Origin of the sequence: Streptomyces dioscori (assembly GCF_003024195.1) — a bacterium.
Taxonomy (GTDB): Bacteria; Actinomycetota; Actinomycetes; order Streptomycetales; family Streptomycetaceae; genus Streptomyces; species Streptomyces dioscori.
Genome location: NZ_KZ679039.1, coordinates 1 through 224,680, shown reverse-complemented (window position 1 = coordinate 224,680; position 224,680 = coordinate 1). Strand labels below are relative to the sequence as shown.

At 70.2% G+C, this 224,680-nt stretch carries 213 protein-coding genes, 1 tRNA gene, 1 rRNA gene, 1 pseudogene and 1 riboswitch (1 of these 217 cut by a window edge); of the genes and pseudogenes, 94 read left to right on the top strand and 122 right to left on the bottom strand.

What is annotated here, in order from left to right; all coding sequences use genetic code 11:
• A protein-coding gene (locus C6Y14_RS05655) for an ATP-binding protein (protein WP_107015384.1) crosses the window boundary here: on the top strand, positions 1-355 show its 3' portion. It extends 59 nt beyond the left edge of the window; the window shows 355 of its 414 coding nt (coding positions 60-414); its start codon lies off the left edge, out of view; the stop codon is at positions 353-355.
• Positions 336-632 (top strand): hypothetical protein, encoded by a 297-nt coding sequence (locus tag C6Y14_RS43950; protein WP_159074178.1) that lies wholly within the window; start codon positions 336-338, stop codon positions 630-632. The genes C6Y14_RS05655 and C6Y14_RS43950 overlap by 20 nt, the downstream gene beginning before the upstream one ends.
• 22 nt (positions 633-654) lie before the next feature.
• Here C6Y14_RS43950 and C6Y14_RS05650 read toward each other — a convergent pair whose 3' ends face one another.
• The 4 genes from C6Y14_RS05650 to C6Y14_RS05635 form a co-directional block, all read right to left on the bottom strand.
• Positions 655-1,392: a dienelactone hydrolase family protein gene (locus C6Y14_RS05650; RefSeq protein WP_107015818.1), complete on the bottom strand. Its 738-nt coding sequence runs from the start codon at positions 1,390-1,392 to the stop codon at positions 655-657.
• Between the two features lie 248 nt (positions 1,393-1,640).
• Entirely contained in the window at positions 1,641-3,215 is a 1,575-nt protein-coding gene (locus tag C6Y14_RS05645) for a cellulase family glycosylhydrolase (protein ID WP_107015383.1), read from the bottom strand.
• Positions 3,216-3,382: 167 nt separating this feature from the next.
• Complete coding sequence (locus tag C6Y14_RS05640) at positions 3,383-4,261, bottom strand: ABC transporter permease (protein WP_225890921.1); 879 nt, start codon at positions 4,259-4,261, stop codon at positions 3,383-3,385.
• Complete coding sequence (locus tag C6Y14_RS05635; protein WP_107015382.1) at positions 4,258-5,310, bottom strand: ATP-binding cassette domain-containing protein; 1,053 nt, start codon at positions 5,308-5,310, stop codon at positions 4,258-4,260. The genes C6Y14_RS05640 and C6Y14_RS05635 overlap by 4 nt, the downstream gene beginning before the upstream one ends.
• Positions 5,311-5,425: 115 nt before the next feature.
• Here C6Y14_RS05635 and C6Y14_RS05630 point away from each other — a divergent pair, with 115 nt between their 5' ends.
• The 3 genes from C6Y14_RS05630 to C6Y14_RS05620 all read left to right on the top strand — a co-directional run bounded on the left by C6Y14_RS05630 (position 5,426) and on the right by C6Y14_RS05620 (position 8,422).
• Entirely contained in the window at positions 5,426-6,193 is a 768-nt protein-coding gene (locus C6Y14_RS05630) for a TetR/AcrR family transcriptional regulator (RefSeq protein WP_107015381.1), read from the top strand.
• Between the two features lie 397 nt (positions 6,194-6,590).
• Positions 6,591-7,607 carry an ATP-binding cassette domain-containing protein gene (locus tag C6Y14_RS05625; protein WP_225890920.1) on the top strand — a complete coding sequence of 339 codons (1,017 nt, stop codon included), beginning with the start codon at positions 6,591-6,593 and terminating at the stop codon, positions 7,605-7,607.
• Positions 7,604-8,422, top strand: coding sequence for an ABC transporter permease (locus C6Y14_RS05620; protein ID WP_107015380.1), 819 nt, complete (start codon positions 7,604-7,606; stop codon positions 8,420-8,422). The genes C6Y14_RS05625 and C6Y14_RS05620 overlap by 4 nt, the downstream gene beginning before the upstream one ends.
• On the opposite strand, the gene C6Y14_RS05615 is transcribed toward C6Y14_RS05620, so the two are convergent.
• Together C6Y14_RS05615 and C6Y14_RS05610 are read right to left on the bottom strand one after the other, a co-directional pair.
• Entirely contained in the window at positions 8,403-11,639 is a 3,237-nt protein-coding gene (locus tag C6Y14_RS05615; protein ID WP_107015379.1) for an ATP-binding protein, read from the bottom strand. The genes C6Y14_RS05620 and C6Y14_RS05615 overlap by 20 nt on opposite strands.
• An 81-nt stretch (positions 11,640-11,720) precedes the next feature.
• A complete protein-coding gene (locus tag C6Y14_RS05610) occupies positions 11,721-12,716 on the bottom strand; it encodes a YncE family protein (protein WP_107015378.1) in 996 nt (331 codons plus the stop codon).
• A 99-nt stretch (positions 12,717-12,815) separates the two neighbouring features.
• Here C6Y14_RS05610 and C6Y14_RS05605 point away from each other — a divergent pair, with 99 nt between their 5' ends.
• Positions 12,816-13,508, top strand: a complete 693-nt coding sequence (locus C6Y14_RS05605) for a GDSL-type esterase/lipase family protein (protein ID WP_107015377.1) — start codon at positions 12,816-12,818, stop codon at positions 13,506-13,508.
• A gap of 87 nt (positions 13,509-13,595) precedes the next feature.
• The gene (locus C6Y14_RS05600; protein WP_107015376.1) at positions 13,596-14,183 is read left to right on the top strand and encodes a Uma2 family endonuclease; all 588 of its coding nucleotides are present in this window, start codon (positions 13,596-13,598) and stop codon (positions 14,181-14,183) included.
• 80 nt (positions 14,184-14,263) lie between these two features.
• Here the strand turns inward: C6Y14_RS05600 and C6Y14_RS05595 are convergent, their stop codons facing one another.
• The 5 genes from C6Y14_RS05595 to C6Y14_RS05575 all read right to left on the bottom strand — a co-directional run bounded on the left by C6Y14_RS05595 (position 14,264) and on the right by C6Y14_RS05575 (position 19,173).
• Positions 14,264-16,942 (bottom strand): DUF6185 family protein, encoded by a 2,679-nt coding sequence (locus C6Y14_RS05595; protein WP_225890956.1) that lies wholly within the window; start codon positions 16,940-16,942, stop codon positions 14,264-14,266.
• A gap of 89 nt (positions 16,943-17,031) precedes the next feature.
• Positions 17,032-17,286: a type II toxin-antitoxin system RelE family toxin gene (locus C6Y14_RS05590; RefSeq protein WP_107015374.1), complete on the bottom strand. Its 255-nt coding sequence runs from the start codon at positions 17,284-17,286 to the stop codon at positions 17,032-17,034.
• Positions 17,283-17,624, bottom strand: coding sequence for a hypothetical protein (locus C6Y14_RS05585; RefSeq protein WP_107015373.1), 342 nt, complete (start codon positions 17,622-17,624; stop codon positions 17,283-17,285). The genes C6Y14_RS05590 and C6Y14_RS05585 overlap by 4 nt, the downstream gene beginning before the upstream one ends.
• 55 nt (positions 17,625-17,679) lie before the next feature.
• A complete protein-coding gene (locus C6Y14_RS05580; protein WP_107015372.1) occupies positions 17,680-18,645 on the bottom strand; it encodes a hypothetical protein in 966 nt (321 codons plus the stop codon).
• A 108-nt stretch (positions 18,646-18,753) separates the two neighbouring features.
• The gene (locus tag C6Y14_RS05575; RefSeq protein WP_199854641.1) at positions 18,754-19,173 is read right to left on the bottom strand and encodes a hypothetical protein; all 420 of its coding nucleotides are present in this window, start codon (positions 19,171-19,173) and stop codon (positions 18,754-18,756) included.
• A gap of 83 nt (positions 19,174-19,256) precedes the next feature.
• Between C6Y14_RS05575 and C6Y14_RS05570 the strand changes: the two genes are divergently transcribed.
• Both C6Y14_RS05570 and C6Y14_RS05565 read left to right on the top strand, forming a co-directional pair.
• Entirely contained in the window at positions 19,257-20,069 is an 813-nt protein-coding gene (locus C6Y14_RS05570; RefSeq protein ID WP_225890919.1) for a helix-turn-helix domain-containing protein, read from the top strand.
• Complete coding sequence (locus tag C6Y14_RS05565) at positions 20,066-20,284, top strand: DUF397 domain-containing protein (RefSeq protein WP_107015370.1); 219 nt, start codon at positions 20,066-20,068, stop codon at positions 20,282-20,284. The genes C6Y14_RS05570 and C6Y14_RS05565 overlap by 4 nt, the downstream gene beginning before the upstream one ends.
• On the opposite strand, the gene C6Y14_RS05560 is transcribed toward C6Y14_RS05565, so the two are convergent.
• Positions 20,266-21,114, bottom strand: a complete 849-nt coding sequence (locus tag C6Y14_RS05560) for a phosphotransferase (RefSeq protein WP_107015369.1) — start codon at positions 21,112-21,114, stop codon at positions 20,266-20,268. The two genes, C6Y14_RS05565 and C6Y14_RS05560, sit on opposite strands and share 19 nt — an antisense overlap.
• A 116-nt stretch (positions 21,115-21,230) precedes the next feature.
• On the bottom strand, positions 21,231-22,763 hold the full coding sequence (locus C6Y14_RS05555; protein WP_107015368.1) for a hypothetical protein: 1,533 nt from the start codon (positions 22,761-22,763) through the stop codon (positions 21,231-21,233).
• A gap of 146 nt (positions 22,764-22,909) precedes the next feature.
• Here C6Y14_RS05555 and C6Y14_RS05550 point away from each other — a divergent pair, with 146 nt between their 5' ends.
• Entirely contained in the window at positions 22,910-23,383 is a 474-nt protein-coding gene (locus C6Y14_RS05550) for a DUF6924 domain-containing protein (RefSeq protein WP_107015367.1), read from the top strand.
• 87 nt (positions 23,384-23,470) lie between these two features.
• Positions 23,471-24,463 carry an aldo/keto reductase gene (locus C6Y14_RS05545; protein WP_107015366.1) on the top strand — a complete coding sequence of 331 codons (993 nt, stop codon included), beginning with the start codon at positions 23,471-23,473 and terminating at the stop codon, positions 24,461-24,463.
• Between the two features lie 248 nt (positions 24,464-24,711).
• Here the strand turns inward: C6Y14_RS05545 and thpR are convergent, their stop codons facing one another.
• On the bottom strand, positions 24,712-25,326 hold the full coding sequence (gene thpR / locus C6Y14_RS05540; RefSeq protein WP_107015365.1) for an RNA 2',3'-cyclic phosphodiesterase: 615 nt from the start codon (positions 25,324-25,326) through the stop codon (positions 24,712-24,714).
• A gap of 81 nt (positions 25,327-25,407) precedes the next feature.
• On the opposite strand from thpR, the gene C6Y14_RS05535 reads away from it, so the two are divergent.
• Both C6Y14_RS05535 and C6Y14_RS05530 read left to right on the top strand, forming a co-directional pair.
• On the top strand, positions 25,408-25,917 hold the full coding sequence (locus C6Y14_RS05535) for a MarR family winged helix-turn-helix transcriptional regulator (protein ID WP_107015364.1): 510 nt from the start codon (positions 25,408-25,410) through the stop codon (positions 25,915-25,917).
• 141 nt (positions 25,918-26,058) lie between these two features.
• Positions 26,059-26,757 (top strand): nitroreductase, encoded by a 699-nt coding sequence (locus tag C6Y14_RS05530; protein WP_107015363.1) that lies wholly within the window; start codon positions 26,059-26,061, stop codon positions 26,755-26,757.
• Positions 26,758-26,939: 182 nt separating this feature from the next.
• On the opposite strand, the gene C6Y14_RS05525 is transcribed toward C6Y14_RS05530, so the two are convergent.
• Both C6Y14_RS05525 and C6Y14_RS05520 read right to left on the bottom strand, forming a co-directional pair.
• Positions 26,940-28,289: an MFS transporter gene (locus C6Y14_RS05525; RefSeq protein ID WP_404828719.1), complete on the bottom strand. Its 1,350-nt coding sequence runs from the start codon at positions 28,287-28,289 to the stop codon at positions 26,940-26,942.
• Between the two features lie 181 nt (positions 28,290-28,470).
• Complete coding sequence (locus C6Y14_RS05520; RefSeq protein ID WP_107015362.1) at positions 28,471-28,908, bottom strand: MarR family winged helix-turn-helix transcriptional regulator; 438 nt, start codon at positions 28,906-28,908, stop codon at positions 28,471-28,473.
• Between the two features lie 164 nt (positions 28,909-29,072).
• Between C6Y14_RS05520 and C6Y14_RS05515 the strand changes: the two genes are divergently transcribed.
• On the top strand, positions 29,073-29,255 hold the full coding sequence (locus tag C6Y14_RS05515; protein ID WP_107015813.1) for a ribbon-helix-helix protein, CopG family: 183 nt from the start codon (positions 29,073-29,075) through the stop codon (positions 29,253-29,255).
• A 31-nt stretch (positions 29,256-29,286) separates the two neighbouring features.
• On the opposite strand, the gene C6Y14_RS05510 is transcribed toward C6Y14_RS05515, so the two are convergent.
• Positions 29,287-30,738 (bottom strand): NCS2 family permease, encoded by a 1,452-nt coding sequence (locus C6Y14_RS05510; RefSeq protein ID WP_107015361.1) that lies wholly within the window; start codon positions 30,736-30,738, stop codon positions 29,287-29,289.
• Between the two features lie 154 nt (positions 30,739-30,892).
• Here C6Y14_RS05510 and C6Y14_RS05505 point away from each other — a divergent pair, with 154 nt between their 5' ends.
• On the top strand, positions 30,893-31,141 hold the full coding sequence (locus C6Y14_RS05505; protein ID WP_107015360.1) for a DUF2530 domain-containing protein: 249 nt from the start codon (positions 30,893-30,895) through the stop codon (positions 31,139-31,141).
• A gap of 260 nt (positions 31,142-31,401) precedes the next feature.
• Complete coding sequence (locus C6Y14_RS05500; RefSeq protein ID WP_107015359.1) at positions 31,402-33,825, top strand: HAD-IC family P-type ATPase; 2,424 nt, start codon at positions 31,402-31,404, stop codon at positions 33,823-33,825.
• 181 nt (positions 33,826-34,006) lie between these two features.
• Here C6Y14_RS05500 and C6Y14_RS05495 read toward each other — a convergent pair whose 3' ends face one another.
• The 3 genes from C6Y14_RS05495 to C6Y14_RS05485 all read right to left on the bottom strand — a co-directional run bounded on the left by C6Y14_RS05495 (position 34,007) and on the right by C6Y14_RS05485 (position 39,636).
• Positions 34,007-34,936 (bottom strand): hypothetical protein, encoded by a 930-nt coding sequence (locus C6Y14_RS05495; RefSeq protein WP_107015358.1) that lies wholly within the window; start codon positions 34,934-34,936, stop codon positions 34,007-34,009.
• Positions 34,937-35,099: 163 nt separating this feature from the next.
• Entirely contained in the window at positions 35,100-38,324 is a 3,225-nt protein-coding gene (locus C6Y14_RS05490) for a sacsin N-terminal ATP-binding-like domain-containing protein (protein ID WP_107015357.1), read from the bottom strand.
• A 388-nt stretch (positions 38,325-38,712) separates the two neighbouring features.
• Positions 38,713-39,636 (bottom strand): DUF3027 domain-containing protein, encoded by a 924-nt coding sequence (locus tag C6Y14_RS05485; protein ID WP_107015356.1) that lies wholly within the window; start codon positions 39,634-39,636, stop codon positions 38,713-38,715.
• 412 nt (positions 39,637-40,048) lie between these two features.
• Between C6Y14_RS05485 and C6Y14_RS05480 the strand changes: the two genes are divergently transcribed.
• The 4 genes from C6Y14_RS05480 to C6Y14_RS05465 all read left to right on the top strand — a co-directional run bounded on the left by C6Y14_RS05480 (position 40,049) and on the right by C6Y14_RS05465 (position 43,748).
• A complete protein-coding gene (locus tag C6Y14_RS05480; RefSeq protein ID WP_107015355.1) occupies positions 40,049-41,470 on the top strand; it encodes an MFS transporter in 1,422 nt (473 codons plus the stop codon).
• A 180-nt stretch (positions 41,471-41,650) separates the two neighbouring features.
• The gene (locus tag C6Y14_RS05475; RefSeq protein ID WP_107015354.1) at positions 41,651-42,139 is read left to right on the top strand and encodes a hypothetical protein; all 489 of its coding nucleotides are present in this window, start codon (positions 41,651-41,653) and stop codon (positions 42,137-42,139) included.
• Between the two features lie 39 nt (positions 42,140-42,178).
• Entirely contained in the window at positions 42,179-42,859 is a 681-nt protein-coding gene (locus tag C6Y14_RS05470; RefSeq protein WP_107015353.1) for a futalosine hydrolase, read from the top strand.
• Entirely contained in the window at positions 42,843-43,748 is a 906-nt protein-coding gene (locus tag C6Y14_RS05465) for a 1,4-dihydroxy-6-naphthoate synthase (RefSeq protein WP_107015352.1), read from the top strand. Before C6Y14_RS05470 ends, C6Y14_RS05465 begins: the two co-directional genes overlap by 17 nt.
• A gap of 147 nt (positions 43,749-43,895) precedes the next feature.
• Here C6Y14_RS05465 and C6Y14_RS45675 read toward each other — a convergent pair whose 3' ends face one another.
• Together C6Y14_RS45675 and C6Y14_RS05455 are read right to left on the bottom strand one after the other, a co-directional pair.
• Complete coding sequence (locus C6Y14_RS45675; protein WP_107015351.1) at positions 43,896-44,279, bottom strand: cold-shock protein; 384 nt, start codon at positions 44,277-44,279, stop codon at positions 43,896-43,898.
• 164 nt (positions 44,280-44,443) lie between these two features.
• Positions 44,444-44,998 (bottom strand): recombinase family protein, encoded by a 555-nt coding sequence (locus tag C6Y14_RS05455; RefSeq protein ID WP_107015350.1) that lies wholly within the window; start codon positions 44,996-44,998, stop codon positions 44,444-44,446.
• A gap of 1,175 nt (positions 44,999-46,173) precedes the next feature.
• On the opposite strand from C6Y14_RS05455, the gene C6Y14_RS43940 reads away from it, so the two are divergent.
• Positions 46,174-46,572, top strand: a complete 399-nt coding sequence (locus C6Y14_RS43940) for a hypothetical protein (RefSeq protein WP_159074176.1) — start codon at positions 46,174-46,176, stop codon at positions 46,570-46,572.
• 479 nt (positions 46,573-47,051) lie between these two features.
• Positions 47,052-48,170 (top strand): helix-turn-helix domain-containing protein, encoded by a 1,119-nt coding sequence (locus tag C6Y14_RS43935; RefSeq protein ID WP_159074175.1) that lies wholly within the window; start codon positions 47,052-47,054, stop codon positions 48,168-48,170.
• Between the two features lie 628 nt (positions 48,171-48,798).
• Here the strand turns inward: C6Y14_RS43935 and C6Y14_RS43930 are convergent.
• The 3 genes from C6Y14_RS43930 to C6Y14_RS05440 all read right to left on the bottom strand — a co-directional run bounded on the left by C6Y14_RS43930 (position 48,799) and on the right by C6Y14_RS05440 (position 52,237).
• The gene (locus C6Y14_RS43930; protein ID WP_159074174.1) at positions 48,799-49,332 is read right to left on the bottom strand and encodes a hypothetical protein; all 534 of its coding nucleotides are present in this window, start codon (positions 49,330-49,332) and stop codon (positions 48,799-48,801) included.
• A gap of 121 nt (positions 49,333-49,453) precedes the next feature.
• Positions 49,454-49,786, bottom strand: coding sequence for a hypothetical protein (locus C6Y14_RS05450; RefSeq protein WP_225890918.1), 333 nt, complete (start codon positions 49,784-49,786; stop codon positions 49,454-49,456).
• Between the two features lie 840 nt (positions 49,787-50,626).
• Positions 50,627-52,237 (bottom strand): recombinase family protein, encoded by a 1,611-nt coding sequence (locus tag C6Y14_RS05440; protein WP_107015349.1) that lies wholly within the window; start codon positions 52,235-52,237, stop codon positions 50,627-50,629.
• Positions 52,238-52,492: 255 nt separating this feature from the next.
• Between C6Y14_RS05440 and C6Y14_RS05435 the strand changes: the two genes are divergently transcribed.
• Complete coding sequence (locus tag C6Y14_RS05435; RefSeq protein WP_107015348.1) at positions 52,493-52,741, top strand: hypothetical protein; 249 nt, start codon at positions 52,493-52,495, stop codon at positions 52,739-52,741.
• Positions 52,742-52,745: 4 nt separating this feature from the next.
• Here C6Y14_RS05435 and C6Y14_RS05430 read toward each other — a convergent pair whose 3' ends face one another.
• Positions 52,746-53,366 carry an HAD family hydrolase gene (locus C6Y14_RS05430; protein WP_107015347.1) on the bottom strand — a complete coding sequence of 207 codons (621 nt, stop codon included), beginning with the start codon at positions 53,364-53,366 and terminating at the stop codon, positions 52,746-52,748.
• 166 nt (positions 53,367-53,532) lie between these two features.
• The gene (locus C6Y14_RS05425) at positions 53,533-54,618 is read right to left on the bottom strand and encodes a hypothetical protein (RefSeq protein WP_107015346.1); all 1,086 of its coding nucleotides are present in this window, start codon (positions 54,616-54,618) and stop codon (positions 53,533-53,535) included.
• A 152-nt stretch (positions 54,619-54,770) separates the two neighbouring features.
• On the opposite strand from C6Y14_RS05425, the gene C6Y14_RS05420 reads away from it, so the two are divergent.
• Both C6Y14_RS05420 and C6Y14_RS05410 read left to right on the top strand, forming a co-directional pair.
• Positions 54,771-57,395, top strand: coding sequence for a helicase-associated domain-containing protein (locus tag C6Y14_RS05420; RefSeq protein WP_107015345.1), 2,625 nt, complete (start codon positions 54,771-54,773; stop codon positions 57,393-57,395).
• A 519-nt stretch (positions 57,396-57,914) separates the two neighbouring features.
• On the top strand, positions 57,915-58,262 hold the full coding sequence (locus C6Y14_RS05410) for a hypothetical protein (protein ID WP_225890917.1): 348 nt from the start codon (positions 57,915-57,917) through the stop codon (positions 58,260-58,262).
• On the opposite strand, the gene istB is transcribed toward C6Y14_RS05410, so the two are convergent.
• On the bottom strand, positions 58,240-59,652 hold the full coding sequence (gene istB / locus C6Y14_RS05405; protein ID WP_404828718.1) for an IS21-like element helper ATPase IstB: 1,413 nt from the start codon (positions 59,650-59,652) through the stop codon (positions 58,240-58,242). The two genes, C6Y14_RS05410 and istB, sit on opposite strands and share 23 nt — an antisense overlap.
• Positions 59,653-59,885: 233 nt before the next feature.
• Here istB and C6Y14_RS05400 point away from each other — a divergent pair, with 233 nt between their 5' ends.
• The gene (locus C6Y14_RS05400; protein WP_107015809.1) at positions 59,886-61,529 is read left to right on the top strand and encodes a DNA repair helicase XPB; all 1,644 of its coding nucleotides are present in this window, start codon (positions 59,886-59,888) and stop codon (positions 61,527-61,529) included.
• Between the two features lie 58 nt (positions 61,530-61,587).
• Here C6Y14_RS05400 and C6Y14_RS05395 read toward each other — a convergent pair whose 3' ends face one another.
• A complete protein-coding gene (locus C6Y14_RS05395; protein WP_107015343.1) occupies positions 61,588-61,776 on the bottom strand; it encodes a hypothetical protein in 189 nt (62 codons plus the stop codon).
• A 332-nt stretch (positions 61,777-62,108) separates the two neighbouring features.
• Here C6Y14_RS05395 and C6Y14_RS05390 point away from each other — a divergent pair, with 332 nt between their 5' ends.
• A complete protein-coding gene (locus C6Y14_RS05390; protein WP_107015808.1) occupies positions 62,109-64,169 on the top strand; it encodes a HelD family protein in 2,061 nt (686 codons plus the stop codon).
• A 184-nt stretch (positions 64,170-64,353) separates the two neighbouring features.
• Here C6Y14_RS05390 and C6Y14_RS05385 read toward each other — a convergent pair whose 3' ends face one another.
• Complete coding sequence (locus tag C6Y14_RS05385) at positions 64,354-65,046, bottom strand: copper homeostasis protein CutC (RefSeq protein ID WP_107015342.1); 693 nt, start codon at positions 65,044-65,046, stop codon at positions 64,354-64,356.
• 181 nt (positions 65,047-65,227) lie between these two features.
• Here C6Y14_RS05385 and C6Y14_RS05380 point away from each other — a divergent pair, with 181 nt between their 5' ends.
• The 4 genes from C6Y14_RS05380 (at position 65,228) to C6Y14_RS05365 (ending at position 69,127) form a co-directional block, all read left to right on the top strand.
• Positions 65,228-65,854 carry a DUF5753 domain-containing protein gene (locus tag C6Y14_RS05380; protein WP_107015341.1) on the top strand — a complete coding sequence of 209 codons (627 nt, stop codon included), beginning with the start codon at positions 65,228-65,230 and terminating at the stop codon, positions 65,852-65,854.
• A 66-nt stretch (positions 65,855-65,920) separates the two neighbouring features.
• Positions 65,921-66,598, top strand: coding sequence for an HD domain-containing protein (locus C6Y14_RS05375; protein ID WP_107015340.1), 678 nt, complete (start codon positions 65,921-65,923; stop codon positions 66,596-66,598).
• Between the two features lie 156 nt (positions 66,599-66,754).
• On the top strand, positions 66,755-68,029 hold the full coding sequence (locus C6Y14_RS05370; protein WP_107015339.1) for a Cmx/CmrA family chloramphenicol efflux MFS transporter: 1,275 nt from the start codon (positions 66,755-66,757) through the stop codon (positions 68,027-68,029).
• Between the two features lie 18 nt (positions 68,030-68,047).
• Entirely contained in the window at positions 68,048-69,127 is a 1,080-nt protein-coding gene (locus tag C6Y14_RS05365) for a GNAT family N-acetyltransferase (protein ID WP_107015338.1), read from the top strand.
• Here C6Y14_RS05365 and C6Y14_RS05360 read toward each other — a convergent pair.
• Entirely contained in the window at positions 69,116-69,391 is a 276-nt protein-coding gene (locus tag C6Y14_RS05360; RefSeq protein ID WP_107015337.1) for a DUF4031 domain-containing protein, read from the bottom strand. The two genes, C6Y14_RS05365 and C6Y14_RS05360, sit on opposite strands and share 12 nt — an antisense overlap.
• Complete coding sequence (locus C6Y14_RS05355; protein ID WP_107015336.1) at positions 69,388-69,777, bottom strand: hypothetical protein; 390 nt, start codon at positions 69,775-69,777, stop codon at positions 69,388-69,390. The genes C6Y14_RS05360 and C6Y14_RS05355 overlap by 4 nt, the downstream gene beginning before the upstream one ends.
• A 215-nt stretch (positions 69,778-69,992) precedes the next feature.
• On the opposite strand from C6Y14_RS05355, the gene C6Y14_RS05350 reads away from it, so the two are divergent.
• The 3 genes from C6Y14_RS05350 (at position 69,993) to C6Y14_RS05340 (ending at position 72,793) form a co-directional block, all read left to right on the top strand.
• Complete coding sequence (locus tag C6Y14_RS05350) at positions 69,993-70,910, top strand: MurR/RpiR family transcriptional regulator (RefSeq protein ID WP_107015335.1); 918 nt, start codon at positions 69,993-69,995, stop codon at positions 70,908-70,910.
• Positions 70,911-71,084: 174 nt separating this feature from the next.
• A complete protein-coding gene (gene murQ / locus C6Y14_RS05345) occupies positions 71,085-72,050 on the top strand; it encodes an N-acetylmuramic acid 6-phosphate etherase (RefSeq protein WP_107015807.1) in 966 nt (321 codons plus the stop codon).
• A 143-nt stretch (positions 72,051-72,193) separates the two neighbouring features.
• Entirely contained in the window at positions 72,194-72,793 is a 600-nt protein-coding gene (locus C6Y14_RS05340) for a hypothetical protein (RefSeq protein WP_107015334.1), read from the top strand.
• On the opposite strand, the gene C6Y14_RS05335 is transcribed toward C6Y14_RS05340, so the two are convergent.
• Together C6Y14_RS05335 and C6Y14_RS05330 are read right to left on the bottom strand one after the other, a co-directional pair.
• The gene (locus C6Y14_RS05335) at positions 72,790-74,358 is read right to left on the bottom strand and encodes a subtype B tannase (protein ID WP_107015333.1); all 1,569 of its coding nucleotides are present in this window, start codon (positions 74,356-74,358) and stop codon (positions 72,790-72,792) included. The genes C6Y14_RS05340 and C6Y14_RS05335 overlap by 4 nt on opposite strands.
• 222 nt (positions 74,359-74,580) lie before the next feature.
• Positions 74,581-75,147 carry a TetR/AcrR family transcriptional regulator gene (locus C6Y14_RS05330; RefSeq protein ID WP_107015332.1) on the bottom strand — a complete coding sequence of 189 codons (567 nt, stop codon included), beginning with the start codon at positions 75,145-75,147 and terminating at the stop codon, positions 74,581-74,583.
• Positions 75,148-75,257: 110 nt separating this feature from the next.
• Here C6Y14_RS05330 and C6Y14_RS05325 point away from each other — a divergent pair, with 110 nt between their 5' ends.
• The gene (locus C6Y14_RS05325; protein ID WP_107015331.1) at positions 75,258-76,205 is read left to right on the top strand and encodes an NmrA family NAD(P)-binding protein; all 948 of its coding nucleotides are present in this window, start codon (positions 75,258-75,260) and stop codon (positions 76,203-76,205) included.
• A gap of 266 nt (positions 76,206-76,471) precedes the next feature.
• Here the strand turns inward: C6Y14_RS05325 and C6Y14_RS05320 are convergent, their stop codons facing one another.
• From C6Y14_RS05320 to thrC, 5 genes are all read right to left on the bottom strand, one after another.
• Positions 76,472-77,596 (bottom strand): NADH:flavin oxidoreductase, encoded by a 1,125-nt coding sequence (locus C6Y14_RS05320; protein ID WP_225890915.1) that lies wholly within the window; start codon positions 77,594-77,596, stop codon positions 76,472-76,474.
• A gap of 256 nt (positions 77,597-77,852) precedes the next feature.
• Positions 77,853-79,481: a chaperonin GroEL gene (gene groL, locus C6Y14_RS05315; protein WP_107015329.1), complete on the bottom strand. Its 1,629-nt coding sequence runs from the start codon at positions 79,479-79,481 to the stop codon at positions 77,853-77,855.
• A gap of 380 nt (positions 79,482-79,861) precedes the next feature.
• Positions 79,862-80,068, bottom strand: a complete 207-nt coding sequence (locus C6Y14_RS05310) for a cold-shock protein (RefSeq protein ID WP_007493268.1) — start codon at positions 80,066-80,068, stop codon at positions 79,862-79,864.
• Between the two features lie 475 nt (positions 80,069-80,543).
• Positions 80,544-80,819, bottom strand: coding sequence for a MoaD/ThiS family protein (locus C6Y14_RS05305; RefSeq protein WP_107015328.1), 276 nt, complete (start codon positions 80,817-80,819; stop codon positions 80,544-80,546).
• 131 nt (positions 80,820-80,950) lie between these two features.
• Positions 80,951-82,273 (bottom strand): threonine synthase, encoded by a 1,323-nt coding sequence (thrC, locus tag C6Y14_RS05300; protein WP_107015327.1) that lies wholly within the window; start codon positions 82,271-82,273, stop codon positions 80,951-80,953.
• A gap of 15 nt (positions 82,274-82,288) precedes the next feature.
• Positions 82,289-82,446: riboswitch (SAM riboswitch) on the bottom strand.
• Between the two features lie 175 nt (positions 82,447-82,621).
• Between thrC and C6Y14_RS05295 the strand changes: the two genes are divergently transcribed.
• Complete coding sequence (locus C6Y14_RS05295) at positions 82,622-83,569, top strand: glucosyl-3-phosphoglycerate synthase (protein ID WP_107015806.1); 948 nt, start codon at positions 82,622-82,624, stop codon at positions 83,567-83,569.
• 320 nt (positions 83,570-83,889) lie between these two features.
• Positions 83,890-85,314, top strand: a complete 1,425-nt coding sequence (locus C6Y14_RS05290) for an alpha,alpha-trehalose-phosphate synthase (UDP-forming) (protein ID WP_107015326.1) — start codon at positions 83,890-83,892, stop codon at positions 85,312-85,314.
• Between the two features lie 151 nt (positions 85,315-85,465).
• Here the strand turns inward: C6Y14_RS05290 and otsB are convergent, their stop codons facing one another.
• The 3 genes from otsB to C6Y14_RS05275 form a co-directional block, all read right to left on the bottom strand.
• Entirely contained in the window at positions 85,466-86,326 is an 861-nt protein-coding gene (gene otsB, locus C6Y14_RS05285; RefSeq protein WP_107015325.1) for a trehalose-phosphatase, read from the bottom strand.
• Positions 86,327-86,355: 29 nt separating this feature from the next.
• The gene (locus C6Y14_RS05280) at positions 86,356-86,595 is read right to left on the bottom strand and encodes a DUF3263 domain-containing protein (protein WP_107015324.1); all 240 of its coding nucleotides are present in this window, start codon (positions 86,593-86,595) and stop codon (positions 86,356-86,358) included.
• Positions 86,596-86,742: 147 nt separating this feature from the next.
• The gene (locus C6Y14_RS05275; RefSeq protein WP_450152387.1) at positions 86,743-88,008 is read right to left on the bottom strand and encodes an ABC transporter substrate-binding protein; all 1,266 of its coding nucleotides are present in this window, start codon (positions 88,006-88,008) and stop codon (positions 86,743-86,745) included.
• Between the two features lie 182 nt (positions 88,009-88,190).
• Here C6Y14_RS05275 and C6Y14_RS05270 point away from each other — a divergent pair, with 182 nt between their 5' ends.
• The 3 genes from C6Y14_RS05270 to C6Y14_RS05260 all read left to right on the top strand — a co-directional run bounded on the left by C6Y14_RS05270 (position 88,191) and on the right by C6Y14_RS05260 (position 91,446).
• Entirely contained in the window at positions 88,191-89,132 is a 942-nt protein-coding gene (locus C6Y14_RS05270) for an ROK family protein (protein WP_107015323.1), read from the top strand.
• A 119-nt stretch (positions 89,133-89,251) separates the two neighbouring features.
• The gene (gene nagA / locus C6Y14_RS05265; protein WP_225890955.1) at positions 89,252-90,382 is read left to right on the top strand and encodes an N-acetylglucosamine-6-phosphate deacetylase; all 1,131 of its coding nucleotides are present in this window, start codon (positions 89,252-89,254) and stop codon (positions 90,380-90,382) included.
• A 134-nt stretch (positions 90,383-90,516) separates the two neighbouring features.
• The gene (locus tag C6Y14_RS05260) at positions 90,517-91,446 is read left to right on the top strand and encodes a 1-phosphofructokinase family hexose kinase (RefSeq protein WP_107015322.1); all 930 of its coding nucleotides are present in this window, start codon (positions 90,517-90,519) and stop codon (positions 91,444-91,446) included.
• 171 nt (positions 91,447-91,617) lie between these two features.
• Here C6Y14_RS05260 and C6Y14_RS05255 read toward each other — a convergent pair whose 3' ends face one another.
• On the bottom strand, positions 91,618-92,610 hold the full coding sequence (locus tag C6Y14_RS05255) for a carbohydrate-binding protein (protein ID WP_107015321.1): 993 nt from the start codon (positions 92,608-92,610) through the stop codon (positions 91,618-91,620).
• Between the two features lie 118 nt (positions 92,611-92,728).
• Positions 92,729-94,429 (bottom strand): diguanylate cyclase CdgB, encoded by a 1,701-nt coding sequence (gene cdgB, locus C6Y14_RS05250; protein WP_107015320.1) that lies wholly within the window; start codon positions 94,427-94,429, stop codon positions 92,729-92,731.
• A 326-nt stretch (positions 94,430-94,755) separates the two neighbouring features.
• Here cdgB and C6Y14_RS05245 point away from each other — a divergent pair, with 326 nt between their 5' ends.
• Positions 94,756-95,319 (top strand): flavin reductase family protein, encoded by a 564-nt coding sequence (locus C6Y14_RS05245; protein ID WP_199854640.1) that lies wholly within the window; start codon positions 94,756-94,758, stop codon positions 95,317-95,319.
• 225 nt (positions 95,320-95,544) lie between these two features.
• Here the strand turns inward: C6Y14_RS05245 and arfB are convergent, their stop codons facing one another.
• Positions 95,545-95,973: an alternative ribosome rescue aminoacyl-tRNA hydrolase ArfB gene (arfB, locus tag C6Y14_RS05240; RefSeq protein ID WP_107015319.1), complete on the bottom strand. Its 429-nt coding sequence runs from the start codon at positions 95,971-95,973 to the stop codon at positions 95,545-95,547.
• A 248-nt stretch (positions 95,974-96,221) separates the two neighbouring features.
• Here arfB and C6Y14_RS05235 point away from each other — a divergent pair, with 248 nt between their 5' ends.
• Positions 96,222-96,797: a TerD family protein gene (locus C6Y14_RS05235; RefSeq protein WP_107015318.1), complete on the top strand. Its 576-nt coding sequence runs from the start codon at positions 96,222-96,224 to the stop codon at positions 96,795-96,797.
• Positions 96,798-97,097: 300 nt separating this feature from the next.
• A complete protein-coding gene (locus C6Y14_RS05230; protein ID WP_107015317.1) occupies positions 97,098-97,613 on the top strand; it encodes a GNAT family N-acetyltransferase in 516 nt (171 codons plus the stop codon).
• Positions 97,614-97,715: 102 nt separating this feature from the next.
• Here the strand turns inward: C6Y14_RS05230 and C6Y14_RS05220 are convergent, their stop codons facing one another.
• Positions 97,716-99,119, bottom strand: a complete 1,404-nt coding sequence (locus C6Y14_RS05220; RefSeq protein ID WP_225890914.1) for a M1 family metallopeptidase — start codon at positions 99,117-99,119, stop codon at positions 97,716-97,718.
• Positions 99,120-99,156: 37 nt separating this feature from the next.
• Between C6Y14_RS05220 and C6Y14_RS05215 the strand changes: the two genes are divergently transcribed.
• Positions 99,157-99,657: a hypothetical protein gene (locus C6Y14_RS05215; RefSeq protein ID WP_107015315.1), complete on the top strand. Its 501-nt coding sequence runs from the start codon at positions 99,157-99,159 to the stop codon at positions 99,655-99,657.
• 371 nt (positions 99,658-100,028) lie between these two features.
• Here C6Y14_RS05215 and C6Y14_RS05210 read toward each other — a convergent pair whose 3' ends face one another.
• A complete protein-coding gene (locus C6Y14_RS05210; RefSeq protein ID WP_107015314.1) occupies positions 100,029-100,730 on the bottom strand; it encodes a pentapeptide repeat-containing protein in 702 nt (233 codons plus the stop codon).
• Between the two features lie 134 nt (positions 100,731-100,864).
• Here C6Y14_RS05210 and C6Y14_RS05205 point away from each other — a divergent pair, with 134 nt between their 5' ends.
• A complete protein-coding gene (locus C6Y14_RS05205) occupies positions 100,865-102,067 on the top strand; it encodes an NAD(P)-binding protein (RefSeq protein ID WP_107015313.1) in 1,203 nt (400 codons plus the stop codon).
• 107 nt (positions 102,068-102,174) lie between these two features.
• Positions 102,175-103,158: a zinc-binding dehydrogenase gene (locus tag C6Y14_RS05200; protein WP_107015802.1), complete on the top strand. Its 984-nt coding sequence runs from the start codon at positions 102,175-102,177 to the stop codon at positions 103,156-103,158.
• Between the two features lie 72 nt (positions 103,159-103,230).
• On the opposite strand, the gene C6Y14_RS05195 is transcribed toward C6Y14_RS05200, so the two are convergent.
• Complete coding sequence (locus C6Y14_RS05195; protein ID WP_225890913.1) at positions 103,231-104,055, bottom strand: aminoglycoside phosphotransferase family protein; 825 nt, start codon at positions 104,053-104,055, stop codon at positions 103,231-103,233.
• Between the two features lie 73 nt (positions 104,056-104,128).
• Here C6Y14_RS05195 and C6Y14_RS05190 point away from each other — a divergent pair, with 73 nt between their 5' ends.
• Together C6Y14_RS05190 and C6Y14_RS05185 are read left to right on the top strand one after the other, a co-directional pair.
• Positions 104,129-105,685: an NAD(P)/FAD-dependent oxidoreductase gene (locus C6Y14_RS05190; RefSeq protein ID WP_159074173.1), complete on the top strand. Its 1,557-nt coding sequence runs from the start codon at positions 104,129-104,131 to the stop codon at positions 105,683-105,685.
• A 16-nt stretch (positions 105,686-105,701) separates the two neighbouring features.
• Positions 105,702-106,430 carry an alpha/beta hydrolase gene (locus C6Y14_RS05185; protein ID WP_159074172.1) on the top strand — a complete coding sequence of 243 codons (729 nt, stop codon included), beginning with the start codon at positions 105,702-105,704 and terminating at the stop codon, positions 106,428-106,430.
• Positions 106,431-106,453: 23 nt separating this feature from the next.
• Here the strand turns inward: C6Y14_RS05185 and C6Y14_RS05180 are convergent.
• Positions 106,454-106,528, bottom strand: a tRNA-Thr gene (locus C6Y14_RS05180).
• 252 nt (positions 106,529-106,780) lie between these two features.
• Here C6Y14_RS05180 and C6Y14_RS05175 point away from each other — a divergent pair.
• The 3 genes from C6Y14_RS05175 (at position 106,781) to C6Y14_RS05165 (ending at position 109,489) form a co-directional block, all read left to right on the top strand.
• Complete coding sequence (locus C6Y14_RS05175) at positions 106,781-107,917, top strand: ABC transporter ATP-binding protein (protein WP_107015310.1); 1,137 nt, start codon at positions 106,781-106,783, stop codon at positions 107,915-107,917.
• 228 nt (positions 107,918-108,145) lie between these two features.
• Complete coding sequence (locus tag C6Y14_RS05170; protein ID WP_107015309.1) at positions 108,146-108,628, top strand: hypothetical protein; 483 nt, start codon at positions 108,146-108,148, stop codon at positions 108,626-108,628.
• Between the two features lie 129 nt (positions 108,629-108,757).
• Complete coding sequence (locus C6Y14_RS05165) at positions 108,758-109,489, top strand: nucleotidyltransferase family protein (RefSeq protein WP_107015308.1); 732 nt, start codon at positions 108,758-108,760, stop codon at positions 109,487-109,489.
• Positions 109,490-109,767: 278 nt separating this feature from the next.
• Here C6Y14_RS05165 and C6Y14_RS05160 read toward each other — a convergent pair whose 3' ends face one another.
• The 6 genes from C6Y14_RS05160 to C6Y14_RS05130 form a co-directional block, all read right to left on the bottom strand.
• Entirely contained in the window at positions 109,768-111,438 is a 1,671-nt protein-coding gene (locus C6Y14_RS05160) for a DoxX family protein (protein WP_159074171.1), read from the bottom strand.
• A gap of 183 nt (positions 111,439-111,621) precedes the next feature.
• Positions 111,622-112,566: a 23S rRNA (guanosine(2251)-2'-O)-methyltransferase RlmB gene (gene rlmB / locus C6Y14_RS05155; RefSeq protein WP_107015306.1), complete on the bottom strand. Its 945-nt coding sequence runs from the start codon at positions 112,564-112,566 to the stop codon at positions 111,622-111,624.
• A 121-nt stretch (positions 112,567-112,687) separates the two neighbouring features.
• On the bottom strand, positions 112,688-114,088 hold the full coding sequence (gene cysS, locus C6Y14_RS05150) for a cysteine--tRNA ligase (RefSeq protein WP_107015305.1): 1,401 nt from the start codon (positions 114,086-114,088) through the stop codon (positions 112,688-112,690).
• A 261-nt stretch (positions 114,089-114,349) separates the two neighbouring features.
• On the bottom strand, positions 114,350-114,880 hold the full coding sequence (gene ispF / locus C6Y14_RS05145; protein ID WP_107015304.1) for a 2-C-methyl-D-erythritol 2,4-cyclodiphosphate synthase: 531 nt from the start codon (positions 114,878-114,880) through the stop codon (positions 114,350-114,352).
• Positions 114,870-115,622 (bottom strand): 2-C-methyl-D-erythritol 4-phosphate cytidylyltransferase, encoded by a 753-nt coding sequence (gene ispD / locus C6Y14_RS05140; RefSeq protein WP_107015303.1) that lies wholly within the window; start codon positions 115,620-115,622, stop codon positions 114,870-114,872. The genes ispF and ispD overlap by 11 nt, the downstream gene beginning before the upstream one ends.
• A 382-nt stretch (positions 115,623-116,004) precedes the next feature.
• The gene (locus C6Y14_RS05130) at positions 116,005-116,487 is read right to left on the bottom strand and encodes a CarD family transcriptional regulator (protein ID WP_003953493.1); all 483 of its coding nucleotides are present in this window, start codon (positions 116,485-116,487) and stop codon (positions 116,005-116,007) included.
• Between the two features lie 723 nt (positions 116,488-117,210).
• On the opposite strand from C6Y14_RS05130, the gene C6Y14_RS05120 reads away from it, so the two are divergent.
• Positions 117,211-117,915, top strand: coding sequence for a copper chaperone PCu(A)C (locus C6Y14_RS05120; RefSeq protein ID WP_107015302.1), 705 nt, complete (start codon positions 117,211-117,213; stop codon positions 117,913-117,915).
• A 165-nt stretch (positions 117,916-118,080) separates the two neighbouring features.
• Here the strand turns inward: C6Y14_RS05120 and C6Y14_RS05115 are convergent, their stop codons facing one another.
• Positions 118,081-118,761, bottom strand: coding sequence for a response regulator transcription factor (locus C6Y14_RS05115; protein WP_107015301.1), 681 nt, complete (start codon positions 118,759-118,761; stop codon positions 118,081-118,083).
• Entirely contained in the window at positions 118,758-120,035 is a 1,278-nt protein-coding gene (locus C6Y14_RS05110; protein WP_107015300.1) for a sensor histidine kinase, read from the bottom strand. The genes C6Y14_RS05115 and C6Y14_RS05110 overlap by 4 nt, the downstream gene beginning before the upstream one ends.
• Positions 120,036-120,323: 288 nt before the next feature.
• Here C6Y14_RS05110 and phoU point away from each other — a divergent pair, with 288 nt between their 5' ends.
• Positions 120,324-121,001 carry a phosphate signaling complex protein PhoU gene (gene phoU, locus C6Y14_RS05105; protein ID WP_107015299.1) on the top strand — a complete coding sequence of 226 codons (678 nt, stop codon included), beginning with the start codon at positions 120,324-120,326 and terminating at the stop codon, positions 120,999-121,001.
• A 141-nt stretch (positions 121,002-121,142) separates the two neighbouring features.
• Positions 121,143-121,295, top strand: a complete 153-nt coding sequence (locus tag C6Y14_RS44460) for a hypothetical protein (RefSeq protein WP_188113919.1) — start codon at positions 121,143-121,145, stop codon at positions 121,293-121,295.
• Positions 121,296-121,410: 115 nt separating this feature from the next.
• Here the strand turns inward: C6Y14_RS44460 and C6Y14_RS05100 are convergent, their stop codons facing one another.
• Entirely contained in the window at positions 121,411-123,435 is a 2,025-nt protein-coding gene (locus tag C6Y14_RS05100) for a cell wall-binding repeat-containing protein (protein ID WP_107015298.1), read from the bottom strand.
• A gap of 167 nt (positions 123,436-123,602) precedes the next feature.
• On the opposite strand from C6Y14_RS05100, the gene C6Y14_RS05095 reads away from it, so the two are divergent.
• Both C6Y14_RS05095 and C6Y14_RS05090 read left to right on the top strand, forming a co-directional pair.
• Positions 123,603-124,199, top strand: coding sequence for an HAD domain-containing protein (locus tag C6Y14_RS05095; protein WP_107015297.1), 597 nt, complete (start codon positions 123,603-123,605; stop codon positions 124,197-124,199).
• 36 nt (positions 124,200-124,235) lie between these two features.
• Entirely contained in the window at positions 124,236-124,793 is a 558-nt protein-coding gene (locus tag C6Y14_RS05090) for an ATP-binding protein (RefSeq protein WP_107015296.1), read from the top strand.
• 265 nt (positions 124,794-125,058) lie between these two features.
• Here C6Y14_RS05090 and C6Y14_RS05085 read toward each other — a convergent pair whose 3' ends face one another.
• Together C6Y14_RS05085 and C6Y14_RS05080 are read right to left on the bottom strand one after the other, a co-directional pair.
• A complete protein-coding gene (locus tag C6Y14_RS05085) occupies positions 125,059-125,511 on the bottom strand; it encodes a hypothetical protein (protein WP_107015295.1) in 453 nt (150 codons plus the stop codon).
• Between the two features lie 1,041 nt (positions 125,512-126,552).
• Positions 126,553-127,314, bottom strand: a complete 762-nt coding sequence (locus C6Y14_RS05080) for a phosphoglyceromutase (RefSeq protein ID WP_107015294.1) — start codon at positions 127,312-127,314, stop codon at positions 126,553-126,555.
• Between the two features lie 356 nt (positions 127,315-127,670).
• On the opposite strand from C6Y14_RS05080, the gene C6Y14_RS05075 reads away from it, so the two are divergent.
• Positions 127,671-129,065: an MDR family MFS transporter gene (locus C6Y14_RS05075; protein ID WP_107015293.1), complete on the top strand. Its 1,395-nt coding sequence runs from the start codon at positions 127,671-127,673 to the stop codon at positions 129,063-129,065.
• Between the two features lie 32 nt (positions 129,066-129,097).
• On the opposite strand, the gene C6Y14_RS05070 is transcribed toward C6Y14_RS05075, so the two are convergent.
• Positions 129,098-129,583, bottom strand: coding sequence for a DUF2000 domain-containing protein (locus C6Y14_RS05070; protein WP_107015292.1), 486 nt, complete (start codon positions 129,581-129,583; stop codon positions 129,098-129,100).
• A 76-nt stretch (positions 129,584-129,659) separates the two neighbouring features.
• On the opposite strand from C6Y14_RS05070, the gene C6Y14_RS05065 reads away from it, so the two are divergent.
• Entirely contained in the window at positions 129,660-130,457 is a 798-nt protein-coding gene (locus C6Y14_RS05065) for a helix-turn-helix transcriptional regulator (protein ID WP_107015291.1), read from the top strand.
• A gap of 3 nt (positions 130,458-130,460) precedes the next feature.
• On the opposite strand, the gene C6Y14_RS05060 is transcribed toward C6Y14_RS05065, so the two are convergent.
• From C6Y14_RS05060 to mshA, 3 genes are all read right to left on the bottom strand, one after another.
• Positions 130,461-132,206, bottom strand: a complete 1,746-nt coding sequence (locus tag C6Y14_RS05060; protein ID WP_107015290.1) for a glycosyl hydrolase family 28-related protein — start codon at positions 132,204-132,206, stop codon at positions 130,461-130,463.
• Between the two features lie 133 nt (positions 132,207-132,339).
• Positions 132,340-132,849, bottom strand: a complete 510-nt coding sequence (locus C6Y14_RS05055) for a type III secretion system chaperone family protein (RefSeq protein WP_107015289.1) — start codon at positions 132,847-132,849, stop codon at positions 132,340-132,342.
• Positions 132,842-134,179 carry a D-inositol-3-phosphate glycosyltransferase gene (gene mshA, locus C6Y14_RS05050; protein WP_107015288.1) on the bottom strand — a complete coding sequence of 446 codons (1,338 nt, stop codon included), beginning with the start codon at positions 134,177-134,179 and terminating at the stop codon, positions 132,842-132,844. Before mshA ends, C6Y14_RS05055 begins: the two co-directional genes overlap by 8 nt.
• A gap of 360 nt (positions 134,180-134,539) precedes the next feature.
• Here mshA and C6Y14_RS05045 point away from each other — a divergent pair, with 360 nt between their 5' ends.
• The 3 genes from C6Y14_RS05045 (at position 134,540) to C6Y14_RS05035 (ending at position 138,590) form a co-directional block, all read left to right on the top strand.
• Entirely contained in the window at positions 134,540-135,349 is an 810-nt protein-coding gene (locus C6Y14_RS05045; protein ID WP_107015287.1) for a class I SAM-dependent methyltransferase, read from the top strand.
• A 289-nt stretch (positions 135,350-135,638) separates the two neighbouring features.
• A complete protein-coding gene (locus C6Y14_RS05040) occupies positions 135,639-136,736 on the top strand; it encodes a C40 family peptidase (RefSeq protein ID WP_107015286.1) in 1,098 nt (365 codons plus the stop codon).
• Between the two features lie 372 nt (positions 136,737-137,108).
• On the top strand, positions 137,109-138,590 hold the full coding sequence (locus C6Y14_RS05035) for a PP2C family protein-serine/threonine phosphatase (RefSeq protein WP_404828729.1): 1,482 nt from the start codon (positions 137,109-137,111) through the stop codon (positions 138,588-138,590).
• 220 nt (positions 138,591-138,810) lie between these two features.
• Here C6Y14_RS05035 and C6Y14_RS05030 read toward each other — a convergent pair whose 3' ends face one another.
• The 3 genes from C6Y14_RS05030 to C6Y14_RS05020 form a co-directional block, all read right to left on the bottom strand.
• On the bottom strand, positions 138,811-139,155 hold the full coding sequence (locus C6Y14_RS05030) for a DUF2516 family protein (protein ID WP_107015800.1): 345 nt from the start codon (positions 139,153-139,155) through the stop codon (positions 138,811-138,813).
• Between the two features lie 189 nt (positions 139,156-139,344).
• Positions 139,345-139,941: a hypothetical protein gene (locus tag C6Y14_RS05025; RefSeq protein WP_107015284.1), complete on the bottom strand. Its 597-nt coding sequence runs from the start codon at positions 139,939-139,941 to the stop codon at positions 139,345-139,347.
• A 148-nt stretch (positions 139,942-140,089) separates the two neighbouring features.
• Entirely contained in the window at positions 140,090-140,695 is a 606-nt protein-coding gene (locus tag C6Y14_RS05020; protein ID WP_107015283.1) for a helix-turn-helix domain-containing protein, read from the bottom strand.
• A 149-nt stretch (positions 140,696-140,844) separates the two neighbouring features.
• Between C6Y14_RS05020 and C6Y14_RS05015 the strand changes: the two genes are divergently transcribed.
• Entirely contained in the window at positions 140,845-141,747 is a 903-nt protein-coding gene (locus C6Y14_RS05015) for a GNAT family N-acetyltransferase (protein WP_107015282.1), read from the top strand.
• Between the two features lie 136 nt (positions 141,748-141,883).
• Here the strand turns inward: C6Y14_RS05015 and sigJ are convergent, their stop codons facing one another.
• From sigJ to C6Y14_RS05000, 3 genes are all read right to left on the bottom strand, one after another.
• Positions 141,884-142,756 carry an RNA polymerase sigma factor SigJ gene (gene sigJ, locus C6Y14_RS05010; RefSeq protein ID WP_107015281.1) on the bottom strand — a complete coding sequence of 291 codons (873 nt, stop codon included), beginning with the start codon at positions 142,754-142,756 and terminating at the stop codon, positions 141,884-141,886.
• The gene (locus C6Y14_RS05005) at positions 142,753-143,418 is read right to left on the bottom strand and encodes a carboxymuconolactone decarboxylase family protein (RefSeq protein ID WP_225890912.1); all 666 of its coding nucleotides are present in this window, start codon (positions 143,416-143,418) and stop codon (positions 142,753-142,755) included. The genes sigJ and C6Y14_RS05005 overlap by 4 nt, the downstream gene beginning before the upstream one ends.
• Positions 143,419-143,552: 134 nt before the next feature.
• Entirely contained in the window at positions 143,553-143,948 is a 396-nt protein-coding gene (locus C6Y14_RS05000) for a hypothetical protein (RefSeq protein ID WP_107015280.1), read from the bottom strand.
• 484 nt (positions 143,949-144,432) lie between these two features.
• Here C6Y14_RS05000 and C6Y14_RS04995 point away from each other — a divergent pair, with 484 nt between their 5' ends.
• Entirely contained in the window at positions 144,433-145,305 is an 873-nt protein-coding gene (locus C6Y14_RS04995) for a nitroreductase/quinone reductase family protein (protein WP_107015279.1), read from the top strand.
• Positions 145,306-145,341: 36 nt separating this feature from the next.
• On the opposite strand, the gene C6Y14_RS04990 is transcribed toward C6Y14_RS04995, so the two are convergent.
• From C6Y14_RS04990 to C6Y14_RS04960, 7 genes are all read right to left on the bottom strand, one after another.
• Positions 145,342-147,468, bottom strand: a complete 2,127-nt coding sequence (locus tag C6Y14_RS04990; RefSeq protein ID WP_107015278.1) for a HelD family protein — start codon at positions 147,466-147,468, stop codon at positions 145,342-145,344.
• A 41-nt stretch (positions 147,469-147,509) separates the two neighbouring features.
• Entirely contained in the window at positions 147,510-148,121 is a 612-nt protein-coding gene (locus C6Y14_RS04985; RefSeq protein ID WP_107015277.1) for a TetR/AcrR family transcriptional regulator, read from the bottom strand.
• A 90-nt stretch (positions 148,122-148,211) separates the two neighbouring features.
• A complete protein-coding gene (locus C6Y14_RS04980; RefSeq protein ID WP_107015276.1) occupies positions 148,212-149,021 on the bottom strand; it encodes an HAD family hydrolase in 810 nt (269 codons plus the stop codon).
• 30 nt (positions 149,022-149,051) lie between these two features.
• Positions 149,052-150,158 carry a phosphotransferase family protein gene (locus C6Y14_RS04975; protein ID WP_107015275.1) on the bottom strand — a complete coding sequence of 369 codons (1,107 nt, stop codon included), beginning with the start codon at positions 150,156-150,158 and terminating at the stop codon, positions 149,052-149,054.
• Between the two features lie 90 nt (positions 150,159-150,248).
• Complete coding sequence (locus C6Y14_RS04970) at positions 150,249-151,181, bottom strand: GntR family transcriptional regulator (RefSeq protein ID WP_225890911.1); 933 nt, start codon at positions 151,179-151,181, stop codon at positions 150,249-150,251.
• 162 nt (positions 151,182-151,343) lie between these two features.
• On the bottom strand, positions 151,344-152,090 hold the full coding sequence (locus C6Y14_RS04965; protein ID WP_107015273.1) for an HAD family hydrolase: 747 nt from the start codon (positions 152,088-152,090) through the stop codon (positions 151,344-151,346).
• 69 nt (positions 152,091-152,159) lie between these two features.
• On the bottom strand, positions 152,160-153,038 hold the full coding sequence (locus C6Y14_RS04960) for a GntR family transcriptional regulator (RefSeq protein ID WP_107015272.1): 879 nt from the start codon (positions 153,036-153,038) through the stop codon (positions 152,160-152,162).
• A 265-nt stretch (positions 153,039-153,303) separates the two neighbouring features.
• Here C6Y14_RS04960 and C6Y14_RS04955 point away from each other — a divergent pair, with 265 nt between their 5' ends.
• Positions 153,304-153,492, top strand: coding sequence for a hypothetical protein (locus tag C6Y14_RS04955; protein WP_107015271.1), 189 nt, complete (start codon positions 153,304-153,306; stop codon positions 153,490-153,492).
• A 57-nt stretch (positions 153,493-153,549) separates the two neighbouring features.
• On the opposite strand, the gene C6Y14_RS04950 is transcribed toward C6Y14_RS04955, so the two are convergent.
• Positions 153,550-154,401 (bottom strand): winged helix-turn-helix domain-containing protein, encoded by an 852-nt coding sequence (locus C6Y14_RS04950; RefSeq protein WP_404828716.1) that lies wholly within the window; start codon positions 154,399-154,401, stop codon positions 153,550-153,552.
• A gap of 266 nt (positions 154,402-154,667) precedes the next feature.
• On the opposite strand from C6Y14_RS04950, the gene C6Y14_RS04945 reads away from it, so the two are divergent.
• Positions 154,668-154,853 carry a hypothetical protein gene (locus tag C6Y14_RS04945; protein ID WP_107015269.1) on the top strand — a complete coding sequence of 62 codons (186 nt, stop codon included), beginning with the start codon at positions 154,668-154,670 and terminating at the stop codon, positions 154,851-154,853.
• A gap of 469 nt (positions 154,854-155,322) precedes the next feature.
• Here C6Y14_RS04945 and C6Y14_RS04935 read toward each other — a convergent pair whose 3' ends face one another.
• On the bottom strand, positions 155,323-155,985 hold the full coding sequence (locus tag C6Y14_RS04935; protein WP_107015267.1) for an RsiG family protein: 663 nt from the start codon (positions 155,983-155,985) through the stop codon (positions 155,323-155,325).
• Positions 155,986-156,156: 171 nt separating this feature from the next.
• Between C6Y14_RS04935 and dtd the strand changes: the two genes are divergently transcribed.
• Complete coding sequence (dtd, locus tag C6Y14_RS04930) at positions 156,157-156,582, top strand: D-aminoacyl-tRNA deacylase (protein WP_107015266.1); 426 nt, start codon at positions 156,157-156,159, stop codon at positions 156,580-156,582.
• 27 nt (positions 156,583-156,609) lie between these two features.
• On the opposite strand, the gene ygfZ is transcribed toward dtd, so the two are convergent.
• The 6 genes from ygfZ to C6Y14_RS04895 all read right to left on the bottom strand — a co-directional run bounded on the left by ygfZ (position 156,610) and on the right by C6Y14_RS04895 (position 161,667).
• Positions 156,610-157,596 carry a CAF17-like 4Fe-4S cluster assembly/insertion protein YgfZ gene (gene ygfZ, locus C6Y14_RS04925; RefSeq protein WP_107015265.1) on the bottom strand — a complete coding sequence of 329 codons (987 nt, stop codon included), beginning with the start codon at positions 157,594-157,596 and terminating at the stop codon, positions 156,610-156,612.
• 34 nt (positions 157,597-157,630) lie between these two features.
• Positions 157,631-158,158, bottom strand: a complete 528-nt coding sequence (locus C6Y14_RS04920) for a Fur family transcriptional regulator (RefSeq protein WP_225890910.1) — start codon at positions 158,156-158,158, stop codon at positions 157,631-157,633.
• A gap of 15 nt (positions 158,159-158,173) precedes the next feature.
• Entirely contained in the window at positions 158,174-158,749 is a 576-nt protein-coding gene (locus C6Y14_RS04915; RefSeq protein ID WP_107015264.1) for an FABP family protein, read from the bottom strand.
• 220 nt (positions 158,750-158,969) lie between these two features.
• The gene (locus C6Y14_RS04905) at positions 158,970-159,851 is read right to left on the bottom strand and encodes a hypothetical protein (protein ID WP_107015262.1); all 882 of its coding nucleotides are present in this window, start codon (positions 159,849-159,851) and stop codon (positions 158,970-158,972) included.
• The gene (locus tag C6Y14_RS04900) at positions 159,848-160,948 is read right to left on the bottom strand and encodes a hypothetical protein (RefSeq protein WP_225890909.1); all 1,101 of its coding nucleotides are present in this window, start codon (positions 160,946-160,948) and stop codon (positions 159,848-159,850) included. Before C6Y14_RS04900 ends, C6Y14_RS04905 begins: the two co-directional genes overlap by 4 nt.
• Positions 160,945-161,667: a hypothetical protein gene (locus tag C6Y14_RS04895; RefSeq protein WP_107015261.1), complete on the bottom strand. Its 723-nt coding sequence runs from the start codon at positions 161,665-161,667 to the stop codon at positions 160,945-160,947. Before C6Y14_RS04895 ends, C6Y14_RS04900 begins: the two co-directional genes overlap by 4 nt.
• Positions 161,668-161,873: 206 nt before the next feature.
• On the opposite strand from C6Y14_RS04895, the gene C6Y14_RS04885 reads away from it, so the two are divergent.
• Positions 161,874-162,236: a DsrE family protein gene (locus C6Y14_RS04885; RefSeq protein WP_107015259.1), complete on the top strand. Its 363-nt coding sequence runs from the start codon at positions 161,874-161,876 to the stop codon at positions 162,234-162,236.
• Between the two features lie 21 nt (positions 162,237-162,257).
• Here the strand turns inward: C6Y14_RS04885 and C6Y14_RS04880 are convergent, their stop codons facing one another.
• From C6Y14_RS04880 to C6Y14_RS04850, 8 genes are all read right to left on the bottom strand, one after another.
• The gene (locus tag C6Y14_RS04880; RefSeq protein WP_107015258.1) at positions 162,258-162,518 is read right to left on the bottom strand and encodes a DUF3099 domain-containing protein; all 261 of its coding nucleotides are present in this window, start codon (positions 162,516-162,518) and stop codon (positions 162,258-162,260) included.
• Positions 162,519-162,704: 186 nt separating this feature from the next.
• The gene (locus tag C6Y14_RS04875; RefSeq protein ID WP_055513194.1) at positions 162,705-162,992 is read right to left on the bottom strand and encodes a DUF1416 domain-containing protein; all 288 of its coding nucleotides are present in this window, start codon (positions 162,990-162,992) and stop codon (positions 162,705-162,707) included.
• Between the two features lie 44 nt (positions 162,993-163,036).
• Positions 163,037-163,882, bottom strand: a complete 846-nt coding sequence (locus C6Y14_RS04870) for a sulfurtransferase (protein ID WP_107015257.1) — start codon at positions 163,880-163,882, stop codon at positions 163,037-163,039.
• Between the two features lie 171 nt (positions 163,883-164,053).
• The gene (locus tag C6Y14_RS45810) at positions 164,054-164,134 is read right to left on the bottom strand and encodes an Ms5788A family Cys-rich leader peptide (RefSeq protein ID WP_356537092.1); all 81 of its coding nucleotides are present in this window, start codon (positions 164,132-164,134) and stop codon (positions 164,054-164,056) included.
• A 305-nt stretch (positions 164,135-164,439) separates the two neighbouring features.
• Positions 164,440-165,198 (bottom strand): LmeA family phospholipid-binding protein, encoded by a 759-nt coding sequence (locus C6Y14_RS04865; protein WP_107015256.1) that lies wholly within the window; start codon positions 165,196-165,198, stop codon positions 164,440-164,442.
• 346 nt (positions 165,199-165,544) lie between these two features.
• Positions 165,545-166,825, bottom strand: a complete 1,281-nt coding sequence (locus tag C6Y14_RS04860; RefSeq protein ID WP_107015255.1) for a hypothetical protein — start codon at positions 166,823-166,825, stop codon at positions 165,545-165,547.
• A 7-nt stretch (positions 166,826-166,832) separates the two neighbouring features.
• Entirely contained in the window at positions 166,833-167,087 is a 255-nt protein-coding gene (locus tag C6Y14_RS04855) for a MoaD/ThiS family protein (protein WP_107015254.1), read from the bottom strand.
• 57 nt (positions 167,088-167,144) lie between these two features.
• Positions 167,145-168,083, bottom strand: a complete 939-nt coding sequence (locus C6Y14_RS04850) for an alpha/beta hydrolase family protein (RefSeq protein ID WP_107015253.1) — start codon at positions 168,081-168,083, stop codon at positions 167,145-167,147.
• 198 nt (positions 168,084-168,281) lie between these two features.
• On the opposite strand from C6Y14_RS04850, the gene C6Y14_RS04845 reads away from it, so the two are divergent.
• The gene (locus tag C6Y14_RS04845) at positions 168,282-169,112 is read left to right on the top strand and encodes a winged helix-turn-helix transcriptional regulator (RefSeq protein ID WP_107015252.1); all 831 of its coding nucleotides are present in this window, start codon (positions 168,282-168,284) and stop codon (positions 169,110-169,112) included.
• 23 nt (positions 169,113-169,135) lie between these two features.
• The gene (locus tag C6Y14_RS04840) at positions 169,136-170,158 is read left to right on the top strand and encodes a LacI family DNA-binding transcriptional regulator (RefSeq protein WP_107015251.1); all 1,023 of its coding nucleotides are present in this window, start codon (positions 169,136-169,138) and stop codon (positions 170,156-170,158) included.
• A gap of 196 nt (positions 170,159-170,354) precedes the next feature.
• On the opposite strand, the gene C6Y14_RS04835 is transcribed toward C6Y14_RS04840, so the two are convergent.
• Entirely contained in the window at positions 170,355-172,115 is a 1,761-nt protein-coding gene (locus tag C6Y14_RS04835) for a trypsin-like serine protease (protein WP_107015250.1), read from the bottom strand.
• Between the two features lie 272 nt (positions 172,116-172,387).
• On the opposite strand from C6Y14_RS04835, the gene C6Y14_RS04830 reads away from it, so the two are divergent.
• The 4 genes from C6Y14_RS04830 to C6Y14_RS04815 all read left to right on the top strand — a co-directional run bounded on the left by C6Y14_RS04830 (position 172,388) and on the right by C6Y14_RS04815 (position 176,215).
• Positions 172,388-173,521: a S1C family serine protease gene (locus C6Y14_RS04830; protein WP_107015249.1), complete on the top strand. Its 1,134-nt coding sequence runs from the start codon at positions 172,388-172,390 to the stop codon at positions 173,519-173,521.
• Between the two features lie 124 nt (positions 173,522-173,645).
• A complete protein-coding gene (locus C6Y14_RS04825) occupies positions 173,646-173,909 on the top strand; it encodes a hypothetical protein (protein ID WP_225890908.1) in 264 nt (87 codons plus the stop codon).
• Positions 173,910-174,020: 111 nt separating this feature from the next.
• Complete coding sequence (locus tag C6Y14_RS04820; protein ID WP_107015248.1) at positions 174,021-174,752, top strand: response regulator transcription factor; 732 nt, start codon at positions 174,021-174,023, stop codon at positions 174,750-174,752.
• On the top strand, positions 174,749-176,215 hold the full coding sequence (locus tag C6Y14_RS04815) for a sensor histidine kinase (RefSeq protein ID WP_107015247.1): 1,467 nt from the start codon (positions 174,749-174,751) through the stop codon (positions 176,213-176,215). The genes C6Y14_RS04820 and C6Y14_RS04815 overlap by 4 nt, the downstream gene beginning before the upstream one ends.
• A 50-nt stretch (positions 176,216-176,265) precedes the next feature.
• Here the strand turns inward: C6Y14_RS04815 and C6Y14_RS04810 are convergent, their stop codons facing one another.
• The 6 genes from C6Y14_RS04810 to C6Y14_RS04790 form a co-directional block, all read right to left on the bottom strand.
• Positions 176,266-177,390, bottom strand: a complete 1,125-nt coding sequence (locus tag C6Y14_RS04810; protein WP_107015246.1) for a CU044_5270 family protein — start codon at positions 177,388-177,390, stop codon at positions 176,266-176,268.
• A complete protein-coding gene (locus C6Y14_RS04805; RefSeq protein WP_107015245.1) occupies positions 177,387-178,019 on the bottom strand; it encodes an RNA polymerase sigma factor in 633 nt (210 codons plus the stop codon). Before C6Y14_RS04805 ends, C6Y14_RS04810 begins: the two co-directional genes overlap by 4 nt.
• 84 nt (positions 178,020-178,103) lie before the next feature.
• The gene (locus tag C6Y14_RS04800) at positions 178,104-178,427 is read right to left on the bottom strand and encodes a hypothetical protein (protein ID WP_107015244.1); all 324 of its coding nucleotides are present in this window, start codon (positions 178,425-178,427) and stop codon (positions 178,104-178,106) included.
• Positions 178,424-178,771 (bottom strand): DUF6247 family protein, encoded by a 348-nt coding sequence (locus C6Y14_RS04795; RefSeq protein WP_107015243.1) that lies wholly within the window; start codon positions 178,769-178,771, stop codon positions 178,424-178,426. The genes C6Y14_RS04800 and C6Y14_RS04795 overlap by 4 nt, the downstream gene beginning before the upstream one ends.
• Before the next feature lie 168 nt (positions 178,772-178,939).
• Positions 178,940-179,131, bottom strand: a complete 192-nt coding sequence (locus tag C6Y14_RS43925) for a hypothetical protein (protein ID WP_159074168.1) — start codon at positions 179,129-179,131, stop codon at positions 178,940-178,942.
• A 33-nt stretch (positions 179,132-179,164) separates the two neighbouring features.
• The gene (locus C6Y14_RS04790) at positions 179,165-182,074 is read right to left on the bottom strand and encodes an NACHT domain-containing protein (protein ID WP_107015242.1); all 2,910 of its coding nucleotides are present in this window, start codon (positions 182,072-182,074) and stop codon (positions 179,165-179,167) included.
• Positions 182,075-182,432: 358 nt separating this feature from the next.
• Here C6Y14_RS04790 and C6Y14_RS04785 point away from each other — a divergent pair.
• Positions 182,433-183,410 (top strand): annotated as a pseudogene (locus tag C6Y14_RS04785) (pectinesterase family protein); the annotation flags it as partial.
• Positions 183,411-183,468: 58 nt separating this feature from the next.
• On the opposite strand, the gene C6Y14_RS04780 reads toward C6Y14_RS04785, so the two are convergent.
• The 3 genes from C6Y14_RS04780 to C6Y14_RS04775 form a co-directional block, all read right to left on the bottom strand.
• Complete coding sequence (locus C6Y14_RS04780; protein WP_107015240.1) at positions 183,469-185,235, bottom strand: ABC transporter ATP-binding protein; 1,767 nt, start codon at positions 185,233-185,235, stop codon at positions 183,469-183,471.
• Positions 185,236-185,360: 125 nt separating this feature from the next.
• Positions 185,361-185,495: a hypothetical protein gene (locus C6Y14_RS45485; RefSeq protein ID WP_263973018.1), complete on the bottom strand. Its 135-nt coding sequence runs from the start codon at positions 185,493-185,495 to the stop codon at positions 185,361-185,363.
• 277 nt (positions 185,496-185,772) lie between these two features.
• Positions 185,773-187,599, bottom strand: coding sequence for a bifunctional metallophosphatase/5'-nucleotidase (locus C6Y14_RS04775; protein WP_107015239.1), 1,827 nt, complete (start codon positions 187,597-187,599; stop codon positions 185,773-185,775).
• Between the two features lie 293 nt (positions 187,600-187,892).
• On the opposite strand from C6Y14_RS04775, the gene mshD reads away from it, so the two are divergent.
• Positions 187,893-188,858, top strand: coding sequence for a mycothiol synthase (mshD, locus tag C6Y14_RS04770; RefSeq protein ID WP_107015238.1), 966 nt, complete (start codon positions 187,893-187,895; stop codon positions 188,856-188,858).
• Positions 188,859-188,956: 98 nt separating this feature from the next.
• Here the strand turns inward: mshD and C6Y14_RS04765 are convergent, their stop codons facing one another.
• The 6 genes from C6Y14_RS04765 to C6Y14_RS04745 all read right to left on the bottom strand — a co-directional run bounded on the left by C6Y14_RS04765 (position 188,957) and on the right by C6Y14_RS04745 (position 193,724).
• Positions 188,957-189,604 (bottom strand): ABC transporter, encoded by a 648-nt coding sequence (locus tag C6Y14_RS04765; RefSeq protein WP_225890906.1) that lies wholly within the window; start codon positions 189,602-189,604, stop codon positions 188,957-188,959.
• 5 nt (positions 189,605-189,609) lie between these two features.
• Positions 189,610-191,136, bottom strand: coding sequence for an ABC transporter permease (locus C6Y14_RS04760; RefSeq protein ID WP_107015236.1), 1,527 nt, complete (start codon positions 191,134-191,136; stop codon positions 189,610-189,612).
• Positions 191,133-192,023 (bottom strand): ABC transporter ATP-binding protein, encoded by an 891-nt coding sequence (locus C6Y14_RS04755; protein ID WP_107015235.1) that lies wholly within the window; start codon positions 192,021-192,023, stop codon positions 191,133-191,135. Before C6Y14_RS04755 ends, C6Y14_RS04760 begins: the two co-directional genes overlap by 4 nt.
• 86 nt (positions 192,024-192,109) lie before the next feature.
• Positions 192,110-192,274 (bottom strand): hypothetical protein, encoded by a 165-nt coding sequence (locus tag C6Y14_RS43920; protein WP_159074167.1) that lies wholly within the window; start codon positions 192,272-192,274, stop codon positions 192,110-192,112.
• Positions 192,274-193,143: a cupin domain-containing protein gene (locus C6Y14_RS04750; protein WP_107015797.1), complete on the bottom strand. Its 870-nt coding sequence runs from the start codon at positions 193,141-193,143 to the stop codon at positions 192,274-192,276. Before C6Y14_RS04750 ends, C6Y14_RS43920 begins: the two co-directional genes overlap by 1 nt.
• Positions 193,144-193,181: 38 nt before the next feature.
• Positions 193,182-193,724: an RNA polymerase sigma factor gene (locus C6Y14_RS04745; RefSeq protein WP_107015234.1), complete on the bottom strand. Its 543-nt coding sequence runs from the start codon at positions 193,722-193,724 to the stop codon at positions 193,182-193,184.
• 196 nt (positions 193,725-193,920) lie between these two features.
• On the opposite strand from C6Y14_RS04745, the gene C6Y14_RS04740 reads away from it, so the two are divergent.
• The 7 genes from C6Y14_RS04740 to C6Y14_RS04710 all read left to right on the top strand — a co-directional run bounded on the left by C6Y14_RS04740 (position 193,921) and on the right by C6Y14_RS04710 (position 201,590).
• A complete protein-coding gene (locus C6Y14_RS04740) occupies positions 193,921-194,310 on the top strand; it encodes a GntR family transcriptional regulator (protein WP_107015233.1) in 390 nt (129 codons plus the stop codon).
• On the top strand, positions 194,307-195,419 hold the full coding sequence (locus C6Y14_RS04735; RefSeq protein WP_107015232.1) for an ABC transporter ATP-binding protein: 1,113 nt from the start codon (positions 194,307-194,309) through the stop codon (positions 195,417-195,419). The genes C6Y14_RS04740 and C6Y14_RS04735 overlap by 4 nt, the downstream gene beginning before the upstream one ends.
• Positions 195,416-196,435, top strand: a complete 1,020-nt coding sequence (locus tag C6Y14_RS04730; RefSeq protein WP_107015231.1) for a hypothetical protein — start codon at positions 195,416-195,418, stop codon at positions 196,433-196,435. The genes C6Y14_RS04735 and C6Y14_RS04730 overlap by 4 nt, the downstream gene beginning before the upstream one ends.
• Entirely contained in the window at positions 196,432-197,271 is an 840-nt protein-coding gene (locus C6Y14_RS04725; RefSeq protein ID WP_225890905.1) for a hypothetical protein, read from the top strand. Before C6Y14_RS04730 ends, C6Y14_RS04725 begins: the two co-directional genes overlap by 4 nt.
• A 385-nt stretch (positions 197,272-197,656) precedes the next feature.
• On the top strand, positions 197,657-200,035 hold the full coding sequence (locus C6Y14_RS04720; protein WP_107015230.1) for an RNA degradosome polyphosphate kinase: 2,379 nt from the start codon (positions 197,657-197,659) through the stop codon (positions 200,033-200,035).
• Positions 200,016-201,107 (top strand): CHAD domain-containing protein, encoded by a 1,092-nt coding sequence (locus tag C6Y14_RS04715; protein ID WP_107015229.1) that lies wholly within the window; start codon positions 200,016-200,018, stop codon positions 201,105-201,107. The genes C6Y14_RS04720 and C6Y14_RS04715 overlap by 20 nt, the downstream gene beginning before the upstream one ends.
• Positions 201,108-201,122: 15 nt before the next feature.
• On the top strand, positions 201,123-201,590 hold the full coding sequence (locus tag C6Y14_RS04710; RefSeq protein ID WP_199854637.1) for an NUDIX hydrolase: 468 nt from the start codon (positions 201,123-201,125) through the stop codon (positions 201,588-201,590).
• A gap of 192 nt (positions 201,591-201,782) precedes the next feature.
• Here C6Y14_RS04710 and C6Y14_RS04705 read toward each other — a convergent pair whose 3' ends face one another.
• Positions 201,783-201,947, bottom strand: coding sequence for a hypothetical protein (locus C6Y14_RS04705; protein WP_199854675.1), 165 nt, complete (start codon positions 201,945-201,947; stop codon positions 201,783-201,785).
• Between the two features lie 131 nt (positions 201,948-202,078).
• Here C6Y14_RS04705 and C6Y14_RS04700 point away from each other — a divergent pair, with 131 nt between their 5' ends.
• Both C6Y14_RS04700 and C6Y14_RS04695 read left to right on the top strand, forming a co-directional pair.
• The gene (locus tag C6Y14_RS04700; protein ID WP_107015227.1) at positions 202,079-202,918 is read left to right on the top strand and encodes a hypothetical protein; all 840 of its coding nucleotides are present in this window, start codon (positions 202,079-202,081) and stop codon (positions 202,916-202,918) included.
• Between the two features lie 100 nt (positions 202,919-203,018).
• Positions 203,019-203,213 carry a hypothetical protein gene (locus C6Y14_RS04695; protein WP_107015226.1) on the top strand — a complete coding sequence of 65 codons (195 nt, stop codon included), beginning with the start codon at positions 203,019-203,021 and terminating at the stop codon, positions 203,211-203,213.
• A 150-nt stretch (positions 203,214-203,363) separates the two neighbouring features.
• Here the strand turns inward: C6Y14_RS04695 and C6Y14_RS04690 are convergent, their stop codons facing one another.
• Positions 203,364-203,741 (bottom strand): metal-sensitive transcriptional regulator, encoded by a 378-nt coding sequence (locus tag C6Y14_RS04690; RefSeq protein ID WP_107015225.1) that lies wholly within the window; start codon positions 203,739-203,741, stop codon positions 203,364-203,366.
• A gap of 203 nt (positions 203,742-203,944) precedes the next feature.
• Here C6Y14_RS04690 and C6Y14_RS04685 point away from each other — a divergent pair, with 203 nt between their 5' ends.
• Complete coding sequence (locus C6Y14_RS04685) at positions 203,945-204,565, top strand: DUF47 domain-containing protein (protein ID WP_107015224.1); 621 nt, start codon at positions 203,945-203,947, stop codon at positions 204,563-204,565.
• A gap of 7 nt (positions 204,566-204,572) precedes the next feature.
• Entirely contained in the window at positions 204,573-205,571 is a 999-nt protein-coding gene (locus tag C6Y14_RS04680; RefSeq protein ID WP_107015223.1) for an inorganic phosphate transporter, read from the top strand.
• A 299-nt stretch (positions 205,572-205,870) separates the two neighbouring features.
• On the opposite strand, the gene pstB is transcribed toward C6Y14_RS04680, so the two are convergent.
• From pstB to pstS, 4 genes are all read right to left on the bottom strand, one after another.
• Positions 205,871-206,647 carry a phosphate ABC transporter ATP-binding protein PstB gene (pstB, locus tag C6Y14_RS04675; RefSeq protein WP_107015222.1) on the bottom strand — a complete coding sequence of 259 codons (777 nt, stop codon included), beginning with the start codon at positions 206,645-206,647 and terminating at the stop codon, positions 205,871-205,873.
• A gap of 50 nt (positions 206,648-206,697) precedes the next feature.
• The gene (gene pstA / locus C6Y14_RS04670) at positions 206,698-207,759 is read right to left on the bottom strand and encodes a phosphate ABC transporter permease PstA (protein ID WP_107015221.1); all 1,062 of its coding nucleotides are present in this window, start codon (positions 207,757-207,759) and stop codon (positions 206,698-206,700) included.
• Entirely contained in the window at positions 207,756-208,763 is a 1,008-nt protein-coding gene (pstC, locus tag C6Y14_RS04665; RefSeq protein WP_107015220.1) for a phosphate ABC transporter permease subunit PstC, read from the bottom strand. The genes pstA and pstC overlap by 4 nt, the downstream gene beginning before the upstream one ends.
• Positions 208,764-208,871: 108 nt before the next feature.
• The gene (gene pstS, locus C6Y14_RS04660; RefSeq protein ID WP_107015219.1) at positions 208,872-209,999 is read right to left on the bottom strand and encodes a phosphate ABC transporter substrate-binding protein PstS; all 1,128 of its coding nucleotides are present in this window, start codon (positions 209,997-209,999) and stop codon (positions 208,872-208,874) included.
• 398 nt (positions 210,000-210,397) lie between these two features.
• Between pstS and C6Y14_RS04655 the strand changes: the two genes are divergently transcribed.
• Positions 210,398-211,975: an FAD-binding oxidoreductase gene (locus C6Y14_RS04655; protein WP_107015218.1), complete on the top strand. Its 1,578-nt coding sequence runs from the start codon at positions 210,398-210,400 to the stop codon at positions 211,973-211,975.
• A 163-nt stretch (positions 211,976-212,138) separates the two neighbouring features.
• Here the strand turns inward: C6Y14_RS04655 and C6Y14_RS04650 are convergent, their stop codons facing one another.
• On the bottom strand, positions 212,139-212,840 hold the full coding sequence (locus C6Y14_RS04650; RefSeq protein ID WP_107015217.1) for a phosphatase PAP2 family protein: 702 nt from the start codon (positions 212,838-212,840) through the stop codon (positions 212,139-212,141).
• Positions 212,841-213,022: 182 nt separating this feature from the next.
• The gene (locus tag C6Y14_RS04645; RefSeq protein WP_107015794.1) at positions 213,023-214,024 is read right to left on the bottom strand and encodes a C40 family peptidase; all 1,002 of its coding nucleotides are present in this window, start codon (positions 214,022-214,024) and stop codon (positions 213,023-213,025) included.
• Between the two features lie 169 nt (positions 214,025-214,193).
• On the opposite strand from C6Y14_RS04645, the gene C6Y14_RS04640 reads away from it, so the two are divergent.
• Positions 214,194-214,475, top strand: a complete 282-nt coding sequence (locus C6Y14_RS04640) for a DUF397 domain-containing protein (RefSeq protein WP_107015216.1) — start codon at positions 214,194-214,196, stop codon at positions 214,473-214,475.
• 54 nt (positions 214,476-214,529) lie between these two features.
• Here C6Y14_RS04640 and C6Y14_RS04635 read toward each other — a convergent pair whose 3' ends face one another.
• The 3 genes from C6Y14_RS04635 to C6Y14_RS04625 form a co-directional block, all read right to left on the bottom strand.
• Complete coding sequence (locus C6Y14_RS04635; protein ID WP_107015215.1) at positions 214,530-214,910, bottom strand: DoxX family protein; 381 nt, start codon at positions 214,908-214,910, stop codon at positions 214,530-214,532.
• Between the two features lie 78 nt (positions 214,911-214,988).
• Complete coding sequence (locus C6Y14_RS04630; RefSeq protein ID WP_107015214.1) at positions 214,989-215,627, bottom strand: SRPBCC family protein; 639 nt, start codon at positions 215,625-215,627, stop codon at positions 214,989-214,991.
• 11 nt (positions 215,628-215,638) lie between these two features.
• The gene (locus tag C6Y14_RS04625; protein ID WP_107015213.1) at positions 215,639-215,986 is read right to left on the bottom strand and encodes an ArsR/SmtB family transcription factor; all 348 of its coding nucleotides are present in this window, start codon (positions 215,984-215,986) and stop codon (positions 215,639-215,641) included.
• Positions 215,987-216,508: 522 nt separating this feature from the next.
• On the opposite strand from C6Y14_RS04625, the gene C6Y14_RS04620 reads away from it, so the two are divergent.
• The 6 genes from C6Y14_RS04620 to C6Y14_RS04595 all read left to right on the top strand — a co-directional run bounded on the left by C6Y14_RS04620 (position 216,509) and on the right by C6Y14_RS04595 (position 223,739).
• Entirely contained in the window at positions 216,509-216,817 is a 309-nt protein-coding gene (locus C6Y14_RS04620; RefSeq protein WP_107015212.1) for a hypothetical protein, read from the top strand.
• Between the two features lie 193 nt (positions 216,818-217,010).
• Positions 217,011-217,853 (top strand): hypothetical protein, encoded by an 843-nt coding sequence (locus tag C6Y14_RS04615; protein WP_107015211.1) that lies wholly within the window; start codon positions 217,011-217,013, stop codon positions 217,851-217,853.
• Positions 217,843-219,177 (top strand): hypothetical protein, encoded by a 1,335-nt coding sequence (locus C6Y14_RS04610; protein ID WP_107015210.1) that lies wholly within the window; start codon positions 217,843-217,845, stop codon positions 219,175-219,177. Before C6Y14_RS04615 ends, C6Y14_RS04610 begins: the two co-directional genes overlap by 11 nt.
• Positions 219,174-220,733 carry an SCO6880 family protein gene (locus tag C6Y14_RS04605; protein WP_107015209.1) on the top strand — a complete coding sequence of 520 codons (1,560 nt, stop codon included), beginning with the start codon at positions 219,174-219,176 and terminating at the stop codon, positions 220,731-220,733. The genes C6Y14_RS04610 and C6Y14_RS04605 overlap by 4 nt, the downstream gene beginning before the upstream one ends.
• 6 nt (positions 220,734-220,739) lie before the next feature.
• Complete coding sequence (locus C6Y14_RS04600) at positions 220,740-222,164, top strand: ATP-binding protein (RefSeq protein WP_107015208.1); 1,425 nt, start codon at positions 220,740-220,742, stop codon at positions 222,162-222,164.
• Positions 222,165-222,212: 48 nt separating this feature from the next.
• A complete protein-coding gene (locus tag C6Y14_RS04595) occupies positions 222,213-223,739 on the top strand; it encodes a type IV secretory system conjugative DNA transfer family protein (RefSeq protein ID WP_107015207.1) in 1,527 nt (508 codons plus the stop codon).
• A gap of 10 nt (positions 223,740-223,749) precedes the next feature.
• On the opposite strand, the gene C6Y14_RS04590 is transcribed toward C6Y14_RS04595, so the two are convergent.
• Both C6Y14_RS04590 and rrf read right to left on the bottom strand, forming a co-directional pair.
• Positions 223,750-224,304 carry a GNAT family N-acetyltransferase gene (locus tag C6Y14_RS04590; RefSeq protein ID WP_107015206.1) on the bottom strand — a complete coding sequence of 185 codons (555 nt, stop codon included), beginning with the start codon at positions 224,302-224,304 and terminating at the stop codon, positions 223,750-223,752.
• A 92-nt stretch (positions 224,305-224,396) separates the two neighbouring features.
• A 5S ribosomal RNA gene (gene rrf, locus C6Y14_RS04585) occupies positions 224,397-224,513 on the bottom strand.
• Positions 224,514-224,680: the final 167 nt, after the last annotated feature.

Genomic DNA, 224,680 nt, shown 5'->3' with positions numbered 1-224,680 from the left:
CCAGCGCGTCCGCAGGATCCTCGCGGGCTGGGGCATCACCGGCGAACTCGCCGACGCAGTCACCCTGTCGGTGAACGAACTCGCCACCAACGCCGTGACGCACTGCCGGGTGTCCTGCGCAACGCTCACGCTCGACGGCCCGGAGTTGGTCCTGGAGGTCTCCGACCCGGACCGGGACGGACTCCCCCGCCCGCGCGACTCGGCCCCGGACGAGGAGAGCGGCCGCGGCCTCACGCTGGTGGCGGCGTCGGCCGACTCCTGGGGGTACCGGCAGGGCCCGTACACGAAGTGCGTGTGGGCCCGGTTCACGCTCGCGGAGAAGCCGGCGGGGACCCGTGTTCCGGTTCCTTCTTGACGCCGTCGCCCGCCTGCGCGGCCGACCGCGTCCCCGCCGTCCCGAGGTCGGCGACTGGGACCTCGCGCGCCAGGTGAGGGCGCCGGACCCCTATGTGTGGCGACTCCCCAGCCCTCACGACGCCCGCTGGCGCCGCTGGTCCAGACGCCATCACCTGACCGGCTGCTACCCGCCGCTGATGGCCGAAGAAGACTGCTGGAAGCGCCCGGCCCGCCTCCGGACTCCGCCCTCGCAGACCGAGGACGACATGGTTCGGCTGTACGTGCTCATGCGCTGAAGCCCGGCCGTGTCCGCCCGGGTCACGCACCCGGGTCCTCTGTCACGGGCAGGCACTCGGCGAGCAGGTCGAGGACGTCGCGCCAGGCTCGCCGCGCGTGCCCCGAGTGGTGGCCGACGCCGGGGACCGTGGGGTGGTCGACCGGCGGGTGGTGGAAGGCGTGCAGGGCGCCGCCGTAGACCGTGAGACGCCAGTCGACGCCTGCGGCCTGCATCTCAGTGGCGAACGCCTCGCGTTGCGCGGGCGGCATGATCGGGTCTTCCGACCCGACCCCGGCCCACACCGGGCAGCGAATGCGCGCTGCCTCGCCCGGTCGGCCCGTGGTGGTCGCGTTGACTGTCCCGATCGCGCGCAGGTCGACGCCGGCCCGCCCGAGTTCCAGCCCGATGGCGCCCCCGGTGCCGTAGCCGACGGCGGCGATCCGGTCGGGGTCGGTCCGCGGTTCGGCGCGCAACACGTCGAGCGCCGCATGGCCGATGCCCCTCATCCGGTCAGGATCGGCGAGCAGGGGCAGGCAACGGGCCAGCATCTCCTCGGGATCGCCCAGATAGCGCCCGCCGTGGAGGTCGAAGGCCAGCGCCACGTATCCCAGTTCGGCGAACGCGTCGGCCCGGCGGCGCTCGACGTCGCTGGGCCCCATGCCCTCCGGTCCGAGCAGCACCGCGGGACGGCGGTCGGCACCGGCCGGGAGCGCGAGGTGCCCGATCATCGTCAGACCGTCGGCCGGGTACTCGACCGTACGCGTAGTAATCGCGGTCATCGTCGTCATGAGGCTGGACGGTAGTGACCGTCGGGCCCGGTCCGGCCACTGTTCTGCCCCTGGCAGAGCGGCGCGGGTATCCCCCGGGGCCGCCGGCTGGTGCCCGAACCGTCCTCGCTACGCCCGGGTACCTCAGGGTCCGGGTGACAGAGGTGCGCGGCGCGCAGATCGGCGAACGCCGCGCCACGCACCTCTGCCACCCGGCTGCCACCCGGCCCCTGAGCCACTGGCGTCGAATTCCGCGGAACTCAGGTGGCCGTGCAACTCACCGAAGGCACTCCCCCACCCCCTGGCGCTCCCCCGAACCCGAACGTAGCCGAACCGCCCACCGCCACAGCCCCGTTGTGGTCGGCGTTCACGGCCGTCACAGTCGCGGCGCTCTGCGTGTACGTCGCGTTCCACATGCTCGTGATCTTCTGGGTGCCGGGCCAGGTCCAGGTCGTCTTCCAGGACTTGAGCGCGGTCGTGCCGGAGTTGGTCACCTTCACCTCGGCGTTGAAGCCGCCTCCCCAGTCGCTGCTGACGGTGTACGCGGCGGTGCAGGCGGCCGTGCCGCCGCCGGGGTCACCGGGGTCGCCGGGGTCGCTTCCGCCGCCCTCCGACGGGAAGCCCGGCGACTTGACGCTCGCCAGGTAGCCGTCCTTCACCGTGTCCACGGTCGTCCAGTCGTCCTTCAGGATGCCGCCCGTGTCACCGGAGTTGGGGTTCCACGACCAGAAGGTCCAGGAGATGCTGTCCGCGCCGTACGTGCCGGTCGGGCGGAGGTAGTTCACCAGCGCCGCGAGCCACTTCTGGTCGACGGTCGACTGGAGTGTCGTACCGAACTCGCCCACCCACACCGGCGCGATGTTCTGCTTGAAGATGTAGCCCCAGTACTTGTCCCAGACGCCCGGCATGTTGGCGGGGAACGTCGGATCGCTGAACCAGCTCTGCTGGGCCACGCTGGTGGCGTAGTCGTGGGCCGAGTAGACGACGCGGTTGGGGACGTCCAGCTGTACGGGGTACTGCGCGACCCCCATCAGGTTGCCGCCCCACCAGCCCGACACGCCGTCGACCGTCTGCACGCCCTCCACGAAGATCAGCAGTTCGGAGTTGGCGGACAGGACCGCGTTCCCGGCGCGCTGGGCGGCGAGCCGCCAGTCCCTCGTCGTGTCGCCGCAGCCCCAGCAGGCCGGATCGTGCGGCTCGTTGTGCAGGTCGATGCCGATCACCGTCGGGTTGCCCTTGTAACGGGTCGCCAGGGACTTGAGGTTGGTGATCCACGTCGTCTCGGGGACCGCTGACGTGTACCAGAGCGCGGACTGACCCGCCGCGTCCGGCCGGTGCCGGTCCAGGATGACCTTGAGGCCGTCCTGACCCGCGTACGCCACGAGCTTGTCCATGATCTGGAGGGGTGAGAGCCCCTGGAGGTCGGCGTTCTTGCCGCCGGAGAAGTCGATGCTGTTGGCCACGGCACCGCTCTTGAGGATGTCGTCGCTGTACGGCAGCCGGATGGCGTTGTAGCCGAGCGACTTCATCTGGTCGATCATGCTCTTGTAGTCGCGGGCCCAGAGTCCGTGGACGACGTTGTTGGACGTCTCGAACCCGAACCAGTTGATGCCGGCGATCCGTACCGGCTGTCCTGCGGCGTCCAGGATCTGCCGGCCGCTGGTGTGCCAGTAACCGGCTCCGGGGGCGGCGGCCTTCGAGGCGGCTGCGGATTCCACGACGGCCGCGGACCGCACGACGGCTGCCGTCTCCGCGTGCGCGGCCTGGACACCGGACAGCGGTAGCAGGAGCGCCACGACGGCAGCACCCAGCGCTCTTCGCAAGCTGCGAAACATGTCGCTGCTTCCTCTCGGGGGGAGGGGGAGGCGCGGGCCCGGGACATGGTGGGAGCGCTCCCACCGCACCGCGCACCCCCATGGAAGGCATTGCGCGTGGACACGTCAAGGAGTCGTGCGGCATTCGGGACACTCGGGTTCCCGAACACCGCACGGCGCGTACGGCTTCACTTGCTGAGCTTCTGGAACCTCCGTACCGCCAACGGAACGAAGACCAGCGTCAGGATCACCGGCCACACGCCCGCCATCAGCAGGGCGTGCTCCTCGATCCAGGTGTCACCGCCGCCGACCGGAGTGCCGAACAGTTCGCGGGTGGCCGCGGCCGTCGACGAGATCGGGTTCCACGCGGCCACGTGGCCCAGCCAGTCGGGCATCAGCTGCGGTGCGACGAAGATGCTGGAGATCATCGTCAGCGGGAACGCGACCGCGAACAGGCCGCCCGCCGCCTCCGGGTTGGGCACGAGCAGGCCCAGCCACACCCCGAGCCAGATGAGCGCGAACCGCAGCCACAGCAGCAGCCCGAACGCCCCCAGGAAGGCGAAGCCGCCGTCCGGCCGCCAGCCCATGGCCAGCGCGGTGAGCATCAGGATCGTCAGCTCCGCGCAGGCGACGATCAGGTCGGTGACCCCGCGCCCGGCGACGACGGCGGACGGCGACATCGGCATGGAGCGGAACCGGTCGATGACACCCTTCGTGGAGTCGTACACGACGAGGGTCGCCGTGTTGATGAACCCGAAGGCCATCGTCATCACGAACATGCCCGGCATCAGGAAGTCCCGGTAGTCGCCGCCGCCCGGGACCTGCATCGCGCTGCCGAAGACGTATCCGTACAGCAGCACCGACAGGATCGGGAAGCCCAACTGCCAGACGATGTTGATGGGTTGGCGCTGGTAGTGGGTGAGGCCGCGCCGGACGACGTTCCAGCAGTCGGCCAGCACCCAGTAGGTACGGCCGCGGTCGCGGAGCACCTGCACCCCGGCAGCCCCGGCCGCCTCGGCCGGCCTGGCCACCTCGGTCACCTCGGCCGCCTCGTTCAAGCCGCTCATGCCGCGACCCCCTTCGTGTCGGCGTCGGCGTCGGTGTCGGTGTCTGTATCTGTGTCGGTGTCGGTGTCGGCTGCCGTGCGGTGGCCGGTCAGGCGCATGAAGACGTCGTCCAGGCTGGGCCTGCGCAGCCCGATGTCCTCCACGCGCACCCCCTCGTCCTGGAGCGTCCGCGCCACCTCGGTGAGCGCGGCGACCCGGTCGGTGACGGGCGCGTGCACCCTCAACTCGGTCTCGTGGGACTCCGGTTCGCCGTCCGAGACACGGGCGACGACCTTCACCGCCCGCGCGATGTCGGCCCGCTCGGTGACGACGACCTCGATCCGGTCACCGCCCACCCTGTTCTTCAGCCCGTCCGGGGTGTCGTCCGCGATGGCCCGCCCCTGGTCGATGACGGTGATGTGCGAGGCGAGTTTGTCGGCCTCCTCCAGATACTGCGTGGTCAGCAGCACGGTGGTGCCGCCGGAGACCAACGCCCGTACGGATTCCCACACTTCCCCGCGCCCGCGGGGGTCGAGCCCGGTCGTGGGCTCGTCCAGGAACAGCACGGCCGGGGTGAGGATCATCGACGCGGCGAGGTCCAGGCGCCGCCGCATACCGCCGCTGTACTGCCCGACTCCCTTGCCGGCCGCGTCGGCGAGGTCGAACTGCTCCAGCAGTTCCGTCGCCCGCCGCCGCGCCCGGCGCCCGCCGAGGTGGAACAGCCGCCCGAACATCTCCAGGTTCTGCCGGCCGGTGAGCACCTCGTCCAGTGCCGCGTACTGGCCGGTGAGCCCGATCCGCGCCCGTACCTCCCGGGGCTGCGAGGCCACGTCGAGACCGGCCACCCGCGCGCTTCCCCCGTCCAGCCGGACCAGCGTGGAGAGGATGCGGACGGCGGTGGTCTTGCCCGCGCCGTTCGGCCCGAGCAGGCCGTGCACCGTGCCCTTCCGTACGGCCAGGTCGAAGCCGTCCAGGGCGCGTTTCTCCCCGTACCTCTTGTCGAGCCCCTCGGCCCGTACCGCGTAATCGCTCGCACTCGCACTCGCACTCGCACTCGTGCTGGCACTCATACCCACAGCACTCCTCCACCCGTGATGTCCGCCGGAGCTCGCCGAACTGAGTACACCGTACCCTTTTCAGAGTACGCCGTACTCAGTTTTATTGCGGGGGCCTATCCTGAGGCACATGACAAGCGGCTCGGGCGGAATGGACACCAGCGGCAGCGGAGACATCGTCCGCACGCTCCACCTGCTGTGGGACACGGGCCCGCGCCCCAGCCGCGGCCCCAAGCCCGGCCTCAGCCTCGACCGGATCGTGGAGGCGGCCGTCCGGGTCGCGGACGCGGAGGGTCTTGAGGCGGTGTCGATGCGCCGGCTCTCCACGGAGCTGGGCACCGGCACGATGTCGCTGTACCGGTACGTCCCCGGCAAGGGCGAGCTGCTCGACCTGATGCTGGACCGCGTCCAGCGCACGGACGACGCCCCGTCCGTCTACGGCGACGACTGGCGCTCGGCCCTGGAGACCCTGGGCCGCGAGAATCTCGCCCTCTACCGGCGCCACCCCTGGCTGCTCAAGGCCAACCAGTCCCGCCCGGTGCTCGGCCCCAGCGCCGTCGGGGGCATGGAGAAAGTGATCTCCCGCATCAAGCCCATGGGCCTCAGCGACCCGGAACTGGTCTCGGCGGTCATCATGATCGACTCGTACGTCACCGGGGCCGCGCGCACCCAGCTGTACGCCCAGGAGGCCGAACGCGCGACCGGTCTGACGGACGCGGAGTTCTGGGCCGCCCAGTACCCGGTCCTGGAGAAGGCCATGGCCACCGGCCGCTACCCCGTGATGGCCGCGCTCTCGGAGGACTCCTTCGGCACGGACTTCGACCACTTCGAATTCGGCCTCCAACGAATCCTGGACGGCTTGGCGGCACTGGTCGCCAGCCGCCGCGACACCGACTGAGCGACGCCGGGAGTCCTCCGAGGAGCACGAGGCACGGCGCAATCCTGTGCCTTTCAGGGGCGCCTCCGGCCGACCCGCGCAGACGGTGCAGACGGTGCAGACGGTGCAGGCGGTGCAGACGGTAGAGCGTCGGGTGCGGGCCGGTGGGGGCCGTTCGCGCAGTTCCCCGCGCCCCTAAAACAACGGGGTCGACGTTTCGACGTCATCGCTCCCCGCGCACCACGCCCCCTTCAAAGCAGAGGGCCGGCGTCTCTTGGGGGCGCGGGGAACTGCGCGGCCAACCCCCACCGGCCCGCAGCCGAACGCAAACCCCGGCCCGCCCCGCCCGCCCCGCGGTTCCGCCCCTTGAAACCACCCTGAAACCCCGTTGAATGCCCCTTCCCGCAACCTCTGCGGCATGACGCCAACAACACCCCACCCCCGCTCCCGCTCCCACTCCCATTCCCACCCCCTCGACATCGCCCCCGCCATCGCCGCCAAAGGACTCCGCAAGTCCTACGGGGACAAGCCCGTCCTCGACGGCATCGACCTCACCGTGCCGACCGGCACGGTCTTCTCCCTGCTCGGCCCGAACGGCGCGGGCAAGACCACCGCCGTCAAGATCCTCTCCACTCTCATCACCGCCGACTCCGGCGAAGTGCGGGTCGGCGGTCACGACCTGGCCACGAACCCGCAGGCGGTCCGCGCAGTGATCGGCGTCACCGGCCAGTTCTCGGCCGTGGACGGCCTGATCACCGGCGAGGAGAACATGCTCCTCATGGCCGACCTGCACCACCTGCCGAAGAAGGAGGGCCGCAGGACCGCCGTCGAGCTCCTGGAGCGCTTCGACCTCACCGAGGCCGCCAGGAAGCCCGCGTCCACCTACTCCGGCGGTATGAAACGCCGCCTCGACATCGCCATGACCCTGGTCGGCAGCCCGCGGATCATCTTCCTCGACGAACCCACCACCGGCCTCGACCCCCGCTCCCGCCACAACATGTGGCAGATCATCCGCGAACTCGTCACGGACGGCGTCACCGTCTTCCTCACCACCCAGTACCTCGAAGAAGCCGACCAGCTCGCCGACCGCATCGCCGTCCTCAACAACGGCCGCATCGCAGCCGAAGGCAGCGCCGAGGAACTCAAGCGCCTCATCCCCGGCGGACACGTCCGGCTCCGCTTCACCGACCCGCACGCCTACCGCTCCGCCGCCGCCGCGCTGCGGGAGGCCGCCCGCGACGACGAGGCACTCGCCCTGCAGATCCCCAGCGACGGTAGTCAGCGTGAACTGCGCTCCATCCTCGACTGGCTGGACTCCGCCGGCGTGGAAGCCGACGAACTCACCGTGCACACCCCTGACCTCGACGACGTCTTCTTCGCCCTCACCGGCGACACCACCCTCACCACCGACCAGACCAAGGAGACCGTCCGATGAGCATCCTCGCCCCCTCCCCCTCCCCCTCCCCCTCACTCTCCCTCGCCGTCCGCGACTCGAAGACCATGCTGGGGCGCAACCTGCGGCACGTACGCCGCTACCCCTCCATGACCCTCAATCTCCTGCTCACGCCGATCATGTTGCTGCTCCTCTTCGTCTACGTCTTCGGAGGCGCGATGAGCGCGGGCATCGGCGCGGGCGCCGACCGTTCCGACTACATCGCGTATGTCGTCCCCGGTCTCCTGCTGATGACCGTCGGCAGCACCGTGATCGGCGCCGCGATCTCCGTGTCCATGGACATGAACGAGGGCCTCATCGCCCGCTTCCGCACGATGGCGGTCTATCGCGGCTCCGTGCTCATCGGGCATGTCGCGGGCAGCGTGCTGCAGGTGCTGGCGAGCCTGGTGCTCGTCAGTGCCGTCGCCGTGGCCATCGGCTTCCGTTCCACGGACGCCACGGCCCTGGAGTGGCTGGCGGCGGTCGGACTGATCACGCTGTTCGCCCTGGCGCTGACCTGGATCGCGGTCGGGATGGGCATGGCCAGCCCGAACCCGGAGGCCGCCAGCAACATGGCGACACCGCTGATCCTCCTGCCCCTCGTCTCCAGCGCGTTCATCCCGGCCGACACCATGCCGGGCTGGTTCCGGCCGATCGCCGAGTACCAGCCCTTCACCCCGGCCATCGAGACCCTGCGCGGGCTGCTGCTCGGCACCGAGATCGGACACAACGGGTGGATCGCGGTCGCCTGGTGCGTCGGTCTGACCGTGCTCGGCTACCGCTGGTCGACGGCGCGGTTCAATCGCGACCCCAAGTAGCCGCCATGACCGCGCGGGCCGCATCCCGCAACGCGTCGCGCCCCAGGGTGGCGTACTCCGACACGGCGTCGGCGTACGCCGCCCCGTCGGCTTTCCCGGCCGCCCGCCGGGCACGCTCCGCGGACATCGTCGGCTGGTAGTCGCGCAGCACCCGCAGCCGTTCGGCCAACGCCACCATCCGTACGGCCGAGACGTCACCGGAGACCTCACCGGAGGTGTCCCCCGACCCGTCACCCGGCCCGTCACCTGAGACGCCACCTGAGACGTCACCGGAGACGCCACCGGAGACGCCACCGGAGGCGATCCCCGCCACGCCGAGGGCGTGCAGCACCGTCCCGAACACGGGGAGGTCCATGGGCGAGCCGGCCGGCGCGGAGAGCATGGTCCGCAGGCCCTGCCGGAGCCGGGCGACGGGTTGCGCGACGAGTTCGAGGCGGCCGGCGTACGCGTGCGCCGTCACCGCCGCCGACTGCATCTGCAGCACCCACCGGTCCAGGAAGGGATCACCGCTGTGCATCGGGCCGGCTCCCGTCACCCCGTCCACGGCGTCGCGCCACAGGCCGAGCCCGACCTCCGTCAGTCCGCGGGTGAGCGCGATCTCGGCGCGGGCACCGTAGTCGGCGTTGTAGGCGTCGTCGTTCCGGGTGAGGCCGACGGCCTCCGCCTGCCGCAGCCAGTGTTCGGCCTCGTCGGGGTCGCCGCGCTGCAGACAGGCGAGGACCAGACCGCCGCGTACGCCGATGGAGTCGTGGTCGTCGCCGAGCCGCGGCAGCGCCTCCAGCGCGGCCTTGAGATGCCCGTACGCGGCGTCCCCCTGCTCCGTCTGCAGGTACAGCTCGCTCAGCCGGGCGTGGCCCAGGACCTGGAGGAACGGGTTGTCGACCGGCGCGAGCGCTTCGATGATCCGGCGGGCCGAGGCGATCGCGCGGGTGACGTCGTGCTCGTACTCCCAGACGTAGGTGGCGGCGCACTCGGCGACACCGGCGAGCAGCGGTTGCTCGCTCGCGCACAGCTCCCGCAGGACGTCGTAGTCGGGCGGCCGCATCGCCGGGACCGCGCTCAGGACCACCGCGATGGCGCGGACCAGGGTGTCCGGCGGGGCCTCGGGGAGCCGCCGGAGGGTGACGAGCTGGCGTACGGCGACAGGGCCGTACCCCATGAACAGGCTCACCGTGCACAACACCGCCGCCGCGCGGGCGACTTCAACGTACTCGGGCTCGGGGTGGTAGTGCGACAGGGCCGGGCCGGTGTCGGCGGCGAGGGCGGCGAGGCGCGGATAGTTGGAGCCGGTGGACCACAGGGCGGTCAGGACGGCGGTGAGGGCGGCGACGGTGGGGTGGTCGCCACGGGCGAGGGCGTACCGCAGGGCCGCCACGAGGTTGTCCTGCTCGGTCCTGATCCGCTGCCAGGCGGTGCGTGGTCGCGGACCGAAGATCCAGTCGTGGTACGTGACTCCGAAGTCCCTTGCCCAGGCGAGGAATTGGGCGACCGCCTGCTCCTCCTCGTCCGCCTCGGCGCGCCGGGCCGCGCTGAACTCCCGTACGGTCTCCAGCATCGCGAACCGCACACCGGCCGGGGTGTCGGTGACGGTGAGCAGCGACTGACCGGCCAGTTGCTCCAGCAGGAACAGCGCGTCCGCGCCGAGGACCCGCTCCACGGCTTCGCCGGAGAACCCGCCGGGGAAGACGGACAGCGTGCGCAGCGCGGCCCTCGCCTCCTCGTCGAGGAGGTTCCAGCTCCAGTCGACGACGGCGTGCAGGGTGCGGTGGCGTTCGGGCACGTTCCGGGTCCCGCCGCGCAGGAGTGCGAAGCGGTCGCCGAGGCGGCGGGTGATCTCCTCGACCGAGAGGACACGTACCCGTGCCGCGGCCAGTTCCACGGCGAGGGGCAGCCCGTCGAGGTGGCGGCACAGTTCGGCCACGGCGTCCGTCGGCAGGTGCACTCCGGGCCGGGCGGCCCGCGCCCGCTGCGTGAACAGTTCGGCCGAGGTGTCGGGCCCGAGCTCCGGCAGCGCGTACACCGCCTCCGACGTGAGGCCCAGCGGCGCCCGGCTGGTGACGAGCACCCGCAGGTCCTTCGAGGACGACACCAGGGCCTGTACGAGGTCGGCGGCGCCCCGGACGACCTGCTCGCAGTTGTCGAGGACCAGCAGGGCGGGCCCGGAGCCGAGCACTCCGAGGACGCCGGACACCGGGTCGGCCGCGGCGCGGGCGGCCAGGGCGGCGTGCCGCCCCTCTCCGGCGCCGAGCGCGGAGGCGACCTCGGCGGTCACGTCCTCGTCCGCGGTGACACCGGCGAGCGGCACGAAGTACACCACGCGCTGCTCGGCCCGGCGGCTGACGGCGTGCGCGAGCCGGGTCTTGCCGAGTCCGCCGGGTCCGACGACGCTGACGGCACGGGAGGTCTCCAGCAGCCGCCCCACCGCGGCGATGTCCTCGTCCCGCCCCAGCAGCGGGTTCGGCTCGTGCGGCACACCGTGCCGGACCACGGGGGCCTCGCCGTGCAGCAACTCCCGGTGTACGGACTTGAGTCCGGCGCCTGGCTCCGTACCCAGCTGGTCGCGCAGGTCGCGGCGGTACGCCTCGTACCGGGTCAGCGCGGCGGACGGGCCCGCCGTCGCCGCCTCGCAGCGCAGCAGTTCGGCGAGCACCTCCTCGTCGCGCGGATGCCCGGCGGCGGCCCCGGCCAGCGGCCCGGCCGCCTCCGCGTGCCGCCCGAGGCGGGCGAGCGCGAGGGCCCGCGCGCGGACGAGCGTGCCGTGGACGGGGGCGCGTTCGGCGCGCAGCGCGGCCACGGGGTCGCCGGGGTCGCCGTCCTGGTCCGGGGTGCCCGGCCACAGCGCGAGCCCGGCGTCGGCGGCGGCCAGTGACGCCGCGTGGTCGCCCGCCCTGGCCCGGTCGGCGCTCGCGGCGGCGTGCAGCAGCAGGGCGGAGCTGTCGACCTGGTCCTCGGCGAGGCCGAGCCGGTAGCCGGCCGGCGAGCTGACGACGACGTCGGCGCCCAGCAGGGCCCGCGCCCTGGACACGAGGACCTGCAGCGCCTTCCCGGGCCGTTCCGGCAGCTCGTCCGGCTGCCACAGCCCGGCCACCAGCCGCTCGGTGCTGCAGCCCGTGCGCAGGTCGCCCGCGAGGAGCGCGAGGAGGGCGCGCAGCCGGGGCGCGGTGACCTCCTGCCCGCGGCAGGAGACACGCGGCAGCAGGGTCAGGTCGATGGTCACGCGTGCACCCTAGCCAAGCCGGGACGCCGGACAGGCCTCAGTCGACGCCGGCCAGGCCTCAGTCGCGGCGCCGGACAAGCCTCAGTCGCGGCGCCGGAAGAGCCGCTTCAGTCCGTAGACGACGGCGAAGGCGACGGCTACGGCGATGGCGCCCATCTTGAAGTTGCCGTTCTCCCCGTCGTCGCCGCCGTCCGCGGAACTGCCGCCGCCGGACGAGGACTTGTCGCCCCCGCCCCCCGGCACGCTCCCCGCCTCGACGGAACTCCCGCCGCCCTCACTCCCGTACAGCAGGGTGGATCCGTCGGGGGTGTACGTCACGGACTCGCCCTGTCGCTGCAACGGCACCTTCAACTGCGCCTGGCGCTTGGGCTTTCCGTTGTTCCACTTGTACGCGATACCGCCGAAGTAGCCGCGTACGGCGAGCTGCTTGCCGTCGGGCGAGAAGGCGCCGTCGGTGGCCCAGAGGCCGATGTCTGCGGTGCGTTTGAAGGTGTTGGTGCCGGAGGCGGACAGTTCAGCGGGTCCCTCGTACAGGCCGCCGCCGTCCTCGTTCTTCGAGACGATGTAGACCCGCCCGGTCTTCGGGTGCACCATCAGCGCCTCGGCGTCCCGGGCCCCGTCCGCGTATTTCACGTCGTACTGCGTGGCGCGGATCGTCTGGTCCTTCAGTTCCTTCGGCTCGGGCAGCTCGTAGATCCACACGTGGTCCCAGGTGCCGCCGAGGTTGTCGCCGATGTCGCCGACGTACAGATGGCCGTTCGGCCCCATGGAGATGGCCTCGACGTCCCGGGGCCGTCCGACGCCCGTCATGGTGACGGTCGCGACGGTCTTGCCGCTCCGGCTGTCGACGGCGTAGAGGAAGGCGCCGTCGTCGCTGTCGTTGTGGGTCCAGTAGACGCCGGGGTGGGCGCGGGAGGCGACGAGCCCGCTGGACTCGGTGATCCGGGGGTCCTCGATGGTGAACCCGTCCGAACCGTCGTCACCGGCGTCACCGGCTGCGACGGCAGCGGGTGCGGCGGGCAGGGCGAGCACCCCGGCGAGCAGGGCCCCGGCAAGGAGAACGAACGAGCGACGCATGCCCCCAGCCTGCCACCCCGTCGCGGGTTCGGCGGGCGCGTGTCCAGCTTCACATCCCGTCGGACCCCGCCTCCGCCGGTGATCGTCCATCATGAGCGGATGCTCAGGTTCATGCCAGTCGGTGATTCCATGACGATCGGAAGCGCCGGCGAACACACGTGGCGCTACCGCATGTGGCAGCACCTGCGCGCGACGCACGGGGCCCCCTTCCAGATGGTCGGCCCCCGAGAAACGCTCTACAACAAGGCGACGGGCGCGGCCGACTCGTACGAGTACGCGGACCCGGACTTCCCGCGTGCCCACCTCGCCGGGTGGGGCGAGGGCTGGTACCACCTGAGCCCGCTGATAGCCGACGCGGTACGGGCGTCGCGGGCGGACGTCCTCCTGGTCTCCCTCGGCCTGATAGACCTCGGCTTCTACACGAACGCGCCCCAGACATCGGAGAACGTCCGCGCGTTCGTCACCGAGGCCCGGTCGGCGAACCCCCGCGTCTCCATGGCCCTCCTCCCCGTGATCCCGAACGTCAGGGCGGAGTCGGACGCGCCCTTCGCCCGGGAGGTCGCCGCCTTCAACGACCTCCTGGCCAAGACGACGGCGAACCTGGACGAGCCGGGCTCCCCGCTCCTCCTGGCCTCACTCCCCCACGGATACGACATCCACACGGACACGTACGACGGCACGCACCCCAACGCGGCGGGCGAACACAAACTGGCGGCGGCGTTCGCGGACGCGATGCACCAGTCATGGGGAGTGGGCAGCCCCTACACCTCCCACCTGGCCGAAAGGGTCTGACCGAATCCGTCGGTCTCCTGGTCACCGTGCGTATCGTTGTACCGCGCGGTTGTACTCGTCCGAGGGCAGCCGGGGAGGAGCGCCACGATGACCATCCTGGAAGACAGGATCGAGATGGCTGACAAGAACATCGAGCACCTGGACCAGTGGTTCGCGCGGCTTGAGCGGATGCCCGTCCCCGAGGGAATCAAGGTTGAGATCGTCGGGGGTGACGTCTTCATGACGCCGCAGCGAAGCGTTCATTGGCACATCATCCGGAGAATCACCAGGGCTCTGGAGGACAGGTTCGGCATGGATGTCGAGGCACTGTCCGACGTGCGGATCGACTTCCCCGGTCATGGGAACGGCTTCTGCCCCGATGTGGTGAAACTGCGCGAAGGGGCGGAGGAGGACTCGACAGGCCATTGGCTCTATCAAGATGTCGAGTTCGTCGCCGAGGTCATCTCCCGAGGCACCGCCCCCAACGACTACGGCCCCAAGAAGACCGCGTACGCCGTCGCCGACGTACCCGTCTACCTCATCGTCGATCCGTACCAGGGCAAGTGCCACCTCTACACCCAGCCCAAGGACGGGGAGTACCACACGGAACTCTCCGTCACCTTCGGCGCGGACCTCGACATGACGAACACGATCGTCGACCTCACGCTGAAGACGGACGAGTTCCCCCGGGACTGAGCTACGGCATCATGCGCCGCGCCTTCGGCGGCGGACCGTAGTGGACCCGGCGGGATCCGGCTGGCGGGATCCGACCTCGCTCACTTGCCCTCCGGGGGCTCCGGTGTCACTGCAGGTTCCGCGAAGAACTGCCAGATGCTGATCATGGCGATGATCTGGGCGACCAGATAGGCGACCTGCAGCGAGTAGTAGCGCATCTGGTAGACCGACAGCAGCAGCCCGAGACGGCTCTGCCAGTAGCGTCGTTCGCCCTGGAACGTGTCGAGGTCGAACGCGATTCCGGTGACCGTGAGGACAAACAGCATCGCCGAGACGTGCAGAGCGAGGTTGCTGACGCTTTCACCGGTGAACCAGGAGAGCAGGGCATCGAGCCCGGCAGGCAGCGCGAACGCGAGCGTGACCGGGATCGCTTTCACCGCTCCGCGCCGCCCCGGGAGCACCCGCCACAACGCCCCCAGCACGAACCCGGCCCCAGCCCAAGTGACCATCCAGTACACGAAGACGAGCACCATGCCCGGGAATCCGAACTGATCGGAAAGGGTGGACTCCCACGCTTCCCCCCGGACCGTCCACACCCAGGTGGTGAGGGCGGCGGCCGGCAGCCCGGGTATCAGTGCCAGGCGGGCAGCCCTGCTGCCGTTGGCCCACCAGGTGTCACGCGGCCCCAGCGCCAGAGCCGCGTCCACCACGGACACCTTCGGCGGCAGCCGGTCGGGGGCGGTCAGCACGCCGCCCGCGGGCCACTGATGCAGATCGCTCAGGTTCCTTTCCTCCGTCTCTCGTACGGGAGGCTGGTCGCCGAAGAGCCCTTGGTCGAGACGGCGCAGAGCGGCATGGGTCTCGCGATACGTGCGGGCCCTGGCCAGCAGTTCAGCGCGAACGCCGGGCCCCAGGACCACGGCGAGCGGGCGGTCGGACTTGACGAGGGGCTGCGCCAGGACTGAGCGGCGGGCGAAGAGGGTGACCGCCCAGTAGAGAGCGAGCATGTGCAGGGGTATCCACACGCTTGTGGGAAGGGTGACGCCCAGGGGCAAGCCACCGCCCAGCCCCACCCCGACAGGGAAGAAGGTGAGGAACAGCAGACGCTCGGCCCGGTCGCCCTGCCTGTCCACCGGCGACAGGGCGGAGGAGATGTGCCAGGCACGCAGTGCGGCCAGTACGGCCACTGCGGTCAGCAAGTACGTGTAGCCGACGATCCAGTCCTGCCCGTTGGAAACGGACCACATCGCGTCCCAGAGCAGATTGATCCGGTGGTCGTTGCCGTAGGCGGCGTCCACCGGGTCGCTCAACCAGGAGGCGCGCTGCCAGCTGCGCTCGTGCGCCAGCGCGGCGCACACAGCGATGACCACGGTCGCCCCCAGAACAGCCGGCAAGGCGATACGCAGCCGCAGGACCCGGTCCGTGCCGGGGTTCTGGCGGCTCTCCGGAAGCAGTTGTCCGTCGGTGGCGAGCCGCCAGGCAGCGGCGGCGAAGGCGAGCAGGGTCACCGCCATGACACAGCACGCGGAAGCCGTCTGCGCGGCGAGCGCCTTGTCCGAGGCGGTATGGACGTAGTCCATCGGGGCAACGCGCAACGGACGCAGATCGAAGCGTTCGGGCCATTTCATCTCCGCGAGCGGCAGAAGGGCCAGCAGCCCCGCCGCCGACCAGATGCGGTGCGGCGGTCTGGCGAAGGCCAGCAGCAGCAGGACGATCACCAGGGCGAAGCCGTGCCCATGGAGGATCCACTCGTCGAGCCACCGGTTGTCGCTCCTGCGCTGCACGTATGGGTTGATCAGGTCGTCCGCGAATGTCATCACGTCAACGGCTACGACGCACCAGGCCCACGCGATCAGATTGCGCCGAGTACCCCGCTGTCGGCTGGTCGGTACGGCGGAACGCGCTCCATAGCTCCGGGCCGCGGCCAACAACAGGACGGCGACCACGATCGTCCAGAGCCACGTGCCGACCGTGCTCATCCCCAAGGCGATCAGCCGACCGTTCTGCGCGGCCCAGGAACGCTGCCAGGAGGGCCGGAGCCACACGGTCACAGACGGCACCGTCGACTCTTTCGCCTTCTCCGTCACCTCCCCTGCCGTCTTCTCCGTCGCCCTCTTCTGCTGTCGCATGGCTTCGAACCGCCACACGAGAGCTGTGGCTCCCTGTCCCGCGTAGGACTTCGGTTTCACCAACTCGGCTCCCGGCTTCCCCGGGTCAACCGTGATCCGCTCCCACCGCGCACCGGCGAGAGCGGGCGGCGCCTGAAGTCGTACGAACCACCGCTCGGCGCCGGTTCGTACGCTCCACACGCCGACCTCGATTTCGGACCGGTATTCGTCGACCCATGAGTGCGCCTTGTCGACGACCTTGACGCGCCCGCCCTTCGACACCACCACGGGGTTGCCGACCCGCCACTCCGCCCAGTGCCGCTGCTGCTTCTTCTGCTCACTCCTGGTGAGGCAGGCCATGGCCTTGATGTACCGACGGCTGTCCTCGCTGAGCAGCAGATCCTGCGCCAGGGGCCAACTCGGCGGCACATCGACCGTCAGCCTGGTGACGACCTTGGTGTACGTCCGGTCATCGTGCTGAAACTCCACCGAGGTGCTGACCCGCGCCTTGGCTAGCCGGGCACTCTCACAGGCATCGCCCCGCGCCGGCTCGGCCGCCCGAGCTGCCTCCGGCGCAATGAGCCCACACAGCAGGCCCACGAGCACCGACACTGCCCACCTGAAAGCACGGGTCCTCACCAGACGCCCCCCGACTGAATCCGTGGCGCACATCATGGCCCATGCCACTGACATCTGCCGAAGCCGCTTGACAACCAACGCCCGTGCCCAACAGCGCTGTTGTGAGTCGCCGAGCGAGCCGGTCAGACCTGCGTGCGCCCCACCATCAGCACCTTGATCGCCACTCGTGTGCCATCGATCTCGTACGTGACCCGGTACGCGCCCACCCGCAGCCGTCTCAGGTCAGTGCCGCCCAGCTTGCTGCTCTCGGGTGGCTCGGGCTGGAGGGCGAGAGCGTTGATCGCCTGGACCAGGGGTTTGATCGCTTCTCCGTCGCGCGACTTGAGGCGTCGTAGGCCGGCCGCCGCAGCCGGCTCCCAGATGATCGTGAGCCTCACGAGGCCTTGCCTCTCAGCATGTCCTCGACCTCGGCCTGTGTAAGGGTGCCGCCGTGGGTCGACTTCGCTCGCAGCGCCGTCGCGAGGTCGGCGAAGTCGATCGCGAGAGCCTGGGCGTCGACGTCCGGGGCGGCGTCGACGAGCGCCTGCGTCCACCAGTGGTCGAGGAACGCCTCGAAGGCGGAACCTTCGGAGAGGGTCGCCAGTTCGGCGTCGAGGTCCGGCAGCCGATCGGGGCGGACGGCAGCGCGGATCCCCTCAAGGTTGCGCGGAACCACCTGTCCTCCGAAGCCCACGGCCTCACGCGCCTCCTGAAGGATGTCGCTCCATGCCGCCATGTCCCTGCTCCTCTTCGAGGCCGCCTTCTCCGCTGCGGCAGCAGCGTATGACGCGCTACCCACCGGAGACGCATTCCTGTACACGCGTCCGCCACCGTTCGGAAAGCGACAGCGAACGTGACTGGAGTGTCGCCTCGTACGCGGTGGCCGTTCGGCAGCGGAGGCAGTGGGTTTCGTCGGATCGGGGGCGGAAGACGTGTTCGGCGCCTGGGCCCGGGCAGGTTACGAGGTCCCGGCGGGGCGGGGTGGCGGGCCGCTCCGGCTGCGGGGCGGGAGCGACGGCCCCGACCGCTCTCGCCGCCGGGAGTTTTTGCACCAGCCGGTGGCGCAGGAAGCCGACCGCCGAGCGGATGCCGTCCGCCGGTAGGCCCGTCGTCAGGGCGCGGCGCAGGTCGGCCGCCGAGACGCCTCTGCGCAGCCACTCCGCTGCCGAGGCGGCCAGCAGCCGGGCCTCGCGGACGCCCAGGAGCAGGTCCCTGTTCACGTACCGCAGGGACAGCAACACGCCTTCCGCCTCGGCGAGATCGGGCGGCGTCTGACCTCCGGTGTGGTCTTCGGGTGGGGGGTGGGGAAGGTTCTTCTCTTCTTGTTCTTCTTCTTTTGGGGGAGAGTCACCGACCGTCCGTTCCCCCGGTCCGCCGACCGTCGGTGGGCGCTCACTCGGTGGCACCGGTGGCGCGACGGCCACCGCCTCCCCCGCGCGCGCCCCGGTCGCCTCTTCACGCGTGAGGGTGACGTTGGCGAGGAGTTGTTCCGTGACCCAGCGGCCCCGCGCGCCCTGCTCACGCCACTCGTGCAAGTAGCCGCACTCGGCGAGGAGTTGCTTGGCCCTCTGGTACGCCCGGCCCTTCATGCCCAGCCTGCCCGCGTGTTCGCTGAGCGGCCTGGGGTCCGCGCCCTCGGGCAGTCCCTGCACGTACAGCAGCAGGATCTTCGCGTCGCTGTTGAGCCGCGAGTGCCGTACGACGTCGTGCGAAGCCTTCGTGTAGCGCCGGATCGGCGCGATAGCATGACGGAGCATTTCTGGTGGACCTTGGTCTTCCACTGGCAGTGAAGGTCCTCGGGTGGTGTTGGTAGCACCTCCGAGGACCGCTCCGCATGCGGGTGCACACGGAGTGTGATGTCGCGATCACGGTACATGACTGATCACACGGCTCACGACCTCCGCCAGCAACCCCGCCTCCACGAACGGCACTTCGGGCGTCGGCTCCGACCGCCAGTCCAACGGCCAGGTCAGCCCGCCCAACGCGGGCACCCCCACGTACGCCCAGCCCCGCGCGTCCCGGCCCAACGCCCGCACGCCGCTTGGCCAGCGGTGGGCGGTGGCGCTTTGCGGGGGCAACAGGAAGTACATGTACCGGCATCCTGTTGACCCACGGACGATCGGCCCCGCCTGGAAGTCCGTGAACTGGATGAGTTCGTACGCCACTTGTTCTGCGAGTACGCCCGCGATGCGTACGGCGTCGAAGTGGATACCGGCATGACGAAGGCCGTGGCCGGAGGCCGGGATCCAGGGGTGCACCCTGCCCGGTGCGGTTTCCGAGTTCATGGAGCAAATGCTTACGGCCGCTCACATACTGTGACCAGGGTTACGTGGAGTCCGTGCACGTCTGTGCACTTGGGGAGGTCGTTGTGCACACCAGTGAACAGAGCTCCAGCAACCTGGAGATGTTCGGCTCGTTGCTGCGGTTCTTCCGCGAACGGGCCGGGATGACGCAGGAGGGGTTGGGTGGGCAGGTCGGCTATTCCAAGTCCCAAGTGGCAATGGTGGAGCGAGGCGAACGGCCTCCCAAGGGACGACTCGTCGCGATCGCGGATGAGGCACTAGGTGCACAAGGTGCACTTCTCACGGCGGGCAAGCAGTTGCAGACCAGTCGCTTCCCCACATGGTTCGAGGACTACGCCGAGTTGGAAGCGAAGGCCGCCGCCATCAGCATGTACGCGAACCATGTGGTTCCCGGGATGCTCCAGGCGGAGGGATACGCACGCGCGATCTTCAACTGCCACTGCCCGCCGTTGGAGGACGACGAGGTCGAGGCCCGAGTGTCGGCCCGCCTCGAACGTCAGAAAGTCCTGCAGCGCAAGCCCGCACCGCTCGTCGACTTCGTACTGGAGGAGCACACACTGACGCGACCTCTGGGCGGCCCCGCGACCCTCAAAGAACAGCTGAGCCACATGCTTGAACTCGGGCAACAGCGCAACGTCGGGATCCAGGTGATGCCCCACAACCGCGAGGTCCACGCCGGGCTGAACGGTCCGATGATCCTGGTGGAGACCGCCGAGCGCGACCGACTCGCATACGTCGAGGGCCCGGGCGGTGGCTACTTTGTGGACCAACAGCCCAACCTGGGGGACCTTTTCGCGCAGTATGGCATTCTGCGAGCTCAGGCACTCAGCCCCGAGGAGTCGACGAAGTTGATCGAACGAGTGGCAGACGCACTATGAACACGGACCTCAAGTGGTTCAAGAGCAGCTACAGCGGCAGCCAGGGCGGCGAATGCCTGGAGATAGCCATACCCCAGACCACCTCCCTCCCCACGATCCACATCCGCGACTCCAAAACCCCCAACGCCCCCACCCTCACCATCGCCCCGGCGACATGGTCCGCCTTCCTCCCGTACGCGGCCACGTACGGAAGCGATCAGCCCAGCCCGCACTGATCGAGCGCGGTACGAACCCGTTCGAGCCCTTCCGCTCTCCAGTGGTCCCGGTCGGGCACCCCGTCGTCCCGGCGCCAGCGCCACGCCGAGAACAGCGCCCAGTTGAGGGCGCGGCACCGGTGCACGAGGTCGGGGTCGGCGCCCGCATAAAGCCGTCCCACTTCCTCAGGCGCATGAGCGAGGTCGAACTCGACCGGCCCCCGGCAACACGTGCCGAGGTCGACGAACAACGGCCCCCTCCTCGTGTTCAGGAGATTTCCCGGATGGGGTTCGCCGTGCAGCAACTGCTCGCCGGCGCTGCCGACGCCGATCGCGGCGCTCAGTCCGCTCAGGGTGGTGCTGAGGAGTTCGCGGTCGGTGTCGGACAGTTCAGGGGACCGGCTCCGGTCGTCCACCTCCCTCGACGCCACGGCGACCCGGTCGGTGAAGTGCGGTGCGGCGGCGGCCAGATCGATCCGGCGCAGAGCGGCATGGTGCCGTGCGAACGCGTCCGCGTAGTCGGCCGGGGCGATCTCCGGGCCCACCGGTTCGTAGTAGGCCCAGAGCGAGATGGCGAAGTCGTCACGCAGGTGGACACGCGGTTCGACCCGAGGATCGAGTTCGGCCACCGGCGCGTCGACGTCGACGAGACGCCGTGCGACCTCCACCTCGAACTCGGAATCGGCCAGATGCCCCAGAGGCGCGACCCGGGCCAGCACATCGCAGCCGGTCAGGCGCAGGGCCACACGGTCCGAGTCGTGGACGACGATCACCTCGTCGACCCGTAAACCCAGCTCGGAAGCGGTCGCTCGCCCTGCCGCGATGGCCCGACGGAGTTCTACCGGCTCCACACCACTCTCCTCATCTGCCTGGAGACCGCCATACCCCAGACCGCCCCCGCACAGCCCTCACCCTTCGCATGCAACCCCGTACAAAGGTGTTGTGGACCGTCCGGACCGGCGGGTCGTCAGTCCCGATGCCACGCCAGATCCGACATCGCGGCAAGCGGCAGAGCCGGATTCGACGCCGCCGCTTCCGCCACCTGCCAGTCCGTGTCCGTGAGCAGTTCCGTGATGACCGGTGGCGGGAGAGCCGGGTGAGCGGCTGCTATCGGTCGGGCCTGCCGGTCCGCCAGGCAGGCGAGCAGCGCGGAGGCGGGCGCCGCGGAATGCCGGGCGATCTCGCGGAACGCCTTCTGCACCGGTGGTTCGTGCCGGGTCAGTTCGTCCAGCAGGGCCGGGGTCGCGTCCGGATTGGTCGCCACCTTGGCCAGGACCCGTACACCGTGGCGTACGACCATGGCGCGCAACTGCGCCTCGGTGAGGCCGGGGTGGGGAGCCACGGCCTTGACCACCTTCGCGTCCGGGTCGTCGGCCAGCTGGTCGCGTATAGCGGGCGGCAGATCCCGCCGGTGGGCCACGAGCATGCGGGCGACCGGGTCCGGTGACGCAGCCAGCCACCGCAGCTCGGCCAGTGAGGCGGCGGCGATGCGGGGCAGCAGGGTGTTGCCCGCCTTGGCGGTTCCGGCCAGCTGAGTGAGTACGTCGAGGGGTACGCGCGGATGGTGCGCGAGCGCGCGGCGCACCGCCGGGTCGCGGTCGTCGGCCATCACCCGGATCAGAGCCTCGTCGAGCGCGGGATTCTCCGCGATGTCCGCGCGGATACCGGGAGCCGGGTCCGCGGCCAGCCGCACGTACGCCTGCCGGGGCAGGTCCTGGCGGGTGGCGAGCGCCCAGCGCAGCAGCATCGACGGGTGGTCCGCGAAAGCGGCGACCGACTCGACCGGGGTGGCGGGGTTGCGGAGCGCCGCCTCCCACGTGCGGTGGGCGGTGGACTCGTGGGAGCCGTCGCAGGAAGCCCCCGCCAACAGCTCGCAGTCGGGGCGAGAGCACTGCGGATCGTGGACGAAGGGGATCTCCTCGCGGTCGCAGACCAGGCAGTGGCGCGCGGCCGGTTGTCCTGCTCCCGTGAGCAGGGCCGCAAGCGTGGCGGGCGGGGTCGCCTCGTTGGCCGCCACCGTCCGGCGCACCTCGGCGTGCGGATGCGCCGCGAGTCTCGTGGTGACGTCCGGGGTCGTCGTCCACAGGGCCAGCTCGGCGACCACCCGTATGTCCGGGTCCGCCGCGAGGACGTCCACCACATCGGGCGGGAGGCCGGGGCAGGCCGCCAGTTTCTCCCGGCGCTCATGATCCGGGTCCGCGGCGAGAAGACGCGCCCACTCCGGATGGCTGACGCCGGCGCCCTGGTCGAGCAGAACGAGGGCGGCGTCCGGCCGAACCGCCGGATCCACGTCGGCCGCGGTCAACCGGCCCTCGTACGCGAGCCGCACCGCGCCCTCCTCGACCCGCTCGGCCAGCGCGAGCGCCTGCGCACGGCTGAGGTCCGCGCGACAGGCGAGGTCGTCGGCGAGGTCGTCGTCCGCGACGGAGATCAGCCGGTCGACCAGCTCGGACGGCAGGGCCGGATTGGCGGCGAGCCCGCTCAGTAGGTGATGAAGCACAGAGGCATCCTGCCCGGCCCCGGCCCCGGCTGTCGGACCCCGTGGTCGGACCCCGTGGTCGGATCCCGTTGTCAGACCCTCCCCCTACGCTTCGGATCACCGTCAACGCGGCTCCTGACGCCGCCCGTTGGAAAGAGTGCCGATCCGTGCGAGTTCTGCCGAAGACCGACGCCGACTACCCGCCCATGCTGCTCGTGCGTACCGACTACCGCGACGACGACGCCTGGCAGCGGGTGCTGGACGCCCTGGACAAGCCGTGGGTCTTCGACGAGGACGACGAGGACAACGGCCGTTCCAAGGAGGAGATCGTCCGCGTGGACGACCCGGCGTGGGCGGACGCGACCCCCGCCGACGTCCTCGCCGCTCTCACCGCACCCGAGGACAGGGACAGCGACGGGGGCGGGGACGAGGACGGGGAGGATGCCGCCGAGAGCGGATGGCCGGTGGTCTTCCTCGCCGACCGCGCCAGCATGGAGGGCCCCGAGCCGACCCTCCTCGCGGTGAGCCCCGACCCGGAGGAACGCACCGCGCCGTACCGCATACCGGCCCTGGAAACCCCGCACGAGATGCACTGCAACCTGGCCATCGCGAACATGGACTTCGACGAGTTCGGCGACTAGCCCCCCTGGCCCCCGCCCCGACGTTCGCCGCGGAGCTGCGGAGCGGGGTGTTGCCTAGAGCGCACTCGACCACGTTGGCTGTGAACCATGAAGTACACGCAGCTGGGACGCACAGGACTCAAGGTCAGCCGGCTCGTTCTCGGGACCATGAACTTCGGTCCGCAGACGGACGAGGCCGACAGTCACGCGATCATGGACGCGGCGCTGGACGCGGGCATCAACTACTTCGACACCGCCAACGTGTACGGCTGGGGCGCGAACAAGGGCCGTACCGAGGAAATCGTCGGCTCCTGGTTCGCCCAGGGCGACGGCCGCCGCGACCGGACCGTGCTCGCCACCAAGGTGTACGGCAACATGGCCGCCGAGGGCGACGCCTGGCCCAACCACGACAAGCTCTCCGCGCTCAACATCCGGCGCGCGGTGGACGCCAGCCTCAAGCGGCTCGGCACCGACTACATCGACGTCTACCAGTTCCACCACATCGACCGCGACACCCCGTTCGAGGAGATCTGGCAGGCGATCGACGTCCTGGTCCAGCAGGGCAAGATCCTGTACGCCGGGTCCTCCAACTTCCCCGGCTACAAGATCGCCCAGGCCAACGAGATCGCCGCCCGCCGCGGCGGCACCATCGGCCTCGTCAGCGAGCAGTGCCTCTACAACCTCGCCGAGCGCCGCGCCGAGATGGAGGTCATCCCGGCCGCGCAGGAGTACGGGCTCGGCGTCATCCCGTGGTCGCCCCTGCAGGGCGGTCTGCTGGGCGGAGTCCTCAAGAAGGAGGTCCAGGGCGGGCGCCGGGCGAGCGGCCGGGCCGCCGACACCCTCGCCGACCCCGCGGGCCGCGCGCGGGTCCAGTCGTACGAGGATCTGCTCGACAAGCACGGCATCGAGCCCGGCGAAGCGGCGCTGGCCTGGCTGCTGACGCGCCCCGGCGTCACGGGCCCGATCGTCGGCCCGCGCACCGCCGAACAACTGGAGTCCGCACTCCGAGCCGTCGAGCTCGAACTGGGCGACGAGGTCCTCACCGCCCTGGACGAGATCTTCCCGGGCCCGGGCCCGTCCCCGGAGGCCTTCGCCTGGTAGCCCCACCTGGGCAGCCGACACCTTGATGGGCCGCCCCGACAGGGGCGCCCTGAAGGGGCGCGGCGAACTGCGCGGCCAGCCACGACGCACCCGCAGCCGCGCGCTACGAAACGCACCACGGCGAGGCGGCGGTCGTCACCTACCTACGGCCGCCGCCAAAGCCACCACGACGAACATCAGCACAAGCACCCCGGCCATGATCCGGTTCCGCGTCTTCGGGTCCACGCACCGAGCGTAACCGCCCGCCCTCAGGCCACTCCGCCTCGGGGTCCGCCAGGGGGCCCGCCCGGCGGCCCGCCGAGGGGCCACCGCGCTAGCACCTCGTACCGCGGCTGCTCCCCCGCCACCCCCGACACCGGCAGCCGACTCCGCACCAGACACAGTTCCCCCACCGTCCAGACCCGCCCCTCGAACCCGTCCAGCGCGGACACGTACGGGGCGAGGTCCGCCGACTCACGGTTGCTGCGCGCCAGCGTGAGGTGCGGCCGGTAGGCCCGGTGCTCCTCATGCGTCACCCCCGCCCTGCGGCCCGCCGCCACCGCCCGGTCGGCGAGCAGCCGCAGGGTCCGTACGTCCCCCGCGGCGCCCGCCCACAGCGCCCGGTCCCCGAAACGGCCCCCGCCCCGCAGGGACAGCGGAAACGGATCCGTCCGCCGCGCCGACCGCTCCAGCCGGACCGACAGTTCCGGTACGAGCACCTCGTCGACCTCTCCGTAGAACGCGAGCGTGAAGTGCCAGCTGGGCCGGGTCGTCCACCGCAGCCCGTGCTCGGCCGCTCCCGGCGACCGCCGCAGCCCGTCGACCGCCACGCCGAGTTCGGCGGTCACGTCCTCCGGCGGCAGCACAGCGGCGAAGAGTCTCATACGGCCACCCTGCCAGAGGAGACCCACAGCTCCTCTCGATCGAGACCGTATCGATCGGATCGACCGCTGTACCGTGACCGCATGGCCAGCGACCTTCCCCCCGACACCACCGCGCGCGTGACCGACCGCCCCGGTGACGCCTCGCCCTTCGCTCTCGGCCTGCTGCTGCGGCGGGCCCACTGGCGCGCGGCGGCGGTGATGGAGGAGGCGCTCCGGCCGCTCGGCATCGAGTTGCGGCACTTCGCCGTGCTGATCGTGCTGGTCGACCGCGGACCCACGGTCCAGCGGGACCTGGTGGCGGCCACGGGCTCGGACAAGGCGGGGATCATGCGCGTCGTGGACGACCTGGAGCGCAAGGGACTCGCCGTCCGCCGAACCGTCCCGGGAGACCGGCGGGTCCGGGCGGTGGAGATCACGCCCCAGGGTGTCGAACTCTTCGACGCGGCCCACGTCTCGGCGGAGCCGCTGTCCGCGCGCCTGGTGACGGACCTCGGCCCCGGGGAGTCCGAGCGGCTGATGGATCTGCTGACCCGGTTCGCCCACCCCGAGGAGAAGGCGAACGAGAAGGCGTCGGCGCACGACGGCGCGTAAACACGCCACATCAGGGCCGGAACCGGACACAGAAGCGCGCACACTCCACAACAGTCGGATCCGAGAACGTATCGAATGATACTGTCGTGAGTGAAACGGAGTTGACGCTGAGCACCTGACACAGTCGAGAGGCGGACGACCATGGATGTCTACGAGGCGGTGACGAGCCGGCGGGCCGTACGCGGGTTCACCGACCGGCATGTGCCCCGAGAGGTACTGGAGCGCGTACTGTCCGCGGCGGCCTGGGCCCCGTCCGCGTCGAACCTTCAGCCGTGGCACGCCTACGTCCTCACGGGCGGGCCGCTGGCCGAGCTGAAGAAGCGTGCCGGTGAGCGCCTGGCCCTGGGCGACCCCTTCGACGAGCCGGAGTACGAGCAGTACCCGCCCGCGCTGAAGTCCCCGTACCGGGAACGCCGGTCCGCCTTCGGCGAGCAGCGTTACGGCGCGCTCGGCATCCCGCGCGAGGACGTGGAGGCACGCCAGCGGGCCGCCTCCGCGAACTGGGACTGCTTCGGCGCGCCCGCCGCCCTGTTCTGCTACATCGACCGCGACCTGGGCCCGGCCCAGTGGTCCGACGTCGGCATGTACCTGCAGACCGCCATGCTGCTGCTCCGCGCGGAAGGCCTGCACAGCTGTACGCAGATGGCGTGGGCGAAGTTCCACCGAAGCGTGGCGGAGACCCTGTCGCCCCCGGACGACCTCCTCCTCTTCTGCGGAATGTCGATCGGCTACGAGGACACCACGGTCCACACCCCCCGCACGGGCCGCGCACCACTCACAGAGACAGTCACTTTCATCAACGACCAGGGGGCGGAGCCAGGGGCGCAGCCCCGCCCTTGAGGGGCGCGGGGAACAGCGCGCTCAACCCCCACCGGCCCGAGGGCGACACTCCGACCGGCGGCCCCGAGGACAGGGGCGCAGCCCCGTCCCCAAGGGGCGCGGGGAACTGCGCGGCCGGCCCCCACCGGCCCGCACCACACCCGCGGACCTGAGCCCACCCGACCGAATCCAACAAGGGAGGGCTACGCCGCCGTAGCCAGCTCCCGCTCCCGCGGAACGAAACGCACCCGCGGATGACCGTGGCGCCAGCCCACCGACAGACGCAGGCCGCCCACCCGCGCCAGGACCAGACCGACGGTCGTCGCCGCGAGCAGCGAGACGACTCCGCCCATGGCGAAGCCCACCCGGGGCCCGTACGCGTCCGTGATCCAGCCGACCACGGGCGCCCCCAGCGGCGTACCGCCCATGAAGACCATCATGAACAGCGCCATGACACGGCCGCGCATGGCCGGATCGGTGCCCATCTGGACGGCGGTGTTGGCCGTGACGTTCACGGTCAGACCGGCCATCCCGATGGGGACCATGAGGGCGGCGAAGAGCCAGTACGACGGGGCCAGCGAAGCCACCACCTCCAGCACTCCGAAGGCGACGGCCGCGGCGATCAGCACACGCAGCCGCGCCGTGCCGCGCCGGGCGGCGAGCAGCGCGCCCGCGACCGAACCGACGGCCATCAACGTGTTGAAGAGGCTGTACGCGCCCGCGCCACCGTGGAAGACGTCGTCGGCGTAGGCCGACAGCCAGACGGGGAAGTTGAAGCCGAACGTGCCGATGAAGCCGACGAGGACGATCGGCCAGATCAGTTCGGGGCGGCCGGCGACGTAGCGAAGGCCCTCACGGAGCTGGCCCTTGCCGCGCGGGGCGCGCTCGACCTGGTTCAGCTCGCTGGAGCGCATCAGGAGCAGGCCCGCGATGGGCGCGACGAAGGACAGGCCGTTGAGCAGGAACGCCCAGCCCGTGCCCACGCCGGTGATCAGCAGGCCCGCGACGGCGGGGCCGATCAGGCGGGCGGACTGGAAGTTGGCGGAATTGAGGCTGACCGCGTTCTGCAGCTGGCCGGGGCCGACCATCTCGGCGACGAAGGACTGCCGGGCCGGGTTGTCGATCACCGTGGCGAGGCCGACGGCGAAGGCGGCGACGTAGACGTGCCAGACCTGGACGTGTCCGGTGAGGGTCAGGAAGGCGAGGGCGATACCGGTGAGGCCCATCGCGGCCTGGGTGGCGAGCAGCGTGGGGCGCTTCGGCAGGCGGTCGACGAGGACGCCGCCGTAGAGGCCGAAGAGCAGCATCGGCAGGAACTGCAGAGCCGTGGTGAAACCGACGGCGGCGGACGAGCCGGTGAGGCTGAGGACCAGCCAGTCCTGGGCGATGCGCTGCATCCAGGTGCCGGTGTTCGAGACGACCTGGCCGGTGAAGAACAGCCGGTAGTTCCTGATCTTCAGCGAGCTGAACATCGAGGAGCGGGTCTTGGGGGCGTGCGGGGTGTCGTGGGCGGCAGGTGCGGGGGCGGAGTCTGCTCCGGGTCCCGTACTCAACGGCGTTCGCCTCCTTGCGTGGTGGTGCGGGTGGTTCTTGTGGTGCTGGTGGTTCTTGACGTGCTGGTGGTTCTTGAGGTGCTGGTGGTGCTGGTGGTGCGTGTGGCCTCACAGGTGTCTGCCGGGGCCCGCAGCCGCGGCGCCTGTGCCGACAGCTGCCGGTACGGGCGCTTGCTGCCGCCTACAGATGCGCGAGCTTCTCCAGGACGGGAGCGGCCTCGCGGAGCTTGGCCCACTCGTCCTCGTCGAGGCCGTCGACGAGGGAGGCCAGCCACGCGTTCCGCTTCGTGCGGCTCTCCGCGAGCATGGCTTCCGCGCGCTCGGTCTGCGTGACGACCTTCTGGCGGCGGTCGTCCGGGTGCGCTTCGAGGCGGACCAGGCCCTTCGCCTCCAGCAGCGCCACGATGCGGGTCATCGAGGGCGGCTGCACGTGCTCCTTGCGGGCGAGTTCGCCCGGCGTGGCCGTGCCGCAGCGGGCGAGGGTGCCCAGGACCGACATCTCGGTCGGGCTCAGCGACTCGTCGACCCGCTGGTGCTTGAGTCGGCGCGACAGACGCATCACGGCGGAGCGCAGGGAGTTCACGGCGGCAACATCGTCGCCATGGGTGAGGTCAGGCATGTTCTTTAGAATAACTCATTACTCTAGCTAAAGACCACCGCGCCACCCCACGAATGACCGTGAGCCCGGCCACTCACGCCCACATCAACCCCTACTTCACCCGAACGAGTGAGACGGGCGCGGAAAGTGACACACGACACGCCTCGGCCGCGACCCTCGTACCCATGGGGACCACAGTGCTCAGCCTGCGGATAGACGAGGAGCTGCTCGACCGGCTCCGGCAGCACGCGGCGAAAAGAGGAATGAGCGTCCAGGACTATGTCGTCCGGACGCTCATTCGCGATGACTTCGACGAGCGGTTCCGGACCGCGGTCGAGGAGACGGAAAAGTTCTACGGGGTTCCGTGAGCCCCGGGCCCGGCGGCCCGGTCAGGTCAGGTCAGGTCAGGCCCAGCGCCGGCATCAGGTAGTAGAAGGCGAAGACCGCCGACACCACGTACATGGCGACCGGCACGTCCCGTCCGCGCCCGGCCGCCAGCCGCAGCACGACGAACGTGATGAAACCCATGCCGATGCCGTTCGTGATCGAGTACGTGAACGGCATCATCAGCATCGTCACGAACGCCGGGATCGCGATCGTGTGGTCGGCCCAGTCGATCTGCCGGATGGAGCCGGACAGGATCAGGAAGCCGACCGCGAGCAGCGCCGGGGTGGCGGCCTGCGACGGGACCATCGTGGCGATCGGGGTGAGGAAGAGGGCGACGGCGAACAGCGCGCCGGTGACCACGTTCGCGAAGCCGGTGCGCGCGCCCTCGCCGACACCCGCCGTGGACTCCACGAAGCAGGTGGTCGCGGAGGAGGAGGTCGCGCCGCCCGCGGCGACCGCGATGCCGTCGACGAAGAGCACCTTGCTGATGCCCGGCATGTTGCCGTCCTTGTCGGTCAGCTTCGCCTCGTCGCCGATGCCCATGATCGTGCCCATCGCGTCGAAGAAGCACGACAGCAGGACCGTGAAGACGAACAGCACGCCGGTGAGCACGCCGACCTTGCCGAAACCGCCGAAGAGGCTGACCTCGCCGACGAGCCCGAAGTCGGGGGTCGCGACCGGGTTGCCCGGCCACTTCGGCGTGGTCAGGCCCCACGAGGGCACCTTGGCCACGGCGTTGATCACCACGGCGACGACCGTCATCGTGACGATCGAGATGAGGATCGCGCCCGGCACCTTGCGCACGATCAGCGCGAGCGTGAGGAGCGTGCCGAGGACGAAGACCAGGACGGGCCAGCCGTTCAGATGGCCGGTGCCGCCGAGCTGCAGCGGCACGGTCGTCTGGGCGACGTCCGGGATACGGGAGACGAAGCCCGAGTCGACCAGGCCGATCAGCATGATGAACAGGCCGATGCCGATCGCGATGCCCTTGCGCAGGCCGAGCGGTACGGCGTTCATGACGCGCTCGCGCAAGCCCGTGGCGACGAGCAGCATCACCACGAGACCCGCGAGCACCACCATGCCCATCGCGTCCGGCCAGGACATCCGGGGCGCCAGCTGGAGCGCGACGACGGTGTTCACACCGAGGCCGGCCGCGAGGGCGATCGGTACGTTGCCGATGACACCCATCAGGAGCGTGGTGAACGCGGCGGTCAGCGCGGTCGCGGTGACCAGCTGGCCGTTGTCGAGCTGGTGCCCGTACATGTCCTTCGCGCTGCCCAGGATGATCGGGTTCAGCACGATGATGTAGGCCATCGCGAAGAAGGTGGCGAGACCGCCGCGGATCTCGCGCGGCAGGGTGCTGCCGCGCTCGGAGATCTTGAAGTAGCGGTCGAGGGCGCTGCGGGCGGACGCGGGGTCCGGCTCGTCGGGCGCGGAAGCCTTGGCGGGGGCCGAGGTGGGCATCGAGGACCTTTTTGGAGTTTCGTACGAGCAAAAGTGGCCATGGTCAGGCAGATTCAGTATGAACATATGACGGCTTTGGCGCTATCTCCGCGCGTAGATCGGTGAGGCGGCTGCCCTCGTCCGTCCTCCCTCCCCCTCCTCGTAAGCTGTCCCCATGGCGAAGTGGACACCGACACACGAGGCACCGGAACCGCTGGAGGGGCCTGTGGTGGCCACCGTCACGGGCGGTGCGATCCTCTGGTTCGTCCTCTTCCTGGTCCAGCTGCCGTTCTACGGCTGGCTCGACGACCACGGGCACCTGTGGTGGATGTGGACGTGCCTGGCGGGGGCGGGGCTGGGCTTGATCGGCATCTGGTACGTCCGGGGCCGAGAGGCCGCCATCAAACGGGCCTCCGCCCCGTAGGGGGTGCCGTTTCCGGTCGTACATCGGGTGCGGCCCGGTGGGGGTGCCCCGCGCAGTTCCCCGCGCCCCTAAAAGCGGGGCTGCGCCCCGGCCCCCAAGGGGCGCGGGGAACTGCGCAGTCTTTGGGCGGTGTGAGGCGGGCGCCCCCCCCGTCGGCGGCGCGCCCGCCTACTACCACGGCAGCACCCCGCCTCCTCCCCTGGTCGGATCTCCCCGCACTCACCGGGTGAACCCGCATATCCCCCCGTACCGTCGAAGACATGACGCACATCGACGCGGGCGCCGAACTCGACCCCGTGCACCCCGTCCCGCTGCCCGCCGGCGCGAACGCGAACGCGAAGGGACTGACCGCCGCCGAGGTCGCCGACCGCGTCGCCCGGGGCGAGGTCAACGACGTCCCCGTACGCAGCAGCCGCTCCACCGCCGACATCGTCCGCGCCAACGTCTTCACCCGGTTCAACGCCATCATCGGCGTGCTCTGGCTGATCATGCTGGTCGTCGCCCCGTTCCAGGACAGCCTGTTCGGCTATGTGATCCTCGCGAACACCGGCATCGGCATCATCCAGGAACTGCGCGCGAAGAAGACCCTGGACTCCCTCGCGGTCATCGGCGAGTCCCGCCCCACCGTCCGCAGGGACGGCACCGCCACCCCCATCGGCACCTCCGAGATCGTGCTGGGCGATCTCATCGAGATCGGGCCCGGCGACAAGATCGTCGTGGACGGCGAGTGCGCGGAGGCCGACGGCCTGGAGATCGACGAGTCCCTGCTCACCGGCGAGGCCGACCCGGTCGTCAAACAACCCGGCGACCAGGTGATGTCGGGCAGCTTCGTGGTCGCGGGCGGCGGCGCGTTCACCGCGACGAAGGTCGGCCGCGAGGCGTACGCGGCGCAACTCGCCGAGGAGGCGAGCCGTTTCACCCTCGTCCACTCCGAACTGCGTACCGGTATCTCCACGATCCTCAAGTACGTGACCTGGATGCTGATCCCGGCCGCCGTCGGCCTCGCCATCACGCAACTCGTCAGCAAGGACAACGACTTCAAGGACTCCATCGCGCGCGCCGTCGGCGGCATCGTGCCCATGGTTCCCGAAGGCCTGGTCCTGCTCACCTCGGTCGCCTTCGCCATAGGCGTCGTCCGGCTCGGCCGCAAACAGTGCCTCGTGCAGGAACTCCCGGCCATCGAGGGCCTCGCCCGCGTCGACACGGTCTGCCTCGACAAGACGGGCACGCTCACCGAGGGCGGCATGGACGTCACCGAGCTGCGCCCCCTGGGCGACCTGGAGGGCGACGAGGCGTACGTACGCGAGGTGCTGGGTGCCTTCGGCGCGTCCGACCCCCGCCCGAACGCCTCCCTCCAGGCGATCATCGACGCCTACCCGGACAGCGGGGACCGGCGCCGCGCGGGCGCGCTGCCCTTCTCCTCCGCGCGCAAGTACAGCGGAGCCTCGTTCGTGGAGGGTGACGGTGACGGCCAGTCGAGTACGTGGCTGCTGGGCGCCCCGGACGTGCTCCTCGCCGACGCCGACCCCGTACTCGCCGAGACGGAACAGCTCAACGAGCAGGGGCTACGGGTCCTGCTGCTCGCCCGTGCCGTCCGGGAACTCGACGACCCGCGGGTCCAGGAGGGCGCACGGCCCGCCGCGCTCGTCGTCCTGGAGCAGCGGCTGCGGCCCGACGCGGCGGACACCCTGCGGTACTTCGACGAGCAGGACGTACGCGCCAAGGTGATCTCCGGCGACAACGCCGTGTCCGTCGGCGCGGTCGCCGCCAAGCTCGGTCTGCCCGGCGCCGCCGCCACGGTCGACGCGCGCCGGCTGCCCACCGAGCGGGAGGAGATGGCCGAGGCGCTGGACCGTGGCTCGGTGTTCGGGCGGGTCACGCCGCAGCAGAAGCGGGACATGGTGGGCGCGCTCCAGTCGCGCGGGCACACCGTGGCGATGACCGGCGACGGCGTGAACGACGTGCTCGCCCTCAAGGACGCCGACATCGGTGTCGCCATGGGCTCGGGGTCCGAGGCCACGAAGGCGGTCGCCCAGATCGTGCTGCTCAACAACAGCTTCGCGACGCTGCCTTCGGTGGTCGCGGAGGGGCGCCGGGTGATCGGGAACATCACGCGGGTCGCCACGCTGTTCCTCGTCAAGACGGTGTACTCGGTACTGCTGGCGGTACTGGTGGTGTGCTGCCAGGTGGAGTACCCGTTCCTGCCGCGACACCTGACGCTGCTGTCGACGCTGACGATCGGGGTGCCGGCTTTTTTCCTCGCACTCGCGCCCAACAAGGAGCGGGCCAGGCCGCACTTCGTCCGCCGGGTGATGCGGTACTCGATCCCGGGCGGGGTGGTGGCGGGGCTGGCGACCTTCACGACGTATCTGCTCGCCCGGCACCACTACACCGGTGAGGGGGCGCTGGACGCGGAGACCAGCGCGGCGACGCTGACGCTGTTCCTGGTGTCGATGTGGGTACTGGCGATCGTGGCGCGGCCGTACACGTGGTGGCGGGTGGGTCTCGTGGCCGCGATGGGGCTCGGGTTCCTGCTGGTGCTGGTGGTGCCGTGGCTGCAGTCGTTCTTCGCGCTGAAGCTGGTGGGGGCCACCATGCCGTGGACCGCGGTGGGGGTGGCGGTGGTGGGCGCTGCCACGCTGGAACTGGTGTGGAAGTGGGTGGACCGCCGCTTTCCCGTCTAGCCGCGGGGACCGAGAAAAGGGTGCGGGTCGGTGGGGGCTGGCCGCGCCGTTCCCCGCGCCCCTAAAAGATTGCGCCGTTCCCCGCGCCCCTAGGTACCTAGGGGCGCGGGGAACTGCGCGGCCGGCCACGACGTGGCCGCAGATGACGTACGACCCCGTGTCGCGGAAGTGGAGCGGAAGGTTACTTCACGTCCACGAAGTCGCCCGCGGCCTTGACCGCCGGAGTGGTCGACGTACCCGCGAAGTTGTACCGGAAGTACCCGTCGGACGCGGCCTTGACCGTGGTCTTCAGCGCACCCTTGGTCCCGGACTTGACGGTCTTGACGTCCACGTACGTGGACGTGCCCTTCTTCTTGAACTGGAGCTTCACCGACTGCACGGTGTACCCCGCGTACTTGTTCGTCTCCCAGTTCGCCCGCGTCAGCGCACCCGTGACCGTGATGGTCTTGCCCTTCTTCACGGGCTCCGGCGACGCGTTCACGGTCAGCCTGGAGTACCGCTGCAGCTTCGTGCTGCCGACCTTGGCCTGCTCGGCGTAGCCGACCTTGGTGAGGTCGAAGTCGGCGGAGGACGGGTCCTCGCCGTTGAAGGCGACCGCGTAGGCGTTCGCCGACCACGCACCGGCGTCGGTGTTCCACAGCTCGCCCTCACCCGGGCGCGCGTCGATGGTGCCCGTGCAGGAGGCGGTGGTGGTGGTGACCACCCTGCAGGTCGGCCACGTGTCGCCGAACAGGATGTTGTCCGGCTCCGCGTAGGAACCCTTGTAGATCTCGACGTCGACGAGGAAGTCGGCGGCGGTGACGTCGACGTCGGCGCCGTGCGTCAGCGTGAACGTCGTCGGGACGGTGACCTGCTTGGTGGTGCCGGCCACGATGGCCTTGCCACTGTTGATCTTCACATTGGAGATGCTCACGTCGAGCGCGTACGGCGCGTCGGCCGCCGCCGCGGCGGCACGGGAGCCGGACTTGGCGGCAGCGGCGTGGGCGGCGTCGAGCACCTTCGCGGTGTCCTCGCGCGAGATCGCCGAACCGTCCGCCTGCGCGGCGGGCACGGCGAAGGCGGAAAGAGCCAGGGCGCCGGTGACGGCGGCCACGGTGGCACGTATACGCATGCAATCCCCTGATGGAGAAAGGGGCCCCGACGGTAGGTCACCACGTCGGGGCCCGAGTGATCGAGAGTCTGTTGACTCAGGTGATCAGATTCAGGGCGGAGGCGAATGGTTGTACGGCTGGTGAATGTTTTGCGAACTCGTGATCACTTCGCCGCCCCGGCCCTCAGTCGAACCAGCGGTCGCGCTCCAGTTCCTCGGTCCTGGACGGGTCCTCAAGGAGGGCGGCGACCTCGAAACGGCGGGGCCACTGCCCGGCCGCCCACGCGAGCGCGGCGGCCACACCCTCCAGCGTGGACGCGTGCAGCACGCCGTCACGGGTGCGGCGCCAGTCGAGTTCGATGCCGTCGACGACCAGTTCCTCGTGCTCGACATAGGTCGCGGGGGTCGACGGGCCCAGCAGAACCCGTACGGACTCCGGTACGTCGTGTTCCGCGCCCTCGCTGGTCACCTCGCCGGTGACGGACTCGCTGAGGCGCCGGACCTGGAACAGCTCGGCGAGGTCGGCGGCGCGCGCGGGGCGTACCGGGAGCAGGGGCGTGCCCGCGGTGAAGGGCAGCAGATCGGGCGAGTCGACGACCACGGCGTCGGCCGCGTCCACGACCCGCACCTCGCCGTCGACCACGGCCCGCACCTCGTCCGGCAGGGTCACCTGGTCGGGGTCGAGGTCCGCCAGCGCGCCGTACAGGGCGTGCAGTTGGGCCGCGGAGACCTCGCGGTCGGGGTCGGCGAGCCGGTCGAGCAGTTCGGCGCCGCCGCCCGGTTCGGCAAGCAGCGCGGCCACGGACGTACGGACGCCGAGGGCACGCAGCACCTGCTCGTCGTCGAAACCGGCCGCGTCGGCGGCGTCGTACAGGCCGTGCAGGAGCGGGTCGCCGCCCTCGGCGCGCAGGCCGGCCGGGCGGCGGCCGTCGAGGACGGGGTGCCCGCGCAGCCACCAGGCGGTGTACGAGCGGATGATCTCGTGCGTCCCGTCCGGCAGCAGGACGCGGACCGGCTGGGTGAGGGCGTCCCGCAGCGGCGGGCGGGAGAGCAGGGCGAGGGCCTCGGGCCAGCGGTCGTCGTCCACGAGGTCGAGGTCGCGCACGGCGACGATCTCGGTGGCGACGGGCGGCACGGGGGAGTCGGGCAGCCCGTCCAGGGCGTCCTCGCACCACACGTCCACGGCGTCGAGCAGCCCGGCGTCGTCGGGTTCGGCGAAGTCGCCGTCCTTCGGCTCCAGTTCGTCGGGGTCGAGGACGACGTCCGTGGCCCGTACGAGCGTGAAGTTGGCCATGACCCCACAGGCGGCGAGGGGCTGTTCGCCCCAGCGTTCGGCGAGTTCGGGGTCGACGGAGGCGAGTTCGTCCTCGCGCATCACCTGGGCGAAGGGACTGCCGGGCAGGACGAGTTCGCCGGCCGGGACGAGTTCGCCCTCGTCGTCGGGGAGCGCGAGGGCGCCGAGCCAGGGTTCGTCGCCGGGTTCGAGGTCGGCGTCCCGGACGAGCGCGAGGACGGTGTCGGCCAGTTCCTCGGCGTCCGGGGTGGTGTCGTCGTCCCAGGCGCCCCGGTCGTCGTCTAGGGAGCCGGCGACGGCGGCGCGGACCTGCGGGGTGGTCAGGACGGCCCGCGCGGTGGCGGGCAGGGCGCCCAGCTTCTCCAGAAGCGGATGCACGGCGTCCGGATGGGCGACCTTGAGACCGAGCCGGGCGAGGGCGTCGGGCGCGGCCTGGGCGCCTTCGGCGGTGGGCAGCAGGATCTGGCGGGGGCCGATCGTCGTCCGGCCGTCGGCCAGCGGCACGGGCAGCCCGGAGAGGCGGTCCGGGTCGACCCCGGCGAGGCTGTCGTACAGGCGCCGCCACCACTCGGGGGCCTTCTCCAGGCCCGCGAGCCGGTCGACCGCCTCGGCCAGCGGGACCCGCGCGACCCCCAGGGTGCGCAGTTCCGCCCGCCGTTCGAGCCCGGCGGGCAGCAGGCTGGGCAGCACCTCCGCGAGGACCCGTACGGTGTCGGCGCCCGCCCCCTCCACCACCTCGGCGTCGCGGGGCCGCAGGGCTTCGGGCAGACCGGAGTCGTCGGCGACGTCGGCGTCGGCGTCGGCGTCGGCGTCGGCGTCGGCGTCGGCGTCGGCGTCGGCGTCGAGTTCGTCGCCACCGGTCCCGGCTGCCGGTTCGACCGCGGGCGGCAGGAACGCCGTACGCGGCAGGCGGTCCAGGATCGCCTGCCGCAGGGACCCGTCCAGTTCGCCCTTGCCGAGCGGGCCGGGCACCAGGTCGATGATCCCCGCGGTCACGGGCCGCCAGGCGGCGAGCAGTGCGACGTACGCCTCCGCCGCGCGCTGCACCAGGAAGTCGGTCAGCGGGCCGGGAGCCGCGTGGCGGCGGGTGGTGTCGAGCGGCAGCGAGGCGATGAGCAGCGCGGGTACGCCGAGAGGTTCGTCACTGGGGGTGGGCGCGTGCACGACAGGGCCGGTGCGAGGGCGGCCCGGGGTGCCGTCGGCGTCGACCGGGACGGCCCAGGTGACCGACCAGTGGGGGCGCAGGCGTTCCTCGACGGGCCGGTCGGCGAGCAGGGCGGGCTCCAGGGACCCGTGCGCGGAGACGGTGCGCCAGCGGGTCGTACCGTCGCGGGAGTCCTCGACGACCACGTCACCGCCGCCCTCGCTCCCGCCCTCGACGCGGCGCCGGATCGTCCGGACGCGGCCGTCCCCGGTCTCGACGACCACTTCCTCAAGGCCGGGCAGGGCCAACAGCAGGGCGTCGTCGATCCCGTCGAGCAGCCGCTCCGCGAGATCCTCCGCCGCCGGGTCCCGCAACGGCAGGACCACGACACTGTCGTACGGGTCCGGCGCGGAACCCTCGGCCGCGAACGGCAGCCGCAGCAGGGGTACGTGGCCGTCGCGGCGGCGCAGTTCGTCGCCGAGGCCGGGGCTGTGGCGGGCGATGTCGGTGGCGAGGTCGCGGGCCTCGACGAGGGACCAGCGGACGCCGCCGTGGCGGCCCAGCAGGGCGGGTTCGTCGGTCACGGCGAGGACGGCCGCGAAGCCGACGCCGAAACGGCCGACCGCGCTGTCGCTGTCGTCGCGCTTGGCGGAGGCACGCAGGGTGGAGAGGGATTCGACGCCGGTGGCGTCCAGGGGGGCGCCCGTGTTGGCGGCGGCGAGTACTCCGTCGCGCAGGGTCAGGCGCAGGCGGCCGGGGACGCCTGCGCGGGAGGCGGCGTCGGAGGCGTTCTGGGCGAGCTCCACGACGAGGCGGTCGCGGTAGCCGCCGAGGACGAGGTCCTCCTCGGAGTTGGCGTCCTCGCGGAACCGTGCCGGGCTGGTCGCCCAGGCGTCCAGCACCCCGCGTCGCAGCCGGGCCGTCCCGAACGGATCCGCGCCCTCGGCAGCCGGCCGCACGAAGTTGCTCACGCTTGACACTCCCTCATCGTCGTACGCCCGCGCGCATCGGCCGGCCGCGGCAAGAAGGTACCGCGCGGGTCCCTTGGCAGGGGGCCAGGGCTGGAAGGGGTGGCTCCGCCGCGTGGGTGGGTGCGGGTGGGTGGGGGCCGGCCGCGCCGTTCCCCGCGCCCCTTAAAAGCCAAAGCCAAAAGATTGCGCCGTTCCCCGCGCCCCTGGGGGCCCGAGGGGGCGAAGGCGCAGCCGAGCCCCTAAGGGGCGCGGGGAACTGCGCGGCCGGCCACACACAACCCGCACATCACAGCCGGGCGCAGCCACCCCAAGGGGCGCGGGGAACTGCGCAATCTTTTGGCTTGAAGGGGGGGAGGGGGCGCGCGATCAGGCAAGCGCGAGCCGCAGGCTAGCTGTGGCCGTACTCCGATGCCGACCCGTCCGGCCCCACCGGCACCGACCCCGAGTCGGGCGAAGGCCGAAGCGGGAACGGATCCACCCGGGTCTCATCGATCACCGGCGGCGCAGGCCGCGCAGGCGCAGGCATGACCGCCGCCTCCGAATGCCCACCACATCCGTACGAGAGCGACACGACTCGCCCGTCCGCCGGCGAGAACTCATTCGCGCACAGACCGAACGCCTGCCCGAGCGACCCGCCCACAGGATTCAGGAACCCACAGCTGACGCACGTCGCGGGAGCGGCCTGAGCCATCGCGGTCTTCGCCCCGTACGACTCCTCCCAACGGTCGGCCGCGACATGCAGCCCGTACCGGGACAGCACGCGAGCCCGCCGCATCCCCAGTTCCTCGGCCACGGACGCGATCGAGCCGCGCGAGGGCACGAGCGGCAGCGCGGCCGGCGCCTGCGGCGTGATCTCGGCGTCCTCCGCCTCGGCGAGCTGGGCCATCTCCTCGGAGATCGGCGCGTTCGGAGCGGGCTCGTCCTCGCCGGAGTAGCCGGGTTCCAGACGCAGGTCCTCCGCGTCCGTGGGCAGCAGGTCCCCGGGACCCATGTCCCCCGGCCGGAGCCGCTCGCTCCACGGCACCCACTCGGGTGCCAGCAGGGCGTCGGTGCCGGGCAGCAGCACGGTCTCGTCGAGGGTGACGACCTTCGCCCGGGAGGCCCGGGCCACCGTCACGGCCCAGCGCCACCCGCGGTAGCCCATCTCCTTGCACTCGAAGAAGTGCGTGACGACGCGGTCCCCTTCGCTGACCAGTCCCGCGTGCTCCCCCACCACGCCGGGAGCGGCGGCCTCCTCGGCGGCGGCCCGGGCGAGGTCCACGGCCTCGGCACACAGACGGTCGGGGGTTCGGCTTCGCGTTGTCGCGCTCACAGGTATCGCTTCTCTCCTACGCCGTCTCACGAGTGCGCCATCCCTCGACGGGGGTGCGGACGGAGCGGACCGGAGGGCCGCGTCGACGTCCGCGCCCGATCGCACTCGGGCGCACCTACGTCATCCATTCTGCGGGATGACCGAGAGGCGCGCGGCCGAGAACAACCGCCGCGGGCGCGCTACGCACGCTACCGTCTCGTGGGCGCTGGGCCTACACCGGCGTTGCCTTCATGCTGTCGCGCCGTCTCCCCGACCGGGTGCACGGGACGCTCCAACCGGGTGCGCGGGGCGCTCGCGGCCGGTGCGCAGAGCGCTCTTCGCGCATGTCCGGCACCCCGTCCACCGCGCCCACTCAGCCGCTATACGGGCGGTAACTGCGCTACTTCCGCCAAACTCGGGGCACTATTGCGGAGTGGCAGCCGCAAGGACGCCCCAAGGCGCCACCGGAATCGGTGAGGCCGGGGCAGGACGCAAGAGCGGATCGGGCCCGGTGCGCGGGGCCGTCCGTTCCGTCGGGCATGCCCTGCACCTGCCGTTCAGCGGTACGGCGAGAGGCATCAGAAAAGCGACTCACGCGCACGGCGCGGGCGAGTCGGGCCTCGGCAAACTGATCGAACTGCACGGGGTGAACGGCGCCGGCGACATGCTGATCACGGTCGCGCTCGCCTCGACGGTGTTCTTCTCGGTCCCGACGGACGAGGCCCGCGGCCGTGTCGCGCTCTACCTGGCGATCACGATGGCCCCGTTCACGCTGCTGGCCCCGGTCATCGGCCCCCTCCTGGACCGCCTCCCGCACGGCCGGCGCGCCGCGATGGCGGGCGCGTTCATGGCGCGCGCGTTCATGGCCCTGCTGCTGTCGGGCGCGGTCGTCACGGGCAGCATCGAGCTGTACCCGGCGGCCCTCGGCGTCCTGGTGGCCTCGAAGGCGTACGGCGTGGTCAGAAGCGCCGTGGTGCCCCGGCTCCTGCCACCCGCGTTCTCCCTGGTCAAGGCGAACTCACGGGTCACGCTCGGCGGCCTGCTGGCGACGGGCGTGGCGGCCCCGATCGGCGCGGGCCTCCAGGCCCTCGGCCCCCGCTATCCGCTCTACGGCGCCTTCCTGATCTTCGTGGCGGGTACGTTCCTGTCGTTCTCCCTGCCGCACAAGGTCGACTCGGCCAAGGGCGAGGACAAGGCCCTGCTCGCCGCGGACGAGCAGCATCTGCACGGCCCGCACCTCAAACAGCCCAAGCGTCCGGGCCTGCGCACGGTCGGTACGGCGGTCACGCACGCGCTCGCCGCGAACGCCGCGCTGCGCGGCCTCTCCGGGTTCCTGATCTTCTTCCTGGCGTTCCTGCTGCGCGAACACCCCCTCGCGGGCGCCAGCGCGGCGGTCTCACTGACCGTCGTGGGCGTGTCGGCGGGCGTGGGCAACGCGCTCGGTACGACGGTCGGGGCGGCCCTGAGATCCCGGGCGCCGGAGCTGATCATCGTCACCGTGGTCGCGGTGGTGCTCGGGGTGGCGATCACGGCGGCGGTGTTCTTCGGGGTGCTCCTGGTGGCGGTGCTCGCCGCGTTCGCCGGGTTCGCCCAGGCGCTGTCCAAGCTGTCCCTGGACGCACTGATCCAGCGGGACGTACCGGAACTGGTGCGGACGTCGGCGTTCGCACGCTCGGAGACACTCCTCCAGATGGCCTGGGTGGTCGGCGGGGCGATCGGTATCGCGCTGCCGCTCATCGGCACGCTCGGGATGGCGGTGGCGTCCGGGATCATCGCGCTCGGCTGGCTCACCACGGTCCGCGGGCTGCTGAGCGCGGCCCGGCACGGCGGCCGCCAGCACGCACACCTGGCCTGAGCCGTCCGGTCCTCACCGGCCGCCCTCCGATCCGCCCCCGGTCGCCCTCCGATCCGTACCCGGCCGCCGTCCGATCCGTACCCGGCCGTCCCCTGCTCACCGGAGTGATCCGGGCCCGCGGCACGCCGCGTAGCCCACCCACGTAGCCGGGCCGCGCGACCCGCCCGATAACCTTCGCCCATGAGCTCCCAGCGTCCCCTTGCGCGCCGTCGCCGCGCCGTCGCCGCCGCAAGTGCCGTTTCCGCCGGACTTCTCGTGCTGTCCGCCTGCGACAAGCCGACGCCGATGGCCACCGTCACGGTCGGCAAGAATTCGGTCAGCGTCGAGGCCGAGTGCTACGAGGACGGCAAGACCATCGGCAAGGAGGAAGCGACCAAGTGCGCCCTCAAGAAGTCCTCCGACACGATCAGCGTCTCGCAGGGTGAGACGCTGCGCATCGGTGTCGACCCGGAGATCGCCGACGAGGGCTGGGCCCTGTGGCTCAACGGCCAGCAGGTCACTTCCCCCTTCAAGAAGACGTACTACGCCTTCGAGGGCGTCGACCTCTTCGCCGAGCAGTCGGGCCAGGCCGCCCCGAAGACGATCTACATCAGCGTCGTCCAGCAGAACAAGGCCGGTACGCAGGTCCAGGGTGTCTGGAACTTCAAGCTTGAGAACGCGGACGCCTGAGCCGCCGCTGAGCCGCCCGGTTCCCATGGAGCGCCGCTCATGCGTGTCCTCGTAACCACCGCCGTCCCCGCCGAACGGGACGCGGTGGCGGCGGCGTTCACTGCGTCGGCACCGGCGTCGTCGGTACTCCGTCCTCTCGCCGGTGGCGTGGGACCGGCCGCCGCCGCAGCGTCGACCGCCGCCGCGCTCACCGCGGCCGCGCTGGGCGGTGAGCCGTACGACCTGGTCGTCTCCGCCGGTATCGGGGGCGGGTTCCAGCCCGACGCGCCCGTCGGCTCGCTCGTCCTCGCCGACGAGATCACGGTCGCGGACCTCGGCGCCGAAACCGCCGACGGGTTCGTCCCGGTCACCGAACTGGGGTTCGGAACCGTCACGCACCGGCCACCGAATTCACTCGTACGAGAGATCGCGGCCGTCACCGGAGCACGTCAGGGGTCCGTCCTGACCGTCAGCACGGTGACCGGCAGCGCCGCGCGCGCGGTGGAACTGCGCCGGCGCCACCCGCGCGCGCTCGCCGAGGCCATGGAGGGCTTCGGGGTGGCGGAGGCCGCCGCGGCGCACGGCGTCCCCGTCCTGGAGATCCGTGCCGTGTCCAATCCCGTGGGCCCCCGGGACCGCGCCGCCTGGCGGATCGGCGAGGCCCTCGCGGCACTCACCGGGGCCTTCGGGAAGCTTGCGCCCGTACTGGAGAGTTGGAACCCACATGACCTCACCCACTGAGCCCTCGCAGACGCCTCAGCCCACGCAGCCCTCGCAGTCCTCCGAGACGCAGCCGCTGAAGATCGCGTACTCGCCCTGTCCGAACGACACCTTCGTCTTCGACGCCTGGGCGCACGGCCGGATCCCGGGGGCGCCCGCGCTGGACGTGACCTTCGCCGACATCGACATCACCAACGGCATGGCCGAGCGCGGCGAGTTCGACGTCCTGAAGGTGTCGTACGCCGTCCTGCCGTACGTCCTGGACGAATGGGCCCTGCTGCCCTGCGGGGGCGCTCTGGGGCGGGGCTGCGGGCCGCTGGTCCTCACCCGGGAGGCGGGCGTGGACCTCACCGGCCGCACGGTCGCCGTGCCGAGCGAGCGGTCGACCGCGTACATGCTGTTCCGCCTGTGGGCCGCGGACACGGTTCCCGGCGGGGTCGGCGAGATCGTCGTCATGCCGTTCCACGAGATCATGCCCGCGGTACGGGACGGGAAGGTGGACGCCGGACTGGTCATCCACGAGGCCCGTTTCACGTACCAGAACTACGGTCTGCACAAGCTCGCGGACATGGGTGAGCACTGGGAGCGGACGACGGGGCTGCCGATCCCGCTGGGCGCGATCATCGCCCGGCGGGCGCTGGGCGAGGCCACTCTGGGGCTGCTCGCCGAGTCCGCACGGGCGTCCGTGCGGGCCGCCTGGGACGATCCCGAGGCCTCGCGGGCGTATGTGATGGAGCATGCGCAGGAGATGGACGCGGCGGTGGCCGATCAGCACATCGGGCTGTACGTCAACGAGTTCACGGCGGACCTCGGCGAGGACGGGTACGCGGCGGTCCGGGGCCTTCTCACGCGGGCGGCGGCGGAAGGTCTTGTGCCCGCGCTCGCCCCGGGGGCGCTGGACTTTCCCTAGCGGGATGGGGCGTAGGGGGCGCGGAGTGCGGGTGCGGGTGCGGGTGCGGGTCCGGTGGGGGCTGGTCGCGCAGTTCCCCGCGCCCCTCATGCGGGCTGCGCCCATGAGGGCGCAGCCCGGGCCGGTACCCGTTGGATACCAGGTCGGCTATACGTCCAACTGGTCCGCCACCGCGCGCAACAGGCCCGCGATCTTTGCGCCTGAGGCCTTGTCGGGGTAGCGGCCTCGTTCCAGCATCGGGGTGATGTTTTCCAGGAGGGTCGTCAAATCCTGGACGATGGAGGCCAGTTCGTCGGGCTTGCGGCGCTGGGCGGCCGCGACCGAGGGCGTGGGGTCCAGGAGCGTCACCGAGAGCGCCTGGTCACCGCGCTGTCCGGCGACCACACCGAACTCCACCCGCTGCCCCGGCTTGAGAACATCGACTCCGGCGGGCAGGACCGAGGAATGAACGAAGACGTCGCCGCCGTCGTCGCGGGAGAGAAAGCCGAAGCCCTTCTCGCTGTTGAACCACTTGACCTTGCCAGTCGGCAAAGCACACGCTCCCTCGATCGGTCCCGGACGGGGCCGGACGCTTGTCAGAATGCCGCTGAACAGCCTACCGAGGCTCTCCCCACCGACACACGGGCTTAATCACGCCTGAAAACAAGACTGAGCCCCCACCTAGTGAAGGCAGGGGCGCAGAGGGACCGTTGGGGCTACCCGATGTGCCGGTAGAGCGTCGCGCGGGAGACTTCAAGCGCCTTGGCAATGGCAGTGATGCTCTCCCCCTTGGCTTTACGAGCCTTGGCGACAGTCAGCACGTCCTCAGTGATGACGGACGGGCGCCCACCCACACGCCCCTGCGCCTTGGCTGCCGCCAGTCCGGCGTGCGTGCGCTCAATGATCATGTCTCGCTCCAACTCAGCAAAGGCAGCCATCATCGTGAAGAAGAACTTCCCCTCCCCCTTCGGCGAGTAGGTACCGGAGAGAGTTCCCGTAAGAATGCGGAGCGCGATTCCATGGGCGTGCAAGACCTCAGCAGTCGTCAGCACGTCCTTAGTTGAGCGGCCCAACCGGTCAAGCTTCCACACACAGAGGGTGTCGCCTTCCCTCATGTAGTCGAGAGCAGCGAGCAGACCAGGGCGCTCCGCGTTCTTCCCGGACGCCTTGTCCTCGTAGACCTTGGAGCAACCGGCCGCGCTCAGAGCGTCCTCCTGAAGCTGAGCATGCTGAGCCTTGGCGCTGACCCGCTTGTATCCGATGACCGCCATGATCCGTTCCCCTCCCTGATGTTCCCTGCCGACACAGAAAGTGTCTCATAACCCGTCTCAAAACATCAAGGCATCGAGAGAGGTTATGAGACGGGTTTTGAACGCCGATACGGGGTCCGGGAGGCGTCTCGCCGGACAGTCCCGCAATCGACCGTTTCTGAGACGCGGTCGCCAGGCGCAAGCTTGCTACAAAGCTTGAGACAATAGATGTGAGGAGCGAGGGAACCGGACAGACGAGAGAGACCAGAGGAGACAGACACGGAACTAGGGCCAGGCGCACCCATCGACATGGACGCGGTAGACCGATTGGGAGCCGAGACGGCAGCGCGCAGCGAGGAAGGGGTGCAGAACATCAGGGGCGCACTGCGCCAACTGGCAGGAGGGATGGAGGGGCGCAGCGCGGCGTTCGCCCAGGGAGCCCTGTCGGGGAAGATCCTTCCCGCTTATGTCAATGGCTCGGGGCGCAGATCAATCCCCCAAGCCGGATAAGCGAGTTTTACGCAGCGCAACCAACTGAGCCCTAGCAATTACCGATAGTGATTGCTAGGGCTTTTTGCCATCCCGGGCCACTCCTGGCCTCACCAACATTGAATGCGTATCTGCCATAATTAGATCTAGAAGGGTGCGGCAGACGGAGAGAAATAACCGACTGACCCCCTGGAGAGATTAATGAATACGAGCACGTTGCCTATCTGGCACGCATCCGTATCACTACCGGCCAAGCTCACGTACATGGCCTATCGCGCCGGACTACCACTGAAAGACGATTCGCTCAGTGATGCGCTGTTCAAGCTGAGACAGGCTCCGAACGTATCCCTGGACGAGTGCGTACGGGAGCTAGAGGAATCTGGCTGGCTATGACCAGAGGCACACTAACGACTTGCAGAAAGGAAGAGGATGGAAGAGCAGACAGTAGAGACCCCGGTCTACCTACTCAATGACACCTTGATTGGACCCCGCGCACAGTTCCTTTGGATCTATATCAAGGCGTACGGCGGAGATCCCAGACGGCTCACACAAGAGCACCTGGCCAAAGCCATCGGGGCAGGAAAGAACCGAACAGACCTCAGAGAAGCAGTAAGTCAACTAGAGCGTCACGGGTGGCTGCGAGTGAACCGCACCGTTAAGCCACATTGCTACAAATTGATCAGGAAAGACACAGAGGAGTCAACACTATGGTGAACACCAACGCATTCAGCAGCGGAACACAGGAAGGGAATTGGTGGGCGAACTATGTAGCCACCGCGCCGGAGCGTGAGGCCAAGAAATCAGAAGAAGAGGCAGCAAGAGTTTCTGCGCAGCGCGCAATGATTGATCGGTACCAAAGAGAACAGGCACTGAAATACGCAGCTCCTGCAATTACCTCAGTCATCCAGACCTACACAGTTAAGGGAGAGATGGCCGACACTGACACCGTCGCTAGCGATGTCTCACAGATGTTGCCTGACGCTGCTCCAGGGCTATTCCGGCAGGTACTTGATGATCTCAAATCCCAGGGCAAGGTATACGAGGTGCAGAACGCTCCCGGTTTCATGGGAATGCGTTCCAGCCACCTCTATCTAGTGGACAGGTGATGAAAGACCCAAGTGAACTGAGCTTTCCGGCGCAAGCCGTGTACTCCGAACTCGACAGAACCGGCGAACTGATGAGGCGAGATGAGTTCTTGGAAGAATTCGGAGACGGCTACGAGGCAATCATCAAAGAACTCCAAACAGCCGGTTTCTATTCTGCGCCGGTTCAGAGTTCTCGCGAGAACTCATCAGGAGTTCTCTTCAAGAATAGGAACACCCGGTACGGCTTAGAGTTCCATTAAAGGCAAGAACTGTCCAACGCAACGACAAAGCCCCGCTAGTTCGCAATGAACTAGCGGGGCCTCGGAGGAGCGACGCGCGAAAGAACCAAGAAGCGTACCGAATCATGAACCAGAATCAGCAATCGAACCCAAACCCATGCGAGAGATTGCCAATGTTGAAACAGTCGAACGGCGAACCGTCCAGAAAAAGGGCCGAGTCGATGGACTCAGCTTTCCAGAACTATATAAAGGATACCAGGAATGACAGACACAGTCGGAAGGGAACTCATCGAGTTCACGGACACACGACCAGGCTACGAGAACCGCGACGGAAGCTTTGTGATCGTCCCTAAGAAGATGGCGCAGGACTCAAACCTGTCGGACGCCGAATATCGCGTACTCAGCTACCTTCACGACAAGGCAGGTAACCCGAACCCGGAGCTTTACAACGCGAAGAACCGCGATTGGTGCCGTATCGCCTTCCCCTCTATCGAAACAATCGGTAACGAGACCAACCGCAGCAAGAGACAGGCGCAGGAGACCGTTACCAGCCTAGATCTAAAGGGCTACGTCAAAATTGTTCACCGCAAGACCAGCAAGGGAATCAACAACGTCTATGCAGTCCAGTTCCCTTCCTGGTACCAAGCCCTCAACAAGGTCAACACCTTCACTCAGCTAGTAGTAATAGGTAAGAAGGCAGCCAAGAGAGGTAGTGCGGAAAACCTCCCTACCCCTAACGCGGAAAACCGCACAACCTCAAGTGAGGAAAACCGCACTGTAAATAGCTCCATTGAAATAGCTCCACATGAAACAGGTACAAGTACGGAGCTGCGCTCCGAAGAGCTACCAGAGGAGAACCAGGGAAAACCCTTGGCAGAGACTATGACTCCTCCCCTTGGTGGACTAGCTAACGAAGCTCTTGAGGAAGTTGGCTCCTCTACCTTGGCTGACGAAAGTCACGGCTTCGCCGCTCCTATCTCTTCCGCTGGTGACGTAGTCGACGCTCACGCGTCTCCTCCCTCTGGTGCAACTAAGAAGCGTGGTTACTCCTTCACTCCCAAGAAGAGAATTGATCGAGTACCCGCACCTCGCAATGCCTCTGTACGCGCCTCTGGCGCAGAGCCTGAGGCATCGGAGCCTGAGACTCCCCAGAAGCCTTCAGAGGACGTCTGGAAGCCTCTCAGGCGGGCCGGGGAGTCCGATGAGGACTACAACGCACGTCTACTCAAGGCGATGCTTGTCAGAGACCAGGCACGCAAGGATAGAGAGAAGATCGAGCAAGCACAGAAGGTAATTCGCAAGACGCACGACCACACGCTTACTACCTCTGCGGGCATTGCCCGACTGGCCAATTACGAGAGAATCAGAGGTAATGGATAGAGGAAGTGATTAGCGCCAATGAGAAAGTCCAGGGATGCGAATTCCCTGGACTTCTCTATTGCTATTCCATTGAATATGGAATACCTCGGCCGGCTCGTGATACGGAATTCCCTTTCTTTCATAATCGAAAAGGCTACTACATATGCTTTCCAAAGGAATTCTATACGCGACTCCTGCTTTTCTGGGTAGTTCCGTAGGTGTCTGGACTAGAAGTAGTTACTCATGTCTACCCCCTAAAACAGAAGTGCCGATACCTCCGAGTTTCGGAGATACCGGCTTTTCCCAGAGTAGTTACTACTCTGGATAATTCATCGTCATGACACGCCCTGTCTTGACGGCCATCTTTCCTGCCTTGTACAGCGTCAGAATCAAGCACTTGGTTCCTGACTGGTTCGTCCCTGGCTCGATGGACAGAATCTCTACTGTCTTCCCATTCCAGAGCCTCAGATGGTCACCCGCCTTCAACTTCCTCGCTGGCTTACTTATTGGTCTACTGATGTTGTCTACCTCCCTTCCTTTGGGGTAGTTACATCATCTCATCCAGCACTGACAAACGAGAATGACCCATTCCGCTTCTGGAAACAGAAGAGCGCCCGGCTCCGACAGGGAACCGAGCGCCCTCTTACACCTAAATGAGAAGAGAACGCGGCCTCCCCAACACTTCCTGCCTTTCATCCTCAGTCATCCGGCTTAGCCGGTACTCCCGTTCCAGGGTTCCCAATTTCGCATCTAGCAGCATCTGATCAAATTCATCCGGGACGACATAAGTGCCGTCCAAAAGACGAGCAACCATCTGCACATTCCCCAAAGGTGCAATCGATCCGGCACGAATCACTACCTTCCACACAAGTGCGTCAGATGCGGGAAGTTCATTCTTATCAGCACCCTCAATTTCCATCTCGATATCATTATCGGTGGATAGGTGGTTCTTTTCCTGTGTTGCCCTCAGCGACTCAATGAGGACAGGAGTCGGGCGGCTGCTTACAAAACGAACCTTACAGACCACCACCAACTCACCATCCAAGTGCTCGACGCACGGCTCCAGAACCATTCGAGGACGGGCGCATGCACGTCTATATGTAGCCCAAGATGCGATCATATTCATTACAGCGGCAAAAGCTGCGACCACAGCTACAACTAGAGCCCATTCAGCAGTAGACATAGACTCAGAATGCCCGTAGCCAGTACCGAAGTATGCGGATTTGAGGAACCTCTGCGGTTGGGCATGAGGAAGCCCCCGGACCGCTTGTGCGAAGCGTCTGAGGGCTCTCTGAGTGATTGACCTACTCCCCCGGCTCCTCGTGGTCGGGGATTCTCTGTGCGCGGCTCTCAGCGACGTTCAGAACCTCTGTCAGGCTCTCGATGAGCCGTCCGGCAATCCACCTCAGCTCATCCGCCGTGAGCTTGGCTTCCGGAGTCACCATCGGCCGCGCCAACTCCACGATGACCGCAGCGTTGTTGATCTGCTGGCTCTCGACCCTGTCCGCCAGGAGGGAAAGCGGAGAGTACGGGCTGTCCGCGATCAGATGCGCTGGCTTCCCCTCCGGCCCCTTCCAGGGCAAGAGCCGTACGTGACTCCGTCCGTCCGTGTTCAGTGCGCTTGCTCGGTCGTTCACTGTCCTCAGCTCCTCACAACCGGTGTGAGCTGAGCTTATGCGGTTACGCGTAAGCGCGGTAGCAGAGATCTGCGATACCGCAGAGGCTGACGGTATGGCTGATCTTGACCGCTCCCGGAACCTCTGGCCGCAGATTGCCGACGACCTGCGCCGCCGGTTGCGCGCTGGCGAGTGGTCACCTGGTGAGCGCGCTTCCCCGGAACGGTCGCACTGGCAGCGGAGTACGGCACGGCCCAAGCCACTACACAGAAGGCGGTCGTAGCGCTCCGCGCCGAGGGGTGGCTACGCCTGGAAGTCGGACAGGGCAACTACGTCACGGACGCTCCCCCACTAAGCCTCTGAGGCTCCACGCCCCCACGAACGGCCCTGAGTGCCCCTCAGGCGGTCCCGGAGCGCTCTGCCGCCCAAGCCCCCGGTCCATGACCCCAATAGAGCCTCAGGGGACCGTACGGCGATTCCAGGGGTACGAGGATCGTCAGCGCTCCACCGGAAGAGCACCAAGCCCCTCAAGATCACCCCCCTTCCCCCAGACCCCCTATCCCCTTTAGGGAGAGAATTACCTACTCCCTATAACAACCCTTACAGGCCCTACTTAGGGCGCAATAACGGGCGCGCACGCGTGATACAGAGCAACCAGAGATCTGTCAAGGTTAGAGAAAACCCCTGGTCAAGCACTGAAAGGCTACTGCCTATCCCCTTGGCAGTCCTGAGCACGAGGAAGACCGAACCACCCCTAAATGAATTCGACCTATTAAAGGTAGGGGTGGTCCGAATTCGCAAACAACTCAGAAAAAGAATAAGGCCCCGCTATTCAGCGGAGCCCTTTCTCTTTGCAGTGAATTACCTGGCGTACTCCAATGCCTTCCACAATTGCTTATCTGTATTGTGACTGACGACCAGCCTCGTCATCTTCTTCTTTCCGGGGCGGGAAAGCGCCAACTCATTTGCCATGGTCTGAATATCTCCCAGATCCATAACCATTCCCTTATCTTTCTCGTCAGTCCCCTTATCCCAAGCCCAGACTTTTACGCCATAGGTACGGAGGAATTCCCTACGGTCTTCCTGGTCTTTCGACTCCCAGACTTCCCCGTACTTCTTACCTGTGGCTTTCAGAGCCGGGTTAGCCCTGTCCGCTTCCTGCTTAGCCAGTAGAGCCACCTTTGCCGACAGACCCTTGTGCATTCGCATGTACGACTCTTCCTGCCCCTCCCCGTCGTACTCTCCTGCGATGTACATTGCTTCCAGGTTATCCAGTCGTGCTTTTGCTTCCTGGAGTTCCCTTGCCTGACTAGGTCCCGTACCGGCACGCTCGTACATTTCCCACGTGCCTACGCTCTCCCGAATCTGCTGGTCAACCCATGCATCGAGCACGTCAGCACGGACGTAGAGACCTGTTGAACAGTCGCCTCCCTTGAACTTGTTGGAGCAGCGGTAGTACCTGTGACCAGGAACTTTCGTGTTGTCCTTCCTGGTGTGACCTGAGCCGAGCAGCGAGGTAACCGGCGCGTCGCATTCACCGCACCGAGCAATACCAGCAAGCAAACTCTTTGCACCTGTACGGATTTCCGCCCCTACAGGTTTGGGTGCCGGTTTGATCCTGTCGACAAGGTCTGCCCATTCATCCATGGACGCGAGAGGCTTTTCCGGGAGAATGACCGGCTCTCCCTGATCATCCAAGACAGCCTCACCCTTATAGGCGTAGATACCGGGAACCCATGAGGAGCGGATGAACTTATTGATGATGGTGGACTGCCACTGTGTCCCCTTGGCTTCCTCCCCCTTCAACGTCCTGAGGTGGTCTCCCCACGTGAGTACGCCACGACCGTTGAAGTCTCGGGCAATCCTGTGTGTGGACTGACCCTCACGGACACGAGAGAAGATCTCTTCCACGTGAGGGTGGAAGTCCTGGTCAATCTCCAGAACCTTCCTCTTGCCTCCTTCCACGGCTTTGATGCGGTAGCCGGTAGGCGGAGCGCCTGTAAGCCATGAACGGTTCTCCAGACGGCTCTGTACGCCGTTCAGGATGCGTGCCTGGATCGTGTCCCACTCAGCCTCAGCAAAGACGGCAGTCATACGAGCCATCATCTTGCCCTGAGGGGTGGAAAGATCGAACCCCTCCTCCACGCAAACGATGTACTTGCCGTTTTGCTGCGCCCATTCCAAGAGTTCGTTGAAGTGCATCGAGCGACGGGTGAGCCTGTCCATCTTGGCTGCAATGATCACGTCGAACTCATCCGCGCGGGACGTGAGCCACCTACCGAGTCGCGGACGCTTGAACGGAGAGATGGAGCCTGAGACGTCGGTGTCCTCTGCCTCGCCCACCAGGATGCCGGACAGGTGTGGAGCGGCCACGTAGTGGCGGATGACGCCACGCTGCCACTCGATGGACGTAGAGCCGTCCGAGTCGGCAGAGAGGCGCAGGCAGGCGAGGTAGCGCAGACCGGGTGTCATGAGGGGAGGCTAGCGGAGTCTGTGTGCCTAGGTAACTGGCTTGACCTTGCCGGTAGGCACGTCTGTCCTCGTCCTCGTACTCGTCGGAAACTGCGTCGGAAAGACTTCAAGACTTCGGCTGAAACTGCTCGGGAAACAGGTCCGTACAGCACTACAGCGGGTCGTCGGACCCGCCTGTACCAAGGCTAATGGTCCGGCGGCTGCTGACAAGACGTCGCCGGATTGTTCCTCAGGGCAGGGAACTACCCTGGTCGAGTGCGTGACAAAACCCAACCGAATTCCGCCGCGGCCGGAGAACGACTCATCCGTGCCGGTGCCATCGTGTTCTTCGTCGGAGCTGTGGCCACTCTGGTCACCGTGGCCCCGCTGCTGCTCGACACGACGCCCTTTCCTACGTACATGTTCGGTCTGAGCATGTTGATGGGCGTCGGATTCCTCATCGCGGGAGCGGGGGTGTTCCGGTCGATCGCCGACGGCCGCCGGCAGGCACGCGGAGGTTTGTGAGCCCCTACTGGTGGGCTGCCAGCCAATTCGGGAACTCCAGCAGGTCCTTGAGGACCACGTCGGCGCCGGCCGCGCGCAGTTCCTCCGCGTCGCACGGGCCGGTGGCCACCGCGACGGACAGCGCTCCGGCGGTACGGGCGCCGCGTACGTCGCCGGTGTGGTCGCCGACGTAGACGCCCGCGTCGTACTCGCGCAGGGCCTCCGCCTTGCGCTCGGCCCACAGGTCGCCGATGACCGCGTCGGCGTCGATGCCGAGATGGCTGAGATGCAGCTTGGCGTTCGGCTCGTACTTGGCGGTGACGACGATCGCCCGGCCGCCGGCGGCCCGTACCGCCGCGATCGCCTCACGGGCGCCGGCCATCGCGGGCGTCGGGGCGATGGCGTGGGTGGGGTACATCTCCCGGTAGACGTCCGCCATGGCCGCGACCTCCTCGGCCGGAAACCAGTTGACCAACTCGTCCGCGAGCGGCGGCCCGAGCCGGGTGACGGCGAGGTCGGCGTCGATGAAGGTCCCCGTCCGCACGGAAAGCGCCTGGTAACAGGCCCGGATCCCGGGCCGGGAGTCGATGAGGGTCATGTCGAGGTCAAACCCGACAGTCAACACACGAGAAGTCATATAAGCCATTGTGCCCACTGCTTTCAGGGGCGCGGGGAACTGCGCGCCCAGCCACAGCACACCCGCACCCGACAACCACCCCAGCCACCCCTTTCCTGGGGGCGCGGGGAACTGCGCGCCCAGCCCCCACCGGCCCGCACCCGACAAACGCCCCGCCCGGGACGGGAGCGCCCCGTCACTTCCGGCGCTGCGACCGCCACACCAGGTACAGCGCCGAAGCGACAGCCGCGCCACGCAGAACCCACGGCCAGGTCTCGCCGATCGCGTCGCTCATCTCGTCCTGCGCGATCGGCGCACCCCACCGCCCCTCCGAACGGCCCCAGATCCAGACGATGCCCCCCGAGGCGACGAGGCCGGGCACGACGAGGACGGCCCACTTCGCCTCGGTGGGACTCAGGCGGCGCGAGAGGTAGGCGATGAGCCAGCCGAGGCCCAGCATGACGAGGTTGCCGATGACCGCGCCGGCGACCAGGAGGGCGGCGGCGACCAGGAGGAGCGGGTTGGACCAGCCGCCGCCACCGCCGAGGGGGCGCAGGCGGGGTACGAAGCGACGGCGTACGCGCCCGGCGGGTGCGGGTACCTCGACGACCTCCGCCGCCGCCCCGGACGTCGGCTCGGACTTCGGTTCGGATTCGACCGTCTTACCGGATTTGTCGAGCTTGTCGGGTTCGTCGACCGGCGGCGGCCTGAACATTTCCGGGATCTCGACGCCGCCCGTGAACCCCGGCACGCTGTCCGTCGCCCCGAGCGGGCCGCTCTCCACCCGCCACCAGTCGGGCTGGGGCCCCGTGCCCAGTTCCTCCGTGCTGGCGAGGTGCGGCGGGGTGGGCGGGGAGCCGACCATCCCGGTCGACTCCGACGCGGCGACCTCGGGGCCGGCGGCACGCGGCCGGGGCACCGTGCGGCGCAGGCGCCTGGGCCGGGCCGCCGGTTCCTGTGCGCGCTGGGCGGGGACGGCGGACCGCTTCGGCGGGGCGGAGTCCGTACCGGCGGCCTTGTCCGTACCGGCACCCGTGTCCGCGCCGCTGTCGGTACGGGAGTTGGCGGCCGCGACCACCGACTCGGGGGTGCCGATGCGATCCAGGATGCGGCGGACGGCGGCCGGGCTGTCGAGGGTCGCTTTCGTGCGGCGCCGGTCGATCTCGCCCCGCAGCTCGGACACGAGCCGCATCCGCGTCCCCGACGGCAGCTGCCTCTGCTGGGCCAGGTCGCCCACCCGGCTCAGATAGTCGAATACGAGCTGGTCGCTCTCGATCCCCACGAAGTCCCCTCCGGGGCGCCCACGTTGCGTTTTCCCGTGCGACCGACGGTACCGCGCCCGCCGCCGGTGGCGGGCCCCGGCACGGCCGCGGCACGACCGCGGCTGACGCCAACGGGAACGGCGGCGGGGGCCCACCCGCTACCGTGGATCGGATGAGCGTCCAGGAGCAGTCGTCAGAGGAGCCCGGCGGGGCGTCCACAGAGGAGCCCGCCCCCGCCGGGGCACACCCTCGTTCCCTCGCGGAGGACCTGCGGGCCCGCGACGACTCCTCCCTGTCCGCGCTGCTGCGGGCCCGCCCGGACCTCATCACGCCCGTACCGACCGACCTGACCCAGCTGGCCACCCGGGCCGGTACGCGGGCCTCCGTGATCCGGGCCCTGGAGCGCCTGGACCGGTTCGCCCTGCAGACCGCGGAGGCGCTGGCCGTGGCCCCGGAACCGGCGCCGTACGGCACACTCCAGGACCTGCTGGCGGGTGACGCGCACGACCCGGTGGTCGTCGAGGCGCTCCCGCGAGCCGTGGCCGTCCTGCGTGAGCAGGCCCTGGTGTGGGGCTCGGACGACCGGCTCCGGCTGGTGCGCACGGCCCGCGAACTGCTCGCGCCCTCGCCGCAGCACCCCTCCCCGACCGGGCTCGGCCCGACGGTCGCGGAGGCGACCACGGGCATGTCCCCGGGCCGGATCCAGGAACTCCTGACGGCGGCCGGGCTGCCCACGACGCACGACGCGGTGTCCGCGGTGGGGTCGCTGACCGGGCTCTTCACCGACCGCGCCCGGATGTCCGACCTGCTCGACTCGGCCCCGCCGGACTCCCTGGAAGTCCTTTCGCGGCTGGTCTGGGGGCCGCCGTACGGCCAGGTGACCGCCGATCCGGCGACCCGGCTGCGCTGGCTCCTCGACCGCGGACTGCTGCTGCCGACGGCGCCCGGCACGGTCGTACTGCCCCGCGAGGTGGCCCTCCATCTGCGCGAGGGGCGGGCGCACCAGCGGACGGAACCGCTTCCTCCGCCGGTCGAGCCCACCTCCGTACACCGCCCACAGGTTGTGGACAGCACGGCGGCCGGGCAGGCGTACACGGCGCTCGCCACCGTCGAGGAACTGCTGAAGGACTGGGACGAGGGCGGCCCGTCGGCGCTGCGCGCGGGCGGTCTGAGCGTGCGCGACCTGAAGCGGACGGCCGTGGCCCTCGACGTACCCGAGCCGGTCGCCGCCTTCTGGGTCGAACTCGCCTACGCGGCGGGCCTGCTCGCCCCGGACGGCGAGGCCGACGAGCGGTACGCGGCGACGCCCGCCTACGACGAGTGGCTGGAGCTCCCGGCGGCCGAACGCTGGACCCGGCTGGCCACGGCATGGCTGTCGGCGACCCGTACGGCGGGCGTGGTCGGCGGACGCGACACCAAGGAGCGCACGCTGGCGGCGCTGGGCCCCGGCCTCGACCGCTCGGCGGCGCCCGAGGTCCGGCACCGGGTCCTCTCGCTCCTCGCCGCGCTGCCCGAGGGCGGCTCCGCATCCCCCGACGCCCTCGTGGCCCGCCTGCACTGGGAGCGTGCCCTGCGCGGCGCCGCCTCCTCGGACGATCTGCGGTCGCGGATCGCCCGGTGGACGCTGACCGAGGCCGAGTCCCTGGGGATCACCGGCAGGGGCGCGCTGTCCGCGCACGGACGGGCGCTCTTGGGGGCGCCGCCCGGCGCACCCGCCCCCGCGCCCGCCACCGGGCCCGGCGACAAGCTGCCCGTCCATCACCGGCATCTCCACCATCCGGTGCCCGCGCCGGACCCCCGCACCCCCGCCGAGGTGGCCGCCGCCGCAGCCCTGGCCGGCCGGCTGCTGGCACCGCTCCTGCCCGAACCCCTCGATCACGTCCTCCTCCAGGCGGACCTGACAGCGGTGGCCCCGGGTCCGCTGCGCCGCCCGCTGGCCGATGTGCTGGACGTCCTCGCGGACGTCGAGTCGAAGGGCGGGGCGACGGTCTACCGCTTCACGCCCGGTTCGGTCCGCCGCGCCCTGGACGCGGGCCGCTCGGCCTCCGACCTGCAGGCGTTCCTCACCGCCCACTCCCGTACGCCGGTGCCGCAGCCGCTCGCCTACCTGATCGACGACGTGGCCCGCCGGCACGGCCATCTGCGGATCGGCGCGGCGTCGGCGTACGTGCGCTGCGACGACGACGCGGTCCTGAACGAGATCGTCGCCGACAAGCGTGCGCAGGGGCTGCGGCTGCGCCGTCTCGCGCCCACGGTGCTGGCCGCCCAGGCCGACCCGGCCACCCTCCTCGAAGGGCTGCGCGCCATGGGCTTCGCGCCGGCCGCCGAGTCCGCCGAGGGCGATGTGCTGATCACCCGCGCGCTCGCGCACCGCACTCCCCCGCGCACGGCGCCCGAGCCGGTCCCCGACGGCCCGCCGTCCCCCGACACCACCCTGCTGGGTGCCGCGATCCGGGCCATCCGGGCGGGCGACCTGGCCTCCACGACCCCGCGCAAGCCGTCCGCCTCCGGTTCCGCCGGCTCCTCCTCCGGATCCACCGGCGCCGAACGGAACGGCACGCTCCCGCGCACCACCTCCGCCGAGACCCTCGCCACCATGCAGGCCGCCGTCCTCACCGGCGGCACCCTGTGGATCGGTTACGTGAACGCCGAGGGCGCCGCCAGCCAGCGCGTCATCGCCCCCGTCCGGGTGGAGGGCGGTTTCGTCACGGCGTACGACCACACCGCGGACGAGGTACGGACGTATCCCCTGCACCGGGTGACGGGCGTGGCGGAGCTGGCGGACGAACAGGCCTGAGTCCGCCCGCCCACCGGACTCCCTCTCACTCGTTCGGGTGTAGGCGGTGGTTCATGCGCGCCACGCCGGACACTTCCCACCCATGAGGGACCTTGTGGGTTCTCCGGCATTCCCGCGCCGGCCGCTGGGCAGCCACTGGGCGTCCTGCTCACGCAACGAACCCACGCACCGAACTCATGTGAAGAAGAGGGAACCCCATGCGTACTGCCCGTCGTGTCGCCACCGTCCTGATCGGTACCGCCGCACTGCTCGGCGCACTCGCCTCACAGGCCGCGGCGATCGGCATCGATCTCGGCGGGGGCGTGACGTTCTGAGCCGCCCCCGCGCGGCGCGTCACACCCCGTAAGCCCCTTCTCGCCCCGTACGCACAGCAGGCCTCGCGGGCTTTGTACGTCCAGCGGGCCCCGTACGTCCGGCGGGCCGGACCCGGTCGTCCCGGGTCCGGCCCGTCCCCTCCGTGGGCCCGCGTCCGTGGGCCCCGCCCCGGCTCAGCAGCACCCGAAAGGTTCCGTAGCTCCCATGCGTCCCCTGCGTCTCCTGCTCCAACCCGCCTGTCCCACGGCCTCCGTGCCGTCGCTGAGTCCCGAGGGCGCCGAGCGCCGCACCCACCACGCGCGCACCGCCGCCGCGGTCGCCCTCATCGCCTCGGCCGTGCTCATCGGCGTGCTCGCCCCGCAGGCCGCCGCGGCCCGGACGGCGGCGGGGGCGGGGGCACCCCAGTCCGCCCCGGCCGCCCCGGCCGTCCCGTCCACGCGGTCCGCCCTGCCGTTGCCGCTGCCGGTGACGGCCGTCGAACCGCTCGTGACCGAGGGGGTCGGCATCGAGGGGCCGCTGATCAACAACATCACTCTGCCCACGCTGAGGTGACCTGCCGCATGCGGTAGCTGTCGCCTTCGAGCCGCACGATCTCCGCGTGGTGCGCCAGCCGGTCGACCATCGCGGGGGCGGCACCACCGAAGACCTCCTCCCAGCGGCCGAGCGGACGGTCGGTGGTCACGATGAGGGAGGACCGCTCGTAGCGGTGCGCGACGAGCTGGAAGAAGAGGTGGGCGGTGTCCGGGTCGAGCGGGGTGTAGCCGACCTCGTCGACGATGAGCAGCGGGCAGGCGTCGAGGTCCGCCAGTTCCTCGGTGAGGCGGCCGGCCGACCGCGCGTCCGCAAGCCGCGCGGCCCACTGCGCCGCGGTCGCGAAGGCCACCTGGTGCCCCGACTGGCACGCCCGTACGCCGAGACCGACGGCGAGATGGGTCTTGCCGGTGCCGGGGGGCCCGATGAACACCACGTTGCGGCGGGCCGCGACGAAGTCCAGGCCGCCCAGCCGGTGCACGGCCTTGCGGTCGAGCACCCGGGGGTACTCCTCGTCGAACTCCTCCAACAGCTTCCGGGCGGGAAAACGGGCCTCACGGATCCGGGCCTCGGCACCGGGCTCGGCGGGATCCTGCACGTCACACGTCTCGTGCGTCTCGTGCGCGTCGTACGAGACATACGAGTCGTACGTCTCGTACGTCTCGTACGGGGAGGAGACCGTCTGCGCCGGGATCGGGACGGTGACCCGCGCGACGGGCGCGGTCCTGGCCGCGACCGCGAACTCCGCCGGGACGGAGGACCCGTTCGTCCCGCCGGCCGCCCTCCCGGCGCCCTCGTGCGCGGCCCCCTCGTGGGAGGCGTACACAGGGGTGAGCCCGTGCCCTCGGTGCAGGCGCTCCCCCTGTGCGGCCATCGGTCCCGACATGTACGCCAGGATCGCCGCCGAGGCGATGAACGCCATGTGGATGACCGTCCCCCACAGCAGTGAGTGGTGGGAGGTGTGGTGCACGTCCACGAACATCTGGAGCAGGTGCACGGACGAGATGCCCACGATGGCGGTGGCGAGCTTCACCTTCAGCACGTTGGAATTGACGTGCGAGAGCCATTCCGGCTGGTCCCGGTGGCCCTGCAGTCCGATGCGCGAGACGAAGGTCTCGTAACCGCCGACGATCACCATGATCAGCAGATTGGCGATCATGACGACGTCGACCAGTTTCAGCACGGCGAGCATCACATACGTCTCGTCCGCCTGCCCGGTCACGCTCCGGAGGATTAAAGTCCACAGCTCCCTGAAGAACTTGTAGACGTACACCCCCTGCGCGGCCACCAGCCCGAAGTACAGCGGGGCCTGGAGCCAGCGGGTGGCGAAGAGCGAGTAACCGAGTATCGCGGTCGGCTGTGAGGGGGTGGGCAGCGGCTCGGGCGGCGGGACATGGCCGTGGTGGGGCAACAGTGGGCTCTCCCTGTGCGGCAGACCGGACGGTGAGCTGGGCAGTGACCTGCGGGATCGCCATTCTTCGGGGCAACGACCGTAAATCTGAATTCACACCACTCATTGGAATGAATAGACATTCAGTAGGACAGGACCGCGGACACCGGGCGTTCGCGGCGGCGGGCCCCGGCCATCAGGCACACTGGACGTTTGGCCGTGCACATCGCACGGCTGTGCAGAAGGGGACGCGCGTGAATGGTCCACTCATCGTCCAGTCCGACAAGACCCTCCTCCTGGAGGTCGACCACGAGCTGGCGGACGAGTGCCGCCGGGTCATCGCCCCCTTCGCCGAGCTGGAGCGCGCGCCGGAGCACATCCACACCTACCGGGTGACCCCGCTCGGGCTGTGGAACGCGCGCGCGGCCGGACACGACGCCGAGCAGGTCGTGGACGCGCTCGTGCAGTACAGCCGCTATCCGGTGCCGCACGCGCTGCTCGTCGACATCGCGGAGACGATGGGCCGCTACGGCCGGCTCACGCTGAGCAAGCACCCGGCCCACGGGCTCGTCCTGACCACCACCGACCGGCCCGTGCTTGAGGAGATCCTGCGCTCGAAGCGGATCACCCCGCTCGTGGGCAACCGGCTCGACCCGGACACCGTGGCCGTGCACCCCTCCGAGCGCGGGCAGATCAAGCAGACACTCCTGAAGCTGGGCTGGCCCGCCGAGGACCTCGCCGGTTACGTGGACGGGGAGGCGCACCCCATCGGGCTCGCCGAGGACGGCTGGTCCCTGCGGCCGTACCAGAAGCAGGCGGTGGAGAACTTCTGGCACGGCGGGTCGGGCGTGGTCGTGCTGCCCTGCGGCGCCGGCAAGACGCTGGTCGGCGCGGGCGCGATGGCCGAGGCGAAGGCCACCACCCTCATCCTCGTCACGAACACCGTCTCGGCCCGGCAGTGGAAGCACGAGCTGGTCAAGCGCACGAGCCTGACCGAGGAGGAGATCGGCGAGTACAGCGGTACGCGCAAGGAGATCCGCCCGGTCACCATCGCGACGTACCAGGTGCTGACGACCAAGCGGAAGGGTGTCTACCAGCACCTGGAGCTGTTCGACTCCCGCGACTGGGGGCTGATCATCTATGACGAGGTGCATCTGCTGCCCGCGCCGGTCTTCAAGTTCACCGCCGACCTCCAGGCGCGCCGCCGGCTCGGTCTGACGGCCACGCTGGTGCGCGAGGACGGCCGCGAGTCGGACGTGTTCTCCCTCATCGGGCCGAAGCGTTTCGACGCGCCCTGGAAGGAGATCGAGGCGCAGGGCTACATCGCGCCGGCCGACTGTGTCGAGGTCCGGGTGAATCTCACGGACTCCGAGCGGCTGGCGTACGCGACCGCCGAGGCGGAGGAGAAGTACCGCTTCTGTGCGACGACGGCGACGAAGCGCAAGGTCACGGAGGCGCTGGTCCGGCGGTTCGCCGGGATGCAGACGCTCGTCATCGGGCAGTACATCGACCAGCTCGACGAACTGGGCGAGCATCTGGACGCGCCGGTCATCAAGGGCGAGACGTCGAACGCGCAGCGCGAGAAGCTCTTCGACGCGTTCCGTCAGGGCGAGATCAGTGTGCTGGTCGTCTCGAAGGTCGCCAACTTCTCCATCGACCTGCCGGAGGCGACGGTCGCCATCCAGGTGTCGGGCACCTTCGGCTCCCGTCAGGAGGAGGCCCAGCGCCTCGGCCGGGTGCTGCGCCCGAAGGCGGACGGCCACCAGGCCCACTTCTACTCGGTCGTGGCCCGCGACACCATCGACCAGGACTTCGCGGCCCACCGCCAGCGCTTCCTGGCCGAGCAGGGCTACGCGTACCGGATCGTGGACGCGGACGAGCTGCTGGCCGACAACTAGCACTCGGCCGGTCGGCGCTCGGGAGGGGGCGCGCGGAAGGGGTCGCGCGGGAGGGGCGCTACCTGCGGCGTACGCCCGCCTCCTCGCCGTACTCGCCGAGGAGGACCACTCCCAGCGCGGCGCCGGCGAAGACCTTGACGGCGCGCAGGGCGTCGGCGACACGGTGGCGGTGACTGCCCCGCAGGGCGGTCGCGCCGGTCGGCGGACGGGGGCGGGCGGGGGCCTGGGTGAAGGTCGCTGTACTCATGCATCCATGGTGGAACGTCCGCGCCCCCCTTCCATCGGCCTGCGGACCGAGCCTTCGCCGCCCCGTGTACGACTTCGGGGCGATCTCCACCCCGGACGCAGGGGTCGGTGTCCCCTAGGGGACGCGGGACCCGGGCGCCCAGGTGCGAAAACGGTTGGCCCCCGTCGCCCCCGTTCGCCTAAGATCTCCGCTCTTGCCCGCCTCCCGTCGTGGAGCGCCGCCGTCCGGACGGAAACCGGCCGGTTCACCGCCACAGTCAGCGGGGCCCGCCCGGCCCCGCGGTTCCCGCAGGCCCGGAGGCAACACCCGTGTCCACCCCGCCCGACTCCGCCATGCCGTCCGACGATCCCCTCTCCCGTGAACGCGCCCATCTCGCGGACTCCCGTGCCGCACTGCGGTCGATGCGCGAGGACGTGCAGTCCCTCGACATCCGGGACGTCACCGCGAACTGGGTCAACGCGGAGGTCCTGACCCGCCAGATCGACGAACGCATCAAGGCCCTCGCCGACCTGTCCCACACCCCGCTCTTCTTCGGCCGCCTCGACTACCTGCACGCCCCGGGCGCCGAGCAGGCGGAGGGCGCCGAGGGTGAACGTTTCTACATCGGCCGCCGGCACGTGCACGACGCCGGCGGCGACCCGATGGTGATCGACTGGCGCGCCCCGGTGTCCCAGCCGTTCTACCGGGCCTCCAAGAAGACCCCGCTGGACATCGCGCTGCGCCGCCGCTTCGGCTACACCGGCGGCGACCTCACCGCGTACGAGGACGAGCACCTCTCCGACCCCGCCGAGACCGCCGGCACCAGCAAGCTGCTCCAGCAGGAGATCGAGCGCCCGCGCGTGGGCCCCATGCGCGACATCGTGGCGACGATCCAGCCCGAACAGGACGAGATCGTACGGTCCGGCCTGGGCGGCACGGTCTGCGTGCAGGGCGGTCCCGGCACCGGCAAGACGGCCGTCGGCCTGCACCGGGTCGCGTACCTCCTGTACGCCCACCGCGACCGCCTCGCCCGCACCGGCACCCTCGTCATCGGACCGAACGCGTCCTTCCTCCACTACATCGAGCAGGTGCTGCCCGCGCTGGGCGAGCTGGAGGTCAAGCAGGCCACGGTCGCCGACCTGGTCGCGCACGTCGAGGTACGGGGCGCGGACGAGGCGGCGACCGCCGTCCTGAAGGGCGACGCGCGGATGGCCGAGGTGCTGCGCCGGGCGGTCCGCGCGCATGTGACCCTGCCCACCGAGCAGGTCGTGGTGGTCCGCGGCTCCCGGCGCTGGCGCGTACCGGAGTACGAACTGACCGCCATCGTGCAGGAGTTGCTGGACCGGGACATCCGGTACGGCGCCGCCCGCGACGCCCTGCCGCAGCGCATCGCGCACGCCGTGCTGGTGCAGATGGAACGGGCGGGCGAGGCACCGGACGACCGGGTGCAGGACGCCGTCGCCCGCAACCCCGCGGTGAAGGCGGCGGTGAAGGCGATCTGGCCGCCGGTGGACCCGGCGAAGCTGGTCTTCCGGCTCCTCTCGGACGCCGACTTCCTGGCGCTGCACGCGGAGGGTGTCCTCAGCGAGGACGAGCAGGAGACGATCCGTTGGGCGAAGCCCGTCCGGTCGGTGAAGTCCGTCAAGTGGGCCGCCGCGGACGCCGTGCTGATCGACGAGGCCACCGACCTCGTACAGCGCACGCACTCCCTCGGGCATGTGGTGCTCGACGAGGCGCAGGACCTGTCGCCGATGCAGTACCGGGCGGTGGGGCGGCGCTGCACGACCGGTTCGGCGACCGTGCTCGGTGATCTGGCGCAGGGTACGACGCCGTGGGCGACGCGGAGCTGGGAGGAGGCGCTGGCCCATCTCGGCAAGTCGGAGGCGGTGGTGGAGGAGCTGACGGCCGGTTTCCGCGTTCCGACGGACGTGATCACGTACGCGTCCCGGCTGCTTCCGCACATCGCGCCGGGCCTGGCGCCGGTGGCGTCGGTCCGGGAGAACCCGGGCTTCTTCGAGGTCCGCGCGATCCGCGAGACGGCTGCGGACACCACGGCGGCCGCCGCCGAAGTGATCGCGGCCTGCGAGGAGTTGTTGGCGAGGGAGGGGTCGGTGGGGCTGATCGCCGCCGACGGGCGGGTGCCGGGACTGGCCGAGGCGCTGGCGAAGGCGGGGGTCTCCCATCTCGCTCCCGGCGAGGAGACGACCGCCTCCGCCCGTCTGACACTGGTGCCGGCGTCGCTCGCGAAGGGGTTGGAGTACGACTACGTGGTACTGGACGAGCCGCGGGCGGTGGTGGACGGCGAGCCGGACGAACGGACGGGGCTGCGGCGTCTGTACGTCACGCTGACGCGGGCGGTGTCGGGCCTGATCGTGACCCACGCGGACGCCTTGCCGGCGCAGTTGGAAGGGTAGGGGGGCGCAGGGGGCCGTAGGGGACGTAGGAGGGGTCGCGTTCCGGGTGCGGGCCGGTGGGGGCTGGTCGCGCAGTTCCCCGCGCCCCTAGGGGATGGGGCTGCGCCCCGATCCACCCACCCCCTCAGGGGCGCGGGGAACTGCGCGACCGGCCACGACGGACCCGCACCCGTTCAGTCCTCGTTCAGCCCTCGTCCAGCGCGGAGCGCCACACCCCCACCGCGGATGCGGAGACAGGCGCGCCCCAGCCCTGAGGCCGCGCCGCACCCCCGATGTGGAACGCGTCCACACCCCCCGCCCGCAGCCGAGCGACATGGTCGAGCCGCAACCCCCCGCCCACGAGGAGTTGCGGCTCGTACCCCGCCTCCCCCCGCCGCCCCGCCTCCGCGAGCAGCGTCGGCAGCCCCTCGTCCACGCCGCCCGCAGCCCCCGCCGTGAGGTACGTGTCAAGGCCGGGCAGGTCGGAGAGCCGCTTGCGCAGGGCGTCCCGGTCGGCGGCCCGGTCGATCGCCCGGTGGAACGTCCACGCGCAGCCGTCCAGTTCGGCGAGCACCGACTCCAGCGCGGCCAGGTCGGGCTCCCCGTTCGTGTCCAGGAACCCGAGCACGAACTCGTCCGCCCCGGCGGCCCGCAGCTCCCGCGCCGCCCGTACCAGCGCCCGTACGTCCCCGGCGGCGAAACCGTCCGTCAGTCGCAGCATGACGCGCAGCGAGATGCCGACGGCGGCCCGGATCCCGGCGAAGGTCTCGACCGGCGGGGTGAGCCCGTCGGCGGCCATGTCGGTGACGAGCTCCAGCCGGTCCGCGCCTCCGGCCTCGGCGGCGACCGCGTCCTCGACGTCGAGGGCGATCACCTCCAGGACTGCACGCTTGCTCATAGGACCTCTTCCCTCGGGCGGCGACAGATGACGGGCTACAGGTCTAGTCCAATACTCAGCCTACGCGCCCCGCGTCGGAGATCAACGGATATCACCATTCGCGCACACGTCGTCACTGTCCGCAACTACCCTCGATACGGCGACGTCCGACAACGCCAGCCGCGCGAAAGGGAGTTGTGCCATGCCCAAGACCGAGCGACTCGAACCGTCCCCGCCGCAGTACGCGCAACCGGCGTCGGCAGACGTCGTCACCTTCGAGAGCCTGGCGCGGTCGGTCAGGGACTGGGCACCGGACCTGGTCCCCGGCCTGCTCCGGACCGCCGCCTACAGCCAGGCGGTGCTCCAGGCGTACGAACCGGCCGGGACGGACGAGGCCGCCGACGGGCGGACGGCCTCCCGGCGGGCGCGCGCCCGCATCCTCGACAATCCGGCGGGGCCCCGCTACCAGGTGATTCTGGACGAGGTCGTCGTCCGGCGTCCGGTGGGCGGCCCGCACACCATGGCCGAACAGCTCCGCCGCATCGCCGCACTGGTCCGAAGCCATCGGATCGTCGCCCAGGTACTGCCCCTCTCGGAAGGCGCGCATGCCGGGCTCGAAGGCCTCTTCAAACTGATGACGTTCGACGACGCCCCGCCCGTCGCCTACGTCCAGGCCGCCGGGACCGGCCGCCTGCTGGACGATCCGGCCGTGATCACCCACTGCACGCTCACCCACGAACTGCTCGCGACAGCCGCCTTGTCCCCGCTCGCGTCCCTCGCTCTCATCGAGCGGGCGGCCGACGCGTACGAGGACGCGCACCCCAACTGACCGAGGATCGAGAGTGACGGCGATGGCGACGACGGCGACGGTGACGGCGGGCGGACAATGGGACCCATGGCCGATCCCGACGCGCTGCGCACCCGCTGGTCCCGCACACTCCACCGGAGCCGTGGGACGCAGACCCCCGCCCCCATCACCGGCCCAACCGCCACCCCCGCCCCCTCGCCGGAGGCCTACGCCGACAACCTCCTCACCCGCTGGTCGGAACCCCAGCGGCGCTACCACACCCTCGACCACCTCACGGCGGTGCTGGACCACGTCGACGTGCTGGAGAAGGCCGCGGCCGACCCGGATCTCGTCCGGCTGGCCGCGTGGTTCCACGACGCGGTCTACCTCCCCGACCGCTCCGAGAACGAGGAACGTTCCGCCCGGCTCGCCGAGCGCGCGCTCCCTGAGGCCGGCCTCTCCGCCGCCGCCACGGCCGAGGTCGCCCGCCTCGTCCGGCTGACGGTCACCCACGCGCCGGCCGGCGACGACCCGAACGGACAGGTCCTGTGCGACGCCGACCTGGCGATCCTCGCCTCTCCGCCGGACGCGTACGCCGCCTACACGGCAGCGGTCCGCGAGGAGTACGCCTTCGTACCCCCGGACGCCTTCCGCGAGGGCCGCGCGGCGATCCTGCGCCAGCTCCTCGAACTGCCGCGCCTCTTCCACACCCCTTACGGGACAAGGGAATGGGAGGGCCCGGCCCGTCACAACCTGACGAGCGAGCTGACCCTGTTGACGGCCTGAACCCCACCCGATGGAATGGGCCGTCCACCGTCGAGGTTGGCACTTGATATGCCCGTCCCCACGAGCTCCAGCTCACCCACGCCCGCCCGCACGCCACAGTCCGAGACCACGTCCGCGTCCGAGTCCGCGTCGAAGACCACGTCCAAGCCCGCGCCCATGCCCCTGGCCGTCTACATCCTCGGGCTCTCCGTCTTCGCGCTGGGCACCAGCGAGTTCATGCTCTCCGGGCTGCTGCCCGCCGTCGCGGACGACATGCACGTGTCCATTCCGCGCGCGGGCCTGCTGATATCGGCCTTCGCGGTCGGCATGGTCGTCGGAGCGCCCCTGCTGGCCGTGGCCACGCTCAGGCTGCCCCGCCGCACCACCCTCATCGCGCTCATCAGCGTCTTCGGCCTCGGCCAGATCGCGGGCGCCCTCGCCCCGAACTACACCGTGCTCTTCGTGTCCCGGGTCGTGAGCGCGCTGGCCTGCGCCGGCTTCTGGGCGGTCGGCGCGGCCGTCGCCGTCGCCATGGTCCCGGTGAACGCCCGCGCCCGCGCGCTCGCCGTGATGATCGGCGGCCTGTCGATCGCGAACGTCCTCGGCGTCCCGGCGGGCGCCTTCCTCGGTGAGAGCCTCGGCTGGCGCTCGGCGTTCTGGGCGGTCGGCGCGGCCAGCGCGGTCGCGCTCGTCGGAGTGGCCACCCTCATCCCCCGTATCCCGCTCCCCGACGAGAAGCCCCGGCTCAGGAACGAACTGCGGATCTACCGCGACCGGCAGGTCTGGCTCACGATCTCGCTGATCGCGTTCTCCGCGGGCGGGGTGTTCTGCGCGTTCAGCTATCTCGCCCCGCTGCTCACGGACGTGGCCGGGCTCGACGAGGGCTGGGTGCCGGCCGTGCTCGCGCTGTTCGGGATCGGCGCGCTCATCGGGACGACGATCGGCGGCCGGATCGCGGACGCGCACCTCTTCGGGGTGCTGCTGTCCGGCATCGCGGCCTCGACGGTCCTGCTCGTGACACTCGCCCTCCTCGCGCAGTACGCCGTCGCGGCGGCCGTCCTCGCCTTCCTCCTCGGCGTCTCCGCCTTCTACACCGCCCCGGCACTCAACGCCCGGCTGTTCAACGTGGCGACCGCCGCCCCCACCCTGGCCGCCGCGACCACCACGGCCGCCTTCAACCTCGGCAACACCGGCGGCCCCTGGATCGGCGGCGCCGCCATCGACGCGGGCCTCGGCTTCGCCTCCCCCGCCTGGGCGGGAGCGGCCCTGACCGTCACGGCGGGCGCACTGACCGCGATCTCGCTGCGCCTGTACCGGCGTGCGACGCCTTCACGGGTGGTCACCGGGGCCGCATCCCGGATCGAGGTCGCGGCGGAGGTCGGGACGGTGGCCGTCGCCGATGTCGGGACCGGGGTCGGGGCGGCCAAAATTACCGACCGCTCCGCGAACTGATCACCTATCCTCACCGGCATGCGAGCCATGGGTGGGGACCAGGTGGAAGAGGCCGTCTCGGGTGCGGTGGCGGCCCTGCGGGGCGCGGCCGACCAGGACTGGGACGTCAGGGCGGGCCGCCTCGAATGGAGCTGCCGCACCACGGCGGAGCACATCGCGTCGGACCTCGTCTCGTACGCGGGCCAGCTGGCGGGCCGCCCCACCGACCGCTACGTGCCCTTCCGCATCGCCTTCGACGAGTGCGAGAGCCCCGAGGACGTCCTCCAGGTCATCGAGGCGACCGGCGCCCTCCTCGCGGCAGCCGTGCGCACCACTCCACGGGAGGCGCGGGCCTTCCACCCGTACCCCTTCCGCAGCGCGAACCGTGAGGGCTTCGCCGCGATGGGTGTCGCCGAGGTGCTGCTGCACACGCACGACGTGGCGGAGGGCCTCGGGATCGCGTACGAGCCGCCGGCCGCGCTCTGCGCCGACGTGCTGACGCGGATCTTCCCGCACGTACGCCCCGAACCCGGCCCCGACCACTGGCAGACCCTCCTGTGGGCCACGGGCCGCGGGGAACTGCCCGGCCGCGCGCCCCTCACCTCCTGGCGGTGGAGCAACAACCTGGTCATACCGGCCGAGCGCCTCACCCTCCAGGGCGTCACCCCCGCGGCCGCCGCCGACCTCACCGCGGGCGGCACCGGCGGCTTCGAGTGGATCGAGGGCGGCCCCTTCCAGGGCACGCGGGACGCCGCGAGCATGGTCGTCAAGGCGTACGAGGCCGGGGTGCACCGGCCCGAGTGGGGCATGTTCGTCCTCGTACGGCGCGAGGACGGCCGCGCGGTCGGCGGCATGGGTTTCCACGGCGCCCCGGACGACGAGGGCCGCGCCGAGGTCGGCTACGACCTGGCCGTAGCGGCCCGCGGCAACGGTTACGCCACCGAGGCCCTGCGCGCCATGTCCGCCCTGGCGCTGGCCCGTGACGACGTCTCTTACCTGCTCGCCACCGTGGACCGCACCAACTCCCCCTCCCAGGGCGTGATCTCACGCGCGGGCTTCACCCGGGTGGGCACGCTGGACGACGACGGCGAGCAGTACGCGTACGAGCTACGCGGCTGAGCCCGGCCGACCCTTGGGCCTGCGCAGCCCGGACGCGTGCAGGATGCGTACGACCTCGCGGCTGCGGACCTGCACCGCGCCCTCCCGTACGGCGTCCTCGTACCGGTGCGAGGGGATGTCGTAGTGATCGCGCTCGAAGGCACGGGCGGGCGCGCCGAGCCGCCGCGCGAACGCGTGCAGCTCGTCGAACGACACATCGCTGACGAGGTGGGACCACATGCGCCCGTGCCCCGGCCAGTCGGGCGGATCGATGTAGACGGTCACGAAGAACCCGCTCCGCCGCCCAGGGCCGGGCCCAGCGCGCCCACCGGGGCGACGCTCACACCGGCCTTGTGACACACCCAGTGCGGGTCGGGCCCCAGCTCCGGCTCCACCTCCAGGGCATGCGGATCACCGTCACCGCAGACGGGGCAGAGCGGCCAGCGCCCGTACGTCTCCAGCAGCGCGTCCTGTACGTCCTGGGCGACCAGCCCGGCCACGTACTCCACACCCTCGGGCCACTGCTCCACCCACCAGCGCCGCTGCACGACGGACTCCTCGACCATCGACACGACATCGGCCTCGGCGACCTCCCCCGCCACAAGATCAGCGATAACAAGAGCCCGAGCCGCATGAAGAGCCTGTTCGAGCGGAGCGACGGATGATTCCATACGACCATTGTGCGCCAGCGGGTTTCCCTCTTCAGGGGCGCGGGGAACTGCGCAATCTTTGAGCCGCACGAACAACGGCGCAGCACCCGCCCACCAGGGGCGCGGGGCTGTGTCGTATGTGCGGCTCCGCCGCGTGGGCGCGACAAGCCCCCACCGGACCCGCACCCACAGACCCACCCCTTGACCCTCCCCCCACCCGAAAATATCTTTCATACGTGACCCAAGAAGTGAAGGAAATTTTCGCGGGCGACCCCCCGCCACCCCCCGCAGCCCTCGCCGCAAAGGTCCGCACCCTGGCCCCCTCGATGACCCGCTCCATGCAGCGAGTAGCAGAGGCCGTGGCCCAAGACCCCGCAGGCTGCGCGGCCCTCACGGTCACTGGCCTCGCAGAACTGACCGGCACCAGCGAGGCCACGGTCGTCCGCACGGCCCGCCTCCTCGGCTACCCCGGCTACCGCGACCTGCGCCTCGCCCTCGCCGGCCTCGCCGCCCAGCAGCAGTCGGGCCGCGCCCCCGCCGTGACCGCCGACATCGCGGTCGACGACCCGATCGCGGACGTCGTCGCCAAGCTCGCGTACGACGAGCAGCAGACGCTCGCCGACACCGCGGCCGCACTGGACACGGTGCAGCTGGGCGCGGCGGTCGGGGCGCTCGCACTGGCCCGCCGTATCGACGTCTACGGCGTCGGCGCGTCCGGGCTCGTCGCCCAGGACCTCACCCAGAAGCTCCTGCGCATCGGGCTGATAGCCCACGCCCACAACGACCCGCATCTCGCCGTGACCAACGCCGTGCAGCTGCGGGCGAAGGACGTGGCGATCGCGATCACGCACTCCGGTGCGACCGGTGACGTCATCGAGCCGCTGCGGGTCGCGTTCGAGCACGGGGCCACGACGATCGCGATCACGGGCCGGCCGGACGGGCCCGTGACCCAGTACGCGGATCACATCCTGACCACGTCCACGGCCCGGGAGAGCGAGCTGCGGCCGGCGGCGATGTCGTCCCGGACGAGCCAACTGCTGGTGGTGGACTGCCTGTTCATCGGGGTCGCCCAACGGACGTACGAGACGGCGGCGCCGGCGCTGTCCGCGTCGTACGAGGCGTTGGCCCATCGGCACCGGAGTACGCCGCGGTAGGGACGGCGGGGTTCGTCCGCGGGCCCGGCGGGGGCTGGTCGCGCCCACGCGGCGGAGCCGCACCTACGACACAGCCCCCGCGCCCCTGAAAGTCGAAAAGACTGCGCCGTTCCCCGCGCCCCTGAAAGCACCCCCTCAATGGACCCGCACCCGCACCAGAAAGAGTCGCCGTACATGACCTCAAGCGCCGACGCCACCGACGCCCCCTCGTCCGCCGAGTACCGCAGTGTGCGGGCCGAGTTGGAGAGCCTGACCACGGAGGCGTTCCGCCCCGAGCACTCCGACATCGACCGACTGCCGACGCTGGACATCGCGAAGATCATGAACGGCGAGGACGCCACCGTGCCGACCGCCGTCGCCGCGCAGCTGCCGAACATCGCGGCCGCGATCGACGCGATCGCGGAGCGGATGGGGCGCGGCGGCCGGCTCGTCTACGCCGGCGCCGGCACCGCCGGACGGCTCGGCGTGCTGGACGCGTCGGAGTGCCCGCCGACGTTCAACACGGACCCGACCGAGGTGGTCGGACTGATCGCGGGCGGTCCGGCGGCGATGACGACGTCGGCCGAGGGGGCGGAGGACTCCGCGGAACTGGCCGTCGCGGACCTGTCCGCGCTGGGCCTCACCGCGGACGACACGGTCGTCGGCGTCTCCGCCTCGGGCCGTACCCCGTACGCGATCGGGGCGGTCGAGCACGCCCGCGCGCTCGGCGCCCTCACGGTCGGCCTGTCCTGCAACGCGGACAGCGCGCTGGCGGCGGCGGCGGACCACGGCATCGAGGTCGTGGTGGGCCCCGAGCTGCTCACCGGCTCCACCCGGCTGAAGGCGGGCACGGCGCAGAAGCTCGTCCTGAACATGCTCTCGACGATCACGATGATCCGCCTGGGCAAGACGTACGGGAACCTGATGGTCGACGTACGCGCCTCGAACGAGAAGCTCCGGGCGCGTTCACGCCGTATCGTCGCGCTCGCCACGGGTGCGTCCGACGAGGAGATCGAGGCGGCGCTGGCGGCGACGGACGGCGAGGTCAAGAACGCGATCCTCACGATCCTGGGCACCGTGGACGCCCCCACGGCCGCCCACCTCCTCAAGTCAGCAAACGGCCACCTACGCGAAGCCCTGGCGACAACCCACCGCCCCTGACCCCCACGGACAGGGGCGCGGGGAACTGCGCGACCAGCCCCCACCGGACCCGCACCCGACGAACCCACCCCCAGCTTCCACGCCCCACACTGTCAGTGCCACGTGCGACGCTGGTGAAGCCAACCGGAAGGGACCCCAAGACCGTGAACCACGCGCAACTGACCGCCCTGGGCAGAGCCCTCCGCGTACTGGGCGAGCACGGAGACACCCTCTCCACCGAGATGCCCGACGCCAAGCTCCACGAGGTGAAGGCGGACCTGAAGCGCGCCCTGGACCTCCTGGACGAGACAGTCACCACCGCGGCCCCCACCACCCGCTGCGCGGAACACCCCACGGGCCCGGTGGACAAGGACGCCCCCGACCTGTGCCTGCTCTGCGAGACCCGCCGCCGCCTCGCCCGCCGCTCGAAGGTGAACGACTCGTTCCAGGACTCCTTCCCGCAGGGCCGCCCGACGGCCCCGGACGCCGGCCCGGAACGGACCACGTCCCGTTACGGCGTCCGGGGCGACCGGCCCCAGCCCCAGCAGCGCTGGCTCCCGGAGATGTGGACCGGCCAGGCCTGGCAGCTCTGCGGCACGCCACGCCGCGACAAGCAGGAGGCCGAGCTGTATCTCGCCGCGCAGCGCCGCACCCCCCGCCCGAGCATGGCGTACCGCCTGGTCCACGAGTTCACGGACTACGAGGTCCTGCGCATCTGGGGCACCCCGGTGAAGGTGGACATCGAACCGATGGGCAACCTCTAGCCCTGGGACCGGCCCTGGTGCCGGTAGCCCGTGACCTCCCCGATCCACTCGACGAAGGCGCCCGGATCCTGGTCGGCCCCATGCCCGGCGTCCCAGTAGTACGCGGTGTCGACGTCGTCACCCAGGCTCGTGAGACGGGCCGAAAGGTTGCCGGCGACCGACAGCGACGTGTCGGTGTCCTTGGTGCCGAGGCGTATCCACCAGTGCTTCGCCCGGTCGCGGTTGAGGTTCTCGACGAGGTGGTGCATCGGGTTCATCAGGTCGAGCTTCGCGGGGATGTCGGCGTCCAGGCGCGCGCTGCCGCCGCTCTCGTGCCGCAGGCTGTAGAGCGTGAAGTGCCGGGCCTTGGTGGTCCCCGTGCCGAACAGGTTGTTCTCGGGGGTGCCCAGGGTGAAGCCGTCGAACGACGGCGCGTTCTTCTTCCGGGCCCCCACGTGTGTGAGGAAACCGTCCCAGGAGAAGGCGGCCCGCCCACCTGAGCCGCTGCCGGATCCACCACCGGACGCACCACCGGACGCACCGCCGGACGTGCCTCCGGTCCAGGTGATGAAGGGGTTCGCGGCGAGATACGCGACCCGGTCCGCGTCCGGCAGCGCCGCGAGGTACCGCGTGGCGGACGGCTCCAGATGCGTCCTCAGCAGGTACGCGTCCAGGTTGCGCGCGGTGAGGGCGCCGAAGCCCTTCGCCCGCAGCCCGAGCGAGGCCAGATGCCCGGCGTACGCGGCCTTCAGCTCCCCGGAGACGGTCGGATCGACCTGCGCGCCGCCGCTCAGCGGATTGGCGCCCCAGCACCACTCGTACGCCATGTCGGCGTGTTCGAGGTCGATGATCGGGCACCAGGCACCGGCGGCGAAGATCGCGTCGCTCGTGTCGGCCGCGCCGATCGCCTTCAGGTACGGGTCGTAGAGCGGACTGTCACCGGACGCGCCGAGCAGCGCGGACAGCGCCCCGCCCGCGCTGACCCCGGACGAGACGATCCGCCGTACGTCGCCGGGGACGCGGCCCCTGTTGAACTTCAGGTACCGCACGGCGGCCTTGAGGTCGACGATCGCGGCCGGCGCCGTGCCGTAGTGGACCCCGGAGGCGTCGACGAGCGTACGGCCGCGGGCGCCGGGCTCCACGACGACGTACCCGGCGGCGAGCGCGAGCGCCTGGCGGCTGGTTGCGCCACCCATCCCGGTCGCGACGATGCCGGTGTTGTTCGCCACGGACGACGGCATGTACCCGCCGATGGCGTTGGCGAGGAGGATCGGCGCGCCCGTGGCGTCCACGGCCGTGCCGTCGATCCGCACCGGCACGCTGACGTTCAGGGACTGGTAGGTCGCGTCCACCGGCGCGGCCACATAGGAGGCGACCTTGTGGAACCGGTACACGACCTCGTGGGCGACGCCGCCGGTGTCCTCGATGGTGAGGGTCGACTCGGCGTAGGCGTCCGGATCGAAGACGAGATCCGCCGAAGCCTCCGCCCCGGCCCCGCCTCCGGGCCGCCGGTCCTGCGGGGAGGCGGCCCGCGCCCCGGAACCGAACCCCACCGCCGTCCCCACCGTCGCCGCGGTTGCCCCCATGACCACTGCTCTGCGCTTCACGTCCGTCTCCTGTCCTCAAGCACGGCTCGAAGCACCCAGTGCACCAGCCGTTCCTGAGGACTTCCCCTGCCTCTCCGACGACACCAAAGGGAATCGGCCACCACCCCGAACACCCACGTCCTGCCTGCTCCACCGCCATACCGAACGATTCGCCCACAAAATTGTCAACAATTTTGACGCAAATCCGCAGGCCCTGGCGCCCTACCTCAGCGGACTCAGCCCCACCACAGCCAGCCGGAACAACCGATCCGCCTCCACCGCCGGATCCCGGTGGTGTTCCGTGGCCAGCACGATGCCGACCGCGAGCGTGATCAGGTCGGCGACCGTGACGCCCGCCGCCACCGCACCGTCCCGCACGGCGCGCCGGAGCAGCGGAGCCCCCGCCTCCTCCAGCGAACGCGAGCACGAGTTCTCGTGCACCGGGTCGGCCGGGGACCCGTCGTACGTCAGCGCGGCGGCCAGCCCACGCGCGGAGACGCAGTAGGCGACGACGTCGCCCATCCACTCCAGCAGGGCATCCCTGCTGTCGCCCCGGCCCGTCAGCTCCTCGGCGCGCACGCACAGCGCCTCGATCCGCGTCCGCGACACCGCCTCCAGCAGCGCGCGGCGTGTCGGGAAGTGCCGCCGCACCGTGGCGGACCCGACCCCGGCGGTGCGCGCGATCTGCTCCAGGGACGCGTCCGCCCCGCGCGCGGCGACCTCCTCCTCGGCCACCGCGAGGATGCGCGCGTAGTTGCGCCTCGCGTCGGCGCGCTGATGGTCGGGCATCGGATCTCACCTCGTGCTTTGTCAAACGGCGGGCCCCGCCATATCTTAGACGAAGAGGAAACGGCGGGGCCCGCCGTTTTGATGCGCCAGCGCCTCGAAGGAGCACCCGCATGCCCAAGAACACCGGCTCAGACGCAGACTCGGACTCCGCACCCGTCCTGGTCACGGGCGCCACCGGCAGACAGGGCGGCGCCACCGCCCGCGCCCTGCTCACCGCGGGGATCCCCGTACGAGCCCTGGTACGCGACCCGGCCACGACCCGCGCCAAGGCCGTCGAGGCGCTCGGCGCGCAGCTGGTCACCGGCGATCTCCACGACCGCGATTCCGTGACGCGCGCCGCGGAAGGCGTCCGCGCGGTCTTCTCCGTACAGATGCCCGGCATCACACAGGACGGCTTCGACTTCGACGGAGAGGTACGGCAGGGCGTCAACCTCATCGAGGGCGCCAGGGCGGCCGGGGTGCCGCAGTTCGTGCACACCTCCGTCAGCGGTGCGGGTCAGCACACCGAGGACCCCGGCTGGGCCGAAGGCCGGTGGGCGTCGACGGCGGCCACGCTGGAGGCCAAGCGGGCGATCCAGGACCGGCTCCGCGAGGCGGGCTTCCCCCGCTGGACGCTGCTCAAGCCGGGCTTCTTCATGGAGAACTTCCTCCCCTCGATGCGGTTCCTGTTCCCGCACGGTGTCGAGGGCGGCATCGTGAGCGTGCTCAAGCCCGCGACCCGTCTGTCCCTCGCCGCGGTGGCCGACATCGGCACGGCGGCGGCCGCGGCCGTCGCCGCACCGGAACGGTTCGACCGCGTCGAGCTGGAACTCGCCAGCGACTACCTGTCGATGGCGCGGATCGCCGAGATCCTCTCCGCGGCGCTGGGCACGCGGTTGTCCGCGCCGGACATGACGGAGGAGGAGGCGCTGGCCGCGGGTATGCCGCCGATGGGCGCGTCGCACGAACGCCTGAACGTGGTGGGCCAGCCGGCCCGCCCCCGGTACGCCCGCGACCTCGACATCGAGCTGACCCCCTTCGAACGGTGGACAACCCAACACCTCCCCCAGACCCCCTGACCTGCCGGATACTCCGCCCCCGCCGCCCCTACCCATCCCCGTCCACACAAGGGGGCTCCGCCCCCTCGCCCCCTTTTGCGCAGTTCCCCGCGCCCCTAGACATCTAGGGGCGCGGGGAACTGCGCAATCTTGTGGGCCAGCCCCCACCGACCCGCACCCGACCCCACACCCGCACCCCCAACCCCCTAGGGGCGCGGGGAACTGCGCAATCCCGTGGCCCCACCCCCACCGGCCCGCACCCGACCGCGCACCCCCACCCGCAGACTTCAGCTGAGCGAGCGCAGCGCAGACGCGTCGAACGCGGCCAGTTCCCCGAACCGCCCACCCAGTACCTTCACGGCCCACTCCGGGTCCTGGAGCAGCGCGCGGCCGACCGCGATCATGTCGAACTCCTCGTTCTCCAGCCGGTCGAGCAGATCGTCGATGCCCTTGACCGGCGCACCCTCACCACGGAACCCCTTGAGGAAGTCACCGTCGAGGCCGACCGAGCCGACGGTGATGACGGGCTTGCCGGTGAGCTTCTTCGTCCAGCCGGCCAGGTTCAGGTCGGAGCCGTCGAACTCCGGCAGCCAGTAGCGGCGCGTCGACGCGTGGAAGGCGTCCACCCCGGCGGCGGCCAGGGGCGCGAGCAGGGACTCAAGCTCCGCCGGGGTCTCCGCCAGACGCGCCTTGTAGACGTCCTGCTTCCACTGCGAGTAGCGGAAGAGGACGGGGAAGGCGGGCGACACGACCGCCCGCACCGCGGCCACGATCTCCGCGGCGAACTTCGTACGGGCGACGAGGTCACCGCCATACCCGTCCGTGCGGCGGTTGGTGCCCGCCCACAGGAACTGGTCGAGCAGATAGCCGTGCGCGCCGTGCAGTTCGACCCCGTCGAAGCCGATGCGCTCGGCGGCGGCAGCGGCGTCGGCGAAGGCCCGGATGACGTCGTCGAGGTCGGCCTGGGTCATCTCCTTGCCCTGGCCTGCGGTGCCGTCCATGCGCAGGCCGGACGGTCCGACCGCGGGCGCGTCCGCGTACGGCGGCTCCCCGGCGGAGCGCACCATCCCGATGTGCCAGAGCTGCGGCACGATCGTCCCGCCCGCCGCGTGCACGTCCGCGGCGACCTTCGCCCACCCCGCGAGCTGCTCCTCGCCGTGGAAGCGCGGGACCCGGTCGCTGTTCCCGGCCGACTCGTGGTCCACGTACGTGCCCTCGGTGACGATCAGACCGACCCCGGCGGCGGCACGGCGCGCGTAGTACGACGCCACATCCTCCCCCGGTACTCCGCCCGGCGAGAACTGCCGGGTCATCGGCGCCATCGCGATCCGGTTCGGAACGGTCAGGCCGTTGAGGGCGACGGGCCGGGAAAGGACCTCGGCGGCGCGGGAGGCGGAGGGGGCGACACTCACGTGGGGGCTCCTCGTGGGGGGGGGGAGGGGAAGGGATCGCACATCCCATTGGGTATGTGCATGCGCATGGATAACTCCCCGGACAACCATCCCGGCCCCCGAGGCATTCCTGCGCCCCTCCCCCCACCTCTGTGACCCCGGACACGCCCAAGGGCGGCACCCCTGGAATGGGGTGCCGCCCTCGGTTCGTACAGCTGTGGTGAAGCGGTGCCGCGGCAGTGCCGCCGCGGCGGTGGGCCGCCGATCCGTTTCCGGATCAGAAGTCCATGTCACCGCCCGGCATGCCGCCACCGGCGCCGGCGCCGGCCGAAGCCTTCTCCGGCTTGTCGGCGATGACGGCCTCGGTGGTGAGGAACAGCGCGGCGATGGAGGCGGCGTTCTGCAGGGCAGAGCGCGTGACCTTCGCCGGGTCGATGATGCCCTCGGCGATCATGTCCACGTACTCACCGGTCGCGGCGTTGAGGCCGTGACCGACGGGCAGGTTGCGGACCTTCTCGACGATGACGCCACCCTCAAGACCACCGTTGACGGCGATCTGCTTGAGCGGGGCCTCCAGGGCGAGCTTCACGGCGTTGGCGCCGGTCGCCTCGTCACCCGTGAGCTCAAGCTTCTCGAACACCGAGGAAGCCTGGAGCAGAGCCACGCCACCACCGGCGACGATGCCCTCCTCGACGGCCGCCTTCGCGTTGCGAACGGCGTCCTCGATGCGGTGCTTGCGCTCCTTGAGCTCGACCTCGGTGGCGGCACCGGCCTTGATGACGGCCACGCCGCCGGCCAGCTTCGCCAGACGCTCCTGGAGCTTCTCGCGGTCGTAGTCCGAGTCCGAGTTCTCGATCTCGGCACGGATCTGGTTGACCCGGCCCTGGACCTGGTCGGCGGAGCCGGAGCCGTCCACGATCGTGGTCTCGTCCTTGGTGATGACGACCTTGCGGGCACGGCCCAGCAGGTCCAGACCCGCGTTCTCCAGCTTCAGGCCGACCTCCTCGGAGATGACCTCGCCGCCCGTGAGGATGGCGATGTCGCCGAGCATGGCCTTGCGGCGGTCACCGAAGCCCGGAGCCTTGACGGCGACGGACTTGAAGGTGCCACGGATCTTGTTGACGACCAGCGTCGACAGCGCCTCGCCCTCGACGTCCTCGGCGATGATCAGCAGCGGCTTGCCGCCCTGCATGACCTTCTCAAGGAGCGGGAGCAGGTCCTTGACGTTGGCGATCTTCGAGTTGGCGATCAGGATGTACGGGTCGTCGAGGACGGCCTCCATACGCTCCATGTCGGTGGCGAAGTACGCCGAGATGTAGCCCTTGTCGAAGCGCATACCCTCGGTGAGCTCAAGCTCAAGACCGAAGGTCTGGGACTCCTCGACGGTGATGACGCCTTCCTTGCCGACCTTGTCCATCGCCTCGGCGATGAGCTCGCCGATCTGGGTGTCGGCGGCGGAGATGGAGGCCGTGGAAGCGATCTGCTCCTTGGTCTCGACATCCTTGGCCTGCTCAAGGAGGGCACCGGAGACGGCCTCGACGGCCTTCTCGATACCGCGCTTGAGAGCCATCGGGTTGGCGCCGGCGGCTACGTTGCGCAGACCCTCGCGGACCAGCGCCTGGGCGAGCACGGTCGCCGTGGTCGTTCCGTCGCCGGCGACGTCGTCCGTCTTCTTGGCGACTTCCTTGACCAGCTCTGCGCCGATCTTCTCGTACGGGTCCTCAAGCTCGATCTCCTTGGCGATGGAAACACCATCGTTGGTGATCGTGGGGGCGCCCCACTTCTTCTCTAGGACGACGTTACGGCCCTTGGGGCCAAGGGTGACCTTGACGGCGTCGGCGAGCTGGTTCATCCCGCGCTCGAGACCGCGCCGTGCCTCCTCGTCGAACGCGATGATCTTGGCCATGTGAAGTGGTCCTCCCGGACTGGGGTGGAATCTCCAGGACCGCGCCCGCGCCCGCGACGGACGGCCTGCAGACCTCGTGGTTCCTTGCCCCACCCGGCCTGCGGGCCTCACTGACCCGGTCCTCGTTGTCACTCTCACCTTCAGAGTGCTAACGCCAATGATTAGCACTCGACCCATGCGAGTGCAAGCGCCTCTCGATGATCCGCAGGTGGGAGGGGGTGCGAGGCGGGGGCGCCCGGTGACCTCGGGGCGCCCCCGCCTGCCGCGACCGGTGTCCGGGCAGACCGGAGGGCCCGCACCCGGGCATGCCGAAGGGCCCGTACCCGGGAGGTACGGGCCCTTCGGAAGAAGAACGTCGCTGCAGTAAGTCGGCGCGTGCTTCAGCCGGTCGCCAGCCGGACCATGTCCGCCTGCGGCCCCTTCTGGCCTTGCGAGATCTCAAAATCGACCCGCTGACCCTCTTCCAGGGTGCGGTAGCCGTCCATCTGAATCGCGCTGTAGTGGACGAATACATCCGCACCACCGTCGACCGCGATGAAGCCGTACCCCTTCTCCGCGTTGAACCATTTGACGGTGCCCTGAGCCATGCCTAACTCCCCTATTACTGGCCCTTGCACAGACCCGCACTTCGCGGATCCGGGTCAGACCTCACCCCCCAACGGTTGGGGGTGTGCGCCGGAACGCGTCGACCGCGGCTGAATGTATCCGTCCAACTGCCGTCTGCAACAGGTCAATCCGACGAGAATTCCGGGCACGGCTGATCGGAAATATGTGAAGGATTTACGAAGATTCAGGGCAAGTCGGGCCCGGTAAATGCCATAAACGGCTCAAAATGACCAGTTACTTTGGCTGCTTCTTGTCGGGCCCCGGGCGCGAACTCATATGCGCCGACCTTGCGAAACGAAGCAGCTTCCCCAACTGTACCGCGCTCAACCATACAGAATTGCCCCCTCCGCTTCGGGCGCGGAGAGGGCAATTCGATGAACTCTGCGTGTTCGGCATTACCAAGGGTAATCATCAGCACCGCCGGGCGGGCGGCGGACGGGGCACCGGGCGGGGCGCTCAGCCTCCGGCGACCGCCGGGATGATCGAGACCCCGACGCCGTCCGGCGTGGCCGTCTCAAGCCCCTGCTCGAAGCGGACGTCGTCGTCGTTCACGTACACGTTGACGAACCGCCGCAGCTTGCCCTGGTCGTCCAGGACACGGGCCGCGATACCGGTGTGGTTCTTCTCCAGATCGGCGATGACCTCGGCGAGGGTCGAACCTTCGGCGGCCACCTCGGCCTGACCACCCGTGTAGGTACGCAGAATGGTGGGGATGCGGACGTTGACGCTCATGGAACAGGACCTCCGGTCGGGCGTGGCTGGGGTACGGCGCCCCCATCTTTTCGAGGCGCGGGGCGGTGACATGTGCGGCTCCGCCGCGGGGCGCGGCCGGCCCCCACCGGCCCGCAGTGTACAAACGACGATCAAGAACCGAGGCCGGCCTCATGGAAGGAGTCGAGGTTCGGACGGATGGTCGCGGTCAGCCCCGTGTCGGAGGCGACGGCGTCCAGCGTCTTCAGACCGTCCCCCGTATTGAGGACGACAGTCGTCAGAGTCGGATCGAGCAGACCGGCCTCGATCAGCTTCTTCGCCACCCCCACCGTCACCCCGCCGGCGGTCTCCGCGAAGATCCCCTCGGTCCGCGCCAGCAGCTTGATCGCGTCGACGACCTGGTCGTCGTTCACGTCCTCCACGGCCCCGCCCGTGCGGCGGGCGATGTCGAGCACGTACGGGCCGTCGGCCGGGTTCCCGATGGCGAGGGACTTCGCGATCGTGTTCGGCTTCTGCGGGCGTACGACGTCGTGCCCGGCCTTGTAGGCGACGGACACCGGTGAACAGCCCTCGGCCTGGGCACCGAAGATCTTGTACGGCCTGTCCTCGACGAGGCCGAGCTGGATCAGCTCCTTCAGGCCCTTGTCGATCTTCGTCAGCTGCGAGCCGGAGGCGATCGGCACGACCAGCTGGTCCGGCAGCCGCCAGCCGAGCTGCTCACAGATCTCGTACGCCAGGGTCTTGGAGCCCTCCGCGTAGTACGGCCGCAGGTTGACGTTGACGAAGCCCCAGCCCTCGCCGGCCGGGTCCCCGATCAGCTCGGAGCAGAAGCGGTTCACGTCGTCGTAGTTGCCCTCGATGCCGACGAGCTCGCCGCCGTAGACCGCGGCCATGACGACCTTGCCCTGCTCCAGGTCGTGCGGGATGAACACGCAGGAACGGAAGCCGGCCCGCGCGGCGGCGGCGCCCACCGCGCCCGCGAGGTTGCCGGTGGAGGAGCAGGAGAGCGTGGTGAAGCCGAAGGCGCGCGCGGCCTCCAGCGCCTGGGCGACGACGCGGTCCTTGAAGGAGTGCGTCGGGTTGCCGGAGTCGTCCTTGACGAAGAGCTTGCCGGCGTCGACGCCCAGCTCACGCGCCAGGTTGTCGGCCTGGACGAGCTTGGTCCAGCCGGGGTTGATGTTCGGCTTGTCCGCCACGTCCGCGGGGACGGGCAGCAGCGGCGCGTACCGCCAGATGTTCGCGGGACCGGCTTCGATCTGCTTGCGGAGTTCCTCGGTGTCGTAACCGGAGAAGTCGTACGCGATCTCCAGCGGGCCGAAACACTCCTCGCAGGCGAAGACCGGACCGAGCGGTACGCGGTGGCCGCACTCGCGGCAGGAGAGCGCGGCGGCCGGACCGAGATCGACGGCGTTCGCGGAGTCCGCGGCAGAGGCGGGGGTGGAGTTCGTGGTGCTTGCAACTGTCTGCGCAGCCATGGAGGCGAGGCCCTTTCCTCATCTTCCTCACGACGCACTTCGCCATGAGACGGATTTGGCACCTTCCCGAGCCGGGAGCCTCGCTGCACTGATCAACAATGATCAGGACGAGACCGGCTGGAGGGTTGCCGGGGCTTCAACGGGCCGTATCCCTCTGCCCCTCTGGATGAGCGGTATGTAGTTGTCCACGCAACGACCCCCGACATGCGATGGTCATCAGCGTTGTTCAAGACTGTAACCGACGGCATGGATGGTGGAGAGAGCCGTCCGAACCGCGAGATGACCGTCACACCGGTTTCCGTCGCGGCGGGACGCACGCATCCCGATGAACGCAAGGGAGAGCCGCACGTGCTGGAAGACGTCGAGCGCTGGCTGAGCACGCGCTCCTGGTCCGTCGAGGACCGCCCGCTCAAGAAGCTGATCGCCGCGAAGCGGTCCACGGGCTCCACGGTCAGTGTCGTACTGCCCGCGCTCAACGAGGAGGAGACCGTCGGCGAGATCGTCGCCGTGATCCGCCGTGAGCTGATGACCGCGCGGGTGCCGCTCGTCGACGAGATCGTGGTCATCGACTCGGGTTCGACGGACCGCACCTCCGAGGTCGCCGCCGCCGCGGGCGCCCGTGTCGTGCACCGGGACGAGATCCTGCCCCGGATCCCGGCCGTGCCCGGCAAGGGCGAGGTGCTGTGGCGCTCGCTGCTCGTCACCCGCGGGGACATCGTGGCCTTCGTCGACGCGGACCTGAAGGAGTTCTCGGCGGACTTCGTCTCCGGGATCGTCGGCCCGCTGCTCACCGACCCGGGCGTGGACCTCGTCAAGGCGATGTACGACCGTCCGCTGGGCTCCGCGTCGGGTCAGGGGGGCCGGGTGACGGAACTCATGGCCCGGCCGCTGCTCAACATGCACTGGCCGCAGCTGGCCGGCTTCGTGCAGCCGCTGGGCGGGGAGTACGCGGCCCGCCGCTCGCTCCTCGAACGGCTCCCGTTCCCCGTGGGCTACGGGGTGGAGCTCGGCATGCTGGTCGACTCCCTGCACCTGGTCGGCCTGGACGCCCTCGCGCAGGTCGACGTGGGTGTGCGCAAGCACCGGCACCAGGACGGGCAGGCGCTCGGGCGGATGTCCGCGGCGATCTACCGCACGGCTCAGCTGCGGCTCGCGCGCGGGCACATGATCCGGCCGGCGTTGACGCAGTTCGTGCGGGGGGAACGCGGCTTCGAGCCACGGACGTACTCGGTGGACCTGGAGGAACGCCCTCCGATGACCGACATCCGGGAGTACGTGTCGCGACGCGCGGCCTAGCGGTACCGCTCCGCGGGGTGCGCCGTCGTCGGGTGCGGCCCGGTGGGGGCCGTTCGCGCAGTCCTCCGCGCCCCTTGAGAGGGGCAGCACCGTCGTCGGGCCGCGGGCCCGGTGGGGGTGAGCCGCGCAGTTCCCCGCGCCCCCAGGGGCGCGCCCTCCGGGGCGCTCCTCAGGGGCGCGGGGAACGGCGCAATCTTTTGGCTTTTAGGGGCGCGGGGAACGGCGCGGCCCGCCCCCACCGGCGGCCACGTGACCCACGACCTCCCGTCCACGGCGAGTGGAACGTTTGAGCGGTTAAGGGTGCGGCTAGATTTCGAGTCATGGCTCCCACCCACGGCACACACCCCGTCCTCGTCGCGTCCAACCGCGGCCCGGTCTCGTACACGAAGGACGAGTCCGGCGAGCTCACGGCCAAGCGCGGCGGAGGCGGACTCGTGTCGGGCCTCTCCGCCATCGGCCCCGACGCGGGCGCCCTGTGGGTCTGCTCGGCCCTCGGTGACGGCGACCGCGAGGCCGTCCGGCGCGGCGTGGGCGAGGACGGCGTCCGGATGCTCGACATCGACGCCGACACCCACGCCGCCGCGTACAACGGCATCGCGAACTCCGCGCTGTGGTTCGTCCACCACATGCTCTACCAGACCCCCCTGGAACCCGTCTTCGACGCGGATTTCCGGCGCCAGTGGGCGGCCTACGAGACGTACAACCAGGCCTTCGCCGAGGCACTGGCCGAGGAGGCGGCGGACGGCGCCGCGGTCCTCGTACAGGACTACCACCTGACACTGGTCCCGCGGATGCTCCGCGAACTCCGTCCCGACCTGCGGATCGGGCACTTCTCGCACACCCCGTGGGCCCCGCCGGACTACTTCCGGCTCCTCCCGGACGACATCGCGGCGAAGGTCCTCGACGGGATCCTCGGCGCCGACCGGGCCGCGTTCCTGACCCGGCGGTGGGCGGACGCGTTCACGGAGTGCTGTCGGGCCGTACTGGGCGACGACTTCGACCAGGACACGCAGATCGGCGTGCACGGCCTCGGCGCCGACGCGGACTTCCTGCGCGAGCGCTCGCACCGCGCGGACGTCGACGAACGGATGGCCGCGCTGCGCGAGCAGATCGGCAGCGCGCCCGACGGCAGCCCCCGGAAGACCGTCGTGCGGGTGGACCGCACCGAGCTGTCGAAGAACATCGTGCGCGGCCTGCTGGCGTACCGGCAGCTGCTGGACGACCGGCCCGAGTGGCGCGAGCGGGTGGTGCACGTGGCGTTCGCGTACCCGTCGCGGCAGGACCTCGCGGTGTACCGCGACTACACGGCCGAGGTGCAGCGGGTCGCCGACGAGATCAACTCCGTGTACAGGACGGACGGCTGGACGCCGGTCGTGCTGCACGTGAAGGACGACTTCGCGCGCTCGCTCGCGGCGTACCGGCTGGCCGACGTGGCCCTCGTGAACCCCATCCGTGACGGGATGAACCTCGTCGCGAAGGAGGTTCCCGTCGTGTCCGACGACGGGTGCGTGCTGGTGCTGTCGCGGGAGGCGGGGGCGTATGAGGAGTTGGGCGAGGACGCGGTTGTCGTGAACCCGTACGACGTGTCGGCCACGGCGGAGGCGTTGCACGAGGCGTTGACGGTGCCTCTCGCTGAGCGGGCCGAGCGGACGAAGCGGTTGGCTGTTGCGGCGACCGCGCTGCCTCCGGCGCAGTGGTTCCTGGACCAGTTGCACGCGCTGCGCTCCGCGGGGGCGGGTGGCTGACGCCGGGTCGTGGTCATCTGCGGGCGGGTGGGGGCTGGTCGCGCAGTTCCCCGCGCCCCTTGAAGGCAAAAGATTGCGCCGTTCCCCGCGCCCCCTAAAGGCAAAAGATTGCGCTGTTCCCCGCGCCCCTCAGGGGGCCCTGGCGGGCTTCCTAGTGGGGTGGCGCCAAGTGGGTGGCCAGGGTCGTGAGCAGTCGTGCGACGCCCTCCGGGCCGTCCACCACCAGGTCTGCGCGGTCGGCCAGTTCCGTCACCTCTGTGCTGCCGCTGCAGACCAGGAGGCCCGGGATGCCGTCGGAGCGGAGTTTTTCGACGGCGGCGAAGGCCGGCAGGTCGCCGAGGTCGTCGCCGACGTACATGACCGACTCGGCACCGACATCGCGCACGTACGCGCCGAGGGCGACGCCCTTGTCCATGCCCGCCGGACGCAGCTCCAGGACCATGCGCCCCGGTTCGACGATCAGGCCGTGCTGGTGGGCCAGCCGGGCCAGCGGTTCGCGCAGTGCCTCGAAGGCGGCCTGCGGGTCCTGTGCGCGGCGGGTGTGGACCGCGACGGCCCTGCCCTTCTCCTCGATCCAGCTGCCCTGCCAGGCCCCGATGCCGTCGAGGAATCCGGGCAGTTCGGCGCGGGCCGCGGCGACGCCGGGGTGCGGCGCGGGGGCCCGGACCGTACCGGTGACCGCGTCCCAGCGCTCCGCCCCGTAGTGGCCGAGCACGACGAGGTGGTCGAGGCCCGGGACCCCGGCGAAGCCGCCGTACCGCACGGCGACCGACGCCGGCCTGCCGGTGACCACGGCCACCGACGCCACCTTCGGGGCCAGCGCCGCCAGGGCCGGTACGGCGTCCGGGTGGGCGCGGGCCTGTTCGGGGTCGGGGACGATCGGCGCGAGCGTGCCGTCGAAGTCGAAGGCGAGGACGGCCTTGCGGGGCCGCGCGAGGATCGCGGCGAGGCCGTCTCGGCCCGCCGTGGTCACGGGGCTCGGCAGCGACGATGGGTCGGGGTGGCTGGCCATGCTGCGACCCTATCCGCCGAGGTGGGGTCTTACGCCTCCCGCTCGCTCCTGCGTACCTCACGAACGCGCCGCAGGCGGTTGACCGTCACCGGGTCGTAGGCGAGGGCCCGCTCCGCGTCCAGCAGGGCGTTCAGCAACTGGTAGTAGCGAACCGGCGCGATCCCCAGCTCCTCCCGGACGGCCCGCTCCTTGGCCCCGGGCGACTCCCACCCCCGCCCCTCCAACGCAAGCACGTCCCGCTCCTGCGCAGTCAGCTCCTGATCACCCATACGCCCAACGCTAACCCCAGACAAAGGGGCGCGGGGAACGGCGCAATCTTTTGCCTTTAAGGGGGCGCAGCCCCCAAGGGGCGCGGGGAACGGCGCGACCAGCCCCCACCGACCCGCACCCGACGAAGCCACCCACACCCGACGGAGTCACCCCGCGTTCTGAGCGGCAGAAGCAGCCCTCTGCAACTGCCCCAGCACAGTCCCCGGATCCCCCTCCGCGCCGACCGCCTCACCGATCCGCTGCTTGATGTCCGCGCTGACCGCCGCCCAGGACGTCTGTCCCACGGGATACAGCTCGGCATTGGGCAGCTCGCCGAGGAAGTCGACGAGGTCCGCGTCGTCCTTGTCGAGGGCCATCGCCTCGGACGCGGACGTCGTGACGGGCAGCAGGTCGTACTCGTGGGAGAACTCAAGGACGTTCTCGTCGCTGTACACGTAGTCGAGGAAGTCCCCGATCTGCTCCTTGTGCCCGTTCTTCTTGAACGCCATCATCCAGTCGGCGACACCCATCGTGGCCTTGGAACGCCCCTTCGCGCCGGGCATCGGCACCATGCCGAACTTCACGCCCTTCGCCGCGGCGGCCTTCATCAGCGTCGGGTGGCCGTTCAGCATGCCGACCTCGCCGCGTGTGAACGCCGCGAAGGCGTCCGCGCGGTTGAGCTTCGCGGGCGCGACCGGCCCGGTGAGGCCCTTGTCGACGAGCTCCTCCTTGAGCCAGGTGAAGGTGTCGATGTTCTGCGGGGAGTCGAGGCTGTAGGAGCCGACCGTGTCGGTGTACCCGTCGCCGCCGCTGAGCAGCCACATCAGCGTCTCGGCCTGCGCCTCCTCCGGCCCCAGCGGCAGGGCGTACGGGTACTTCACGCCCTTGGCCTTGAGGGCCGCCGCGTCGGAGGCGAGGTCGTTCCAGCTCTCCGGCGGGGTGAGGCCGGCGTCGGCGAAGAGGGTCTTGTTGTAGAAGAGCAGCCGGGTGGAGGAGGCGAACGGCATGCCGTACTGCGTCCGGTTTATCTCTCCGGCCGCGGACAGCTGCGACACGAAGTCGGCTTGGGTGTCTATGGAGAGCACGTCGCCGGCGCGGTAGAGCTCCCCCGCGTCGGCGTAGTCGGCGTACGCGCCGACCTGGGCCAGGTCGGGCGGGTCGCCCGCGTCGACCATCGCCTTGACCTTGGCGTCGACGTCGTTCCAGGAGTACACGCTGACCTCGACGTCCACGCCGGGGTGCTTCGCCTCGTAGGCCTGGGTCAGCTTGTCCCAGTACTTCTGTGAGCTGTTCGCCTTGGAGTCGCCGTAGTCGGCCGCCACGAGTTTCAGCGTGACGTCCCCGGACTCGGCGGAACTTCCGCAGCCTCCGAGGGCCGCGGTCACACCCAGTGCGGACGCCACCGCGATCAGACTTGTCACTCGCCGCTGCACTACTGCCGTCCTCAACCCTGTTCGTCCGATGAGCACACCCGGGCGTCCGCGTGCCCAAGTGCCCGCGTATCACACCGATTCGCTCATGCGATCCCAAACTTTCGAATCGCAATTTTCGCTCTAAGGTCTACACCACGTAAGTGGACTAGACCTCTCACGGGGTAAGGGGCGACACTGTACGTGTGAGACACGTCATCGCCCTGGATGTGGGCGGCACCGGAATGAAGGCCGCCCTCGTGGGGGCGGACGGCGAGCTGCTGCACCAGGCCCGCCGCTCGACGGGCCGGGAGCGCGGCCCGGACTCCGTCGTCGAGTCGATCCTCGCCTTCGCCGCCGACCTGCGCGCGCACGGCGAGGAGCACCTCGGCGAGCCCGCGGCGGCCGCGGGCGTCGCCGTCCCCGGCATCGTGGACGCCGACCGCGGCATCGCCGCCTACGCGGCCAACCTCGGCTGGCGCGACGTACCACTGCGCAAGCTCCTCAGCGAACGGCTGCACGGGGCACCGGTCGCCCTCGGCCACGACGTACGCACCGGTGGCCTCGCCGAGGGCCGGATCGGGGCCGGCCAGGGCGCGGACCGCTTCCTGTTCGTACCGCTGGGCACGGGCATCGCCGGCGCGATCGGCATCGACGGCCGGGTGGAAGCGGGCGCGCACGGTTTCGCGGGCGAGATCGGCCATGTCGTCGTACGCCCCGGTGGCGCCCCCTGTCCGTGCGGACAGCACGGCTGCCTGGAGCGGTACGCGTCGGCCGCCGCCGTCAGCGAGGCGTGGGCCGAGGCCTCCGGCGACCGGGAGGCGGACGCGGCGGACTGCGCGAAGGCCGTCGACTCCGGCGATCCCCGCGCGCGGGCGGTCTGGCAGGACGCGGTGGACGCGCTCGCCGACGGACTCGTCACCGCGCTCACCCTGCTGGACCCGCGCGTCCTGATCATCGGTGGCGGTCTCGCCGAGGCGGGGGAAACCTTGTTCACACCACTGCGGGCCGCGGTCGAGCGGCGCGTCACCTTCCAGAAACTGCCGTCCATCGTCCCCGCGGCACTGGGGGACACGGCCGGCTGCCTCGGCGCGGGCCTCCTCGCCTGGGACCTGCTGGCCACCACTCCGGAGGTATCCGCCCGATGACCACTGAGCGCATGTCTCCGACCGCCCCGCACGAGGGCGCCCCGTCAGGGGCGCGGGGCGTGACACCACGCGGCTCCGCCGCGGGGGCGCGCCCGACCCCCACCGGCCCGCACCCGACGATCCTCACCGGAGCGACCGTAGTTCTCCCCACCGGCACCGTGCCCAACGGCCGCGTGATCATCGACGGCACGCACATCGCCGGGAGCGCTCCCGAGGACACCCCCCGCCGAGACCTCTCAGGTCACTACGTGGTCCCCGGCTTCGTGGACATGCACAACCACGGCGGCGGCGGAGCCTCCTTCACCTCGGGCACGGTCGAGGAGATCCTCCAGGGCATCCGCACCCACCGCGCGCACGGCACGACGACCCTCGTCGCCTCCACGGTCACCGGCGACATGGACGGCCTGGCCCAGCGCGCGGGGCTGCTCTCCGAACTGGCCGAGCAGGGCGACATCGCGGGCGTCCACTTCGAGGGCCCGTTCATCTCCCCGTGCCGCAAGGGAGCGCACTCCGAGAAGCTGCTGCGCGACCCCGACCCGTCGGAGGTCCGCAAGCTGATCGACGCGGCGCGCGGCCAGGCCCGCATGGTCACCCTCGCCACCGAACTCCCGGGCGGCATCGACTCCGTACGCCTCCTCGTCGAGCACGGCGTCATCGCGGCGATCGGGCACACGGACGCCACGTACGAGCAGACGGTGGAGGCCATCGACGCGGGCGCGACCGTGGCGACGCACCTGTTCAACGCGATGCCCGTGCTCGGCCACCGCACGCCGGGCCCGATCGCGGCGCTGCTGGAGGACGAGCGGATCACCGTCGAGCTGATCAACGACGGCGTCCACCTGCACCCGGCCTCCCTGCAGTTGGCGTTCCATCACGCGGGCGGCGGACGGGTGGCGTTCATCACGGACGCGATGGACGCGGCGGGCTTCGGCGACGGCCGCTACATGCTCGGCCCGCTGGAGGTCGAGGTCGCGGACGGTGTGGCGCGGCTGGTGGAGGGCGGTTCGATCGCGGGCTCCACGCTGACCCTGGACCGGGCCTTCAAGCGCGCGGTGACCGTGGACCGGCTGCCCGTAGAGGACGTCGTCGCGGCCATCTCCGCCAATCCGGCACGGCAGTTGGGCCTGTACGACCGGGTGGGTTCGCTGGAGCCGGGCAAGGACGCCGACCTGGTGGTCCTGAACTCCGCTTTCGAACTCAAGGGTGTGATGCGCCGGGGCGAATGGCTGGTCGAACCTCAGACCGCCTGAGCCGGGGGCTGGGCCGACAGCCGTCGCCTTTGGCATGATCGGACCGTTGGACTGTCGGGCTGTCGGACAAGCACACCCGTGGCACCCGCACGCGCACCAGGCGAGCGCGTCCAGAACGAGGGAGGTCGGCCCGGTTGCTCCTCACGGTCACGCTGAACACCGCTCTCGACATCACGTACCGCGTACGGGAGTTGCGGCCCCACGCGTCCCACCGGGTCGACGAGATGACCGAACGGCCCGGCGGTAAGGGCCTGAACGTGGCCCGGGTGCTCGCGGCCCTCGGGCATGAGGTGACCGTGACGGGCTTCGTGGGCGGCGTCACCGGGCGGGCCCTGCGGGCCGGGCTCGCGCGGACGCCGGATGTCGTCGACGCGCTGGTGCCGGTGAGCGGCTCGACCCGCCGCACGATCGCGGTGGCCGACACGACGACCGGTGACACGACTCAACTCAACGAACCGGGCCCGGAGATCACCCCCGCCGAGTGGGCCGACTTCCAGGAGGCGTACGAGGTCCTGCTGCGCTCCTGTTCGGCGGTGGCCCTGTGCGGCAGCCTGCCACCCGGGGTGCCGGTCGGGGCGTACGCACAACTCGTGCGCACGGCCCGCGCGTTGGCGGTTCCGGTGCTGCTCGACACGAGCGGGGAGCCGTTGCGGCGGGGGATCGCGGCCCGCCCCGACATCGTCAAGCCGAACGCGGACGAACTGGCCGAGCTGACCGGCTCGCACGACCCTTCGCAGGCCACGCGGGACGCGCGCCGACGCGGGGCGCACGCGGTGGTGGCGTCCCTCGGCGCGGAGGGGCTGCTGGCCCGCACGCCCGACGGCGACTGGCGCGCGGCCCCGCCCCGGCCGGTCCGCGGCAATCCGACGGGCGCCGGGGACTCGGCGGTCGCGGGCCTGCTGTCGGGCCTGGTGGAGAAACTCCCCTGGCCGGACCGCCTGGCCCGAGCGGTAGCCCTGTCCGCGGCGACGGTACTGGCCCCGGTGGCCGGGGAGTTCGACCGCGCGGCTTACGAGGAGTTGCTGGCACGCATATCCGTGACGAGCCAGCCAACCGCGGCGTAGCGCTCCGCGCGGGTCGTTCATCGGGTGCGGCCCGGTGGGGGCTGCGCCCCCTGCAAGACAAAAGATTGCGCAGTTCCCCGCGCCCCTGATGGGGGCGCGGGGAACTGCGCGAACGGCCCCCACCGGACCCGCACCCGACCACCACGGCAAGTGGAAAGCCAGAATCAACGCTCAGTTCTTGACCTGCCCGGCCTTCAGCCGAAGCTGGTCGAGGAGCACGTCACAGTCGTCCCCCTCCTGACAGGAGATGGAGATCGTGTTCGTGCCCTTGGTGAGAGTGGGCCAGGAGTACGTCTCCGTCCACCCCTTCTCCCACTCGTTCTCCTTGGCCTGAGCGAAGTTGCCCAGGTTCAGCTTGGTGCCGAACTCCTTGCCGTTCACGGTGAGCGTCATCTTCGCGTCCTTGCCGGGAACGCTGTACTTCGTGAAGACCGTGTACGTACCGGCCTTCGGGATGCCGTTGACGGTCCAGGTGACCTCGGCGCCGACCTGGTTGAGGCCGGTCACGTAGATGCCGCCCGCCGCGCTCGCGCCCTTGATGTCCGAGGCGGTCGTCACACCGGCGCCGAGCTTCAGGGCCTTCGCGTCGATGTCGGGCAGCTCGGCCGGCTCGTCGGCCTCCTTGCTGGACGTCTCGCTCGGCTCGGCGCTCTGGCCTGCCGACGTGGTCGGGCCCGCGGTGTCGTCGCCGCTCTTGTCGTCGTCCGAGTCACCGCCCGTCATCGCGATGGCGATGCCGATCACCACGGCCGCGACCACGGCGACGGCGCCGATGAGCAGACCCTTGGTGTTGGGCCCGCGGCCCCGGCCGCCACCGCCCCGGCCGCCGTGCGTCTGCTGGTGCGTGGTGGGCGCGCCGCCGGAGAAGTTCTCGGAGGTGGCGTAGTTCGCGTTCGGCTGCCCGTACTGCCCTTGCTGCCCCTGCTGCCCGTACGTGCCCTGCTGCTGCGGGACCTGCCCGTACTGCGCGGTGGGGGCGGCCTGCGCGGCGGACTGGCCGTACTGGCGCTCACCGACCGGACGCACCCGGTTGACGGAGCCTGGGTAGCCGTAACCACCACCGCCGCTCGGCGGCTGGGCTCCGGCGGCCTTCCCGTCCTCGTAGAGATAGCCGAACGGGTCGTCGTCCTCGGGCGTGCTCGCGCCGTTGTTGCCGGGCGTCATCCCTTGGTCTCCTAGCGGGTGCGGTACAGATGCGGTACGGGGGATCGAAAGGCGAGCCTACCCGGTTCCGATGCCCCAAACGGGTGACTCAGCTCGCATGACAGCGCTGACCTGCGGATCAGCCCGCACGCCTGTGCGCTTTGGGACGAGAACGTTTCTCTACGTACATCCGCTCGTCAGCGGACTGCAAGACCTCGTCCGCCGTCATGCCGCAGTGTGCCCACCCGATACCGAAGCTGGCGCCGACCCGCATGGCCCGTCCGTCGACCCTGATCGGCTGGATTATCTCGTTGCGCAGCCGCACCGCGAGGTCCTCCGCGTCGGCCCGGCCGAGCCCGTCGGCGAGCACCACGAACTCGTCGCCGCCGAGCCGGGCGACCGTGTCGCCGTCACGCACGGCGCCGCCCAGCCGGCGGGCCACCTCGATCAGGACGTAGTCACCGGCGTTGTGCCCGAAGCGGTCGTTGATCGACTTGAAGCCGTCGAGGTCGCAGAAGAGCACCGCGAGCCCCTTCGTGCCGTCGTCGCGCTCCCCCTCGGGTGTGACGGTGTGCACATGGTGGTCGTACGCGTCCAGGGCGTCCGGGACCGGCCGGTAGTCGAAGCCGTGCCCGTTGACGTCGTAGGCGTTCACGTCGTACCCGTTGGCGCTCGCGTTGCGCGCGGCCACCACTTCCCCGTACGCCGCGTCGATCGTGTCGACCACGCCGGGTTCCATGGCCGTGGGGCGGGCGCACAGCCGGGCGGCGAGCCGGGAGCGCAGCTCCGCGGAGTTCGGCAGGCCGGTGAGCGAGTCGTGCGAGGCGCGGTGGGCGAGCTGCAGCTCGCGGCGCTTGCGCTCTTCGATGTCCTCGACGTGGGTGAGCAGGAACCGCGGCCCGTCGGCGGCGTCGGCGACCACGCTGTTGCGCAGCGACACCCACACGTACGTACCGTCGCGGCGACAGAGCCGCAGCTCGGCGCGCCCGCCCTCGGCGGAGGTCCTGAGCAGGGTGCCGATGTCCTCGGGGTGGACGAGGTCGGAGAACGCGTAGCGGCGCATCGAGGAGGCGGGGCGGCCAAGGAGCCGGCACAGCGCGTCGTTCGTGCGCAGGATCCGGCCGTGCTGGTCGCCGCCCATCTCGGCGACGGCCATGCCGGAGGGCGCGTACTCGAAGGCCTGCCGGAAGCTTTCCTCACTGGCCCGCAGCGCCTGCTGCTCGCGCTCAAGGCGGACCAGCGCGCGCTGCATGTTGCCTCGTAGACGGGCGTTGCTGATGGCGATGGCGGCCTGGAACGCGTACATCTGCAGGGCCTCTCGGCCCCATGCGCCCGGATGCCGTCCGTTGCGCGGACGGTCCACGGACAGGACGCCTATCAGCTCACCGCAGGAGCCGCTCGGGACGCTCGGCGTGTACATGGGGGCGAAGAGCCGGTCGGCGGGGTGCCACTCGTCCTCGAAGCGGGGTTCGGGGCCGTCGGTGTACCACTGCGGGACGTCGTCCTCGTCGAGGACCCAGCCCTCGGTGTGCGGTATGAACCGCAGGTCGCCCCAGGCCTCTCCCATGTTCAGCCGGCGCTCCCAGGACTCGCGGGAGCCGGTGCGGCCGGTGATGAGCGCCTCGGCTGCGGAGTTCCCGGCGAGGGCGGCGACCACCAGGTCGCCGTCGGGCTGGACGAGGTTGACGGCGGCCAGTTCGTAGCCGAGGCCGTTGACGACTCCGTCGGCCACGGTCTGCAGCGTGTCGGCCAGGCTGCGGGCCGTGTTCATGTCCGCCATGACCGTGTGCAGCTGCCGCAGGGTCGCAAGGCGGACGTACGGCTCCGACTCGGTCTCCATTCGCCCTCCCCTCGAAGACCTCGACAGCAACTCCAGGGCTCTCTCCCCGCCTACTCCCTGCCAGCTTCCCCGCCACTGAATCACAGCGCGCTGCCCACTCGGTACACAGGGTCAACAAATTATGGCACCTGTGACTCAAGTCACAGGTGAAGATGAACAATTGAGTAGAGTTTCTGTGTTTTCGCGGTGCGTTTACTGAACGCAAATTTGTGGAACATGTGCGCGCGCCTGGTAAGAGATACGGGTCACACTCCCACTTCAGTCCTAGGACCCGGTTCCGACGTTGGTCGGATGTGTCCGTCGTCGGCGGAGAATAGCGTCTTCGTGTGCTGAACACTCCCTCTGCCGCTCCGCCCGCCCCGCCCGTGCATGCTGTGGGGGTGAGCAACGACGAGTTCCGCGCGGCCATGTCCCGGCTGGCCGCCGGCGTGGTCCTGGTGACCGCGCACGAGCCGCAGGCCGACCCGGACGGCCCCAGCGGCGAGGACGTCGGCATGACGGCGACCTCCTTCATGTCCGTGTCCCTGGACCCGCCCCTGGTCCTCATCGGCCTGCGCGAGGGCTCCCGCATGGACGACCTGCTCGACGAACAGCCCCTGTGGGCGGTCTCCCTGCTCGCCGAGGGCCAGAGCTCCGTCGCGAGCCGCTTCGCCATGAAGAACCGCATCTCGGACCGCCTGCTCTTCGCGGACGTGCCGTACGTCCGGGGGAAGGAGTCAGGCGCGCCCCTGCTGGACGGCGCCCTGGCGACCCTGGAGTGCCGCACCGAGCAGCGGGTCACCGCGGGCGACCACACCCTGGTGATCGGCCGCGTCCTGACGTCCTCACTGCTGACCACCGAAGGCGGCCCGCTCACGTATTTCCGCGGCCGTTACCGTCACTTGGACTAGGCCTTTCCCAGGCTCACCGAAGGACATTCGACCGCACACGACCGCGTACAACCGTGTACAAATGTGAAGCGGGACCCGCGCCCGCCCCACTTTCCTCCGGGCTTTTCTTCCGCCGTCGGAAAACCCCTGCCGGGCGTCACCGGCAGGGCGAACAGAGCACTGCGTACAAAGAAGCACCGGAAGACCCCCGGAAGAAGCACCAGGCCCGCCCGGCACCCCTTTCCCTCATCCCCAGTCGCGCCCGGAACGCCCGCGCTTCGTGTCGCCCCGCTGTTTCTTCTCGCGAAGCCGGCGCTCATTGATTCCCCGCGGAATACGGGTGGCGCGGCGGGCCCTGGGCGGCGGGGCACTGGCCTCGGCGAGCAGGGAGGCGAGCCGCACGGCCGCCGTCTCCCGGTTGCGCCACTGGGACCGGTGCTCGGAGGCGCGCACGGCGACGACCCCGTCGACCAGCCGGTCGGCGAGCCTGGCGAGTGCCCGCTCCTTCCACACCGGCGGCAGCGACTGGGTCTTCGCGAGGTCGAAGCGCAGTTCGACCTGCGAGTCGGTCGTGTTGACGTGCTGGCCGCCCGGCCCGGAGGAGCGCGAGAAACGCCACATCAGCTCGGCCTCGGGCAGCGAGACGGAGCCACGGATGACGTAGGGACCGGACATGGACCCATGGTCCCTTGTCTGTCCGGTCCACGTCACCAGCTTTTCGGCACCGGAACGGTCACCGACCCGCCCCTCGGCCCCTCGGAGGGGACCCTCCGACCCCGCAGGTAAAGAAAGTAAAGAGGAGCGGAACCCTGGGGACCCCCATCGGCGTTCTTAGGGTTGGCGGTAGCTTCGTCCCGTACGAAGCCCGACGCGCAGCACCGCACGATCCGTACGCACGAATAACGAGGGAAGGACTCCCAACAATGGCTGTAAGCCTGTCCAAGGGTGGCAACGTCTCGCTCACCAAGGAGGCTCCGGGCCTGACCGCCGTCACCGTGGGCCTCGGCTGGGACGTCCGCTCCACCACGGGAACCGACTTCGACCTGGACGCCTCGGCCATCGCGGTCAACCCCGAGGGCAAGGTCTACTCGGACGCCCACTTCATCTTCTTCAACAACAAGCAGACCCCGGACCAGACGATCGTCCACACGGGCGACAACCGCACGGGTGAAGGCGCCGGCGACGACGAGGCGATCAACGTCAACCTCGCGGGCCTCCCCGCCGACATCGACAAGATCGTCTTCCCGGTCTCCATCTACGACGCCGAGACGCGCTCGCAGAACTTCGGCCAGGTCCGCAACGCGTACATCCGCATCGTGAACCAGGCCGGCGGCACCGAGATCGCCCGCTACGACCTCTCGGAGGACGCGGCCACCGAGACGGCCATGGTCTTCGGCGAGCTGTACCGCAACGGCGCCGAGTGGAAGTTCCGCGCGGTCGGCCAGGGCTACGCGTCCGGCCTGACGGGCATCGCGAAGGACTTCGGCGTCAACGTCTGATCCAGCGCGCGCACGACGTTTCGAGGGGGTCGGTCCGGCTGCAGCCGGACCGACCCCCTCGGTCACACAGCCCCCTCTATGCACGCCCCACAAACCGACGCCCCAAAGGGGCGCGGGGAACTGCGCGGCTCACCCCCACCAGCCCGCACCCGAACGCCACTCCCCAAGGACGCGGGACCACGCACACCGACACGCCCCTAAGGGGCGCGGGGAACTGCGCGGCTCACCCCCACCGCCCCGCACCCGAACGCCAACCCAAGATCACCCCCGCCCCCCAGCGGAGCGCCTACCCTTCCGGGCGTGATCCTCGAACCGCTCCCCCTCACCCCGGACCACGACCTACCGGGCCCCCTCCTGACCGAACTCACCGCGCTCTACGCCTCGAACCACGCGTTCTACGCCCTCAGCGGCGACTTCCCCGACCCGCACGACATCCGCCCGGAGCAGGTCGCGAAGGCGTTGGCGGACGAGCTGGCGAACCCGGACGTGGAGGTCCTGCAGGCCCGCAGCGCCGGACAACTCGTCGCGGTCGCGATCACGCTCGCCCACCACCCGGACCCGGGCGACCCCGACCCGTGGATCGGCCTGCTGCTGGTCGACGCGGCCCACCAGGGCAAGGGCCACGGACGGCAGCTGGCGGCACGCATCGAGGACCGCTTCCGCGAGGCGGGCCGGGACGCCGTGCGTCTGGCGGCCCTGGACAACAACCCCGGCGCCTTCGCCTTCTGGACAACGATCGGCTACAAGACGATCGGCCACCGCAAGGACCGCCAACTGGGCCGCCCCTGCGCGGTACTACGCAAAATCCTTAACTAGCCCCTCTGCCCCTTTGCCCCTTTGCCCCTTTGCCCCTCTGTCCTTCTGCCCCTCTGCCCCTCTGTCCCTCTGTCCCTCTGTCCCTCTGCCGGGGCACGCGCCTCAGGGACGCGCGGGCCGCCCTTTCCCGTACAGCCAGTCGTCCCAGATCCCCGAGAAGTCCTCGTCCGGCGCAGTCTTCTCCACATAGGCGGTGAAGTCGTCGGTGTCCGCGTTGCCGTGCCGCCGCTCGGCGGCCCACCCCCGCAGGATGCCGAAGAACACCTCGTCGCCGACCGCCTGCCGCACCTTGTGCAACACCATGGCCCCGCGCTCGTACACAGGACTGTCGGAGATCCGCGCGGCGCTCGGCGGCCGGGCGGGCGGAAAGTCCCAGACGGCATCACTCTCCGCCTCCTTCTCGAAGTAGTCCCCGTCGTACAGCGCGTCGAAGACGTCCTGTGCGGAGTCCCCGCCGTGGTCCTCGTTCCACAGCCACTCGGCATACGTGGCGAAGCCCTCGTTCAGCCACATGTCACGCCAGGACTTCGGGGTGACGGAGTTCCCGTACCACTGATGGACCAGCTCGTGCACGAGAAGTTCCACGCCGGGCGCACCGGGGAAGACGGGCCGGTTCTGGGTCTCCAGGGCGTACCCGGCGTCGTCCTCCCGCTCCACGATCGCGCCCGTCGATGAGAACGGATACGGCCCGAAGTAGTCCTCGGCCCATTCCATGACCTCGGGAATGCGATCGAGCACCTCGGCACTGTCCGCCGCCTGATCAGGATCCACAGCCACATAGACAGGCAGCCGCCCCGCCCTCGACCGACGAATCTCGAACTCTCCCACGGCCACGGTCACCACATAGGAAGCCACGGGCTCCGAAACCCGCCACCCGAAGACAGCCCGCCCACCCTTGACCGTCCTCTTCCGCAACTCCCCGACGGAAACGGCCTCCAGCCCCTCGGGCACGTCCACCACGATGTCGTACGAGGCCTTGTCGCTCGGATGATGGTTCCCGGGGAACCACGCCATGGACCCGGTGGGCTCCCCCAGCCCCAGAGCCCCGTCCTCGGTAGGCAGCCACCCCTCCTCCGACCCATCGGGATCGGTGACGACCTCCGGCACGCCCTCGTAGCGCACGACCGCCACGAAGGAATCCCCGCCGTCCAGATCCCTACGCGGCCGAACGGTCAGCTCATGATCACCACTGCGATTGAACCGAGCCGGCTCCCCGTCCACCTCGACGGAGCGCACGTCCATCCCCTTCAGATCAAGGTTGAACGCGCTGAGATCCTGCTCCGCCCGAGCCCGGATCTCGGCTTCCCCCACCAGCCGCCGGGACTTCGGCTCGTAGTCGAGCGTGAGCCCGTAATGCGTGACGTCGTACCCTCCGTTCCCCGCCTTGGGAAAGTACGGATCCCGCACCCCGGAGCCCCCCGCGACACCCTCCACACCCCCATCACAACCGACCAGCAGGCAGGCCAGCAAAACAACAACAAGACCAAAGCGAGCAGACCGGGGCATGGGGGCGATCCTAGAACGGCGTGACACCATCACCCACGTGCTCGACATCGGCTACGCCCTCTCCTCCCGCTTCCCGGACCCCCCGCAGACCGACTACCGCCGCGCGGACGTCCACGCCCTGCGCCACGACCTGTTCTGCGGAGACGTCTACCTCGCCGACACGAAGGCGGACAGGGAGCTGTCCACAGGCTGGGGATGGGTGCCGGTGCTCGACTTCGCCTGGGCCCTGTGCGACATCGTCGAACAACTCGACCAGGACCCCATGGGCAGCAGGGCATCCCGCCCCCAGCGCGCCGAACTGGACTTCACCGAGTCCACCGACCGCATGCTCTTCGAGCGCCGCTTCGGCTGGGTGGACATCGAGTCGGACTGGATGCCGGTGGAGGAGCCCCCGCTCACCTTCTCCCACACCGAACTGCGCCGCGAGGCACGGGACTTCCTCCACGACGTCCTGGCCGACCTCACAGACCTCCACGAGGGGCTCCGGGACAACCCGGCCATCTGGAACCTGGAAGCCCGCTTCCCCAGACTCCCCTGAGCCGGACGCCCTGGGGGCTGCGCCCCCAGACCCCCCACCGGCCTGAACGGCCTCGTCCTCAAACGCCGGACGGGCTGAAGAACGACGACCGCCACCCCAGCCAACAGGCGAACGCGCAAAACCCAAACGGACCGCAAGACAGACAGCCGCCGAACGCCGTACGGGCTGAAAGACGACGGCCGGCACCCGGCGACGACACCCGGGAGCGGGCCGTGCCGGTACGTCGAAAGTCCGCCGCGTACGGCTCCCGCAAAAAAGTCAGACCCTCCAACGAAGGGCCGTATGCACGGGGGCGGCGGACTCGACGTACCGGCACGGCCCGCTCCCACCCCCCACCGTCCCAACCCCCGTCAAACCCCCCGCAGGGACCCTCACACCTCAACCCCCACCACCCGAACCCCCACCTCCGCAGCAAACACCCCCGCCAGATCCAACAACTGCGCCGGACTGATCACAGCCCCCGCCAGCCGATCGACCCCCCGCGCGAACCCCACCTCGGCCGCCCGCCGCAGATCCACGTCCGTCAACGACACCCCGCTGAAGTCCGCCCCCTTCAGCACACAGTCCACGAACTCCACCCGCTCCAGCCGAGCACCCCCGAAGTCCGGCTCGACCAGCACACACCCCTCGAACACCACGTCCCGGATCCGCGCCTCCCGCAGATTCAGGTAGTCGATCTTCCCCCCACGGAAGACCACCCGCTCCAGCACGGCCCCATGCATCTGCACCCCGCCCAGCCGGGCATCGACCACCTCCACATCCCGGAAGGTCGCCGACCCGAAGTCCGTCCCCACCCCCCGCAACCCGGTGAGCACGGAATCCAGCACCCGCGCATGATGCAGCCGCGTCTCATCGACCGCGCACCCCGTCAGCGCGCAGTCCATGAACCGCGCACCCCCGCCGTCCTGCCCCACGAAATCCAGCTCGCCGAACAGCAGCCCGTCATAGTCCCCGTCGGGCTCCAGCTCCCCACCCCCGTACGACTCCAACGACGGCAGCCGCACCTCCGGCCGCCGCGCACCCTTGACCCCCGCGCCCGCCTTCGAACCGGCCTTCGCCGCTCTGCTCACCATCCCCCCATCCTGCACCCCACCACTGACACCCTCCCTGACCAGCCAAAAAGCCCCGCATGTCACATTCCGAGCCCTCTACGAGTCGTAAGGACACCGCAGCACACCCCACCACCCACCGAAAAGGTGAGAACCCCATGCACCCCAAACCGCACCTCACCTCCCACCTCAGCATCATCGGCGGCGGCTTCGCCGGCCTCACCGCCGCCATCACCGCCGCGGAAGCAGGCGCCAGGGTCACCGTGTACGAGGCCCACCACACCCTCGGCGGCCGGGCCCGCACCGCCGAGGGCCCGTACAAGACCAACGAGGGCCCCCACGCCCTCTACAGGCGCGGCCCCCACTGGACCTGGCTCGAACAGCGCGGCCTCCTCGGCGAACTGGCCCCGCTCCCACCCCTGGAAGCGACCCGCCTCCGCCTCCACCACAGGGGCGCCCTGCGCCGCACCCCGCCCCTCGCCATGCTCAGACTCCTGCGCCGCACACCCCAACAGGCTCCCATCGACCAGGACTTCACCACCTGGGCGACAGGCATCGCGGGCGAGGAGGGAGCGACCGCCGCGGCCCACTACTCCGCGGTCGCCCTCTTCCACCACGCCCCCGGCACGCTCTCCGCGGCCTTCGTCCAGGAACGCCTGCGCCGCGCGACGAAGTTGCCTCCGGAGGCGCACTACCCCCGCGGCGGCTGGGCGAGCGTGATCGACAGGATGGCGGCCCGCGCCTGGAACCTCGGCGTACGGGTGGAGACCCTCGCCCGCGTCGACACCCTCGACGCCCTCCCCGCCGGCCACGGCCCGGTCATCGTCGCCACCTCCCTCGACGCGGCCCGCACCCTGCTCCGGGACAACTCCCTGACCTGGCCGAGCGGCCGCACGGCCCTGCTCGACCTGGCCGTCCGCACCCATCGCGGCGACGCGTTCGCCGTCTCCGACCTGGACGCCCCCGGCTGGATCGAGCGCTTCACGGCCCAGGACCGCACCCTTGCCCCACCCGGCGAACAGCTCCTCCAGGGCCAGTTCCCGATCGGCCCGCACGCGTCACGCGCGGACGGCATCGCCCGCGCCGAGCGGCTCCTCGACCTCGCCCTCCCGACCTGGCGCGACCGGGTCACGTACCGCCGCGAAGCGCTCGCGAACGGCCGCACGGGCGCCGTCGACCTGCCCGGCACGAGTTGGCGCGACCGCCCGCACGTGGACCGCGGCGACGACGTCTACCTCGCGGGCGACCAGGTGGCCGCTCCGGGCGTGCTCTCCGAGGTGTCGTTCAACAGCGCGCTGGAGGCGGTGTCCCTGGCCTTCAAGATCCCCACCAGGGCAGGCCTTGACCTCAAGCATGCTTGAGCTTGAAAGCTGGGGTTTCGGGCAACCGCACACAACACCCCAGGGAGAACCCCATGCCCACCACGAAGCCGGTCCCGAAGCCCGTCCCGAAGCCGGTCCCCAACCCCATGCACGCCATCCGCCTCCACACCTTCGGCCCGCCCGAGAACCTCACCTACGAGCGGACAGAAACCCCCCGCCCCGCCCCCGGCCAGGTCCGTATCGAGGTCGCCGCCGCCGGCGTACACCTGCTGGACACCGCGCTCCGGGCAGGCGTCAAGGGCCCGTACCCGGAACTGCCCGACCTCCCCACGATCCCCGGCCGCGAGGTCGCCGGCACGGTCGAGGCCCTCGGCGAAGGCGTCGCCGCCCTGTGGCTCGGCAAGCGCGTGGTGGCCCACCTGGGCCTCAACCCGGGCGGCTACGCGGAACTGGCCGTCACCGACGTCGACCGCCTCCACGAGATCCCCGGGAACCTCGACTTCGCCCAGGCCGTCGCGATGATCGGCACGGGCCGTACGACAATGGGGATCCTCCAGTTCACCGACCTGAGACCCGACGACGTGGTCCTCGTCCCGGCCGCGGCGGGCGGCATCGGCACCCTCCTCGTGCAGTACGCACGGCACGCGGGCGCCACCGTGATCGGCCTGGCGGGCGGCCCCGACAAGGTGGCACGCGTCGAGAAGAACGGCGCCGACCTGGCCGTCGACTACAAGAACCCCGCCTGGCCGGACCAGGTGAAGCGATTCCTGGGCGCCCGCCAGGCCACGGTCGTCTTCGACGGGGTGGGCGGCGACACGGCGCACAAGGCGGTAGCACTCCTCGCGCACCCCGCCGGCCGGCACATCGTCTTCGGCTGGTCGGGCGCCGGCCTGCACGACGGCACCCCGTACCTCGTCGAAGGCGTCTCCCGGTCGGTCCTCGGCCCCGCCATGCTGCAGAAGGCAGGCGGCCCGAACCCCCTGCGCACCCTGGAGCTGCGCGCCCTCACCGAGGCGGCCGAGGGCAGGCTGGTCCCGGACCTCCACCGCTTCCCGCTCGCGGAGGCGGCCACCGCACACCGCGCGCTGGAGACCAGGGCCACGCACGGCAAGGTGGTCCTGGAGCCCTGATGGTGGTCCCGAAGCGCTGCCCCCTGCGGCCGCCCACCGAGCCCCACACCACTCAACGCCTCGCACCACCCCTCAACGCCCCAACAACATCCGCGCGATGCCGACCTGGTCCTCGTCCAGCTCCTCCCCCTCCTCGACCTGCCACAGCGAGTTCTGCAGCACCCGCCCCAGCGTCCAGGCCCGCGCCCGCCCCCGGTCCACCCCCAGCACCTCTGTCATCAGGTCGAAGCGGCGCTCCAACGCCCCCTCCTCGCACCGGTTCCAGAGCGCGGGCAGCAGCTCGAAGCAGGGGTCCCCGGCGAGCGGCTTCGGGTCGATGACGAGCCAGGGTTCACGGTCGGCCGCGAGGACGTTCTCGAAGTGCAGATCCCAGTGCAGCAGCCGGTCCCCCGGCTCGTCCGCGACCTCGCGCACGGCCGCCGCGCAGTCCGCGAGGAGCCGCCGGTCGTCCTCCGCCGCCAGGGAGCGCGTCACCGCGGGCAACCGCTCGAACATGTCCGCGGTGACGGAGTCCAGCCGCCGCAGCCCCGCAGGCGCCGGCACGGCCGTGATCCGCGCCAGCAGTTCGGCCAGGACCGACGTCGCCTTCATCACATCGGGCACCTCGGCCAGCGGCCGGTCCTCGTCGAGCCGTTCCAGCAACAGCGTGCCGCTCTCGGCGTCCTCGTCCAGCAGCCGTACGACCCCGTCACCGCCCCAGGTCCGCAGCGCCAGCCCTTCACCGGCCGTCTCCTCGTCCAGGTCCTGCAGTTTCAGCACGGCCCGTGTCCCGTCGGCGCGCACCACGGGCAGCACCACCGAGACCTGCCCGCTCATCGGCGCGCCCTCCTGCCGCAGCCCCCACCGCTCCAGGAACCGCCCGCCGCGCTCCAGCAGCCGCCCATATCCCACCTTCACCACCCCCACCCTTGCCAGAACCACGAAATCCGAAGGAGACACCCACCACCCGGAGAAGCTAACGTCACCGCGCATGAGCAGCACGGAGAACGCGGACAGCGTGTCCGACCCGGACAGCGCGTCCAGTACGGACAGCGCAGCCGGCACGGACCGCACGCCCCCCGCGCCCCCCAAACCCCGGACGCCACCCCTGCCGCAGCCGCCGCAGCCGCCCCAGGCACCGCAGGCACCGGGCGCGCCCCGCACCACCGTGAACGGCGGCATCTCGTTCTGGTACGCCGAGGAGGGCCTGCCCGCCCCCCGCGAGCCCCTTCAGGGTGACGCGAACGCCGACGTGGTGATCGTCGGCGGCGGCTACACCGGGCTGTGGACCGCGTACTACCTGAAGAAGGCCGCGCCCTTCCTGCGCATCACCGTCCTGGAGCAGAAGTTCTGCGGCTACGGCGCCTCCGGCCGCAACGGCGGCTGGCTCTACAACGGCATCGCGGGCCGCGACCGCTACGCGCGCCTGCACGGCCACGAGGCCGCCGTACGCCTCCAGGAGGCCATGAACGCCACGGTCGCCGAGGTCGTCACGGTCGCCGGCGCTGAGGGCATCGAGGCGGACATCCACCGGGGCGGCGTACTCGAAGTCGCGTACACACCCGCCCAGCTGGCCCGTCTGAAGGCCTTCCACGCGACGGAACTCTCGTACGGCGAGAAGGACCGCGAGCTGTACGGCGCGCGCGAGACGGCCGACCGCATCCGGGTCGCGGACGCCGTCGGTTCCACCTGGACCCCGCACGGGGCCCGTCTGCACCCGGTCAAGCTGCTCAAGGGCCTCGCCGCGGCCGTCGAGGCGCTCGGCGTGACGGTCCACGAGTCGACCCCCGTCACGGAGATCAGGCCCAAGCACGCCGTCACCCCGTACGGAACCGTCCGCGCGCCCTACGTCCTGCGCTGCACGGAGGGCTTCACGGCCTCTCTCAAAGGCCACAGACGCACCTGGCTCCCCATGAACTCCTCGATGATCGCCACCGAGCCCCTGACCGCCGCCCAGTGGGAGTCGGTCGGCTGGGAGGGCCGCGAGACCCTGGGCGACATGGCCCACGCGTACATGTACGCCCAGCGCACCGCCGACGGCCGCATCGCACTCGGTGGCCGCGGAGTCCCGTACCGCTACGGCTCCCGCACGGACAACGACGGCCGCACCCAGGCCTCGACGGTCGAGTCCCTGCACGCACTCCTCCTGCGCCTCTTTCCCCAGCTCTCGGGCATCGCCGTGGCCCACGCCTGGTCGGGCGTGCTCGGCGTACCGCGCGACTGGTGCGCGTCGGTCACCCTCGACCGCGCCACCGGCCTCGGCTGGGCGGGCGGTTACGTGGGCTCCGGGGTCGCCACGGCGAACCTCGCCGCCCGCACCCTGCGGGACCTGGTCCAGCGGGACTCGGGCCAGTCGGGCGAGACCGACCTCACCACACTTCCCTGGGTCGAACACAAGGTCCGCAAATGGGAACCCGAACCTTTCCGCTGGCTCGGGGTACACGGCATGTACGCGACGTATCGAGCCGCCGACCGCCGCGAAGTCACCACCCATGCCGCACAGTCGTCCCGGATCGCGCGTATCGCCGACCGGGTCGCGGGCCGCTGAGAGACAGGGGAACCCCATGAGCACCGCAGTCATGGACACCGTCCGCTACTCGTCCGACGGTCAGCTCCTCGACATCCATCGCGCAGCCGCCCCGGACGCCCCGACGGTCCTGCTCTGGCACGGCCGCGGCCCCGCCGAGCGGGACGTCCTCGGCGCCCTCGCCGCGGAGGTCGCCCGCCTCGGGGCCACCGTCATAGTCCCCGACTGGCACCCGGACGCCGAGGACGGCGGCCGCCCTCAGCTCGCCGCGTCCCTGCGCTTCACCTGGGACTTCGTACGCGATCCGGCCGAGGTCGTCCTCGTCGGCTGGTCCCTGGGCGGGCGCGCGGCCATGGCGACAGCCCTGCGCCCCGACCCGCCGGAGGGCTGGCGCCCGGCCGCCGTGGTCGGCATCTCGGCCCGCTACAACCAGCCCGAGCCGCTGCTCGGCCTGCCCTCTCCCATGGACGTCTGCGACTCGGCCCCGCCGCTGCCCATCCACCTGGTGCACGGCACGGAGGACACGGTGTGCGACTTCGCCAACGCGGGCGAGTTCCAGCGCGTCCTGGCCGCCTCCGGCCGCAAGGCCCCGCTCACGGAACTCACCACGGACCACCCGGGCGCGGTCATGGCCGAGTACTCCCCGGAATGGGGCCGCTGCCGCCCCGCCCACTCCGGCTCCGCCCACCGGGAGGGCCTGCGCACGGCCCGGGTCATCGCCCAGGCGGCGGGCCTGCCCACACAAAAGGCCCGAGCCACCAAGTGACCCGGACCTCCCGGCACAACAAGAGCCCCCTGTCGGATTCGAACCGACGACCTACGCATTACAAGTGCGTTGCTCTGGCCGGACTGAGCTAAGGAGGCCTGCACGCGGACGTGCCTGTGCGTGCTCGCAGGCACGCCCGAAGCAGTGTACCCACGTCATCGAGGGGGTCCGTCGAAAATTTCCTCGAACTTCATTACCCACCGAGTACTGACAGAACGTGTGAACGCGGGGTAGCGTCCTGAACCAGTCCGCTCGTGTGGACTACACCACTACGGATCGTTCCGTAGTGGAACACCACCTTTACAACGGATCGTCCGGCACGTTCCTGCCGGTGAAGGGGGCCCCTCACCATGGCCACTGTCTCGTTCAACAAGGCGACCCGCATCTACCCGGGTGGCGACAAGCCCGCCGTCGACCAGCTTGAGCTCGACGTCGCGGACGGCGAGTTCCTCGTCCTCGTCGGTCCCTCCGGCTGCGGAAAGTCCACCTCCCTGCGCATGCTCGCGGGTCTTGAGGACGTCAACGGCGGATCCATCCACATCGGCGACCGCGACGTCACGCACCTGCCGCCCAAGGACCGGGACATCGCCATGGTGTTCCAGAACTACGCGCTGTACCCGCACATGACGGTCGCGGACAACATGGGCTTCGCGCTCAAGATCGCCGGCGTCAACAAGGCCGAGATCCGCCAGAAGGTCGAGGACGCGGCGAAGATCCTCGACCTCACCGAGTACCTGGCCCGCAAGCCGAAGGCGCTCTCCGGCGGTCAGCGCCAGCGTGTCGCCATGGGCCGCGCCATCGTGCGTGAGCCCCAGGTGTTCCTCATGGACGAGCCGCTGTCGAACCTCGACGCCAAGCTCCGTGTCTCGACCCGTACGCAGATCGCGTCGCTGCAGCGCCGCCTCGGCATCACCACGGTGTACGTGACCCACGACCAGGTCGAGGCCATGACGATGGGCGACCGCGTGGCGGTCCTCAAGGACGGTCTGCTTCAGCAGGTCGACTCGCCGCGCAACATGTACGACCGCCCGGCGAACCTCTTCGTCGCCGGCTTCATCGGCTCCCCGGCGATGAACCTCGTCGAGGTCCCGATCACCGACGGCGGCGTGAAGTTCGGCAACAGCGTGGTGCCCGTCAACCGCGAGGCCCTCAAGACCGCCTCCGACAAGGGTGACCGCACGGTCACCGTCGGCGTCCGTCCCGAGCACTTCGACATCGTCGAGCAGGGCGGCGGTGCCGCGTCGAGCCTGTCGAAGGAGACCGCGGACGCCCCGGCCGGCCTCGCCGTCACCGTGAACGTCGTCGAGGAGCTCGGCGCCGACGGTTACGTCTACGGCAGCGCCAAGGTCGGCGACGACCTCAAGGACCTGGTCGTCCGCGTCAGCGGCCGCGCGGTCCCGGAGAAGGGCTCCACGCTGCACGTCGTGCCGCGCGCGGGCGAGACCCACGTGTTCTCGACCTCCACCGGTGAGCGCCTCACCGACTGATCGCGCAACCGCCCCACCGGCCGGGCGGATCCCGGATAATTCACCCAAGTTGACGAAGAAGGCCCCGCAGACCACTGCGGGGCCTTCTTCGTTGTCGACAAATACCCCGGCAGACCGGTCATTTCGACAGCTGTTCGTCAACATCAAACTCGAAAACGGTCGCTCCCCCGTCCCCCGAACTGATTACTAAATGTCGCCAAATCATCACCCCGCGCTACCCTCACTCGCGTGAAGCACTCCACTAACCACTCGACGCGACACGGCCACGGCCCCTCCGGCCGACCGACCCGACACGGCCGCGGTCCGGCCCGCCGGATCGGCCGTACCCTCGCCCTCGTTCTGCCCGTCGTCCTGGTGCTCTCCGGCACGCTCGCGGTCACCCGGGTCAACTGGTCGGGGAACGAATCCTCGACGTCGGCTCTCGCAGCCTCCGCCGAGAACGTCTCCCGGCGCGCCCCGTCCCGCGCTCCACAGGACGTGCTGCGCGACAAACTCCTGCTGGAACTCCAGGAGAAGAACCCGGGGGTCGCCCTCACCCACCTCCAGGAGGCGGTGAACGGCCGCCCGTCCCTCGGCAGGCACTGCGCCTCCATCGCCCGCGCCCTCGGCCGCGCGGCGGTCCGCGCGTACGGCCCGGTCCGCGCCCAGTCGTTCGCCCGCCCGGTGTGCGACACGTCCTTCGCCACGGGCGTAGCAGCCCAGCACGCCTGAGCCCGGGCTCCGCAAGGGGCGCGGGGAACTGCGCGACCAGCCCGCCACGCACCCGCAGATCCCCACCTCCCCCGCGCCCCGCACAAACCCCACCGGCTGATCCCGCGGAGCGCGACGTAAAGTTCGGGCATGACCGATCCGAACGCAGCGTCGCGCCCCGTTCAAGCCGTCGTCCTGGCCGGCGGCCAGGGCTCAAGGCTGCGTCCCTACACCGACGACCGCCCCAAGCCGATGGTCGAGATCCCCGGCACCGGGACCCCGATCATCGGCCATCAGCTGACCTGGCTCGCCGAGGAGGGCGTCACCGACGTCGTCGTCTCCTGCGGCCATCTCGCCGAAGTCCTCCAGGACTGGCTGGAGTCGACGGATCTGCCCGTCTCCGTGACCACCGTGGTCGAGTCGGAGCCCCTGGGCCGTGGCGGCGGCCTCAAGTACGCCGCGAAGCACCTGCCCCACCCCGACCGCCCCTGGTACGCGACGAACGGTGACATCTGGACCCGTTTCTCGCTGCGGGAGATGGCGGACTTCCACACCGAGCGCGACGCCGTGGCGACCCTCGCGCTGGCCCGTCCCCGCCTTCCGTGGGGCGCCGTACAGACCGACGACTTCGGCCACATCACGGACTTCATCGAGGCCCCGCCGACCGCGCACGGCATCAACGCGGGTGTGTACGTGTTCTCCCCCGAGTTCGCCGACCTGCTGCCCTCGCTCGGTGACCACGAGCGCTCCACGTTCCCGCGGCTGGCCCGGGAGCGCCGCCTCGCCGGCTATCCGATTCCGCAGGGCGCGTACTGGCGCGCGATCGACACGGCGAAGGACCTGACGGAGGCGGCCAAGGAACTGGCTGCGCTGGGGCGTTGAGCGCGTTCTGAGACACCCCGGGGGCTGTGACCTGTCTGCGGGCCGGTGGGGGCTGGTCGCGCAGTTCCCCGCGCCCCTCGGACGCGGGGCTGCGCCCCCGCTTCCGCCCCTTCAGGCTCGGAAATGGGGCCGCGCCCCGGCTTCCGCCCCTTCAGGGGCGCGGGGAACTGCGCGGCCCACCCCCACCGGCCCGCAGCCACAAGCGAAACGATCAGCCGGTAACCCGATGGGGCCCCGCACCAGGAAGGTGCGGGGCCCCATCGGCGTCGTACGGGCTCCTAGCCGAGCAAACCGCCCACGAGCCCGGACTTGTCACCGGACCCTCCGGAGCCGCCCGTACCGCCACCGGTACCGCCTCCGGAGCCCGTGCCGCCGCCCGTGCCCGTACCGCCGCCCGTGCTGCCGCCGCCGCCCGAGGAGGACGGTCCCGCGGTGGTGGCGGGCGCCTGCGGGGGCGCCGACTGCTGCGGCGGGGCCTGGTTCGAGCCCTGCGTCTGGCTGGGCTGGCCCGCGGTGGCCCCGGCCGTCTCACGGGCCGTCGCGCCGGGCGAGGTCGCCGCACCCGACGGGCTGGCAGAGGTCGCGCCCCGGGTGGGCGAGTCGGCCGACGCCGAGGGGCTCTGCTTGTCGCGGCGCGCGCCGGGCTCCTGCGGGAGGGCGGAGCCGGGCAGTTCGTTGCGCGGGGCCTCGCCCGGTCCGGGGACGACCACGCGGTCGGAGTCGCGGACGGCGCCGCCGAGCATCGATCCGATGAGGAGCGTGAGTCCGACGACGATGGCCGCGACGAGCGCCCCGCGCCGCAGTACGCGCCGGCGCAGTTCCCAGATCTCGGTACGCGGCCCGAGGGTGCGCCAGGCCTCGCCCGCGAGGCGGCCGTCGATGGAGTAGACCGGGGCGCCCGCGATGATCAGCGGCGACCAGGCGGCCAGGAAGATGATGTCGGGCGCGTCGTAGACGGGAACGGACTTCCAGCTCACGGTGAGCAGGAGCGCCGCCGACAGCGAAGCGCCGACGGCCGCCGCGACCCGCTGCCACAGGCCGAGGACGGTGAGGACGCCGACGATCACCTGGAAGAAGGCGATGAGGAGTCCGGCGCCGACGGGGTGCTGCAGCGCGAACTCGCGCAGGGGCTCGGCGAGTTCCCAGGGGTGCAGCGAGTTGAGCCACTTGACCATGGAGCCGCGCTTGCCGCCGTCGAAGTAGACGGGGTCGCAGAGCTTGCCCATGCCGGCGTAGATGGAGATGAAGCCGAGGAAGACGCGCATCGGGAGCAGGACGACGCCGAGGTTCATCCGGCGGCCGGGGTAGTAGCCGTGCCGGACGGGGGCGGCTCCGTGCCGCTTGAGCGCCCCGTCGTCCTCGTCCCGGTAGTCGTCGTCCTCGTAGGAGTCGTCCTCGAAGTCGCCCTCCGCGTACGGGGGTTCGTCGAGCTCCTCGTAGGCGCTGCCCGCGCTGCGCAGTTGCTGCGGCAGGAGGCGGGTCTCGGGGCCGCGGACGGTCGGGGTCTCGACGGTGGCGTCGACGTCGAACCCGGCGGGTCCTTCGCCGTCGACGCGCGGGATGACCTGCGTCGCGCCGCCTTCGCCGCCCGCCGGTTCCTCGGCTCCGTGCCGGAGGCTCGTGCTCCGCACGGCCTGCAGCAGCCGGGTGGCGCCCGTGTCGTCGGGGGCGGACTTCCCGCTCCAGACGACGGGCGCGCGGCGGCGGGTGCCTGCGGCGGTTCCGACGACGGGGGTGCGCGCGGTGTCGCCGCCCGAGCTCAAGTTCCGCGCGGCGCGCGGGGCCTGGGCCCGCGGCGCGGTGTTCAGCTGCACGCGGAAGCTCGCATGATTGACGATGACCTGCGCCGGATCGCTCGGCACCTTCACCATGCTCAGCGCGGGAGCGTCGTCGAATCCCAACGAGCGGTCCCCCGTGGGTGTGCGGGGTGTTCTGGTGTCCACACTCATCTAACCGAGTGACGTGTGTTTAGGACACTGCTTTGACTCGCCCGATCTGTCCGGACCCCGTCAAGATCAACCTGGGCCCCGTAAGGGGCGCGGGGCTGTGACATCTGCGGCTCCGCCGCGGAGCGCGACCAGCCCCCACGCACCTGCGGACGACCGACTGCCCGGAGGCAGCCAAGTCTCCGACTAACCCCGCTTCCGCGAGGCCTCGTACAGCACAACTCCCGCAGCCACACCCGCGTTCAGCGACTCCGTCCCACCCGGCATGGGAATCCGGACACGGAAGTCACAGGTCTCCCCGACGAGCCGGGACAACCCCTTCCCCTCGCTGCCGACGACGATGACGACGGGACCGCCGAGGGCCTCCAGGTCACCGACCTCGGCCTCACCGTCGGCGGCGAGCCCGACCACGACGAGCCCGGCCTTCTTGTACGCCTCCAGGGCGCGCGTCAGATTGGACGCGCGGGCGACGGGCGTACGAGCGGCCGCACCGGCGGACGTCTTCCAGGCGCCGGCGGTCATACCCGCCGCACGGCGCTCGGGCACGACCACACCGTGGCCGCCGAACGCGGAGACGGACCGGACGACGGCACCGAGGTTGCGCGGGTCCGTCACCCCGTCGAGGGCGACGATCAGCGGGTCCACGCCCTGGTCGTACGCGGCGGCGGCGAGGTCCTCCGGGTGCGCGTACTCGTACGGGGGGACCTGGAGGACGAGTCCCTGGTGGTTGAGCCCGTTGGTCATGCGGTCGAGCTCGGGGCGCGGGGCCTCCATGAGGTGGATGCCACCGCGGTCCGCGGCGAGCTGCAGCGCCTCGCGCACCCGCTCGTCGTTGTCGATGAACTGCTGGACGTACAGCATCGTCGCGGGTACGCCCTCGCGCAGCGCCTCGACGACGGAGTTGCGGCCGACGACCATCTCGGACGTGCCCTTGCCGCCCCGGCCGCCGCGCGGCGAGGGCTTGCGCACGAGCTGCTTGGCCTTGGCGCCGGCGATGCGGTTCTTCTTGTGGCCCTTGCGCGCCTCGGCGGGCGGGGTGGGGCCCTTGCCTTCGAGGCCCCTGCGTCGCTGGCCGCCACTGCCGACCTGCGCGCCCTTCTTGCCGGACATGCGGCGGTTGTTAGCGGCCATGACCTACCTGTCTGTGTGAAGACGTACGGACGGAGTGAAGACGTACGGACGGACGTACGGGTGTACGTCCATGCAAGTGTGCCGCCCGGACACCCGGACGGCACAATCGATCAAGAAATGGTCAGCGCGGGCCGAGGGTCCAGCGCGGTCCCTGGGGGCCGTCCTCGATGACCAGCCCGGACTGGTTGAGCTGGTCGCGGATGGCGTCGGCGGTGGCCCAGTCCTTGCGGACGCGGGCGGACTCGCGCTGCTGCAGCACCAGTCGTACGAGCGTGTCGACGACTCCGTGGAGGTCCTCGCCGCGGTCGCTCTCGCCCGCCCAGTGCGGGTCGAGCGGGTCGAGGCCGAGGACCGCGAGCATGGCCCTGACCTCGGCGAGCCGGGCGACGGCCGCTTCCTTGTCGTCGGCGGCCAGCGCGGAGTTCCCCTGGCGGACCGTGGTGTGCACGACGGCGAGGGCCTGCGGGACCCCCAGGTCGTCGTCCATCGCCTCGGCGAACGCCGGCGGCACCTCGGCCGCGGGCTCGACCGCTCCCCCGGCCTTCTCCACCACGCGCTGCACGAAGCCCTCGATCCGGGCGAACGCCGACTCGGCCTCGCGCAGTGCCTCTTCGCTGTACTCGATGGTGGAGCGGTAGTGCGGAGTGCCCAGGTAGTAACGGAGCACGATGGGCCGCCACGCCTTGACCATCTCACTCACGAGCACGCTGTTGCCGAGCGACTTCGACATCTTCTCGCCGCTCATGGTCACCCATGAGTTGTGCACCCAGTAGTGCGCGAACTCGTCGCCGAAGCCGACGGCCTGGGCGATCTCGTTCTCGTGGTGCGGGAAGATCAGGTCGATGCCGCCGCCGTGGATGTCGAAGGCGGCGCCCAGGTACTTGTGCGCCATCGCGCTGCACTCCAGGTGCCAGCCGGGCCTGCCGCGGCCCCAGGGCGTCTCCCAGGACGGCTCGCCGGGCTTGACGGCCTTCCACATGGCGAAGTCCCGCAGGTCCCGTTTGCCGGTCTCGCCGTCCTCGGAGGGCTGGCGCAGCTCGTCCAGGTCCTGGTTGGAGAGGGAGAGGTAGCCGGGCAGGGACCGTACGTCGAAGTACACGTTCCCGTCGGCCTCGTACGCGTGACCGCGCTCGATCAGCCCGCGCATCATCTCGACCATCTCGGTGATGTGACCGGTGGCGCGCGGCTCGTACGTGGGCGGGAGGCAGCCGAGTGCCGTGTAGCCGTCGTTGAAGGCGCGCTCGTTCTCGTAGCCGATCGCCCACCAGGGCCTGTCCTGCTCCGCGGACTTCTTGATGATCTTGTCGTCGATGTCCGTCACGTTGCGGACGAACGTGACGTCGTAGCCGCGGTACTCGAACCAGCGGCGCATGATGTCGAAGTTGAGGCCCGAGCGGATGTGGCCGATGTGCGGGGCCGCCTGCACCGTGGCGCCACACAGGTAGATCGAGACACAACCCGGTGTGATCGGGGTGAAGTCGCGAATCTGCCGGGCGCTGGTGTCGTACAGGCGAATAGTCACCCCACCAGGGTAGTGGGCGGTGACCCGTGCCCCGCGACCCTTATCCCGCATGGGACACGTATTCGTGACATCTGTGCCGCGTCGATGACGTCATGGACGTTTTCCTCGGGGCGCTGCGCCCGAACCCCCGGTCCTCAAACGCCGGACGGGCTGAAAGACATCTTTCAGCCCGTCCGGCGTTTGAGGACAAAGGGGGCGAGGGGGCGCAGCCCCCATGCAGTGACGGGACGGGTAGGGGCGGCGGGGGCGAGGAAAAGCGCGTCAACCCACCCGTGCCACCAACGCCGTAGCCACCGCCATGAGCCCCTCGTCGCGCCCGGCGAACCCGAGCCCGTCGGTCGTGGCGCCGGACACCGACACCGGCGCCCCCACCGCCGCGGAGAGAACCGCCTGCGCCTCGTCCCGGCGCTTACCGATCTTCGGGCGGGGGCCGACGACCTGCACTGCGACGTTGCCGATCGTGAACCCCGCCGCCCGAACGATCCGCGCCGCTTCCGTCAGCAGCGTCACCCCGGACGCCCCGGACCACTCGGGCCGCCCCGTACCGAAGTGCTGCCCCAGATCCCCGAGCCCCGCCGCGGAGAACAGCGCGTTGCACGCGGCGTGCGCGACGACGTCCGCGTCGGAGTGGCCCGCGAGACCGGGCCCCTCGCCCTCCCACAGCAGGCCGGCGCACCACAGCTCACGGCCCTCTTCGAAGGCGTGGATGTCGGTACCGATCCCGACCTGCGGCAGCAGAGGTGCGGCGGGCACCGGCGAAACCGGCGGCACCGGAGACGTCTCAGAAGCCATCGTTCAGCCTCCGCCGCGTCAGAACCGCCTCGGCGAGGATCAGATCCAGCGGGCGCGTCACCTTGAACGCCTCCTCGTGGCCGGGCACGACCACGACCCGCAGTCCGAGCTGCTCGACCATGCTCGCGTCGTCGGTGACGTCGTCCGTGACCGTCGCGTGGGCCCGTACGAGGGTGTCGCGGTCGAAGCCCTGCGGGGTCTGGACGGCACGCAGTCGCGCCCGGTCCGGGGTGGCGACCACGGGCTCGGGCTCCCCGGCCGTCCCCGCGGGCTCGACCTGCTTGACGGTGTCCGTGAGCGGCAGCGCGGGGACGACGGCCGGCGCCCCGTCGCGTACCGCCTCGATGACGCCGTCGACCGTGTCGACGGGGACGAGCGGACGGGCCGCGTCGTGGACGAGCACGATGTCGATGCCCGGGGGCAGCGCTTCGAGCCCGAGCCGTACGGAGTCCTGGCGGCTGTCGCCCCCGGGTACGACGTGGAACTCGGTCCGCTCGGGCAGTGCGTGCGAGTCGAGCAGCGTCTTGACCTCCGCGGCCCCGTCGGGCGGCGCCACGACGACGACCAGGGAGACGGCACGCGACGCGGCCATGGCCCGGACCGCGTGGATCAGCATGGGGGTCCCGTTCAGCGCGCGAAGCGCTTTGGGAGCGCCCGGGCCGAGGCGCACGCCTCGGCCTGCGGCCGGAATCACGGCCGCGGTACGGGCCCCGGGAGGCGTGGGGCGCGAATCGTCAGACATCGGTTCCTGTCAGGTTTGTATGCTCGGCCGACGTGGGTATGGCCTGGGCGTACCCCGGCCGACGGGCTGGGGGAGTGCCGGGCGCGACGCTCTGACCGGACCCTTCCGTGAAGATGGTCGAGCCAGCTGTCCGGGCCCGGCACTCCGAGTATCGGATCCCTGAATTTCGAGGGCCGTCCGAGTGCACGGTGTGCACAGTGTGTGTGCACGGTTTCCCGGTACGGACATGCGGTATGGACATGCCCCGGGTGGAATCAGGCCCGGGTACGAACATGCCGCAGCGCCCGGCGACAGTGAATACGTCATCGGGCACCGCGGCATTTCATTGCGCCGAACCGCTCGTTTCGCCTCTGGTCAGAAAGCGATCAGAGCGCGACGGGCGTCAGGACGCGAGGACCTCGTCGAGCAGGGCCTCGGCCTTGTCCTCGTTCGTGTTCTCCGCGAGGGCGAGCTCGCTCACCAGGATCTGGCGGGCCTTGGCGAGCATGCGCTTCTCGCCGGCGGAGAGTCCACGCTCACGCTCACGACGCCACAGGTCACGGACTACCTCCGCCACCTTGATGACATCGCCGGAGGCGAGCTTCTCAAGATTTGCCTTGTAACGACGGGACCAGTTGGTGGGCTCCTCGGCGTACGGCGCGCGCAGTACCTCGAAGACCCGGTCCAGCCCGTCCTGACCGACCACATCACGTACGCCGACGAACTCCGCATTGTCCGCTGGCACACGCACTGTCAGGTCGCCCTGGGCGACCTTCAGCACCAAGTAGGTCTTGTCCACGCCTTTGATCTGGCGAGTTTCGATAGCCTCGATCAGCGCGGCCCCGTGATGGGGATAGACCACGGTGTCGCCAACCTTGAACGTCATGTGACAGGTACCCCTTCCGTGGCTATCCAGGGTAACACGGAAACCGCGTGTTCTGAATGGCGTTTTCGCAGGTCAGGGCATATCTCGGGGCTTGACAATCCCAACATGAACGTGCTGCGGAGGGGTCGCGGGCGACGGTATTCGCAGGTCGGAGCGGCTCTCCCGGCGAGGAGAAACGCGCACGTTACAACACCCCCGATCCCCGCCCACGTGCCTGATCGTCCAGATTTGTCGGGTTCCGGGGGCCCATCTTCCGCTACTCCGTTCGGCCTGCGGAGTCACGTACGAGACGAATCCGGAATTGATCACGCGGGCCGGAGATCGGCATCGGATCGGTCCGAGATCGAGTCGGAGATCGGCAGAAGATCGACCGAAGATCAATTTCCCGGGCCGCCACGCATTCCTTACGGGAAATCCGCAAGGCCGCCCCGGAGGCTTGTCGGTGGCTTAGCAAGGGTTCTTATGTGAAAGACGGACGAAAGACGGACGAGTGCGTGGCAGATGAGTCCATGCAGCACGCAAGTACACCGGGTGACGTGAGAGCCGGACGGGAGAGTCGCGGCATGGAGAAGCGGCGAACGGTCGCGGTCGGGGAGCCGTAGGGGCGGGTCGGGTGCGGCGGCGCGGGAACGGCTCGGTAACCTGAGGCCGCTGACCGACCCTTAGGGCGGCTTTACAGACGAGCTGCCCTGATCCGCCCACGTTCTAGGAGTTGCCGCCGCCGTGAGCAGCAGCCTTCGACGCGGCAGCCTCGCCGCCGCCGCCATCGCGTTCTCGATCGCCTCGCTCGCCGCGTGCGGTGCCGGCAACAAGGCCCAGACGCTGGAGATCAAGCCGGACAACGCGGCCGTCACCGTCGGCCAGATCAAGATCCAGAACGCCGTCGTCATCACCCAGGCCGAGCTGGAGTCGACGGGCCCTGCCGCGGTCTCCGCCACCCTGTTCAACAGCGGCGACACCGCCCAGACCCTGGAGTCCGTCAAGGTCGAGGGCATCGGGCAGGCCGCGGAGCTCAAGCCCGCCAAGGGCTCGGGCAAGCTGACCGTCCCGGCCGGCGGCTCGCTGATCCTCGGCGGCAAGGGCAACGCCTCCGCCGTACTGGAGAGCAGCCGCGAGGCGTTCGCGGACGGTGACGCGCAGCCGGTCACCTTCACCTTCAGCAAGACCGGCGACGTGAAGCTGGAAGCGTTCGTCGTACCCGGCCACGGCTACTACGCCGAATGGGGCCCGAGCGAGGCCGCGGCGGCGCCGAGCACCGAGCCCTCCGCGGCGGAGTCGGAGTCCGGTACGGCCACCGGGTCGCCGTCGCCCTCCGGATCCGCGGCCGGTGAGACCGAGGAGACCGAGGAGACGGGCGAGGCGGGCACGCAGGCCACCGACGCGGCCTCGGCCAGCGCGGATGCCTCGGAGTCCGCAGCGGGCCACTGAGCGGCTCACAGCCACCGTTCTCCGGTACGGGCAGGTCCCGTACGTACGCATGATGTACGCGTATCGCGTACCGCAAGACGCATGACGAAGGGCGGGACCCCTCATCCGGGGGTCCCGCCCTTCGCCGTACTTACTGTCGTGTGCGGACGTACCGTCCGGTGCGGTCTACGGCTCGAACTTGTAGCCGAGGCCGCGGACCGTCACCAGGTAGCGCGGCGCGCCGGGGTCCGGCTCGATCTTCGCCCGCAGGCGCTTCACGTGGACGTCCAGCGTCTTGGTGTCCCCTACGTAGTCGGCGCCCCACACCCGGTCGATGAGCTGCATACGCGTCAGGACGCGGCCCGCGTTGCGCAGCAGCATCTCCAGGAGGTCGAACTCCTTGAGCGGGAGGTCGACCTTGGAGCCGGAGACGGTGACCACGTGGCGGTCGACGTCCATCCGCACCGGGCCCGCCTCCAGGGCGGCCACGCTGACCTCCTCCGGCTCGCCGCGGCGGCGCAGGACGGCCCGGATGCGGGCGACCAGCTCCCGCGACGAGAAGGGCTTGGTCACATAGTCGTCGGCTCCTATTTCGAGCCCCACGACCTTGTCGATCTCACTGTCCTTGGCGGTGACCATGATCACCGGAACGTTCGAACGGCTGCGCAGCTGACGGCACACCTCGGTGCCCGGCAGGCCGGGCAGCATCAGGTCGAGCAGGACGAGGTCGGCGCCGTTGCGCTCGAACTCGTCGAGACCGTCGGGCCCGGTGGCCGCGATGGCGACCTCGAAGCCCTCTTTGCGAAGCATGTAGGACAGAGCGTCGCTGAAGGACTCCTCGTCCTCGACGACGAGCACTCGGGTCACGGGTGGACCTCCGGGGCAGAAAAGGGTTCGTACGGGGATGAGACGGTGGTCGTCCCGTCGGTCTGTCCGGTCTCGTCGTCTTCGTCGAGGCCGGGCATCTGGGCGCCGCTCGCGCGGTCGCGGGCGGCGCCCGCCTCCGGCAGCCGCAGGGTGAAGGTGGAGCCCTGACCCTCGGAGCTCCACACCGTGACCTCCCCGCTGTGCGAGGCTGCCACGTGCTTGACGATCGCGAGCCCGAGCCCCGTACCGCCGGTTGCGCGGGAACGGGCCGGGTCGACGCGGTAGAAGCGCTCGAAGACGCGCTCCTTGTCCTTCTCGGAGATGCCGATGCCCTGGTCGGTCACGGCGATCTCGATGAGGTCTCCGCCGGGCGCGGTCACCCTGCGCGCGGCTATGCCGACCCGGGTGCGGGCGGGCGAGTAGTTGACGGCGTTCTCCACGAGGTTGCCGAGGGCCGCGGCCAGCTGGCCGCGGTTGCCCCACAGACGCAGGTCGGCGGTGCCGCCGGCGGCCATGGTGATCTGCTTGGTGCCGGCCTGGTGGCGGCAGCGGTCGATCGCCTCGGCGACCAGCTCGTCGACGCGGACCGGCTCGGCGTCCTCCAGCGGGTCGTCGTTCTGGACCCGGGAGAGGTCGATGAGTTCCTGGACGAGGTTGGTGAGGCGGGTCGCCTCTATCTGCATGCGTCCGGCGAAGCGCTCCACGGCCTCCGGTTCCTCCGAGGCGCCCATGACGGCCTCGGAGAGGAGGGAGAGCGCGCCGACCGGGGTCTTGAGCTCGTGGCTGACATTGGCCACGAAGTCACGTCGTACGGCTTCGATGCGGCGGGCCTCGGTGAGGTCCTCGACCAGGAGCAGGACGAGCCGGGAGCCGAGCGGCGCTACCCGGGCGGACACGGCGAGTGCCTCGCCCCGGCCGGTGCCGCGCCGGGGCAGGTCCAGTTCGACCTGGCGTATCTCGCCGTCCCTGCGGGTGTCGCGGGCCATCAGGATCATCGGCTCGACGGCCAGTTTCCCGCCACGCACGAGACCGAGGGCGTACGCGGCCGAGCTGGCCTTGACCACGGCGTCGGACTCGTCGAGCACGACGGCGGAGGAGCGGAGCACGGACAGAACCGTGTCGACGCCCGGTGGCAGGACCGGGTCGGTGTGCAGAGAGGTGCGGGTGGGGCGTTTCTGTTCCCGCTCACTCCAGCGGAACGCCAGCACGGCGATGGCACCGGTGAGTACACCGGCGATCGCTGCCGCTGCGGCGACAGCCGCGTTCACGTCCATGGCTCCAGGTTAGGCACGCCGTACGCCCCGGTCACAGCGGTCCGAGGGTGGACTCGAACACTCGTCGCCCAGAGTTCACCCTGGAGACCCTGCTGGTTCACTTCTTACGACCGGGCCGCGCACCCTTCCCACCTGCGGGAAGAGGTGACGTCGCCCAGAATTCACCTGGGTGCCGGTGATGGTTCATTTGAGGGGACGTAAACCGACGCGTTCAGGCCGGAGCGTGGGAACGTGGGGTTCACGAGCCCCAGTGAACCTCCGAAGCAGACGTAGGAAAGGGACATCCAGATGCGGGACGCGTACCACGAGGAACTTGACTCGATCGGCGAGGGCCTGGTCGAGATGGCCCGCCTCGTCGGCTCGGCCATCGGTCGCGCCACCACGGCGATCCTCGACTCCGATCTGAAGCTGGCGGAGAGCGTGATCGCGGCCGACCAGAAGGTCGACGATCTCCAGCACGACCTTGAGGCACGGGCGATAACCCTGCTGGCCCGGCAGCAGCCCGTGGCCACGGACCTGCGGATCGTCGTCACCTCGCTCCGTATGTCGGCCGACCTGGAGCGCTCCGGCGACCTCGCCCAGCACGTGGCGAAGCTGGCGCGGCTGCGCTTCCCGGACCGTGCCATTCCGCAGGACCTGCACGCCACGATCCTGGAGATGGGCCAGCTCGCGCAGCGGCTGATGGCGAAGGCGGCCGAGGTCATCATCACCAAGGACGTCGACCTCGCCCTCCAGCTGGAGCAGGACGACGACGCGATGGACCTCCTCCACCGCACGCTCTTCCAGCACCTCCTGGACGACCGCTGGAAGCACGGCATCGAGACCGCCGTGGACGTGACGCTGCTGGGCCGCTACTACGAGCGTTTCGCGGACCACGCGGTGTCGGTGGCGAACCGTGTGGTGTACCTGGTGACGGGCGAGCACGCCGACGAGCTGCAGACTGCTCCGCAGGTCGAGGGCGCGTAGGCCTGCGGCAACCGGGTGGGATCTGGTTGCGAGGGGGCGCATCGGGTGCGGGCAGGGGCGCGAAAGCCTCTGTGCGCCGTTGATGCGCCCGGCCTCGGGGGAATGCAATGGGAGTAGGCACAAGCCTTCGAGGAGGGACCCATGGCCGATTCCCCCACCACGCCCGACCCGACCCAGGAGCGCGAGACGCAGCAGCCCGTCGAGATCAAGAGCCTGCCGCTCTTCGGCGCCTGCGGCTGCGGCTCGGGCTGCGGATGCGGGTGCCAGTCCGGCAATCCCTGTCAGTGCGGCTGACGCGCCTGCGGTGTGCCAGGTGAACGCGCGGCGTGCCAGGTGAACGCGGAAGGGCCCCGCTTCAGGTGCGGGGCCCTTCCGTTCGTTCATCGGTTCATGCGCCGACGGGCGGCGGCTACCGGTTGGTGGTGCGCACCGCGTCCAGGTTCGGCTGCGGGGCCGCGATACCGGTCGCCCGCTGCGCGGTGTCGCTCACGGCGCCGGGGGCTGCCGAGCGCGCGGTCGCCTGCGCCGGGGTGAGGCCGTTGTAGTACGGCCGGTACTGCACCAGCGAGCTGCCCGCGCTGATGGCGGAGCCCGCCGCGGTCAGCTCGGCCGCGGAGACCGAGCCGGTGCCACCGAAGGCGATGACGGAGTTGACGCCGGCCGCCTGCTGACGCAGGTAGGTGGCGCTCGTCTCCGACAGGGTCGTCTCGTCGGTCCACAGGACCGGGCCGTAGTGCAGCATGCCGGTGCTCGCGGAGACGCCACCGCGCCAGCTGTCCGTCCAGGCGAGGCCGACCTGGTACGGGGAGCTCCACCAGAACCGCGCCAGCTCGGCCGACGTACCGTCGTGGCCGCTGCCGCTGATCGGGTAGTACGAGTAGGTGCCGGGCCAGTTGGAGAAGGCCGTGTGCGTGAGCGCGTACTTCGCCGAGGTGCCGACCGGGACGACCAGGGTCTGGTCGGGGTCGATCGAGTTGAGGTACGACTTCACCGACGACGAGAGCGTGTTGCCCTCGTTGAGGACGACCGTGCCCTTGCCGCCCGCGCCGAGGGCCCCGGCCGCGGCGGAGGCCGCGATCGCCGAGTGGTAGTCGGTGCCGGTGGCGATGAACACGTACTCCGGAGAGCTGGTGACGGCCTTCGCGACTGCCACGGAGGTGGAGTAGCGCGAGGTGCCGGACAGCCGCTTCGGGGTGAAGCCGAGCGAGCTGACCTTGGTGGCGACCGCGCTGGACAGGATGTCCGTGCCGCCGACGAGGTAGACCGTGGCGCCGGGCTTCAGCGCGCGCTTCAGCTCGTTCTGGACGCCGGCCGACACCGAGGTCTTCGACGTCATCAGCAGGGGGCCCAGCTTCTGGCCGGCGAGGGTCTGCCCGGTCAGGGCGTAGGACGGGCTGTCCTTGCTGATGAGGACGGCGGTCTTCGCGTCGATCAGGCCGGGCTCGCTCTGGCCGGTCGTGTTCCAGGTCCAGCGGGACGCGGCGACGTTCGTGGCGTACGAGTCGGCACCCCAGACCCGGCCCACGCTCTGGCTGCGCAGCGGCTGCCAGGCGGGGTCGAGGGCCGAGGACGTACCCGGCGGCAGCGCCACCTTGGTGACGTCACCGGTGGCGACGTCGACGATGCGCGGGATGGCCACGTCCTCGTCGGTGCCGTTGGTGACGACGATCCGGTTGCCGGTGGGCGACCAGGCCGGAGCGTACGCGGCGTCGGTGAAGCTGAGCTGGCGCTCTCCGGTGCCGTCGGTGTTGACGACGAAGAGCCTGCTCTGGCCGTCCGCCTCGCGTACGAAGGCGACCTGGGTGCCGTCGGGCGAGATCGCGGGGTTCGTGCCGGAGTCGGCCAGCTTCGTGAAGCCGCCGGTGGCGTTCTCCCAGAGCCAGATGGCCGAGCCGGTCGGCGATCCGCAGGTGTCGCCGGTGCGGACGAAGGCGACCAGGCCGTTGACGGACCCGCTGGGCTGGCGGTCGCAGCCGTCCTCCGCGGTGGAGAACAGCGGCTGGGCGTAGCGGGAGCCGTCCGAGGACGCGTACCGGAGGCGACCGCCGCCGGAGTACACGACCGTCTCCCCCGAACCCAGGAACGTCGGGTGGCCGACGCTGGTCATCGAGCCCTGCTCCTGGATCTTGACCAGGGTGGATCCGGTGTAGCGGCGGGTCTCGACCCGGTTGTTCTTCACGTACGCGACCCGGCTGCCGTCGGGCGACCAGGCCGGCTGGCGGGCGTCGGCGAGGAAGTCCGTGTAGGTGCTGCTGCCGGGTTCCTGCGTCTGGATGACGTTACGGGCGCCGTTGACGAACGTCAGCTTGCCGTCGGCGGCCTGCCAGGTGACGGGTTCCGCCGCGACCGCGCCGGGCGTGACGGTCGCCATGCCCGCGGCCACGGCGACGACGGTGCCCAGTGCCGCGAGCACGCGGCGTCTGTGAATCTTCATGTGCCCCCACAAGAATGATGACAACTGCGATGCCGCAACGACGGCAAGGCATGGACAAAAGAACTGAAAAGGGCTGCCGTTCGCCTCCCCGACGTGGAACGGACACCTCACGTTCTCCACGACAGCTGGGTCACTGTAGCGGCACACATGATCAGAAAGGAACACCTTTGAACGACCGTTGCGAGGAGGGGCGTCCCGTCCTCTTCCTCGACGTCGACGGACCACTCATTCCGTTCGGCCGGTCGACCGACGGCGGTTCCCCTGCTCCCCCTCCCTCGGGGAATCCCCCGGGGAACCCGCTGCTCGGACGGCTCGACCCCACCGTCGGGCCGCGCCTCCTGGCGCTGGGATGCGAGCTGGTGTGGGCGACGACCTGGCTGGACGACGCGAACGAGGTGGTCGCCCCACGGATCGGGCTGCCGGTGCTGCCCGTGGTGAGGTGGCCGGACGCGTCCGCCGACGCGTCCTCGCCCACGGCCGCCGACGAGGGTCCGCGCGGTCTGCACGGTCTGCACGGTCTGCACTGGAAGACCAGGCACATCGTCGACTGGGCCGGCCGCCGCCCGTTCATCTGGGTCGACGACGAGATCGGCGCCATGGACCGCCTATGGGTCGACGCGCAACGGCGGGAGCCGTCGTTGCTTCACCGTGTCGACCCGGGCGAGGGCCTGGGCGACGCGGACTTCGCGGCGCTCACGGACTGGATCCGTACTGCCGTACCGCTATACCGCCGTACCGCCGTACCGCCGTACCGCCGTACCTAAGGCGTAACCGGCCTACTGGGCACTAGCGTTGAGGCCATGATCGTATGGCTCAACGGCACGCATGGCGCGGGCAAGACGACGACCAGCGTGCTTGTGCAGCAACTGATCCCGGATTCGCGGGTGTTCGACGCGGAGAAGGTCGGCGAGACGCTCATGGACATCACCCCTGGGCTGCCAGGGCCCGGGGCGGACAACTTCCAGCACTGGCCGCCATGGCGGCCGCTCGTCGTCGAGACCGCGCGCCGGGTACTGGACTACGCGGGCGGCGTTCTGGTGATGCCCATGACCGTGCTGGTGGAGCAGTACTGGCGCGAGATCAGCGCGGGCCTGGCCCAACACGCCATCCCCGTACGGCATTTCGTGCTCCACGCCGACCAGGACACCCTGCGCGGACGCATCGCGGGCGACACCGTTCTCGGCCCCGACTCCCCGTTCCGCCTCCAGTACCTTGAGCCCTACGCCGAGGCGGCCCGCACGTGGCTGCACGCCGAGGCCGAGGTCATCGACACGACGCACCTCACACCTGCGGAGGCCGCCGCGCGGATCGCAAAAGCCGTCAGCTGTCCCGTCGGCTCTCCCGTCAACTGTCCGTAGGGAGACAAGACGTGCCCGTCGGGCTGTGTGCGGGCGAGGCGAACAGGTGCGCGATCAGCCACGGGGCGATCCGCACGGCGTGCCTGTGACTGATCGGCCAGTTGCGCGACCCTCCGTACGGCTGGCTCAAGTGCGCGGTCCTCGCCGGAATCATGGTCATCGAAGGCTGGGCGGCCCACCGGTACAAGACCCGCAGCCGCCGCTGACCCCGGCGCCTCCCCCGCGGGCTCCCCTGCAGTCCCCCCCCAACCGTCTCTGCAGACGGCTACCAGTCCCGCCAGTCGTCAGTGATCTCGGCACGCCCGATGCCTCGCCCCGCTGCCAGGGCCGGGACGTCGATGCCGTGCTCGGTCAGGGTCTGATCGATGTACAGGCACAACTCCTCCCGCTCCTGGGTCTCGTAACCGGCGCCGCCGTGACCGTCGTTGATGCCGTTCAACACCAGGACGACACGCTCGATCGCCCCAAAGACCCGCTCACCGTCCCTGCCGTTGTCCTTACTCTCCTCGTCCCCACTCTCCTTGTCCCTGCCCCTGTCCTCGATCAGCCCCCGCACATCGGACTCGAACGCGCCCAGCGCCTCATCCGTCGCGGACAGCAGGGATTCGGGGAAGAGCTGGGACATGAAGGCGTCGCTCGGGTCACGCGCCCCGGAAGCAAGTTCCCTTGCCTCGCCGTCGACACGCGCGCGCCAGGATGTGGATGGTCTGATGGCCATGCCCAGGACAGTAGCTCCCGGCACTGACACACCCCGCTCCGCAAGGCTGTCGAGCCGTACGAAGCCGTGAGTAGCCGTGAGTAGCCGTACTGCGACCGACGGACTCATCACGGGGATCAGGACCTTCTCACCTCGTGAGCCATTCGAAGACGTCACCGAAAAGCCATACACGGGGCTGTTGGGCCGAAGGCGAGGTCATGATCGAAAAGACGATGACGATGAGGAGGCAGCTCAGACACGAAAAACACGAGCAACAGCCGCCGTCCGCCTCAGACTCATCAGGATCGGAAGCGTTCGGGTCGCGATCTTTCGGATCGGAAGAGTTCGGGTCGGGTATGCGATCCTCCCGAACCGATTCCGGACCGGACGGCTTCTCGAAACCGCCGTCACCATCCTGCGGCCCGTCCCCGCTCATGGCCACCCCGGGTTTTCGCCGTGCACTGCGCCGCAACACATGCGCTGATCAGCCATGGTGCGCCCCTCGACCGTTCCACGGTAGCCGTCAGAGGGTTGAGAGAGGAGCGGTGCAACCGGTCATGAGTGCCCTGGCGGAGCGGGCCACCGCCCACCGTCCGGGCCCCTGGGGCAGGCGCTCGGCGAGCAGCGAGCCCCTCATGACTTCACAGTGCAGACTCACTCAAAGCCAGGCCCGAGGGAATCCCGCATGGTGGCGCGGAGATGCCGTAAGGCGGTGTCGTACGGGGTGTGGAGCGCCTGCCACTCGACAGAGTCGTCAGCTACCTCAGCGGCAGTCGTGGCGATCGCAACTCGTTGCGCTCTCAGAGGGTCGTAGGCCTCGCGTACGGCATCGTAGACGAACGGTGGTGCCACGAGACTGACACTTCGATGCCCGCCCCGAAGTTGCCGCCAGTGACGCTGCTGACCGTCCTCGACCTCCGCATCCGCCGCTGGCGTCGTCGCACCTGACTTCCCCGGGGACGACCCATGGACGACGCAGAGACGGTCCAAGGACGGTCCAGACACAACAGAAAGCCCCCTACCAGCGGAGAACCCGCAGCTAGGGGGCCTGTCCGTACGTGCTTACTTCTTCTTGCCCTGGTTCTTCACAGCCTCGATCGCCGCCGCGGCCGCCGCCGGGTCCAGGTATGTGCCGCCCGGGTTCAGCGGCTTGAAGGATGCGTCCAGTTCGTATGCGAGCGGGATGCCCGTCGGGATGTTCAGGCCCGCGATGTCCGCGTCCGAGACGCCGTCGAGGTGCTTGACGAGGGCGCGGAGGGAGTTGCCGTGGGCGGCCACCAGGACCGTGCGGCCGGCCAGGAGGTCCGGGACGATGCCGTCGTACCAGTACGGCAGCATGCGGACGACGACGTCCTTCAGGCACTCCGTGCGCGGGCGCAGCTCCGGCGGGATCGTCGCGTAGCGCGGGTCGTCCGACTGCGAGAACTCCGTGCCGTCCTCAAGCGGGGGCGGCGGCGTGTCGTACGAGCGGCGCCACAGCATGAACTGCTCCTCGCCGAACTCCGCGAGGGTCTGCGCCTTGTCCTTGCCCTGCAGCGCGCCGTAGTGCCGCTCGTTCAGGCGCCAGCTGCGGTGGACCGGGATCCAGTGACGGTCCGCCGATTCGAGGGAGAGCTGCGCCGTGCGGATCGCGCGCTTCTGGAGCGAGGTGTGGACGACGTCGGGCAGCAGGCCGGCGTCCTTGAGCAGCTCACCGCCGCGTACTGCCTCCTTCTCGCCCTTCTCGTTGAGGTTGACGTCCACCCAGCCGGTGAACAGGTTCTTCGCGTTCCATTCGCTCTCGCCGTGGCGGAGGAGGATCAGCTTGTACGGTGCGTCGGCCATGGCCCCGAGCGTAATCGACGCCCCCGATCGGCCGCTCGCCCGCCCGGAACCCGGACACCTGGATACCCGGAACCCGGACGCCCGGACACCCGGACGCCCGGACACCCGGAGCTCCTGGACCCCTGTCCCCCTGGCCTCCGAAGCTCCTGGATCACGAAGCTCCTGGAGTTCTGATTTCGTGGGTACCCGTCGGCCTCCTCCCCCGCCACTTGACGACTTCTGTTAATTGAGTGGCCGCCGTCCGGCCCGGCCTCGTAATTTGTGCTTGCCGCGTGCGCCACTTACATCGCCTAATTTGCGCCGCGCCGCTCACACCACGTACAAGAGCTGTGTTCAGCAGAACCTGGGGGTCCTCCATGCCGTTCACGTCCCTGAGCGTGAGACGTGTCGCGCGCGAGACCCTCTCCGGGCTCCCCCGTGAGTTCTGGTGGCTGTGGACCAGCACGCTCGTCAACCGGCTCGGCGCCTTCGTCGCCACCTTCATGGCCCTGTACCTCACGCTGGACCGCGGCTACTCCGCCTCGTACGCCGGACTCGTCGCCTCGCTCCACGGGCTCGGCGGAGTGATCTCGTCCCTCGGTGCGGGCGTGATGACGGACCGGCTCGGGCGGCGGCCCACGCTCCTCATCGCCCAGGCGTCCACCGCCCTCTCCGTCGCGCTGCTCGGCTTCATGCACCACCCGGTGGCCATCGCCGCCGTCGCCTTCCTCGTCGGCATGGCCAGCAACGCCTCCCGCCCCGCCGTGCAGGCGATGATGGGCGACATCGTCAGGCCCGAGGACCGGGTGCGGGCCTTCTCGCTCAACTACTGGGCGATCAACCTGGGCTTCGCCGTCTCGTCCACGGCGGCCGGGTTCATCGCTGAGGTCAGTTATCTCGCCGGTTTCCTCATCGAGGCCGGGATGACGATGGTCTGCGCGATCGTCGTCTTCGTGAAGCTGCCCGAGTCGCGGCCCGAGCCGGCCCCCAAGAGGGCCGGCGAGCCCGAGGTGGGTCTGGGGACGGTTCTGCGCGACGGGCGTTTCATGAGCGTCGTCGGGCTGTCGTTCCTCGTCGCGCTCGTCTTCCAGCAGGGGTTCGTGGGTCTGCCGGTGGCGATGGGCCAGGCCGGGTTCACGCCCGCCGACTACGGCCTGGTGATCGCGGTCAACGGCGTCCTCATCGTCGTGCTCCAGCTCCCCGTCACCCGTTTCATCCAGCACCGGGACCCGAAACGGCTTCTCGTCGTGTCGTCCCTCCTCGCCGGGTACGGGTTCGGGCTCACCGCCTTCGCGGGCTCCGTCGCCGCCTTCGCGCTCACCATCTGCGTCTGGACCCTCGCCGAGATCGTGAACGCGCCCACCCAGACCGGCCTCGTCGTCCGCCTCTCCCCCACCCACGGCCGCGGCCGGTACCAGGGCATGTACACGATGTCCTGGTCCGTCGCCGCGCTCGTCGCCCCCCTGATGGCCGGAGTCGTCATCGACCGGTACGGGGCCGCGTGGCTGTGGGGCTTGTGCGCGGCCGTCGGCACGGTGGCCGGACTGGGATACGGGCTGCTCATGCGCAAGCTCCCGGACGAGGAGCCCGTAGCCGCTGAATCACCCCGGCCCGAGGCCCGGTCCGAGACCCGGCCCGAGACCCGATCCGAGGCCCGATCCGAGAACCGGTCCGAGGCCCGACCCGAGCCCCTGCCGCTCCCCCGGTCGCCGGTCCAGTCGCCGGCCCAGCCCCGGCCCGCTGCCGAAAAGCCTGAGGTCAGCACCGGCTAGCGCCCCGTGGCAACGCGCGGCACCGCCGCACCTCAGTGGTGCATCCGGGCCCCCTTCACCACCTTGTCCACCGCGTTGCGCGGCCCGTACACCGCGAGGCCGACCACGTCGAGGTCCGCGGTCGGTACGGCCCGTACCGCCGCCCGGTTGTCGCGGTCGTTGCCCGTGCCGAACAGGTCCGCGGTGAACAGCGCGCGGGGCAGGGCGCGGGACAGGGCCTTGCCGTGGGCCGCCTTCAGCGTCTCCTTCGTACCCTCGAAGACCAGGACCGGCTGGCGGAACATCGGCAGGTAGCCGACGCCGTCCGCGTCCTCGTACGGCTCGCCGACCACCTCGGGGACCGCCGGGCCCAGGCCGCTGACCAGGAACGCGGTCACGTTCAGCCGCTGCCACGGCTCCAGGTCCTCGCGCAGCAGGACGGCGATCTTGGTGTCGAAACGGACGGGGGCCGGGGCGGGGCCCAGGCTGTATTCAGGGGTATCACTGATGCCACTGGTCTCGCTGGTCTCACTGCTCATACTGCTCTCACTGCTCTCACTGCTCATGCTTCGAGACTGCCGAGCCGCGTACGCACCTGTCTTGTACGTTGTTTGCATGGTGGTCCGGCGTGAGGTCTCCGCCTGGCGCCCCAGCGTGCCGGGTGTCGTGGAGGTCTTCCACGCCCACTTCACGGAGTACGCGTATCCGATGCACGTGCACGACGCGTGGACCCTGCTGCTCGTCGACGCGGGCGCGGTGCGCTACGACCTCGACCGGCACGAGCACGGCACCCCGGACGGCACGGTCTCGCTGCTTCCGCCGCACGTGCCGCACAACGGGTCGCCGATCACCGAGGACGGCTTCCGCAAGCGGGTCCTGTACCTGGATCTCAGCCGCCTCGACGAGACGTACATCGGACCGGCCGTGGACACCCCCGACTTCCTCGATCCGGTGCTGCGGCGGCGGGTCGGGCAGCTGCACACGGCCCTCGCCCACCCCGGCGACGAGCTGGAGGCGGAGAGCAGGCTGACCCTGATCGGCGAGCGGCTGCGCGGCCATCTGCGGCCCGCGCTCGTCAAGGACGGCCGGGACGCCGACCACCCGCTCGCCCACCGGCTGCGCGAACTGCTCGACGAACGCCTCCTCCAGGGCGTCACCCTCCAGGAGGCCGCCGGGCTCGTGCACGCGCACCCCGCCCATCTGGTGCGGGCGTTCAGCGGCGCGTACGGGATACCGCCGCACCAGTACCTGATGTCACGCCGGGTGGAGCAGGCCCGCCGCCTGCTGCTGGCGGGCCGCGCACCCGGCGAGGTGGCCGCGGAGACCGGCTTCTACGACCAGTCGCACCTGAACCGCCACTTCAAGCGGCTGGTCGGAGTGGCACCCGGCCGCTACCGCGACAGCTCGCGCTGAGAGTCACGGGCTGAAGATCTCGCCCTGGAGGTCGCGCTGGGCGTCGTACAGGTTCCGCGGGCGTACCGCGTCCGTCGTCCCGTACAGCTCCAGGCGGGAGTGCAGCGGCCCCGTGAAGTCGGGTACGTCGATCTGGTCGAACTCCGTCACCTCGTTGATGCCGACGGTCGCGCTGTACGGGGCCAGGCCGTCGATTTTCATCAGGCCGGCGCGGCCGTTGGTGACGCGGATGTTCCAGTGGGTGAAGCGGGCTCCGAAGAGGGGCCCCGCGCTGGCGTCCCCGCCGTGGCGGCCGTTGTTGACGACCGTGATGTCGGTACGGACGTTCGCGAAGGGCATGCCGCGATGCGAGTCGAAGGTGCCCATGCGCATGTCCCCGCGCGACCAGACGTTGTACGAGGAAAGACCCTCCACGTTGATGCCGTGGAGCTGGGTGTTCGCGGGGGCGGGGGTCGTGCGCTCCTCGATGGTGAAGCGGTCGACGAGGTTGTCGTGCGAGCCCTCGCGGCAGAAGTACGGGTGGTGCGTGCCGCGCCCCGTGACTCTGGTGTTCCGCAGGGTGCAGGCGGAGGCGGCGACCAGCCCGAAGCCATTGTCCATGTGCCGTACGACGATGTCGTCGGCCCAGCAGTCGTACGCGCACTGGAAGGTGACGCCGTTGAACCCCTTGTCCAGCAGATGCGGGGCCTGCGGGGTCTCGACGGCCTCCAGGGTGAGGCCCTCCACCCCGGATCCGGTCAGCGCCTTCACATGGGTGGTCAGACGCGGGTCCCACTCCGGGCGCACGTCGAGCGGGAGGGGCCGCTCCAGGGTGACCTTTCCGCCCCGCACGCGCGTGATGCGTACGGGCCACTCGTACGGGACGTAACTGGTCAATTTTGTCTTGTCGTTCCAGACGTATGCCTCCGGGCCCGCGCCGTCGCCCGCCATGTGTTCCAGGAGGGTGTGGGCGGGGTCGTCCGCGAGGCGTAGGAGGACCAGGTCTCCGGGGGCGAGTCCGGCCGGGTCCGCGACGGTCACCGTCCAGGAGCCCCGGCGGGCCGGTTGGACCGTGGTCAGCGTCCGCCACTCGTCCCGCTTGTTGCCCGTCCAGCCCTCGAAGGGCCACTCCTTGGCCCGGATGGCGTCCGTCAGGGCGGTGAAGCGGTCCGTGGGGCAGAGCCAGATGAGGCCGCCCGCCCAGGACCAGGACGACTTGTCGCCGCCGTACCGCGACCCGTAGACACCGATCAGCTCGGTGAGGTTCCGGGTCGCGCGGAGTGTCGTACGGGTGCTGCCGGCGCCGCGCAGGACGACGTTCGAGTGGCCGATGTGGATCAGGCCGTCGAGGCGGTAGGTGCCGGGCGGGATGAGTACCGTGCCACCGCCGGCCCTTCCGGCAGCGGCGATGGCACGGTTGATCGCGGGGGCGGAGTCGGCCGAGCCGTCCGCCGTGGCGCCGTACGCGCGGACGTCGGCCACGACGGCGGCGCCGGGGCGGCGGGGGAAGCGCACCGCCCCGGCGCGCCGGCCGGCTCTGCCGATGTACGGGATCTGCGGGTGCGTGTAGGGGGTGCGGGTCAGCTCGCGCCAGAGGGCCGGCACCTGTGCGCGGCTCGGCCGGGGGGCCGCGGCCCCGGCTGCTGTCGCTGCGGCGGTGGCTGTCGCCGGTGCGCCCACCACGGCCACCGCCGCCACGGCTGTCGCGCTGCCGAGCAGGGCCCGTCTGGTGAGGGCCCGCTGGGTGTCCGCCGCGCCACGGTCGCTCATGCCCGAACCGCCTTCCAAGGAGGGGATTCCATGGATGTGAACAACGTTCAGATGTGCGTTGGCGGTGAGCATGACATGGCAGCCGCACGGCGGGAAAGAGTCGTGCAGCGATTGATTGGTACGGACTACCGGCTCAGTCGGTCGGACGCTGAGTCAGGTGGCTGAACGCGTCCAGATTGCGCGTGGACTCGCCGCGCGACACCCGCCAGGCGTACTCCTTGCGGATCGCGGACGCGAAACCGAGCTCCAGGAGGGTGTTGAAACTGCCGTCGGCGGCCTCCAGGACCGAGCCGAGCAGCCGGTCGACCTCGTCGGCGGTGACCGCGGCCAGCGGCAGCTTGCCCGCCACGTAGATGTCACCGAGCGGGTCGACGGCGTACCCCACTCCGTAGAGCTTGAGGTTGCGCTCCAGGAGCCAGCGGTGCACCCCGCCCTCGTTCTCGTCCGGGTGCCGGATGACGAAGGCGTTCAGCGACAGGGAGTGCCTGCCGACGATCAGAGAGACGGTCGTCGACAACTTCCGGGTGCCGGGGAGCTTCACCACGAAGTGGCCGGACTCCGGGCTCTCCCACTCCAGTTCGGCGTCCTTGAGGAACTCCTCGACGGTCCCCGCCGCCCGCTCCGCAGCCATCGTGTCAGCCATGGTGGGAGCGTACGTGACGGCGGTGTTCGTTCATCGCCGCCGTGTAGACGTCGGCCGTGGCCGCCGCCGCCGTGTCCCAGCCGAAGGACTGCGCGTGCCAGGCGGCTGCCGCGCCCATCCGGTCCGGGAGCGCCCGGTTGTCAGCGAAATCGCGCAGTACGCGCGCGTAGTCGACGGGATTGTGGCCGGAGACCAGAAAACCTGTCTCCTTGTGGCGGACCGCGACCGGCAGCCCGCCCACCGCGGCGGCGAGCACCGGCGTTCCGGCCGCCTGCGCCTCTATGGCGACGAGCCCGAACGACTCGCTGTAGGAGGGCATCACCAGCACGGACGCGGCCCGGAACCAGTCCGCGAGCTGCTCCTGATCGACCGGCGGCCGGAAGCACACCACGTCGGCGATGCCCAGCCGGGCGGCGAGTTTCTGCAGGCCCTCGGGCTTGGCGAGACCGCTGCCGCTCGGGCCGCCCACCACGGGGACGACGATGTTCGAGCGCAGCTCGGGCCGCTCGTCCAGGAGGACGGCGACCGCGCGCAGCAGTACGTCGGGTGCCTTCAGGGGCTGGATGCGGCCCGCGAAGAGGGGTATGAGGGCGTCCTGCGGGAGGCCGAGCCGCGCGCGGGCGGCGGCGCGTCCGTCGGCCGGGCGGAAACGGTCGAGGTTCACGCCCGGGTGGACGACCGCGACCTTGTCCTGCTCGGCCTCGTAGTGCCGCACGAGCTCGTCGGCCTCTTCCGCGGTGTTGGCGATGAGCCGGTCGGCGGCGCGGACGATCTGGGTCTCGCCGATGACACGGGCGGCGGGCTCGGGGGTGTCGTCGTCGGCCAAGGCGGCGTTCTTGACCTTCGCCATGGTGTGCATCGCGTGCACGAGGGGGGCGCCCCAGCGCTCGGCGGCCAGCCAGCCGACCTGTCCGGAGAGCCAGTAGTGCGAGTGGACGAGGTCGTAGTACCCGGGGCGGTGGCCGGCCCAGGCCTGCATCACGCCGTGCGTGAAGGCGCACAGCTGGGCGGGCAGGTCCTCCTTGGCGAGGCCTTCGTAGGGACCCGCGTCGACGTGCCGGACCAGGACGCCGGGCGCCAGCTCCACCTTGGGCGGCAGGGCCCCGGTGGTCGCGCGCGTGAAGATCTCGACCTCGATGTTGATCGCGGCGAGGCGCTGGGCCAGCTCCACGATGTAGACGTTCATGCCGCCCGCGTCGCCCGTGCCCGGCTGGTGCAGCGGTGAGGTGTGCACGGAGAGCATCGCCACGCGGCGTGGCCTGCGGTGCAGGCGAAGCCTCGACGAGGCCGCCGGCGAGCGGCGCCCGAGCCTGCTCACGTACTGGCTCACGTGGCCTTCCTCCTTCTACGGACGTGCTGCGGGCATGCCTGCGGCGGGGCGTGGAACGCCCTTCAAGTCCTGAACGCCGGAAGACTCTGCTCCATTTCCTCTTTGCCGAATCATTGCCGTGGGTCGCTCAACCGTTCGAGGGACTGTTGCGTACAACGGGGCCACTCCAGCCCGTCCGAAGTGCCGCACACTCCAGCCCGCCGGGCGGCTCGCGCTCTTCGGCCCGTCCGGCGTTCTTAGCCCGTCCGGCGTTTGCGGACGAGGCCGTTCAGGCCGACCGCGGGGGTCCGGGGGCGGCAGCCCCCGCAAGGCCCACACCGACCCGAAGTTCCCCCGAGCGCGCCGCTTACCCTTGACCCCATGAACGCCCGCGCAGCGAAACCCGTGGGGACGGTGACGCGCGGGACCACCAACCCGAACCGCCTGCGCCGCATGGACCGCTGGATCGCGGCGACCCACGGCGCCGAACTGCGCCGCGCCGACGACCCCGTGGCGGTGGACCTCGGCTACGGCGCGGCCCCCTGGACCGCGGTCGAGCTGCTCCAGCGCCTGCGTACCGCCGCTCCACGCGCGCGCGTGGTGGGCGTCGAGATCGACCCGGCCCGGGTCGCCGCCGCGAAGCCGTACGAACGCGACGGCCTCCGGTTCCGGCACGGCGGCTTCGAGATCCCGCTGCCCGAGCGGCCGTCACTGATCCGCGCGGCGAACGTCCTGCGGCAGTACGAGGAGGCCGAGCTCGCCGCCGTGTGGGCCCGCCTGTGCGCGCGTCTCGCCCCGGCGGGCGCCGGCACGCGCGGCGGGCTCCTCGTCGAGGGCACGTGCGACGAGATCGGCCGCCGGCACGTATGGATCGCGCTCGGCCCCGAGGGTCCGCGGACCGTCACGTTCGCCACCCGACTCGGCTCCCTGGACCGCCCGTCCGACCTGGCCGAACGCCTCCCCAAGGCCCTCATCCACCGCAACGTTCCGGGTGAGCCGGTGCACGCCTTCCTGCACGACTTCGACCGCGCGTGGGCGTCGGCGGCGCCGTACGCCTCGTACGGCGCCCGGCAGCGCTGGATCCGGGCGGTCCGCGATCTCGCGGCGAACTGGCCGGTCGTGGACGGGGTGGCCCGGTGGCGGCAGGGCGAAGTGACCGTGCGGTGGGACGCGTTGGCGCCGCGCGCGTGAACGAGGGACGCCCTCCGACACCCCGCCGTCTTCCCTCTGACAGCCCTCTCGCAGCTCTCTGGCAGCCCTCCGAGAGCCCTCCGGCACGGCGGGAACGATCTCGGTGAGTCATTCGTCACATTGGCGGGGAACGCGAAGGAGATCACCACCGAGTGGGCAGTGAGGGGGAGGGAAGGGGCGGAAGGGAAGCGGGAGTTCTTGCCCGCCTCTGTCGTATTCCGCGCCGACATGGCACGATCCCCGGGGCGTTCCTAAGTTACTGACGGTAAATCAGTTTGGGGGTCGGTTCATGGGGACCGGTGTGCGGAGCGTGACCACGACAGCCATGGCCCTGGCCTGCGCGGCAGTCATACTGGCCGCGCCGGGGGTGGCCTACGCGGCCCCGACGCCGACGCCGAGCCCGGCACCGACCCGGACGCCCGTCCCGACCCCGAGTCCAACACCCGTGAGTACCGCGGACCTTGAAGCGGTCCGCGTGAAGCTGGAGGGGCTGTACCACGACGCGGCGGTCGCCACGGACGCGTACAACCTCGCCGAGGAGCGGACCGAGAAGCAGTCCACGCAGATCGTCGCGCTCGCCCGCGAGATCGTCGAGGGCAAGACCCGGCTGGTCGAGCTGAAGAAGCGCGTGGGCGCCGCCGCCCGCGCCCAGTACCGCGTCGGGGGACTCCCGGACCAGGCCCAGCTGATGCTCAGCGACGATCCGCAGGCATTCCTGGACGGCGCGGGCCGGATCCGCCAGGGCGCACAGGCGACCAAGGGCCTGCTCGCCGAGATGCGGCGCACCCAGGAGGACCTGGAGCAGTACGCGCGCGACGCGTCGGCCCAGTGGACGAAGCTGGAGGCCAACCGCGAGGCGAAGGCCGAGGCCAAGAAGAGGGTCAAGAAGCAGATCGCCGCCGCCGAGAAGCTTGAGTCCCAGCTGGAGAAGGACGAGAAGGAGCGCCTGGCCAAGCTGGAGCAGCAGGCCGCACACGAGGCGCAGACGACCTGGCTGGACTCCGGCATCCTCGACGAGATCGAGGGCACGGCCTCCGCCCAGGGCAAGAAGGCCGTGAAGTACGCGACGGCACAGGTCGGCAAGCCGTACGAGTGGGGCGCCGAGGGACCGAAGACGTTCGACTGCTCCGGACTCACCTCACAGGCGTGGGCCGCCGCCGGACAGGCCATCCCGCGTACCTCGCAGGAGCAGTGGAAGCAGCTCGACCGCGTCGCCGTAGAGGCCATGCGCCCCGGTGACCTCATCATCTACAACTCCGACGCCAGCCATGTCGCGATGTACATCGGCGACGGCGCGATGGTCCACGCACCGCGCCCCGGCCGTACGGTGACGATCGCGGGAGCGGGCTCCATGCCGATACTCGGAGTGGTCCGGCCCGGTCAGTGAGGCCCGCACGGGGGCCCGGGGGCGCGGCTCCCGCCCGCGCCGCCGCCACCGTCAGCGCAGTCACCGTCAGCGCAGCCCCAGTGACCTGCCCCACGTGATACGCGGCACGTTCGGGGCCGGCGCTAAACCGGTGGGGCGTGATGTACGTCATCCCGTACAAGCGCACATCCTGCCCAATTGCGGTACAGGATGCGGCATATGACGGCGGCCGTTTTCCATGCGCGCGGGCTGCCGCCATTCCTATGTGACGGCGCCTGACGCTATGGTCCCCGTCGGTGGATCGAGATCCCTCGACCCACCGTGCCCTCGGGGGGAGGGAAGGAACCCAAGACGATGCCCGTACCCGTACCGCGGCAGAGAGCGATCCCCGCCGTGGAAGGTGGACAGGCTCACGCCGTGTCTCCATCCGGCGGACCGGCACAGGCCGCGCCCGCACCCGGCGCCCTGTCCGGCCAGGAGCCGTCCTCGACGAGGCACGGCACCTCCGGCGACGCCTCTCACGGCGACCACGGCGCCACCGCCGACAACGGTGGCGCGCAGCACGGCGGCATGCAGCACGGCGGCGCTCAACACGGCGGCGCCGCCAACGGCACCGCTCCGCTCACACTGCTCGTGATCGAGGACGATCCGGCCGGCGCGCTGACCGTGCCCGAACTGCGGGACGCGACCGGCAGGCAGATCCGCGTCCGTACCGCCCGCAACCTCACCGAGGCCGAGCGGCTGCTCACCGACGACGTCCAGTGCGTCCTGCTCGACCTCGCGCTGCGGACGCCCGGACCCGCGGCCACGTCCGAGGGGACGGCGGCGGAGGCGGAGCCGGACGACGAGCTGGCCACGCTCAGGCATGTGCTGCGGCTCGCGCCCCGGCACGCCGTCCTCGCGCTGACCCCGGCCGAGGACACCGAGCGCGGCGCGGAAGCCGTACGCGCCGGCGCCCAGGACTATCTCTTCCGCGACGAGCTGGACAGCCGCCTGCTGAGCCGCGCGGTCCGCTACGCGGTGGAGCGCAAACGGTCCGACCGGGCCGAGCGACGGCTGACCGAGTCCAAGCTGCGCGCGCAGGAGAACGCGCGCCTTGAGCGCGGTCTGCTGCCCACCCCGCTCCTGGAGGGCTCCTCGCTGCGGTTCGCCGCGCGCTACCGGCCCGGCCGCTCCCGCGCGCTGCTCGGCGGCGACTTCTACGACACGGTCCGCACCCCCGACGGCACCGTCCACGCCATGATCGGCGACGTCTGCGGGCACGGCCCCGACGAGGCCGCGCTCGGGGTGGAGCTGCGGATCGCCTGGCGGGCGCTGACCCTGGCGGGCCTGTGCGGCGACCGGCTGCTGTCGACGCTCCAGCAGGTCCTGGAGCACGAGCGCGACAGCGACGAGATCTTCGCGACGCTCTGCACGGTGGACATCGCGCCGGACGGCCGCCGCGCGGGCCTGTGCCTGGCGGGCCATCCCGCCCCGCTGATCTCGCGACCGGCCCGCTCCCGTGCCCTGGTGGGCGCCGACGGGATCGACGGGATCGAGGGTGCCCAGGCGCCTCCCGTCGCGGAGCTGCTGCCGTTCGAGAACGGCGGGCCCGCGCTCGGTCTGCTGCCGAACGCGCGGTGGCCGCGCCAGCAGGTGGAGCTGGGCGGCGAGTGGAGTCTGATGCTCTACACGGACGGCCTGATCGAGGGCCGTACCGGTGAGGGCCGGGAGCGGCTCGGCCAGGACGGGATGGTGGACATGGTCCGCCGCCAGCTGGCCGAGGGACTGCGGGGCGAGGAGCTGCTGCGGGCCGCGGTGAACGAGGTGCGGGACCTCAACGGTGGGGAGCTGACGGACGACGTGGCGGTGCTGCTGCTGGACCGCGTGGCGTAGCCCGCGGTTGCGCTGCCGCTACTCGTGAGCCCTCGCGGCCGGCGGATTCATGGAGCGTGCGGTGCCGTGGGGGCTGGTCGCGCAGTTCCCCGCGCCCCTAAAGACAAAAAGCCGGGGCGCAGCCCCGCTTTTCAGGGGCGCGGGGAACTGCGCGGGCGACCCCCACCGGACCCGCACGGGCCCCGGACGCTCAACACGCCGCTCTCGCCCCGGTCAGGGCTCAGCGGCCGCCGTTGTAAGGGCCGTACGGGCCGTCGCTGCTGCTGCCGCCACCCCGGCGGCCACCCCGGCCGCCGCCCGAGACCTGCTGGAGAGCGGGCCTGACGTCCACGAAGAAGACGATCGTGGCGACGAGGAACGCGATCTGCAGGAAGAGCATCGGCACCAGCAGGTTCACGGCCACCGCGAGACCGAGCAGGATCAGCCAGAACATCTTGGTCTGCTTGTTCGCGGCGCGGTAGGCGTCGTCGCGGGCCAGCCCGGCCATGACCAGCGCCACCACCGCGAGTACCAGCATGGCGGTGTAGATCAGCCACATGAGGCCGCCGAATGCCGTCAGGAGCACGTTGCCCACCACCCGTGTCGAGTCCGTCGTCGAGTCCGTCGTCCCTACGCGGTCACCGTACCCGCAGAACGGGCCGGGAACTCCGATAGTGCCCGGAGTGCCCGACCCGTTCTCTTCGCGTACGCGCTCTTCGCGTGCGTGCCCTCCGCGTGCGTGCTCTTCGCGTGCGCGGCCTGCGTTGTACGCGTACTACTTCGCGGGCGGCGTCGACTTCTTGGCCGTGGTGGTGGTTTTGCGGGCGGCCGGGGCCTTCTTCACCGGAGCCTTCTTGGCCGGGGCGGGCCCGGTCTTGGCCTCGGCGGGCGTGGCGATCGTGGCCTCGGCCGGCTCGGGGTTCGGCTCGACGGCGATCGCCAGTTCCTCGATCTCCTCGGCAGCCTCGCCGCGCCAGGTCTTCACGGTCTGCTCGCCGTGCTCGGCGACCTTCTCGTAGGTCTCGCGCGCCTTCACGGCGTACTCGGCGGCGACACCGACACCGCGCAGGGCGAAGTCCTGAGCCGTCTCACCGATCTTCTTCAGGTCGGTGTCCAGCGTGCTGATGAAGCCGTTCACCCGGGTCTGGAGGGTTTCCTGCGCCTCCTTGGCGCGGGCGGTGGCCTTCTCCTGAACGGCGTTCGGGTCGATGCCCCGTACGGCGTCGATACGGGCCGGCGCCTCGGCGCGCAGCTGCTCGACGAGCCCCGGCACCTTCTTGGCCTGCTGGATGGCCAGGTCGGCCGTACCGGCGGCGAAGTAGAGGGGGGTCGGGTCGCTGAGGGTCTTGCGGAGGTCGTCGGTGATGGCCATGGTGATGGTCCTCCCGGAATCACTGTCGCGTGGAGCGTGAGGGTGTGGTCTGTCTGCCTGTCGTTACTCCGTGGCCGACCGGTCGGCCAGCCGGCCCGCACGGGACCGTGCCGGGACCTGCCGTGCCCGGTCGTGATGCCGGGCCGGGTCAGCTCGCGGAGGACTGCTGATCGTGCTGGTCGTGCGGGTGACGCTGGTCGTGCGGGTCCTTCTGTGCGGCGTCGCTGCCGTCGGCGTCGCTGCCGTCGGCCTCGCGGGCCGTGTCGACGACGGTGTCCCCGCCGTCCGTTACGCGCGTGACGGCCGACACGTCCGACATGTTCTCCATGTCATGCGCCAGGTCCGACGCGTCCGGCACGCCTTCCGCGTCCAGGACGTCCAGGACGTCCTCGGCCGCCTTGATCTCGAACCCGTTCTCCTTGCGGAAGGACTCGTAGATCTGGAGCAGCACCTGCTTCTGCCGCTCGGTGAGCGTCGGGTCGGCGAGGATGACCGCACGCGTCTCCACCTCGTCCCGGTCGCGCTCGGCGTCGAGGATCCCGGCACGGACGTACAACGTCTCGGCGGAGATCCGCAGGGCCTTGGCGACCTGCTGCAACACCTCCGCGCTCGGCTTGCGCAGCCCGCGCTCGATCTGGCTCAGATACGGATTGGACACCCCGGCCGCCTCGGCGAGCTGCCGCAGACTCAGCTGCGCGTTGCGCCGCTGGTCCCGCAGATACTCACCAAGATTGCCGACGTTGAGCGATGCCATGCCCCTACCCTGCACCACACGCGCTAACTATTGCAAGCACATGCTTGCAAAAGTGCGCTACGCCACTGCAACCCCTCACCCCGCACCCGCACCCACGCCCGCTCCTCGACGCCCGTACCCACCCCTCGACGCCCAAGGACTGCCCCTGTATGCGACCGGACGACTGGTACCTCAGCGAAGACGAGAACTGGTACCTCACCGAAGATGTCGACGACTTCCTCGCCCGAGCCGGTGGCTTCCTGCGCTCGCGGCCCGGCCTGCACGTCATGCCGCTGACATGGACCGCGCGACTGCGGGCACGCGGAGCGGCGGCCTTCGGCGTCGAGCCGCCGCTCTTCGGACTGCTGGAGCAGGCGGGCGAGGTCCGCGCCGCCTTCTACCGGCTCCCGTCCCGCGCGCTGGTCCCCACCCCGCTCACCCCCGAGCAGGCCGACGGCCTCGCCGCCCACCTGGCCGCGCTCGGGCACTCCCTCCCCGCCGTCAGCGCGGACGACGGCACCGCCGCCCTCTTCGCCAAGGCCTGGCAGCGGCACACGGGCGCGACACCGACACTCCGTGACACCCGGCTGGGGCTGTACCGCCTCGGCACGCTCACCCCGCCCGATCCGCACCCGGCGGGCCGGAGCCGGCTGCTGGGCGAGCAGGACCTCGACCAGGCCATCCACTGGTGCGGCGAGTTCGCCAGGGCCACCGGCGAGGACGTCTCCATCGACGCCGGATCCTGGGCCGGCACCCGCTACGCCGACAAGACCTACACGCTCTGGGAGACCCCGGACGGCACACCCGTCTCCGTCGCGGGCATGAACCCCGTGATCGGCGGCCAGGTGCAGGTGGACGTCGTCCACACCCCGGCCCACCTGCGCGGTCACGGGTACGCGGGCGCCGTCACGGCCGCGGTGAGCCGGGCCGCGCTCGCCGCGGGCGCGAAGGAGGTCGTCCTGTTCACGGACTTGGCGAACCCCACCAGCAACGCCCTCTACCAGCGCCTCGGCTACCGCCTGCTCACCCACTGGGCGGGCTACGACTTCACACACGCGCGAAAGACCGAGTGACCGCGGGTGTTCCGGCGGGGCGCGGCGGATTCCCACCGCCCAGCCCCGCCGTGCCCGCCCAGCCCAGCCCCGCCGGCACACTCAGGCCGCCCCCTGCCGACCCTGTCCGTTACCTTGCCTTGCCTTGCCTTGCGCCCTACCTGGCGAGTTCCGCCGGCTCGTCCAGCCGTGTCAGCTTGTGCGGGTTCCGGACCACGTAGATCCGGGTGACCCGCCCGTCCTCCACGACGAGGCTCACCGCGGCCGACTCACCGCCGAACTCGATGCGTACCGCGGGTGCGCCGTTGAGCCACACGGCCGTCGTCCCGGCCACCGCCGCCACCTGACTCACGCGCGCGAGCAGCACCGACACCGGTTCGACCCCGTGGACCGGAGCCGGCGCGGCGGGCACCAGGCCACCCCCGTCAGCGACCAGCACCACGTCCGGCGCCATGACCTCCATCAGCTCCCGCAACCGCCCGGTGCGCAGCGCGAGCAGGAACCGTTCCACGACGGCCTGCTGCTCGGACGGGCTCACCCGGACCCGCGGGCGCCGGGCGGCCACATGCTCACGGGCCCGCCGTGCGACCTGCCGCACCGTGGCCGCCGACTTCCCGATGGCCTCGCCGATCTCGCCGTACGGCATCTCGAAGACCTCGCGGAGCACGAACACCGCCCGTTCCGTGGGCCCGAGCGTCTCCAGGACGGTCAGCATCGCGATCGACACGCTCTCCGCGAGTTCGACGTCCTCGGCGACATCGGGGCTGGTCAGCAGCGGTTCCGGCAGCCACTCACCCACGTACTCCTCCCGGCTGCGCGACACCGTCCGCAGCCGGTTGAGTCCCTGCCGTGTGACGACCCGGACGAGGTACGCCCTCGGGTCATGTATCCGCGACCGGTCGACGTCAGCCCACCGCAGCCAGGACTCCTGCAGTACGTCCTCGGCGTCGGCCGCCGACCCGAGCATCTCGTAGGCCACCGTGAACAGCAGGGCGCGATGGACGACGAACGGATCGGCGTCGCCGGTCATGCCCTCGACACCGCGCCGGACCCGGTGGCCGTCGACGCCACGCCGGACTCGGCGGGAAGCACGTCCGGCCGTGTGTCCGTCCTCGCAACCGGCCGTGTGTCCGTCCTCGCAACCGGCCGCGCGGACAGCGGGATGCCGCACGCGTCGGAGAAGCCCTGCGAGCTGATCCCGTGCGCCGCGTTGTTCCTGGTCGCCAGGTTGGCGAAGGCGACGGACGCGGTCAGCTCGACCATGGCCGCCTCGCCGAGCCGGTCGAGCAGACTCGCGTACTGCTCGTCGGTGACGGTCGGCGGGGTGTGCGTCATGGCCTCGGCGTACTCCAGCACGTCACGCTCCAGCGGCGTGAACACCTCCGACTCCCGCCAGCGCGGCACCTGGCTCGCCTTGGTGAGGTCCAGGTCCTTGTTCAGCGCCTGGAAGTAGTTGATGTCGAGGCACCAGCCGCAGCCGACCAGCGACGCGACCGCCATGTGCGCGTACGTCTTGAGACCCTCGTCGGCCCTGTCCCATTCGTTGACCTTGCCGCCCATCTCCGAGGAGTCCCGGGCGACCGCGGGGTGGTGCGCGGTCACCGCGAAGGGCTCGGGGACCGCGCCGAACTGCTTGATCAGCTCTTCCTCGACCTCGGCGGGGAGTTCCGCCTTCGTGATGCGAAGTGCCATGGTGTCTTGTCCTCCTCGGACGTCTGCCGTTCCAATCCGGCGTGAAGCCGGTTCGGCGTGAAGCGTGAAGCGTGAACGGCATGAAGACACCGGCGGGCCCGGGAACGTGACATCGTCCCGGACCGGGCCGTCGGCTACCAGATGATGATCCCGCCCCCGATGTCCGCCGCCCGCCGGGCCGCGGCCACGATGTTGTCCAGGCCGCGGCTCACCTCGGCCCTGTGATCGGCGATGCGGTCGGCCCTGTGGTCGGCGATGTGGTCGGCAATGTGGTCGGCGATCTGCGCCAACCGCGTACGGACAAGAGCGCATTCGGCGAGGAAGGCGGGCACCTCGTCCGGTGCCACGGTGAGGTCCTCGGTGGCCAGCCGCGGAAGGAACCGCGCGCCCAGCGAGCGGACCGGCTCCGACCCCCACACCTCGGTGCGCCAGTCCTCCCGGCCCGCCGCGTCGGAGCATCCGGGCGGAACGTCCAGCACCTCGATGCCGCCCTCCGCGCGAGGCACGTACACATCGACCGACAGACTCATGACAAGGAGTCGACCACGGAGGGGTGCCGGCGGTCCACCGTGCACCGGTCACGGCTCGACAAAAGAGCCTGCGCGACAACAGATTCATTTGGCGCCATTGCCTGGACGCGCGAATTCCCATAACATTTCCGTCGTGACTGCCGGGTCGGCCATTGGCCAGAAAACAGTAGGGTTCCCGGCCTCCGAGTGAGGCCCGGGCGGGCCAGAGGGCCGCCCCCACCACGTACGCGCACTTGGTGCTGCACCACGTTGCCGCCGAGTGTGCTTTCGCGCGCGTAGTCCCACGTCTCACCGCGCGCCATCACCCTCCCTCACCGCATCCGCGGCGCGTTCCGCTGCGCCCATTCACCGCGGGTTCGCGGGTTCCACCGTGCGCGGTGTCGCAATTCGCCCCGCGGCGATTCCCCATGCCTTTTTCCGGAGTGAACCAACGGAATGAGCCACCCGAATGATCCACCGGAATGAATCCAGTAGAGAGAAAAGAATGCCCAACGACTTCAACCAGCAGATCATCGAGGAATTCCGCGCCAACGCCGGGGAGGTCGGCGGTCCCTTCGAGGGCGCCCGGCTGATCCTCCTGACCACCACGGGAGCCCGTTCCGGTCAGCGGCACACCACCCCGGTCGCCTATTACGCCGACGGAGACGGAGACGTGCTGGTCATCGCCTCGGCCGCCGGCGCTCCGAAGCATCCGGACTGGTTCCACAACCTGGTCGCGCATCCGCAGGTCACCGTCGAGAGCGGGGTGTTCACGTACGAGGCCACGGCCGAGGTCCTGGCGGGCGCCGCGCGTGACGAGGCGTTCGCCCGGGCGGTCGAGGCCGACTCCGGCTGGGCCGACTACCAGGCCAGGACCAGCCGGGTGATCCCGGTGGTCGTCCTCCACGAGGTCCCGAGCGACGGCCCGCCGAACGTCGGCGCCTCCTCGATGGGCCAGTACGTGCAGCTGATCCACGACGCCTTCCGGCGCGAACTCGCCCTGATCCGCAAGGAGATCGGCAACGCGGGTCCCACGCTCGGCGCCCAGCTCCGTATCAACTGTCTGACGTTCTGCCAGGGCCTGCACAACCACCACACCGGCGAGGACATCGCCATGTTCCCGTTCCTGGCCGACAGCCACCCGGAGCTAGCCCCGGTCCTCGACCGCCTGCGCGAGGAACACGAGCGGATCGCCGAACTGACGGCGGAGCTGAAACGGGTCATCGGCGCGGACCCGGCGGGTCCGGGCGACCCCCGGCACGTACGCGAGGAGGTCGAGCGCCTCACCGCGGCGCTGGAGGCGCATCTGACGTACGAGGAGGAACAGTTGATCCCCGTACTGGACGCGCCCACAGGGTCGGCGGGGCCGGACCACTAGACCACCGCGTGCCGCCCCTCACTCGCATCACTCGCATCACTCGAACGGCAGTGGCCGCGCGTGCACGACGTCCAGCCTGGACACGGCCCGCGTCAGGACGACGTACAACCGGCGCAGCCCCCGCCCCCCACCGGCCCCTTCCCCTGTTCCTGCTCCCACCCCTGTTCCTGTCCCGTGGTCCTCCGCGATCGCGGCCGGTTCCACGGCGACCACGTGGTCGTATTCGAGCCCCTTCGCGACACCGGCCCCCAACACCGTGACTCTGGCGTTCAGTTGGTCCACCTCGGCGGCCTCGATCCCGGCGGCAGCGAGCGACTCCCGCACCCGTACGACGTCCGGGTCGGCGGTGATGACCCCGACGGACCCCTCGTGGGTGAGCGCGCGGCGGACGCACTCCGCCGTCTCCCGCAGCACGTCCGAGGGGTTCGTCGGGCGGATCCGCAGCTCGCCGTCCTTGCGCAGGGAGCGCCCCGGTGGCACCCCCACGTCCAGTTCGGCCAGCACGCGGTTCGCCAGTTCGACCACCGCCTCGGGCACCCGGAAACCGGTGGTCAAGGGCACGACCGACGTCTCGGGCTTCCCCAGGTGCGCGAGCAGTTCGGCCCACTCCCGCGCGGCCCACGGTGTGGTCCCCTGGGCGAGGTCACCGAGGACCGTGACCGATCCGAAGGCGGCCCTCCGGCCGATCGCCCGGCACTCCATGGGCGACAGGTCCTGGGCCTCGTCGACGACCAAGTGGCTGTAGCCGTCGGGGTGTTCGATCAGGCCCGCGACCTCGTCGAGCAGGACCAGATCGGCCGCGGACCAGCGGGCGGACTTCCACGACCTCGGCGGTCGGGCCCACAGGACCGTCTTCTGCTCGTCCGCGTCCAGCACCCCGTCCGCCGCGGCGGCCAGCGCGTGCGGATCGCCGAGCAGTTCCGCGACGACCTCCTCCGCCCTCACCTTGGGCCACACCGAATCCACGTACGCGCCGATGGGCCGCGCCCGGGAGATCTTCCGCAGCCAGGCGTTGGGCTGGGGCCCGGCCCGCCGTTCGGCCTGCGCCTGTACGTTCCGCACGACCCGGGTCCGTACGCGCTCGCGTCCGACGGCGTACGGCGGCTCCTCGGCCCGTACCTCCGCCACGATCCGCGCGAGCGTGCCGGCGGACACCCGCCAGCGGTACGTACCGTCGGGCACGGCGAGGTCGCCAAGACCCTCGGCACCCGCCGGATCCACCCGGGAGTACAGGGCACGCCGCAACACCTCGGCCATGCGGGCGTCGTGCTTGACGACGGCGGTGCTCTCGTCGTCCTCGCCCGCGACCGGATGCCGGCCGATCTCGTCCCCGATCGTCGACTGCCGCACACCGGTCTCGCCGAGCGCGGGCAGTACCTCCGCGATGTAGGAGAGGAAGGTGGGGTTCGGCCCGAGGATCAGCAGTCCACCGCGCCGGATGCGCTGTGGATGGGTGTAGAGGAGGTACGCGGCCCGGTGCAGCCCCACAGCCGTCTTGCCGGTGCCGGGCGCGCCCTGCACACAGACGGACACGGCGAGACCGGCCCGTACGAGGTCGTCCTGGTCCGGCTGGATGGTCGCCGCGATGTCCCGCATGGGGCCGACGCGGGGGCGCTCGATCTCGCTCGTGAGGATGCGGCTGCCGCTCTCCTGGCCGGGTGCTTCCGGGCGGGCATCGTCGAGGTGCTCGTCCTCAAGTCCCGTGAGGTCGGCCGAATCCCCCAGGCTGCCCGGCGCCCAGCCGAACCGCCGCCGTACGTCCACACCTTGTGGAGAGCGAGCACTCGCCTGGTAGAAGGCGCGGGAGACGGGGGCCCGCCAGTCGACGACGAGGGGCGGGGCCGCGGGGTGCTCGCTGATCCGGCGGCGCCCGATGTGGTAGCTCTGCCCGGCGTGGTCGCCGGCCGCCGGGTCCGTCCGGTGGTCCAACCGGCCGAAGAAGAGCGGCCCTTGGGGCAGTTCGCGCATCTCCTTCGCCCGGCTCCGGAGCGCGTACCCGAGCACTTCGGCATCGGCGCCGGACGCGGACACGTCCTCTCCGGTGACGACGTGTTCCTGGGCGCCGTCGACCATGGCGGCGAGGGCGGCACGGCAGAGGTCGTGGTAGCCACGCTCTTGGCGGAGGGCGGCGGCGAGGGTGCGATCGGGGTCGGCTGACGTCATTCGGTCAAGGGTAACCGAATAACGTAACCGAGTTACGTTCTTTACTCCATCTCGTAGGCCGGGAGTCCCGCAGCCAGCCTCGCGAAGGCGGACTCCGCTGCGACGACGGCATCCCGCCGCACCTTCGCGATGTCCTCGCCCCTGGCGATCCGCCGCCAGTTGTCCATCGCGAGGATCCGCTGGACGGCGACTATCTGCCCGGCGGCGAGCCGCGCCTCCAGGTCGCCGCCGAGGGCTGCGGCCAGCGCGGCCTCGGAACGCTCCAGATACTCGTACAGCCGGGCCACGAGCGACGGGGTTCCATACAGCAGCCGGTGGAAGGCGAGCACCTGGGGATCGCCGTTCACCCCGGTCACGGGGTCGCTCCGCTCGATCCCGGCCAGGAAGTGCAGCCGCAGGGCGTCCGTCGCGGACTGCCCGGGCCGCCGTTCCCCGACCACCCGCGCGGCCTCGGACCGATGATCGGCGAACCGATGCAGGACGAGGTCCTCCTTGGAGGAGAAGTACCGGAAGAGGGTCGGCTTGGAGATCTCGGCCGCGGCGGCGACCTCCGCGACGGAGACCCGCTCGAACCCCTTCTCCAGGAAGAGGGAGATGGCGATGTCGGAGACGTCCTGGTACATCCGCAGCTTCTTGCGCTCACGCAGCCCCATGGCGCCCTGGGGGCCCACCGTGTCTCTCACCCCGGACGCACCGCTCGCATCAGCCGCGCCCCACGCACCCGTCTCGCCCATGCCCCGAGCCTACGCAGTTTCCGGACTCGCGCCCTCCCCTTGAACGGAACCAGTCCTGAGGCCGAGGACCGCACCGACCCCACGGCCGGCCGCTTCCCGCTGGAGCAGCGGGGCGTACGAGCCGAGTACGGCCTCCGCCCCGGCCGCGCGCAACCGCCCCCGCTTCTCGGGGTTCCGGCCGTACCCGATGAAGCCCACACCGGCGCGTCCGGCAGCCTCGACATCCGTACTGGTGTCGCCGATCATGACCGCGTCCTCGGGACGGAGCTTCAGGCCTTGCAGGGCGCGGAACACGACGTCGGGGTCGGGCTTCATACGGCCGGGGTCGGCGGTCCGGCCTTCGATGACGGCGAAGTGGTGGAGCAGACCCTCCTGGCCGAGGTACGCCTCGGCGGCCAGGGGCGAGTTGTTGGTGACCACGGCCAGTCGTGTGCGCCGCCACGACAGGAGGTCGAGCAGGGTGTCGGCGTCCGGCGTGGGCCAGGCCGTCCGCGCGGCCTCCACCTCACCTGCCTCCACCAGCGCTTCGAGGGTGGACAACAGGCCGGGCAGCGACCGGTTCCGCCCCGCCCGGTGCACCGCCCTCAGCACGACGTGCGGGTCCTTGGTGTCGCGTTCCTGCGGCGTCAGCACGTCTCCGGCGCCGAACTCTTCCGTCTTACGCCGGAGTCGGTCGGCGACCGGCCTGGACCGGCCCTCGGGGAACAGCCGGCAGATCGGGCCGTCAAAATCGAAGAGCACACACCGCGCGTCCGCGAGCAGTCTCCGGGCGGCCCTGGCACCAGTGTCCTCGACGAGGCCCTCGATGTCGGCAGCCATACCGTTCCCCTCGCTTCACCGTCGTGCTGATCAATGCGTAGTGCCGTCCTCGGCGTGCCACTTCAGGAGCGCCTCGCTCACCTCCTGTATGTCCGGCACCTTCTCCGTGAGGCCGAGTGGTTCGCGGGCCCTGCGGAGGGCGCGGGCCACTCGCTCGGCCGCCTCGGTGAGGTCCGCCTCGCCGGGGTGGCCGGGCAGGGCCAGTGCCGCACGCATCACATCGGGGAACACCGACTGCGCGTACTCGAAGCCGAGATAGACGGGCAGGTCCGCGTCCATGCCGTCGGTCATGTCCTCATGGCCGGCGCGCCGCATGGCGTCCGTCCACATGAGGGTCATCAGGTCCTGTTCCGTCTTGTCGTAGTTCATCCGCACGAGGTGGGTGGCGAGGTCGTGCAACGGGTCGCCGTACAGGGCGAGTTCCCAGTCGATGACTGACAGGTGCTCGGCCTCGGGGCCGGACACGACGACCACATTGGCCCGGTGGACGTCCGTGTGGAGCAAGGAGAACGGGCGCTCGGTCAGCCTCGGCACCGCGTTCATGAAGCGGTCCACCGCGTCGGACGGAATGCCCACCGCGTCGAAGAGCCGACCAAAACGCGGCCGATTGGACTGATGTACGTCCTGCTCGGCGAACCGGGCCAGCCAGGCGAGGAAGCCCCGGCTGTCCCCTTCGCGGGGCCAGTCCTCCGGCAGCGGGGGCAGCTCACCCGCGGGCACCCCGGCGAGGCCGGCGAAGAACTCCGCGAGCTCCAGCAACCGGGCGCTGCCGAGCTGTCCCGTGGGGTTCTCGTCGGCCAGCGCCCGCCCGTCGAGATAGCCGTGCAGCGACCAGGTGTCGAAGTCGGCCAGACAGCGGGGAACGTCACCCACATGCGCCGCGACCGCCCGCAGCACCTCCGACTCGCGCCGCCAGATACGCGGTACGACCTCCACGGTCGGCAGGGGCGTACGGAACTTGGCGAGGACCTTCCCGGACTCCGCGCCCAGCAGGAATGCCAGCGGCTGTCGCAGGTGGGCGATGCGGTTGGTGTTGTGGTGGCCGGAAACCACCAGCCCGTCGCGACCACCGCGGCGCGCCTCCGCGAACAGGCGAACCAGTGACTGGCGCGCTCCACGGGGCTGAGGGGAGAACATGCGCGCAAAGAATAGTGACTGGAGTGACTGCTTTCACCTCGTGTCGCCATTTGGACAGCCTCCGATCACTGTCGGTGAATGGCGTGATACCTACTTTTCCGTGGATACCTCATCTGTCACCTGTTCGGGATGCGGAATGTCCGGCAGGTGGTCCCAGTTCGATTCGAACCATTCCCTCATGCTGGTGCAGAAGACGGAGTCGTGCGTTCCCGCGTCCGCCTCCAGGCGGTGATACGACAGGGTCGCGCCGAGGCCCAGCACATCGAGCGAATCGACGGCCTCGTCCTCGTCGGGGCGGCCCTCGCGAGGCACCCTGATCATGCGCGGCAGCACCGGATACGGCCCGAACAGCATGTGCTCGTCATTGATCACATACAGCTTGAACTGGGGTGTCAGCGGAATGTGCCGGATCTCGACCTCGGTCTCCACCCCCAGGTCCGTGAACCCGGCCTTCAGCTCGTCCAGCTGGATGCCGTTCTCGCGGACCATGGTGCGCCAGCGCTCCCAGATCCGGGGGTCCTCAGCCGCTCGGGCACGAGGGTAGGCGAGCCGTTGCGCCGTCCAGGGCAGGAGCATGCGGATCCGTAGCCTCTCCGGTGCGCTCGCACCTTCGAAGGCGATCAGTTCGTGCTGATTCCTCAGGTGCCGCAGCAAGGTCTCCGCGGTGAGCGTGGCGACGTCCAGGGACACGTCGGGCTGCCGGAAAGCCTGTTCGATCAGCGGCTTGAGCGAGGCGGACCCCGGTCTCTGGGACTGCGGGGGATGGGGCCGGGAGTTCGGCACCCTGATCACCCGGGTGCCGCTGCCCCGCCGGGTCTCGATCAGCCCGTCCTCGGTCAGCCGGGCCAGCGCCCGCTGGACGGTGTCCCGGCTGACCCCGAACTCGTCGGCCAGTTGCCGCTGCGGGGGCACGCGGGCCTGCAGCGGATAGGTCCCGTTCTCCAACTGCTCCCGGAGCACTCTCTCCACGCGTGCCTGCGTGGACTCTCCGCCTCCGCCGTCCGCCGCTCGTGAAGTATCCACACGCCGAACCTACCGCCCGGCTGCGGACAGCACACCACTTCTCCTTAATTACGCCTTCCCATTGGGCTGGTGATTAGCGATCAGCCAGTCCGGGGACAACCAATTCATATCTACCAGTCCAATTGGTTGGCAGGGGGCGGGCCGATGAACCCGCGAAAGGTTTCACGCCGCACCACCCCGCACAGCCCGCAGCACCGTCTCCAGCGAGCGCACCATGCCCCATCGGGGCACGCCCGCGTTCAGGAGCAGTTGGGCCTTCTCGTCGTTGCGCGCGTAGCCGAGGAAGTGCACGCCCGCGCTGAGGGCCGCGGCGTGGTCCGACGGGGTGTCGCCGATCATCAGGGTGGTGCCCGGCGCGGCTCCGAGCGCGCTCAGCGCACGGTTCAGGGTGTACGGGTGCGGCTTGAGGAGGCTCAGGTCCCGGGTGCGGCCGTAGATGTTGGGCGCGAAGTACCCCACCAGGTGACGGCTCTCCAGATAGGCCCGTACGGCGCGGTCCGAGTTGTTGGTGACGATGGCGAGCCGCGCCCCCACGGAACGCCAGGTGCGGATGAGCGGATCGGCGTACGCCGTCGGCATCGCGCGGGGCACCGCCTTCAGCTCCTGCTGGCTGAGCCACTCCTCCAGTTCGACGACCAGATCGCTGCCGCGGTGGCGCCCGGCGACCTCGCTGAGTACCCAGTGCGGGTCACGGCTGCTGCGTTCCCCCTCGGTCAGCACCCCGGCCAGCCCGCGCGCGGCCAGCCATTCCGCCTGGTCGGTGGCGATGGACTTCGCGGAGTGGCCCGCGAACAGCCGGCAGATCGGCCCGTCGAAGTCGAAGAGGACACACCCGGCGCGGCCCACCAGCTCATGGAACTTCTCGGCCTCGCCCGCCACCAGCTCGAACTGTTCGGTTTCGAATGTCACTCAGAGAGTGTCGGCTTCACGACGATCGTTTCCCAGAGGGCGTTCGCCGCTTTCTGGCCCTCGGGGCGATCACGTCAGGGTGAGATCCGTGGTGATGGTGTCCCACAGCCCGTCGAACCACTTCTGGGACTCCTCCACGAACGCGGCGTCGCGCTGTCCCGACCGCGTCAGGAAGGAGAAGAGGAGGGACTCGGAGCCGAGGGCGTCGTACATCTCCAGGGTCTGGCTCTCGTACGGCTCCTCCCGCCGGGTCAGGACGTAGTAACCGATCAACGCCTCCTGCCCGTTGAGCAAGTAGAGCTTTACCGGCGGGGTGAACGGCAGCGCGCGGAACGTGACCCGTACGTCGATGCCGTGCGAGGAGCGCAGGGAGCGGAGATTGTGCCGCAGGACATGGCCCTGGGCGTTGCGCATGTCCAGCCAGCGCTGGTGGACCGGGTCGTCGTCGGCGTCGCTGTCGACGGAGACGGGGAAGGCGAGGGTGATCTCCCGGGACGGCACCAGGATGCGGACGTCGATCGACTCGGGGCGCAGGGTGCCCTCGTGGATCCGGCGGACCGGATCGCCGATGGCGAGCATCAGGGTCTCCGCGGTGTGACAGACGACGTCTATCCGCACATGCTGTGCGGCGAACGCCTCCACCAGCCGCGGCGCGAGAGCGACCATCGTCGGCTGGGGTTCGTCCCGGGTGTGGGTGACCTCGGCGATCCGGGGCGGGCTGCCCTTGCTGACGTTGCTGAGGAGGCCGTCGTCCTGGAGCGCGCGCAGGGCCTGGCGGACCGTGCCGCGCTCCACGCCGAACTCCTCGGCCAGTTCGGCCTGGGTGGGCAGGCGGTCGCCGGCGCGCAGGTCGCCCGCGCGGATGCGGTCCCGCAGGATGTCGGCGATCTCCTGCGGCGAGAGCCTTCTGCTGCCGTTCACTGCCACGTTCTCCTGGGTCACGACCAAACGCTACAACTTTGGCCCATCTACGGGGAGTTGTTTGAAACTTGTTTGTGAGTAGGTACCAACTGGGGATAAGTTAAGCATAGTTGGTTGCCAACTTGGTGAAGATGGCGGAAGTTCTCCTTCCTCTCGCAAGCAGTTGGCAGCTGGGAAGGCTCCGCACCTCCATGGCACCGGAGCACGACTCGCGCACCACCCCTCTCCATCGCACCACAGCACCATCGCACTCCTCCCGCCCGCCCCCGCAAGACCCGAAGGAGGATCCACCATGCCCGCCATCGCCCTTTTCTCCGCCCTCCTCGTCGTCGGATTCGAGCAGTTCGTGGAATGGCAGTACGGCCCCAGCGGCGCCGTCGGACTGCTGCTGCTCACCGTGGGCCTGAAAATGAAGAGCCCGACCTGCAGCTCGATCGGGGCCGTCGTCCTGGCGCTGATGTTCGCGGGACCTGCCCTATGACCTGCGGCGACAGCCCGCCCGCACGACGAATGACAGGCACCGCACCTGTGGGAGATCTCAGCCCGTGAGCACCAGCTCCGAGCTGATGGTCTCCCACAGTGCGTTGAACCACAGATGCGACTGCTCCACGAACGTCGTGGCCCGCAGCCCCTCCCCCTGCTCGAAGGCGAACAGCATCGACTGGGTCCCCTCGGCGTCGTACGTCTCCAGGTACTCACTGTCGATCTCCGCCCCCCGCCGCGACAGCGTGTAGTACGCGAAGAGCGCCTCCGCCTCGTTGAGCAGGTACAACTTCACCGGCGGGGTGAACGGCAGGGCCCTGAACGTGATGTGTACGTCGATGCCGTGCGTCGCCCGCAACGCCAGCAGGTTGTGCTTCAGGACCTGCCCCTGGGCGTTGCGCTGGGCCAGCCAGCGCCGCTGCACCCGCTCCCCGTCCTCCGTCGCGTCCACCGCCGCCGGAAAGGCGAGATCGATGTCGCGGGACGGCAGGAGTACGCGAACGTCGATCCTGGCCGGTTTTAATCGGCCCTCGTGGATGAGGCGCAGCGGTTCGCCCATCGCGAGCGTCAGGGAGACGGCCGTCAGGCACAGGGCGTCGATCTCCACATGGGGCGCCGAGAAGGCGGCCGTGATCCGTGAGGCCAGCGCCACCATCGTGGTCTGCGGCGGAGCCGCCGGCCCGGTCAAAGCCTTCTCCACACTCTCGGCGACGGTCGCCGGACTGCCCTTCGACACGTTGGACAGCAGGTTCTCCGACTGCAGGATGCGCAGCGCCTGCCGTACGGTCCCGCGCTCGACTCCGAACTCGTCGGCCAGCCTGGCCTGGGTGGGCATACGTTCTCCCGCCCGCAGCTCACCCGACACGATCCGGCTGCGCAGCTCGTCGGCCACCTCGCGGTGTGACATCGGTGGCCGTTGTGCCCTTTTCCGTCCGTTGACGGCGACGTGTTCCGGGTCCACGGCCAAACACTACAACTTCGCGCCATCTTTGGGCAGTTATCGAGAAGGTGGTTATGAGACGCATCCAAGTGGAGATAACTTCATTGAAGTTGGTCACCAACTTGAGCAACATGGTCAGGCTTCCGGGGGGTTGGCCACCAGAGTCGCATCAGGCGATCGGGTGGATTCGGTCCCAGCGGGGGTCCGCCTCCCCGTCCCGAAGGAGGGACCGCATGCCGCTCATCGCCATCGTCGTCGCCGCCCTCGCCATCGGCCTGGAGCAACTGCTCCAGGTGAAGTACGGAGTCATGGGCGTCATCGCCTTCGTCGCTCTCGCCATCGGCATCAAGGCCAAGAACTCAATGATCGGCGGCATCGGGGCCGTGATCCTCGTGATGCTGCTCGCCCAGTCCGGCTGACCGGGCCTCACCGCCCGTCAGTCCGGCCGACCGGGTTCCCTTCCGGAGGGGAGCCGGGAGCCCGGTCGGCCCGCACCACCGCGGACAGCCCGACCGCCCGCGAAAGCACGGCAGCACAACGGCACAACGACTGAATCGCTACGGATGAACAGCACGAACGGAACAGGGAGCCGGACGAACAGCCGGACGAACAGCCGGACGAGCGGAACGGAGGCCGGAGCAGGCAAGGCAATCAGAAGATGTCCGGGCACCACGGTCGCCCGGACGTACGCAGCAGGGCGTCGGCAACCAGGCCGGCGCCCGCTCGTTCTTCCCGGACCCGCCCCAGCGCCACGAGCGGCGGGGGCCGGTCGCAGGGGCCGGGTGCGGGGGCCGAGTGCGGGGGCCGAGTGCGGCCGGCCCCGTCTCGCGCACCTCGCGCACGCCTCACGCGCATCCAAGCCCGCTCGCCCACCCGCTCGCTCGCCCGCTACATGAGCAGGTCGTCGACCTGGGCCTCGCCCTCGCGGTATCGGCGGGCGATCTCCGCGCTGCAGTCGTCGGCCGTGCGCTGCAGCTGCTGCCGCCGCCGCGAGACCTGCTGCTCGTACCGCACGAGCCGCCCCATCGCGGCGTCCAGCTCCGGATCCGTACGCGCCTCCAGGTCGGACAGCTCGACCTCGGAGAGCATCTCGGCGGCCAGCAGCCGGTACTCCTCGCTGTACGGCGTCCCCACGGTCACGTGCCGCGCCGACGAGCGGTGTCTGGCCGGTCCGTCCGTCAGGATCTCCGACAGGCGCGCGACGACCGACGCCTCCCCGACGGCCGGAGCCCGGTGGCCGTCGTCCCGGACCTCACCGGAAGATTCCGTACGCCGTCCCACCTCGGCCCGCAGGATGTCGATCCGCCCCTGCAGCAGCCGCCGTACGTAACTCAGATCGGCCTCGTCCCGCTGCGCGTCCCTGCGCAGGCCGCGCAGTTCGGGCAGGAGCAGGACGCCCAGTTCGGGTGCGGGGGGCGCGGGTTCCGGCATCGGACTGTCCGTTCGCTGAGTGGGCGGTCGCACCGCCTGGACCGATGTCGGTGTCCCCGGCGGCTCCCCCCTGATCAGCGAAACGAACCCGGGTGACTGCCCCGTACTCGATGTGCTCATGTGCCTCAACCGTCCCCTCGACCGGCGCGTGTGAGCATCGTGCCACCCCAAGTGGCCGCTATGTGACCGAGTGCCCCCGATCGGCCCCAGATGGACTGTTAAGGATCAATAAGAAACACCCCGTACGGACCCCGGCCTGACCTCGGCCTGACGCACGGCATGATGGACCCCATGCGTGCGGTGGTGCAGAGGGTGGACGGCGCGAGCGTCGTCGTGGACGGTGAGACGGTCGGGGAGATCGACGGCGAGGGACTGTGCGTCCTCGTCGGGGTGACCCACGAGGACACGAAGGAGAAGGCGGCCCAACTGGCCCGCAAACTCTGGTCCGTACGGATGCTGGCCGACGAGAAGTCGTGCTCCGACATCGACGCGCCGCTGCTCGTCATCAGCCAGTTCACCCTCTACGGGGACGCCCGCAAGGGCCGTCGCCCCACCTGGAACGCGGCGGCCCCCGGCGATGTGGCCGAGCCCCTCGTGGACGAGGTCGTGACCCAACTCCGTGCGCTGGGCGCGACGGTGGCCACGGGCAGGTTCGGCGCGAAGATGCGCGTCTCGCTGACGAACGACGGCCCGTTCACGGTACTGATCGACATGTGAGGCCCCATCGGCCCGTGGCCCCGGGGCCTACGGCTCGACCACGACCTCCTGGGCGGCGGCCGTCGAGTCCGCGGTCAGGGGCGCGTCGAGGGGTACGTTCCGCTTGACCAGGGCCAGGGCGATCGGGCCCAGCTCGTGATGGCGTACGGACGTCGTGATGAAACCGATCTTGCGGCCCTCCGCGCCCTCGGCCGCGAGACGCAGCTCCGTGCCGTGCGGCGGCAGATGGACCTCGCTGCCGTCCAGGTGCAGGAAGACGAGCCTGCGCGGCGGCTTGCCCAGGTTCTGGACGCGGGCGACGGTCTCCTGGCCGCGGTAGCAGCCCTTCTGCAGATGCACCGCGCTGCCGATCCAGCCCAGCTCGTGCGGGATGGTGCGGTGGTCGGTCTCGAAACCGAGGCGCGGCCGGTGCTGCTCGACGCGCAGGGCCTCGTAGGCGAGCAGCCCGACGGCGGGCCCGTGCTTGACCCCGTCCGCACCCGCTCCCCCGGCGAACGACTCCAGATCCGCGCGCGGCAGGAACAGATCCCGCCCGTACGAGGTCTCGCGTACGACGGCACCCTCGGGGACCTCGGCGATGGAACCGGCGGGCAGATGCACGACCGCGAGATCGCCGGTGCGGTCGGCGACCTCGACCCGGTAGAAGAACTTCATCGACTCCAGGTACGCGATCAGCGCGTCCTGCGTGCCGGGCTCGACGTGCGCCCAGGTCGTCGTGCCGTCGTCGACGAGATACAGCGCGTGCTCGACGTGGCCGTTCGCGGAGAGGATCAGCGCCTCGGTGGCCTGGCCTGCCGGGAGGTCGCTGACGTGCTGGGTGAGCAGCAGATGCAGCCAGCTCAGCCGGTCCGAACCGGTGACGGCGACCACCCCGCGGTGCGAGAGGTCCACGAAACCGGTGCCGTCGGCGAGGGCACGCTGCTCGCGGAACAGGTCGCCGTAATGGGCGGCTACGCCTTCGTCCACTCCCTCGGCGGGAACGGCACCGGGCAGGGACAGCAGAGGGCTCTTCATATCCACACAGCCTACGACCGCGTGGTGGCCGTTTTTATTTCCCGGCCGTGCCGGTGCCTGTGCCGGTGCTCACGCCCGTGCCCGTGCCCGTGCCGGGCTTGGCCGCGCACTCCTCGCAGCGGCCGAAGATCGCGAAGTGCTTCATGTCGGTGACGAAGCCGAAGGTCTCGCGCAGCTTGGCCGTGAAGTCGGCGGCGACCTCGATGTCCGCCTCGATGACGTTCGTGCAGTCGCGGCAGACCAGATGGATGTGGTGGTGCCGGTCCGCGAGGTGGTACGTGGGCGCACCGTGCCCCAGATGCGCGTGCGAGACCAGCTTGAGCTCCTCCAGGAGCTCAAGGGTCCGGTACACCGTGGAGATGTTGACGCCCGACGCCGTCTTCCGCACTTCCACGAGGATGTCGTCGGGAGTCGCGTGCTCCAGGGTGTCCACCGCTTCGAGCACGAGCTGCCGCTGGGGCGTGAGCCGATAGCCACGCTGCCGCAGATCGCTCTTCCAGTCGGCGCCCGTACCCGTCGTGTCCGCGCCCGTGCCTTCGGTGCTGCTTCCAGTGCTCACCACACCGGAAGTCTAGGACTACTTGAAGAAAGCGATGCCGTCGTCCGGCATGTCATCGGGGAGGGCCTTCGCCCAGCGCTCGACGTCGTCGGGGCTGACGACCTTCTTGAGCTGCGCCGACATGTACGGGCGCAGCGGGACCTCGGGGGTCTGCTTCTCGCCGACCCACATGAGGTCGCTCTTCACATAGCCGTACAGACGCTTGCCGCCGTTGTACGGGCCCGAGGCGGCCGTGCGCGCCACCGCGTCCGTGACCAGGTCGATCTGGGGCTTCTTGGCGGCCAGGTCGCCGTACCAGATCTCCACCACACCGTCGTCGCGGACCATCACGACCTCGACCTTGCGGTCCTTGTCGATACGCCAGAAGCCCGACTCGGACTCCAGCGGGCGCACCTTGTTGCCCTCGGAGTCGAGGACCCAGGTGTGCGAGTGGTATTCGAGGAAGTCCCGGCCGTCGTGGGTGAAGCTGACCTCCTGGCCGAAGTTGCACTTCTCGGCGCCGGGGAAGTCGTGAACGCCCGCGCCGGTCCACTCACCGAGCAGGAAGACGAGGGGGACGAGGTCCTTGTGCAGGTCGGACGGGATCTCGATCATGAGGTCGGCAGTTCCTTGATGGGGGTCAGCGCTGGCCCTGGTACAGCTTCTTCACGGCGAGCCCGGTGAAGGCGAGAACGCCGACACAGACCAGGATCAGCAGAGCTTCGAAGAAGTACTCAAGCACGGGGTGCTCCTCGGGTGACGCGGTGGTGGGCAGTACAGAGCCGGTCCCCACTCTAGACGGGCGGGGACCGGCTCTCTCTCCGAGGGCCGCCGGTCAGCCCAGAAGCTGGCTCTGCAGGACCACGGTCTGCTGGAACGGGACCTTCTTCGCGGTGCCCTTGCGGGACTGCACGATCACGGCAACGGTGTCGTCCGCTCCCAGGTATGCCTGCCGTACGTGCTCGGCGCCGTAGGGCTTCGCCTCGTCGCCGATGACGCGTTCGACGCCCTCGACCTCGGAGACCACCGGGAACCCGTCGTCGTCAGCGGACATCTCCGGGCTCCCGCTCAGCTCGTACCGCAGGGTGTCGTACGAGGTGAGCTTGCCGACGAACAGTTCGTCCACGACGGCGGCCGTGGAGAACTGGAGCAGATAGACCCGGGTGCGCGTGCCGTCGGGCGTGGTCCAGCCGCGTGCGGCGATGTGCCGCAGGCCGTTGTCGGTGAGCAGCTGTCCGAAGGGCTCCCGGTCGTCCTTGACGTACTCCGCCAGGAAGGTCTTCGTCGGGAGCCAGCCGTCCTCGCCGCGCAGCGCCGGGTCGGCCTTCGCGCCCTTCGGAGCGGGGAGTACGAGCGCACGCAGGTCGGCGTAGTGGGCACCGGCCCTGTTGGACCGGTCGGAGGAGCCCGGGCGGCCGGCGGGCAGGGGCGGCCGGCTGATCTCCGGGTAGTCCCAGCGCCCGTCCGACGCGGTCGCCAGGCCGGGTACGTCGGTGCGGTCCAGCCGCGTGACGCCGTACGCGGCTGCCGTACCGACCGCGGCGAAGACCACGACGGCGGCGGTCCAGCGCAGGGCGGCGCGCAGCACACGACGGTCCTTCTTCGCCGTCGCCGTCGCCTGTGCCTGTGCCTGTGCCTGCGTCTGCGTCTCGGGCACGGTGGGCGGTGCCTCGGGCAGGGGCGGCGCGGCAACCTGGTGTGCGATCAGCTCGGTCATACCGCTTCCCCCGGTTCGGCGATGCGGTCGAGCTGCTCGCGCAGGAACACCGCGACTCCCTTGGTGTCGAGTGGCTTGACCGCGTACGCGGTGGCGCTGACCATCACGTCACCCTTGTAGGCGGAGCAGACCATCAGGTCGAGCTTGGTGTCGGCGTCCTTGGGCGGCAGGAAGCACTGGGCGTTCTTGTGGCCCTCGATCTTCGGGCCCTTGCGGAAGATCTCCAGGGCGTTGAGGAACTCGCTCTGGAAGGTGGCGAGGTCGCGCACGGTCTTCTTGTCCATCTGGGACAGCACGATGTCGACCGTGAAGACCTTGCCGTTGTAGTCGAGGCTGTCGGGCGGGCTGACGTAACTGCGCATCGCCATGCCCTGGATGTGCTGCTTGTCGATCTCCTTCTCCAGGCGCAGCCGCTGGGAGCGGGGGAGGTCGCGGATCGACTCCTTGCGCAGTTCGGTGGCCTGCCGGCCGCTGAACACGGAGTCGGAGCCGAACTCCTCGATGTCGGGGCCCCGGGTGAAGCCGTCGGTGTCCGGGTCGGTCTCGTAGGGCACGAGCAGGCCGGCGAGGCCGGTCTTCCTGCCGTCCGCCGCCACCTGCGCCTTCTCGTCGTCCGCCGACTTCTTCGGAAACCGCCACACGGGGGCGCCCGCGTCACGGTCGGCACCGTCGACGGTCACGACGGTGAACCCGACCCCACCGACAACGACGGCGAGCAACGCACCGGCCGCAACTCCGGCGACGACCCGCCCACGCCGCACGCGCCGCCGGGGCGACACGGGCGGCTCCTCGGACGCGACATCGGACGCGGGCGCGGGCGCGGCCTCGGGCATGGGCCCAGGCACGGGCACGGGGGCGAGCGCAGGTGCGGCCCCGTGCGTGACTTCGGCCTCAGGCTGCTCGGGCGCAGGTGCGACCGCGGGCGCGGGCTCAGGTGCGGCCTCAGTGCCGGCTTCGGCCTCGGCCTCGGGCGCGGGCTTCGGCTCAGCCTCGGGCGTGGGCGCGGGCTCGGGCGTGGGCGCGGGCTCGGGCGTGTGCTCGGCCTCGGCCTCCGGCGCCGGCGCCTTGGCTGCGGGGCCGGCGGGGGTCTCGTTCACAGGCGCTCCATCTGCCGCTCGGCCAGGTCCATGATCGTCTTCTTGGGGACCGGCTTCGTGTCGTAGATCCAGATCTCCATGGCGATGTCGCCGCGCCACGCGTGTGCCTGGGCCGAGTACAGCGGCTGGTAGCCCGCCTTCCGCTCGGGCTCGTCATGGACGTACGCCATGCCGTCCCCCGTACCGGGAATCGACCAGCTGTGGTTGGCGCCCGCTTCCTCGGCCCAGTAGTGCTGGCCCTCGGCGTTGCCTGCCGCGGCGGTCGTCTCCTCCTGGCGGTACTGCACCAGCCGGACCTCGACGTCGCGCGTACCGCTCTCGCTCCAACTGGTGACGGCCACCCGCCGGAACTCGTCACCGATGAGGTTGCGGAAGGCGTTGCCGGGCTTCGTGTACCGGTCCGCGTACTCGGCGAGCGACATCCACCCGCCCTCGTCGTCGGTCGCGTAGACGCCGTCCCCGGCCCCCTTCGGCCGCTCGACCAGCAGCTTGCGCAGGTCGCCCTCGACCTTCACCTGGCGGTCCTGCGCGGCCGACAGCGGCTCGGGGCCCTTGCCCTTCGCCTGTGCGAGGGCCGGCTGCGAGAGCGACGGCAGCCGGGTGGGCTCGCGGTCGGCCTGGACCAGGTAGCCGACACAGGTACCGGCGATCACTCCGAGTACGGCGGCCGTGGCGATCAGGAGCGTCGTACGACCGCGCCGGCGCACACGCGCGGTCACAGGAACCGCCGCAGGAGCCGCCACAGGCGCAGGCTCCGTCACTTCGGGTGCAGCAGGCGCTTCGGGTGCTTCAGGTGCTTCGGGTCTTTCAGGTACTTCCAAGACGTCGTCCCCCACAGAACGCGAAACGCGGATTCCGTATCCGCGCGCACAGGAGACCCATGGCCAATGCTTTGGGTTGCAGGAGAGTTGATTACGATTCGGCCATGGCGAAGAAGCTCGTGATCAAGGTGACGGCAGGGGCCGACGCCCCCGAACGCTGCTCGCAGGCCTTCACGGTGGCGGCGGTCGCCGTGGCCAGCGGGGTGGACGTCTCGCTCTGGCTCACCGGGGAGTCCGCGTGGTTCGCGCTGCCAGGCCGCGCCGCCGAGTTCGAGCTCCCCCACGCGGCCCCGCTGCCCGACCTGCTCGACTCGATCGTGGCAGGCGGCCGTCTCACCCTCTGCACACAGTGCGCGGCCCGCCGGGACATCTCCGAGAAGGACGTCATCGACGGCGTACGGATCGCGGGCGCGCAGGTCTTCGTGCAGGAGGCCCTGGCCGACGACACCCAGGCGCTCGTCTACTGAGAGCCCTGCCCTCGCCGAGGGCTACCGCCGGCGCTTCTTGCCGTCCAGCTCGTCCCACCATTCGTCGGACTTGTGGTCGCCCGAGGGGTCGTCCCACCAGCGGTCGTCGGGGCCCCGGCGGTTGGCCGTCATCGCGGCGAGCGGCGGGATCACCATCGCCACGACGCACATGCCGACGGCCACGGGGACCGACCAGAGCCGTACGACTCCCCAGGCCAGGACGAACAGTCCGATGCACGTCCCCATCATGGCGAAGTAGACGTGCCGCCTTCGCGCGTACATATGTCCAGCGTAGACCCGCTTCGGGCAGGCGGGACAAGCCGAAGGGCCACACCCCGTACCGGAAAGCGTCCAACCCCCGGGGGTGCGGCCCTTCGGCCGTTCATACGGTGCGAACCGCCGGACGGTTCAAGTCCGGACGGTTCACGTGGTCCGGACGGTTCACGTGGTCCAGACGGTTCACGTGGTTCAGACGGCGATGGCCACTTCGGCCAGGCCGCCCGTCTGGGCGACGACCGTACGGTCGGCCGTGCCGCCCGGAACGAGGGCGCGAACGGTCCAGGTGCCCTCGGCCGCGTAGAACCGGAACTGTCCGGTCGCCGAGGTCGGGACCTCGGCGGTGAACTCGCCCGTCGAGTCCAGCAGGCGGACGTAGCCCACCACCGGCTCGCCGTCCTTGGTCACGTGACCCTGGATGGTGGTCTCACCGGGCTTGATCGTCGAGGCGTCGGGGCCGCCGGCCTTCGCTCCACACATGATTCGTTTCCGTCCTTGAGGCCTTGGGGCTTGGGGCTTGGGGGTTACTTGTTGGCGCCGAGCTCGATCGGGACGCCGACCAGGGAGCCGTACTCGGTCCACGAGCCGTCGTAGTTCTTGACGTTCTCGACGCCGAGCAGCTCGTGCAGCACGAACCAGGTGAGCGCGGAACGCTCACCGATGCGGCACAGGGCGATGGTGTCCTTCGACAGGTCGACCTGCTCGTCCTCGTAGAGGGCCTTGAGCTCGTCGTCCGACTTGAAGGTGCCGTCGTCGTTGGCGTTCTTCGACCACGGGATGTTGCGCGAGGACGGCACGTGGCCGGGGCGCTGCGACTGCTCCTGCGGCAGGTGCGCGGGGGCGAGCAGCTTGCCGGAGAACTCGTCGGGCGAACGGACGTCGACGATGTTCTGCTGACCGATCGCGGCGACGACGTCGTCACGGAAGGCACGGATCGCCTTGTTCTGCGGCTTGGCCTTGTAGTCGGTCGTGGCGCGCTCGGGGACCTGCGAGCCGTCGACCAGGTCGCGGGAGTCGAGCTCCCACTTCTTGCGGCCGCCGTCGAGGAGCTTCACGTTCTCGTGGCCGTACAGCTTGAAGTACCAGTAGGCGTAGGACGCGAACCAGTTGTTGTTGCCGCCGTAGAGGACGACCAGGGTGTCGTTCGCGATGCCCTTGCCGGACAGGAGCTTCTCGAAGCCCTCCTGGTCGATGAAGTCACGGCGGACCGGGTCCTGGAGGTCCTTGGTCCAGTCGATCCGGATGGCGTTCCTGATGTGGTTCTTCTCGTACGCGGACGTGTCCTCGTCGACCTCGACGACGGCCACGTTCGGGTCGTCCAGGTGCTCCTGGACCCAGTCGGCGTCTACCAGGACGTCACTGCGGCTCATGCTCGTTCTCCTCCGGGGCAGTTACGGCGGGGCTGTGCGTCAGTGAGGGGTGCGCCTGCGGTACGCGCTCGGGGTCGGGATCGGACCGCTCGGGCGGGTGTACGCGGCGCGGGGGCGGCCCCGACAGGAAAGGTCGAAGGGCCCGGCTCGCGGAAGGACGAATGCTTCCGCTCAGAAGGTGCGACAGAGCATGGCGGCGACGCGGCACAGGTCTACTGCCCGCCGCTTCGTGAGGTCCGCCTGTTGCGTCATGCCGTCGATCGTAGGGACGGAAAGCCGGACATGTCACCGGCGTGTCGCATGCTGAGACGCGATCGTCCGCGATGTGGGATGCGAGGGGCGCGCGGCGTGATGCCGCACGCCCTCTGGGCCTGCACGGCCCACGGGGCCCGTGTCCCGCCGCCCGCCGATCTGCTGTACGGACGGGTCCGTCTCGCCTTTCGGACGGCAGAGGGCGCTCTCTGCGAGGGGGTGCGGCGCGCCTCCGGGGCGGTGCGACTCGGGTGTGATCCGACTCCGGGTGCGGGACGGCTCGGGTGCGGTGGCCGTCCTGGGTCCTACCCGACGAGGCTGACGTCCGAACCCTTGACGTCGATGTCGACGCCCTTGGGGGCCGCCTCGACCTTGTCGAGCTTGATGCCGCCCGGCAGACCGTCGATCTTCTGCTGGAAGTCGGTGATCAGCCGGACCTTGTCCTCGGCGAGCTGCACGCCCAGGTTGGGCAGCGAGTCCGCGTTCACCACGACGTTGTCGCCCTTGACGCTGACCGAGCTGAGCACGGAGACCGGGCGGGGCAGCTTCGTGCCGAGCACGGTGGCCTCCACCTCGACCTTGATCTTGCCGTTGCCGCCGTCCGAGAGACCGACCACCTGGGCGGTGACACCGGTCGCGACGTCCACGGGCTCGGCCTTGGCCGCCTTGAGGAGTTCGGCGTACGAGATCGTGGCCGTGCCGGTTGCGGTGGCCGCCTTCGCGGAGCTGTAGTCCCCGGAGAACGCGACGCCGCGCATCTGGGCGGTGAGGTTGTCGATACGGATCTTGGCGGGGACGTCGGCGTCCGTGCCGTTCGTCGCGCCGCTCGTGTCGGCCTCGTAGTCCTTGATGCCGACCTGCACCTCGTCCAGTTCGCCGCCGACGACCTGGGTGAGGAAGGGGAAGCCCTTGATCGAGACGTCCGGGGTGCTGGACAGGCCCTCGTTGGTCTTCAGGCGGTCCGCCGCCTCGTCCTCGGCGAAGCCGACGGCTACGCGGTCGGCGATGACGAAGAGGCCGCCCAGGACGATGGTCACGATCAGAAGTATTCGCAGTGCTCGCATTGTCTCCGTGTTCCCCCACCTCGGCGGTCTTCTGTGCGCGAGGGTAACCCCGGGGGTGGCCCGCCGGCCGGGGGACGGGCTTGTTGTCGATCACCTGTGACAGGAGGGTGGGCTTGATCAGGCGTTTCCCCTCGCCCCCGCCGCCCCTTGATCGCGCTCCGCGCTCGTCCTCAAACGCCGGACGGGCTGAAGAATGCACGGCCCGTCGACGGCCTGGAAGTCGGGGCGCAGCCCCACTTCGAGGGGCGCGGGGAACTGCGCGACCAGCCCCCACCGGACCCGCACACGAACCCCCAGCCCGTCCGGCGTCTGAGGACCGGGGGTTCGGGGGCGCGGCGCCCCCGAGTCAGATCAGGGCGCGGCCCAGTAGATACACCGCCGGGGCCGCCGCGGCCAGCGGGAGCGCCACGCCCGCCGTGAAGTGCACGAACTTCGACGGGTAGTCGTAGCTGGCGACCCGATGCCCGACCAGGGCGCAGACACCCGCCCCCGCCCCGAGAACCGCCCCGCCCGCTCCAAGATCCGTCAGCCCGCCCAGGGCGATCCCCGCCCCCGCAGCCGCGAGCAACGCCACCACCACGGACGCCGCCGTCGGCAACGGCAGCGCCCGCGCCAGCACCGCCGCCGCGACCGCCACCCCGCCCACGACCACCGCGTCCGGCTCCGCCGCCAGATACCCCGTGGCGATGATGGCCAGCGCCGCCGAGACGACCGTGGCCATCAGGCCGAGCATCCGTTCGTCGGCTCCGGCGTGGCTGCGCAGCTGGAGGACCAGGGTCAGCAGGACCCAGACGCCGAGCGTGCCGAGGATCGCGGCGGGCGCGTTCTCCCGCCCGGCCGCGAGCAGGGCCACGTCCGCCGCGAGCGCACCCGCGAAGGCGAGCGCGATGCCCTGCCGCGCGGGCCACATCCCGTTGAGCCGGAACCAGCCCGCCGCGGTCACCGCCTGAAGGATGACCAGCGGTACGACCAGCGCGTACTGCCCGACCGCCGCCGCGCCGGCGAGCAGCAGTCCGAGGACCCCCGTCAGCACGGCCGGCTGTCCGCCGGGCTCGATGATCGGCGAACGTCCCTCGGCGCGGGCGCGCTGGGCGTCGGTGACCCGGGTGTTGCCGGTGACGGTCGCCGGACCGTAGCCGGTTCCGCCGTCGGCGGGCGCGGGCGCGGGAGCGGGAGCCGGAGCCGGAGCGGGTGCGGGGTTTCCGCCGGCCGGACCCTGCTGACTCGGCATGGGCTGCCCGACGACCCCGTACTGAGGCCCGTACTGATTCCCGTACGGCTGCTGCGGCGCCCCGTACGAGGCCTCCGCCGGACCCTGCTGCGGCAGATACGCCGTGTCCGCGGCCGGAGCGGCCGGAGCCGCCGGCCGGAGCGGGGGCTGGACCTGGGTCTCCCAGGTCTGGCCCTCCCACTGCTGGGTGTACTGCTGCTGCACGGCGGCCTCGTCGTACTGCTGCTGACCGGGCCACCCGGCCTGCGGCGCCTGCTGTGCCTGATGCGGCGCCTGTTGCGGCGCCTGATGCTGGTAGGGGTCGTATCCCTCGTAGGGGACCTGGCCCTGACCTTGTCCTTGGCCTTGTCCTTGGTACGGGCCCTCGTATGGACCCTCGTACGGCTGATCGCTCATCGTCCCGTCACCCTCCTGCGAACGGCGGGAGCACCTCGACCGTGCCGCCCTCGGCCAGCCGTACCGTCTCATGTCCGCGGGTACCCACGGGATCGCCGTCGATGAGGAACGAGCATCGCAGCAGGACGCGGGCGAATTCGCCGGAGTGTCGCTCGCGTGCCACGTCCAGCGCCTGCGCGAGGGTCTCCGCCTCGTACGGCTCCTCGGCGACGCCTGCCGCGGCCTTGGCGGCGGCCCAGTAACGCACTGTGCCCTTGGCCATCTGGTTCCTCGATCTTCGGTCAGCGGTGAAGGAAAACGGGTGACTGACCCCGTCAGGCTAGCCCGCGTGCGCCGCGGCCCATTCCCCGATGCGGGACAGGAGTTCGTCGTCCGCCGCGTTCTCGGCGTGGCCCATGCCGTGCTCCAGCCACAGGTCCGCGTGGTCGCCGGACGCGGCGGCCAGCATCCGCGGATGGTCCACGGGGAAGTAGCCGTCCCGGTCGCCGTGGACGATCAGGAGAGGGGTGGGGGCGATGAGAGGGACCGATTCCACCGGGGAGGACGGGACCGGGTCCCAATCGCGGTGATAAATGCGGGTTCGCAGGCCGTAGCGGCCGACCGCGCGGCCCACCGGCCGCGTTACCAGCCAGTGCAGGCGCCGCATAGGGGCCGTACCCCGGTAGTACCAGCGAGCGGGTGCGCTGACCGAAACCACCGCGTCCGAATGCGCTACCGTGCGCCCCTCGTGCTCCCGATCGCTCTTCGGGTGCAGCGCCGCGTGCCGGAGCACCACCGAGCCGCCCATCGAGAAGCCGACGGTGGCCACCCGGGTGTGACCGAGTTCTCTCGCCCACTCCACCGCCGCCGCCAGATCGAGCACCTCGCGGTCGCCGACCGTGGAGCGCCCGCCGGAGGCACCGTGCCCGCGGAAGGAGAAGGTGACCACGGCCGCGTACTGCGCGAACGCCGTCGCCGCCCGCCGGACGTGCGGACGGTCCAGGTCGCCCGTGAATCCGTGCGCCACCACGACGACCAGGCCGGTTGCGGGGTCGGTCGCGTCGGATCCACCGGATGCGCCAGATGTGCCGGACGTGTCCGATGTGTTCTTTCCGGGCTCGTACGCCGCGTCGATCGTCACCCCGTCGGCGGTGCGCAGAAACTTTCTCAGCACCCCTCGCGAAGATCCTTCCGAAGCACTTTCCGTACATCCACCCGCCGTCTCAGGTTCTGGACGAATGAAAGATCGCGTCACATGACCTGCCGGACCTTGGCTCATGTGGGCTATTCTCCTTGGCAGAGGACTCGGGCAGAGAAGCCCCCGGGTCCTTTTGCGCTTTCTGGAGCGTTGTATACGAACGCTGTATACGACGTTGAGCAGTGCCGAAAACGTCCTCGCAGGGACCGAGGAGGAACCAGACGTTATGGGCGAGCGAACCGTGCGTGACCGTAGGACGACCCAGGCAGGTGGGGTGCGATGAGTTCTCTGCTGCTCCTCACCAATGCCCTTCAGCCGTCGACGGAGGTGCTTCCCGCCCTCGGCCTCCTGCTGCACAACGTGCGCGTGGCCCCGGCGGAGGGGCCCGCACTCGTCGACACCCCAGGTGCCGACGTCATTCTCATCGACGGCCGCCGTGACCTCCCGCAGGTCCGCAGCCTCTGTCAGCTGCTGCGCTCCACCGGGCCAGGCTGTCCACTCGTGCTCGTCGTGACGGAGGGCGGCCTCGCGGCCGTCACCGCCGACTGGGGCATCGACGACGTGCTGCTCGACACCGCCGGTCCGGCGGAGGTCGAGGCGCGGCTGCGGCTGGCCATGGGCCGCCAGCAGATCGTCAACGACGACTCCCCCATGGAGATCCGCAACGGCGACCTCTCCGTGGACGAGGCCACCTACAGCGCCAAGCTCAAGGGCCGGGTCCTCGACCTGACCTTCAAGGAGTTCGAGCTCCTCAAGTACCTCGCCCAGCACCCGGGCCGCGTCTTCACCCGCGCCCAGCTGCTGCAGGAGGTCTGGGGCTACGACTACTTCGGCGGTACGCGGACGGTCGACGTGCACGTACGACGGCTGCGCGCGAAGCTCGGCCCCGAGCACGAGTCGCTGATCGGTACCGTCCGGAACGTCGGTTATCGATTCGTTACTCCGGAGAAGGTGGACCGCGCTTCGGACGAGGCGAAGGCCAAGGCCGCGCAGCCAAAGCCGGAGGATGCGGACGAGACGGCGCACCTCGACGCGGCCGGTGCCGCGAAGGCCCCGGCAGCCGCCCCGGCGAAGGTGCAGGAAGAAGCCGTACGACCTGCCCAGCGGTAGGTCCATCCGCGTAGACTCCGCGCGTGGCCAAGGTGACTCGGGATGACGTGGCACGACTGGCGGGTACCTCCACCGCCGTCGTCAGCTATGTCATCAACAACGGACCCCGGCCGGTTGCCCCGGCCACGCGCGAGCGTGTACTCGCCGCGATCAAGGAGCTGAGTTACCGCCCGGACCGGGTCGCCCAGGCCATGGCGTCGCGGCGCACGGACCTCATAGGCCTGATCGTGCCGGACGCGCGCCAGCCCTTCTTCGGGGAGATGGCGCACGCGGTCGAACAGGCCGCGTCCGAGCGCGGGAAAATGGTGCTCGTCGGCAACTCCGACTACGTCGGCGAGCGCGAGGTCCACTATCTGCGGGCCTTCCTCGGTATGCGGGTCTCGGGGCTCATCCTCGTCAGTCACGCGCTGAACGATCTGGCCGCCGCGGAGATCGAGGCGTGGGACGCGCGGGTGGTGCTGCTGCACGAGCGGCCCGAGGCGATCGACGACGTCGCGGTCGTCACGGACGACGTGGGTGGCGCGCATCTCGCCACGCAGCATCTCCTTGAGCACGGATACGAGTACGTCGCCTGTCTCGGCGGTGTCGCGGAGACCCCCACGGTCGGTGACCCGGTCTCCGACCACGTCGAGGGGTGGCGGCGCGCGATGCACGAGGCGGGGCGCTCGACCGAGGGTCGCCTCTTCGAGGCGCTCTACAACCGGTACGACGCGTACCAGGTGGGGCTGCGGCTGCTGGCCGGGCCCGATCGGCCGCCGGCGATCTTCTGCTCCACGGACGACCAGGCGATCGGGGTGCTGCGGGCGGCTCGTGAGCTGCGGATCGATGTGCCGGGGGAGTTGGCTGTCGCGGGGTTCGACGACATCAAGGAAGCGGCGTTGACCGATCCGCCGCTCACCACTATCGCGAGCGATCGGTCCGCGATGGCTCGGGCGGCTGTTGATCTTGTGCTTGATGACGGGCTTCGGGTTGCCGGGGCTCGGCGGGAGCGGTTGAAGTTGTTCCCGTCGTCTTTGGTGGTTCGGCGGTCGTGTGGCTGCGGGTAGCTCCGCTGGGTGGGTCGTTTGTCGGCTGCGGGTGCGTCGTGGCTGGTCGCGCAGTTCCCCGCGCCCCTAAAAGATTGCGCCGTTCCCCGCGCCCCTAGAAGCAAAAGACTGCGCCGTTCCCCGCGCCCCTGAAAAGCAGAAGACACCGGCGCCGACCCTTGCCCAGTGGCAACGGCCGGCGCCTGCTCTCGTTGCTCTAGAACAGCAAGTTGTACTGGTTGAAGCCTGTGCCCAGGCTTGTGCGGGCTGCGAACAGGTCCGTGGTCGCCTTGTTCGTGCCCTTGTAGAGCCAGAGCTTGCCCGCCGAGTCACGGGTGATGACGTCGGCGATGCCGTCGCCGCTCACGTCGCCGCTGGAGACGTACGAGGTGAAGTTCCAGCCGGTACGGGCCTTGATACGGGTCGACCAGGGGGTCTTCTCCTTGCCCGTGCCGCGGTAGAGCCACAGCGTGCCGTCCGTGGAGCGGACGAGCAGGTCGGGCTTGCCGTCGCCGGAGAGGTCGCCGTGGCCGAAGAGCTTCACGTTCTTCCAGGCGCCGCTGACGACCTTGACCTTGCCGTAGAACTGGCCGTTGCCGCGCCCCGGGTAGAGATAGACCGAGCCGTCGGCGTCCGCCGCGACCAGGTCCGGGCGGGCGTCGCCCGTCAGGTCGCCGGGGATCGCGTACGACTTGTAGCCGCCCCAGACCGAGCTGATCTGCATCCAGGCCCAGTCGCCGACGGAGTGGTCCAGGTAGCTGCGGTACAGCTTGCCGTCGGTCTTGTCGCGGATGATCAGGTCCTGGTAGAAGTCCCGGTCCAGGTCCGCCTGCAGGGCCCAGGTGGCGGTCTGCCAGTTGGCGCCCTGGTAGGCGCGCTGTGCGAGGCCGGTGCCGGTGCTGTTCTGCTGGAAGAGACCGCCGGAGGGCGTGCGCGCGAGCAGGTCGGCGCGGCCGTCGTACGACAGGTCCGCGTCGTCGATGCGCGGCTGGGCCGCCCAGATGTACGAGCTGACCTTGGTGAAGACCGGGTAGGCACCCTTGGCGGTGCAGCCCGCGACGCCCCAGGAGACGATGCCGGCGATCTTGCCGCCGACGACCAGCGGGCCGCCGGAGTCACCGTTGCAGGGGCTGTTCGTGCCCTCGTCGGCGCCGCTCGCGGGAGTGCCCGCGCAGGCCATCGAACCGGCGATGAAGTAGTCCCCGTCGAGGACGGACGCCATCGCGCTCTTGCAGGTCGCGTCGGCGACGAGCGGCAGGTTCGCCTTCTTCAGCTTCGTCGAGAGGGTGGCGTCGTCGGCGCCGGAGGTCAGACCCCAGCCGTAGACGGTGCCGGTGGTGCCGCTCTTGTAGAGCGCGCTGTCGTCGGACGCGGCGAGCCGCAGGGTCGGCCGGTCCAGCAGCGGGGCGTCCAGGGTGAGGACCGCGATGTCGTTCTGGGTGGTGTCCGCGTTGTAGCGGGGGTGCGTCCACTGGCGGAAGACGCCCGTGGCGGTGCCGTTCGTGTAGTCGTCGAGGTCGGTCGTGCCGGCGAGGACCGCGCCGTTGCCCACCCAGTCCAGGCCCGCGACGCAGTGGGCCGCGGTGAGGACCTTGTTCGGGGCGACGAGGGTGCCGCCGCAGAAGTAGCCGTCGCCGGTGGCCGGGTCGTAGTAACCGAGCTGGACCATCCACGGGGCACTGGCGATGGTGGTCTCGCCGCCGCCGATGATGAACGGGGACTTCGCGGGCGAGGCGTCTTCCGGGGTCTCGCCGGTCGCCTTCGCGGCGTCGACGATCCGGTCGCGCAGTTCCTTCGTGGAGGCGGCCGGCTTCGCGGGCTGCGCCAGGCTCGTGTCGGGCAGTCCCCCGGCGGGGCCGTCCGCCGCAGTGGCCGGCTGGGCCGCGAGGACGCCGGCGCAACCCAGCGCCAGCGCGAGGGCGGCCGCGGGGAACGCCGTGGCCCGGCGTCTCCAACGGCTGCGCAGAGCAGGTATCACTCAGGTCTCCTGAGGTGGTGGAGTGTGGACGTCCATGGCGGTGGTGTGTCCTGAACCCGCCAAGCCTGCGGCTCGCAAACCCCTCTGCACACGCACTTCACAGCAGGCAGACAAGTGTTCGTCCGCCGCTTCCGTCACATCACTGTGCGGCAACCCGCCGTTTCCCCGGTATCACTGGGCTCCGGCGCCTTTATATCGGGCATACGAGGTTCTGTCGGGCTTCTCAGGGAGCACTCAGGGAGCTCTCATGGTCGGGCGACAGAGTTCTACTCATGACCGAGAGCTTCCGCCGCAGCGGCGAGTACCCCCAGGGCGACCAGCAGCAGTCCGCGTACTCAGGACAGCCGTACGAGCAGTCGCACCACCAGCAGAGCACCTCCTCCGTGAACCCGGAGTGGCCGCCTCCGCCGCCGTACCAGCCGGCCGCGGAGCCGGCCTCGCACGGCGGCGGTGCTCCCACCGCGCTCCTCACGGAGCCCGTCTCCTCCGCTCCCGGCGCGCCCCGCAAGCGCGCCAAGGGCCCGCTGGCCCTGCTCGCCGTCGTGGCGATAGCCGCCGCGGCCGTGGGCGGCGGAACCGCGTACGCCTTCCAGGAGCTGACCGGCAACGACACCGCGGCCGGCAGCGCGAGCAGCACCAGCGTCGTCGCCACGAGCAAGAAGGGCACGGTCGCCGGGGTCGCCGAGGCGGCCGGCCCGAGCATCGTCGAGATCAGCGCGACCTCGAACGCGGGCTCCTCCACCGGTTCCGGCGTGGTCATCACGACCGGCGGCGAGATCATCACCAACAACCACGTGATCTCCGGCGCCTCGCAGATCAAGGTGCAGCTGAGCAACGGCAAGTCGTACACCGCGAGCGTCGTCGGCACCGACAGCAAGAAGGACCTCGCGCTGATCAAGCTGGAGGACGCGCCGTCGGGTCTGACTCCCGCGACGCTCGGCGACTCCAACGCCGTCAAGGTCGGTGACGAGGTCGTGGCGATCGGCTCCCCCGAGGGCCTGACCGGCACCGTCACCAGCGGGATCGTCTCCGCGCTCGACCGGGACGTCACCGTCTCCACGGACGAGAGCCAGGGCCAGCAGCAACAGCAGGGCGGTGGAAGCGGCGGCGGAAGCGAGCAGTGGCCGTTCGAGTTCGGCGGCCAGGAGTTCAACGGCGACACCGGTTCGTCCACGACGACGTACAAGGCCCTGCAGACCGACGCGTCCCTCAACCCGGGCAACTCCGGCGGCGCGCTGATCGACATGAGCGGCAACATCATCGGCATCAACTCCGCGATGTACTCGGCCGCCACGGACTCCTCGTCCTCGTCGAGCGCCGGCAGCGTCGGCCTCGGCTTCGCCATCCCCGTCAACACCGTCAAGGCCGACCTGGCCTCGCTGCGGTCCGGCGGCTCCGACAGCTGAGCCGCACCCGGGCCACCGGCCCCGGCCGATCCAGGGGCGCGGGGAACTGCGCGACCAGCCACGACGGCGCCGCGCACGACCGCGCGCCACTCCGACCGACCCACCCCAGACCCCGGAGGCCGCCATGCAGACCGAAGTAACCAAGCAGACCAAGCAGACCAAGCAGACCAAGCAGATCGGCCATATCCGGCAGATCGGGCACATCAAGTCCGTGCCCCACACCCTCGTCGGCGGCGACCCGTCCGGACTCGCCCTGGCCCTCGCGGTGGCCCACGAACTGCACGCGCCGGCGCCCCGCGCACCCGAGATGGCCACCGCGCGGGCCCCGCGCGGCACCACCCGCCGCAACGGGGCCGCGACCCGCACCCGCCGTACCGTACGAGGCTGACCCCGGCCGCTCGCGGGCTCAGCGCCCGGCGGCTCTACGAGAACAGCCCTGAAACGTGCGAGGCTGAAAGCGCCCCGACCACGTCCCACCGCACCCGAGGAACTGACCGCGATGAGCCCCGCCGAAGGCGACCGTGAACCCCAGCGCATCCTGATCGTCGACGACGAGCCGGCCGTGCGCGAAGCACTCCAGCGCAGTCTCGCCTTCGAGGGGTACGACACGGAGGTGGCCGTCGACGGCGCGGACGCGCTGGAGAAGTCCATCGCGTACCAGCCCGACCTGGTCGTCCTCGACATCCAGATGCCCCGCATGGACGGGCTGACCGCCGCCCGCCGGATGCGCGGCGCGGGCACGACGACGCCGATCCTCATGCTCACCGCCCGCGACACGGTCGGCGACCGGGTCACCGGGCTCGACGCGGGCGCCGACGACTACCTGGTGAAGCCGTTCGAACTGGACGAGCTGTTCGCGCGGGTACGGGCGCTGCTGCGGCGCAGTTCGTACGCGGCGGCCGCGGTAGGTGCGCCCGCCGACGACGCGCTGACCTTCGGCGATCTGCGCATGGACCTCGCGACGCGTGAGGTCACGCGGGCCGGGCGGCCCGTCGAGCTGACGCGCACGGAGTTCACGCTGCTGGAGATGTTCCTGGCCCATCCGCGCCAGGTCCTCACGCGGGAGCAGATTTTGAAAGCGGTTTGGGGCTTCGACTTCGAGCCGTCGTCCAACTCCCTGGACGTGTACGTGATGTACCTCCGCCGCAAGACGGAAGCGGGCGGCGAGCCGCGTCTTGTGCACACTGTGCGGGGTGTGGGGTATGTCCTGCGGTCGGGCGGGGCGGAGTGAAAAGGCTCGTTCGCCGGTTCACCTCCCTGCCGATCCGGGCCCGGTTGTCCATCCTGGTGGCGGCGGCGGTGGCGTTCGCGGTGGCGGCGGTGTCGGTGACGTGCTGGTTCATCGTGCAGGGGAAGCTGTACGACCAGGTCGACGACGACCTGAAGGCGGCGGCCACGCCTCAGCGGCAGTCGGAGGTGGAGGCCGCCCTGGACAGCTGCACCCAGACGCCGCCGCCGAAGAACGACGCCTTCGGCGCCCGGGACACCTACTACCTGCAACTGGTCAAGGCGGACGGCACGCCGTGCGTCTCGGCGAACTCCGAAGGCACGGTCAAGGTCACCGGCGACGACACGGACGTGATCGAGAACGCGGAGAACGACAACGGGATCTTCCGCAACGGCACCGACACCGACGGCAACGCCGTACGCGTCCTGACGGTCCCCCTGACCGTCACCCAGGGCCCGAGCCGACCGCAGCTCTACCCCGACACCGCCCTCCTCATCGCCGTACCGCTCAAGGGCACCCAGGGGACCCTCAACGATCTCGCCCTCATCCTGCTCCTCGTCTCCGGCATCGGAGTGCTCGGCGCCGGCGCGGCCGGCCTCGCGGTCGCCCGCGCCGGCCTGCGCCCCGTCGACAAGCTCACCGAGGCCGTCGAGCACGTGGCCCGTACCGAGGACCTCTCCGTCCGCATCCCCGTCGAGGACGAGAGCGAGGACGAGATCGCCCGGCTCTCCCGGTCCTTCAACTCGATGACCGCGTCCCTCGCCAACTCCCGTGAGCTGCAGCAGCAGCTCATCGCCGACGCCGGGCACGAACTGCGCACCCCCCTCACCTCCCTGCGTACGAACATCGAACTGCTCACCCGCAGCGAGGAGACGGGCCGGCCCATCCCCCCGGCGGACCGCAAGGCGCTGCTCGCCTCGGTGAAGGCGCAGATGACCGAACTGGCCGCGCTCATCGGCGACCTGCAGACGCTGTCGCGGTCGGACGCGGGCACGCCGGCCGACCGCGTGCAGGTGGTCCCGCTGCAGGACACCGTGGAGTCGGCGCTGCGCAGGGCCAGGCTGCGCGGCCCGGAGCTGACGATCACGGCGGACGTGCACCCGTGGTTCGTCCGGGCGGAGCCCACCGCGCTGGAGCGGGCCATCGTCAACATCCTCGACAACGCGGTGAAGTTCAGCCCCGAGGGCGGCGCGATCGACGTCGCCCTCAGGGGCGGCGAACTGACCGTACGGGACCACGGTCCGGGCGTGCCCGCCGATGAACTCCCGCACGTCTTCGACCGCTTCTGGCGTTCCCCGAGCGCCCGCGCGCTCCCCGGCTCGGGCCTCGGCCTGTCGATCGTGGCGCGTACGGTCCAGCAGTCGGGCGGGGACGTGGCGTTGAGCCCGGCCCCGGGCGGCGGCACGGTCGCGACGATCCGCCTGCCGGGCGCCCCGACTCCGCCGCCTTCCCTGGACGGGGACTGACCGGGGCCGGGACCGGAAGCCAGTAACCCCCCGGGGGGGCCGACCGGGCCTCAGCCCGCCTGGGATGGGGCCGGGGCCGACGGGGTCTCCTTCATACCGTCGACGACGGCGCGGTTCTTGATGGCCATGGTGAAGTTCACCGTGCCGGGCTTGATCAGGATGCCCTCTTCCTTGAGCGGCTTCACCTGGACGTTGCGCGCGCCGAGGTAGACATGGGTCTTCTTGTCGAAGATCCACTCCTCGCGCTGGCCACTGGTCTCGTCCAGCCGGGCCACCGCCACGCCGTGCCGGCCGGCCGCGTCCACCGCGTCGTCGACGACGACCACGCCCGGGATCTTCGCGGCGGTCTCGAACAGCGCCGAGTAGAGCTCCGGCGGCGGGTAGCTCTCGGAGAGCAGGTCACCGATGGTGGAGAAGGCCTGCTGGTCGGGGGTGTTCCCCTGCCCCTCGGTCTCCTTGTAGATCTTGGCCAGCAGTGCGTCGGGGTCGGTGGTCAGCTTGGCCAGGTAGTCGTACGACGGGCTGCCCAGGTGCGCCTTCGGGGTGTTGCCCTGCTCGTCGGGCAGGGTCAGGGTCTCGCCCTCGGAACTGTCGTTGACGGCGGGGTCGATCAGCCAGCCCTCGACGCCGTCCGCGGACTCCCACATCTGCCGCTTGTGCAGTTCCTGGCCGACCAGGCTGCTCCTGTCGTCGACAGTCCTCACGTGGGTGTCGGCCAGCACGGACTCGATGTAGATGTACTGGCCGGCCCGCACGGTCGGGTGGTCGCCCTCGGCCGCCGCCAGGGAGATCTGGTCGAGCAGCTGGGGCACGCCCTTCGTGGTCGCGGTACCGATGTCGGTGGTCAGGGCGGGTCCGGTGGCGACGCCGCTCTCCCGCACGCCGTCACCGCCGCCGAGGGTCACGACCCCGGCGACGATCACCGCGGACAGGCCGAACGCCATCGCGGGCAGCGTGATCGCGGGACGCGGCAGCCGCAACCGCCGTGCCTTCGCCGGTGCGGCCGGTACGGCCGGGGCCGCCGTGCGCTCGTCCCGCCGGGACTGCTGGACCTGCTCGTGGATCTGGGCCATCAGACGCTCCTTGTGGAACTGGTGACGGCCCGACGGCAGGTCGCGCGCGGTACGGGACAGCAGCTGTGCGTCCTGCTCGTCCCGGGGCGTGTTCGCGTTCATCGGTTTCCCTCCTGTGCGGGCCGGATCGCTTTTGCGTGATCGCCTCTTGTCTGTCGGACGGGCCGGGGCCCTTCCCGATTCACGCGAACTTTCTCGGCGGCGTTTCCGGCAGCGGTACGCCGCAACTTCTTACGGGCCCTGGAGAGGCGGGAGGCGACCGTGCCGACGGGGATGCCGAGCGCCTCCGCCGCGGCCTCGTAGTCCAGGCCCTCCCCCAGGCAGAGCGTGATGACCTCGCGCTCGGGCCTGCGCAGGGCGGCGAGGGCGGTCAGGGCGGTGGCGATCCTCCGACGGTCGTCGATTCGCCCCGCGACCTCGTCCGCGTGATCGGGCACGGCCGTCTCGGCCGCGGCGGCGGCGCTCGCGGCCCGCCGGTAACGCCGGTTGCTGCGGAACTGGTTGCGCGCGGTGTTGGTGGCGATACCCAGCAGCCAGGGCCGCAGGGAGCCGCCTTCGGGATCGACCTTGTCCCTCAGCCGCCACGCCTCCATGAAGGTCGACGCCATCACGTCCTCGGCGGTCGACCAGTCCGCGGTCAGCCGGTAGGCGTGGTTGTACACGGCACGGGCGTACGCGTCGAAGAGCTCACCGAAGGCGCCCTGATCCCCGGCCCGCACCCGGGTTCGCATATGAGTGGTCACGCCTATGAGCTGTACGGCAGAGGGGCCCGACTTCCCGTGAGCTGCGTCACAGCGACCCACCCGGCCGGCCGTTCACTGCCAGAAGACCTGCTCCACGATGATCTGCGGGTCTTCTGCGCGGGACACGAAGGTGTAGGTGAGCCAGCCGTTTCCATGGTCGAAGGAGAACAGGCGAGCGCCCTTCGGCTTGCTGGACCGTGCCGGCTCGACGGCCATGCCGTCGGGTAGAACCGCATCGGCCTCGATGCCTCGGAAGTACGGGTCCTTCGCGGTGACCAGCTCGGCACGAGCCTCGTCAACCATCTTGCGCGCATGCTCGGGCAGCGCATCACGGACGGCGAGGGCGTCAAGCCGCCAGTCCATTTGCCAAGGCGGCCCCGTGAACTCGTCGGTCACTCGCCGGGCTCCGCCCTCAGAGCCTCGTGCCGAATCCCCGATGCCTCTTCGAGGAGGGCCTTGGCCTCGGCGATGTCAGTGGCTTCAGCCGCCCGCTGTTCCAGGTCATGCAGGTGGGCATCGAGCTTCGGATCACGTGCGATCGCGTACTCGATCCACCAGCGAGCCATGAACGCGGGCACGGGACCGAGGTCGTACGTGTCGGCGATCGCCCGCTTCCAGTGCCTGTCGAAGTCGGGGAGAAGGTGGGGAGCATCCTCGGCGAGCGCCCTGCGCAGCGCTTTCGGGGTCCGCTCGGGCATGGGGGGGATCACCGCATCGGATTCCGCAGCGTGAGCAGCCATGATCGATGTCCTCCTTCGACGCGCCGTGTCCACGACCATAGTCGCGCTCACCGCCCCAGCACGGATTGTGCGCGCAGCGGCTCCGCCGAGGGGTCTGTGGTCATGATCTCTGCCATGGCATCACCATGACCGGACCGCCCGCCTCCCCGTCCGGGTTTCCCGCCCGCTTCACCCGCCGGGATTCAGGTCCACCCCACGCTTGACGCCTTGCGTGAACGCGGCCCAGGGCAGGTGCTGGCCGGCGCCGGAGCCGTACTCGACGATCCGAGAGCGGGCGAACGCGCCGTCCGTTTCGCGCACCAGGTCGGTGGAGTCCCTGGCGGACGTACTGCGCGTCGCGGCCAGCCGGGGTGCGCGCATCGGCGTCGGCGACGATCCGCGCCTCCAAAGCTCCTAGAGAGGGGTGCGTCTCGCGTCTGCGCGGACCGGGTCGGCGCCGACCACCGGCGTCGGGGCCGCCGCCAGGCTCTGTTGGAGGCGTAGATGGCAGAACTCGTAGTGCGCCCCCGACCTGCGCAGCACCCCGCGGCGGTGTGCCTCCTCCAGGAAGGCCATCAGCCGCCACGGTGCCCGGCCGGTCAGGGCCAGCCAGATCCTCGCCGGGGCGAGGCGGCCCCAGGCGCTCAGCGCCAGCGAGGACGTGCCGACCTGGACCCACACCTCGGTGTGCATGGTGCCCAGCGTGCCGCCCGGTGGCATGACCGAGATCAGTACCAGGCAGACCCCGCCGGTGAGCAGCGCGGCGATCGCGCTCCTGGCGAGCGTGGCGTCCCGGTCGGTACGCAACGTGCTGCGCGGGCCCGCCGCACGCATGGTGTCGGACGGGGTGTTCAGGGCGCGGTAGACACCGGAGGCGCAGCCGCCGATCGCACCGATGAGCACGCCGAAGGCAGCGAACGGGCCCACCGCGTCGAGCACGACGGCCCGGACCGGGCGGTGGGCGAGCCAGAGTTCGGCCTCGTACGGCAGGGCGAGCACGAGGTTGTGGGCGTCGACCGCCTCGCCCTCGCGGTCGCCGGGTCCGCCCTTCCAGACGGTCACCCAGCCGTCGTCCCGGTCCTCGTGGATCGTCACCGTCCCCTCGTACGCCCCGACCTCCTCGTCCCACGAGATCCGGGCGCCCGCCTTCACGGCGAACGGCTCGTCAAGCCCCGTACGCTCCACCAGCAGGAACTCCCCGGGGACGACCGAGCGGACCGTACGGTCGCCGTCGGCCGTCTCCTGGAGCCGCCAGCCCCCGATCACCTCACCGCTCACCCGCGGCTGCGCCGAGTGGATACGGTACGCGGCGAACGCACCGGCCACGCAGCCCACCAGCGCCCCCACGCAGACCCCGATGAGTGTGCAGGCCACGAAGCCCCGGCGCAGTCCCCTGCCGAAGCCGCGCAGCACGGCGCCCGGACCGGTGTAGGGCGCCGCCGTCCGCTCCCCGCGCCGCAGTCCGGCCGTGAGGAGCAGCAGCCCCGCGCCGAGGCAGGTGAGGGCGGGGACGACCGCCGTCTGCCGCGAATAGCCGTAGATCGCGAGGCCGGCAAAGACGACGACGGCGCCGAGCGCGCGCACGGTCCGCGGGCCGCTCGGGCTGCCCGCCCACGGCAGGCCCATCGGGAGAGGGCGCCGGGACAGACCCGCGACGCCGAACATCATCGACAGGACCAGTCCGAAACAGCAGCCGTTCAGGAACCAGGCCGGTCTCTGCGTGAGCACCGCGCCGAGCCGGGAACTCACCAGGGGCGGTACGAGCAGGCCCATGCCCACCGCCACCACCGTGGCCGCGGCGGCCATCCGCAGGGCCAGCCGCACCAACTGCCGCGGCCCCTGCGGAGTCTGCGCCGTGGCGGGCAGCAGCCGGGCCAGTCCGAAGCACAGGCCCAGCAGGATGCCCGCGTAGTTGAGGACGGTCGACGGCACGCTGTCCCAGTCGGCGACCACCCCGGGCCCGAACTTGGCCAGCGGCACCAGCAGCGCCGCCGAGGCGAGCAGCGCCAGCACGGCGGGGCCGAGCACGCGCAGCGCCCGGGGCATCGCCGTCGGCAGCTCCCACCAGGCCAGCCGCCAGGTGCCGGTCGTACCGACGTCGCGGGCGAGACGGCGCAGCCAGCGGTGCGCCGCGTCCGGGCTCCAGGTGCCGCCGGTGCCGCCGCCCTGGCCCGTCTCCCCGAAGGCCGCCGGGACGCAGGCCGCCAGCAGGTGTGCCTCGACATGTCCGGTGGTGGGGAAGCGGCCGGTGTCCAGCAGTTCGGCCGGGTCGCGCGAGGTGTCCCCGTACACCGTGCGGGCCAGCGCCACCATCAGAGGCGAGGACATGACCTCCGTGAGGAGCGGGGAGGGGTCCGCCAGGACCGGGGTCCAGGGTGTCGAGCCGTGCGGGTCGGGTCGCGCGGTGATCTCCAGGTAGCCGCGCGCGGTGGCGAGGTCCAGCGGTCGCAGCCGTACGACCTCGGCGGCCGTGAGCACGTCGCCGGCGCCCACGGCCCGGGTCCAGTCCTCCGTACGGCAGGTGAGCAGGACGGGCAGCCGCTCGTCGAGTTCGGCGTTGAGACGCCGCAGCGCCGTCTCGTGCGCCGGGCCGGGGATCTCGTCGAACCCGTCGAGCACGGGCAGCAGGAGCCCGGCGTCCAGCAGTTCACGGGCCATGGTCCGATCGCCCGTGACGGCGGCCAGCGGCCGGTACTCCGCGGCCAGTCGCTCGGCCAGCCAGTCGCGCAGCGCCATGGACGTGGGGTCCCAGCCCGCCAGGGGGAACAGCACCGGCACCGGGTCGCCCGGCTGCCGGTCCGCGAGCGCGCCGAGCACGAACCGCACGGCGAGTACGGTCTTGCCGGCCCCCGGGTCGCCCAGTACGACCAGTCGGCGGGACGGGATCTCCATGAACGTCCCGACGATCCGGTCGAGCCGCCGGTCGCCGTCGCGTGGTTCCGGCAGCGGCAGACCTCGCCGGACGGTGTCGGGCCGATCGGCGAGCGGCGGTCCGACGCGGGACCAGCGCACGTTCAGCGGCTCCGGGTCCTGCAACCGGCGCAGCCGTGCCTCCGCCGCCCACTGGAGTTCCACCGCCTCGGCGAGTTCGTCGGCCGTCCGCTGCCGCCGGTCGGTGCTCGTGCCGGTGTCCGCCTCCGTGCGCAGCAGATCGGACAGGAAGGCGCCGATCGAGATGAGCGCCGAAACCGCGGAGATCCACATCGACGTCCCGTCGGGACCGCCGCCGCCCGCCAGCGCGACGGCGAGCGCGAGCAACGCGGCGGCGCCCATGCCCAGCCCGACCCGCCGCTGTACCCGTGCGTCCCCCAACGGCATCCGCATGCCCCGCCCCGACCTCGTACCGAACCTGCTCTCCTGGGTGAACGACGAGGTGAGCGGCCACGTACCGGCGCACCGGCCACGGGGACAGGCGCGCGGAAGCATGACGGGAGCACATGCCCGTGGCCGGGTGTGCCGTGCCCGGGTGTGCGGTGCCCGGGTGTGCCGTGCCGCGGCAACCTTTCCCGCACGGGCGGCGACCAGCGACCGACCGTCTCCCCCGTCCACCCCACACGAACGGAAGCCGCCCGTGACTGTGCACCGCAGCAAGGCCCGTCTCCGCACGCGCAGGACCGCCCTGGCCGTCGGCGTCCCGCTGGCCCTGGCCGTCTGCACCACGAACGGCGCGACTGCCGTGGAAGCCGGTACCGACGCCGCCGCGGCCACCACCCTCACCGTCGCCAAGGACGGCAGCGGGATGTACTCGACCGTCCAGGCCGCCGTGAACGCCGTGCCCGCGAACAACGCCTCGCGCGTCGTGATCTCCGTGAAGCCGGGCACGTACCGCGAGCTGGTGAAGGTCCCGTCGAACAAGCCGCACGTGACCGTCCAGGGCAGCGGCGGCAGCCGCAAGGACACCGTCATCGTCTACAACAACGCGGCCGGGACCGCGAAACCCGGCGGCGGTACGTACGGGACCAGTGGCAGCGCCACCGTCGCCGTGGAGGCGGACGACTTCCAGGCCCGTAACCTCACGCTCTCCAACGACTTCGACGAGGGTGCCAACCAGAGCCTCGGCGGACATCAGGCCGTGGCCCTGCGCACCGCCGCCGACCAGGTCTTCCTCGACGGCGTGATCGTCGAGGGCGACCAGGACACCCTGCTCCTCGACACCGCCGCCAAGGAGAAACTCGGCCGCGTCTACGTCCGCAACTCCTATGTCGTCGGGAACGTCGACTTCATCTTCGGCCGCGCGACCGCCGTCATCGACCAGTCGGTGATCACCCTGAAGAAGCGCTGGGACGGCAGCTCGGCCGGGTACGTCACCGCCCCCAGCACCGCGGCCGACCGCAAGGGCATCCTCGTCAACCGCTCGGTCGTGAACGGTGACGTGTCCGCCGGGACCTTCTACCTCGGCCGCAACTGGCACGCGGGCGGCGACGCGACCCTCGACCCGCAGACCACCGTGCGCGACTCCACGCTGAGCGCGGCGATCAGGTCGACGCCGTGGGTGGACATGGGCGGCTTCTCCTGGAAGGACGACCGTTTCGCGGAGTACCGGAACACCGGTCCCGGCTCGGGCGCCGCGAGCGGCGACCGCCCGCAGCTGACCGACGCCCAGGCCGGCGGCCAGGAGGTCGCGGACTGGCTGGCCGGTTGGACCCCCACCGCCTCCTGACCCGAAAACTCGGAGAGCCGGAGAGCCGGGGAAGAATCGGAGAGCCGGAGAGCCGGATCTACGGGCTCGGCTGGAGCAGCGGCATCGTCGTCTCCGTCGGGAGCGGGCCCGCCAACCGCGCGTACGTACCCCCGTACGCGAGCAGTTCCTCGTGCGTGCCCTGCTCCACCAGCCGTCCGCCGTCCACGACGAGGATCCGGTCGGCGTCCGGCGCGAGCGTCAGATCGTGCGTGATCATCACGGTCGTCCGGCCGGACACCAGGCGCCGCAACGGCTGTACGACCCGGCGTGCGGCGAGCGCGTCGAGCCCGGCGGTCGGTTCGTCGAGTACGAGGACGGGGGCGGCCCGGAGCATCGCGCGGGCGATGGCCACCCGCTGGAGCTGCCCGCCGGACAGCACGGCCGTACCGGGCGTGATCAGCGTCTCGTATCCGTGAGGGAGAGAACGGACGAACGCGTGGGCGTCGGCGTCCCGTGCGGCCCGTTCGATCTCCTCGTCCGTCGCGCCCGGCCGCCCGCAGGCGATGTTCTCGCGGATCGTGCCGTGCAGGACCAGGGTCTCCTGGGGCAGCAGCGCCACGTTCTCGCGCAGGAAGTCCAGGGTGATGTCCGTGAGCGGGACGCCGTCCAGGCAGATCACCCCGGCGCAGGGGTCGTAGAACCGGGTCAGGAGTCTGGTGAGGGTCGACTTTCCCGCCCCGCTCACGCCGGTGACCAGCACGAACTCGCCGGGCTGCGCGGTGAACGACACCTCGTGCAGGCTGTCGCGCTCCGCGCCCGGGTAGCGGAAGGAGGTGTGGTGGAAGGAGACCCGGCCCTGTACGGGCCACTCCCCGGCCGGGGCCGCGGGGTCGGTGACGGCGGGCTCGGTGTCCAGGATCTCCTGGAGCCGCTGCGCTCCGGCGGTCGCGGCGGTCAGGGTCAGACCGAGCTGTCCGAGGTCGCGGATCGGCGGGTAGAGGTAGCCGAGGAAGGCCGCGAAGGCGAGGAGTTGGCCCAGGGACATCCGGCCCTGCGCGATCTCCCAGGCGCCGAGCCCGATCACCGTGAGCACGCAGAGCGTCTCCACGACCTCGACGAACTGCTCGTACATCTCACTCGCGCGGGCCCCGCGCACACTGGCCCGCAGCCAGGCGCGCGCCTCACGGTCGAGCCGCTTCTCCTCCGCCCCGCGCCGGTTGTACGCCTGCGTGAGCACGATGTTGCCGAGCGACTCCTCGACGACCGAGGTGATCGCGCCGTCGGCGGTCCGCTCGTCCCTGGCGGCCTTCTGGACGCGGCCGGCGAAGCGGCGGGCCGCGAGCAGGAAGAGAGGGGCGAGGAGGAAGGTGACCAGGGCGAGGTCCCAGCGCAGCCAGAGCGCGGCGGCGGAGTAGAAGACCGCGGAGAAGGCGGCCGAGACCGCCCCCACCGCGCCCGAGACCACCATCTGTTCGATGGCCTCGACGTCACCCGTGAGCCGTTCCACCAGATCGCCGCGGCGGTGGCGCTGGAAGAAGTGCGGGGGCAGGTCCTGGACATGGCGGAAGACACCGGCGCGCAGCCGCAGGACGAATCTCTCGGCCGTGCGGATCGCGAGGGAGTTGCCGAGATAACCGACGGCCGCGCCGAGCACGGCCACTGCCAGCCAGGCACCGGCCGGGCCCCAGAAAGCGCTGAGCGAACCGGTTTGCAGCGCGTGGTCGGTGAGTTCCGCGAAAAGCAGGATCGACGCCGTCTCCGCCAGCGCGGCCGCGATCACGCAGGCGATGATCAGCACCAGCCATCGGCGGTCGCCGCGCGTCAGCGGCCAGAAACGCGCGAATGCCTCCCGTACTTCCCGCATGGCGTTCAATTACCTTTCCCTGCCCGCGTCCTGGTCTTTTCCCTTCCATTTCCCGGGCTCGTTCCGGGAAATGGCCGAGGCGGGGTCCCCGGATCGAATCCGGGGACCCCGCCTCGTGGCGTCGCCTACTTGTTGCCGACCGGGCGGCGGTTCTGCTGCTGCTTGGCGGCACGCTTCGGCGCGGGCTTCGCGGCCTGCTTCTTGGCGGCGGGAGCGGACTTGCGGGACTTGCGGACCGGGGTGACCTTGTGGAAGCTCATGGGATTTCCTCTTTCGTCTACGGGTCTTCTCTTTGCCTTAAGCCCTGTTCGGCTCGACATGGAAAACACTACGGGAGCACGGAGACGGAAATCGCCAAATCCACTGAGACCTCGATGAATTGCGGCTGAGACAGTTTTCAGACGGAGTCGGGAACCAGTTCCCTGTTCACACAGACTTTATTACGCCGCTCACCCGGAGTTTATCTACCGATCATGAGGGCCGCGAATGACGACTTTCGCGGCCCTCCTCCCTGCGGTGCGCGATCTGTCCCAGGGACTACTGGACGACGGTGATCCGGTTCGCCGCGGGCGGCGCGATCGGGGCCGTCGCCGACGAGTTGGCCAACAGGTACTTCTCCAGGGCCGCGAGGTCGTCGTCGCCCACCAGGTCGTCGGTGCCGAGGCCCAGCGTGGTGAAGCCGTCGCCACCGCCCGCGAGGAAGCTGTTCGTCGCGACGCGGTAGGTGGCGGCCGGGTCGATCGCGGCGCCGTTCAGCTTGATGGAGTCGGTGACGACCCGGTCGGCGCCGCTCTTGGTGAGGTCGAGCGTGTAGGTCAGGCCCGACGAAATCTGCAGCACCTTCGGCGAGGCCGCGTTCGTACCGCTGACCTGCTCCTTCAGCACCTGCACCACCTGGGCGCCGGTGAAGCTCTGCAGATTCACGGTGTTGGCGAACGGCTGAACGGTGAAGCCCTCCGCGTACGTCACCACTCCGTCGCCCTCGCTGCCCTTGGCCGCGTAGGTCAGGGGCGCCCGGATACCGCCCGGGTTCATCAGCGCCAGGTCGGTCTCGGGATCCAGCTCCTTGCCGTACGCGAGCTGCGCGTCGGCGATCAGGTCGCCGATCGGGGACTCGGTGCCGACGTTGGTGATGTCACCGGAGATGTACCCGATGGGCTTGTTGCCGATCGGTGCCGCGAGGGCGTTCCACTTGGTGATCAGGTCGGTCATGTCCGGGGCCTTGGCCACGTCACGCGTCACCACGTGGTTCGCGGAGGCGACGGCGGTCCGGGCGATGTCGCCGGTGCGGCGGTCGTACGTCAGCGTCGTGTCGGTGTAGAGCCGCCCGAAGGACGCCGCCGAGGTGACCGTACGGGGCTTGCCCGACGGGTCGTCGATCGTGCACGCGTACGCGGCGTGCGTGTGGCCGGTGACCAGCGCGTCGACCTTCGGCGTGACGTTCTTCGCGATGTCCACGACGGGGCCGGAGATGCCGTCGCCGCCACCGGGCGAGTCACAGTCGTAGTTGTACGCCGACGAGGCCGGCAGCCCGCCCTCGTGGATCAGCGCGACGACCGACTTGACGCCCTGCTTCTCCAGCTCCTTGGCGTACTTGTTGATCGTCTCGACCTCGTCCTTGAACTTGAGGCCCTTCACACCCTCGGCGGAGACGACTCCCGGGGTGTCCTCCAGCGTGACCCCGATGAAGCCGATCTTCACGCCGTTCTTCTTCCACACCCAGTAGGGCTTGAGGATCGGCTTCTTGGTCTTCTCGTCGAGGACGTTCGCCGCGAGGTAGGGGAAGTCGGCGCCCTTGAACTTCCGGCCCTCCACGTAACAGCCGTCCGTGGGGTGGCAGCCGCCCTTCTGCAGACGGCCCAGTTCCTTGGCGCCCTCGTCGAACTCGTGGTTGCCGACGCTCGTCACATCGAGGTCGAGCTTGTTCAGCGCCTCGATGGTGGGCTCGTCGTGGAAGAGACCCGAGATCAGCGGCGAGGCGCCGACCATGTCACCGCCCGCCGCGGTGACGGAGTACTTGTTGCCCTGGCGGGCCTGGCGCAGGTGCGTCGCCAGGTACTCGACACCGCCCGAGTCGATCGTCTTGGTGGTGCCGTCGGGCTGGATCTCGGTGACCCGGCCGGAGGAGCCGGACGGCGGCTCCAGGTTGCCGTGCAGGTCGTTGAAGGACAGCAGCTGGACGTCCTGGTAGCGGGACGGGCTCTGGTGCCCGTGCCCGTGCTTCTTCGCCGACTCGCCCGCGGACGCGGACGCGGACGTGGGAAGCGCCGCGACCAGCGCGCCGATGGTGGCGACGCCCGCGACGCCCGCGAGGAGGCGGGTGGTGCGGCGTCTTGGGCGGAACGGCTGAGGTATGGCTGACATGCGCCCCCCTGTGGGTCGGCTGATATGTGGGCCCCGTCCCGGCGCAGCCTAGAGTCAACGCGCGTAGCGCGACAGGGGGTTCGGGGTTACGGACTGGTTGCCACGAGGGGTTTTTCGCCATGAAACGGACAGGTCGCGTACCGGCCACGTACCCGCCGCGTCCTGCCCGGGCACCGGCCTCCCCACCGGCTGCGCACCGACCGCTCACCGGCTGCGCACCGGTCGCGTGCTGCTCCCGACGGGCCCTGGCGGGCCACTTCGCCATGAACCGGACACGTCGTACCCTCGTACCCATGACCAGCGACGACACCGCACCGGCTGCCCGCAAGCTCTCGGCCTCGCTCGGCCAGGGCGGTACTCCCACGGCCCGCTCCATCGACGTCCTCACCGCGCTGAGCCCCGAGCAGACCGAGGCCGTGCTGGCCCTCCTCGCGGAGGCCGCCCGGACCGACGGACAGCAGGCGGTGTCCGAACAGGGCCGGCTGCAGTTGCGCGGCGAGGCACGGGACGAAATCCGCCATCTGCTGCTGAGCGCCGAGGGGCTGCTCGTCGGGTACGCGCAGCTGGAGGACACCGACCCCGTCGAGGCGCCGGCCGCCGAACTGGTCGTCCACCCCGCGCACCGGGGGCACGGGCACGGGCGGGCACTGGGCAACGCGCTGCTCGCCGAGTCCGGCAAGCGGCTGCGGGTGTGGGCCCACGGCGGACACGCTGCGGCCCGCCACCTCGCGCAGGTCCTCGGGCTCGCGCTCTTCCGCGAACTGCGTCAGATGCGGCGGCCCCTGACCGGGCTCGACCTGCCCGAACCGACGTTCCCGGACGGCGTGCGGGTCCGTACGTTCGTACCCGGCGAGGACGACGCGGCCTGGCTCGCCGCGAACGCCGCCGCATTCGCTCACCATCCCGAGCAGGGGTCCCTCGGGCAGCGGGACCTCGACGCGCGTAAGGCCGAGCCGTGGTTCGATCCGGCCGGGTTCTTCCTCGCCTTCCGCGGCGACGAACTGGTCGGCTTCCACTGGACGAAGGTCCACGAGGCCGAGGGGCTGGGCGAGGTGTACGTCGTCGGGGTGCGGCCCGATGCGCAGGGAGGTGGGCTGGGCAAGGCCCTCACCGCGGTTGGTCTCCGGCACTTGGCGGGTATCGGGGTGCCGGACGCGATGTTGTACGTCGATGCGGACAACTTGGCCGCGGTGGCTGTGTATGAGCGGTTGGGGTTTGTGGTGCATGAGACGGACCTGATGTATCGGACGGAGTCCTGAGGAGCCCTGAGGAGTCCTGACCGGATGGGGGCGGGTTCAGTAGGTCCGGTGGGAAAGTGCCGGTCCGGTGGGGGCTTGTCGCGCAGTTCCCCGCGCCCCTAAAGGGGCTCAGGCGAAGGGCGCCTGAAAGGGCGGCCTCGTAGTGGTTCCGTGACCGATCTCGCTGCCAGCGCCGCCGCCACGATCAGCAGCAGCGTCCAGCGGTCGTGGGTGGAGTGCCAGTGGGGGTCGTCCGGGGTTACGAACAGGGTCCAGTCGGGCGGCAGCAACAGGGCCGCCGTAACCCCCGTGGCCAGCAGCCACGTTGATATCGCTGCTCCTGGCTCCGTGGTCCGGGTGCGACGTATGGACAGAGCTGCCGCGGCCAGGGCCAGTACCGCCGTGGCCGCCGCCTCCAGGGTGAGTGCGCCGGCCGGAGGGCGGGAGCTCTCCGGTACGAGGAGCAGGGCCGTCGTCCACGTGAGCGCGGCCCATGGGGCGACCAGCGCCACGCGCAGGGCGACCCGCACCGGACGGCGGACCGGGACCGCCGAGGTGATGTGCCGGGCCGGATCGTCCAGCAGGAACGCCAGGCCCAGGGCGAGGACGAGCGCGGCGGCCCGCAGCGAGTAGAGACCGACCAGCGGATCGGGCGGGCCGGACTGCAGGCGCGGGACGGCGGCCAGCAGCAGCCCCACCGCGGCGGCTGCCGCGAGCGCGCGCCGGGGCAACGAGCGCCACACGGGCGGGAGAAGAGCGCGCGTCATGGCCGTCACTCGTCGCATGCGTCACCGTCCGAGGCTCCCTCGGCCGACACGTTCAGCAGTTCCGCCACCCGTGCCATCGACGTCTCGGGCGAGGTGAGCTCCGTCCACTTGGCCTTCACCTTGCCGGCGACGTCGTAACGCGGCTTTTTGAGCAACTCAGCGACGATGCGTGTCTGTTCGGCGCTCATGCTGAAGGGCTCGGTGGGCGACAGGACGAGCGCGGGGCCCGAGACGCCGTCACCGACGCGGACGTTGCTCAGCGCGGACATCGGGTCGGCCTCGCCGCCCAGTGCCAGCCACATGATGGTCACCACCCGGGCGTCGCAGACCTCGGTGCCCGCCTTCTCGTCGCCCGCCACCAGCACGGACGCGACGGCGACGGCGAACTCGGGGACGCGGTTGCCGCCCCACTCGGTGCGGACCGTCACACGGCCGGGTTCGGTGGAAGGGGGGAGCAGGGTGTCGGACTCCAGGCCGTAACGGGCGTCGAGGCGCTGTTCCACGGTCAGCCGCTCGCCGCCTGCCCTGCCGCCGGCGAGCTTCTGCACGCGGTCGACCACGGCGGCCCAGTCGGCTGTGCGGCCCGTCCACTCGGGGAAGGCGCAGTACGAGGATCTGCCGTGCTCGACGCACTTGCGGATCTTCTCCGGGGTGACCGACGCCCGCTCGCGGGCCGGTGTCGACCCGGCCGGGGTGCCGCCGGACTGGCCGACCGCGCCCACCAGCGTGAGGGCGAGGGATGCCGCGACGGTCGCCTTGACGACCGTCGAACGGCCGCCGCTAGCCAGCACTGCGAGAAGGGCGACAAGCAGGGCGAGCCCGACGAGGTACAGGACGTGCCAGGCGGCCGGGCGCTCCAGCAGGTCGGAGGGGAACGCGTCGGAGCCGGTCTCGGAGACCACCGGGTACAGCCAGCTCACCCAGTTGTTCCCGGACGGAGGCGCCGCGAAGGTCATGGCGAAGAGCAGAAGGACGAGAAGTATCGGTGCGGCGAGGATGGAGAGGAACAGGCGCCCGAAGAGCGCGCCCAGCACGCCGAACAGCAGGACCGTCAGCGGGCCGACGGCGAGTTCGGCGGGCGAACCGTGTCCGACCGCGCCCGGCTTGAGCGCGGCCCAGGTGAACTGGACGGTCACGCACACGGCGATGAACAGGGCGGCCGGGACGGCGGACAGCACATGGGCGATCGTGCGCCGCCAGGGCTCGACGACCAGGACGTCGAAGTGCCGGTCGGTGTCGCGCCGGCGGGAGCGCAGGACCGCGCGGTTGACGTTGAGCATGACGGCCAGCCCGATCAGCACCGGCATCATCTGCGTGCCGCGATCGACGTTCTGCAGTATCGGGAAGTCGCTCTGGCGTTGAGTGGTCTGCCAGACGATCCAGATCATGTACAGGACCGCGAGGGCGAGGAAGGACATGTTCATCCGCAGTTCGCGCGCCTCGAAGCGGGCGAGGGCGAACACCGCCGCCCAGGGGCGTGGCCGGTGCGTGGGCCCGGCGGCCCGTACGGGAGTCTCCAGTGCGGTGCTCATGCGGGCGCCACCTCCGAGGACTCCCCGTCGAGCGTGAGGAGGTAGCCGTCCTCCAGGGTCGGTTCGACCATGTCGGCGCCCTCGGGCGGCTCACCGACGTTGCGGAAGGAGCCCGTGCCCGTGCGCCAGCCGGCCCACGCGCCCGGGTCGCGTTCGGTGCTGCTCCACACCCGCCCGGCCGCCCGTGCGGTCAGCTCGGCGGGGGTGCCCTCGAAGCGGACCCGGCCGCGGACCATGACGATCACGCGGTGGCAGAGCATCGCTACGTCCTCGGTCTGGTGGGTGGACAGCAGGACGGTCCGCCCCTCGCCCGCCCGGGCGATCAACTCCCGGAACCGCATGCGCTGTTCGGGGTCGAGGCCGACGGTCGGCTCGTCGAGGACCAGGAAACCGGGGTCGCCGACCAGGGCGGCGGCCAGCGCGACCCGCTGGCGCATCCCGCCGGAGAGCTTCTTGATCCGCTTGCTGCGTACGTCGGACAGCGCGACGGCGTCCAGGACCCGCCGCACCTCGCGGTGCCGGGCGGTGCGGTCCGTCAGCTCCTTGAGGATCGCCACGTAGTCGACGAACTCGAAGGCCGAGAAGTCCGGGTGGAAACCGGGCGCCTGCGGCAGATAGCCGAGCGCGCGCCGCACCTCCTGCCGTCCGGCCGATGTGCCCGGGTCGTTGCCGAGCACCGTGAACGCTCCCTTGTCCGGTGGCACGGCCGTGGCCAGGACCCGCAGCAGGGTGGTCTTTCCGGCTCCGTTGGGCCCGAGCAGCCCGGTGACTCCCTCGCCGAGCCGCACGGACACGTCGTCGAGGGCGGCCGTCCCTCCGTACCGGAGGGTCAGCCCGGCGGCGGACACCGTCGGCGCCGCAGAAGGTACCGAGGACAGGTCAGACATGCGTGACTCCAGTGGATCCCGTGGAAGAGAGCGAAAGCAGGAGGGGGAGGGGGAAGTGAAGGGGAGGGTGCGGCGGCGAAGGGCCCTCATCCGTCGCCCCCACCGGAGGAAGAGGAGGACGAGCCCCGTTTGCCGGAGGAGACGGCCAGGAGGACCAGGACGGCGAAGTAGAGCAGTTTGAGGACGACCGAAGCGATCATCAGCAGTACGGCTCCGACCAGCTTGAAGCGCCTGCGCCAGGCGACCGACATCACGCCGCACCCCCGTCCGTGTAGCCCGTGAAGCCCGCGAACGGTGTGTGCGCGGAGGTCGAGTCGAAGCGGTCGCGGCGGAGATAGAACAGTCCGGCGGCGAGCACGGCGACCGCGGCGGCGACGCTCTGCCCCGCCACCGTGTAGGGCGCGAGAGTGCCCTCGGAGGTCGTCCCCTGCGCGATCAGCAGCACAGCGATCCACGTACCGCCGACCAGGCTCGGCGCGAGGACCGGGCCCAGCCGGGGCGTCAGCGCGAGCCCGGTCGAGGTGAGCGCGAGCGCCGGCAGCAGCCAGGCCAGGGCACGCAGTCCGTACGAGGGAAGCGCGAGCGTCGCCAGGCCGTTCAGGGCGAGCGCGGTGGCCAGCACCGGCACCGTGCGGATCATCAGCAGCCGGAACCCGTGCATCGGCGACACCACGGCCATCTCGTACGTCGGGTCGAGGACCGGACCGTACGACAGCGCGACCCCGGCGAGGGGCAGCAGCGGGGCGAGGGCGAGGAACAGCGCCGGGCTGTCGGGCGCCCCGGCGGAGCTGGTCGCGATCACCGTGCAGAACAGCACGGCGACGAGTGCGCTCAGCCACGACCTGCGCAGCACCGGTGTCGCGGCCAGCAGTCGCGCGGTGTGGTCGGCCACCCCGGCCCGGACGAGCATCGACTCCAGGAACCCCGGTCGCGGCACGTCCAGCTCGGCGTCGAGCCGCTCCCATCCCTCGTCCAGCGGGACCGGGTCGCTCACCTCGGCGAGGACCGCCCGGCAGTGCGCGCAGGCCATGAGGTGCGTGTCGGCCGACCAGAGCATCGGGGCCGCCAGCTCGCCCCGTACATACGCCCGGAGGTCGTCCTCCGCGACATGCCAGGTCATCGCGCCCGGATCGCGCGTCTCGTTCGTGTCGCCGTCGCTCATGCCAACTCCTCCCGCAGCTGCTTGCGGGCCCGAAGCGCCCGTGTCTTGACCGTCCCCGGCGGGATGCCGAGCAGGACGGCCGCCTCGCGGGTGGTCAGCCCGTCTATGACCGTGGCCTGCAGAACCGAGCGCAGTTCCGGCGACAGCCGGACCAGGGCGCCCGCGAGGTCCCCGTGCTCCACCCCCGCGAGCACGCGCTCCTCCGCGGACGCCTCCTCGCGGTGCCGCAGCCGCGCCAGCGCCTGCCGCATCCGGCCCCGGGCGCCGTCGCCGCGCAGGGCGTCGATGAGCCGCCGCGAGCCGATGCGCCACAGCCAGCCGGCCACGTCACCCTCCTCGCGGTAGCGGGCACTGCCGCGCCACACCGCGAGAAACGTCTCCTGCACGACCTCGTCGACCGTCCCCGCGTCGGAACAGCGACCGCGCAGCCTTGCTCCGAGCCATGGCGCATACCGCCGGTACAGCTCCTCGAAGGCGCGCCGGTCACCGTCCGCCGCGATGGCCCGCAGCAGATCCCCGTCGCTTCTCGTTTCCCTCACACCCCCTCATCGCACGAGCCCCGCGGATCGGTTCACGCCTCCGCGAGAAGTTTCCGGAATCTCTCATTCACCTTAGGAACCGCCGCATCACCTCGACAGGCCTCGACAGGCCTCGACAGGCCTCGACAGGCCTTGACAGGCACCCACCGAGACCATCACCCTTTCACTACTCAATTAGTGAAAGGGTGATGGTCGCGTGGTCGAGTACCGCATCGACCGGCGCAGCGGTGTCGCCACCTACGTCCAGATCGTCCAGCAGACGAAGCAGGCACTGCGCCTGGGCGTCCTCGAACCGGGCGACAAGCTCCCCACGGCCCGCGAGGTCGTGGAGGCCACCGCGATTAATCCGAACACCGTCCTCAAGGCCTACCGCGAGCTGGAACGTGAGGGCCTGGTCGAGGCACGACGCGGCATCGGCACCTTCGTGCGGCGCTCCCTGGGCTCCGCACCCGCCGACCACACCGCCCTGCGCTCGAAGCTGACGGCCTGGCTGGACGAGGCACGCAAGGAAGGTCTGGAGCGCGAGGACATCTCCGCGCTCTTCACCTCCGTACTGGACGAGAAGTGCCCTGAGGGGGAGCGATGAACAGGGACGGCGAAGGGACCGCGCTCGAAGCGGTCGGGCTCGGCAAGCGGTACCGGCGCAGGCGGGGACCTGTACTACAGGACTGCTCGTTCCACCTGCCCGCGGGGCGGATCTGCGCCCTGGTCGGGCCCAACGGCACGGGTAAATCGACTCTCCTCGCGTTGGCCGCGGGTCTGATACGCCCCACCGAGGGCACGCTGAAGGTCCTCGGTACGACTCCCGCCCGAGCGCGTGAACGTTTCGCCTACGTCGCGCAGGCCAAGCCGCTGCCGCCCCAGCTCACGGTCGCCGCCACCCTCCGCCTCGGCGCCGAACTGAACCGCGCCCGCTGGGACCGGGAGGCCGCGGAACGGATCGCGTACGGGCCGGTGTACGCGAACCCGTACGCGGACCCGTACGGGGAGGAGTCCGGGTCCGCGTACGGGGACATGCATGGGGAGGCCGCTGCGGATCCGGTGCCGGGCGTGGGGCCGGGCGTGGGGCCGAACCTGGTGCCGGGCGTGGTCCGGGAGGGCGGCCTCCACCCCCGCGACCGGATCCGCTCGCTCTCCGGCGGCCAGCGGACCCGGGTCGCCCTCGCCCTGGCCTTCGGCAAACGGCCCGAGCTGATGCTGCTGGACGAGCCGATGGCCGACCTCGACCCGCTGGCCCGCCGCGAACTCCTCGGAGCCCTGCTGGGCGAGGCCGCCGAGCACGGCACGACCATCGTGATGTCCTCGCACGTCGTCGCCGAACTGGAGGGCGTCTGCGACCACCTGTTCCTCATGGGCGGCGGCCGGATCAGGCTCGGCGGCGACCCCGAACAGCTGCTCGCCGCGCACACCCTGCTGACCGGCCCGGCCCGCGACCTCTCGGGCCACACCGTCGTCGAGTCGCACGGTACGGGGCGCCAGCTCACCGCGCTGATCCGCACGGACGGGCCGAACAGCCCGCCCACCGACGGCTGGGAGACCGCCGCGCCCTCCCTGGAAGAGCTGCTCCTGGCCCATCTGCGCAATCCCGAGGCACCGGACCTGTTCACCGAGGAGACCGGCGGGACCGGGACAGCCGACATGACCGACGTGACCGACGTGACCGACGTGACCGGTGAGGAGAACGCGCGCCCATGACGACTCTCCTCGCCTCCACACGTCCGGCCCCGGTCCGGGTCCCAGGGGCCGCTCTCGGGCTCGCCCGCTCCGTCGTACGGCTGCACCGGTCGGCGCTGTGGTTCTGGCTGCTGCTGATGGTGGCCCTCGCGGCCACGATGCTGTGGGCGTACGGGCCGGGTTACGGGACCGCCTCCGCGGACGTCCAGGACCAGTGCCGCAGGGACATCGAGGCCTGCCACTTCCCCGGCGGCCCCTGGCTGAGCCGGTACAGCACGGCCGTGGCCCTCACCACCCTCGTCGTCGCCTTCCTCCCCCTCCTCGTCGCCGCCTGGGCGGGCGCGGCCCTCGTCGGTCGCGAACTGGAGAACGGCACAGCGCATCTCGCCTGGACCCAGTCCGTCTCCCCGGCCCGCTGGCTCGCCGCGAAACTCGCCGTCCCCGCGCTGCTGGTCAGCGTGGGCACGGCTCTGCTGATCCCCCTGCACCGCCTGATGTGGGACGGCGGCGAGAACCTGCTGTGGACGGACTGGTTCGACGCGTACGGCTTTCGCTCCAACGGCACCGTCGCCGTCGCGTACGCCCTCTGCGGTCTGGCCGTCGGCGTCCTCGCGGGCCTGGTCACCGGCCGAACGCTGCCCGCCCTGGGCGTCGCCGTCGCCGTCATGTTCGCCATCACCCATCTGGGTGATCAGTACCGGCCGAGTATGTGGCCCACGGTCACGGTCACCGGTGCCGCGTCCCTGAGCCTGCCGGACAAGGCCCTCCAGCTCGACCGCGGGGTGATCACCGACGAGGGCGTCCGCATCGGCAACAACATGGCCTGCACCACCGCCGACAGCAGTGTCGCCGACCTGCGGAGCTGCCTGGCCCACAACGACCTCGCCGACGTCTGGGCCACCTATCACCCGCAGTCCCACTTCTGGCCTCTGCAGCTCACCGAGACCGGGATCGTCCTCGCGGTCGCCGCCCTCGCGGCCACCGCCTCGTTCGTCCTGCTCCGCCGTCGTACCGCTGCCTCGGGAGCCGCCGTATGAACACCGGACCGTCACTGAACACCGGACCGTCACTGAACAGCGGACTGTCACTGCGCACCGGACTGTCACTGCGTACCGGACTGCCGTGGACCGTGCTGCGGCTGCACCGCGCGGCGCTGATCGTGTGGGGCGCGTTCCTGCTGGCCGCCCTCGGCACGCTGGTGTGGCAGGTCGAGGTGACGGCGGACTCCGTACGGGAGGGAATGTCCGCGTGCGCACGGACCGGCGGTCTCTGCCGGCGCCAGGCCGTGATCCATTACGGCGGGGGCATCAGCTGGGCCTCCACGCTCGTCTACTACAGCTTCTTCGCCGTGGCCGCGTTCGCCGGCGGCGCGCTGGTGGGGCGTGAGCTGGAGAACGGCACCGCCGAGCTGGCCTGGACGCAGTCGGTCTCCCCGACGAGCTGGCTGGCCGCCAAGCTCGCGGTGCCCGCGCTGCTGCTGGTGGCAGGCGGGACGGTGTTCGTCCTCGTGTTCCGCTGGGCCTGGGCGGCCGACCGGGACCTGATGGGCGACGACTGGACGTTCAACGACGTGTTCGCCGCGCGAGGGCCGGCGCTGGTCGCGTACGGGCTGTGCGGGCTGGGGGTGGGGGCGCTCGCCGGGGTCGTGCTGCGGCGGTCGCTGCCGGCGGTGGGTGTCGCTTGCGCGGGCATGTACGTGGTCAACCACAACCTGGAGGAGCACCGGGGGGATCTCTGGCCGACGGCTGCGAACGGGCTGCATCCCGAGTCGCACTACTGGCCGATGCATCTGGTCGAGACCGGGGTCGTGCTCGGGGTCGCCGTGGTTGCCACGGGGGCTGCGTTCTTTGTGCTTCGGCGCCGTACGGGGTGAGGGCCGGATGTGTGTGCCGGTCCGGTGGGGGCTTGTCGCGCCGTTCCCCGCGCCCCTAGAAGCCAGAGGCAACAGACTGCGCCGTTCCCCGCGCCCCTGAAAGCAAAAGACTGCGCCGTTCCCCGCGCCCCCAGGAGCCAAAGACAACAGACTGCGCCGTTCCCCGCGCCCCTGAGAGCGAAAGCCTGCTGCGTTCTCCGCGCGCCTGGAGGCGAAGGCTGAAGATTGCGCCGTTCCCCGCGCCCCTATCGGGGGGGGGACGGCCCCTCCGGCGGGGGTCGGGGCATAGTCGTCCGCCATGTAGACGTCGGGGGGCCTCCCCCCGATATCCCGCACGTCATGTCGCCGTAACCAGTGATTCAGACTGGCTTGCGACCCTCGGGCAATGAACCCCCGTCCGCCCGAGCCCTCGCCTCCGCCGGAGCGCGAGCCCTCCTCCCGGAGGAGGAACGGAAGCCCGCACCTCCTCGCGGCGCTTCCGCCCGCTCTCTCCGACGCGCCTGTTTCCGGCCCGGCACGGAAGAATGGGTTCATGAACCAGCCCAATGCACAGGCGCAGGTCCAGCACCCGCAGCCGTCCGTCGGTTCCATAGCCGCGCACCGCCCGCACACCGTGGCGGCGAACGTCTCCGACCTGGAGCCCGACCTCGACGCCGACCTCGACGAGTACGAGGATCTGGTGCAGGACGGCGTCCAGCTTCCGCAGGGCCGGTTCCTCGACCGGGAGCGCAGTTGGCTCGCGTTCAACGAACGGGTCCTCGAACTCGCCGAGGATCCGAACACGCCCCTTCTCGAACGGGCGAAATTCCTGGCGATCTTCGCCAGCAACCTGGACGAGTTCTTCATGGTCCGGGTGGCCGGTCTGAAGCGGCGCATCGCCACCGGCGTGGCCACCCGCTCGGCCTCGGGCCTGCAGCCCCGCGAGGTGCTGGAGATGATCTGGGCCCGCTCGCGCGAGCTCATGGCCCGGCACGCCGCCTGCTACCAGGAGGACGTGGCGCCGCAGCTCGCGGAGGAGGGCATCCACCTCGTCCGCTGGAGCGAGCTGTCCGAGAAGGAGCAGGCGCGCCTCTTCACGCTCTTCCGGCACCAGATCTTCCCGGTCCTGACCCCCCTCGCGGTCGACCCGGCGCACCCCTTCCCGTACATCTCGGGTCTGTCGCTTAACCTCGCGGTCGTCGTGCGCAACCCGGTCTCCGGGCACCGCCACTTCGCGCGCGTGAAGGTGCCGCCGCTGCTCTCCCGCTTCCTGGAGGCCTCCCCGAACCGCTTCGTCCCCATCGAGGATGTCATCGCGGCCCATCTGGAGGAGCTCTTCCCCGGCATGGAGGTGTTGGAGCACCACACGTTCCGCCTCACCAGGAACGAGGACCTGGAGGTCGAGGAGGACGACGCCGAGAACCTCCTCCAGGCCTTGGAGAAGGAACTCATGCGGCGCCGCTTCGGCCCGCCGGTGCGCCTGGAGGTCGAGGAGTCCATCGACCGGTACGTACTGGACCTGCTGGTGAGAGAGCTGAAGATCTCCGAGGCGGAGGTCTATCCGCTCCCCGGCCCTCTGGACCTCACCGGTCTTTTCGGCATCGGCGCCCTCGACCGCCCCGAGCTGAAGTTCCCGAAGTTCATCGCGGGCACCCACCGCGATCTCGCGGAGGTCGAGTCGGCGTCCCCGCCCGACATCTTCGCGGCCCTGCGCGAGCGCGACGTCCTGCTGCACCACCCGTACGACTCGTTCTCCACCTCCGTCCAGGCGTTCCTGGAGCAGGCAGCGACGGACCCGGACGTACTGGCCATCAAGCAGACGCTGTACCGCACCTCGGGCGACTCCCCCATCGTGGACGCCCTCATCGACGCCGCCGAATCCGGCAAGCAGGTCCTTGTCCTCGTCGAGATCAAGGCACGCTTCGACGAGCAGGCCAACATCAAGTGGGCCCGTAAACTGGAGGAGTCGGGCTGCCACGTGGTCTACGGCCTCGTCGGCCTCAAGACCCACTGCAAGCTGTCGCTCGTGGTGCGCCAGGAGGGCGACACCCTGCGCCGCTACAGCCACGTCGGCACGGGCAACTACCACCCCAAGACCGCCCGCCTGTACGAGGACCTGGGACTCCTGACCGCCGACCCACAGGTGGGCGCGGACCTCTCCGACCTCTTCAACCGGCTCTCCGGCTACTCCCGCCGCGAGACCTACCGCCGTCTGCTCGTCGCGCCCAAATCCCTGCGCGACGGCCTGATAGCGCGCATCAACAAGGAGGTCCAGCACCACCGTGCCGGACGTCCCGCCCATGTCCGCATCAAGGTCAACTCGATGGTGGACGAGGCACTCATCGACTCGCTCTACCGCGCCTCCCAGGCCGGCGTACCGGTCGACGTCTGGGTACGCGGAATCTGCGCGGTACGACCGGGAGTCACGGGCCTGTCGGAGAACATCCGCGTACGGTCCGTCCTCGGCCGCTTCCTCGAACACTCCCGGGTCTTCGGCTTCGGCAACGGCGGCGAGCCCGAGGTGTGGATAGGCAGCGCCGACATGATGCACCGCAACCTCGACCGGCGTATCGAAGCCCTGGTGAGGATCACCGACCCGGCCCACCGGTCGGCCCTCAACCGGCTGTTCGAGACCGGCATGTCCGACACCACTTCCTCCTGGCACCTCGGCCCCGACGGCGAATGGACCCGGCACGCGACCGACGCCGAGGGCCAGCCCCTGCGCAACGTCCAGGAGATGCTCATAGACGCCCGGAGGCGCCGGCGTGGCACAGCAACACCTTGACCCGACGGCCGGACCCGTGGCCGGGGACGCCCTCGCGGCATACCTCCGGGCCCAGGCCACGGAGTTCCTCCGCGCGCTGCGCCAGCACCGGGAGACCGGTGGCGCGGCAGGTGGGGGTCCCCCCGCGCGAGCGCAGTCGAGCGTGGGGGACAACGGCTCGAAGGAGGCCGTGGACGCGGCGCGCTCCCTGCGCCGCTCGGCCCGCCGCATCAGCGGCACCCTGCACACCTTCCGGCCCCTCCTCGACGAGGGCTGGTCGGAGACCATGCGCCCCGAACTGGCCTGGCTCTCGGGAACCCTGGCCCGCGAACACGCGTACGGGGCCCGGCAGGAGCGGCTGCTCGCGGCACTGCACCGGCTGTCCGGATCGGCGGCGTTCCCCGCGCAGGCCACCTCCGACGTACGGCGGGAGAAGAGCCAGCTGACCGTCGGCGCGGCCAAGGCGGGCGCCCTCCTGGAGCGCCAGCTGACCCTCGCCCGCACCCGCGCGCACTCGGCCGCGCTCCAGGCCCTGGGTTCCAGCCGCTTCCACGCCGTCGCCGACAACGTCGCCGTACTGGCCAGCGAGGTCCCGCTCACCGCGGCCGCGACGACGGCCGTGACCACCGCGACGGCCGACGCGGCTTCCGCCGGGCTCAAGCCGCTGGCCGCCGCCGCGGAGGACCGCCTCCGCGACGCCGTCACCGGACTGCCCCTGGTCACCGCGGGCCACCCCTACAACTCGGAGGCCCTCGTGCACGGCCTCTCCGCCGACACGGCCCCGCAGCCCCAGGACGCCCCCTGGCACCAGGTACGCCTCCTGCTGCGCCTGCACCGCTACGCACGCGAGGTCCTGTTCGGCGACGAAGTCCTCCTCGACGTCCGTCTGTTGAACGCGGGCAAGGCCCTGGACCGGCACCGCGACGCGGCGGAGGCGGCCGCGGCGGCGGCCTCGGCGGCCCGCACCCCGCGGATCGCACCTGCGACGGCGTACGCGCTCGGGGTGCTCCACGCCGACCAGCGGCACGAAGTGGAAGCGGCCAGGTTCACGTTTCAGCGGGCCTGGATGAGGGAGACGGTCGGCACTCCGTGACGGCTTGACCGACGGATGCCGCAACTCGCGATCGGAGGCCCAGTGCACTCGAACGGAAACCCGCTGTCCGTGGACGAAGACCCGGTGCTCGCGGCGGGCTGCGTCCTGTGGCGCCGCTCACCGGCCGACGGCGAGCTGCAGATCTGCCTGGTCCACCGGCCGAAGTACGACGACTGGTCGCACCCGAAGGGCAAGCTGAAGTCCGGCGAGGACACGCTCGCCGCGGCGCTGCGCGAGGTCGAGGAGGAGACCGGGCACCGGTGTGCGCCGGGGCCGCGGCTGACCACCCTCTGCTATGTGGCGAACGAGCGGCCCAAGCAGGTCAGTTACTGGGCCGCCGAGGAGACGGGGGGTGCGTTCGTGCCCAACCGTGAGGTGGATCGTGTGCTGTGGCTTTCGCCTGCGGAGGCCCGTACGAGGGTTACGCAGCCGCGGGACCGGGAGCTGGTGGACGAGCTGCTGGCGGTCCTGCGGCGCGTGTAGCACTGCGTGGGGCTGCACTGCGTGCGGCTCTGGGTGGGCGCGTGGTCGGCTGCGGGTGCGTCGTGGCTGGTCGCGCCGTTCCCCGCGCCCCTAAAAGCGACAAGATTGCGCCGTTCCCCGCGCCCCTTGGAACCGACAAGATTGCGCCGTTCCCCGCGCCCCTAAAAGATCGCGGCCCTGGAAGAGCGCGTCTCACTGGAGTGCGGTCAGGTGGTTCTGGGCGTCCGTGCGGGCCAGGCTGCGGGCTCTTCTTGCCGGGCCGCTCCAGCCGCAGGTGCATCGCGCCAGGCAGAACGGGCCCCGCTCGATCGTCGTCGTCCGGTGTTCCAGGGGAGTGATCTCTTCCTGCTGCGCCACGTGCCCCACCGTACCGATGCCGGGTAAACGCTTCCCCATGCCCGGCGTGCGCGTGACAACACCCCCCACCGGTCGTTAAGCGGAACGACACGAGGCCCGCCCAAGGACGTCCCGGCTGGGGGTAGCAGGCGATGGTGGAGCGGCAGCGAAAACGAGCGGACGGTGCGGTCGCCCTGGCCGCCGCGGCGACGGGGCTACTGCTCTGCGCCACCGGATGCTCGGGCGGTGGTACCGCCTCCGACGACGCCCGGACCGCCGAGGACCCCGTCGAAGTGCTCCACGGAGCAGCCGGAAACCTGGTCAGCGCCGGTACGTCCAAGGCGCGTACGTCCATGGAGATGGCGACCGGCGGCACCCGCGTGACCATCCGCGGCGAGGGTGTCTACGACTTCGCGGACCAGGTGGGCCGGCTGAAGGTACTCCTCCCGCAGGACCCGGGCGGCGCCGACGGCCACCGCCCCATCACCGAACTGCTCGCACCGGGCGCGCTCTACATGAAGAACCGCGGCGCGGGCGTGCCCACCGACAAGTGGGTACGCGTCAATACAGCCACACTCTCCGACGGGAACCTGGTCACGGGCGGTGCGACCGATCCGTTCGCCGCCGCGGAACTGCTGCTGGGCGCGCGCACGGCGGCGTACATGGGCAGGACGTCGGTCGCGGGCACGCCCGTACGGCACTACCGGGGTACCGCCGACCTCACACTGGCCGCGCGCGATGCCTCGGCGGGCAACCGGGAGGCGCTGCGGGCGGCGGCGAAAGGCTTCGCCACGGCGACGGTCCCCTTCGACGTCTACCTCGACGAACAGGGCCGTATCCGCAAGGTCCGCCACCGGTTCAGCTTCGTGAACGGGCAGCAGAAGGACACGGTCGCGGTGGCCTCCACGACGCTGCTGTACGACTTCGGAGCCGCGGTGGACGTACGCCTGCCGAAGACGAAGGACATCTTCGCCGGACGGATCGCCGAGTGAGGGAACGACGGTGGGCGGGGCCGGAAATGGTCCGTTGGTGCCATGCGCTGTCCGTGGGCCGCTCCCTACTCTAGGAAGTCGGTAACGGCAGGAAGAGGTGATGCACGTGGCTCCGGCGCGCGGTACGGCAGTTCAGGACCACGTGGCCCTGGCCGAGATCGAGCTGTGCGGCGACCTGATCATCGCGGCCTCGGCCGCCCGAGAGGACCGCCTCAGCCCGGACCAGATCGACAAGGTCCTCAAGGTGGCCGAAGAACGCTTCCCGCAACAAAGAACAGAAGACCCCACCAACTGACCTGACCTGCCCCACCCAGGGGCGCCCCTTCAGGGGCGCGGGGAACGGCGCAGTCTTTCGTCTCTCAGGGGCGCGGGGAACGGCGCAGTCTTTTCGTCCTGAGGGACGCGAGGGCCGGCGCATCATTTCCGGCCCCCGCCCGGCCACGGCTCACGTACGCAACAGCCGAGCAATCGCCTTGGTCGCCTCCTCCACCTTCGCGTCGACCTCGGCACCCCCCTTGACCGCCGCGTCAGCGACACAGTGCCGAAGATGCTCCTCCAGAAGCTGCAGCGCGAACGACTGCAACGCCTTCGTGGAGGCGGAGACCTGCGTGAGTATGTCGATGCAGTAGACGTCCTCGTCGACCATCCGCTGCAGCCCCCGCACCTGCCCCTCGATCCGCCGCAGCCGCTTGAGGTGCTCGTCCTTCTGTTTGTGGTAGCCGTGGATCCCGCGATCGTGGTCGGTCACGATCTCCGCGCCGCCGGCTTCCGCCGCACCCGTCTCCCCGGAGGGCGCCGTCGCGCCGGCCTCGGTGGTCGTCATCGCGTCCTCCTGCTGACTGATACCCCTACCGGGTATATCGTAACGAACTTTGCTGGGTATAGGGCCCTTGGCAGATGCCCTCGCGGGACCCCGTGCTGATCACTGTGCCCGATGGGCGACACTGGGGGGCGGCCGGTTAGCCGTGGCCGGATGATGCGCCTAGCATCAGCCTGACCGACACCGAAGCAATCCGAGGACCCCACGTGCGATTTCGTCTGACCCCCAGGGAGACGAGCTTCTACGACATGTTCGCCGCTTCCGCGGACAACATCGTCACGGGCTCCAAGCTCCTGATGGAACTGCTCGGGGCGGACTCGTCCGGCCGAGCCGAGATCGCAGAGCGTATGCGGGCCGCGGAACACGCCGGTGACGACGCAACGCACGCGATCTTCCACCAGCTGAACTCCTCGTTCATCACGCCGTTCGACCGCGAGGACATCTACAACCTCGCCTCGTCCCTCGACGACATCATGGACTTCATGGAGGAGGCCGTCGACCTGGTCGTCCTCTACAACGTGGAGGAACTGCCCAAGGGCGTCGAGCAGCAGATCGAGGTACTGGCCCGGGCGGCGGAGCTGACCGCCGAGGCCATGCCGAACCTGCGCACGATGGACAACCTCACCGAGTACTGGATCGAGGTCAACCGTCTGGAGAACCAGGCCGACCAGATCCACCGCAAGCTGCTGGCAATGCTCTTCAACGGCAAGTACGAGGCCATCGAAGTGCTGAAGCTCAAGCAGATCGTGGACGTCCTCGAAGAGGCCGCCGACGCGTTCGAGCACGTGGCCAACACGGTGGAGACCATCGCGGTCAAGGAGTCCTGACCCCTTCATGGACACCTTCGCCTTGATCGTGACCATCGGTGTCGCGCTCGGATTCACCTATACCAACGGCTTCCACGACTCCGCGAACGCCATCGCCACCTCCGTGTCCACGCGCGCGCTGACGCCGCGTGCGGCACTCGCGATGGCCGCCGTGATGAACCTCGCCGGCGCCTTCATGGGCAGCGGGGTCGCCAAGACAGTCAGCGAAGGCCTGATCGAGACACCGCACGGCAACCGGGGCATGTGGATCCTGTTCGCCGCGCTGGTGGGCGCGATCGTGTGGAACCTCGTCACCTGGTACTTCGGCCTGCCGTCCTCCTCCTCCCACGCGCTGTTCGGCGGCATGGTGGGCGCGGCGCTCGCCGGCGGCATCGATGTCATCTGGTCCGGCGTCCTGGAGAAGGTCGTCATCCCGATGTTCATCTCCCCGGTCGTCGGTCTGATCGCCGGCTATCTGGTGATGTGCGCGATCATGTGGCTCTTCCGCCGTTCCAACCCGCACAAGGCGAAGCGCGGTTTCCGTATCGCGCAGACCGTGTCGGCGGCGGGTATGGCTCTGGGCCACGGCCTCCAGGACGCCCAGAAGACGATGGGCATCGTGGTGATGGCCCTGGTCATCTCGGACGTCGAGGAAGCGGGCGACCCGATTCCGGTCTGGGTCAAGATCGCGTGCGCGGTGATGCTGTCGCTGGGTACGTACGCCGGTGGGTGGCGCATCATGCGTACGCTCGGGCGGAAGATCATCGAGCTGGATCCTCCGCAGGGGTTCGCGGCGGAGACGACGGGTGCGTCGCTGATGTTCACGACGGCGTTCATCTTCCACGCGCCGATCTCCACGACTCATGTCATCACTTCGGCGATCATGGGTGTGGGGGCCACGAAGCGGGTGAACGCGGTGCGGTGGGGTGTCGCGAAGAACATCATCCTCGGCTGGTTCATCACGATGCCGGCGGCGGCACTGGTAGCGGCAACGAGCTTCTGGCTCGTGGACGTGGCGTTCCTGTAACCACCTTCTCCGCCCCCGCCGCCCTTACCCTTCCCGTCACTGACTCGGGGGCGCCGCCCCCGGACCCCCGGTCCTCAAACGCCGGACGGGCTGAAAGATGTCTTTCAGCCCGTCCGGCGTTTGAGGACAAAGAGGGCGAGGGGCGCAGCCCCATGCAGTGACAGGAAGGGCAAGGGCGGCGGGGGCGAGAAAAAGCCAACGGGCCCACCCCCCGGCGCAAGCGCCGGGAAGCGGGCCCTATCGGTCCCCGCGGTGGCACCGCCATGCAGCACCGCGAGGGGTCTACGCCACGGACGGGCTCAGCCGAACCGCCCCGAGATGTAGTCCTCGGTGGCCTGCACGGACGGGTTCGAGAAGATCCGCTCGGTGTCGTCGATCTCGATGAGCTTCCCGGGCTGCCCGACCGCGGACAGGTTGAAGAACGCCGTCCGGTCGGAGACGCGCGCGGCCTGCTGCATGTTGTGCGTCACGATGACGATCGTGAAGCGCTCCTTCAGCTCACCGATCAGGTCCTCGATGGCCAGCGTCGAGATCGGGTCGAGCGCCGAGCACGGCTCGTCCATGAGCAGCACCTTCGGCTCGACGGCGATCGCCCGCGCGATGCACAGTCGCTGCTGCTGACCGCCGGAGAGCCCGGACCCCGGCTTGTTCAGCCGGTCCTTGACCTCGTTCCAGAGGTTCGCGCCCTTGAGCGACTTCTCCACGATGTCGCCCAGCTCGGACTTCTTGTAGCTGCCGTTGAGCCGCAGCCCCGCCGCCACGTTGTCGAAGACCGACATGGTGGGGAAGGGGTTCGGACGCTGGAAGACCATGCCGACCTCGCGCCGCACCGACACCGGGTCGATCCCGGCGCCGTACAGGTTCTCGTCGTCGAGCATGACCTTGCCCTCGACGCGGCCGCCCGGTGTCACCTCGTGCATCCGGTTGAGGGTGCGCAGGAACGTGGACTTTCCGCAGCCGGAGGGGCCGATGAAGGCCGTCACCGAGCGGGGTTCGATGGCCATCGAGATGTCCTCGATGGCTCGGAACGAGCTGTAGTAGGCGCTGAGGCCGCTGACGTCGATTCGCTTGGCCATGGGGATCACTGCTTCTTTCGAGGGGGAAAACTGGTCGCTGTCTGGCCGCGTCAGCGACCGGTCTTGGGGGCCTTCCAGCGGGCGATGCCGCGAGCCGCCAAGTTGAGGATCATCACGAACGCGATCAGCGTGAGCGCCGCCGCCCAGGCCCGGTCGTACGCCGCACCGGAGCCGCCGCTGTTCGCGTACTGCTGGTAGATGTACATCGGGAGCGAGGCCTGCGGGCCGTCGAAGGGGTCCGTGTTGATGAAGGTCGAACCCCACACCAGCAGCAGTACCGGAGCGGTCTCACCGGTGATGCGGGCGATCGCGAGCATCACACCGGTGGTGATACCGCCGATGGAGGTCGGGAGCACCACCTTGGTGATGGTGCGCCACTTCGGCACGCCCAGCGCCAGCGAGGCCTCGCGGAGCTCGTTCGGGACGAGCTTGAGCATCTCCTCGGTGGAGCGGACGATCACGGGCAGCATGAGGATGGTCAGGGCCATCGCGCCGGCGAACCCGGAGTAGCCCATGTCCAGGATGATGATCCAGAAGCTGAGGACGAACAGGCCCGCGACGATCGACGGGATGCCCGTCATGACGTCGACGAAGAAGGTGACGGCCTGGGCGAGCCTGCCGCGCCCGTACTCGACGAGGTAGATCGCGGTCAGGATGCCGATCGGCACGGAGATCACCGTGGCGATGCCGACCTGCTCCAGCGTGCCGAGGATCGCGTGGTAGATGCCTCCGCCGGGCTCGGTGTCGGTCACCAGACCCATCGAGTGGGTGAGGAAGTAGACGTCGAGGACCTTCACACCGCGCTTGACGGTCTCCCAGATGAGCGAGACCAGCGGAATGACGGCGAGCAGGAACGCGACCCAGACGAGGCTGGTCGCGACCCGGTCCTTGGCCTGCCGTTTACCCTCGACCTTCGCGGCGATGCCGTACGACGCGGCCACGAAGAAGACCGCGGCCATCAGACCCCACTGGATCTTGCTGTCCAGTCCGGCCGCGGCGCTGATGCCGAGACCGAGGGCGATCGAGCCGGCCGCGATCGCGTACGGGCTCCACTTGGGCAGTGTCGCGCCCTGCAGGGAGCTGGGGCGCCTGTCGTTCACTGTCTGGCTCATGCGTTGGCCCCCGAGTACTCCGCGCGGCGGGCGATGATCATGCGGGCGCCACCGTTGACCAGCAGGGTGATGACGAACAGCACCAGACCGGAGGCGATGAGCGCGTCACGGCCCATCTCGCTGGCCTCGCTGAACTTGCTGGCGATGTTCTGGGCGAAGGTGCCGCCGCCCGGGTCGAGCAGGCTGGCGTTGATCTCGAAGCTCGGGGACAGGACCGTGGCCACCGCCATCGTCTCGCCGAGCGCGCGCCCGAGGCCGAGCATCGACGCGGAGATGACACCGGAGCGGCCGAAGGGCAGCACCGACATGCGGATGACCTCCCAGCGCGTGGCGCCGAGGGCCAGTGCGGCTTCCTGGTGCATCTGCGGAGCCTGCCGGAAGACCTCGCGGCTCACGCTGGTGATGATCGGCAGGATCATGATCGCGAGCAGGATGCCCACGGTGAACAGCGAGCGCGGTGCGCCGCCCTGCCAGTCGAGGATGCCGGTCCAGCCGAAGTAGTCGTCCAGCCAGCCGAAGAGGCCGATCAGCTGCGGTGCGAGGACCAGGGCGCCCCACAGGCCGTACACGATGGACGGCACGGCGGCGAGCAGGTCGATCACGTAGGAGAGGGGACCGCCGAGCCTGCGCGGGGCGTAGTGCGTGATGAACAGGGCGATGCCGACCGCGATCGGGACCGCGATGACCATCGCGATGATCGACGAGATGACCGTGCCGTAGACCAGGACCGCGATGCCGAAGCTCGGCGGTACGGCGGTCGGGTTCCACTCGAAGGTCGTGAGGAAGTTGCTCTCGTCCTTGCTGATCGCGATCACGGAGCGGTACGTGAGGAAGGCCGCGATGGCGGCCATGATCACGAGCAGGAAGATGCCCGACCCGCGGGACAGGCCGAGGAAGACTCGGTCGCCGGGCCGGGTGACCCCGCGGGCCGCGCGCTTCTGCTCGGTCTCGGAGGGTGGGGAGACGGGGGGAGGCGCGTCTGATTTCTTGGTGGATATATCCATGAGGTTCTCCGGTCTGCGGGGCCACACACCGTGTGCGGCCCCAGGCGGCGGTGCACCGGACGGCGCGCGGTCCGGGCCCCGGATCGGGGACCGGACCGCGCGCTCAGGTCAGCTCAGGCTCGCGACGGTCGTACGGACCTTGGCGATGATCTCTTCGGGGATCGGGGCGTAGTCGTTCTCGGCCAGGATCTTCTGGCCGTCCTCGCTGGCGATGTAGGTGAGGAACGCCTTCGTGGCGGCCAGGGTGTCGGCCTTGTTGCCCTTGTCGCAGACGATCTCGTACGTGACCAGGGTGATCGGGTAGGCGCCGTCAGCCTTGGTCGCGCGGTTCAGTTCGAGCGCGAGGTCCGAGCCGGTGCCGACGATCTTGGCGTCCGCGATGGCCGTGGTCGCGTTCTCGACGGTGGCCTCGACGGGAGCGCTGGCGCCCGTGTCCAGCTTGGCCGAGGCGATGCCGTCCTTGGCGTACGACAGCTCCATGTAGCTGATGGCGCCGGAGGTCTGCTTGACCTGCTGGGCGACACCGGAGGAGCCGGACGCGGACTGGCCGCCCTTGGCCTGCCAGGCCTTGCCGCCCTCGTACTTCCACTGGTCGGGCGCGGCCGCGATCAGGTACTTGGTGAAGTTGTCCGTGGTGCCGGACTCGTCCGAGCGGTGGAACGCCTGGATCTTGAGGTCGGGCAGCTTCGCGTCGGGGTTCAGCTTCGCGATCGCCGCGTCGTTCCAGTTGCTGATCTTGCTGTCGAAGATCTTCGCAAGGGTCTCCGCGTCGAGGACGAGGCCCTCGACACCCGGGACGTTGTAACCGACCGCGATCGGACCGCCGACCATCGGCAGGTCGATGCCCTGGCCGCCCTTGCAGACCTCCTTGGAGGCCGTGACCTCTTCGGGCTTCAGCGCGGAGTCGGAACCGGCGAAGGCGACCTGGCCCTGGGTGAACGCCGTGACACCGGCGCCCGAACCCTCGGACTTGTAGTTGATCTGAACGTCCTTGCAGGCGGTCACGAACTGCTTGACCCAGGCGTCGATCGCGTTCTTCTGCGCGGAGGAGCCGTTGGCCAGCAGCTGGCCCTTGGCGTCGTCACACTTGATGGAGCTGTTGGCGGCCGTCGTGCTGCCGTCGCTGCTGCCGGTGCCGGTGTCGTCCGAGCCGCACGCCGTCAGCGCAAGGGCGCCGGAGACGGCGACAGCACCGAGGGAAAGGGCGCGAAGCCGGTTCTTGCGCTGAAGCTTCACTTTCGTGAGTTCCTTCCAGAAGCCGCCGTTGCGGCGGCGTGCGATGTCATGGGTCCCGCTGGTTCATCGACCGGCACAGGCGCTCGCTTCCGTCCGCACCACGCACCGGGTAAGGCCGAAATTAGGCAGAACAGGTGAAGCCGCCGATGGCCGTGAGTGAACGGAGGGTGAACCCCTGCCGTCAGTGCGGTGAGGTCACGGAACGCTTACGGGTTGAACACGCAAGGGTTCCGACTAACGGAAGCTCCGCCTTCGCTCGCCCGCCACACCCCTCCTCCCCCGCCTGGCCTGAACCCGCCCCCTCCCCTTTGCCCACTCATGGGGATTGCCGGTTGCCGCCCGTGGAACCCGCCGGGCGGTTGACCCGTCTCGTTGAACGGGAGCAACGGGAGGCGCGCATGCAGCGGCGTACGTTCATAGGCGGCACGGCGGCGGTCGCGGTGACAGCGGCGTCGGCGGCCTGCAGCGGCAAGGAGCCACGGCTGGCCGGCTCGACGCGTACGTCCGGCACACCGGCCCAGGGCACAGGAGCGACCACGACGGCCGAAGGCACCCCGTCGGGCACCCCGGCCGCCAACCTGCGCGCGCTGGCCGCGGACCTCGACGGCTCCCTGGTCCGCCCGGGCGACGCAGACTGGGCGGCGGCCCGCCAGCTCTACAACACCCGCTTCGACTCCCTGAAGCCGACGGCGGTCGCGTACGTGGCCCACCCCGACGACATCCGTACGGTCCTCGCGTACGCCCGCGCCCACGACGTCCCCGTCTCGATCCGCAACGGCGGCCATTCGTACGCCGGTTGGTCCTCCGGGAACGGCCGGCTGATCCTCGACGTGTCGAAGCTGTCCCGGATACGCGCGTCCGGCGACGAGGCGGTCATCGGCGCGGGCGCCAAGCTGATCGACGTCTACCGCGGGCTCGCCTCCAGGAGCGTGACCATCCCGGCGGGCTCGTGCCCGACGGTGGGCGTCTCGGGCCTGGCGCTGGGCGGCGGCCACGGGGTGGTGTCGAGGGCGTACGGCCTGACGTGCGACAGCCTCACGCAGGCGACCCTGATCACGGCCGACGGCAAGCAGCTCACCGCGAGCGCGACCGAGAACAAGGACCTGTTCTGGGCACTGCGCGGCGCGGGCAACGGCAACTTCGGCGTCGTCACGGAACTCCGCTTCAAGACCCACCCGGCCCCGCAGGGCGTCGCGGCGAACATGTCCTGGCCGTGGCCGAGGGCGGCGGCGGTCCTGGCGGCCTGGCAGGAGTGGGGCCCCGACCAGCCGGACGAGATCTGGTCGTCGCTCCACGTCGAGAACGCGGACGGCGGCACCCCGACCGTCTCCGTCTCCGCGTTCTCCCTCGGCACGTACGGCGACCTGCAGAACGCGGTGGACCGCCTCGCCGACCGGATCGGCGCCTCCGCCCGCAGCGTCTCCCTCAGGCGCCGTTCCTACGAGGAGGCGATGGAGGTGTACGCGGGCTGCTCGTCCTTCTCCTCCGACGCCCAGTGCCATCTCCCGGGCGGGACACCGGGCCGCTCACCGCAGGGCGCGCTGGGCCGCGAGACGTACGCGGGCCGCTCGGACTTCTTCGACCGCTCGCTCTCGGCGGCGGGCATCAAGACCTTGCTCTCGCGCATCTCAGGCGTCCAGGGCGGCACGGGCAGCATCGCGCTCACCGCGCTCGGCGGCGCGATCAACCGGGTCGACCCCACGGCCACGGCGTTCGTCCACCGCCGCTCGCGGATGCTGGCCCAGTACATCGCGGCGTGGCGCCCCGGTACCTCCGGCAGTACGTCGGAATCCTGGCTGACGGCCACGCACACGGCCATGCGCCCTTACGCCTCGGGCGCGGCCTACCAGAACTACACGGACCCCACTCTGCCCAACTGGCGAAAGGCCTACTACGGCCAAGCGTCCCCACACCTGAAGTCCCTGAAATCCCAGTACGACCCAAAGAACTTCTTCAACTTCCCCCAGTCGCTGTAGCCCGGACCTCCTGGCCGCCCCCAGGGGCGCGGGGAACGGCGCAATCTTTCGCTTCTAGGGGCGCGGGGAACGGCGCAATCTTTCGTCTTCAGGGGCGCGGGGAACTGCGCGACCAGCCACAACGGACCCGCACCCGACGAGCCCACCCCCCACCACCCACTACCTACGCCGCAAGATCCCTCTCCGCAGGATCAACATCACTACGAGACCCAGGAATCACTTTCTCCCGCGCCCCGGCGGAGCGATCCGCCCGAACCAACCACCCCACCCGCCCAGCCCGCTCAACAGCCCGAACCACAGGCGTCAACAAAGCGGTAGCAAGCGGCGAAAGCAGCAGAACGACAGCCGTCCCGAGCGCGAACCCCCCGACCACGTCGGTCGGATAGTGCACGCCCATGTAAATCCGGCAGAACCCACCGAGCAGCGCAAGCCCTATCCCGACAAGCCCGAACTTCCGATTCGCGACAAACAGCCCGACCCCCATCGCCATCATGAGAGTCGAGTGATCGCTCACAAATGAATAGTCGCTCTTGCCGCCGATGAGGACTTCAAGTCCCTCGTGGTCCACAAAGGGCCGAGGCCGTTCGACAAAACCCCGTATCGGCACATTCACGAGTACGGCGACCCCGGCGGCCAGCGGCGCCCAGATCAGTGCGGCCACGGAGGCCGCGGCCTCGTCCCCGCCCCGCCGCCGCACGTTCCACCAGCACCACAGCACCAGCAGAACCATGACGAGCAGGAGTCCCCACTCGCCCACGAACTCCATGACGCGGTCGAACCAGTGCGGCGCGTCTTTGGCGAGACCATTGATGTCGTAGAGCAAGTCAACGTCGGGGTTCGATCCGGAGTCGGCGAGTCCAGCCATGGTGCAACGGCTCCTTCGTCGTCATCTTTCCAACGCACCCATCGGATGCGTCGCGCCACAACCCCCGTCGTCGGCTACAAGAACAGGAACGCACACTCCCCTTCAATACGTTCCACCCTCCACCGAATGATCACGCAGACGTTATCGAAGAGAGATACATCGCCGCAGCTCAGGGGTGGGTTTCACACAGAGGTGGGCAATGCTTTCGCGCCATCTTCGGTCACCCGCGTCGCCCCGAAGTAGTCGGGGGTGTCGATGGAGTCGAAACGGATCACGGCCCCGGTCCGAGGGGCATTGATCATGTACCCGCCGCCCACATAGACCCCCACGTGCCGGATGGCCCGGGAGTTGGTGAGGTCGTCCGAGAAGAAGACCAGGTCCCCGGGCAGCAGCTCGTCCCGCCCGGGGTGCGGACCGGCGTTGTACTGGTCGTTGGCGACCCGCGGCAGAGTGATCCCCACCGTCTCGTACGCGGCCTTGGTCAGCCCCGAGCAGTCGAAGCGTCCTCCCTGCTCAGGGGTGCCGTTGCCGCCCCAGAGATAGAGCGTGCCGAGCTTCTTCTGCGCGAAGTGGATGGCGCCGGCGGCCTGTTGGGAGGGCTGCACGCGACCGACGGGAGCGGCGAAGCTCTCCTGCAGCGTGGTGATCGTCTTCACGTAGTTCTGGGTTTCCCTGTACGGCGGAACGCCCCCGTATTTGATGACGGCGTACGCCCCCGCGTTGTACGCGGCGAGCATGTTCTCCGTCGGGTTCCCAGGCGCGTCCTTGACGTACTTCGCGAGCGTGCAGTCGTACTTCGCGGCCGATGGAATCGCGTCATTCGGATCCCATACGTCACGGTCGCCGTCCCCGTCGCCGTCGATTCCGTGCGTGGCCCAGGTCCCGGGGATGAATTGCGCGATCCCCTGCGCGGCGGCCGGGCTCTTGGCGCCGGGATTGAACCCACTCTCCTGATACAGCTGCGCGGCGAGAAGTGCCGGATTGATGGCGGGGCACGAATTGCCCCACTTCTGCACGAGCGCCCGGTACGCCGCCGGCACGGATCCCTTGGCGAGGCCGACGGCCCCCTGACCCACACCGTTGGCGAGGTTCCCGGCGACCATGTAGACGCCGACCACCAGCACCATGACGAAGCCGAGCCCCGCCCCCACGGCGGCGGTCGCCAAGATCCAGCCCTTACGCACCGTCAACCGCCCCTCGCCGCACGGTAATCCGAACGTCAGTGTAGATGCGCGGAGCCCATCACGGAATGATCACTCACCGACCACCCGGGACGGGGATACGGTTGTCCCACTCGGGACCGTCCCCACGCCTTCGGCGCCCTCGTCTCCGTACGCAAGGAGAACCGGATCCATGTCCGACATCCCCACGAACCTCACCTGGGAACGCGCCGCCCCGCCGGAGGCGACCGGGCCCGGCCCCTGGATCGAGCTGGCCTTCGGCGACGACGGACTCGTCTACATCCGTGAGACCAGCGACCCGGAGACCGTCGTCACGACCACCCGGAAGAAGTGGGACGCCTTCGTACTCGGCGTACAGGCGGGCGAGTTCGACCACTTCGTGGAGGGAGTGGAAGGATTCGAGGGCTCGGCGGGATCAGCGGACTCCGTGGACTCCGCGGGTGGTCGGCCCTAGGCGACAGGCCCCGCCGAACCACCACGCACCGCATCCCGCACCGCACCTCGCTCCTCACCGCACCCTCACCGCGTCCCTCGCCACACCCCGCGCCCACAGCACCAGCGGCACCTGAAGCGGCAGCCGGGCCAGCGCCGCGGCCTTCTGGGGCGCGGGCCGGTGACGCCAGTCCACGGCCATCTGGACATTCGCGGGGAACACCCCGACGAAGAACGCGGTGGTGGCCAGCGCGGCCACCCGCCGCGTACGCGGCACCGCCACCCCGGCCGCCAGCGCCAGCTCGACGACACCGCTCGCGTACGTCCAGGTCCGCGGCGAACCCGGCAGCACGCGCGGGACGGTCGCGTCGAACTGCCGGGGCACCGCGAAGTGGGCGACGGCGGCGGAGGCCAACAGACCTGCGAGCAACAGGGGCGAGCGTTCCGACCTTGGCACGATTCCTCCTCCGGAAGCCCATGAAGGGCTGGGGCAACGGCTGCCGTGCGAGGTTACTCGAAAGTAAGTAGCCGGACGTCAGGAGGACTCCGCGCCCGTGTACGCCACGGTCGTCCGATCCGCCCTCCCCCGGGCGACCTCCTCGGCCTCACCGCCGGCGACGGCAGCCGCGTACCACCCCTCGCTGCTCAGCGCGACGAACCGCAGCCCTTCCTCGGTCCCGAACCAGGCCATGGCCTCCTCGGGATCCACGGCCGCGCCGGAGGCCAGATGGAGAGTGAGCCCGATGAGCGCCATGTCCCAGCCGACACCGACGGCCCCGGGCCCGAACTGCTGCCACTTCTCGTCGTCGTCGGGTGCGATGTGGTCCAGCTCGAAGCGCGTTCCGCCGTCCGCCGCGGGGGTCAGCCGCAGCTCGATCCAGCTGACGTTCCCGCCGAACTCCCAGGTCGCGGTGAAACCCTTCGGCGGGTCGCAGCGCTCGACGGTCCCGCCGGCGTTGCCCTCCAGCTGGTACGTGCCGCCGGGCCGCAGCTCGCCGGTGACGGGCAGGAACCAGCGCGGGATGCGCTCGGGATCGGTGCACGCCTCCCAGAGGTCCTCGACGGTCGTGTCGTACGTCTGACTTACGGTCACCACATGGGCCTCACCGGCCTCGATGAGCCGGCTGCCGACCTGGCGCCGCACGGCGTTGATCTGATGGCTGACGTCGATCATGCGCTGCTCCTTCACTGGCCGGACCCCTCGCGGAGCCGGCGTTCGCGCTTGCCCCGGGCCACCTCGGTGGACAGGGCGTCGAGGTGGGGTGTCCAGAAGCGCCGGAAGCGGTCCAGCCAGGCGTCGATGTCACGCAGGGGCTCGGAGTTCACGGCGTACAGCCGCCGCGCCCCCTCCGGCCGGACCGTCGCGAAGCCGTTCTCCCGCAGGACCTTGAGGTGCTGCGAGACGCCGGGCTGGGATATGCCGAACTCTTCCCGCACGACCTCGCTCACCGCCCCGGAGCTCATCTCGCCGTCCGCGAGCAGCTCCATGATCCGTCGGCGAACGGGGTCACCGAGTACGTCGAATGCGTGCACAGGAGCAACGTATCACCATGCACTTATATAAGCGCGTGCTGATGAAAAGTGGCGGTCACCACTCCCACCCCGGCGCGCCCTGCCACCCCGTCCGGGATAGCCTGCCCCACAACGAAACGGGTGGCGTCTACACACCACGAGACGCACGACCCGGAGAACATCGGCACGACGGACCGGCGCACTCGGGACGGAGTCGGGCTCGATGGACGGGCGGAATCGGCCACCATCAGTTGGCGTTCGCGTAAGAGGGGCTAACGACGGAACCACACCACAGGTTCCGCATCTACTTCATTGCCCGGCGTGACCTGCCGTGATACACAGAGTGACGATACGCCTCCCCGCATGCCGTCCTGCGCCCCCCTGAAGGGTCCCGCGAGCTCCGGTGACAAGGGATTCGTACGAAACCCGCCAATCAATGACGCCAAGTCGACATGCGACAGCATCATTGTCAGCGACAATAGCCGTGACCTCTGCGCAGAGTGGCAGAGGAGGCAGAACAACCCACTAGGGGCGGTGACTTACATGCTTTTCGCAGCCGAAAAGGGCGACATCAACACGATCATCGGCGGAATCGCTCCGGACTGGGGCCCGTTCGGCACCCTGGGCAACGAAGCCCGCGTGATGATCGAGGTCGTGATGGCTGTCGCCATCCTCCTGTGCCTCGGCATCGCGATCTGGGGAGCGGCGAAACAACGTATCGGCGCGACCGCCCTCCGCGACACCTTCAGCGCGGAACAGGGCAAGGGTCTGATCATCGCGGGTCTCACCGGGGTCTTCATCATCGGTTCACTGGGCACGCTCTTCACGATCGTGTACGGCATGGCCGTCTAGGCGGCGGCCGGCCCGGTGCCCCCGCACCCGGCCGGACCCCTGTGCGTCCCTCCTCCACCCCACCCGTCCGTCGTGCCCACCGGCTGAGGTTGCGTCTCCTGATGTCCAGTCACCACACCGCGCCCACGCGGGAACCAGCGGGGCTACCGTCGTATGACGCGGTTCAGCATGAGGTCGAGGGGGCGTACGCGGCATGAGTCTCGGTGACGAGCACGGAGCGCGCGGCGAGGACGGTGGGTACGGAGGTACCGGCCAGACGCGCACGCGGCTCCCCGACAGTGCCGGTGACGTCTACGGAGGAGCGCGACGAGGCGGCCGTTCGTCGTCGCGCAGCCTCGTCACGGTGGTGGGCGTAGTGGTCCTCCTGATCGCAGCCATCGCCTTCGCGAACCGCGGGGGCGGGAGTTCCGGATCGGACGACGACGGGGGCGGGGCAAAGGCGGGCTCCGCCCCGACGTCGGCCTCGGGGGAGCAGCCGGTGAAGACGAAGGCCGCCGGCATCCCGACCGGGTACGCCCGGAACGACCAGGGCGCGCAGAGCGCAGCGGCCAACTACGCCACGGCACTCGGTTCCGACAGCATGTTCATCACCGCTCAGCGGCACGAGATCCTACGGACGATCGCCGACCCCGGCGCGCTGGACCGACTCCGGTCCGGGTTCGACGCGGACTACTCGGCGGGGCTCCTGGCCAAGATCGGCCTCACCAAGGACGGCGACGCGCCCTCCGGCAGCACCTTCGTCAACCGCACGCTGCCGGTGGGCACCAAAGTCACCTCCAGCAGCACCGGTACGGCCACCGTCGAAGTCTGGTGCAACAGCCTCTTCGGGCTCACCGGGGAGTCATCCACCAAGCCCGTGACCAGTGGCTGGTTCACCGTGACCGTGAAGTTGAACTGGGCCGAGGACGACTGGAAGGTCCTGGAGACCAGCCAGAAGACCGGCCCGACCCCCGTCAACGGAGACGACCCCGTCTCCGGGTCCGACGAGATCGGCAAGGCGGTCGAGGAGTTCGGAGGGTTCACGTATGCCCGGTAGCCCGCAGCGCGTACTCAAGTTCACCGGCGCCGTAGCAGCTGTGCAGACCACGGTCGTACTGCTGGCTTCACAGGCTCAAGCAGCTCCCACACCGACGCCGACTCCGACGCCCTCGGAGAACTACTGCTCACAGATTTCGGGTCAGGCCCGCGAATACTGTGAACAGGGCAGCAACAACCGCAACGGCCCCTCCCTCGACGACCCCACCACAGCCCTCGACCCCCTCGCCTCCCTCGCCAAGGGCTGCGCGAAAGCCGCCTCCTGGACGATCGACAAGCTCAGCGACGCCGTCCAGAACACGGCGACGGTCGACTTCACGAACCCCACGTTCCTCCAGCAGTACGCGGTCGTCTTCGCCGCGTCGACCATCCTCACCCTCCTCCTGTGGCTGCTCGCGGTCGCCAAGCGCGCCGTGCGGGGCGTCCCCCTCAGCACGGCCATCGGCGAAGCCATCGGATTCCTCTGGCTGACGGTGCTGGCCTCCGCCTTCACCCCCCTCGTCCTCTACACGGTCGTCTCCGCGACCGACGGCATCGCCGAGGTCCTCGCCAAGACGACCGGCAACCAGACCGACACGTTCTTCGGCAACTTCTCCGGCGCCCTGAACAAGGGCACCGACATCGGCGGCGGCCCGATCATGCTGATCGTGGTCTCCCTCGTGTCGATCCTCGCCGCCGGCGTCCTCTGGCTCGAACTGGTGATCCGCGCCGCCCTCCTCTACGTGGGCGCGCTCCTCGGCACGGTCGTCTACGCCGGCCTCGTCGACAAGAACCTCTGGGGCCACGTCCGCCGCTGGGCCGGCATCATGATCGCCGTCATCCTCGTCAAACCGGTCATCGTGATCGTGCTGGGCCTCGCGGGAGCCCTCTCCGCGGAGGACGGCCCGGACTCCTTCTCCGCCGTCGTCTCCGGCCTCGCGATCATCCTGCTCGCCATCTTCGCCAGCGCCATGATCTACCGCTTCGTCCCCGGCTTCGGCGACGAGATCGCGGGCGGCCGCAACAACCGCATCATGCAGGGCGCCGAGGGCAAGGCCGCGGCCGCCATCAGCTCGCCCGCCCACCTCGTCGCCCAGGGCATCAAGACCCACAGCACCCGGGCCGACAACAACGGCGGCGGCAACAGCGGCGCCCGCCCCTCGAACCCCGTCTCCGGCGGCGTCGCGGCCCACAGCTCACGCGGCTCCTCGGGCGGTGGCGGCGGATCCGTCCCCTCCGCGCCCCCACCCCGCTCCAGCCCGATCAACACTCCCCACGCCGGGAACAACCGGAACAACAGCAACGGCAACAGCAGCAACAACCGCACGGGAGGTGAAGGGCGTTGACGACCGATTCCCACGTGTCCCATCCGGTCACGCCCCGCCGTACATATCTGATCGGCCGCGCCCGGCCGAGCGCGATCGTCGGCCGCAACCGCGAGTCCGGCGAGATCGGGCTCATCATCGCGGGCGCGTTCCTCGGCATGATGTGCGGCCTGATCGTCCCCGTGCTCTCCGTGCGCATCGTGCTGCTCATGGGCTTCCCGATGCTCGCACTGGCCGCGGTCTACGTCCCGTACAAGCGGCGGACCTTCTACAAGTGGTTCGAGATCAACCGCAGTTACAAGCGCGGCCTGCGCCGCGGCACCGCCTACCGCAGCAACGTCATGGAGTCGGGCACCCACGTCGACGGCCGCGAGGTCGAGATCGGCCCGCCCCCGGGCATCGGCCGCATCTCCTGGCTCGCGGCGCCGTTCGGCCCGGACGAGATCGCCGTCCTCCTGCACGCCGACCGCAAGACCGTCACCGCCGCCATCGAGATCGAGGGCCCCGGCGTCGGCCTGCGCGACAGCGAGGACCAGGAAGCCCTCGTCGACCGCTTCGGCACCCTCCTCAAGCACGTCGCCAACGGAGACGGCTTCGTCACCCGCATCCAGATGCTCGCCCGCACCCTCCCCGCCGACCCGGACGCCCACGCCAAGGACGTCTCCGTACGCGGCGACGACCGCGCACCCGGCTGGCTCCAGGAATCGTACGAGCAGCTCAGTTCCATGGTGTCGACCAGCAGCGAACAGCACCGCGCCTACCTCGTCGCCTGCATGCACTACTCACGCGAACTGGCCGCCGAGGCCCAGGCCATGGCCCGCGCCGCCCGCCCCAAGGGCGGCAAGAAGCTCGACAAGGACTCCGGACTCGCCGTCGTCATGGCCCGCGAGCTCACCGACATCTGCTCCCGCCTCCAGGAGGCCGACATCCGGGTGCGCCAGCCACTCGGACAGGGGCGGCTCTCCTCCCTCGTACATTCGATGTACGACCCGGACCACCCCATCGACCACATCCAGGCCATGACCAAGCGCAACGCCTGGCCGGCCGAGCTGGACGCCATGGAGCCGACCTACCTCCAGGCCAAGACCCGCGAGTCCTCCACCCGCGCCCCCTGGTGCCACTCCACGGCCTGGGTGAAGGAGTGGCCGATGACCCCGGTGGGCGTCAACTTCCTCGCCCCGCTGCTCGTGCACACCCCGGACGTCATCCGCACGGTCGCCGTCACGATGGACCTCGAACCCACCGAGGTCGCCATCGAGCGCATGCTGACGGAGAAGACCAACGACGACGCCGAGGCCAGCCGCCAGGCCAAGATGAACCGCACCGTCGACCCCCGCGACGTCGCCTCGCACAACCGCGTCGACCAGCGCGGCCAGGACCTCGCGAGCGGCGCCGCCGGCGTCAACCTCGTCGGATACATCACCGTCTCGTCCCGCAACCCGGAGGCGCTCGCCCGCGACAAGCGGACGATAAGGGCCTCGGCCGGCAAGTCGTACCTGAAGCTCGAATGGTGCGACCGCGAGCACCACCGCGCCTTCGTCAACACACTCCCGTTCGCGACCGGCATCCGGAGGTAGGACTTCATGCGGGACCCGCTGTCCGTCCTCACGGAGGGCTTCACGTCCTTCCTCTTCGGCAAGGTCGAGACGACCCGCCCGCCGGTGCGCACCTCCACCGGCCAGGCCCAGGCCGTCTACCTGCCGACCGCGGCCCCCGGCCTCGGCGACTCCGGCGTCATCATCGGCCGCGAGGTCTACTCCGGGAAGGGCTACATCTACGACCCCTTCCAGCTGTACGGACAGCAGCTCCCGGCGCCGCACTGGCTGGTCCTCGGCGAGTCCGGCAACGGCAAGTCGGCGCTGGAGAAGACGTACGTCATGCGGCAGCTGCGGTTCAAGGACCGCCAGGTCGTCGTCCTCGACGCACAGGGCGAGGACGGGGTGGGCGAGTGGAACCTCATCGCCCAGGAACTGGGTCTGACCCCCATCCGCCTGGACCCGACCGCCGCCCTGGACATGGGGATCCGCCTCAACCCGCTCGACCCTGCGATCACGACGACCGGCCAGCTCGCGCTGCTCCGGACGATCATCGAGGTCGCGATGGGCCACGGCCTGGACGAGCGCTCCGGCTTCGCGCTGAAGGTCGCGCACGCCTACGTCAACGAGACGATCATCGACCGCCAGCCCGTTCTGACGGACATCGTCGAGCAACTGCGCCACCCCGAACCGGAGTCGGCGGAGGCGATGAACGTCGCCATAGACGACGTACGCGCCTGGGGCCTCGACGTCGCGCTCGTCATCGACCGTCTGGTCGACGGTGACCTGCGGGGCATGTTCGACGGCCCGACGACGGTCGGCATCGACCTGGACGCCCCGCTCATCGTCTTCGACCTGTCCCACATCGACCGCAACTCCATCGCCATGCCCATCCTGATGGCGATCGTCGGCGTGTGGCTGGAGCACACCTGGATCCGCCCCGACCGGAAGAAGCGCATCTTCCTCGTCGAGGAGGCCTGGCACATCATCAACAGCCCGTTCGTGGCCCAGCTCTTCCAGCGTCTGCTGAAGTTCGGCCGCCGCCTCGGTCTGTCCTTCGTGGCCGTCGTCCACCACCTGTCCGACGTCGTGGACGGAGCCGCCGCCAAGGAGGCCGCGGCGATCCTGAAGATGGCCTCGACGCGGACGATCTACGCCCAGAAGGCCGACGAGGCCAGAATGACGGGCCGCGTCCTCGGCCTGCCCCGCTGGGCGGTCGAGATCATCCCCTCCCTCACCCCGGGCATCGCCGTGTGGGACGTCAACGGCAACGTCCAGGTCGTCAAACACCTGATCTCCGAGACCGAGCGGCCCCTCGTCTTCACCGACCGCGCGATGACGGAGTCGTCGGCCGACCACCTCGCGGACGACGCCCTGCGCGCCGCCGAGCTGGAGGCCGAGGAGCGGGCCGCGGCGTTCATGGAGCACCACCTGAGCGATCTCGACGACTCGTCCGAGTCCACAGTGGCGTAGGTCCACAGCGGCATAAGTGGCGTCAGTGGCGCATAGGAGCGACCCGAGATGAGACCGGACGACCGCGATCGCGATCGCCAGCACGGCGGCGGCCAGGGAGGCGTTCCCGACGGCCTGCTGCTCGGCATCTTGGCCTTCGTCCTCGGCATGACCGTCATGGTCTGGACGGCGACCGGCCTCGCCGGCCTCTTCTCCCATGGCTCCTGGCCGTCCGGGGTCACCTTCCGCCGTACGCCCCTGGCCATACGCCAACTCGTCGCGGCCCCCCACGACCTGCCGACCGCGTGGCCCGACACCCCACCCGCCCAGCTCTCCGGATACGGGCTCTTCTGGGGCCTGTTCATCGGCCAGCTGATGATCCTGGTGGTCCTCACGATCTTCGTCCTCGGCACGGTGGCGAGGTGGCGGGCAGGCAGGGCGAGACGCAGGGCACTTCTGGCCGCGGCGCCGGAACCGGACCTGTTGACCAAGGGCGAGCCCGAGATCCCCCGAAGCCGGGCGGCCGAACGGCCGGAGGTGACGCATCCGCCGGTCGAGCACACGGCGGTCCGGGCGGCGGAGCTGCCGCTGGAGTCTGTTCCTGCTTCGCTTCCTGCGGAAACCGCCGAACGGGCGGGTGGGTGGGAAAGTCCCGCCCCAAGGGGACCCGTTGTGCTGGGCCCGCCGGAGACCCGCCACCCCCTCGCCGTCCAGGCGATCCGGGACGCGGACGGCCCCGCCCTCGTCATCACCTCCGACCCCGCCCTGTGGTCGAGCACGAAGGACGCCCGCGCGAAACTGGGCCCCGTCCTCCTCTACGACCCCTCCCACCTCTGTGACACGCCGGCCCGCCTCCACTGGTCCCCCTCCGCGGGCTGCGAGACCAAGGACACCGCGAAGGCCAGAGCGGCGGCGCTCCTCGCCCCGGTCCGCCCCACCGCCAAGATCGACCAGGCGGTCGCCGACACCGCGGAAACGCTCCTCCGCAGCTACCTGCACGCCGCGGCGGTGGACGGCCGCACCATCCGCCACGTCCATCGCTGGGCCCAGGGCGCCCAGGTCCAGGAAGCCGTACGCATCCTCCGTACGAACCCCAAGTCGGCCGCGGGCTCCGCCGGCGAACTCGAAGCCGCCCTCACCTCGCACCCGGAACGGCGTGACATCGCCCAGGAGTTGACCGCCCGCACGCTCTCCGCCCTGTTCACCGTCAACGTCCGGGAAGCCTGCACTCCAAACCGAACCGACACACTCACCTTGGATTCCTTCGTCAACGAAGGGGGCACGCTTTATGTGGTCGGTAAACCCATCGAGGACCCGAGGTCGAACCCCGGCGCCATGCCGCTCCTGACGGCCCTCGCCTCAAGCGTGGTCGAGCGCGGCCGGCGCATGGCCGAACGGTCATCCTCCGGTCGCCTCGACCCACCACTTACCCTCGTCCTGGACGACGTGGCCGCGGTGGCCCCGCTCCCCCAGCTCCCGGACCTGCTCGCCGCGGCCGACGGCACGGGCCCGGACCGAGGTCTCCCCACCCTGGCCCTGCTCCGCTCCCAGGAGCAGGCCCGCTCCCGCTGGCCCCACCAGCACCTCCCAGTCTGACCCACGGCCGCTAGGACCGCTCGAACACGAACTCCAGCTCCCGCGCGCCCGAATCCCCGGGTACGGGCACGCTCTCCCCCGTGGGCACGAACCCGAACTTCCGGTAGAAGCCCTGAGCCCGCACGTTCCCCTCGTGCACGAACAACCGCGCCCGCTCCAGGCCGGCGTCCTCCCAGGCCCACCGCAGCGCATGGGCGAACAGCCGCTCGGTGAGCCCGCTCCCCCGTGCCTCGGGCCGCACGTACACCCCCACCAGATGCCCCTGCCGTACGGGGCTCACGGCCCCCAGCGCCCCGACGGCCCCGGCCTCCTCGACCAGCACGACCACGCACCCGACCCAGCGTCCACCGGGCTCCTCGGCGATGACCTGTTGTCGTTCACGCACCCCTTCTGCGGCTCCGGCGGCCCGTTCCTGCCAGAAGCTGTCGGGCCGCTCCACCGCGACCTCGTACGTATCCAGAAAAGCCAGATGCGCCACCGGGTCCTGGAGAGCGGCCAGCGCGAGCTCCTTCACCGAGGACCACTCGTCACTGCCTATGGACCGGATCACGTACTCAGTATTCATAAGAAGCACCGTAACGAAACCGCCTGCGCCTGTATGGGCCGGAACGCAAAAAAGCCCCCGCACCGAAGTGCGGGGGCTTTTCCGTAATATTAGTTCGGCGGCGTCCTACTCTCCCACAGGGTCCCCCCTGCAGTACCATCGGCGCTGTAAGGCTTAGCTTCCGGGTTCGGAATGTAACCGGGCGTTTCCCTCACGCTATGACCACCGAAACACTTTGAAACTCTGATTCAAATCAACCGCACCACACCCCCCTGTGGCCAAACACAAGGGGTGCGGGGTTGTTCGTGGTTTCAGAACCAACACAGTGGACGCGAGCAACTGAGGACAAGCCCTCGGCCTATTAGTACCGGTCAGCTCCACCCCTTACAGGGCTTCC

Excerpts from the sequence above, each read along its gene's own strand:
- C6Y14_RS05545 (WP_107015366.1), top strand. The coding sequence starts at position 23,471 with ATGAAGTACACGCAGCTGGGACGCACAGGACTCAAGGTCAGCCGGCTC.
- C6Y14_RS05465 (WP_107015352.1), top strand. The coding sequence starts at position 42,843 with ATGACCTCACCCACTGAGCCCTCGCAGACGCCTCAGCCCACGCAGCCC.
- C6Y14_RS05335 (WP_107015333.1), bottom strand. The coding sequence starts at position 74,358 with ATGGGGGCAACCGCGGCGACGGTGGGGACGGCGGTGGGGTTCGGTTCC.
- C6Y14_RS04855 (WP_107015254.1), bottom strand. The coding sequence starts at position 167,087 with ATGGCCAAGGGCACAGTGCGTTACTGGGCCGCCGCCAAGGCCGCGGCA.
- C6Y14_RS04750 (WP_107015797.1), bottom strand. The coding sequence starts at position 193,143 with ATGACCTGGCATGTCGCGGAGGACGACCTCCGGGCGTATGTACGGGGC.
- otsB (WP_107015325.1), bottom strand. The coding sequence starts at position 86,326 with ATGGCCAGCCACCCCGACCCATCGTCGCTGCCGAGCCCCGTGACCACG.
- C6Y14_RS05470 (WP_107015353.1), top strand. The coding sequence starts at position 42,179 with ATGCGTGTCCTCGTAACCACCGCCGTCCCCGCCGAACGGGACGCGGTG.
- ispF (WP_107015304.1), bottom strand. The coding sequence starts at position 114,880 with ATGGCTTCTGAGACGTCTCCGGTGCCGCCGGTTTCGCCGGTGCCCGCC.
- C6Y14_RS05015 (WP_107015282.1), top strand. The coding sequence starts at position 140,845 with ATGCGACCGGACGACTGGTACCTCAGCGAAGACGAGAACTGGTACCTC.
- C6Y14_RS45810 (WP_356537092.1), bottom strand. The coding sequence starts at position 164,134 with ATGACGCAACAGGCGGACCTCACGAAGCGGCGGGCAGTAGACCTGTGC.
- C6Y14_RS05305 (WP_107015328.1), bottom strand. The coding sequence starts at position 80,819 with ATGAGCGTCAACGTCCGCATCCCCACCATTCTGCGTACCTACACGGGT.
- C6Y14_RS04945 (WP_107015269.1), top strand. The coding sequence starts at position 154,668 with ATGCCGCTCATCGCCATCGTCGTCGCCGCCCTCGCCATCGGCCTGGAG.
- C6Y14_RS43920 (WP_159074167.1), bottom strand. The coding sequence starts at position 192,274 with ATGTCGGTCGCCTGGCGCAGGCGCTTCAAGCTGGTCGGAGCCGTACTG.
- C6Y14_RS05455 (WP_107015350.1), bottom strand. The coding sequence starts at position 44,998 with ATGGCGGTCATCGGATACAAGCGGGTCAGCGCCAAGGCTCAGCATGCT.
- C6Y14_RS04680 (WP_107015223.1), top strand. The coding sequence starts at position 204,573 with ATGGACACCTTCGCCTTGATCGTGACCATCGGTGTCGCGCTCGGATTC.
- C6Y14_RS05430 (WP_107015347.1), bottom strand. The coding sequence starts at position 53,366 with ATGGCTTATATGACTTCTCGTGTGTTGACTGTCGGGTTTGACCTCGAC.
- C6Y14_RS04985 (WP_107015277.1), bottom strand. The coding sequence starts at position 148,121 with ATGGGGCTGCGTGAGCGCAAGAAGCTGCGGATGTACCAGGACGTCTCC.
- C6Y14_RS04995 (WP_107015279.1), top strand. The coding sequence starts at position 144,433 with ATGCCCAACGACTTCAACCAGCAGATCATCGAGGAATTCCGCGCCAAC.
- C6Y14_RS04820 (WP_107015248.1), top strand. The coding sequence starts at position 174,021 with ATGAGCCCCGCCGAAGGCGACCGTGAACCCCAGCGCATCCTGATCGTC.
- C6Y14_RS05325 (WP_107015331.1), top strand. The coding sequence starts at position 75,258 with ATGCCCAAGAACACCGGCTCAGACGCAGACTCGGACTCCGCACCCGTC.
- C6Y14_RS44460 (WP_188113919.1), top strand. The coding sequence starts at position 121,143 with ATGGCCGATTCCCCCACCACGCCCGACCCGACCCAGGAGCGCGAGACG.
- C6Y14_RS05075 (WP_107015293.1), top strand. The coding sequence starts at position 127,671 with ATGCCGTTCACGTCCCTGAGCGTGAGACGTGTCGCGCGCGAGACCCTC.
- C6Y14_RS05110 (WP_107015300.1), bottom strand. The coding sequence starts at position 120,035 with ATGGACGTGAACGCGGCTGTCGCCGCAGCGGCAGCGATCGCCGGTGTA.
- C6Y14_RS04780 (WP_107015240.1), bottom strand. The coding sequence starts at position 185,235 with ATGCGGGAAGTACGGGAGGCATTCGCGCGTTTCTGGCCGCTGACGCGC.
- C6Y14_RS05385 (WP_107015342.1), bottom strand. The coding sequence starts at position 65,046 with ATGAGCAAGCGTGCAGTCCTGGAGGTGATCGCCCTCGACGTCGAGGAC.
- C6Y14_RS04765 (WP_225890906.1), bottom strand. The coding sequence starts at position 189,604 with ATGACGCGCGCTCTTCTCCCGCCCGTGTGGCGCTCGTTGCCCCGGCGC.
- C6Y14_RS04620 (WP_107015212.1), top strand. The coding sequence starts at position 216,509 with ATGCTTTTCGCAGCCGAAAAGGGCGACATCAACACGATCATCGGCGGA.
- C6Y14_RS05440 (WP_107015349.1), bottom strand. The coding sequence starts at position 52,237 with ATGACACCCGGTCTGCGCTACCTCGCCTGCCTGCGCCTCTCTGCCGAC.
- C6Y14_RS05600 (WP_107015376.1), top strand. The coding sequence starts at position 13,596 with ATGACCATCCTGGAAGACAGGATCGAGATGGCTGACAAGAACATCGAG.
- C6Y14_RS04690 (WP_107015225.1), bottom strand. The coding sequence starts at position 203,741 with ATGACGACCACCGAGGCCGGCGCGACGGCGCCCTCCGGGGAGACGGGT.
- C6Y14_RS04710 (WP_199854637.1), top strand. The coding sequence starts at position 201,123 with ATGCCGCAACTCGCGATCGGAGGCCCAGTGCACTCGAACGGAAACCCG.
- C6Y14_RS04905 (WP_107015262.1), bottom strand. The coding sequence starts at position 159,851 with ATGACCGAGCTGATCGCACACCAGGTTGCCGCGCCGCCCCTGCCCGAG.
- C6Y14_RS04610 (WP_107015210.1), top strand. The coding sequence starts at position 217,843 with ATGCCCGGTAGCCCGCAGCGCGTACTCAAGTTCACCGGCGCCGTAGCA.
- C6Y14_RS04695 (WP_107015226.1), top strand. The coding sequence starts at position 203,019 with ATGCACGTGGCTCCGGCGCGCGGTACGGCAGTTCAGGACCACGTGGCC.
- C6Y14_RS05645 (WP_107015383.1), bottom strand. The coding sequence starts at position 3,215 with ATGTTTCGCAGCTTGCGAAGAGCGCTGGGTGCTGCCGTCGTGGCGCTC.
- C6Y14_RS05025 (WP_107015284.1), bottom strand. The coding sequence starts at position 139,941 with ATGGCCATCACCGACGACCTCCGCAAGACCCTCAGCGACCCGACCCCC.
- C6Y14_RS04790 (WP_107015242.1), bottom strand. The coding sequence starts at position 182,074 with ATGCGGATGCCGTTGGGGGACGCACGGGTACAGCGGCGGGTCGGGCTG.
- C6Y14_RS04810 (WP_107015246.1), bottom strand. The coding sequence starts at position 177,390 with ATGAACGCGAACACGCCCCGGGACGAGCAGGACGCACAGCTGCTGTCC.
- C6Y14_RS04795 (WP_107015243.1), bottom strand. The coding sequence starts at position 178,771 with ATGGCTGCTCACGCTGCGGAATCCGATGCGGTGATCCCCCCCATGCCC.
- C6Y14_RS04865 (WP_107015256.1), bottom strand. The coding sequence starts at position 165,198 with ATGCGAGCACTGCGAATACTTCTGATCGTGACCATCGTCCTGGGCGGC.
- C6Y14_RS04990 (WP_107015278.1), bottom strand. The coding sequence starts at position 147,468 with ATGACGTCAGCCGACCCCGATCGCACCCTCGCCGCCGCCCTCCGCCAA.
- C6Y14_RS04830 (WP_107015249.1), top strand. The coding sequence starts at position 172,388 with ATGACCGAGAGCTTCCGCCGCAGCGGCGAGTACCCCCAGGGCGACCAG.
- murQ (WP_107015807.1), top strand. The coding sequence starts at position 71,085 with ATGACCTCAAGCGCCGACGCCACCGACGCCCCCTCGTCCGCCGAGTAC.
- C6Y14_RS04730 (WP_107015231.1), top strand. The coding sequence starts at position 195,416 with ATGACGACTCTCCTCGCCTCCACACGTCCGGCCCCGGTCCGGGTCCCA.
- phoU (WP_107015299.1), top strand. The coding sequence starts at position 120,324 with ATGCGGGACGCGTACCACGAGGAACTTGACTCGATCGGCGAGGGCCTG.
- C6Y14_RS05625 (WP_225890920.1), top strand. The coding sequence starts at position 6,591 with ATGACGCCAACAACACCCCACCCCCGCTCCCGCTCCCACTCCCATTCC.
- C6Y14_RS05605 (WP_107015377.1), top strand. The coding sequence starts at position 12,816 with ATGCTCAGGTTCATGCCAGTCGGTGATTCCATGACGATCGGAAGCGCC.
- C6Y14_RS04975 (WP_107015275.1), bottom strand. The coding sequence starts at position 150,158 with ATGTTCTCCCCTCAGCCCCGTGGAGCGCGCCAGTCACTGGTTCGCCTG.
- C6Y14_RS04950 (WP_404828716.1), bottom strand. The coding sequence starts at position 154,401 with ATGTCACACCGCGAGGTGGCCGACGAGCTGCGCAGCCGGATCGTGTCG.
- C6Y14_RS05185 (WP_159074172.1), top strand. The coding sequence starts at position 105,702 with ATGAGCACCGCAGTCATGGACACCGTCCGCTACTCGTCCGACGGTCAG.
- C6Y14_RS05580 (WP_107015372.1), bottom strand. The coding sequence starts at position 18,645 with ATGCTCCGTCATGCTATCGCGCCGATCCGGCGCTACACGAAGGCTTCG.
- C6Y14_RS05475 (WP_107015354.1), top strand. The coding sequence starts at position 41,651 with ATGAGCTCCCAGCGTCCCCTTGCGCGCCGTCGCCGCGCCGTCGCCGCC.
- C6Y14_RS04590 (WP_107015206.1), bottom strand. The coding sequence starts at position 224,304 with ATGAATACTGAGTACGTGATCCGGTCCATAGGCAGTGACGAGTGGTCC.
- C6Y14_RS04935 (WP_107015267.1), bottom strand. The coding sequence starts at position 155,985 with ATGAGCACATCGAGTACGGGGCAGTCACCCGGGTTCGTTTCGCTGATC.
- pstA (WP_107015221.1), bottom strand. The coding sequence starts at position 207,759 with ATGAGCCAGACAGTGAACGACAGGCGCCCCAGCTCCCTGCAGGGCGCG.
- C6Y14_RS05620 (WP_107015380.1), top strand. The coding sequence starts at position 7,604 with ATGAGCATCCTCGCCCCCTCCCCCTCCCCCTCCCCCTCACTCTCCCTC.
- C6Y14_RS05070 (WP_107015292.1), bottom strand. The coding sequence starts at position 129,583 with ATGAGCAGTGAGACCAGCGAGACCAGTGGCATCAGTGATACCCCTGAA.
- C6Y14_RS05585 (WP_107015373.1), bottom strand. The coding sequence starts at position 17,624 with ATGGCGGCATGGAGCGACATCCTTCAGGAGGCGCGTGAGGCCGTGGGC.
- cdgB (WP_107015320.1), bottom strand. The coding sequence starts at position 94,429 with ATGGAGACCGAGTCGGAGCCGTACGTCCGCCTTGCGACCCTGCGGCAG.
- C6Y14_RS05200 (WP_107015802.1), top strand. The coding sequence starts at position 102,175 with ATGCACGCCATCCGCCTCCACACCTTCGGCCCGCCCGAGAACCTCACC.
- C6Y14_RS04700 (WP_107015227.1), top strand. The coding sequence starts at position 202,079 with ATGGTGGAGCGGCAGCGAAAACGAGCGGACGGTGCGGTCGCCCTGGCC.
- C6Y14_RS05040 (WP_107015286.1), top strand. The coding sequence starts at position 135,639 with ATGGGGACCGGTGTGCGGAGCGTGACCACGACAGCCATGGCCCTGGCC.
- C6Y14_RS05085 (WP_107015295.1), bottom strand. The coding sequence starts at position 125,511 with ATGGCCATCAGACCATCCACATCCTGGCGCGCGCGTGTCGACGGCGAG.
- C6Y14_RS05020 (WP_107015283.1), bottom strand. The coding sequence starts at position 140,695 with ATGGCATCGCTCAACGTCGGCAATCTTGGTGAGTATCTGCGGGACCAG.
- C6Y14_RS05630 (WP_107015381.1), top strand. The coding sequence starts at position 5,426 with ATGACAAGCGGCTCGGGCGGAATGGACACCAGCGGCAGCGGAGACATC.
- C6Y14_RS05165 (WP_107015308.1), top strand. The coding sequence starts at position 108,758 with ATGACCGATCCGAACGCAGCGTCGCGCCCCGTTCAAGCCGTCGTCCTG.
- C6Y14_RS05575 (WP_199854641.1), bottom strand. The coding sequence starts at position 19,173 with ATGAACTCGGAAACCGCACCGGGCAGGGTGCACCCCTGGATCCCGGCC.
- C6Y14_RS04725 (WP_225890905.1), top strand. The coding sequence starts at position 196,432 with ATGAACACCGGACCGTCACTGAACACCGGACCGTCACTGAACAGCGGA.
- C6Y14_RS43935 (WP_159074175.1), top strand. The coding sequence starts at position 47,052 with ATGACAGACACAGTCGGAAGGGAACTCATCGAGTTCACGGACACACGA.
- C6Y14_RS04915 (WP_107015264.1), bottom strand. The coding sequence starts at position 158,749 with ATGATCGAGATCCCGTCCGACCTGCACAAGGACCTCGTCCCCCTCGTC.
- C6Y14_RS04955 (WP_107015271.1), top strand. The coding sequence starts at position 153,304 with ATGCCCGCCATCGCCCTTTTCTCCGCCCTCCTCGTCGTCGGATTCGAG.
- C6Y14_RS05220 (WP_225890914.1), bottom strand. The coding sequence starts at position 99,119 with ATGCCCCGGTCTGCTCGCTTTGGTCTTGTTGTTGTTTTGCTGGCCTGC.
- C6Y14_RS43925 (WP_159074168.1), bottom strand. The coding sequence starts at position 179,131 with ATGCGCGCACCCCGGCTGGCCGCGACGCGCAGTACGTCCGCCAGGGAC.
- C6Y14_RS04630 (WP_107015214.1), bottom strand. The coding sequence starts at position 215,627 with ATGATCGACGTCAGCCATCAGATCAACGCCGTGCGGCGCCAGGTCGGC.
- C6Y14_RS05175 (WP_107015310.1), top strand. The coding sequence starts at position 106,781 with ATGGCCACTGTCTCGTTCAACAAGGCGACCCGCATCTACCCGGGTGGC.
- C6Y14_RS05235 (WP_107015318.1), top strand. The coding sequence starts at position 96,222 with ATGGCTGTAAGCCTGTCCAAGGGTGGCAACGTCTCGCTCACCAAGGAG.
- C6Y14_RS04870 (WP_107015257.1), bottom strand. The coding sequence starts at position 163,882 with ATGAGCCGCAGTGACGTCCTGGTAGACGCCGACTGGGTCCAGGAGCAC.
- rlmB (WP_107015306.1), bottom strand. The coding sequence starts at position 112,566 with ATGGCCGCTAACAACCGCCGCATGTCCGGCAAGAAGGGCGCGCAGGTC.
- C6Y14_RS05210 (WP_107015314.1), bottom strand. The coding sequence starts at position 100,730 with ATGGTGAGCAGAGCGGCGAAGGCCGGTTCGAAGGCGGGCGCGGGGGTC.
- C6Y14_RS05380 (WP_107015341.1), top strand. The coding sequence starts at position 65,228 with ATGCCCAAGACCGAGCGACTCGAACCGTCCCCGCCGCAGTACGCGCAA.
- C6Y14_RS05365 (WP_107015338.1), top strand. The coding sequence starts at position 68,048 with ATGCGAGCCATGGGTGGGGACCAGGTGGAAGAGGCCGTCTCGGGTGCG.
- thrC (WP_107015327.1), bottom strand. The coding sequence starts at position 82,273 with ATGGCTGCGCAGACAGTTGCAAGCACCACGAACTCCACCCCCGCCTCT.
- C6Y14_RS05595 (WP_225890956.1), bottom strand. The coding sequence starts at position 16,942 with ATGTGCGCCACGGATTCAGTCGGGGGGCGTCTGGTGAGGACCCGTGCT.
- C6Y14_RS04720 (WP_107015230.1), top strand. The coding sequence starts at position 197,657 with ATGAACCCCCGTCCGCCCGAGCCCTCGCCTCCGCCGGAGCGCGAGCCC.
- C6Y14_RS05160 (WP_159074171.1), bottom strand. The coding sequence starts at position 111,438 with ATGAGTGTGGACACCAGAACACCCCGCACACCCACGGGGGACCGCTCG.
- C6Y14_RS05370 (WP_107015339.1), top strand. The coding sequence starts at position 66,755 with ATGCCCCTGGCCGTCTACATCCTCGGGCTCTCCGTCTTCGCGCTGGGC.
- C6Y14_RS04845 (WP_107015252.1), top strand. The coding sequence starts at position 168,282 with ATGAGTTCTCTGCTGCTCCTCACCAATGCCCTTCAGCCGTCGACGGAG.
- C6Y14_RS05065 (WP_107015291.1), top strand. The coding sequence starts at position 129,660 with ATGGTGGTCCGGCGTGAGGTCTCCGCCTGGCGCCCCAGCGTGCCGGGT.
- C6Y14_RS05610 (WP_107015378.1), bottom strand. The coding sequence starts at position 12,716 with ATGCGTCGCTCGTTCGTTCTCCTTGCCGGGGCCCTGCTCGCCGGGGTG.
- C6Y14_RS04760 (WP_107015236.1), bottom strand. The coding sequence starts at position 191,136 with ATGAGCACCGCACTGGAGACTCCCGTACGGGCCGCCGGGCCCACGCAC.
- C6Y14_RS05060 (WP_107015290.1), bottom strand. The coding sequence starts at position 132,206 with ATGAGCGACCGTGGCGCGGCGGACACCCAGCGGGCCCTCACCAGACGG.
- C6Y14_RS04825 (WP_225890908.1), top strand. The coding sequence starts at position 173,646 with ATGCAGACCGAAGTAACCAAGCAGACCAAGCAGACCAAGCAGACCAAG.
- C6Y14_RS04885 (WP_107015259.1), top strand. The coding sequence starts at position 161,874 with ATGGCGAAGAAGCTCGTGATCAAGGTGACGGCAGGGGCCGACGCCCCC.
- C6Y14_RS05130 (WP_003953493.1), bottom strand. The coding sequence starts at position 116,487 with ATGACGTTCAAGGTTGGCGACACCGTGGTCTATCCCCATCACGGGGCC.
- C6Y14_RS05375 (WP_107015340.1), top strand. The coding sequence starts at position 65,921 with ATGGCCGATCCCGACGCGCTGCGCACCCGCTGGTCCCGCACACTCCAC.
- C6Y14_RS05280 (WP_107015324.1), bottom strand. The coding sequence starts at position 86,595 with ATGGGTGATCAGGAGCTGACTGCGCAGGAGCGGGACGTGCTTGCGTTG.
- C6Y14_RS05190 (WP_159074173.1), top strand. The coding sequence starts at position 104,129 with ATGAGCAGCACGGAGAACGCGGACAGCGTGTCCGACCCGGACAGCGCG.
- ygfZ (WP_107015265.1), bottom strand. The coding sequence starts at position 157,596 with ATGAAGAGCCCTCTGCTGTCCCTGCCCGGTGCCGTTCCCGCCGAGGGA.
- C6Y14_RS05255 (WP_107015321.1), bottom strand. The coding sequence starts at position 92,610 with ATGACGCCCGGCAACAACGGCGCGAGCACGCCCGAGGACGACGACCCG.
- groL (WP_107015329.1), bottom strand. The coding sequence starts at position 79,481 with ATGGCCAAGATCATCGCGTTCGACGAGGAGGCACGGCGCGGTCTCGAG.
- C6Y14_RS04615 (WP_107015211.1), top strand. The coding sequence starts at position 217,011 with ATGAGTCTCGGTGACGAGCACGGAGCGCGCGGCGAGGACGGTGGGTAC.
- C6Y14_RS05495 (WP_107015358.1), bottom strand. The coding sequence starts at position 34,936 with ATGCGTATACGTGCCACCGTGGCCGCCGTCACCGGCGCCCTGGCTCTT.
- C6Y14_RS05390 (WP_107015808.1), top strand. The coding sequence starts at position 62,109 with ATGCCGTCCGACGATCCCCTCTCCCGTGAACGCGCCCATCTCGCGGAC.
- pstB (WP_107015222.1), bottom strand. The coding sequence starts at position 206,647 with ATGGCCAAGCGAATCGACGTCAGCGGCCTCAGCGCCTACTACAGCTCG.
- C6Y14_RS05000 (WP_107015280.1), bottom strand. The coding sequence starts at position 143,948 with ATGAGTCTGTCGGTCGATGTGTACGTGCCTCGCGCGGAGGGCGGCATC.
- C6Y14_RS05205 (WP_107015313.1), top strand. The coding sequence starts at position 100,865 with ATGCACCCCAAACCGCACCTCACCTCCCACCTCAGCATCATCGGCGGC.
- C6Y14_RS05290 (WP_107015326.1), top strand. The coding sequence starts at position 83,890 with ATGGCTCCCACCCACGGCACACACCCCGTCCTCGTCGCGTCCAACCGC.
- C6Y14_RS04850 (WP_107015253.1), bottom strand. The coding sequence starts at position 168,083 with ATGAGCCAAGGTCCGGCAGGTCATGTGACGCGATCTTTCATTCGTCCA.
- C6Y14_RS05515 (WP_107015813.1), top strand. The coding sequence starts at position 29,073 with ATGGGGACCACAGTGCTCAGCCTGCGGATAGACGAGGAGCTGCTCGAC.
- dtd (WP_107015266.1), top strand. The coding sequence starts at position 156,157 with ATGCGTGCGGTGGTGCAGAGGGTGGACGGCGCGAGCGTCGTCGTGGAC.
- C6Y14_RS05330 (WP_107015332.1), bottom strand. The coding sequence starts at position 75,147 with ATGCCCGACCATCAGCGCGCCGACGCGAGGCGCAACTACGCGCGCATC.
- C6Y14_RS05565 (WP_107015370.1), top strand. The coding sequence starts at position 20,066 with ATGAACACGGACCTCAAGTGGTTCAAGAGCAGCTACAGCGGCAGCCAG.
- C6Y14_RS05310 (WP_007493268.1), bottom strand. The coding sequence starts at position 80,068 with ATGGCTCAGGGCACCGTCAAATGGTTCAACGCGGAGAAGGGGTACGGC.
- C6Y14_RS04655 (WP_107015218.1), top strand. The coding sequence starts at position 210,398 with ATGCAGCGGCGTACGTTCATAGGCGGCACGGCGGCGGTCGCGGTGACA.
- C6Y14_RS05650 (WP_107015818.1), bottom strand. The coding sequence starts at position 1,392 with ATGACCGCGATTACTACGCGTACGGTCGAGTACCCGGCCGACGGTCTG.
- C6Y14_RS05395 (WP_107015343.1), bottom strand. The coding sequence starts at position 61,776 with ATGAGTACAGCGACCTTCACCCAGGCCCCCGCCCGCCCCCGTCCGCCG.
- C6Y14_RS45485 (WP_263973018.1), bottom strand. The coding sequence starts at position 185,495 with ATGAGCTTCCACAAGGTCACCCCGGTCCGCAAGTCCCGCAAGTCCGCT.
- C6Y14_RS04595 (WP_107015207.1), top strand. The coding sequence starts at position 222,213 with ATGAGACCGGACGACCGCGATCGCGATCGCCAGCACGGCGGCGGCCAG.
- C6Y14_RS05005 (WP_225890912.1), bottom strand. The coding sequence starts at position 143,418 with ATGGCACTTCGCATCACGAAGGCGGAACTCCCCGCCGAGGTCGAGGAA.
- C6Y14_RS04860 (WP_107015255.1), bottom strand. The coding sequence starts at position 166,825 with ATGAGCGATCAGCCGTACGAGGGTCCATACGAGGGCCCGTACCAAGGA.
- C6Y14_RS05055 (WP_107015289.1), bottom strand. The coding sequence starts at position 132,849 with ATGGCTGACACGATGGCTGCGGAGCGGGCGGCGGGGACCGTCGAGGAG.
- C6Y14_RS04755 (WP_107015235.1), bottom strand. The coding sequence starts at position 192,023 with ATGTCTGACCTGTCCTCGGTACCTTCTGCGGCGCCGACGGTGTCCGCC.
- C6Y14_RS05635 (WP_107015382.1), bottom strand. The coding sequence starts at position 5,310 with ATGAGTGCCAGCACGAGTGCGAGTGCGAGTGCGAGTGCGAGCGATTAC.
- C6Y14_RS05080 (WP_107015294.1), bottom strand. The coding sequence starts at position 127,314 with ATGGCCGACGCACCGTACAAGCTGATCCTCCTCCGCCACGGCGAGAGC.
- C6Y14_RS05355 (WP_107015336.1), bottom strand. The coding sequence starts at position 69,777 with ATGGAATCATCCGTCGCTCCGCTCGAACAGGCTCTTCATGCGGCTCGG.
- C6Y14_RS04600 (WP_107015208.1), top strand. The coding sequence starts at position 220,740 with ATGCGGGACCCGCTGTCCGTCCTCACGGAGGGCTTCACGTCCTTCCTC.
- C6Y14_RS04735 (WP_107015232.1), top strand. The coding sequence starts at position 194,307 with ATGAACAGGGACGGCGAAGGGACCGCGCTCGAAGCGGTCGGGCTCGGC.
- C6Y14_RS05505 (WP_107015360.1), top strand. The coding sequence starts at position 30,893 with ATGGCGAAGTGGACACCGACACACGAGGCACCGGAACCGCTGGAGGGG.
- arfB (WP_107015319.1), bottom strand. The coding sequence starts at position 95,973 with ATGTCCGGTCCCTACGTCATCCGTGGCTCCGTCTCGCTGCCCGAGGCC.
- pstC (WP_107015220.1), bottom strand. The coding sequence starts at position 208,763 with ATGGATATATCCACCAAGAAATCAGACGCGCCTCCCCCCGTCTCCCCA.
- C6Y14_RS05090 (WP_107015296.1), top strand. The coding sequence starts at position 124,236 with ATGATCGTATGGCTCAACGGCACGCATGGCGCGGGCAAGACGACGACC.
- C6Y14_RS05420 (WP_107015345.1), top strand. The coding sequence starts at position 54,771 with ATGAGCGTCCAGGAGCAGTCGTCAGAGGAGCCCGGCGGGGCGTCCACA.
- C6Y14_RS43940 (WP_159074176.1), top strand. The coding sequence starts at position 46,174 with ATGGTGAACACCAACGCATTCAGCAGCGGAACACAGGAAGGGAATTGG.
- C6Y14_RS04875 (WP_055513194.1), bottom strand. The coding sequence starts at position 162,992 with ATGTGTGGAGCGAAGGCCGGCGGCCCCGACGCCTCGACGATCAAGCCC.
- C6Y14_RS05520 (WP_107015362.1), bottom strand. The coding sequence starts at position 28,908 with ATGCCTGACCTCACCCATGGCGACGATGTTGCCGCCGTGAACTCCCTG.
- ispD (WP_107015303.1), bottom strand. The coding sequence starts at position 115,622 with ATGTCTGACGATTCGCGCCCCACGCCTCCCGGGGCCCGTACCGCGGCC.
- C6Y14_RS04980 (WP_107015276.1), bottom strand. The coding sequence starts at position 149,021 with ATGGCTGCCGACATCGAGGGCCTCGTCGAGGACACTGGTGCCAGGGCC.
- C6Y14_RS05500 (WP_107015359.1), top strand. The coding sequence starts at position 31,402 with ATGACGCACATCGACGCGGGCGCCGAACTCGACCCCGTGCACCCCGTC.
- C6Y14_RS04775 (WP_107015239.1), bottom strand. The coding sequence starts at position 187,599 with ATGTCAGCCATACCTCAGCCGTTCCGCCCAAGACGCCGCACCACCCGC.
- C6Y14_RS05530 (WP_107015363.1), top strand. The coding sequence starts at position 26,059 with ATGGATGTCTACGAGGCGGTGACGAGCCGGCGGGCCGTACGCGGGTTC.
- C6Y14_RS04640 (WP_107015216.1), top strand. The coding sequence starts at position 214,194 with ATGTCCGACATCCCCACGAACCTCACCTGGGAACGCGCCGCCCCGCCG.
- C6Y14_RS05045 (WP_107015287.1), top strand. The coding sequence starts at position 134,540 with ATGAACGCCCGCGCAGCGAAACCCGTGGGGACGGTGACGCGCGGGACC.
- C6Y14_RS05535 (WP_107015364.1), top strand. The coding sequence starts at position 25,408 with ATGGCCAGCGACCTTCCCCCCGACACCACCGCGCGCGTGACCGACCGC.
- C6Y14_RS43930 (WP_159074174.1), bottom strand. The coding sequence starts at position 49,332 with ATGTCTACTGCTGAATGGGCTCTAGTTGTAGCTGTGGTCGCAGCTTTT.
- sigJ (WP_107015281.1), bottom strand. The coding sequence starts at position 142,756 with ATGACCGGCGACGCCGATCCGTTCGTCGTCCATCGCGCCCTGCTGTTC.
- C6Y14_RS05100 (WP_107015298.1), bottom strand. The coding sequence starts at position 123,435 with ATGAAGATTCACAGACGCCGCGTGCTCGCGGCACTGGGCACCGTCGTC.
- C6Y14_RS05640 (WP_225890921.1), bottom strand. The coding sequence starts at position 4,261 with ATGAGCGGCTTGAACGAGGCGGCCGAGGTGACCGAGGTGGCCAGGCCG.
- mshD (WP_107015238.1), top strand. The coding sequence starts at position 187,893 with ATGACCAGCGACGACACCGCACCGGCTGCCCGCAAGCTCTCGGCCTCG.
- C6Y14_RS05510 (WP_107015361.1), bottom strand. The coding sequence starts at position 30,738 with ATGCCCACCTCGGCCCCCGCCAAGGCTTCCGCGCCCGACGAGCCGGAC.
- C6Y14_RS04805 (WP_107015245.1), bottom strand. The coding sequence starts at position 178,019 with ATGCGAACCCGGGTGCGGGCCGGGGATCAGGGCGCCTTCGGTGAGCTC.
- C6Y14_RS04880 (WP_107015258.1), bottom strand. The coding sequence starts at position 162,518 with ATGTACGCGCGAAGGCGGCACGTCTACTTCGCCATGATGGGGACGTGC.
- C6Y14_RS04650 (WP_107015217.1), bottom strand. The coding sequence starts at position 212,840 with ATGGCTGGACTCGCCGACTCCGGATCGAACCCCGACGTTGACTTGCTC.
- thpR (WP_107015365.1), bottom strand. The coding sequence starts at position 25,326 with ATGAGACTCTTCGCCGCTGTGCTGCCGCCGGAGGACGTGACCGCCGAA.
- C6Y14_RS05410 (WP_225890917.1), top strand. The coding sequence starts at position 57,915 with ATGCGTCCCCTGCGTCTCCTGCTCCAACCCGCCTGTCCCACGGCCTCC.